General features: G+C 61.0%; 201 protein-coding genes, 2 pseudogenes and 1 riboswitch (1 of these 204 cut by a window edge). Of the genes and pseudogenes, 98 read left to right on the top strand and 105 right to left on the bottom strand.

Annotated elements, in window-relative coordinates:
• Positions 1-44 precede the first annotated feature (44 nt).
• Complete coding sequence (locus PSH90_RS25235) at positions 45-791, bottom strand: NRDE family protein (protein ID WP_305381712.1); 747 nt, start codon at positions 789-791, stop codon at positions 45-47.
• Between the two features lie 130 nt (positions 792-921).
• Between PSH90_RS25235 and PSH90_RS25230 the strand changes: the two genes are divergently transcribed.
• The 3 genes from PSH90_RS25230 to PSH90_RS25220 all read left to right on the top strand — a co-directional run bounded on the left by PSH90_RS25230 (position 922) and on the right by PSH90_RS25220 (position 3621).
• A complete protein-coding gene (locus PSH90_RS25230; protein ID WP_016772682.1) occupies positions 922-1704 on the top strand; it encodes a sulfite exporter TauE/SafE family protein in 783 nt (260 codons plus the stop codon).
• Positions 1705-1783: 79 nt separating this feature from the next.
• Entirely contained in the window at positions 1784-2599 is an 816-nt protein-coding gene (gene lgt / locus PSH90_RS25225; protein ID WP_016772683.1) for a prolipoprotein diacylglyceryl transferase, read from the top strand.
• Between the two features lie 50 nt (positions 2600-2649).
• Positions 2650-3621, top strand: coding sequence for a thymidylate synthase (locus PSH90_RS25220; protein WP_305381710.1), 972 nt, complete (start codon positions 2650-2652; stop codon positions 3619-3621).
• Between the two features lie 125 nt (positions 3622-3746).
• Here the strand turns inward: PSH90_RS25220 and cadR are convergent, their stop codons facing one another.
• Positions 3747-4196: a Cd(II)/Pb(II)-responsive transcriptional regulator gene (gene cadR, locus PSH90_RS25215; RefSeq protein WP_305381709.1), complete on the bottom strand. Its 450-nt coding sequence runs from the start codon at positions 4194-4196 to the stop codon at positions 3747-3749.
• Positions 4197-4280: 84 nt separating this feature from the next.
• Between cadR and PSH90_RS25210 the strand changes: the two genes are divergently transcribed.
• The 7 genes from PSH90_RS25210 to PSH90_RS25180 all read left to right on the top strand — a co-directional run bounded on the left by PSH90_RS25210 (position 4281) and on the right by PSH90_RS25180 (position 13317).
• Entirely contained in the window at positions 4281-6536 is a 2256-nt protein-coding gene (locus PSH90_RS25210) for a heavy metal translocating P-type ATPase (protein ID WP_305381708.1), read from the top strand.
• Between the two features lie 13 nt (positions 6537-6549).
• The gene (locus PSH90_RS25205; protein ID WP_150636962.1) at positions 6550-7413 is read left to right on the top strand and encodes a LysR family transcriptional regulator; all 864 of its coding nucleotides are present in this window, start codon (positions 6550-6552) and stop codon (positions 7411-7413) included.
• Positions 7414-7647: 234 nt separating this feature from the next.
• Entirely contained in the window at positions 7648-8724 is a 1077-nt protein-coding gene (locus tag PSH90_RS25200; RefSeq protein WP_305381707.1) for a putative 2-aminoethylphosphonate ABC transporter ATP-binding protein, read from the top strand.
• Positions 8724-10448 carry a putative 2-aminoethylphosphonate ABC transporter permease subunit gene (locus PSH90_RS25195; RefSeq protein WP_305381705.1) on the top strand — a complete coding sequence of 575 codons (1725 nt, stop codon included), beginning with the start codon at positions 8724-8726 and terminating at the stop codon, positions 10446-10448. Before PSH90_RS25200 ends, PSH90_RS25195 begins: the two co-directional genes overlap by 1 nt.
• Before the next feature lie 37 nt (positions 10449-10485).
• The gene (locus tag PSH90_RS25190) at positions 10486-11511 is read left to right on the top strand and encodes a putative 2-aminoethylphosphonate ABC transporter substrate-binding protein (protein ID WP_042606530.1); all 1026 of its coding nucleotides are present in this window, start codon (positions 10486-10488) and stop codon (positions 11509-11511) included.
• Between the two features lie 118 nt (positions 11512-11629).
• Positions 11630-12763: a TIGR03364 family FAD-dependent oxidoreductase gene (locus PSH90_RS25185; protein ID WP_305381704.1), complete on the top strand. Its 1134-nt coding sequence runs from the start codon at positions 11630-11632 to the stop codon at positions 12761-12763.
• Complete coding sequence (locus tag PSH90_RS25180; RefSeq protein ID WP_095181315.1) at positions 12760-13317, top strand: phosphonate degradation HD-domain oxygenase; 558 nt, start codon at positions 12760-12762, stop codon at positions 13315-13317. Before PSH90_RS25185 ends, PSH90_RS25180 begins: the two co-directional genes overlap by 4 nt.
• 162 nt (positions 13318-13479) lie before the next feature.
• On the opposite strand, the gene PSH90_RS25175 is transcribed toward PSH90_RS25180, so the two are convergent.
• Both PSH90_RS25175 and PSH90_RS25170 read right to left on the bottom strand, forming a co-directional pair.
• Entirely contained in the window at positions 13480-14865 is a 1386-nt protein-coding gene (locus PSH90_RS25175; protein ID WP_095181316.1) for a GTPase/DUF3482 domain-containing protein, read from the bottom strand.
• Positions 14858-16231, bottom strand: coding sequence for a DUF2868 domain-containing protein (locus tag PSH90_RS25170; RefSeq protein ID WP_305381703.1), 1374 nt, complete (start codon positions 16229-16231; stop codon positions 14858-14860). The genes PSH90_RS25175 and PSH90_RS25170 overlap by 8 nt, the downstream gene beginning before the upstream one ends.
• 85 nt (positions 16232-16316) lie before the next feature.
• On the opposite strand from PSH90_RS25170, the gene PSH90_RS25165 reads away from it, so the two are divergent.
• Positions 16317-16829, top strand: coding sequence for a dihydrofolate reductase (locus tag PSH90_RS25165; RefSeq protein WP_305381702.1), 513 nt, complete (start codon positions 16317-16319; stop codon positions 16827-16829).
• 93 nt (positions 16830-16922) lie between these two features.
• On the opposite strand, the gene PSH90_RS25160 is transcribed toward PSH90_RS25165, so the two are convergent.
• Positions 16923-18314, bottom strand: coding sequence for an L-cystine transporter (locus PSH90_RS25160; protein WP_042606536.1), 1392 nt, complete (start codon positions 18312-18314; stop codon positions 16923-16925).
• Between the two features lie 239 nt (positions 18315-18553).
• Between PSH90_RS25160 and PSH90_RS25155 the strand changes: the two genes are divergently transcribed.
• Positions 18554-19609, top strand: coding sequence for a haloacid dehalogenase-like hydrolase (locus tag PSH90_RS25155; protein WP_258707309.1), 1056 nt, complete (start codon positions 18554-18556; stop codon positions 19607-19609).
• Positions 19610-19809: 200 nt separating this feature from the next.
• Here the strand turns inward: PSH90_RS25155 and ilvD are convergent, their stop codons facing one another.
• From ilvD to PSH90_RS25125, 6 genes are all read right to left on the bottom strand, one after another.
• Positions 19810-21651 (bottom strand): dihydroxy-acid dehydratase, encoded by a 1842-nt coding sequence (ilvD, locus tag PSH90_RS25150; RefSeq protein ID WP_024014684.1) that lies wholly within the window; start codon positions 21649-21651, stop codon positions 19810-19812.
• A 256-nt stretch (positions 21652-21907) separates the two neighbouring features.
• On the bottom strand, positions 21908-23140 hold the full coding sequence (locus PSH90_RS25145; RefSeq protein WP_150636948.1) for an MFS transporter: 1233 nt from the start codon (positions 23138-23140) through the stop codon (positions 21908-21910).
• Complete coding sequence (locus tag PSH90_RS25140) at positions 23133-24110, bottom strand: diiron oxygenase (protein WP_305381700.1); 978 nt, start codon at positions 24108-24110, stop codon at positions 23133-23135. Before PSH90_RS25140 ends, PSH90_RS25145 begins: the two co-directional genes overlap by 8 nt.
• Positions 24107-25180 (bottom strand): SagB family peptide dehydrogenase, encoded by a 1074-nt coding sequence (locus PSH90_RS25135; protein ID WP_150636944.1) that lies wholly within the window; start codon positions 25178-25180, stop codon positions 24107-24109. The genes PSH90_RS25140 and PSH90_RS25135 overlap by 4 nt, the downstream gene beginning before the upstream one ends.
• 452 nt (positions 25181-25632) lie before the next feature.
• Positions 25633-26829, bottom strand: a complete 1197-nt coding sequence (locus tag PSH90_RS25130) for a class I SAM-dependent rRNA methyltransferase (protein WP_016772700.1) — start codon at positions 26827-26829, stop codon at positions 25633-25635.
• 163 nt (positions 26830-26992) lie between these two features.
• On the bottom strand, positions 26993-27532 hold the full coding sequence (locus PSH90_RS25125) for a type 1 glutamine amidotransferase domain-containing protein (protein ID WP_071172203.1): 540 nt from the start codon (positions 27530-27532) through the stop codon (positions 26993-26995).
• Between the two features lie 228 nt (positions 27533-27760).
• Between PSH90_RS25125 and PSH90_RS25120 the strand changes: the two genes are divergently transcribed.
• From PSH90_RS25120 to PSH90_RS25110, 3 genes are read left to right on the top strand one after another with little or no spacing between them, the layout of a single operon-like run.
• Positions 27761-28573: an HDOD domain-containing protein gene (locus tag PSH90_RS25120; protein WP_161984078.1), complete on the top strand. Its 813-nt coding sequence runs from the start codon at positions 27761-27763 to the stop codon at positions 28571-28573.
• Between the two features lie 12 nt (positions 28574-28585).
• Positions 28586-29398, top strand: a complete 813-nt coding sequence (mutM, locus tag PSH90_RS25115; protein WP_056786320.1) for a bifunctional DNA-formamidopyrimidine glycosylase/DNA-(apurinic or apyrimidinic site) lyase — start codon at positions 28586-28588, stop codon at positions 29396-29398.
• A 56-nt stretch (positions 29399-29454) separates the two neighbouring features.
• Positions 29455-29778: a hypothetical protein gene (locus tag PSH90_RS25110; protein WP_041476834.1), complete on the top strand. Its 324-nt coding sequence runs from the start codon at positions 29455-29457 to the stop codon at positions 29776-29778.
• Positions 29779-29903: 125 nt separating this feature from the next.
• Here the strand turns inward: PSH90_RS25110 and PSH90_RS25105 are convergent, their stop codons facing one another.
• From PSH90_RS25105 to PSH90_RS25085, 5 genes are all read right to left on the bottom strand, one after another.
• Positions 29904-30155, bottom strand: coding sequence for a YfhL family 4Fe-4S dicluster ferredoxin (locus PSH90_RS25105; RefSeq protein ID WP_003195146.1), 252 nt, complete (start codon positions 30153-30155; stop codon positions 29904-29906).
• 148 nt (positions 30156-30303) lie between these two features.
• Positions 30304-30783 (bottom strand): pantetheine-phosphate adenylyltransferase, encoded by a 480-nt coding sequence (coaD, locus tag PSH90_RS25100; protein ID WP_003229157.1) that lies wholly within the window; start codon positions 30781-30783, stop codon positions 30304-30306.
• 115 nt (positions 30784-30898) lie between these two features.
• A complete protein-coding gene (locus PSH90_RS25095; protein WP_305381699.1) occupies positions 30899-32494 on the bottom strand; it encodes a GMC family oxidoreductase in 1596 nt (531 codons plus the stop codon).
• A 131-nt stretch (positions 32495-32625) separates the two neighbouring features.
• The gene (locus PSH90_RS25090) at positions 32626-33171 is read right to left on the bottom strand and encodes a twin-arginine translocation pathway signal protein (protein ID WP_305381697.1); all 546 of its coding nucleotides are present in this window, start codon (positions 33169-33171) and stop codon (positions 32626-32628) included.
• Between the two features lie 29 nt (positions 33172-33200).
• Positions 33201-34631 carry a coniferyl aldehyde dehydrogenase gene (locus PSH90_RS25085; protein WP_305381696.1) on the bottom strand — a complete coding sequence of 477 codons (1431 nt, stop codon included), beginning with the start codon at positions 34629-34631 and terminating at the stop codon, positions 33201-33203.
• 147 nt (positions 34632-34778) lie between these two features.
• Between PSH90_RS25085 and PSH90_RS25080 the strand changes: the two genes are divergently transcribed.
• Positions 34779-35450 carry a TetR/AcrR family transcriptional regulator gene (locus PSH90_RS25080; protein ID WP_016772708.1) on the top strand — a complete coding sequence of 224 codons (672 nt, stop codon included), beginning with the start codon at positions 34779-34781 and terminating at the stop codon, positions 35448-35450.
• 31 nt (positions 35451-35481) lie between these two features.
• A complete protein-coding gene (locus PSH90_RS25075) occupies positions 35482-36336 on the top strand; it encodes a sulfurtransferase (protein WP_252877057.1) in 855 nt (284 codons plus the stop codon).
• Positions 36337-36588: 252 nt separating this feature from the next.
• Here PSH90_RS25075 and PSH90_RS25070 read toward each other — a convergent pair whose 3' ends face one another.
• From PSH90_RS25070 to PSH90_RS25045, 6 genes are all read right to left on the bottom strand, one after another.
• The gene (locus PSH90_RS25070) at positions 36589-37596 is read right to left on the bottom strand and encodes a hydrolase (RefSeq protein WP_305381695.1); all 1008 of its coding nucleotides are present in this window, start codon (positions 37594-37596) and stop codon (positions 36589-36591) included.
• Between the two features lie 71 nt (positions 37597-37667).
• Positions 37668-39140 (bottom strand): pitrilysin family protein, encoded by a 1473-nt coding sequence (locus tag PSH90_RS25065; RefSeq protein WP_305381694.1) that lies wholly within the window; start codon positions 39138-39140, stop codon positions 37668-37670.
• Positions 39137-40477, bottom strand: coding sequence for a pitrilysin family protein (locus tag PSH90_RS25060; protein ID WP_305381693.1), 1341 nt, complete (start codon positions 40475-40477; stop codon positions 39137-39139). Before PSH90_RS25060 ends, PSH90_RS25065 begins: the two co-directional genes overlap by 4 nt.
• Positions 40478-40585: 108 nt before the next feature.
• Positions 40586-41188 (bottom strand): 16S rRNA (guanine(966)-N(2))-methyltransferase RsmD, encoded by a 603-nt coding sequence (gene rsmD, locus PSH90_RS25055; protein ID WP_041476826.1) that lies wholly within the window; start codon positions 41186-41188, stop codon positions 40586-40588.
• On the bottom strand, positions 41188-42678 hold the full coding sequence (locus PSH90_RS25050) for a pitrilysin family protein (RefSeq protein WP_305381692.1): 1491 nt from the start codon (positions 42676-42678) through the stop codon (positions 41188-41190). The genes rsmD and PSH90_RS25050 overlap by 1 nt, the downstream gene beginning before the upstream one ends.
• The gene (locus tag PSH90_RS25045; protein WP_041476824.1) at positions 42671-44026 is read right to left on the bottom strand and encodes a pitrilysin family protein; all 1356 of its coding nucleotides are present in this window, start codon (positions 44024-44026) and stop codon (positions 42671-42673) included. The genes PSH90_RS25050 and PSH90_RS25045 overlap by 8 nt, the downstream gene beginning before the upstream one ends.
• A 608-nt stretch (positions 44027-44634) precedes the next feature.
• On the opposite strand from PSH90_RS25045, the gene ftsY reads away from it, so the two are divergent.
• The 4 genes from ftsY to rpoH all read left to right on the top strand — a co-directional run bounded on the left by ftsY (position 44635) and on the right by rpoH (position 48785).
• Positions 44635-46125: a signal recognition particle-docking protein FtsY gene (gene ftsY, locus PSH90_RS25040; RefSeq protein ID WP_305381690.1), complete on the top strand. Its 1491-nt coding sequence runs from the start codon at positions 44635-44637 to the stop codon at positions 46123-46125.
• Positions 46122-46793: a cell division ATP-binding protein FtsE gene (gene ftsE, locus PSH90_RS25035; protein ID WP_016772715.1), complete on the top strand. Its 672-nt coding sequence runs from the start codon at positions 46122-46124 to the stop codon at positions 46791-46793. Before ftsY ends, ftsE begins: the two co-directional genes overlap by 4 nt.
• Complete coding sequence (gene ftsX, locus PSH90_RS25030; RefSeq protein ID WP_016772716.1) at positions 46790-47815, top strand: permease-like cell division protein FtsX; 1026 nt, start codon at positions 46790-46792, stop codon at positions 47813-47815. The genes ftsE and ftsX overlap by 4 nt, the downstream gene beginning before the upstream one ends.
• Before the next feature lie 115 nt (positions 47816-47930).
• A complete protein-coding gene (rpoH, locus tag PSH90_RS25025; RefSeq protein WP_016772717.1) occupies positions 47931-48785 on the top strand; it encodes an RNA polymerase sigma factor RpoH in 855 nt (284 codons plus the stop codon).
• A 179-nt stretch (positions 48786-48964) separates the two neighbouring features.
• Here the strand turns inward: rpoH and mtgA are convergent, their stop codons facing one another.
• On the bottom strand, positions 48965-49687 hold the full coding sequence (gene mtgA / locus PSH90_RS25020) for a monofunctional biosynthetic peptidoglycan transglycosylase (RefSeq protein ID WP_056786362.1): 723 nt from the start codon (positions 49685-49687) through the stop codon (positions 48965-48967).
• A 74-nt stretch (positions 49688-49761) separates the two neighbouring features.
• On the opposite strand from mtgA, the gene PSH90_RS25015 reads away from it, so the two are divergent.
• The 4 genes from PSH90_RS25015 to trmB all read left to right on the top strand — a co-directional run bounded on the left by PSH90_RS25015 (position 49762) and on the right by trmB (position 52005).
• Positions 49762-50142: a DUF423 domain-containing protein gene (locus tag PSH90_RS25015; RefSeq protein ID WP_056786365.1), complete on the top strand. Its 381-nt coding sequence runs from the start codon at positions 49762-49764 to the stop codon at positions 50140-50142.
• Positions 50143-50213: 71 nt separating this feature from the next.
• Positions 50214-50414 carry a sulfur carrier protein ThiS gene (gene thiS / locus PSH90_RS25010; protein WP_052392133.1) on the top strand — a complete coding sequence of 67 codons (201 nt, stop codon included), beginning with the start codon at positions 50214-50216 and terminating at the stop codon, positions 50412-50414.
• A gap of 61 nt (positions 50415-50475) precedes the next feature.
• Positions 50476-51270 carry a thiazole synthase gene (locus PSH90_RS25005; protein ID WP_041476820.1) on the top strand — a complete coding sequence of 265 codons (795 nt, stop codon included), beginning with the start codon at positions 50476-50478 and terminating at the stop codon, positions 51268-51270.
• A 9-nt stretch (positions 51271-51279) separates the two neighbouring features.
• The gene (gene trmB / locus PSH90_RS25000; protein ID WP_024014663.1) at positions 51280-52005 is read left to right on the top strand and encodes a tRNA (guanosine(46)-N7)-methyltransferase TrmB; all 726 of its coding nucleotides are present in this window, start codon (positions 51280-51282) and stop codon (positions 52003-52005) included.
• Positions 52006-52134: 129 nt separating this feature from the next.
• Here trmB and PSH90_RS24995 read toward each other — a convergent pair whose 3' ends face one another.
• From PSH90_RS24995 to PSH90_RS24950, 10 genes are all read right to left on the bottom strand, one after another.
• Entirely contained in the window at positions 52135-52683 is a 549-nt protein-coding gene (locus PSH90_RS24995) for an RNA 2'-phosphotransferase (protein WP_305381689.1), read from the bottom strand.
• Positions 52684-52822: 139 nt separating this feature from the next.
• The gene (locus tag PSH90_RS24990; protein ID WP_008083808.1) at positions 52823-53146 is read right to left on the bottom strand and encodes a DUF3392 domain-containing protein; all 324 of its coding nucleotides are present in this window, start codon (positions 53144-53146) and stop codon (positions 52823-52825) included.
• A 22-nt stretch (positions 53147-53168) separates the two neighbouring features.
• Entirely contained in the window at positions 53169-54374 is a 1206-nt protein-coding gene (gene hemW, locus PSH90_RS24985) for a radical SAM family heme chaperone HemW (RefSeq protein ID WP_056786374.1), read from the bottom strand.
• On the bottom strand, positions 54371-54967 hold the full coding sequence (gene rdgB / locus PSH90_RS24980) for an RdgB/HAM1 family non-canonical purine NTP pyrophosphatase (protein WP_024014661.1): 597 nt from the start codon (positions 54965-54967) through the stop codon (positions 54371-54373). Before rdgB ends, hemW begins: the two co-directional genes overlap by 4 nt.
• Positions 54964-55398 carry a DUF4426 domain-containing protein gene (locus PSH90_RS24975; protein WP_305381688.1) on the bottom strand — a complete coding sequence of 145 codons (435 nt, stop codon included), beginning with the start codon at positions 55396-55398 and terminating at the stop codon, positions 54964-54966. The genes rdgB and PSH90_RS24975 overlap by 4 nt, the downstream gene beginning before the upstream one ends.
• A 26-nt stretch (positions 55399-55424) precedes the next feature.
• Positions 55425-56045, bottom strand: coding sequence for a methionine biosynthesis protein MetW (gene metW / locus PSH90_RS24970; protein WP_056786380.1), 621 nt, complete (start codon positions 56043-56045; stop codon positions 55425-55427).
• A 7-nt stretch (positions 56046-56052) separates the two neighbouring features.
• Positions 56053-57192: a homoserine O-acetyltransferase gene (locus PSH90_RS24965; RefSeq protein ID WP_024014658.1), complete on the bottom strand. Its 1140-nt coding sequence runs from the start codon at positions 57190-57192 to the stop codon at positions 56053-56055.
• 252 nt (positions 57193-57444) lie between these two features.
• On the bottom strand, positions 57445-58035 hold the full coding sequence (locus PSH90_RS24960; protein ID WP_016772729.1) for a YggT family protein: 591 nt from the start codon (positions 58033-58035) through the stop codon (positions 57445-57447).
• Positions 58036-58046: 11 nt separating this feature from the next.
• The gene (gene proC / locus PSH90_RS24955; protein WP_122698586.1) at positions 58047-58865 is read right to left on the bottom strand and encodes a pyrroline-5-carboxylate reductase; all 819 of its coding nucleotides are present in this window, start codon (positions 58863-58865) and stop codon (positions 58047-58049) included.
• A 23-nt stretch (positions 58866-58888) separates the two neighbouring features.
• Complete coding sequence (locus tag PSH90_RS24950) at positions 58889-59575, bottom strand: YggS family pyridoxal phosphate-dependent enzyme (RefSeq protein WP_305381687.1); 687 nt, start codon at positions 59573-59575, stop codon at positions 58889-58891.
• Between the two features lie 56 nt (positions 59576-59631).
• Here PSH90_RS24950 and PSH90_RS24945 point away from each other — a divergent pair, with 56 nt between their 5' ends.
• Entirely contained in the window at positions 59632-60666 is a 1035-nt protein-coding gene (locus PSH90_RS24945; protein WP_041476813.1) for a type IV pilus twitching motility protein PilT, read from the top strand.
• Between the two features lie 150 nt (positions 60667-60816).
• Here the strand turns inward: PSH90_RS24945 and PSH90_RS24940 are convergent, their stop codons facing one another.
• A complete protein-coding gene (locus tag PSH90_RS24940) occupies positions 60817-61434 on the bottom strand; it encodes a C40 family peptidase (protein ID WP_016772733.1) in 618 nt (205 codons plus the stop codon).
• A gap of 248 nt (positions 61435-61682) precedes the next feature.
• Here PSH90_RS24940 and PSH90_RS24935 point away from each other — a divergent pair, with 248 nt between their 5' ends.
• Positions 61683-62117, top strand: a complete 435-nt coding sequence (locus PSH90_RS24935; protein WP_016772734.1) for a TM2 domain-containing protein — start codon at positions 61683-61685, stop codon at positions 62115-62117.
• Positions 62118-62200: 83 nt separating this feature from the next.
• On the opposite strand, the gene PSH90_RS24930 is transcribed toward PSH90_RS24935, so the two are convergent.
• The 7 genes from PSH90_RS24930 to gshB all read right to left on the bottom strand — a co-directional run bounded on the left by PSH90_RS24930 (position 62201) and on the right by gshB (position 68212).
• The gene (locus PSH90_RS24930; protein ID WP_071172226.1) at positions 62201-63472 is read right to left on the bottom strand and encodes a dihydroorotase; all 1272 of its coding nucleotides are present in this window, start codon (positions 63470-63472) and stop codon (positions 62201-62203) included.
• Positions 63469-64473 (bottom strand): aspartate carbamoyltransferase catalytic subunit, encoded by a 1005-nt coding sequence (locus tag PSH90_RS24925; RefSeq protein WP_016772736.1) that lies wholly within the window; start codon positions 64471-64473, stop codon positions 63469-63471. Before PSH90_RS24925 ends, PSH90_RS24930 begins: the two co-directional genes overlap by 4 nt.
• A gap of 27 nt (positions 64474-64500) precedes the next feature.
• A complete protein-coding gene (gene pyrR, locus PSH90_RS24920; protein WP_016772737.1) occupies positions 64501-65007 on the bottom strand; it encodes a bifunctional pyr operon transcriptional regulator/uracil phosphoribosyltransferase PyrR in 507 nt (168 codons plus the stop codon).
• Positions 65008-65088: 81 nt separating this feature from the next.
• Positions 65089-65526, bottom strand: coding sequence for a Holliday junction resolvase RuvX (gene ruvX, locus PSH90_RS24915; protein WP_041476809.1), 438 nt, complete (start codon positions 65524-65526; stop codon positions 65089-65091).
• A complete protein-coding gene (locus PSH90_RS24910; protein ID WP_016772739.1) occupies positions 65526-66098 on the bottom strand; it encodes a YqgE/AlgH family protein in 573 nt (190 codons plus the stop codon). Before PSH90_RS24910 ends, ruvX begins: the two co-directional genes overlap by 1 nt.
• A 135-nt stretch (positions 66099-66233) precedes the next feature.
• On the bottom strand, positions 66234-67133 hold the full coding sequence (locus tag PSH90_RS24905) for an energy transducer TonB (protein WP_305381685.1): 900 nt from the start codon (positions 67131-67133) through the stop codon (positions 66234-66236).
• Positions 67134-67240: 107 nt separating this feature from the next.
• Positions 67241-68212 (bottom strand): glutathione synthase, encoded by a 972-nt coding sequence (gene gshB, locus PSH90_RS24900; protein ID WP_305381683.1) that lies wholly within the window; start codon positions 68210-68212, stop codon positions 67241-67243.
• 225 nt (positions 68213-68437) lie between these two features.
• Here gshB and pilG point away from each other — a divergent pair, with 225 nt between their 5' ends.
• The 15 genes from pilG (at position 68438) to madM (ending at position 86093) form a co-directional block, all read left to right on the top strand.
• Positions 68438-68842 (top strand): twitching motility response regulator PilG, encoded by a 405-nt coding sequence (pilG, locus tag PSH90_RS24895; protein ID WP_016772743.1) that lies wholly within the window; start codon positions 68438-68440, stop codon positions 68840-68842.
• Positions 68843-68902: 60 nt separating this feature from the next.
• On the top strand, positions 68903-69268 hold the full coding sequence (gene pilH, locus PSH90_RS24890; RefSeq protein ID WP_016772744.1) for a twitching motility response regulator PilH: 366 nt from the start codon (positions 68903-68905) through the stop codon (positions 69266-69268).
• Positions 69269-69278: 10 nt separating this feature from the next.
• A complete protein-coding gene (locus PSH90_RS24885; protein WP_056786402.1) occupies positions 69279-69818 on the top strand; it encodes a chemotaxis protein CheW in 540 nt (179 codons plus the stop codon).
• A gap of 209 nt (positions 69819-70027) precedes the next feature.
• Entirely contained in the window at positions 70028-72076 is a 2049-nt protein-coding gene (locus PSH90_RS24880; protein WP_041476807.1) for a methyl-accepting chemotaxis protein, read from the top strand.
• Between the two features lie 11 nt (positions 72077-72087).
• Positions 72088-77997 (top strand): Hpt domain-containing protein, encoded by a 5910-nt coding sequence (locus tag PSH90_RS24875; RefSeq protein WP_305381682.1) that lies wholly within the window; start codon positions 72088-72090, stop codon positions 77995-77997.
• A complete protein-coding gene (locus PSH90_RS24870) occupies positions 77990-78460 on the top strand; it encodes a chemotaxis protein CheW (protein ID WP_305381680.1) in 471 nt (156 codons plus the stop codon). The genes PSH90_RS24875 and PSH90_RS24870 overlap by 8 nt, the downstream gene beginning before the upstream one ends.
• Positions 78461-78879: 419 nt before the next feature.
• Positions 78880-80550: a malonate decarboxylase subunit alpha gene (gene mdcA / locus PSH90_RS24865; RefSeq protein ID WP_016772750.1), complete on the top strand. Its 1671-nt coding sequence runs from the start codon at positions 78880-78882 to the stop codon at positions 80548-80550.
• Positions 80550-81407 (top strand): triphosphoribosyl-dephospho-CoA synthase, encoded by an 858-nt coding sequence (locus tag PSH90_RS24860; protein ID WP_305381679.1) that lies wholly within the window; start codon positions 80550-80552, stop codon positions 81405-81407. The genes mdcA and PSH90_RS24860 overlap by 1 nt, the downstream gene beginning before the upstream one ends.
• A complete protein-coding gene (locus tag PSH90_RS24855; RefSeq protein WP_039757560.1) occupies positions 81407-81706 on the top strand; it encodes a malonate decarboxylase subunit delta in 300 nt (99 codons plus the stop codon). The genes PSH90_RS24860 and PSH90_RS24855 overlap by 1 nt, the downstream gene beginning before the upstream one ends.
• Entirely contained in the window at positions 81699-82550 is an 852-nt protein-coding gene (locus tag PSH90_RS24850; protein ID WP_305381678.1) for a biotin-independent malonate decarboxylase subunit beta, read from the top strand. The genes PSH90_RS24855 and PSH90_RS24850 overlap by 8 nt, the downstream gene beginning before the upstream one ends.
• Entirely contained in the window at positions 82547-83332 is a 786-nt protein-coding gene (mdcE, locus tag PSH90_RS24845; protein ID WP_305381677.1) for a biotin-independent malonate decarboxylase subunit gamma, read from the top strand. The genes PSH90_RS24850 and mdcE overlap by 4 nt, the downstream gene beginning before the upstream one ends.
• Complete coding sequence (locus PSH90_RS24840) at positions 83326-83946, top strand: malonate decarboxylase holo-ACP synthase (RefSeq protein WP_305381676.1); 621 nt, start codon at positions 83326-83328, stop codon at positions 83944-83946. Before mdcE ends, PSH90_RS24840 begins: the two co-directional genes overlap by 7 nt.
• A complete protein-coding gene (gene mdcH, locus PSH90_RS24835; RefSeq protein WP_252877043.1) occupies positions 83943-84863 on the top strand; it encodes a malonate decarboxylase subunit epsilon in 921 nt (306 codons plus the stop codon). The genes PSH90_RS24840 and mdcH overlap by 4 nt, the downstream gene beginning before the upstream one ends.
• 67 nt (positions 84864-84930) lie before the next feature.
• A complete protein-coding gene (madL, locus tag PSH90_RS24830) occupies positions 84931-85323 on the top strand; it encodes a malonate transporter subunit MadL (protein ID WP_016772756.1) in 393 nt (130 codons plus the stop codon).
• A 5-nt stretch (positions 85324-85328) separates the two neighbouring features.
• A complete protein-coding gene (gene madM / locus PSH90_RS24825; RefSeq protein ID WP_041476796.1) occupies positions 85329-86093 on the top strand; it encodes a malonate transporter subunit MadM in 765 nt (254 codons plus the stop codon).
• A 198-nt stretch (positions 86094-86291) separates the two neighbouring features.
• Here madM and PSH90_RS24820 read toward each other — a convergent pair whose 3' ends face one another.
• A complete protein-coding gene (locus PSH90_RS24820) occupies positions 86292-87212 on the bottom strand; it encodes a LysR substrate-binding domain-containing protein (protein WP_056786436.1) in 921 nt (306 codons plus the stop codon).
• Between the two features lie 140 nt (positions 87213-87352).
• On the opposite strand from PSH90_RS24820, the gene PSH90_RS24815 reads away from it, so the two are divergent.
• Positions 87353-87970 carry a hemolysin III family protein gene (locus PSH90_RS24815; RefSeq protein ID WP_039757573.1) on the top strand — a complete coding sequence of 206 codons (618 nt, stop codon included), beginning with the start codon at positions 87353-87355 and terminating at the stop codon, positions 87968-87970.
• Positions 87971-88145: 175 nt separating this feature from the next.
• Here PSH90_RS24815 and PSH90_RS24805 read toward each other — a convergent pair whose 3' ends face one another.
• Both PSH90_RS24805 and PSH90_RS24800 read right to left on the bottom strand, forming a co-directional pair.
• Positions 88146-88865 carry a 16S rRNA (uracil(1498)-N(3))-methyltransferase gene (locus tag PSH90_RS24805; protein WP_150636902.1) on the bottom strand — a complete coding sequence of 240 codons (720 nt, stop codon included), beginning with the start codon at positions 88863-88865 and terminating at the stop codon, positions 88146-88148.
• 144 nt (positions 88866-89009) lie between these two features.
• Positions 89010-90416, bottom strand: coding sequence for an adenosylmethionine--8-amino-7-oxononanoate transaminase (locus PSH90_RS24800; RefSeq protein ID WP_095181345.1), 1407 nt, complete (start codon positions 90414-90416; stop codon positions 89010-89012).
• Positions 90417-90639: 223 nt separating this feature from the next.
• Between PSH90_RS24800 and PSH90_RS24795 the strand changes: the two genes are divergently transcribed.
• Complete coding sequence (locus PSH90_RS24795) at positions 90640-92409, top strand: flavin monoamine oxidase family protein (RefSeq protein ID WP_236167701.1); 1770 nt, start codon at positions 90640-90642, stop codon at positions 92407-92409.
• Positions 92410-92771: 362 nt separating this feature from the next.
• Here the strand turns inward: PSH90_RS24795 and PSH90_RS24790 are convergent, their stop codons facing one another.
• The gene (locus tag PSH90_RS24790) at positions 92772-93269 is read right to left on the bottom strand and encodes a hypothetical protein (protein WP_305381674.1); all 498 of its coding nucleotides are present in this window, start codon (positions 93267-93269) and stop codon (positions 92772-92774) included.
• Between the two features lie 300 nt (positions 93270-93569).
• On the opposite strand from PSH90_RS24790, the gene PSH90_RS24785 reads away from it, so the two are divergent.
• Together PSH90_RS24785 and PSH90_RS24780 are read left to right on the top strand one after the other, a co-directional pair.
• Positions 93570-94121, top strand: coding sequence for a cytochrome b (locus PSH90_RS24785; protein ID WP_041476792.1), 552 nt, complete (start codon positions 93570-93572; stop codon positions 94119-94121).
• A 31-nt stretch (positions 94122-94152) separates the two neighbouring features.
• Positions 94153-94731 carry a YceI family protein gene (locus tag PSH90_RS24780; RefSeq protein ID WP_039757580.1) on the top strand — a complete coding sequence of 193 codons (579 nt, stop codon included), beginning with the start codon at positions 94153-94155 and terminating at the stop codon, positions 94729-94731.
• Between the two features lie 248 nt (positions 94732-94979).
• On the opposite strand, the gene PSH90_RS24775 is transcribed toward PSH90_RS24780, so the two are convergent.
• The 5 genes from PSH90_RS24775 to ahcY form a co-directional block, all read right to left on the bottom strand.
• A complete protein-coding gene (locus tag PSH90_RS24775) occupies positions 94980-96842 on the bottom strand; it encodes a DEAD/DEAH box helicase (RefSeq protein ID WP_016772767.1) in 1863 nt (620 codons plus the stop codon).
• Between the two features lie 221 nt (positions 96843-97063).
• Positions 97064-97876, bottom strand: a complete 813-nt coding sequence (locus tag PSH90_RS24770) for an ABC transporter substrate-binding protein (protein WP_095181348.1) — start codon at positions 97874-97876, stop codon at positions 97064-97066.
• An 87-nt stretch (positions 97877-97963) separates the two neighbouring features.
• The gene (locus tag PSH90_RS24765) at positions 97964-99046 is read right to left on the bottom strand and encodes a hypothetical protein (protein ID WP_150636894.1); all 1083 of its coding nucleotides are present in this window, start codon (positions 99044-99046) and stop codon (positions 97964-97966) included.
• Between the two features lie 73 nt (positions 99047-99119).
• The gene (gene metF, locus PSH90_RS24760; protein ID WP_056786871.1) at positions 99120-99965 is read right to left on the bottom strand and encodes a methylenetetrahydrofolate reductase [NAD(P)H]; all 846 of its coding nucleotides are present in this window, start codon (positions 99963-99965) and stop codon (positions 99120-99122) included.
• A gap of 159 nt (positions 99966-100124) precedes the next feature.
• A complete protein-coding gene (gene ahcY, locus PSH90_RS24755) occupies positions 100125-101534 on the bottom strand; it encodes an adenosylhomocysteinase (RefSeq protein WP_016772771.1) in 1410 nt (469 codons plus the stop codon).
• 23 nt (positions 101535-101557) lie between these two features.
• Positions 101558-101656: riboswitch (S-adenosyl-L-homocysteine riboswitch) on the bottom strand.
• A gap of 198 nt (positions 101657-101854) precedes the next feature.
• Here ahcY and PSH90_RS24750 point away from each other — a divergent pair.
• Both PSH90_RS24750 and PSH90_RS24745 read left to right on the top strand, forming a co-directional pair.
• Positions 101855-102262, top strand: coding sequence for an acyl-CoA thioesterase (locus PSH90_RS24750; protein ID WP_071173389.1), 408 nt, complete (start codon positions 101855-101857; stop codon positions 102260-102262).
• Between the two features lie 192 nt (positions 102263-102454).
• Positions 102455-103342: a formate/nitrite transporter family protein gene (locus PSH90_RS24745; protein WP_041476959.1), complete on the top strand. Its 888-nt coding sequence runs from the start codon at positions 102455-102457 to the stop codon at positions 103340-103342.
• Here PSH90_RS24745 and PSH90_RS24740 read toward each other — a convergent pair whose 3' ends face one another.
• Positions 103343-104608 carry a sodium:proton antiporter gene (locus PSH90_RS24740; RefSeq protein WP_024014630.1) on the bottom strand — a complete coding sequence of 422 codons (1266 nt, stop codon included), beginning with the start codon at positions 104606-104608 and terminating at the stop codon, positions 103343-103345.
• 318 nt (positions 104609-104926) lie between these two features.
• The gene (locus PSH90_RS24735) at positions 104927-106096 is read right to left on the bottom strand and encodes an MFS transporter (protein WP_305381672.1); all 1170 of its coding nucleotides are present in this window, start codon (positions 106094-106096) and stop codon (positions 104927-104929) included.
• A gap of 332 nt (positions 106097-106428) precedes the next feature.
• Between PSH90_RS24735 and PSH90_RS24730 the strand changes: the two genes are divergently transcribed.
• Positions 106429-106812, top strand: coding sequence for an MAPEG family protein (locus PSH90_RS24730; RefSeq protein ID WP_024014628.1), 384 nt, complete (start codon positions 106429-106431; stop codon positions 106810-106812).
• A gap of 90 nt (positions 106813-106902) precedes the next feature.
• On the opposite strand, the gene PSH90_RS24725 is transcribed toward PSH90_RS24730, so the two are convergent.
• Positions 106903-108075, bottom strand: coding sequence for a murein transglycosylase A (locus tag PSH90_RS24725; RefSeq protein ID WP_305381670.1), 1173 nt, complete (start codon positions 108073-108075; stop codon positions 106903-106905).
• Positions 108076-108203: 128 nt separating this feature from the next.
• Between PSH90_RS24725 and PSH90_RS24720 the strand changes: the two genes are divergently transcribed.
• Complete coding sequence (locus tag PSH90_RS24720) at positions 108204-108653, top strand: cytochrome c (protein WP_095181353.1); 450 nt, start codon at positions 108204-108206, stop codon at positions 108651-108653.
• A gap of 165 nt (positions 108654-108818) precedes the next feature.
• On the opposite strand, the gene PSH90_RS24715 is transcribed toward PSH90_RS24720, so the two are convergent.
• The 4 genes from PSH90_RS24715 to PSH90_RS24700 all read right to left on the bottom strand — a co-directional run bounded on the left by PSH90_RS24715 (position 108819) and on the right by PSH90_RS24700 (position 113414).
• Positions 108819-109214 carry a DUF1090 domain-containing protein gene (locus tag PSH90_RS24715; protein ID WP_016772779.1) on the bottom strand — a complete coding sequence of 132 codons (396 nt, stop codon included), beginning with the start codon at positions 109212-109214 and terminating at the stop codon, positions 108819-108821.
• A 97-nt stretch (positions 109215-109311) separates the two neighbouring features.
• Positions 109312-110988 carry an NAD-dependent DNA ligase LigB gene (gene ligB / locus PSH90_RS24710; RefSeq protein ID WP_305381669.1) on the bottom strand — a complete coding sequence of 559 codons (1677 nt, stop codon included), beginning with the start codon at positions 110986-110988 and terminating at the stop codon, positions 109312-109314.
• Positions 110989-111209: 221 nt separating this feature from the next.
• On the bottom strand, positions 111210-112400 hold the full coding sequence (gene metK, locus PSH90_RS24705; RefSeq protein WP_024014624.1) for a methionine adenosyltransferase: 1191 nt from the start codon (positions 112398-112400) through the stop codon (positions 111210-111212).
• A gap of 18 nt (positions 112401-112418) precedes the next feature.
• The gene (locus PSH90_RS24700; RefSeq protein WP_056786470.1) at positions 112419-113414 is read right to left on the bottom strand and encodes a metalloregulator ArsR/SmtB family transcription factor; all 996 of its coding nucleotides are present in this window, start codon (positions 113412-113414) and stop codon (positions 112419-112421) included.
• Positions 113415-113673: 259 nt separating this feature from the next.
• Here PSH90_RS24700 and tkt point away from each other — a divergent pair, with 259 nt between their 5' ends.
• The 6 genes from tkt to fba all read left to right on the top strand — a co-directional run bounded on the left by tkt (position 113674) and on the right by fba (position 120028).
• Entirely contained in the window at positions 113674-115671 is a 1998-nt protein-coding gene (gene tkt, locus PSH90_RS24695) for a transketolase (protein ID WP_150743450.1), read from the top strand.
• Positions 115672-115837: 166 nt separating this feature from the next.
• A complete protein-coding gene (epd, locus tag PSH90_RS24690; protein ID WP_305381668.1) occupies positions 115838-116890 on the top strand; it encodes an erythrose-4-phosphate dehydrogenase in 1053 nt (350 codons plus the stop codon).
• 12 nt (positions 116891-116902) lie between these two features.
• The gene (locus tag PSH90_RS24685) at positions 116903-118066 is read left to right on the top strand and encodes a phosphoglycerate kinase (protein ID WP_016772785.1); all 1164 of its coding nucleotides are present in this window, start codon (positions 116903-116905) and stop codon (positions 118064-118066) included.
• Positions 118067-118100: 34 nt separating this feature from the next.
• A complete protein-coding gene (locus PSH90_RS24680; RefSeq protein WP_016772786.1) occupies positions 118101-118322 on the top strand; it encodes a hypothetical protein in 222 nt (73 codons plus the stop codon).
• 57 nt (positions 118323-118379) lie between these two features.
• The gene (locus PSH90_RS24675; protein ID WP_064365344.1) at positions 118380-118712 is read left to right on the top strand and encodes an MliC family protein; all 333 of its coding nucleotides are present in this window, start codon (positions 118380-118382) and stop codon (positions 118710-118712) included.
• Positions 118713-118963: 251 nt separating this feature from the next.
• A complete protein-coding gene (fba, locus tag PSH90_RS24670; protein ID WP_008081027.1) occupies positions 118964-120028 on the top strand; it encodes a class II fructose-bisphosphate aldolase in 1065 nt (354 codons plus the stop codon).
• A 733-nt stretch (positions 120029-120761) separates the two neighbouring features.
• On the opposite strand, the pseudogene PSH90_RS24665 reads toward fba, so the two are convergent.
• The 5 genes and pseudogenes from PSH90_RS24665 to PSH90_RS24645 all read right to left on the bottom strand — a co-directional run.
• Positions 120762-121358: pseudogene (locus PSH90_RS24665) on the bottom strand (transposase); the annotation flags it as partial.
• Between the two features lie 124 nt (positions 121359-121482).
• Positions 121483-122682 carry a type II toxin-antitoxin system HipA family toxin gene (locus PSH90_RS24660; RefSeq protein WP_056786490.1) on the bottom strand — a complete coding sequence of 400 codons (1200 nt, stop codon included), beginning with the start codon at positions 122680-122682 and terminating at the stop codon, positions 121483-121485.
• On the bottom strand, positions 122679-122930 hold the full coding sequence (locus tag PSH90_RS24655) for a helix-turn-helix domain-containing protein (protein WP_056786493.1): 252 nt from the start codon (positions 122928-122930) through the stop codon (positions 122679-122681). The genes PSH90_RS24660 and PSH90_RS24655 overlap by 4 nt, the downstream gene beginning before the upstream one ends.
• Before the next feature lie 101 nt (positions 122931-123031).
• Positions 123032-123357, bottom strand: a pseudogene (locus tag PSH90_RS24650) (hypothetical protein).
• Positions 123358-123747: 390 nt separating this feature from the next.
• Entirely contained in the window at positions 123748-124416 is a 669-nt protein-coding gene (locus PSH90_RS24645) for a polysaccharide lyase family 7 protein (RefSeq protein WP_016772792.1), read from the bottom strand.
• A 312-nt stretch (positions 124417-124728) separates the two neighbouring features.
• On the opposite strand from PSH90_RS24645, the gene PSH90_RS24640 reads away from it, so the two are divergent.
• The 3 genes from PSH90_RS24640 to PSH90_RS24630 are packed head-to-tail and all read left to right on the top strand — an operon-like array spanning position 124729 to position 127706.
• Positions 124729-126852: a bifunctional diguanylate cyclase/phosphodiesterase gene (locus tag PSH90_RS24640; RefSeq protein ID WP_236167693.1), complete on the top strand. Its 2124-nt coding sequence runs from the start codon at positions 124729-124731 to the stop codon at positions 126850-126852.
• 44 nt (positions 126853-126896) lie between these two features.
• Positions 126897-127391: a YgjP-like metallopeptidase domain-containing protein gene (locus PSH90_RS24635; protein WP_038861199.1), complete on the top strand. Its 495-nt coding sequence runs from the start codon at positions 126897-126899 to the stop codon at positions 127389-127391.
• Positions 127392-127409: 18 nt separating this feature from the next.
• The gene (locus PSH90_RS24630) at positions 127410-127706 is read left to right on the top strand and encodes a helix-turn-helix domain-containing protein (protein ID WP_016772794.1); all 297 of its coding nucleotides are present in this window, start codon (positions 127410-127412) and stop codon (positions 127704-127706) included.
• Positions 127707-127829: 123 nt separating this feature from the next.
• Here PSH90_RS24630 and PSH90_RS24625 read toward each other — a convergent pair whose 3' ends face one another.
• Positions 127830-128282, bottom strand: coding sequence for a GNAT family N-acetyltransferase (locus PSH90_RS24625; RefSeq protein ID WP_252868404.1), 453 nt, complete (start codon positions 128280-128282; stop codon positions 127830-127832).
• 255 nt (positions 128283-128537) lie between these two features.
• On the opposite strand from PSH90_RS24625, the gene PSH90_RS24620 reads away from it, so the two are divergent.
• A complete protein-coding gene (locus PSH90_RS24620; RefSeq protein ID WP_041476775.1) occupies positions 128538-129275 on the top strand; it encodes an ABC transporter substrate-binding protein in 738 nt (245 codons plus the stop codon).
• Between the two features lie 111 nt (positions 129276-129386).
• Here the strand turns inward: PSH90_RS24620 and yccS are convergent, their stop codons facing one another.
• From yccS to betI, 9 genes are all read right to left on the bottom strand, one after another.
• Positions 129387-131579 (bottom strand): YccS family putative transporter, encoded by a 2193-nt coding sequence (gene yccS / locus PSH90_RS24615; RefSeq protein WP_095181360.1) that lies wholly within the window; start codon positions 131577-131579, stop codon positions 129387-129389.
• A 230-nt stretch (positions 131580-131809) separates the two neighbouring features.
• On the bottom strand, positions 131810-132988 hold the full coding sequence (locus PSH90_RS24605) for an NAD(P)/FAD-dependent oxidoreductase (RefSeq protein ID WP_305381666.1): 1179 nt from the start codon (positions 132986-132988) through the stop codon (positions 131810-131812).
• Positions 132989-133141: 153 nt separating this feature from the next.
• Positions 133142-134527: an ATP-dependent RNA helicase DbpA gene (gene dbpA / locus PSH90_RS24600; protein ID WP_024014613.1), complete on the bottom strand. Its 1386-nt coding sequence runs from the start codon at positions 134525-134527 to the stop codon at positions 133142-133144.
• Positions 134528-134808: 281 nt separating this feature from the next.
• Positions 134809-136236 carry a multidrug transporter subunit MdtD gene (gene mdtD, locus PSH90_RS24595; protein ID WP_056786508.1) on the bottom strand — a complete coding sequence of 476 codons (1428 nt, stop codon included), beginning with the start codon at positions 136234-136236 and terminating at the stop codon, positions 134809-134811.
• Between the two features lie 144 nt (positions 136237-136380).
• The gene (locus tag PSH90_RS24590; protein WP_056786510.1) at positions 136381-137718 is read right to left on the bottom strand and encodes a TldD/PmbA family protein; all 1338 of its coding nucleotides are present in this window, start codon (positions 137716-137718) and stop codon (positions 136381-136383) included.
• On the bottom strand, positions 137718-139160 hold the full coding sequence (locus PSH90_RS24585) for a TldD/PmbA family protein (RefSeq protein WP_041476770.1): 1443 nt from the start codon (positions 139158-139160) through the stop codon (positions 137718-137720). Before PSH90_RS24585 ends, PSH90_RS24590 begins: the two co-directional genes overlap by 1 nt.
• A 261-nt stretch (positions 139161-139421) precedes the next feature.
• Positions 139422-141125 carry a choline dehydrogenase gene (betA, locus tag PSH90_RS24580; protein WP_252868399.1) on the bottom strand — a complete coding sequence of 568 codons (1704 nt, stop codon included), beginning with the start codon at positions 141123-141125 and terminating at the stop codon, positions 139422-139424.
• Positions 141126-141305: 180 nt separating this feature from the next.
• Positions 141306-142778, bottom strand: coding sequence for a betaine-aldehyde dehydrogenase (gene betB, locus PSH90_RS24575; RefSeq protein ID WP_039757620.1), 1473 nt, complete (start codon positions 142776-142778; stop codon positions 141306-141308).
• 88 nt (positions 142779-142866) lie between these two features.
• On the bottom strand, positions 142867-143460 hold the full coding sequence (gene betI, locus PSH90_RS24570) for a transcriptional regulator BetI (protein ID WP_008085771.1): 594 nt from the start codon (positions 143458-143460) through the stop codon (positions 142867-142869).
• 486 nt (positions 143461-143946) lie between these two features.
• Between betI and PSH90_RS24565 the strand changes: the two genes are divergently transcribed.
• The gene (locus PSH90_RS24565; protein ID WP_224787278.1) at positions 143947-145887 is read left to right on the top strand and encodes a BCCT family transporter; all 1941 of its coding nucleotides are present in this window, start codon (positions 143947-143949) and stop codon (positions 145885-145887) included.
• Positions 145888-146156: 269 nt separating this feature from the next.
• On the opposite strand, the gene choV is transcribed toward PSH90_RS24565, so the two are convergent.
• The 3 genes from choV to PSH90_RS24550 all read right to left on the bottom strand — a co-directional run bounded on the left by choV (position 146157) and on the right by PSH90_RS24550 (position 149202).
• A complete protein-coding gene (gene choV / locus PSH90_RS24560) occupies positions 146157-147335 on the bottom strand; it encodes a choline ABC transporter ATP-binding protein (protein WP_016772804.1) in 1179 nt (392 codons plus the stop codon).
• A complete protein-coding gene (choW, locus tag PSH90_RS24555; RefSeq protein ID WP_016772805.1) occupies positions 147332-148177 on the bottom strand; it encodes a choline ABC transporter permease subunit in 846 nt (281 codons plus the stop codon). Before choW ends, choV begins: the two co-directional genes overlap by 4 nt.
• Before the next feature lie 77 nt (positions 148178-148254).
• The gene (locus PSH90_RS24550; protein ID WP_095181365.1) at positions 148255-149202 is read right to left on the bottom strand and encodes a choline ABC transporter substrate-binding protein; all 948 of its coding nucleotides are present in this window, start codon (positions 149200-149202) and stop codon (positions 148255-148257) included.
• Between the two features lie 435 nt (positions 149203-149637).
• Here PSH90_RS24550 and PSH90_RS24545 point away from each other — a divergent pair, with 435 nt between their 5' ends.
• Positions 149638-151014, top strand: a complete 1377-nt coding sequence (locus tag PSH90_RS24545; protein WP_236167688.1) for an L-serine ammonia-lyase — start codon at positions 149638-149640, stop codon at positions 151012-151014.
• 546 nt (positions 151015-151560) lie between these two features.
• The gene (locus tag PSH90_RS24540; protein WP_007949927.1) at positions 151561-152664 is read left to right on the top strand and encodes a GlxA family transcriptional regulator; all 1104 of its coding nucleotides are present in this window, start codon (positions 151561-151563) and stop codon (positions 152662-152664) included.
• A 73-nt stretch (positions 152665-152737) separates the two neighbouring features.
• Here the strand turns inward: PSH90_RS24540 and PSH90_RS24535 are convergent, their stop codons facing one another.
• From PSH90_RS24535 to PSH90_RS24510, 6 genes are all read right to left on the bottom strand, one after another.
• Positions 152738-153001, bottom strand: coding sequence for a hypothetical protein (locus PSH90_RS24535; RefSeq protein ID WP_008083190.1), 264 nt, complete (start codon positions 152999-153001; stop codon positions 152738-152740).
• A gap of 371 nt (positions 153002-153372) precedes the next feature.
• A complete protein-coding gene (locus PSH90_RS24530) occupies positions 153373-154536 on the bottom strand; it encodes a gamma-butyrobetaine dioxygenase (RefSeq protein ID WP_056786518.1) in 1164 nt (387 codons plus the stop codon).
• 27 nt (positions 154537-154563) lie between these two features.
• Positions 154564-155040 carry a thioesterase family protein gene (locus PSH90_RS24525; protein ID WP_122699698.1) on the bottom strand — a complete coding sequence of 159 codons (477 nt, stop codon included), beginning with the start codon at positions 155038-155040 and terminating at the stop codon, positions 154564-154566.
• Between the two features lie 127 nt (positions 155041-155167).
• A complete protein-coding gene (locus tag PSH90_RS24520) occupies positions 155168-156133 on the bottom strand; it encodes an L-carnitine dehydrogenase (RefSeq protein WP_056786523.1) in 966 nt (321 codons plus the stop codon).
• 133 nt (positions 156134-156266) lie between these two features.
• Positions 156267-157154: a 3-keto-5-aminohexanoate cleavage protein gene (locus PSH90_RS24515; protein WP_056786525.1), complete on the bottom strand. Its 888-nt coding sequence runs from the start codon at positions 157152-157154 to the stop codon at positions 156267-156269.
• Positions 157155-157274: 120 nt separating this feature from the next.
• On the bottom strand, positions 157275-158219 hold the full coding sequence (locus PSH90_RS24510; RefSeq protein WP_305381664.1) for a choline ABC transporter substrate-binding protein: 945 nt from the start codon (positions 158217-158219) through the stop codon (positions 157275-157277).
• 191 nt (positions 158220-158410) lie between these two features.
• On the opposite strand from PSH90_RS24510, the gene PSH90_RS24505 reads away from it, so the two are divergent.
• Entirely contained in the window at positions 158411-159355 is a 945-nt protein-coding gene (locus PSH90_RS24505; protein WP_041476759.1) for a GlxA family transcriptional regulator, read from the top strand.
• A gap of 134 nt (positions 159356-159489) precedes the next feature.
• On the opposite strand, the gene PSH90_RS24500 is transcribed toward PSH90_RS24505, so the two are convergent.
• Both PSH90_RS24500 and PSH90_RS24495 read right to left on the bottom strand, forming a co-directional pair.
• On the bottom strand, positions 159490-159906 hold the full coding sequence (locus PSH90_RS24500; RefSeq protein ID WP_016772815.1) for a DUF3010 family protein: 417 nt from the start codon (positions 159904-159906) through the stop codon (positions 159490-159492).
• Positions 159907-159953: 47 nt separating this feature from the next.
• A complete protein-coding gene (locus PSH90_RS24495) occupies positions 159954-160355 on the bottom strand; it encodes a lysozyme inhibitor LprI family protein (protein ID WP_039757631.1) in 402 nt (133 codons plus the stop codon).
• Between the two features lie 231 nt (positions 160356-160586).
• Here PSH90_RS24495 and PSH90_RS24490 point away from each other — a divergent pair, with 231 nt between their 5' ends.
• The 6 genes from PSH90_RS24490 to PSH90_RS24465 all read left to right on the top strand — a co-directional run bounded on the left by PSH90_RS24490 (position 160587) and on the right by PSH90_RS24465 (position 168379).
• Entirely contained in the window at positions 160587-161564 is a 978-nt protein-coding gene (locus PSH90_RS24490; protein ID WP_305381663.1) for a dipeptidase, read from the top strand.
• A 105-nt stretch (positions 161565-161669) separates the two neighbouring features.
• Positions 161670-162200 (top strand): 4-vinyl reductase, encoded by a 531-nt coding sequence (locus PSH90_RS24485; protein ID WP_039757633.1) that lies wholly within the window; start codon positions 161670-161672, stop codon positions 162198-162200.
• A gap of 15 nt (positions 162201-162215) precedes the next feature.
• Positions 162216-164276, top strand: a complete 2061-nt coding sequence (gene dgcA / locus PSH90_RS24480; protein ID WP_041476756.1) for a dimethylglycine demethylation protein DgcA — start codon at positions 162216-162218, stop codon at positions 164274-164276.
• Positions 164277-164429: 153 nt separating this feature from the next.
• Positions 164430-166379, top strand: a complete 1950-nt coding sequence (gene dgcB / locus PSH90_RS24475; RefSeq protein ID WP_305381661.1) for a dimethylglycine demethylation protein DgcB — start codon at positions 164430-164432, stop codon at positions 166377-166379.
• On the top strand, positions 166379-167599 hold the full coding sequence (locus tag PSH90_RS24470; RefSeq protein WP_305381660.1) for an electron transfer flavoprotein subunit alpha/FixB family protein: 1221 nt from the start codon (positions 166379-166381) through the stop codon (positions 167597-167599). The genes dgcB and PSH90_RS24470 overlap by 1 nt, the downstream gene beginning before the upstream one ends.
• A 9-nt stretch (positions 167600-167608) precedes the next feature.
• Positions 167609-168379 (top strand): electron transfer flavoprotein subunit beta, encoded by a 771-nt coding sequence (locus tag PSH90_RS24465; protein WP_150636854.1) that lies wholly within the window; start codon positions 167609-167611, stop codon positions 168377-168379.
• Between the two features lie 872 nt (positions 168380-169251).
• On the opposite strand, the gene gbcA is transcribed toward PSH90_RS24465, so the two are convergent.
• Positions 169252-170547, bottom strand: a complete 1296-nt coding sequence (gene gbcA / locus PSH90_RS24460; RefSeq protein WP_016772823.1) for a glycine-betaine demethylase subunit GbcA — start codon at positions 170545-170547, stop codon at positions 169252-169254.
• Between the two features lie 296 nt (positions 170548-170843).
• Between gbcA and gbcB the strand changes: the two genes are divergently transcribed.
• Complete coding sequence (gbcB, locus tag PSH90_RS24455; protein ID WP_016772824.1) at positions 170844-171944, top strand: glycine-betaine demethylase subunit GbcB; 1101 nt, start codon at positions 170844-170846, stop codon at positions 171942-171944.
• A gap of 58 nt (positions 171945-172002) precedes the next feature.
• Here gbcB and PSH90_RS24450 read toward each other — a convergent pair whose 3' ends face one another.
• Positions 172003-172767 carry a hypothetical protein gene (locus tag PSH90_RS24450; protein ID WP_305381658.1) on the bottom strand — a complete coding sequence of 255 codons (765 nt, stop codon included), beginning with the start codon at positions 172765-172767 and terminating at the stop codon, positions 172003-172005.
• 147 nt (positions 172768-172914) lie between these two features.
• On the opposite strand from PSH90_RS24450, the gene PSH90_RS24445 reads away from it, so the two are divergent.
• Positions 172915-173082, top strand: coding sequence for a hypothetical protein (locus PSH90_RS24445; protein ID WP_163018906.1), 168 nt, complete (start codon positions 172915-172917; stop codon positions 173080-173082).
• 305 nt (positions 173083-173387) lie between these two features.
• Here the strand turns inward: PSH90_RS24445 and PSH90_RS24440 are convergent, their stop codons facing one another.
• The 3 genes from PSH90_RS24440 to PSH90_RS24430 form a co-directional block, all read right to left on the bottom strand.
• Entirely contained in the window at positions 173388-174746 is a 1359-nt protein-coding gene (locus PSH90_RS24440; RefSeq protein WP_305381657.1) for a hypothetical protein, read from the bottom strand.
• Positions 174747-174850: 104 nt separating this feature from the next.
• Positions 174851-175336 carry an Hcp family type VI secretion system effector gene (locus PSH90_RS24435; protein WP_095181378.1) on the bottom strand — a complete coding sequence of 162 codons (486 nt, stop codon included), beginning with the start codon at positions 175334-175336 and terminating at the stop codon, positions 174851-174853.
• A 159-nt stretch (positions 175337-175495) separates the two neighbouring features.
• Positions 175496-176536: a low specificity L-threonine aldolase gene (locus PSH90_RS24430; RefSeq protein ID WP_016772826.1), complete on the bottom strand. Its 1041-nt coding sequence runs from the start codon at positions 176534-176536 to the stop codon at positions 175496-175498.
• A gap of 126 nt (positions 176537-176662) precedes the next feature.
• Between PSH90_RS24430 and PSH90_RS24425 the strand changes: the two genes are divergently transcribed.
• From PSH90_RS24425 to fdhA, 8 genes are all read left to right on the top strand, one after another.
• Positions 176663-177370 carry a TraX family protein gene (locus PSH90_RS24425; protein ID WP_305381655.1) on the top strand — a complete coding sequence of 236 codons (708 nt, stop codon included), beginning with the start codon at positions 176663-176665 and terminating at the stop codon, positions 177368-177370.
• 287 nt (positions 177371-177657) lie between these two features.
• Positions 177658-178911, top strand: a complete 1254-nt coding sequence (glyA, locus tag PSH90_RS24420; protein ID WP_024014589.1) for a serine hydroxymethyltransferase — start codon at positions 177658-177660, stop codon at positions 178909-178911.
• A 21-nt stretch (positions 178912-178932) separates the two neighbouring features.
• Entirely contained in the window at positions 178933-180183 is a 1251-nt protein-coding gene (locus tag PSH90_RS24415; RefSeq protein ID WP_016772829.1) for a sarcosine oxidase subunit beta, read from the top strand.
• Positions 180184-180197: 14 nt separating this feature from the next.
• The gene (locus PSH90_RS24410; RefSeq protein WP_016772830.1) at positions 180198-180527 is read left to right on the top strand and encodes a sarcosine oxidase subunit delta; all 330 of its coding nucleotides are present in this window, start codon (positions 180198-180200) and stop codon (positions 180525-180527) included.
• Positions 180524-183541, top strand: a complete 3018-nt coding sequence (locus tag PSH90_RS24405; protein WP_056786556.1) for a sarcosine oxidase subunit alpha — start codon at positions 180524-180526, stop codon at positions 183539-183541. The genes PSH90_RS24410 and PSH90_RS24405 overlap by 4 nt, the downstream gene beginning before the upstream one ends.
• Before the next feature lie 142 nt (positions 183542-183683).
• A complete protein-coding gene (locus PSH90_RS24400) occupies positions 183684-184316 on the top strand; it encodes a sarcosine oxidase subunit gamma (RefSeq protein WP_305381654.1) in 633 nt (210 codons plus the stop codon).
• 216 nt (positions 184317-184532) lie between these two features.
• Positions 184533-185390 carry a formyltetrahydrofolate deformylase gene (gene purU / locus PSH90_RS24395; protein ID WP_039757644.1) on the top strand — a complete coding sequence of 286 codons (858 nt, stop codon included), beginning with the start codon at positions 184533-184535 and terminating at the stop codon, positions 185388-185390.
• 174 nt (positions 185391-185564) lie between these two features.
• Complete coding sequence (gene fdhA / locus PSH90_RS24390) at positions 185565-186764, top strand: formaldehyde dehydrogenase, glutathione-independent (RefSeq protein WP_016772834.1); 1200 nt, start codon at positions 185565-185567, stop codon at positions 186762-186764.
• Positions 186765-186826: 62 nt separating this feature from the next.
• On the opposite strand, the gene PSH90_RS24385 is transcribed toward fdhA, so the two are convergent.
• Positions 186827-187135, bottom strand: a complete 309-nt coding sequence (locus PSH90_RS24385) for a hypothetical protein (RefSeq protein WP_056786558.1) — start codon at positions 187133-187135, stop codon at positions 186827-186829.
• A gap of 282 nt (positions 187136-187417) precedes the next feature.
• On the opposite strand from PSH90_RS24385, the gene PSH90_RS24380 reads away from it, so the two are divergent.
• Positions 187418-187975 (top strand): DUF2780 domain-containing protein, encoded by a 558-nt coding sequence (locus PSH90_RS24380; RefSeq protein WP_016772837.1) that lies wholly within the window; start codon positions 187418-187420, stop codon positions 187973-187975.
• Between the two features lies 1 nt (position 187976).
• On the opposite strand, the gene PSH90_RS24375 is transcribed toward PSH90_RS24380, so the two are convergent.
• Positions 187977-188864, bottom strand: coding sequence for an acyltransferase (locus PSH90_RS24375; RefSeq protein ID WP_252882790.1), 888 nt, complete (start codon positions 188862-188864; stop codon positions 187977-187979).
• A gap of 279 nt (positions 188865-189143) precedes the next feature.
• Between PSH90_RS24375 and PSH90_RS24370 the strand changes: the two genes are divergently transcribed.
• The 4 genes from PSH90_RS24370 to creD all read left to right on the top strand — a co-directional run bounded on the left by PSH90_RS24370 (position 189144) and on the right by creD (position 193318).
• A complete protein-coding gene (locus tag PSH90_RS24370) occupies positions 189144-189650 on the top strand; it encodes an ATP-dependent zinc protease (RefSeq protein ID WP_041476742.1) in 507 nt (168 codons plus the stop codon).
• A 69-nt stretch (positions 189651-189719) separates the two neighbouring features.
• The gene (creB, locus tag PSH90_RS24365) at positions 189720-190400 is read left to right on the top strand and encodes a two-component system response regulator CreB (protein WP_252877021.1); all 681 of its coding nucleotides are present in this window, start codon (positions 189720-189722) and stop codon (positions 190398-190400) included.
• Positions 190400-191818, top strand: a complete 1419-nt coding sequence (gene creC / locus PSH90_RS24360; RefSeq protein ID WP_305381653.1) for a two-component system sensor histidine kinase CreC — start codon at positions 190400-190402, stop codon at positions 191816-191818. The genes creB and creC overlap by 1 nt, the downstream gene beginning before the upstream one ends.
• A gap of 132 nt (positions 191819-191950) precedes the next feature.
• Complete coding sequence (gene creD / locus PSH90_RS24355) at positions 191951-193318, top strand: cell envelope integrity protein CreD (RefSeq protein ID WP_252884935.1); 1368 nt, start codon at positions 191951-191953, stop codon at positions 193316-193318.
• Positions 193319-193517: 199 nt separating this feature from the next.
• Here creD and PSH90_RS24350 read toward each other — a convergent pair whose 3' ends face one another.
• The 8 genes from PSH90_RS24350 to PSH90_RS24315 all read right to left on the bottom strand — a co-directional run bounded on the left by PSH90_RS24350 (position 193518) and on the right by PSH90_RS24315 (position 202613).
• Positions 193518-194147: a glutathione S-transferase gene (locus PSH90_RS24350; RefSeq protein ID WP_305381652.1), complete on the bottom strand. Its 630-nt coding sequence runs from the start codon at positions 194145-194147 to the stop codon at positions 193518-193520.
• A 163-nt stretch (positions 194148-194310) separates the two neighbouring features.
• Positions 194311-194490 carry a hypothetical protein gene (locus tag PSH90_RS24345; protein WP_041476738.1) on the bottom strand — a complete coding sequence of 60 codons (180 nt, stop codon included), beginning with the start codon at positions 194488-194490 and terminating at the stop codon, positions 194311-194313.
• Positions 194487-195617, bottom strand: a complete 1131-nt coding sequence (locus tag PSH90_RS24340) for a PepSY domain-containing protein (protein ID WP_056786577.1) — start codon at positions 195615-195617, stop codon at positions 194487-194489. The genes PSH90_RS24345 and PSH90_RS24340 overlap by 4 nt, the downstream gene beginning before the upstream one ends.
• A gap of 74 nt (positions 195618-195691) precedes the next feature.
• A complete protein-coding gene (locus PSH90_RS24335; protein WP_056786580.1) occupies positions 195692-198118 on the bottom strand; it encodes a TonB-dependent siderophore receptor in 2427 nt (808 codons plus the stop codon).
• A gap of 204 nt (positions 198119-198322) precedes the next feature.
• Positions 198323-199297 carry a FecR domain-containing protein gene (locus PSH90_RS24330; RefSeq protein WP_305381650.1) on the bottom strand — a complete coding sequence of 325 codons (975 nt, stop codon included), beginning with the start codon at positions 199295-199297 and terminating at the stop codon, positions 198323-198325.
• A complete protein-coding gene (locus PSH90_RS24325) occupies positions 199294-199770 on the bottom strand; it encodes an RNA polymerase sigma factor (RefSeq protein WP_305383150.1) in 477 nt (158 codons plus the stop codon). Before PSH90_RS24325 ends, PSH90_RS24330 begins: the two co-directional genes overlap by 4 nt.
• A gap of 204 nt (positions 199771-199974) precedes the next feature.
• A complete protein-coding gene (locus PSH90_RS24320; protein WP_305381649.1) occupies positions 199975-200682 on the bottom strand; it encodes a PolC-type DNA polymerase III in 708 nt (235 codons plus the stop codon).
• Positions 200679-202613 carry a putative nucleotidyltransferase substrate binding domain-containing protein gene (locus PSH90_RS24315; RefSeq protein WP_305381648.1) on the bottom strand — a complete coding sequence of 645 codons (1935 nt, stop codon included), beginning with the start codon at positions 202611-202613 and terminating at the stop codon, positions 200679-200681. The genes PSH90_RS24320 and PSH90_RS24315 overlap by 4 nt, the downstream gene beginning before the upstream one ends.
• Positions 202614-202865: 252 nt before the next feature.
• On the opposite strand from PSH90_RS24315, the gene PSH90_RS24310 reads away from it, so the two are divergent.
• Positions 202866-203312, top strand: coding sequence for a response regulator (locus PSH90_RS24310; RefSeq protein ID WP_095181391.1), 447 nt, complete (start codon positions 202866-202868; stop codon positions 203310-203312).
• A gap of 263 nt (positions 203313-203575) precedes the next feature.
• Here the strand turns inward: PSH90_RS24310 and PSH90_RS24305 are convergent, their stop codons facing one another.
• Entirely contained in the window at positions 203576-205753 is a 2178-nt protein-coding gene (locus PSH90_RS24305) for a malate synthase G (protein ID WP_305381646.1), read from the bottom strand.
• Positions 205754-206392: 639 nt separating this feature from the next.
• On the opposite strand from PSH90_RS24305, the gene PSH90_RS24300 reads away from it, so the two are divergent.
• Complete coding sequence (locus PSH90_RS24300) at positions 206393-206911, top strand: glycine cleavage system protein R (RefSeq protein ID WP_016772854.1); 519 nt, start codon at positions 206393-206395, stop codon at positions 206909-206911.
• Between the two features lie 223 nt (positions 206912-207134).
• Here the strand turns inward: PSH90_RS24300 and rarD are convergent, their stop codons facing one another.
• The 5 genes from rarD to PSH90_RS24275 all read right to left on the bottom strand — a co-directional run bounded on the left by rarD (position 207135) and on the right by PSH90_RS24275 (position 213014).
• Entirely contained in the window at positions 207135-208022 is an 888-nt protein-coding gene (gene rarD / locus PSH90_RS24295) for an EamA family transporter RarD (protein WP_305381644.1), read from the bottom strand.
• A gap of 194 nt (positions 208023-208216) precedes the next feature.
• Positions 208217-209191 carry a serine/threonine protein kinase gene (locus PSH90_RS24290; RefSeq protein ID WP_056786600.1) on the bottom strand — a complete coding sequence of 325 codons (975 nt, stop codon included), beginning with the start codon at positions 209189-209191 and terminating at the stop codon, positions 208217-208219.
• A 165-nt stretch (positions 209192-209356) separates the two neighbouring features.
• The gene (locus PSH90_RS24285; protein WP_150743554.1) at positions 209357-211258 is read right to left on the bottom strand and encodes a PhoX family phosphatase; all 1902 of its coding nucleotides are present in this window, start codon (positions 211256-211258) and stop codon (positions 209357-209359) included.
• A 70-nt stretch (positions 211259-211328) separates the two neighbouring features.
• Positions 211329-212093, bottom strand: coding sequence for a TOBE domain-containing protein (locus tag PSH90_RS24280; RefSeq protein WP_150743553.1), 765 nt, complete (start codon positions 212091-212093; stop codon positions 211329-211331).
• A gap of 186 nt (positions 212094-212279) precedes the next feature.
• Positions 212280-213014, bottom strand: coding sequence for a ComF family protein (locus PSH90_RS24275; protein ID WP_095181395.1), 735 nt, complete (start codon positions 213012-213014; stop codon positions 212280-212282).
• 91 nt (positions 213015-213105) lie between these two features.
• Between PSH90_RS24275 and bioB the strand changes: the two genes are divergently transcribed.
• From bioB to PSH90_RS24225, 10 genes are all read left to right on the top strand, one after another.
• Positions 213106-214161 (top strand): biotin synthase BioB, encoded by a 1056-nt coding sequence (bioB, locus tag PSH90_RS24270; RefSeq protein WP_056786610.1) that lies wholly within the window; start codon positions 213106-213108, stop codon positions 214159-214161.
• 159 nt (positions 214162-214320) lie between these two features.
• Positions 214321-215499: an 8-amino-7-oxononanoate synthase gene (gene bioF / locus PSH90_RS24265; RefSeq protein ID WP_150636819.1), complete on the top strand. Its 1179-nt coding sequence runs from the start codon at positions 214321-214323 to the stop codon at positions 215497-215499.
• Complete coding sequence (locus tag PSH90_RS24260) at positions 215492-216223, top strand: alpha/beta fold hydrolase (RefSeq protein ID WP_305381643.1); 732 nt, start codon at positions 215492-215494, stop codon at positions 216221-216223. The genes bioF and PSH90_RS24260 overlap by 8 nt, the downstream gene beginning before the upstream one ends.
• On the top strand, positions 216216-217025 hold the full coding sequence (gene bioC, locus PSH90_RS24255; protein WP_305381641.1) for a malonyl-ACP O-methyltransferase BioC: 810 nt from the start codon (positions 216216-216218) through the stop codon (positions 217023-217025). The genes PSH90_RS24260 and bioC overlap by 8 nt, the downstream gene beginning before the upstream one ends.
• Positions 217022-217702 carry a dethiobiotin synthase gene (bioD, locus tag PSH90_RS24250; RefSeq protein ID WP_252868392.1) on the top strand — a complete coding sequence of 227 codons (681 nt, stop codon included), beginning with the start codon at positions 217022-217024 and terminating at the stop codon, positions 217700-217702. The genes bioC and bioD overlap by 4 nt, the downstream gene beginning before the upstream one ends.
• A 108-nt stretch (positions 217703-217810) precedes the next feature.
• Entirely contained in the window at positions 217811-218107 is a 297-nt protein-coding gene (locus PSH90_RS24245) for a hypothetical protein (RefSeq protein WP_016772865.1), read from the top strand.
• Positions 218108-218381: 274 nt separating this feature from the next.
• Positions 218382-220187 (top strand): phenylacyl-CoA dehydrogenase, encoded by a 1806-nt coding sequence (locus PSH90_RS24240; protein ID WP_024014564.1) that lies wholly within the window; start codon positions 218382-218384, stop codon positions 220185-220187.
• Between the two features lie 191 nt (positions 220188-220378).
• Positions 220379-221668 carry a GGDEF domain-containing protein gene (locus PSH90_RS24235; RefSeq protein ID WP_039757672.1) on the top strand — a complete coding sequence of 430 codons (1290 nt, stop codon included), beginning with the start codon at positions 220379-220381 and terminating at the stop codon, positions 221666-221668.
• A gap of 90 nt (positions 221669-221758) precedes the next feature.
• Positions 221759-223555, top strand: a complete 1797-nt coding sequence (locus PSH90_RS24230; RefSeq protein ID WP_252878998.1) for an acyl-CoA dehydrogenase C-terminal domain-containing protein — start codon at positions 221759-221761, stop codon at positions 223553-223555.
• A 157-nt stretch (positions 223556-223712) separates the two neighbouring features.
• A complete protein-coding gene (locus PSH90_RS24225; protein ID WP_041476717.1) occupies positions 223713-225491 on the top strand; it encodes an acyl-CoA dehydrogenase C-terminal domain-containing protein in 1779 nt (592 codons plus the stop codon).
• A gap of 228 nt (positions 225492-225719) precedes the next feature.
• Here PSH90_RS24225 and PSH90_RS24220 read toward each other — a convergent pair whose 3' ends face one another.
• The gene (locus PSH90_RS24220; RefSeq protein WP_150743545.1) at positions 225720-226634 is read right to left on the bottom strand and encodes a LysR family transcriptional regulator; all 915 of its coding nucleotides are present in this window, start codon (positions 226632-226634) and stop codon (positions 225720-225722) included.
• A 169-nt stretch (positions 226635-226803) separates the two neighbouring features.
• On the opposite strand from PSH90_RS24220, the gene PSH90_RS24215 reads away from it, so the two are divergent.
• A protein-coding gene (locus tag PSH90_RS24215) for an aspartate aminotransferase family protein (protein WP_305381640.1) crosses the window boundary here: on the top strand, positions 226804-227554 show its 5' portion. The gene runs 476 nt beyond the window's last position; the window shows 751 of its 1227 coding nt (coding positions 1-751); its start codon is at positions 226804-226806; the stop codon falls past the right edge of the window.

Genomic DNA, 227554 nt, shown 5'->3' with positions numbered 1-227554 from the left:
CGCCCCCTCTCCCTCCGGGAGAGGGCTGGGGTGAGGGGCTGCTGTTAGACACAAACCTCAACTTCCCCGAGATGCCCGCCATACGGCCCAAAACTGCGCTCTACCATCCGCCGCGTGCCGTCCGCCTGTACAACCAACGCTGTACTCGCCCGCGTCCCATAACTCTGGCTGGCAATAAACACGCTCGACAGCAACGACTCCGTCGCCATGCCCACCCCGGTATCCGGCAACTCGGCCTCGGGTGCGGTCTGTGCATCGCTCAGCAAGGCCAGCAAGCGCTCAGGCTGCGGATCGTCCAGCACCGCGCTCAACGCCGCCCTGGCCTTGAGCAGTTTCGGCCACGGCGTATCCAGCCCCGCGTTGGATAACCCATAAACTCCAGGCTGCAACATCACCGGCTCTGACGCTCGTGCATTGAAATGCCACAACTCATGGGCATTGCCCAGCAGCAGATTGAACCCGGCATATTCGGCGGCACGGGCCACTACATCGCTCAAATAATCATCAATCGACAGATCAGTCGTGAGAAACCGCGCTACCAGCTCGCCCCGGGATTTGGTCGCGGGCGGCTGTTGCGGATCGCGGATATTGGTCAGCGCGGCGAAGCGTCCGTTGCTGCCGATCCCCAGCCACGTGCCGCCGGCTTCAAGATCGCGCCCGGCATGCACATGCGGCGCTTCTGGCCAAGGTGCCAATGGCAGGCTGGGGCGGGCGTAGAACTCGTCGCGGTTGGCCGCGACGACCAGCGGCTGGGCATGGCCCGGGCGCCAGGCGAAAACAATCAGGCACATAAGGTGGTCCTTGTGTGTTTTTTGCCCACTCTACGCATCCGGCGTCCGTGCATCCATCGCCAGTGGAGCAGAAGGCTGCGCATCCGTTAACATGCCGCTCCTGTTTTGCCGATGCGTGCTGGAGACGGTCATGGAATTTCTGCTCTACCTGGCGCTCGGTGCCTGTGCGGGCGTGCTCGCCGGGCTGTTTGGCGTTGGCGGCGGGATCATCATCGTCCCGGTGCTGGTGTTCAGCTTCACTTTGCAGGGCTTCGATCAGTCGATTCTTACGCACCTGGCGGTGGGCACGTCGCTGGCGACGATCATCTTCACCTCGGTCAACGCCGTGCGTGAACATCACCGCCGTGGCGCGGTGCGCTGGGCGATTTTTCGCTGGATGACCGTGGGTATCCTGCTCGGTGCCGGTTTCGGGGCGCTGACGGCTGAAGCGATCTCCGGGCCGAACCTGCAAAAGATCATCGGCGTATTTGCCCTGGTGATCGCCGTGCAACTGGCGCTGGATGTCAAACCCAAGGCCAGCCGAACGGTGCCGGGCAAACTCGGTCTGACCGCTGCCGGTACGGTGATTGGCTGGGCCTCGGCGATTTTCGGCATTGGTGGCGGCTCGCTGACCGTGCCGTTTCTGACCTGGCGCAGCGTGCCGATGCAGCAGGCCGTGGCGACCTCATCGGCCTGTGGTCTGCCGATCGCTCTGGCCAGTGCAGCAAGTTTCATGATTCTGGGGTGGCACGATCCGTTGTTGCCGGCCCATAGTCTCGGTTTTGTTTATCTGCCGGCATTGTTGGGCATCGCCCTGACCAGCATGGTCTTCGCTCGGCTCGGCGCGCGTCTGGCGCACAGGTTGTCGCCGCGCTTGCTGAAAAGGCTGTTCGCCGCTTTGCTGTTCTGCGTGGGTTTGAGCTTTCTGCTCTGACCGCGTGGCAATCCTGGCTTAATCCTGAGGTGGCAGCGTCACCCGGGAATTTTGCTTTCAACTCTAACAAGGAGTCGCAATGCTGCCTTACCCGCAGATCGACCCGGTGGCCCTGGCCATCGGTCCGCTGAAAATCCACTGGTACGGTCTGATGTACCTGATCGGCATCGGCGGCGCGTGGCTGTTGGCGTCGCGCCGGCTCAACCGCTTCGACCCGACCTGGACCAAGGAGAAACTCTCCGATCTGGTGTTCTGGCTATCGATGGGCGTGATCGTCGGCGGCCGTCTGGGTTACGTGCTGTTCTATGACCTGAGCGCGTACCTGGCCAACCCGACGCTGATTTTCGAAGTGTGGAAGGGCGGCATGTCGTTCCACGGCGGATTCATCGGCGTGATGCTCGCGGCCTTGTGGTTCGGCAAGCGCAATGGCAAGTCGTTCTTCCAGCTGATGGACTTCGTCGCGCCGATGGTGCCGATCGGCCTGGGCGCCGGGCGCATCGGCAACTTCATCAACGCCGAGTTGTGGGGCAAGGCGACCGACGTGCCGTGGGCGATGGTGTTCCCGCCGTTCAGCGATCCGGCGCAGTTGCCGCGCCACCCGTCGCAGCTGTATCAGTTCGCCCTCGAAGGCGTGGCGCTGTTCCTGATCCTGTGGATCTTCTCGCGCAAACCGCGTCCGACCATGGCGGTCTCCGGCATGTTCGCGCTGTTCTACGGCATCTTCCGTTTCATCGTCGAGTTCGTCCGCGTCCCGGATGCTCAGCTCGGCTACTTGGCGTGGAACTGGCTGACCATGGGTCAGGTGCTCTGCGTGCCGATGATTGTCGGCGGGCTGTTGCTGATCTGGCTGGCCTATCGTCGCGCCCCGGCAGCGCCGCTCGCGCCGACGGCTTAAACTACGAACCCCGGCGCGCGACGCCGGGGCTCCAAGGACACAGGTACCTCATGAAGCAATATCTCGAACTGGTCTCGCACGTCATTCAGAACGGCACCAAACAGGCCAACCGCACCGGTATCAACACCATCAGTTTCCCGGGAGCGATGCTGCGTTTCGATCTGCAGGAAGGCTTCCCGGCGATCACCACGCGCAAAATGGCCTTCAAATCGGCCATCGGCGAGATGTGCGGCTTTCTGCGTGGCGTGAACAACGCCGCTGAATTCCGCGCGCTGGGCTGCAAGGTCTGGGACCAGAACGCCAACGAAAACGCGCAGTGGCTGGCCAACCCGTTCCGTCAGGGCGACGACGACCTCGGTGAAATCTACGGCGTGCAATGGCGCAAGTGGCCGGCGTACAAGCAGATCCCGCTGAGCAACACCGCTGCCATCGAACAGACCCTGAGCAACGGCTACAAGCAGATCGCTCAGGGCGAAGAAGACGGCCAGGCCTACGTCGTGCTGTACAAGGCGATCGACCAGGTACGCCAGTGCGTCGACACGATCATCAAGGATCCGGGCAGCCGCCGCATTCTGTTCCACGGCTGGAACGTCGCCCAGCTCGATGAAATGGCCCTGCCGCCATGCCACCTGCTGTACCAGTTCCACCCGAATGTCGAGACCAAAGAGATTTCTCTGACCCTCTACATCCGTTCCAACGATCTGGGACTGGGCACGCCGTTCAACCTCACCGAAGGCGCCGCACTGCTGAGCCTGATCGGTCGCCTGACCGGCTATACGCCGCGCTGGTTCACCTATTTCATCGGCGATGCGCACGTCTACGAAAACCACCTGGACATGCTCAACGAACAGCTCAAGCGCGAGCCGTTTGCCATGCCGAAACTGAAAATCTCCGACCGCGTGCCGGAGTTTGCCAAGACTGGTGTATATCAGCCGGAATGGCTGGAACTGGTGGAACCGGGTGATTTCTCGCTGGAAGGCTATGAGCACCATCCGCCGATGACCGCGCCGATGGCGGTCTAAACCACACCGCAATATCCCTGTGGGAGCGAGCCTGCTCGCGAAGAGGGCGTGTCAGTCACAGATGTGTCGACTGATACACCGCTTTCGCGAGCAGGCTCGCTCCCACATTTGTTTTTGCGGTGTGCTTAGTGGCCGTGGCTACGGCCGACGTGGGAATGCTCAACTTCGGTCGCGGCAACCCCGCCACTCACCTCCAGCCGCTGCAAGATCCCGCATTGATCCGCCTCCGGCCCTTCGCCACAGCGTTGGCGCAGGTCGAGCAGTTGTGTCTGCAAGGCCAGCAAGCCATCAATCCGCGCCTTCACATGCTGAATATGTTCGTCGATCAGCGCATTGACGCTCTCGCACTGATCCTGCGGGCTGTCGCGTAGGGCGAGCAGGCTGCGGATTTCTTCGAGGGTCATGTCGAGGGTGCGGCAGTTGCGGATGAAGGTCAGGCGCTCGGCGTGGGCTTGGGTGTAGACGCGATAGTTGCCGTCGCTGCGCGCCGGTTCCGGCAGGAGGTTTTCGCGCTCGTAGTAGCGGATGGTTTCAACCGCACAGTCGGTGAGTTTCGCCAGTTCGCCGATCTTCATGACCGCCATCTCCAAAAGGGTGCTTGACCCTATAGTGGCTACAGGGTCTTTACTTGGCAACAGGCACCTTCATGGACGCGACCAATGAGCGATTCCCTGCACACCCACAAGCCCGGCGACGGTCACGATCACAGTCATAAATTGCAGCCTGTGCATAAACATTCGCACGGCGGCGATTCCTGCTGCTCGTCAAATGCCGCCGCACCTGCGCGGGTGCAACTGAGCGAAAAGACCAGCGCCGACGCGCGCCTGAGCAGCTTCCGCATCGAGGCAATGGACTGCCCGACCGAGCAGACGCTGATCCAGAACAAACTCGGCAAACTGGCCGGGGTGCAGCAACTGGAATTCAACCTGATCAACCGCGTACTTGGCGTGACCCACAATCTGCCGGGCACCGAGCCGATCACCGAAGCGATCAAGTCCCTCGGCATGCACGCCGAGCCGCTGGAGGCGGGTGTCGACGCGCCGGCACCGGCTGCGGTGAAAAAACACTGGTGGCCATTGGCGCTGTCCGGCTTGACCGCGCTGGGCGCCGAAGTCATTCATTTCACCAGCGCCGCGCCGGACTGGGTGGTGGCAGTCGTTGCGCTGGTGTCGATCCTCAGCGGCGGCCTCGGCACTTATAAAAAGGGCTGGATCGCCCTGAAGAACCGCAATCTCAACATCAATGCGCTGATGAGCATCGCCGTGACGGGCGCGATCCTCATCGGCCAGTGGCCGGAAGCGGCGATGGTGATGTTCCTGTTCACCGTCGCCGAGCTGATTGAGGCGCGCTCGCTGGATCGTGCACGCAATGCGATCAGCGGCTTGATGCAGATGACCCCGGAGCAGGCCACGGTATTGCAGGCTGACGGCAACTGGCGCGAACAAGAGGTAAAAAGCGTCGATCTCGGCGCCCGCGTGCGGGTGAAACCCGGCGAGCGCATCGCGCTGGACGGCGCGGTGGTCAGCGGCAGCTCGACCATCGACCAAGCGCCGATCACCGGCGAAAGCCTGCCGGTGGAAAAAACCGTCGGTGACAAAGTCTTCGCGGGCACCATCAATCAGGCCGGTTCGCTGGAATACACGGTGACCGCTGCGGCGAACAATTCGACCCTGGCGCGGATCATTCACGCCGTCGAACAGGCCCAGGGCGCGCGGGCGCCGACGCAGCGTTTCGTTGACCAATTCTCGAAAATCTACACCCCGGCGGTATTCGTCTTCGCCATGGCCGTGGCGATCATCCCGCCGTTGTTCATGGGCGCGGCGTGGTTCGACTGGATCTACCGCGCGCTGGTGTTGCTGGTGGTTGCCTGCCCGTGCGCACTGGTGATTTCCACCCCGGTGACCATCGTCAGCGGCCTCGCGGCGGCGGCGCGCAAGGGCATTCTGGTCAAGGGCGGCGTGTATCTGGAGGGCGGCTTCAAGCTTGATTATCTGGCGCTGGACAAGACCGGCACGATCACCCACGGCAAACCGGTGCAGACCGATTACCTGTCACTCGACCCGACGGCCGATGCCAGCGCACCGGCAATCGCCGCCGCGCTGGCCGGGCGCTCCGATCACCCGGTGTCGCTGGCGATTGCCAACGCCGCTGTGGATAAAAACCTCGCCGCGCTGACTGTGGATAACTTCGCCGCGCTGGGCGGGCGGGGCGTCAAAGGCGACATCAACGGCCAGACTTATCACTTGGGCAACCATCGTCTGGTCGAAGAGCTTGGCCTGTGCTCACCGCAGCTGGAAGAGAAGCTGTTCGCCCTGGAAAAGCAGGGCAAATCCGTGGTGTTGCTGCTCGACAAATCAGGCCCGCTGGCGCTGTTCGCCGTGGCCGACACGGTCAAGGAAACCAGCCGCGAAGCGATTCGTCAGTTGCATGAACTCGGCGTGAAAACCCTGATGCTGACCGGCGACAACGTCCACACCGCGCAAGCGATTGCCGCCCAGGTCGGCATCGACGAGGCGCGCGGCGATTTGCTGCCGACCGACAAGCTGCAAGCGATTGAAGATTTGTACAAGCAGGGCCACCGGGTCGGTATGGTCGGCGATGGCATCAACGACGCCCCGGCACTGGCCCGCGCCGAGATCGGTTTCGCCATGGCCGCCGCCGGCACCGACACCGCGATCGAAACCGCCGATGTCGCACTGATGGACGACGATCTGCGCAAGATCCCCGCATTCATCAGCCTGTCGCGCAACACCGCCAGCATCCTGAAACAGAACATCGCACTGGCGCTGGTGATCAAGGCGATCTTTCTTGCGGTAACCTTTGCCGGGCTCGCCACCATGTGGATGGCGGTGTTTGCCGATATGGGTGTGAGCCTGCTGGTGGTGTTCAACGGTTTGCGCCTGCTGCGCAAATAGATGAGGAAAGACTGTGCTGAGTGCCGAGCTGAAAGCGTTTTACATGGTCGCCCGCTTGGGCAGCATTACGCTGGCGGCGAAAAAACTCGGCCTCAGCCAACCGACCGTGACCACGCAGATCCGCAATCTGGAAAGTCAGTATTCGGTGGAACTGTTCTACCGGGGCGGGCGCCGTTTAAGCGTCAGTGACGAAGGCGCGCGCTTGCTGCCGATGGTCAAGACCCTGTTGCAGCAAGAGGCGGACATAGAGTTCTTTCTGCGCAATAGCGGGCAAGTGCAGGGCACGCTGCGCATTGCCGCGACGGCGCCGTATTACATCCTCGATCTGGTGAAGACCTTCCGCGAGCGTTTGCCGCAGGTGGAAGTGTCGGTGGAGATCGGCAATTCGCAGCAAGTGCTGGAAGCGCTGGAGGATTACCGCGTGGATGTCGCGGCGTCGTCACAGCTGCTCGACGATGCGCGGTTGATTCGCCGGGTACTCGGCACCGATCCGCTGGTGCTGGCGGTGCATCGCAATCATCCGTTGGCCTCGTTGGAGCATGTGAGGCTGAACGCGCTGGCCGGGCATACGTTGTTGATGCGCGAGCCGGGTTCGACCACGCGGCGGTTGACCGAAGAGTTGCTGGCCAGCGCCGGAGTGAGCTTCGGACCGCTGTTGGAAATCGGCAGCCGCGAGTCGATCCGCGAAGCGGTGCTGCGCAATATCGGCATCAGCATCATTGCCCGGCAGGAAGTGCCGCATGATCCGCAATTGCGCGTGCTGACCATCGAGAATGCGCCGCAGATTCCGGAGTATCTGTATTGCCTCAAAGAGCGCAAGGGTGCGCGTCTGCCGGCGGCGTTCCTCGGCTTGGCACAAGAGATGTCTCCGGCATGAGACCTTCAATGTCTGAGAAGGCCTCTTCGCGAGCAGGCTCGCTCCCACATTGGATTTGGGTTGTGAACACGATCCCCTGTGGGAGCGAGCCTGCTCGCGAAGGCGTCAGCCCAGGCAAAACACAATCTGAACCAAAATCCCCGAATACCACTATCAGCCGTTTTTGCCTCGCTGCCACATGACGGACGCATTACAACTCTAGGATTGGCCTCATCCGTTTGCTGAGGTCCGTCCATGAATCCTGCCATCGCAACTGCCCTGACCAACCCCGGCGCGCCGATGAAAGTGCGCGGCGTGCACAAGCGTTTCGGTGCGTTCACTGCGCTGGATAACGTCTCCCTTGATGTCGCCGCCGGCGAACTGGTGTGCCTGCTCGGTCCGTCGGGCTGTGGCAAGACCACATTGTTGCGCTGCATTGCCGGGCTGGAGCAGCAGGACAGCGGCGAGCTGTATCTGGGCGATCGCGATGTCTCGCACCTCGCCCCGCAAGCGCGGGATTACGGGATTCTGTTCCAGTCCTACGCGCTGTTCCCCAATCTGACGGTCGAGGCGAACATTGCCTACGGCCTCGCTGGCAGCGGCCGCGATGAAGTGCGCCGGCGTGTCGGTCAGATGCTGGAACTGGTCGGCCTCAGCGGCAGTGAGAAAAAGTACCCAGGCCAATTGTCCGGCGGTCAGCAACAGCGAGTAGCGCTCGCTCGCGCATTGGCGCCGGCGCCGTCGCTGCTGTTGCTCGACGAACCGATGTCGGCCCTCGACGCGCGGGTGCGCGAGCATCTGTGCACCGAGCTGCGTCAGCTGCAACGCAACCTCGGCATCACCACGCTGATGGTCACGCACAATCAGGACGAAGCGATGTTGATGGCCGATCGCATCGCCGTGATGAACAACGGCCGCGTCGAGCAGTACGCCACGCCGCAGGAAATTTACAACCGTCCGGCCACGCCGTTCGTGGCCGAGTTTGTCGGCCAGGGCAACTGGCTGCCGTTTCAGCGCAGCAGCGACAGTCACGCCCGGGTCGGCGGGATGAATCTGCGCCTGGCCGAGGGCAGCGTACACGGCGCTTCGGGTCGACTGTTCTGCCGCCCGGAGGCGATCAACGTCAATCCGCTGGTGCACGAAGAGAACCTTTTCCCGGCCAGGGTTCGCGAAATCACTTTCCTCGGCAATCGCTGCCGGATGAGCTTCGAACTTGATCAATTGCCGGGCCACGCACTGCTCGCCGAAATCGCGCCAGAAGCCATGCCGCGCCTCGGCGCCCAGCAGATCATGGTCGCCTTGCCGCCGCGCAGTTTGCAGGTGTTCGCCTGATGAACAGCAACCTCGCGCTGCCGCTACCGCACAAGCAGGTGCGACAGTCCTCGGAAGCCGAGATCGGTGATCGCCTGTTCGTGGTCGGCGGGAAAATCCTCCTGCTGGTGTTGCTCGGCCTTGCAGTGCTGCTGCCCTTGCTGGCGATCTTCTGGCGCGGCTTCAGCAATGACGCCGGGCAGGGCGGTGGCTGGCTCGCGGCGAAGGAGTTGGTGACCAGCGCCAATTTCCACTGGTTGCTCGGCAACAGCCTGAAAGTGTCCCTCAGCGTGGCGGCCATTGTCGTACCGCTGGCCTACCTGTTTGCCTACGCGCTGCAACGCACGCTGATTCCGGGCAAAGGCATCTGGCGCGGGATCTCCCTGCTGCCGCTGATGGCGCCGTCGATGCTGCCGGGAATTGCGCTGGTCTATCTGTTCGGCAATCAGGGCATGCTGCGTGGGCTGCTCTCGGACAATATCTACGGGTTCTGGGGCATTGTGCTGGGTGAGGTGATCTACACCTTTCCCCATGCGCTGATGATTTTGCTCTCGGCATTGTCGCTGGCCGATGCGCGGCTGTTCGATGCCGCATCAAGCATGGGCGCCAGCCCGGCCAAGGCGTTTCGCAGCATCACCTGGCCGGCGACCCGCCAGGCGGTGTTCGCCGCGTTCTGTCTGGTGTTCACCCTGACTATCACCGATTTCGGTGTGCCGGTGGTGGTCGGTGGCGACTATCAAGTGCTGGCGCTGGAGGCCTACAAAGCCGTGGTCGGCCAGCAGCAATTCGGTCGCGGCGCGTTGATCGGCATGGTGCTGTTGCTGCCGGCGCTGTTCAGTTTCGGTGTCGATGCCTGGTTGCGTCGCCGCCATGGCGACTCCATGAGCGGACGCGCGCAGGTGTTCAAACCGCTGCCGTCCAGGCTGCGCGACGGCTGCTATCTGGCGATCGTTTTGCTGATCAGTGCGGCGTTGATCCTGGTGTTCGGCATGGCGGTGTTTTCGTCGCTGGTGAAGTTCTGGCCGTACAACCTGTCGCTGTCGCTCAACCACTATCAGTTCAACGAGACCGCCGGCGGTGGCTGGCTCGCCTACGGCAACAGTCTGAAGATGGCTCTGGGCACGGCGCTGATTGGCAGCGTGCTGATTTTCACTGGCGCCTATCTGATGGAGAAAACCCGCACTCAGCGCGGGCTGAACCTGGCTTTGCGCATGCTCAGCTTCGTGCCGATGGCGGTGCCGGGGCTGGTGCTGGGCCTGGGTTACGTCTTCTTCTTCAACCTCAGCGGCAATCCGCTGCACGTGCTCTACGGGACGATGACGCTGCTGATCGTCTGCACCATTGCGCACTACCTGACCACCGCACAAATGACCGCGACCACCGCGCTGCGCCAGCTCGATGCTGAGTTCGAGGCTGCGGCGCTGTCGCTGAAGGCGCCGCTGTACCGGCATTACCTGCGCGTGACCGTGCCGATCTGCCTGCCGGCGCTGCTGGACATCGTGCGCTACCTGTTCGTCTCGGCAATGACCACGGTTTCCGCCGCGATCTTCCTCTACAGCCCCGACACCATCCTCGCGGCGGTGGCGGTGCTGAACATGGACGATGCCGGCAACGTCGGCGGCGCGGCGGCGATGTCGACCCTGATTCTGTTCACTTCGGCCGGCGTGTCCTTGCTGCTGGCGTGGGCTTCGCGCGGCTTGCTGCGCCGTTCCCAGGCCTGGCGGCAAACCGCGCCCGGTCACTGATTGCAACTCCGTTCAACTCATCTACAGGAAAACGCTCATGTTCAAGCCTATGGCCCTGGCCGCTGCTGTGCTCGCGACTTTCAGCCTGAATGCCTTCGCGGCAAAAACCGAGTTGACGGTGTACACCGCCCTCGAAGCCGAACAACTGAAGTCCTACAAGGAGGCCTTTGAAAAGGCCAACCCGGACGTCGAGATAAAATGGGTGCGCGATTCCACCGGAATCATCACCGCCAAACTGCTCGCCGAAAAGGCTCGTCCGCAGGCTGACGCGGTGTGGGGCCTGGCCGCGTCGAGCCTGGCGATTCTCGATCAGCAAGGCATGCTGCAAAGCTATGCACCGAAGGATCTGGGCAAGATCGGCGCGAATTACCGCGACGCCGCCAACCCGCCAGCCTGGGTAGGCATGGATGTGTGGGCCGCGACCATTTGCTTCAACACCGTCGAAGCCGAGAAGCAGGGGCTGAGCAAACCGGTCAGTTGGCAGGACCTGACCAAGCCTGAGTACAAGGGCAAGATCGTCATGCCCAACCCGGCGTCTTCCGGCACCGGTTTCCTCGACGTCAGCGCCTGGCTGCAAACCTTCGGCGAGAAGCAGGGCTGGGCCTACATGGACGGCTTGCACCAGAACATCGGCCAGTACGTTCACTCCGGTTCCAAGCCGTGCAAACTGGCGGCGGCGGGGGAGTTTCCGATCGGGATTTCCTTTGAATATCCAGCCGTACAGCTGAAACGCCAGGGCGCGCCGCTGGACATCATCCTGCCGAAGGAAGGTCTGGGCTGGGAGATCGAAGCGACGGCGGTGATCAAGGGCACGCCGCATGAAGAGGCAGCGAAAAAACTCGCTGACTTCTCCGCCAGCGCCGAGGCGATGGATCTGTACAAGGAAAACTTCGCAGTGCTCGCCCAGCCGGGGATTGCCAAGCCGCAAACCGAATTGCCAGCCGACTATGAGCAGCGCCTGATCAAGAACGACTTTGCCTGGGCCTCGAAGAATCGCGACGAGATTCTGGCTGAATGGCGCAAGCGGTATGACGGCAAGTCCGAGAAAGTTGTCGCCAAGTAAGATCTTTATCGACTGACAAGGCCCCTTCGCGAGCAGGCTCGCTCCCACAGTTGCAATGCTGTCCCCTGTGGGAGCGAGCCTGCTCGCGAAAGCGGTTTCTCATTCAGAGCACCTCTACATGACACAACCCAAAGACCTGCTCATCATCGGCGCTGGCATCCTCGGTCTGTCCCACGCCTATGCCGCCGCCAAACGCGGCCTGAAAGTCGCGGTATTCGAACGCACCGCCACGCCCCTTGGCGCTTCGGTGCGCAACTTTGGCCAGGCACTGGTGACCGGTCAGCCGCCCGGCACCATGCTCGACTTGGCCAGGGCCAGCCGCGAAATCTGGGGCGACTGGGCGCAACTTGCCGGTGTGCAGATCAAGCGCAACGGTTCGTACCTGTTCGCCCGCAGCGAGGCCGAAGAACACCTGCTCGAAGCCTTCTGCGCCGACCGCGCGGTCGAGCATGGCTACAACGCCGAGCTGCTGCGCGGCGCGGCGTTGCGTGATCTCTATGGCGGCCAGTTCAGCCATCACCGCGCTGCGTTGCACGGTGTCGATGATCAGCAGTTGTATTCGCGCGAAGCGATTCCGGCGCTGATCGATTATTTGCGCCGCGACCTCGGCGTCGAGTTTCACTTTTCCACGCTGGTGCGCGATGTCGAGCCGGGGCATCTGCACAGCACCGCCGGCAGTTTTACCGGCAAGCAGATCATCGTCTGCTCCGGCCACGATTATCAGACCCTGCTGGCCGAGCCGATTGCTGCGCTCAATCCGCAGATCTGTCGTCTGCAAATGCTGCGGGCCAAACCGCAGGTCGATCTCAATCTGCAACACGCCGTGCTCACCGGCCTGAGCTGCGTGCACTACGGCGCCTTCGCCGATTTGCCGGAAGCCGCAGCGGTGCAGGCGCAGATCCTCCGTGAACAACCGCACCTGCACGCTAACGGCATTCACTTGCTGATCAGCCCGACACCGTATGGCGAACTGATCATCGGCGATTCGCATCATTACGGCAGCGATGCGTCACCGTTCAACGCCGAGCAGGTCGACAACTGGATGCTCGAACTCGCCGAGCAGACGCTGGGCTGTCAGGTGCAAGTGGTCGAACGCTGGCAGGGCGTCTATGGTGCTCGTGGGCCTGGTCCGTTTTCTTTCCTGCGCCCGGCACCGGGCCTGAGCGTGGCGCTGATGCACACCGGCGTCGGCATGAGCGTCGGCCCGGCGCTGGCCGAACGCAACATCGCGCAATTACTGGAGGAGGCATGAATCACGAACAGGTGATCGCCCGGGTGTTCGGCCTGTATGAACGCTTCGGCGCCAGCGATTACATCGGCGAACCGGTGTCGCAGCTCGAGCACATGTCCCAGGCCGCAGAACTGGCTATGGCTGAAGGCTGTGACGATGAAGTGGTGCTGGCGGCGTTCTTTCATGACATCGGCCATTTGTGTGCCGAGGGCGCGGAAAACATGGGCGGTTATGGCGTGGTCAGCCATGAACGGCTCGGTGCCGACTATCTGCGTGAGGCAGGTTTCAGCGAACGGCTGGCGCGACTGGTGGAATATCACGTCCAGGCCAAACGCTATCTGACCTTACGCGAGCCGGGCTATTACGCGCGGTTGAGTGAGGCGAGTCGGCGCACCCTGGAATATCAGGGCGGGGTAATGAGCGAGGCTGAGGCGGATACGTTTGCGGCTGATCCGTTATGTGCGCTGAGTTTGCGCATGCGGTGTTGGGATGAGTTGGCGAAGGAGGTTGCAGTGCCGCTGGTGGATCTGAGTGTGTTAAAGCGCAAGGCTGAGAAATTGTTGTCGGCTGAGTGATTGCAGCCCTCACCCCAGCCCTCTCCCGGAGGGAGAGGGAGCTGATCTCCATGCTTTTCAAACCTGAGTTCGACTGGATATCTCAGGTCGGTGTATGACCCAAGAGCAACACAGTCGGCCCCCTCTCCCTCCGGGAGAGGGCTGGGGTGAGGGGGTAGCGATCTAAAGCTCAAGCACCCGATCAACCAACGCCTCAACCTGCTCCTGCCTTTCCGCCTGATTCAACTTCGCCTGCGGATTGAGCGACGACCACTGCGGATGCGCGCGCGCCTTGTTCAGCGCTTCCGGCAACTTGCCTTCGCGCCAGGTCTTGTCCAGAGGCGTGGCCACCTGAATGCTGTCCATCGCCGCATGCCCGCGCTGATCCAGGGCCAGCAGCAACTGGCGCTGGCGCAACGCCAACAGGCGCAGCACGGCGTCATCCACTGTCAATTCCCGCTGGCCTTTGATCTTGCCGAGCAGGCGACTGCCATAACTGCGCGCGGTTTGCAGTGCGCCACCGGCAATCGCGCCGGCCAGTGCCGCCGCGCCAAGGGTAATCCCGCCGACCAGCAAATCCACCCCAGCCCCGGCCGCTGCACCGGCAGCAATGCCGCCGCCGACGCGCACGCCGAGTTGCTTCAGGGTTTCCGGGTTGAACAGATCATCGCCCCAGCGCCCGTCGAGCAACGGCAAGTCACTGGCCGCCGCGTCCTGCGGGCGAAACGCGTAGAGCTTGAGCAGCGCCTCAACGCACTTCTGCTCACGCTGACGTACGGCTTTGCGCAGTTCGCTGATCGCCTGCTGTTCCTGCTCGGCTTCGCTGACCACACTGCGTCGGCACGCAGCGCAGTCGATCAGCAATTCGGCAATCAAGCGCGCGGCGCTTTGCTGACGGGCGAGGCGCTGCGCCTGCTGGTCGGCGATCAACCGCTCCAGTTGCGGCCGGGCGTTTTCCAATAGCAGGGCGAGGCTCTCGTACAAGCGCCGCTCGCCATCCTCGGGCGGCGCGACGCTGTCGAAACGTACCAACGCATGCAGCCCCAACCGCGCCAGCGCTTCACGCCAATCGGGTTCGCGATGGTTGGCGCTGCTGACGAAATTCAGCACCGGCAGCAGCGGTTTGCCACAACTGGCGAGCACTTCCAGTTCGTCGCGGTACTTGGCCAGCACCGGTTCGCGGGCGTCGATCACATACAGACCAGCGTCGGAGGCCAGCAGTTGTCGCAGTACCTTGGCTTCCTGTTCGAAACGCTGGCGCGCCTCGCTGCCGTCGAGAAACCGCGCCAATCGTGCCGGGCCGTCGAGGCGTTCGCCGGGGCGTTCCAGACGCTCGAGAAAATCCAGCAGGGCGATCGCATCTTCCAGCCCCGGCGTGTCGTACAGATCGAGCAACGGCTCGCCATCCACCGACAACCGCGCGCCTTCGACATGCCGGGTGGTGCTCGGCCGGTGCGAGACTTCGCCGAAGCCGACGTCACGGGTCAGCGTGCGCAGCAGCGAGGTCTTGCCGACGTTGGTGTGGCCAACCACTGCCAGTTTCAGCGGTGCCTTGCGTGCATCAGTCATGTCCGCTCTCCAGCCAGTTCATCGGCGCGCAATCGGCGAATGGCAGTTCCAGCTGTTGCAGCGCCGCGTGCCAGTCACCCAAACGTTGCCCGTCCAGCGCTTCGCCAGGCGGCGCTTGCAGCAGCCAGATGCGAGTGGCGCCGGCGTTGCGCGCGAGTTCGGCGATCAGCGCGAGGCTGCCGCGATCCGGCGAACGTCGCGGATCACAGGCGATGGCCAGCCGCGCCGGCGGGAAGCGACTGAGTTGCTCGAGCAGTTTGTGCCGCGATTCGCGACTGTCGAGGATGCCCGCGCTGCTGACGTTTTTCGGCAGCGCGGGTGGCCACGGACGCTGTTCGTCCAACTCGATCGCCACCAGCAGCGCGCCTTCACTGGCGCGTTCGCCGACGTTGCTTTCGATGCGATGCAGTTGCGCCGGCTCCGGGTCGTTGACACCAAGGCGTTCGCTGGTCGGCATCAACCGTTCGCGCAGTTGCGCGTAGCCGGGCAGGTTCAGATCCAGGCGCAGCGCGGCTTTGCCGCGGTTCCAGCGCCACAGGCACAACAGCGCGAGCAGCAGGCGCGGCAGCACGCCGTAGACCACCAGCACACCGACCAGCCAGGTCGCCCAGGCCTGTCGCGCGCTTTCAATATCCAGTGCGCCATCGCCGCTGGCGCGGATCATTTCCTCGGTCGGCACATTGAAGCCGAGCAGCGACGGCAGATAGCCAAGGGCCTGGGTGACATGGATAAAGGTGTCGGCGCCGAGGATCGTGGTTTCCCAGACAAAGCCGTAGCGCCGCGTGGCCATCAGGGTCAGCAACAGAATCAGCGCGCTGAGCATCGCCAGCAGCCACAGGCCATTGACCAACGCGCCGAGCGCCCAGCGGTTGAGTTTCTTGCGTTGCAGCAGCAACAGCAGGGCCGGCGCCAGTTGCGCGGCTTTGGTGTCGCGGGCGAATTTTTCGCTGAGCCACAGCCACAAGCGCCCGAGGGTGGCGCCGTGTTCGCCTGCGAAAATCAAGCCCAGCGCCCAGCTCAGCAGCAAAATCATATTGATCCCGAGCAGACTGCCCAGCGCCCAGAACACATTTACCGGCGTCTGCCCAAGTGCGGCGAAAGCCAGACCGGCGCCGCTGAGCACGGCGACAATCATCAACAGCACCAGCGCCAGACGCGCGCCTTGCAGCCAGTGCTTGAGCGCGGCGGTGAGTCCGTCGCGCTCGGCCAGCCATAGCGCCCGGCGCGCAATGCGGCTCGGCAGATCGCCGCCAGCGGCGCGGGCCAGACGATTGGCTTCCAGGTCATCCAGCGGCCCCGCGTGTTCTTCGCGCAGGCGGATGGTTTCGGTGAGCCAGAGATTTTGCAGTGGAGTCAGTTCAGTCACGCGGCGTCCCGTCGCTAAATCGAGCGCTGAGCATAACCGCTGTGGCGCTTATCGGGGTAAGCGCGGCTCTGGTATCCTCGCCGGCATGACTAAATCACTGCCCCTCAGCCTGATCGCAGCCCTCGGTGAAAACCGCGTGATCGGCGTCGACAACAGCATGCCCTGGCACCTGCCGGGGGACTTCAAATACTTCAAGGCGACCACGCTCGGCAAGCCGATCATCATGGGTCGCAAGACCTGGGATTCGCTCGGTCGGCCATTGCCGGGGCGCTTGAACATCGTGGTCAGCCGTCAGCCTGATCTGCAGCTCGAAGGCGCCGAGGTCTATCCGTCGCTGGAAGCCGCCGTGGCCCGCGCCGAGGAATGGGCGAAAGCCCAGGGCGTTGATGAACTGATGCTGATTGGTGGCGCGCAGTTGTATGCGCAGGGACTTGCGCAGGCCGATCGTCTGTACCTCACCCGCGTGGCGCTGAGCCCGCAAGGGGATGCATGGTTTCCGGAGTTTGATCTGAGCGAATGGAAGCTGGTGTCGGATGTACCGAATCCGGCAGAGGGCGATAAACCTGCATATAGCTTTGAGGTTTGGGAGAAAGCCTAACAGCTTCGCGAGCAGGCTCGCTCCCACAGGGGAACGCATTTCAGTGTGGGAGCGAGCCTGCTCGCGAAGAGGCCCGCTCAGTCGCTGAGAAGCTTAAGCCTGGGCCAACTCTGCGTGTTCATCGGCATCCAGCAACGCTTTATCAGTCTGCTGCATGACCTGACTGGTAATCGCCCCTGCGGTAATCGAGCCACTCACGTTCAACGCCGTGCGACCCATATCGATCAGCGGCTCGACCGAAATCAGCAACGCCACCAGTGACACCGGCAAGCCCATCGCCGGCAGCACGATCAGTGCGGCGAACGTTGCGCCGCCGCCAACTCCGGCCACACCGGCCGAACTCAACGTGACAATCGCCACCAGCGTCGCGATCCACAGTGGATCGAGCGGGTTGATGCCGACAGTTGGCGCGACCATCACCGCCAACATCGCCGGGTACAGGCCTGCGCAACCGTTCTGGCCGATGGTCGCACCGAACGAGGCAGCGAAACTGGCGACTGACGACGGAATGCCCAGACGACGGGTCTGCGCTTCGATGCTCAGCGGAATGGTTGCCGCGCTGGAGCGGCTGGTGAAGGCGAAGGTCAGCACCGGCCAGATCTTGCGGAAGAAGCGCAGCGGGTTGATCCCGGCGGCCGACACCAGCACGCCGTGCACGACGAACATCAGGCCCAGGCCGATATACGAGACCACGACGAAACTGCCGAGCTTGATGATGTCTTGCAGGTTGGAACCGGCGACCACTTTGGTCATCAGCGCCAGCACACCGTACGGGGTCAGCTTCATCACCAGACGCACCAGACGCATCACCCAGGCTTGCAGGGTGTCGATGGCGTTGATCACTTTCTGACCTTTCTCGACGTCGTCCTTGAGCAGTTGCAGCGCGGCAACCCCGAGGAACGCGGCGAAGATCACCACACTGATGATCGAGGTCGGCTTGGCCCGGGCCAGGTCGGCAAACGGGTTCTGCGGAATGAACGACAGCAGCAATTGCGGCACATTCAGGTCGGCGACCTTGCCGGCGTAGTCGTTCTGAATGGTTTGCAGGCGCGCCATTTCCTGAGTGCCGGCGACCAGACCTTCAGCGGTAAGGCCGAACAGGTTGGTCAGGCCGATGCCGATCAGCGCCGCGATGGCGGTGGTAAACAGCAGCGTGCCGATGGTCAGGAAACTGATCTTGCCCAGCGACGAGGCATTGTGCAGGCGGGCCACGGCGCTGAGGATCGAAGCGAACACCAGCGGGATCACGATCATTTGCAGCAACTGCACGTAACCGTTGCCGACCAGATCGAACCAGCCGATCGAGGCTTTCAGCACCGGATTGCCGGCACCGTAAATCGTGTGCAGCGCGACGCCGAACGCCACGCCGAGGACCAGTGCGAGCAGGACTTTTTTCGCCAGGCTCCAGGTGGTGTGGCGCGTCTGCGCCAGACCGAAGAGCAGGGCGAGGAACACCAGCAAGTTGAGAATCAGCGGTAGATTCATGAGAACTCCAGTAAAGACTGTGCCAACAGCCATCCGGGGCTGCTGCGAACCGGCAAGCCTAACAGCTTGATTTGCAATGATTTAATACCAAAATGGCTGGGCAACCGTCGTTTTTGGTATAAGCGCGTGTCGCTGTCGGCAATGCAACTGACGCGCAGGGGACGTCAGCGGTCGCTGACAGGCGAGGGTTGTCACACTGATTTGTTAGCGTCGAACTCTTTGCATCGGGGAGTAGCGCTATGAGAATTGCACGCACGTTGTTGGCTGTAGCACTGGCGGCTGGCCTCGCCGGCCATGCATTCGCCACGGACCTCAAGCACTGGCCGGCGGATCAGGCCAAGGCGCTGGACGCGATGATTGCCGCCAACGCCAACAAGGGTAATTACGCGGTGTTCGACATGGACAACACCAGTTACCGCTACGACCTCGAAGAATCCTTGCTGCCGTTCATGGAAAACAAGGGCCTTATTACCCGCGACAAGCTCGACCCCTCGCTGAAACTGATGCCGTTCAAGGACACCGCCGAGCACAAGGAAAGCCTGTTCAGTTATTACTACCGGCTCTGCGAAGTCGACGACATGGTCTGCTACCCGTGGGTGGCGCAGGTGTTCTCCGGCTTCACACTCAAGGAACTCAAGGGCTACGTCGATGAGCTGATGGCTTCGGGCAAACCGGTGCCGGCGACGTATTACGAAGGCGATGTGGTGAAGAAGCTCGACGTCAATCCGCCGAAGATCTTCACTGGCCAGCAGGAGCTCTATAACAAACTGATGGAGAACGGCATCGAGGTCTACGTGATGACCGCCGCCTCCGAGGAACTGGTGCGTATGGTCGCGGCGGATCCCAAGTACGGTTACAACGTCAAACCGCAGAACGTCATTGGCGTTTCACTGCTGCTCAAGGATCAGAAGACCGGCGAGCTGACCACTGCGCGCAAACAGATCACTGCTGGCAAATATGACGAGAAGGCCAACCTCGGCCTGGAGCTGACGCCGTACCTGTGGACCCCGGCAACGTGGATGGCCGGCAAGCACGCAGCGATCCTGACCTATATCGATGAATGGAAAAAACCGGTACTGGTCGGCGGCGATACCCCGACGAGCGACGGTTACATGCTGTTCCATGATGTCGACGTGGCCAAGGGCGGCATTCACTTGTGGATCAACCGCAAGGACAAGTACATGACGCAAATCAACGGCATGATGGCCAAGCACGCGGCGGCGCAGGCCAAGGAAGGCTTGCCGGTGACGGCGGACAAGAACTGGGTGATCGTCAAACCGGAAGACATCCAGTAAGCCACGATCGCATGTAGGAGCTGCCGAAGGCTGCGATCTTTTGATCTTGTTTTGGATCGTTCCCACGCTCTGCGTGGGAATGCAGCCCGTGACGCTCCGCGTCACTGGACGCGGAGCGTCCCTTGAGACATTCCCACGCAGAGCGTGGGAACGATCAGCCCCGCACATGGCGGGGCATTTTTGCATCGGCGATTTGACGGTTACAGCCCGTCGAGCATCGCTTTGTTGCGCACCGCGCCCTTGTCGGCACTGGTCGCCAGCAGGGCGTAGGCCTTGAGCGCGGTGGTCACTTTGCGTGGACGCACCTCGACCGGTTTCCAGCCTTTCTTGTCCTGCTCGGCACGGCGTGCCGCCAGTTCTTCGTCGCTGACCAACAGGTTGATCGAGCGGTTCGGAATGTCGATCAGCACCTTGTCGCCATCCTGCACCAGACCAATCGCGCCGCCGGCCGCAGCCTCTGGCGAAGCGTGACCGATTGACAGGCCGGAAGTACCGCCGGAGAAACGCCCGTCGGTGAGCAGCGCACAGGCTTTGCCCAGACCTTTGGATTTCAGGTAGGACGTCGGGTAGAGCATTTCCTGCATGCCCGGGCCGCCTTTCGGGCCTTCGTAGCGAATGATGACGATGTCGCCTTCCTTCACTTCGTCAGCGAGGATGCCGCGCACGGCGCTGTCCTGACTTTCGAAAATTTTCGCGTTGCCTTCGAAGACGTGGATCGACTCATCGACCCCGGCGGTTTTCACCACGCAACCGTCCTGCGCGATGTTGCCGTACAGCACGGCGAGGCCGCCTTCTTTCGAATAGGCGTGCTCGAAGCTGCGGATGCAGCCGTTTTCACGATCGTCGTCGAGGGTTTCCCAACGGGTCGACTGGCTGAACGCGGTCTGGGTCGGAATGCCCGCAGGACCTGCCTTGAAGAAGTGATGCACGGCTTCGTCGCTGGTCTGGGTAATGTCCCACTTGGCGATGGCTTCTTCCATGCTGCGGCTGTGTACGGTCGGCAGGTCGGTGTGCAGCAGGCCGCCACGGGCCAGCGAACCGAGGATGCTGAAAATGCCGCCGGCGCGGTGCACGTCTTCCATGTGGTACTTCTGGATGTTCGGTGCGACTTTGCACAGCTGCGGCACGCTGCGCGAGAGACGGTCGATGTCGCGCAGGTCAAAATCGATCTCGGCTTCCTGGGCGGCTGCGAGCAAGTGCAGGATGGTGTTGGTCGAACCGCCCATGGCGATGTCGAGCATCATCGCGTTCTCGAACGCCTTGAAGTTGGCGATGTTGCGCGGCAGCACGGAGTCATCGTTCTCGCCGTAGTAACGCTTGCACAGCTCGACGATGGTGCGACCGGCCTGCAGGAACAGCTGTTCGCGGTCGCTGTGGGTGGCCAGAGTGGAACCGTTGCCCGGCAAGGCCAGACCCAGTGCTTCGGTCAGACAGTTCATCGAGTTGGCGGTGAACATGCCGGAGCACGAACCGCAGGTTGGACAGGCGCTACGCTCGTACTCGGCGACTTTCTCGTCAGAAGCGCTGGAGTCGGCGGCGATCACCATGGCGTCGACGAGGTCGAGGCCGTGGGAGGCGAGTTTGGTCTTGCCCGCTTCCATCGGGCCACCGGAAACGAAGATCACCGGGATGTTCAGGCGCAACGCGGCCATCAGCATGCCCGGGGTGATCTTGTCGCAGTTGGAAATGCACACGATAGCGTCGGCGCAGTGGGCATTGACCATGTACTCGACGGAGTCGGCGATGATCTCGCGGCTCGGCAGCGAATACAGCATGCCGTCGTGGCCCATGGCGATGCCGTCATCGACGGCGATGGTGTTGAATTCCTTGGCCACGCCACCGGCGCGTTCGATTTCGCGGGCGACCAGTTGACCCAGGTCCTTCAGGTGCACATGCCCCGGGACGAACTGGGTGAACGAGTTGGCGATGGCAATGATCGGCTTCTTGAAGTCGTCATCTTTCATGCCGGTGGCGCGCCACAGTGCGCGGGCGCCGGCCATGTTGCGGCCGTGGGTGGATGTTTTCGAGCGGTAATCTGGCATGGAGCACTCCGGGCGGCTAATCACGTACTAAAGGGGAGTGAGCTTCTGTTGACCTCTGAAACACCCGAAAAATGGCCGTGTGTCCGGAAGCTGCCGATGACGTTGCGGGATCGCCGCTGGTCTCAGCCTGAGCTCATAAACCCGCCGGGGATGAATGGCGATGAATGAGGCGATTCTACACCGCTGACGCCGCGAGGGAATGGCGCAAAGCATCGTTGACTTGCTGATGCGGTGCGCGGGATGACGACTGGCAGGGTCAATGGTCGCCTCCGGGCATCAACCTGTTGCTGCGCAGGTTGCTGACGCGACGGCCAATCACGCTGTTGAGCAACAGGGATATGCCGCTCAACAGGACGAAACCGTAGCCCAGCGTCGCTTGCAGGTTGGCCGGGCCGAGGCTGATCAAGGCGCTGACCAGCCCGCCACAGATAAAGATGATGGTGCTGCCGGCAGACGCCGATGCGCCGGCATTTTCGGCAAACAGGCTCATGGCGCGGGAGGTAGCCGGTGGCCGGGAAATGGTCGTGCCCACCGTGCAGATGAGCATTGGAATCAGCACCGTCGCAGCTGACAAATCATGGTTGGCGGCCAGATAGAGCATTACCAGTCCCGAGAGCAGGATCAGACTCAGCCCGGTAAAAATCTGCTGTTGCGCATTGATATGCCGGTTCAGCACGCTGGCGAGCACGCCGCCAAAGACATAGGCGGCGCCGTAGATCAGCAGGATCAAGGCGAAATCGTAAGGTGCCATCTGCAGCTGCTCCATGAAGATCAGCGGGGAAATGACGATGAAGGAAAAGTGGCAAGCGAAAGCGAATGCGGAAATCAGCCAACAGCCGACAAATTCGAAATTGCCCAGGACGCGCTGATAGGACTGGATGAAGCCAAGGCGGGTGGGATCATGAGGAGGACGGCTGTTATCGAGCAATCGCCAGGTCTTGATCAAAACTGCTGCGGCCAGGGCGATGAAGACCCAGAAGCTGCCGCGCCAGCCGAGCGTGGCTTGCAGAAACGTGCCCGCCAATGGTGATACCGAAATGAAGATGCCCGTTGCGGTGACCATCAGGATCCGCAGGCGATCACGCTCGTTGCCTTCGAACAGATCCTGCACCAGTGCCTGGGACAGCACGAAGCAACCGCATCCCAGCGCCTGCATCACCCGGAAAATCAGGAACAGCGTGTAGTCATTGCTCAGCACGCAGCCAAGTGCGCCGAGCAGCGACACGCTCATGCCGGCAAGCAGCAGACCTTTGCGCCCGATCACATCTGACAGCGGGCCGATCAATAACTGGGCAAATGCGATGCCCACGGCAAACAGACTGATCGACAGCGCGATGTCGTTTGCCGATCGGCCAAAGTGGGCTGCCAATGCCGGAAAGGAAGGCAGCAGCACATCCAGCGGAAACACGCCAAGCAGGATCATCGCCAGCAGCAGGCTGATTGCTCCGCGCTGTTGTCGGCGGGTGGTTGCACGGCTGTGTTTATCCATCGATCAATCCTGCTTTGGCGAAGAGTGTCTGGTTATGGGGCAATGCAAAGAAGCCGGCCTCGTGCAGGGCCTCCACAGTAGGTTTGCAGCCTGCGCGTGCACGAGCGCGGTTGGCCTGCACCGTTGCCGTGCCGCCGACAATCTCCATCACGTCGATCTCGGCAATACCGGCCGAACGCAGGCTTTGTTGCAGCCAGCCTTCATCTGCTTCGAAGAAGATGGAAATGATCTCCACGAGGGTCTTGCTGGCGAACAGGCGTTGACGACTGTTCATCGCAATCCAGAAGTAATGGAAGGCTTCGGCGAAATAGCGGCTGTGCCGGGCTTCGTCGGCAAGGTGATCACGCAACATGTCACTCACACTGGATACCAGCGTGTCGCGGCAGACCTCCAGCAACTCGCGGGCAATGATGGTTTCCGAGACAAATCCCAGCAGGAACCAGGCCAATGCACGGTTTTTCTCCGGCGTGCGCGCGATCAAAGCGTTCATGCGGCTGATCCGCTTCGGAATGACCGGTCGCCGGGTGATGCCGTAGAGCGCAGCGATCTGCTCGGCAATCTGGTTGGAAAACAGCGCGTGGTAGCCCTCGTCGGTATACAGCTGCAGTGCCGCATGTTTCATCGGTAGCGGTATATAAATGGGCAGTTCGCGGTGCACGATGACTTCCACCGCGCGGTTGACGATGCGGTGTTCGAGCAGGGTGGTGTAGTCGAGGAAATACACCAGATGATTGGCGGTAAGGCGGTGCAGGGTATCGCGACCTTTGGCCTGGATGGCCGGATGCGCCAGATAGGGCACAAAGGCCGGGGGTAACCAGTAGCGGGTTTGCAATTGCTGCTCGACATCGCCCGGTAACCGATAGTCATGGACACTGCTGCGTACCGATGCACGGTTCTCCCAGCCTGGAAGCGTGAATTTGAGCGACCATGACACCGGGGCTTCGCTCTCGTCCATAGCCGTGGGAATCATGACTGTGCTCCGCTGAGCAGATCACGCATTTCCTGGCACATGGCCTGGCCATCGCTTTGTCCGCAGCCGACGAAGAACAACGGTTGCTCGGCGCTGTCCGCGATGCCGAGCAGGGTTTCAATCTGTGCGTCGGCAAACGCGCCGGTCAGCCAGGTGTTCAGCCCCAGCGTCGTTGCTACCAGTTGAAAGGTTTGCGAGAGATGACCGGCCTCGATGAATGCCATGCGATAGGCGCGCGAGTGTTCGTACTTCCACCAGAGACGATCAAACCTGGCGGTGATGAACACGCCCAGCGGCAGGTTGTTGATGAAATGCTGGCCGCCGAGCAATTGACCCAGCTCCGGATCCGGCAGCGCATTGATCCGACTCAGGGCGTGTTCGGCAGGGTGATAGGCGTAGATGCCGGGTTCCAGTCCGCTGACATTTTGCGCCAGGACAAATCCCTCACAGGCGTTCAGTCCGCCGCCGGACGGGCAGCTTCGGCGTGCCTCGAGACCCGGTGCGACCGGATCGTCGTGGGCATTGTCGCGTGGGGGAAGATAGCCGAGGGTCAAATACAGCAGCGTGCCGACCTCATCCAGTGTCACCGCTGCACCGGTGTAGGAACGACAGGTTTTGCGCCTCATCAGGGCCTGAGTCAGGCTGTCATCATCAATGGCGCCCGGTACGGGCAGGGTAATCAGGGGCTGCACTGATCGCCGCGCCCGGGTGTCTGCAGGTTCTGGCTTCGCCAGCACTTCGCTGCAGTGCGCCAGATATTGCCTGGACCACTCGTGGATATTCCGAGGCGTATGTGCGCTAGGTATGTTTTGTGTGCCGATGTGATAGATCTTCGACAATTCATCCCAGCCCCAATTCGGGCTGTCTATTTTTGAAGTTGTCAGAATTCCTGCGTCCAGAAGTTGTGTGTCTATTATGTTGTTCGGGTCAAATATATCAGGGTTGTGTATAAGGCTGGCGAGGCGATGGGAGTAATCAAGATCAAGTTCGTGTTGAGTGTGGTTCTTGTAGTTCCAGACAACTTGTCCAGGCGGGCGCGGCAATATAAAAAGAAAAGGATTGATATACATGGGCTCAGGTCACTCGGGAAAAAGTCTGATGGACGCCAGAGTGCCGGCACTCTCCGGCGTCCAGGCTTACTTAGCGGCCGGTGGCTGCAACCAGAAAGGCCAGGTTGGCGAGTTTGTCTGTTTCGAGATAAATGGTTTTCATGATGTGAACTCCTTGTTCGTTGGTAGTTGAGTCGCTTCGTTGCGACAACTTCATATTAGTTTGTAATCGAATATTGGCAAGCGGATATTAAGTAGGAATATTCCAGTAATTTTGTCGGAGTGATCTTTTGCAGGAGGCTTACTGTGTAGGTTTAATTTCCATGATTGACAGGCATGACGAAACTTCCTGCAAGGCAGCGAGAAAGAAGTTGTAGGAAGAGGGCAGGACACTCATGTCGAGTGTGAAAAAACGGGGGGAGGGCGCGCAAAAAAAACGGGGAGCTCAGTGGCTCCCCGGTGTGCAAGCGCAATCAGCTGTTGGGCAGCAGACGGCAGGTGATGCTTTTGATGTAACGGGTTTCAGCGATGGCCGGATGCACCGGATGATCCGGACCCTGACCGCCACGCTCGAGCATCTGGATATTGCGGTCCAGGTGACGGGCGCTGGTCAGCAGGATGTTCTGCAGATCGTCTTCCGGCAGGTGCATGGAGCACGAAGCACTGACCAGAATGCCGTCCTTGGTCAGCAGGCGCATGGCTTGCTCGTTGAGACGACGGTAGGCGCCTTCGCCGTTCTTCATGTCTTTCTTGCGTTTGATGAAGGCCGGCGGATCGGCAACGATCACGTCGAAGCGCTCTTCGCTGGCTTTGAGTTCCTTCAAGGCTTCGAAGACGTCGCCTTCGATGCAGGTCATCTTGTCAGCGAAGCCGTTCAGCGCGGCATTGCGCTCGACGCCGTCGAGGGCGAATGCAGAGGCGTCGACGCAGAACACTTCGCTGGCGCCGAACGCAGCGGCCTGCACGCCCCAGCCACCGATGTAGCTATAGAGATCAAGTACGCGTTTGCCCTTTGCGTAAGGTGCCAGGCGCGCGCGGTTCATGCGGTGATCGTAAAACCAGCCGGTTTTCTGACCTTGAATGACGGGTGCCTCGAACTTCACGCCGTTTTCTTCCAGCGCTACCCACTCCGGCACCAGACCGAACACGGTTTCGACATAACGGTTGAGGCCTTCGGCGTCGCGGGCTGCGGAGTCATTCTTGAACAGGATGCCGCTTGGCTTGAGCACCTGGGTCAACGCGGCGATCACGTCGTCCTTGTGCGCTTCCATGGTCGCCGAGGCGATCTGCACCACAAGAATGTCGCCGAAGCGATCGACCACCAGACCCGGCAGCAGGTCGGAGTCGCCGTAGACCAGACGATAGAACGGCTTGTCGAACAGACGCTCGCGCAACGACAGTGCGACATTCAGGCGATGCACCAGTAGCGACTTGTCGAGTGCCAGTTTGATGTCGCGCGACAGCAGGCGCGCGCAGATCAGGTTGTTCGGGCTCATGGCGACGATGCCCAACGGCTTGCCGCCAGCGGCTTCGAGCACCGCCTGATCGCCGGCCTTGAAGCCGTGCAGAGGCGTGGCGGCCACGTCGATTTCGTTGCTGTAGACCCACAAGTGGCCGTTGCGCAGGCGACGGTCGGCGTTGGCTTTGAGGCGCAGGCTAGGCAGGGACATGACGTCGCTCCGGAAAAAAGAGCGGGAGTATAGCGTGTTGAGGTTTGCGCAGGGCTGAGGATGCGATGAAACGCTGATGATGCCTTCGCGAGCAGGTTCGCTCCCACACTTGGAATGCATTCACCTGTGGGAGCGAGCCTGCTCGCGAAAGCGATTTCAGCTCTTATGCAGCCAGTGCGTCAATCAGGGCCTGACTGAACGCCGGCACATCATCCGGCTGGCGGCTGCTGATCAGGTTGCCGTCCTTGACCACTTCCTGGTCGACCCAGTTGACCCCGGCATTGACCAGATCGTCCTTGACCGTTTTGTAGCTGGTCATGGTCTTGCCGTTGACCAGCCCTGCGGAAATCAGCAGCCAGCTGCCATGACAGATCACGGCAATCGGCTTGCCCGCCGAAGCGGCAGTCTTGACCAGATGCTGAGCATCCTGGTCGATACGGATGGTGTCGGAATTTTGCACACCACCCGGCAGCAGCACGGCATCGTATTGATCGACGCTCACAGCCTGGAAGGTGTTGGTGACGGGGAAGTCGTCGGCCGGTTTGTCATGGTTCCAGCCTTTGACGGTGCCGGCCTCGGCCGAGAGGATATCGACCTGCACGCCAGCCTGCTCCAGGGCATCCTTGGGGCCGGTCATTTCGACCTGTTCGAAACCATCGGTAACCAAAATAGCGACGCGTTTGCCATTGAGGGAAGTTGCCATCGGTAAGCTCCTGAGTCTGTGGAGATTTTGCCTTCGCAGCGGACCGATGAGGTCCGATGCGCCCTACAGATTCCGAAGCCTGGGCACAGATGAAAGTTCCGGCGATGTGCCCATCGGTGTGTCGCCCTGCGGTTTCAGCGGTTAGAATCGCCGCCTGCCCCGGAGTGTGTACTTATGTCCCAAGAGCTGACCACCGAACAGATTCAACAATCGCTGCAAGGCATCAGTGTGCCGGCGCAACCGCAGATCATGGTGGATCTGCAAATGGAGCAGTACATGCCCGACCCGGATCTGGAGGTGATCGCCAAGCTGATCTCCCAGGATCCCGGCCTGTCCGGCGCGCTGCTGAAAATCGTCAACTCGCCGTATTACGGCCTGAGCAACAAGATCACCTCGATTCAGCGTGCGGTAAACCTGTTGGGCAGCCGCTCGATCATCAACCTGATCAACGCGCAGTCGATCAAGGGCGAGATGAACGACGACACCATCGTCACCCTCAACCGTTTCTGGGACACCGCGCAGGATGTGGCGATGACCTGCCTGACCCTGGCCAAGCGCATCGGCACCCAGGCCGGTGACGAAGCCTATGCGTTAGGGCTGTTCCACGATTGCGGCGTGCCATTGATGCTGCAGCGTTTCCCCAATTACATGACCGTGCTGGAAGAGGCCTACGCCAGCGCCAGCCCGGAATGCCGCGTGGTCGATACGGAAAACCGTGTGTTCAACACCAACCACGCCGTGGTCGGTTACTACACGGCCAAGTCCTGGCGCCTGCCGGAGCATGTCAGCGCCGCCATCGCCAACCACCACAACGCGCTGGCGATTTTCAGCGACGAATCGTCGAAGAACAGCCAGCTGAAAAACTTGCTGGCGATTCTGAAAATGGCCGAGCACATCTGCGCCTCTTATCGCGTGCTGGGCAACCAGAGCGAAGATTTCGAGTGGAACGCGGTCGGCCCGCTGGTGCTCGATTACGTCGGTCTGTCGGACTACGACTTCGAAACACTCAAACAAACGATTCGCGACCTCGGCGCGCATTGATCCGAGGACAACATGCCTGAACTGCCGGAAGTCGAAACTACCCGTCGTGGAATTGCCCCGCACCTGGAAGGCCAGCGGGTCAGCCGCGTCATCGTCCGCGACCGGCGCCTGCGCTGGCCGATCCCCGAAGACCTCGATGTGCGTCTGTCCGGGCAGCGCATCGTGCTGGTCGAGCGGCGCGCCAAGTACCTGTTGATCAACGCCGAGATCGGCACGCTGATCAGCCATTTGGGCATGTCCGGCAATCTGCGTCTGGTCGAGGCCGGGTTGCCGGCGTTGAAGCACGAGCACGTCGATATCGAACTGGAGTCGGGACTGGCCCTGCGCTACACCGACCCGCGACGCTTCGGTGCGATGCTGTGGAGCAACGACCCGCTCAATCACGAACTGCTGATTCGCCTCGGGCCGGAGCCGCTGACCGATCTGTTCGATGGCGAGCGCCTGTTCCAGCTGTCACGCGGGCGCTCGATGGCGGTCAAGCCGTTCATCATGGATAACGCGGTGGTGGTCGGGGTGGGCAATATTTATGCGACCGAAGCGCTGTTCGCCGCCGGCATCGACCCGCGCCGCGAAGCCGGAAGCATTTCCCGCGGGCGTTACTTGAAACTGGCAATCGAGATCAAACGCATCCTTGCCGCCGCCATTGAGCGTGGCGGCACGACATTGCGCGATTTCATTGGCGGCGACGGTCAGCCGGGATACTTTCAGCAGGAACTGTTTGTCTACGGCCGGGTAGGGCAACACTGCAAGGTCTGCGGCACCGGTCTGCGTGAAGTGAAGCTCGGTCAGCGCGCCAGCGTGTTTTGCCCGCGCTGCCAGACCTGAAAAAATCCTTGGGTCTATAGTGAGAAGTCTCACTGTTCAGCCCGAAGGATCGTGCCATGAAACTCCTGCAAGTCTTCTTCGTCACGCTGCTGCTGTGTTCCAGCCTGGCCGTTCAGGCCTCGGAAAACGGCAGCGGTGACCCGCGATACACCATCCAGAATCCCCCGGCCTACGCCATGCTCGGCGACCTGCTGATTGCCCGACCTTTGCTGGTGGTGGCAACGGTGATCGGTGCGGGAGCGTTTGTGGTGTCGTTGCCGTTTACCGCGCTCGGCGGCGGGGTCGGCGATGCCGGTCAGGCGCTGGTGGTAGACCCGGCGAAAGCGGCGTTTGTGCGGTGTCTGGGGTGTACGGGGGAGGGGTTCGAGCAGCGCGAGTGAGCTGATCGGGTTTCAGGGGTGTGGCTGATGGCCCATTCGCGAGCAGGCTCGCTCCCACAGGAGAATGCATTGCAGATGTGGGAGCGAGCCTGCTCGCGAAGAGGGCCGGACGGGCACTGAAGAGATCAGGCCTTGCCGGTGATCTTGCGGTACTTCTCCATCAACTGTTCTTCAGTCTCCGGATGGGCTTCGTCCAGTGGAATGCAATCCACCGGGCAGACCTGCTGGCACTGCGGCTCGTCGTAGTGGCCGACGCACTGGGTGCACAGGTTCGGGTCGATCACGTAGATCTCTTCGCCTTGGGAAATGGCGGCGTTCGGGCACTCGGGTTCGCAGACGTCGCAGTTGATGCAATCGTCGGTGATGATCAGGGACATGCTAACTCCAGCCGGGGCGGCAGGCCCGGGCGCTATAAATCAATGCGCGCAATTGTGCCGCATTGACGCTCGCAGTGCACGCGGGGGCGATCAAGGGCACTCTTTGGCTGCGATCCAAAAACGAAAGAATCGCAGCCTGCGGCAGCTCCTACTTCTTGAAGCGCAGGGTCAGCGCGTCGGCCACGGCCGGGTGGACGAACTTGCTGATATCGCCGCCCAGCGCAGCAATTTCCCGCACCAGCGTCGAGGAAATGAACGAATAACGCTCCGACGGCGTGAGAAACAGGCTCTCCACATCCGGTGCCAGTTGGCGGTTCATGTTGGCCAGCTGGAATTCGTATTCGAAGTCCGACACCGCACGCAGACCACGCAGGAACACATTGGCGTTCTGCTCTTTGGCGAAATGCGCGAGCAGCGTCGAGAAACCGACCACTTCCACGTTCGGCAGGTGTTTGGTGACCTCGCGAGCCAGTTCGACCCGTTGTTCCAGCGGGAACAGCGGGTTCTTTTTCGGGCTGGCGGCGACCGCAATGATCACGTGATCGAACAGGCGCGAGGCGCGTTCGACCAGATCGCCATGGCCCTTGGTAATAGGGTCGAAGGTACCTGGGTACAACACTCGGTTCATCGCGTCGTCCTGGCGGGAGTCCGTTGGGGAGTCGGATGGTATCGCAGCCTTCCCGGTCGGCCAAGTCGCCTGTTGGGTAAGAAAGCACTATAGACGATAGGAATATTCTGCTTTTTCATGGATTTTTCAGCCGGTCAGCCAAGGCTGTCGCCAGTTGCGCGGTCAGGCCATACACCGACAACTGCGGGTTGGCGCCGATGCTGGTGGGAAACAGCGAGCCGTCGTGAATCGACAGATTGCGCAGTTGATGATGGCGACCGAGGCTGTCGGCGACCGCGCTTTTCGGATCTTCACCCATCGCACAACCACCCATCACGTGGGCACTGCCCAGTCGCGTGCGGTACAGCTCCAGGCTCAGTCCATCGATCATTGAGCGCGCCTCAGCCAGTGTCTTCACATAGCGACCGTCGGCGTGCATCGGCATGACCGATTGCGCGCCGCCGGCGAACTGGATTTCGGCCATGACGTGAAAGGCCCGGCGCAAACCGTCCCAGGCGTATTGCGATACCTGATAGTCGAGCACTGGCGAGCCATCACCGCGCAGCTCCACCGAGCCACCGCTGCTGTCCGGATGGAAGCCATCGCGCAGCAGCGCCAGCATCGCGTGGGTGTGCGGCAGATCAGCCATGTGTTGCGCGTTCTCTTGACCGAAACCGCCGAGCAGTGTGGCGGCCAGCGCCGGGTGCAGCGGTGGCACTTCAAGTTTGAACGCCATCGGCCCGGTGGTGCCGTCCTTCCATTGAAAATGGTCGGAATAAATCGACTGCGGCGCGCCGTAGAACGGATTGACCACCTCGGCGAAACGCGCGGCGGACATGTTCACCGGGTGCAGAAAGGTGCGCTTGCCTATGCGCTCATGCGGATCCGGTGCGTCGGAGCGCAGCAACAGCGCCGGGCTGTTGATGCCGCCGCCGGCCAGCACGTAATGCCGCGCCTTGACGGTGATGCTGCGCCCGGTCGGCTCGACGCAGCGTTGGTCCATCGCCACGCAATGCAGCCCGGTAACCTTGTCGCCGCTGATCAGCAGCTTCTCCACCCGCGCCAGATACAGCAGCTCGCCGCCCTTATCCAGCGTCGCCGGGATGGTCGTGACCATCATCGATTGCTTGGCGTTGCTCGGGCAGCCCATGCCGCAATAGCCAAGATTCCAGCAACCGCGAACGTTGCGCGGGATCACGTGCCAGCTGTAGCCGAGGTGCTCGCAGCCTTTGCGGATCACGTCGTTATTGGCGTTGGGTGGCACCATCCACGGCGCGACGCCCAGGCGCTGCTCCATTTTTTCGAACCACGGCGCCATCTCTGCCGGGCTATGGCCTGTGACGTTGTGCTCGCTGGCCCAGTGTTCGAGGGTCGGCTCGGGTGTGCGGAAGCTCGAGGTCCAGTTGATCAGCGTCGTGCCGCCGACCGCGCGGCCCTGCAGGATCGTGATCGCGCCGTCCTTGCTCATGCGCCCGATGCCTTCCTGATAGAGGCTGCTGTAGGCCTCGTCTTCGAGCAGCTTGAAATCCGAACTGGTCTTCAGCGGGCCTTCTTCGATCAGCAGGACTTTGTAGCCGGCCGCGCTGAGGATTTCCGCTGTGGTACCGCCGCCGGCGCCGCTGCCGATGATGGCGACGTCGGCTTCGAGGGTGAGGTCGTCGCTCAATTGCGCGCCGTTGTAGGTTTTCCAGCCTCGGGCGAGGCCTTCGCGGAAGGGATCGGGTACGGGCATCGGTCAGGTTCTCTTTATTATTCTGGATGCTGAGGTGATGCAGCAGGCCCCTTCGCGAGCAGGCTCGCTCCCACAGGGGGATGCATTTCAAATGTGGGAGCGAGCCTGCTCGCGAAGGCTGCACCCTGGTTTCAGACCTTCGGCGGACCGGGATAACCGCAGTGAGCCCAGGACTCGGCGCGGGTGTACCAGGCCATCATCACCATCTGCTGCAACGAGCTATGGCCCATGCGCAGCAAGCTCAGTGAACTGTTCTCCCAGCGTTCGAGGAAATGCCGCATCGCTTCAGGGCTGGCGTTTTCCCAACTGCCCCAGATGCCGGTGAGCGGGCCACGGGTCACGGCTATGCCGAGCACATCGAAGAGTTGCCGAGTGAGCTTGAGCATTTCCGGCGACACGTGATCAAGGCTGTAGTCCAGCGACTTCAGCGTGCCGTCTAGCGCTGCGGGCATTTCCCCGGCGGCGACGGCGCCGTCGAGCATCACCGGGATCAGCGCGCGCAGGAACAGCAGATCGCCGTCGCGCAAACTGACGAAGCCGTTGGCGCTGACGCTCGACGAGCAGCCAGTGAGGCTGGCGCCAAGGCCGGCGGTGGCGAGAAACGCGCTGGCGCCGAGGCTGAATTTCAGCAGGCCACGGCGCGACAGGGCAGGTGTTTCGGTCAGGCTTGGGTGCATTGTTTTTATTACCCGGCGTCGACGAACGTTTAGCGAATGAACAGCTTCTGAATCAGTTTCTGAATCGATGTGCCGTAGGGCGGGTAGATAAGCCGGGCCGCGTTGAAGCGCTGTTTGATCAGCACGCCCTTGGCCTTGCTGAAGGTCAGGAAACCTTCGTGGCCGTGGTAATGGCCCATGCCCGAGGGGCCGATGCCACCGAAGGGCATATCGTCCTGAGCGACATGCAACAAGGTGTCGTTCAGGCATACGCCGCCGGAATGGGTCTCGTGCAGCACGCGATGCTGTTCGCGTTTGTCGTAGCCAAAGTAGTAAAGAGCCAGAGGACGAGGCCGCTGATTGATGTAAGCGAATGCCTGCTCCAGATCGCGATAGGGCACGATCGGCAGCAACGGGCCGAAAATCTCGTCCTGCATCACCGTCATCTCATCGCTGACATTGAGCAGCACGCTGTGTGGCATGCGTCGGCCCTGGCCTTGTTCGAACAGTGGGATCAGCAGCGCGCCCTTGCTGGTCGCGTCGCTGACGTAACCGTTCAGTCGGGCCAACTGGCGTTCGTTGATGATCGCGGTGTAGTCGGCGTTGTCGGCCAGTGTCGGGTAGAAGCCTTTCACAGCCTGACGGTAGGCCTCGACGAAGGCGCCGACGCGGTCTTCCGGCACCAGCACATAGTCGGGCGCGACGCAGGTCTGCCCGGCGTTGAGGGTTTTGCCGAAGGCGATGCGTTCGGCGGCGTCCTTGAGCGGTACGTCTGTGGAGACGATGGCCGGCGACTTGCCGCCCAGTTCCAGGGTGACCGGCGTGAGGTTTTCCGCCGCAGCGCGCATGACGTGTTTGCCGACGCTGGTGGAACCGGTGAACAGCAAGTGATCGAACGGCAGACGCGAGAACGCCACGCCGATATCTGCCTCACCCAGCACCACGCAAACCAGGTCTTCGGGAAAGATCCGCGCGAGCAGCTCTTTGAGCAACAGGCCGGTGGCCGGGGTCGATTCGCTGAGCTTGAGCATCACCCGATTGCCCGCCGCCAGGGCGCCGACCATCGGCCCTACGGCCAGATACAGCGGGTAGTTCCACGGCACGATCACACCGACCACGCCCAGCGGCTGGTAAACAACCTTTGCCGAAGCAGGCTGGAAGGCCATGCCGACCTTGCGCCGCGATGGCTTCATCCATTTTTTCAGGTGACAGCTGGCGTAGTGAATGCCGTGCAGGCTCGGCATCAGTTCGGCGAGCAGGGTCTCGTCGGCGCTGCGGTGACTGAAATCGGCGCTGATCGCCTCGATCAATGCCTGCCGCTCAGCGCTGAGCAAATCGCGCAAAGCCTTGAGCCATTGTTGCCGCTGTGCGGCCGGCGGCATCGGGTTGGCGGCGTACGCGGCCCGTTGTGCCTGGAACTGCCGATCGAGGGTTTCAAGAGGCTGTTGCAGGGTTTGCAGGTAGGCAATGTCGGCAGTCATCGCGGGCTCCGGATTTTATTGTAATGGGCACTTTTTAGAGTCTAAGCTCTAGAAAGTCAAACGACTTCCGTGCACGGCAAGGTTTTATCCATTTCCGGTTAGGTCGTAAGATGCGCCGTCTACGCACTCTGAATTAAAGCTCAAGCCATGGCCCCACGAATAAAAACCAGCGAGCGCATCGTTCAGAACAGCCTGGAGCTGTTCAATCAGCAGGGCGAGCGCAGCGTCAGCACCAACCACATCGCCGCGCACATGGAGATTTCTCCGGGCAACCTGTACTACCACTTCCCCAACAAGCAGGCGATCATCGCCGTGTTGTTCAGTGAGTACGAAGCCCTGGTGGACAGCTTTTTGCGTCCGCCTCAGGGCCGCCCGGCGACCGTCGAGGACAAGCGTTTCTATCTCAAGGAACTGCTCTCGGCCATGTGGCGTTACCGTTTTCTGCATCGCGATCTTGAGCATCTGCTCGACAGCGATGCGGAACTGGCCGCGCGCTATCGGCGCTTTTCCCAGCGCTGCGTGATCCAGGGCGCAGCGATCTACGAAGGCTTCGTCGCCGCCGGCATCCTGAAAATGGACCGTGTGCAGATCGAATCGCTGACCCTCAATGCGTGGATCATCCTGACCTCGTGGGTGCGTTTTCTGTGCACCACCCGGGAAAACTCCAACCACCTCAGCGAACAGGCCGTGAAGCGTGGCGTGTATCAGGTGTTGGTGCTTGAGGCAGGGTTTGTCACCGATCAGGCGCGGGATGAAGTCAACGCACTGTTCGACGAGTTCTATGTGCCGCTGGCGCAGGCCCTTGAAGACGTGAAATAAACCGTTCAGCCGAATTCCACAGGAGCCCGTTATGTCGATTGCGCAGTTGATCAGCCCACAAGCTTTGGACGCTCGCAAAGAGCAGCCGGGGCTGGTGATTCTCGATTGTCGTTTCGCCCTCGAGGATCCGGATTACGGCCAGCGCAGCTACGCCGAAGGGCACATTGCCGGGGCGAGTTTCGCCGATCTGGAGCGGGATCTGAGCGGTAAAGTCGAGAAGGGCGTGACCGGGCGTCATCCGTTGCCCGAGCCGGCGGTGTTGATCGAGCGCCTGCAAGCCTGGGGCATCAGCAACGACAGCGATGTGGTTTTGTACGACGACGGCCCGGGTGCGTATGCGGCGCGGGCGTGGTGGTTGCTGGCATGGCTGGGCAAGCGCGACGGCGTGTTCATTCTCGACGGCGGGCTCAAGGCCTGGCACGCGGCCGGCCTGCCGCTGAGCCTGGATCCGCCGAGCATGACGCCCGGCCACTTCAGCGGTCAGCCGGACATGAGCCTGCTGCTCAGCGCCGAGCAACTGCTACAACGTCTCGGCCAGCCAACCCTGACCCTGCTCGACGCCCGCGCCTTGCCGCGCTTCAAGGGCGAAGTGGAACCGATCGATCCGGTCGCCGGGCACATTCCCGGCGCGCAGTGCGCGGCGTTCACCGACAACCTCGGCAGTGATGGACGTTTTTTGCCGGCGGAGCAGCTCAAGCAGCGCTTTGCCGCGAAGCTGGGTGATCGCTCACCGTCGGAACTGGTCGCCTACTGCGGCTCCGGGGTGACGGCGTGCCATAACCTGTTCGCACTGTGCCTGGCTGGCTATCCGCTGGGGGCGCTGTATGCCGGATCGTGGAGCGAGTGGATCAACGAACCGTCGCGCGGCATTGCCACGGGCGAATAAGCCCAGCGATCTCCTGTAGGAGTGAGCCTGCTCGCGATGGCGGTGTGTCTGTGAGTTAAATGCCACCTGACTCACCGCTTTCGCGAGCAGGATCGCTCCCACATTGAACCAGGTTGTGCCATGCATTTTCATGCCGACACAAATCCCTGTGGGAGCGAGCCTGCTCGCGAAGGCGTCCTGTCAGGCATTGAATTTCCAGACTGACCCATCGCCATCGCGAGCAGGCTCACTCCTGCAAGGGCCATGCGGCGTTTATTGACCGAGTGCGGCCAGCCATTGCGGGACACGCCGCTCCAGGTAATACCCGGGCCGGCGAAACGAGCCGTCGACGAAGCCGACATGACCGCCACGCGCCTGCAATTCGAACCGGGTGCAGGCTGACAACTCATCGGCTTGCGGCAGGCTGTGGGGAAATACGAACGGATCATCCGCTGCCTGAATGATCAGCGTCGGCGTGCGGATCTCGCCGAGGTAGTAGCGGCTCGAGGCGCGGCGGTAGTAATCCTCGGCATCGGTGAAACCATGCAGCGGCGCGGTGACCCGGCCGTCGAAATCCCAGAACGTACGCATGTTTTCCAGCGAGCCGAGCGCGGCCAGTTTCGCCAGGCCGTCTTCGCGCCCGTCATGCTGGAACTGGCGCTGCTTGTTCTTGATGTAGGCGACCATTTCGCGCATGAAATGCGCCTGATAAACCCGCGAAAATCCCTGGCCAATCCGGTCTGCGCACTGGTCGAGCCTGAACGGTACCGACACCGCCACCGCGCCGAGCACACCGCTGTTGCTGCCGGTTTCGCCAAGATGTTTGAGCAGCACGTTGCCGCCCAGTGAATAGCCGACCGCGTACAACGGCGCCAACGGTCGTTTCGCGCGCAGGTGCTGGATGGCTTCGGCAAGGTCTTCGCTGGCGCCGGAGTGGTAGCTGCGCGGCAACAGATTCGGCTCGCCGGAACAACCGCGCCAGTTCAGCGCGACGCTGGCCCAGCCCTGCTCGGCCAAGGCCTTTTGAATGCCCGCCACATAGGGCGAATTGGATGAGCCGGTCAAACCGTGCAGCACCAGTACCAACGGCGCCTCGGCGCTGTGCGGGCCGTGCCAGTCGAGGTCGAGGAAGTCGCCGTCCTCGAGCCACAGGCGTTCGCGTTCGCGCTCGATGTGCACGGTCTTGCGCCACAGCGGACCCCACAGGGTTTGCAGATGCGGATTGCCGAGGCCGAAGGCCGGAACGAAACGCGAGGCGGGAAGCGGGGACGGTGATTGCACGGCAAATCTCGACAGGTCTTGCGTAAAGCGACCGGCGCACAGGGCGGGCTGTCGCTTCTCAACGAAAGCGCCTAACTTGCCACAAAGCCCGGGTCGGCGCGACACATGTCCTCTTCAGCCTGACCGATCGGCGCAACCTCCGGTCCAGGCAGTGGCTGTTGCTCGACACTGGGGCCGACCGTAACCGACACCCAGCGATCAACAGACAAGTGACGGTTCATAGCGAGTTTGATGTCGTCCACCGTCAGCTTCTGCACTTGTTGCATTGTGTAATCCAGATCGAGCGGCAAGTCGTAGCGGTTGATCTCCACGAGTCTGGCCAGAATGTGCCGGTTGCTGGCGCTGGTGAGCACATTTCTGTTGGCCAGCCTGCGCTTGAGGTGCTCGAGTTCCGGGGCGGTCGGCCCTTGCCGAAGAAAATCATTGAGCATCGAGCGCACCAAAGCGACGGTGCTGTCGCTCATGGAGCTACCGGTCTGCAAGGTGACGGTCAGCAACCCGGCGCCACCAGCCCAATTGACGCTGGCGCCATACACGTCATAAACCTGTCCGCGCTTGTGCCGCAGTTCATTCATCAACCGACTGTTGCTGCCTCCGGCGAGAATCTGACTGGCGGCGTACAAGGCGGTGTGATCGGCATGTCGTCGCGGCACGCTGATTTGGGCAAGGGCAATGTGGGTCTGCAGTTGATTCAGTTCCAGGTGACTGGACTGGACGTTTCCGGGTGTTGCCATTGCTGAAGATACCAGCGCGTCAGGAGGCTTGGGCAGGGCATTGCTGATCTGCAGGCTGATCGCTTGTGCCTGGTCCAGAGTGAGGTCGCCGACCAGGGTGATTTGCGCATGTCGGGCAGCGTAATAGCGGCGATGGAAATCCTCCACGGCGGCCCGGGTCATGGCATTGAGGCCCCATTGCGTGCCATAGACCGGAAGGCTGTACGGGCTGTCCGGCGCAAGCAGTGCCTTGATGCTCTGCGAGGCCAGACCCGCGGCATCGCCTTGCTCTGCGATGAGCGCGGCGCGCAGTTCGTCTTTCACTGGCGGCAGGCGCTGGGCGCTGAGCGATGGCTCGCTGAATATTCGCGTCAACAGATCCATCGCCGGTAGGCGCTTGGCCGGATCGCTGAGGCTGCGCAGGGAGAACACGGCGCGGTCGTGATCGATGTCCATTTCCCATTGCGCGCCGAGCCCGTCGAAGGTTTCGACGATGGCGGACAAATCCTTGCCGGGGATACCTTCATTGAGCATGGAAAAGGTCGTGGCAGCCAGGCCCGGCAGGCTACCGTCGCGGGCGCTGCCTGCGGCGAAGCTGACGTGAATATCGAACATCGGCAGATCGCTCGTGCGCACGAACAGCACCTTGGTGCCGGTCAGGGTTTTCCAGCCCCTGATCTGCAATGCGCGCGGCTTGATTTCCAGCGCCTGGACTTCGCTGAGCGATTGCAGGCGCGATGTCCGCGCTTGTTCAGGCTGACCATCAGCGCAAGCCGCCGCAGCCGACAGCCACATCAGGACCAACCCCGTGCGCCTTGAGAGCCTGCTCATCGGACGTCCACCTTGCGCACGTGGGCAACGCTGAGACGCTCGGGGGTCAGCCACGTGGCGGCCACTTCGCGGATCTGTTGCGGCGTCACTTTCGCCAATGCAGCGGCATCTTCATCGAGTATTCGCCAAGGCAAGCCGATGGCCTGGAACCTGGCCAGATGACGCGCCTGTTCCTGAATCGAATCGCGGGCATACACCTGCTGCGCAATCAGTTGCGTGCGTGCCCGCTCGAGCTCTTCCGGCGACGGTGGTGTGGTGCGCAACGTTTCGATCTGCTCCCACACCCGCGCTTGCGCACCTTCAAGATCGGTCAGCGGCGGATCGGCCAGCTCGGCAGTCAACAGCAGCAGGCTGTCGCCGCGCGTCCGTTCGTCGTAGTGAGTGTCGACACGATTGAGCACGCGGTCGGTGAAAATCAGTTTCTTTTGCAGGCGCGCGCCATGTGCGCCGCCGAGTATCGCGTTGATCAGGCGCAGGGCGTGCACGGCGTGCAGGTCTTTGGCCGTGGCCAGTCCGGGCAGATTGAAAGCCATCAGCAACCGCTCTGCTGGGACATTGCGCTGCAAGGTCAGTTTGCGCTCGCCCGGTACTTTCAGCTCCACGGGCCGTAACAGGCGCGGCACGGGACGATTTGCGAGCGCGCCAAAATAGCGCTCGGCCAGCGGCTGCACGTGTGCGAGCGTGACATCGCCGACGATCACCAGTACGGCGTTGCCCGGCGCATAACGGCTTTGATACCAATGGCGCAGTTCCTCGGCGTCCACGTGCTGCAGGTCGTGCATCCAGCCGATGACTGGCGTGCGATAGCTGTTGGCGACATGCGCCTGGCTGGTGAAGTGTTCCAGCACAGCGGCGTCGACATCGTCGTCGATGCGCAACTGGCGCTCTTCGCGGATGACTGCCAGTTCGGTTTTCAGGTCGTCGACGTGCAAATCAGCAGTCGTCATCAGGTCGGCCATCAGCTCGAAAACCACGCCCAGATAGCGCGGCGACAAGGTCTGGTAGTAGCCGGTGACGTCCTCGGCGGTGAAGGCATTTTCTTCGGCACCCAGGGATTCCAAAAGACGCGAAGCCTCACCGGCGCAGGTCTTGCGGCTGCCTTTGTAGAGCATGTGTTCAAGAACGTGCGATAGCCCGGCTTGCCCCGGCGCCTCGTCTGCCGAGCCGACCTTGAACCACAAATGCGAAGTGACCAGCGGCGCACGGTGATCCTCGCGCACCAGTACCTGCAAACCGTTTTCCAGGGTGAATTGATGAGTCGGCGGGGGCGTGGCGGCCAGCGTCATGAACGGCGCGAGGCCAAGAAAAAGCAGCATCCGGCTGCAGAGCGTATCCATACGCGAAATCCTCAGTGGTTAACGCAGATTGCGGCAACCACTGTGGCGGACTGCGAGGCACTGGGTGCGGTAACTATCTACCGCACGCTAAAGCGCAGTGCGGATGGTTCAGGCGCTGCGCTGCCACAACGCGTAATACACACGACCGGATTTCTGTTCACGATGCAGGCGCCAGTTGCCCGGCAGGCCCAGCGTCGATGGCGCTGTTTCGCTTTCCGTGTAGATCCACGAATCGGCCGCGAGCCATTGGCGCTCTTCCAGCAAAGTACAAACCGCTGGTAACAGGTTCTGGTTGAACGGCGGGTCGAGGAACACCAGATCGAACGGCGTCGCGGCCTGGGTTTCCAGGTAGCGCAGCGCGTCGGCGGTTTGTACTTGGCCGTTGCTGCAACGCAACGTGCCGAGGTGTTCCTTCAGACTGGAAACCGCAACGTTGCTGGCGTCCAGCGCCTGGGCCGTGGCCGCGCCTCGGGACAGCGCTTCGAGAAACAGCGCGCCGCTGCCGGCGAACGGGTCGAGCACTTTCGCCCCTTCGACATAGGGCGCGAGCCAGTTGAACAGGGTTTCACGCACGCGATCCGGGGTCGGGCGCAGGCCCGGTGCGTCGGGGAAGCTCAGCTTGCGGCTGCGCCACTGGCCGCCAATGATGCGCAGCTGATTGACGCCGTTGTGCACGTTTTGCACAGGTTTTTTCGGTGCTCGAGTGGCCATTAATGCTCCGGAACCCCGAGCGGTTGCTCGGCAGGTTTATCAGATGGGGCCGGTAACGGCTTTTGCGGCACGGTCGGGCCAGCGGTGACGATGACCATTTTCTCCGTGCTCAGGTGTTTGTTCAGCGCAGCGCGGACCTGCTCTACGGTCAGGCTCTGCGACTGACGCATGAAATCGTCGAGATAGCTCAGCGGCAGATTATAGAAGCCCATGGCGCCCAGTTGGCCAACGATGTCGGCGTTGCTCGCGGTAGACAGCGGGAAGCTGCCGGCCAGTTCGCGCTTGGCATCGTCGAGTTCTTTCTGTGTCGGCCCGGTTTTCAGGTAGTCGGCGAGCACGTCCTGCACCAGTTTCAGGGTGCCTTCGCTCATCTCGGCGCGGGTCTGCAGGTTGATCATGAACGGGCCACGGGCCTGCATCGGGCTGAACGCCGAATACACGCCGTAGGTCAGGCCACGCTTTTCGCGCACTTCGCTCATCAGGCGCGTACCGAAACCACCGCCGCCGAGGATCTGGTTGCCCAGCGACAGCGCGGCGTAATCCGGATCGTCGCGATCGATGCCCAGTTGCGCGAGCATCAGGTTGGTCTGTTTCGACGGAAACTCGATGTGGTTGACACTGGCCTTCGGTTCCTGAGGTGCGGCGATTTTCGCCAGTGCCGGGCCTTTCGGCAGGGCCGAGGAGACCTGATTGGCGATCGCCTCGGCTTCGGCTCGCGACAAATCACCAACCAGCGCAATCACCGCATTGCCGGCGGCGTAGGCCTTGGCATGAAACTCGCGCAATTGCGCGACGGTGATCTTCGGCACGCTCTGCGCATTGCCATCGCTGGAATGCGCGTACGGGTGATCGCCATACAGACGCTTCATCAGCTCCAGGCTGGCGAGTTTGCCGGGGTTCTGTTTCTGATATTCGAAACCGGCGAGCAGTTGGTTCTTGATGCGCGCGAAGGAATCGGCGGGGAAGGTCGGTTTGCCGACCACATCGGCGAACAGCTTCAACGCCGGTTCACGCTGCTCAGGTGCGCTCAGGCTGCGCAGCGAGGCCAGCGCCATGTCCTTGAACGCACCGTTGCCGAAGTCGGCCCCGAGACCTTCAAAGCCCTGGGCGATGGCGCCGACGTCTTTGCCGGCGATGCCTTCGTTGAGCATGGCGTTGGTCAGCACCGCGAGGCCGGGCGCGTTGCCATCCTGGCTGCTGCCTGCGGCGAAGATCAGGCGCATGTCGAACATCGGCAGCTCATGCGCTTCGACGAACAGCACTTTCGCGCCTTCAGCGGTGTTCCAGGTCTGCACATCGAGCTTGCGGCTGGCCGGGGCCTTGCCGTCGAGTTCGGCCAGCGATTGCAGTTTCTGGCTGGACTTGGCGTTATCCAAGGCTTCGCTGGCGTGGCTGTCAGCGCCGGGCGACAGATACACAGCCGCCGAGCCGATCACCGCGACAGCAATCAGGCCAAGCAGCATCAGGCGTGGGGTTTTGCGCTCACTCATGAGTCGTCTCCAAAGGCAGGACGTGGGCGACGCTGAGACGTTCGCGGGTGAAATACTTTTTCGCGGCGTTCTGGATGTCTTGCGGGGTCACGCTTTCCAGATCGGCCAGTTCGGTGTCCATCAGCTTCCACGACAGACCGACCGTTTCCAGTTGACCGATCGCGGTGGCCTGGCTGGTGATCGAGTCACGCTCGTAGACCAGGCCGGCGATGACTTGAGCGCGGACGCGTTCCAGCTCTTCGGCAGACGGCGCGGTGGTTTTCAGTTGCTCAAGCAGTTTCCACAAGCCGGCTTCGGCCTGGGCGATGGTCTTTTTCTTCTGCGTATTTGGCGTGGCCGACAGGGTGAACAGGCTGTCACCACGGGTGTAGGCGTCATAGTCCGACGAGCCGCCGGAGACCAGCTCTTCGCCACGTTCCAGCTGCGTCGGGATGCGCCCGCTGTAGCCGCCATCGAGCAGCGCGGAGATCAGGCGCAGGGCGTTGACCGAGCGTTTGTCTTCAGCGGTAGCAATGCTCGGCACGTTGAAGCCAAGCATCAGGCTCGGCAGTTGGGTCTGCACGCGCAGGGTGATCTGGCGTTCGCCGGGCTCGGCCAGTTCCAGCGGTTTTTTCGCCGGTGGCACGTCGCGTTTGGCGACCGGGCCGAAGTAGCGCTGGGCGAGGGTTTTCACTTCGTCCGGAGTGACGTCACCGACCACCACCAGCGTGGCGTTGTTCGGCGCGTACCAGGATTGGTACCAGTGGCGCAGTTCCTCGACTTTCATACGGTCGAGGTCAGCCATCCAGCCGATGGTCGGCGTGTGATAACCGCTGGCCGGGTAGGCCATGGCCTTGTAGCGCTCGTAGGCCTTGGACATCGGCTTGTCATCGGTGCGCAGGCGGCGCTCTTCCTTGATGACTTCGATTTCCTTGGCGAACTCGTCGGCCGGCAGGCGCAGATTGGCCATGCGGTCGGCTTCCAGCTCAAAGGCCACGCCGAGGCGATCGCGGGCCAGCACCTGGTAATAAGCAGTGAAGTCGTCGCTGGTAAAGGCGTTCTCTTCGGCGCCAAGGTCGCGCAGGATCAGCGAGGCTTCGCCGGGGCCGACTTTTTCGCTGCCCTTGAACATCATGTGCTCGAGCGCGTGGGACAGACCGGTCTGCCCCGGAGTCTCGTAGCTGGAGCCGACCTTGTACCAGATCTGGGAAACGACCACCGGCGCACGATGGTCTTCGCGCACGACGACCTTGAGGCCGTTGTCGAGGGTGAATTCATGGGTCGGTTGCGGGTCGGCCGCCAAGGCCGAAAGGGGCAGGCAGACTGCGCTGAGCAGCAGGCCAGCAGCGCGGCGGGCTAGAGCATTCATTCGTTTTTCAACCTGTTGGGCTGCCCGCTTGGTCTTAGCGTCGGCGGGCGAGAGGTAGGGCGTGTCATTGATCATTACCAGTACCGCGCCGGCGCCTGATAGTGTGCAGGGCAAGGCGCGAGGAGTGTGGTTTGGTTGTTCCAAATAAACTCCGAGCAACGCAGCCCTGCACACTATCAGGCCCGGCCCTCCGGGTGGCGCCTGAAAACGGGCCATACTGCGTTGCAGTCCTTGGCAAGGAAAGCACATTCCCTGCGGCCTGCGCCTTGTCTGGCCCGTTTTCAGGCGGCCACGCGGTACTGGTAATGATCAATGACACGCCCTAGGATACTGATCCGTTTTACTGGCGGCCACGCCTATCAGGCTTCAGGGTTTGATAAGGCTGTATAGGTTCGCGGCGAAAAGCTGTGTTTTTCCCACTAAACTCCGCGTTTTCGCCGATCTTTGCCGGTTTAGATCAACGTTAATACGATCCTTGAGGTGCCTTCGGTGCCTCGACAAAATGTTGCGCGTGAACAAGCTGGGTGAAACACAGTCTGTTCTGCATCGAATATTTATTTGCCGGGGCGCCCTGTTGGCGCGTCGCTACCGTGAGATAGCCGTCCTCCATGTTTGGTTCCAACGACGACAAGAAGAGCCCAGCTGCGGCTGGCGAGAAGAAAAGCCTGTTCGGATGGCTGCGGAAGAAACCGCAGGAACCCGTCGTCGAACAGCCGCCCGCGATTCCTGAGCCGGCCCCTGCGCCTGCACCTGCACCTGTAATAGAAGAAGAGCCGGCGCCGATTGTGCTGCCGATCGCCGAGCCGGTGCTGCAACCGGAGGTTGAGGCCGAGCCCGAAACGCCGGCCGCTGCCGAGTTGCCGCTGACGCCCGCCGCCGAGCCGTGGCTGACCTTGCCGGTGGCAGAAGAGCCGGTCGCGCTGGTTGAAGAAGCAGCGCCGCATGTGACTCCAGTGATTCCTGCGCCGGTTGCCGAGGTGGCTGCGCAGCCTGTGCCTGAGCCGGTTGCCGAGCCAGCGCCGATCATTTCTGAACCCGCCGCCCCGGTTGTTCCGCCATCCGAGCCTGAGCCCGCACCGCTTGCCGCTGCGCCAGTTGTCGCTCCGGTCGTGCCGGTCGAAGTCCCTGTAGAAGCGCCAGTCGAAACCCCGCGCACCGAAGAAACCAAAGCCGGTTTCTTCGCCCGCCTCAAGCAAGGCCTGTCGAAGACCAGCGCCAGCATCGGCGAGGGCATGGCCAGCCTGTTCCTCGGGCGCAAGACCATCGATGATGACCTGCTCGATGACCTCGAAACCCGACTGCTGACCGCCGACGTCGGTGTCGAGGCTACGACGCAGATCATTCAGCGTCTGACCCAGAAGGTTGCTCGCAAGGAACTGGCCGACGCCGACGCTCTGTATAAATCTCTGCAGGCTGAACTGGCAGCGATGCTCAAACCGGTTGAACAACCGCTGAAAATCGCCTCGCAGAACAAGCCTTTCGTGATTCTGGTGGTCGGCGTCAACGGCGCCGGCAAAACCACCACCATCGGCAAACTGGCGAAGAAGCTGCAACTGGAAGGCAAGAAAGTCATGCTCGCCGCTGGTGACACCTTCCGTGCTGCGGCGGTAGAGCAATTGCAGGTCTGGGGCGAGCGCAACAAGATTCCGGTGATCGCTCAGCACACCGGCGCCGATTCCGCTTCGGTGATCTTCGACGCCGTGCAAGCGGCCAAGGCCCGTGGCATCGACGTGCTGATCGCTGACACCGCCGGTCGTCTGCACACCAAAGACAACCTGATGGAAGAACTGAAAAAGGTTCGCCGGGTGATCGGCAAGCTCGACGCCGACGCGCCGCATGAAGTGCTGCTGGTGCTCGACGCCGGTACTGGCCAGAACGCGATCAACCAGGCCAAGCAGTTCAACCAGACCGTCGAACTGACCGGCCTGGCGCTGACCAAGCTCGATGGCACTGCCAAGGGCGGGGTGATTTTCGCCCTGGCCAAGCAGTTCGGCCTGCCGATCCGCTACATCGGCGTCGGTGAAGGCATCGACGATTTGCGTACCTTTGAAGCCGAACCCTTTGTCCAGGCACTGTTTGCCGAGCGGGAGCGTTCATGATTCGTTTCGAACAGGTCGGTAAACGCTACCCGAACGGTCACGTCGGCTTGCATGAGCTGAGCTTTCGAGTCCGTCGTGGCGAGTTCTTGTTTGTCACCGGCCACTCCGGTGCCGGTAAATCCACGCTGTTGCGCCTGTTGCTGGCAATGGAACGGCCGACCAGCGGCAAATTGCTGCTCGCCGGGCAAGACCTGAGCACTATCAGCAACGCGCAGATTCCGTTCCTTCGCCGACAGATCGGCGTGGTGTTCCAGAATCACCAGTTGCTGTTCGATCGCACGGTGTTCAACAACGTCGCCTTGCCGCTGCAGATTCTCGGCCTGTCGAAAGTCGAGATCGCCAAGCGCGTCGATTCGGCGCTGGAACGCGTGGCGCTGTCGGATAAATCCGATCTGTACCCGGGCGACCTGTCCACCGGTCAGCAACAGCGCGTCGGCATTGCCCGCGCCATCGTCCACCGCCCGGCCTTGCTGCTGGCGGACGAACCGACCGGTAACCTCGACCCGCGTCTGGCCGCCGAAATCATGGGTGTGTTCGAAGACATCAACCGTCTGGGCACCAGCGTGCTGATCGCCAGTCACGATCTGGCACTGATCGCGCGCATGCGTCATCGCATGCTGACCCTGCAACGCGGCCGCCTGATCGGCGACGGGGAGGCCGGGGTATGAGTGCGACACGCAGTCCGAAGGTTTCCGAGCGCGTGGCCCCGAAGGCCGCCGATCCGCAACCGCAGAAAAAGAAAAAGCACGACGATGACGACGGCCCGGACTTCGCCACGCTGTTTCGCGCCTGGATCGAAAGCCATCGCGCCAGCCTGCTCGACAGCCTGCGCCGTCTCGGCAAACAGCCGATCGGCAGCTTCTTCACCTGCATGGTGATGGCCGTGGCGTTGAGTCTGCCGATGGGGCTGTCGCTGTTGCTCAATAACGTCGAACGTCTCGGCGGTTCCTGGCAGCGCGCGGCGCAGATTTCCCTGTACCTGCAACTCGACGCCAGCCCGGAGCAAGGCGAAGCGCTGCGTGAGCAGATCAAAGGCATGCCGGGCGTCGCTGATGCCGAATATGTCGGCCGCGATCAGGCGCTGGAAGAATTCCAGCAGCAGTCCGGCCTGGGCGAGGCCCTGCGTGAGCTGCCTGACAACCCTTTGCCGGGTGTGGTGCTGGTGACACCGAACGAAGTCGACAAGCCGACACTCGAAGCATTAAGACAAAAACTTTCCGAGCTGCCGAAGGTACAACAGGCGCAACTTGATCTAGTCTGGGTCGAGCGTCTGGCCGCCATCCTCAAGCTTGGCGACCGATTTGTCTTCGGTCTGACGGTGTTGTTGGTGTCTGCATTACTTTTGGTGATAGGCAATACCATTCGTCTTCATATTGAAAACCGCCGCACCGAGATAGAAGTGATTAAACTCGTCGGCGGCACTGACAGTTATGTGCGCCGCCCTTTCCTTTATATGGGCGCGTTGTATGGCTTCGGTGCAGGGCTGTTGTCCTGGGGCGTATTGGCGTTCGGCCTCAACTGGCTGAACGATGCGGTGGTCGGACTGGCCGGCTTGTACGGCAGTGATTTCGCCCTGGCCGGTGTGCCAGTGGCCGACGGTCTGTCGCTCTTGCTTGGCGCGGTGCTGTTGGGTTATATCGGTGCATGGATTGCAGTCGCACGTCATCTCAGGGAGCTGGCGCCGAAGTAGAATCTTTTTTGCGCGTGATTGACCTTGCGGTTTTTATGGGAACTTGTACCTGAGTTCCCGGTCAATTTTTCGCAGTGCCGAGAGGCACGAGTATGTGAGTGGGAGGTTTTTTCGTATGACCAATTCTTTGCAACCTGCGTATGCGTTGGTTCCGGGTGCGAACCTGGAAGCCTACGTGCACACCGTCAACAGCATTCCATTGCTGACGCCGGAGCAGGAGCGTGAACTGGCCGAGAGTCTCTACTATGAGCAGGATTTGGGGGCGGCTCGGCAGATGGTGCTCGCCCACCTGCGTTTTGTCGTACACATTGCCCGTAGCTATTCCGGCTACGGTCTGGCTCAGGCTGACCTGATCCAGGAAGGTAACGTCGGCCTGATGAAGGCCGTCAAGCGCTTCAACCCGGAAATGGGTGTGCGTCTGGTGTCGTTCGCCGTGCACTGGATCAAGGCGGAAATTCACGAGTTCATCCTGCGCAACTGGCGCATTGTGAAAGTCGCGACCACCAAGGCCCAGCGCAAGCTGTTCTTCAACCTGCGCAGCCAGAAGAAGCGCCTGGCGTGGCTGAATAACGAGGAAGTCCACCGTGTGGCGGAAAGCCTTGGCGTCGAACCACGTGAAGTGCGCGAGATGGAAAGTCGTCTGACCGGTCACGACATGGCCTTCGACCCGGCTGCCGAAGCCGACGACGACAGTGCTTTCCAGTCTCCGGCCAACTACCTGGAAGACCACCGGTACGACCCGGCGCGTCAACTGGAAGATGCCGACTGGAGCGACAACTCGAACACCAACCTGCACGAAGCACTGGAAGTGCTGGACGAGCGCAGCCGTGACATCCTCTACCAGCGCTGGCTGGCGGAAGAGAAAGCCACGCTGCACGATCTGGCGCAGAAGTACAACGTGTCGGCCGAGCGAATCCGTCAGCTCGAAAAGAGCGCGATGAACAAGCTCAAGTTGTCGATCGCCGCTTAACTGGCGAATCCGCAATAAAAAACGCCCCGATCAGCGATGATCGGGGCGTTTTCATTTCTGTTTCAACACAAATCCCTGTGGGAGCGAGCCCGCTCGCGAAAGCGGTTTATCAGTGTCATCAATGCAAGCTGACACACCGCTTTCGCGAGCAGGCTCGCTCCCACATTGGAATTTCGGTGTTATTCAGCCCAAGGCGCCCGCCGCGAATCGTTCAGCCCGAGCAAGTAACTGTCCCCGCCCAACTGACTCATCTGCTGCCGAATCCACCCAGCCCGGCGCGATACATAACCGGTCGGATGACTCGCGCTCCACACCCGTGGATTGGGCAGTACGGCAGCCAGATAACTCGCCTGCTGGCGCGACAACGACTTTGCGCTCACACCAAAGTGATGGCGGGCCGCCGCTTCAGCGCCAAATACGCCGTCATCCCACTCGACGCTGTTCAGGTACACCTCGAGAATTCGCTGCTTGGGCCAGAACACCTCGATCAGCGCGGTAAACCACGCCTCCAGGCCTTTGCGCAGATAACTGCGGCCCGACCACAGAAAGAGGTTTTTCGACACCTGTTGGCTCAAGGTGCTGGCACCGCGAATCGAACCGCCCAGTTCGTTGTGGGCCAGAGCAGCCTGAATCGCGCGCAGATCGAAACCCCAGTGCTCAGGGAATTTCTGGTCTTCGCCGGCAATCACCGCCACTTTCAGGTCATCGGAGATCTCGTTCCACGGTTTCCAGCTGCGCTGCAGGTCAATCGGCTCGCCGTCGACCCAGGATTCGACCTTGCGCTCGACCATCAACGCCGTGCCCGGCGGTGGCACAAAGCGAAACACCAGCACCAGCAAGACACTGCCGCCGGCGAACCAGAGCAGGGCCTTCGTGAGACGACGGAAAATTGAACGCAGCATAGAGATGGCTTGGCCGAACCCGTGGAGCGGGCCATTATACAGACCCTGCCGATGGCGTCTGACTGGAGTTCCCCATGCTGCGTGGCTTTTTGATGCTGGCCGCTTTTTTCGGATTCACCGGTGTTGCGCTGGGCGCGTTTGCCGCCCACGGCCTGAAAAACCGCCTGACGCCGGAATACCTGACGATCTTCCACACTGGCGTCACCTACCAACTGGTGCACACGCTCGCACTGTTCGGCGTTGCGCTGCTGGCCACGCAGATTCCAGGGCGGCTGGTCACTTGGGCCGGCGTGTCCTTCACCGTCGGCATTGTGTTGTTCTCCGGCAGCCTGTATCTGCTGACCACCACCGGCATCAGCAAGCTCGGCATCATTACCCCTTTTGGTGGCCTCGCGTTTCTCATCGGTTGGGTTTGCCTCGGCCTCGCCGCCTGGCGCTTGCAGCTAACCGCTTGACGCTTGGTACTGACCTTTAGGTCATGATCGGGCTAGAATGCCAGCCCCTAAAAATGATGGCGGCGTTGTGCATGCGCATTCAGTTGAACGGTGAGTCCTTTGAACTGCCCGACGGTGAAACCGTTGCGGACCTGATCACCCGTCTGGATCTGACCGGACGTCGGGTGGCGGTCGAGCTCAATCTGGACATCGTCCCGCGCAGCCAGCATGCCGACACCACGTTGAACGACGGCGACAACGTCGAAGTGGTCCACGCCATCGGCGGCGGCTGATTGTCCCGGCCCGCAAGGGCACAGAATTCTGCAAGACCCTCACCCTTAAAGAGGATTCCCCATGAGCATCGTTCGTAGCGACAAGCCTTTTGTGCTGGCCGGTCGTACTTACCAGTCGCGTTTGCTGGTCGGTACCGGCAAGTACCGTGACATGGAAGAAACCCGCCAGGCCATCGAAGCCTCGGGTGCCGAAATCGTCACCTTCGCCGTGCGCCGCACCAACCTGGGCCAGATCGAAGGCGAGCCGAACCTGCTCGAAGTGCTGTCGCCGGATCGCTATACCTTCCTGCCGAACACCGCCGGTTGCTACGACGCCATCGAAGCCGTGCGCACCTGCCGCCTGGCGCGTGAGCTGCTCGATGGCCACAATCTGGTGAAGCTGGAAGTGCTGGCCGACCAGAAAACCCTGTTCCCCAACGTGATCGAAACCCTCAAGGCCGCCGAAACCCTGGTCAAGGAAGGCTTCGACGTGATGGTCTACACCAGCGATGACCCGATTATCGCTCGCCAGTTGGCGGAAATCGGCTGCATCGCCGTGATGCCGCTGGCCGGTCTGATCGGCTCCGGTCTGGGTATCTGCAATCCGTACAACCTGCAGATCATCCTTGAAGAAGCCAGGATCCCGGTGCTGGTGGATGCCGGTGTCGGTACCGCTTCCGACGCGACCATCGCCATGGAACTGGGTTGCGACGCCGTACTGATGAACTCGGCCATCGCCCACGCCCAGCAACCGGTCATGATGGCGCAAGCCATGCAGCACGCCATCGTCGCCGGTCGCCTGGCATACCTCGCCGGCCGCATGCCGAAAAAACTTTATGCCAGCGCCTCTTCGCCGCTGGATGGTCTGATCAAGTAAGAGCCATTGATGACTGAATCGAACGACACGCCTGTCCAGCCGGACGAAGGCGACGAGCGCCAACACCGCCGCATCAAGAGTTTCGTGATGCGCGCCGGGCGCATGACCGAAGGCCAGCAACGCGGCCTGGATCAGGGCGCGCCGCTGTATGTGCTGCCGCTGGCCGATGCGCCGGTCGATTACGACCAGGTGTTCGGCCGTTCGGCGCCGCGCTCGCTGGAAATCGGTTTTGGCATGGGCCATTCGCTGCTGGAAATGGCCGCGGCCGCTCCAGAGCAGGATTTCATCGGTGTTGAAGTGCACCGTCCGGGTGTTGGCGCGCTGCTCAATGGCGTGTTGACCCAAGGGCTGACCAACCTGCGGGTCTACGATTGCGACGCGATCGAAGTGCTCAACCGCTGCATCGCCGACAACAGCCTCGATCGCCTGATGCTGTTTTTCCCGGATCCGTGGCACAAGAGCCGCCACCACAAGCGCCGCATCGTCCAGGCCTCGTTCGCCGAACTGGTGCGCAGCAAGTTGAAGGTTGGCGGCATTCTGCACATGGCCACCGACTGGGAGCCGTACGCCGAGTACATGCTGGAAGTGATGAACGTCGCCCCCGGCTACCGCAACCTTGCCGAAGACGGCAAATGCGTCCCGCGCCCGGCCGAACGCCCGATCACCAAGTTCGAACGCCGTGGCGAACGCCTTGGCCATGGCGTGTGGGATTTGAAGTTCGAGAAGATCGCTTAAGCATCACGCAAAAAAAACTGTGGGAGCGAGCCTGCTCGCGAAAGCGGTCTGACGTTCAACGATGATGTTGGATGTCAAGACGCCTTCGCGAGCAGGCTCGCTCCCACAATTGTTTTGTGTATGAGGAGATTACAGGGGGGCAAGAAATCGAGCGGGCACCTGCTCTGTCAACCAGACGCCATTTTCGGCCTGATGGAACTTGAAGCCCTGTTCTTCCATCTGCTTCGCGGCAACCTTCAGAACGACTGGCGTTCCGTAGCGTTGACCCACGGCCGACGCGGTGGCGATTTCGTCGGACAGATGCACCTGATGGCGTTGTCCTGGAATCAAGCCTTGTCTGTGGATCGAGTCGAGAAAACGCGTCGCTGTTCCGTGGTAGAGCGTTTGCGGTGGCTGTTTCTGCTCGAATTGCAGATCAACGCTTTTCGTCGAGTGGCCTTGAACAGCGCGTATACAGTGGCCATCAGCGGAAATCGTAAAACGCTTCTTGTCACTGCTGGTCACGACGTTTTCAATCAGCTCACGACTTAAATGCCTGCCATCACGCGCCGCGCCGCTGATCAGTGCTTCGATATTTGCCCAGCCTTCCGAATTCAGATTCAGTCCGATCGCCTGAGGCTCGTGACGCAACACGAAGCTAAGAAATTTGCTCGTCTCATCCAGTAGTTTTTTACTCATGAACTTCCCTTTCATTGCGATCAACTGTGGGAGCGAGCCTGCTCGCGAAAGCGGTCTGACAATCAACGATGATGTTGGATGTCAAGACGCCTTCGCGAGCAGGCTCGCTCCCAAATTTTGTTTTGGGGTGTTTGCGGGGTCAGCGGCGATCAGCAACCACACCGATCAACACCAGTACCACCAGCAGCACCGGCGCCAGGCTGTAGTTGTTGAACTGGCTCAGGCCTTTGATCACCCATGGCGTGGCGTAGATCAGCGCGGCGCCGCTGCCGATCAGGCAGAGCAGGGCCATCAGGGGCACGCGCAGGGCGCCGGCGATGCTGCCCAGGCGTTGCTCGACCCAGCCTTTGAAGTCAGCGCCGAACAGCACCAGCAGGCAACCGACCAGCGCCAGGGCGATTTCCGAGAGATTGCTGCGGCTCCAGCGGGAGACGGTGGCCAGCAGGTCGAGTATCAAATCCATGCGTTTTCCCTTTGAGCTGAAGTCAGTTCAGAAATTGTTGCAGCAAATCGTTGAGGAACAGTTGGCCGCGTTCGGTCGCCGCCAGGCGTGACGGTTCGACCTGCAACAGGCCGCTTTGTTCGGCTTCGCGCCGGCCTTCGGCGAGGGTGTCCAGCGACAGGCCGGTGCGCTCCGGATACAGGCGCGATTCGACCCCGGCAGTCAGGCGCAGGGCGTTCATCAGGAACTCGAACGGCATCTCGTCATTGCTCAGCGATTTCTCGCCGGCCTGAAAGCTTTTCGCCGGGTTCAGATAATCCTTCGGCAGGCGGGTTTTCCATGTGCGCACGATGCGCCCGTCCGGGTGGCTCAGCTTGCCATGGGCGCCGGCGCCGATGCCGATGAAGTCGCCGAAGCTCCAGTAATTGAGGTTATGCCGCGCCGGTCGACCGGCCTGGGCATACGCCGACACTTCGTACTGCGCGTAACCGTGCTCGGCCAGCAGCGCCTGACCGGCTTCCTGAATGTCCCACAGGGTGTCGTCTTCCGGCAGCACTGGCGGCTGATTCCAGAACACCGTATTGGGCTCCAGCGTCAGTTGATACCAGGAAATGTGCGTCGGTTTCAGCGCAATGGCCTGGCGCAGATCGCTCAGGGCATCGTCCAGCGACTGATCGGGCAAACCGTGCATCAAGTCCAGGTTGAAGTTATCGAACCCGGCCTGTCGCGCCATGCCCGCCGCACGCACGGCTTCGTCACCGTTGTGGATGCGGCCAAGGGCCTCAAGCTTCTCCTGCTGAAAGCTCTGGATACCGATCGATAGCCGATTGATCCCCAGCTTGCGATAGGCGACAAACTTCTCCTGCTCGAAGGTGCCCGGGTTGGCTTCCAGGGTGATTTCGATGTCGGCGGCGAACGGGATGCGCTGCTCGACACCCTTCAACAAACGCCCGAGGGCTTCGGCGCTGAACAGGCTCGGCGTCCCGCCACCGAAGAAAATCGAGGTCAGCTCACGGCCATACACCGCATGCAGATCCTGATCGAGATCGGCCAGCAGCGCGTCGACGTATTCCTGCTCCGGCAGCACCGGGCTGGCGGTGTGCGAGTTGAAATCGCAATACGGGCATTTGCGTACACACCACGGAATGTGGATGTACAGCGCCAGGGGCGGCAGGGTTGGCAGCGGCGCCCGAGGCGAGGACGCGGCGCCGCCGATAATCAGCGACGACGCGGAAGAATCAGTGGTCATTTCAAGCCCAGACGCTGGCGCAGCAGATCCATTGCACGGGCGCGGTGGCTGATCTGGTTCTTGTCGGCCGGGCTCAGTTCGGCGCTGGAGCAGTCGCGCTCCGGCACCCAGAACAGTGGGTCATAACCGAAGCCGTGCTCGCCGCTGGCAGCGGTGAGGATGCGCCCGTGCCACAGGCCTTCGCAGAGAATCGGCAGCGGATCATCGGCGTGGCGCACCAGTGCCAATACGCAGACGAACTGCGCGCCGCGCTCGGCTTGCGGTACGTCCTTCAGCGCATCGAGCAGTTTGGCGTTGTTCGCCGCATCGCCCTGGCCGTCGGCGTAACGCGCCGAGTAGATACCCGGCGCACCGCCAAGGAAATCCACCGCCAGCCCGGAATCATCGGCCAGTGCCGGCAGCCCGGAAATACGCGCGGCGTTGCGCGCCTTGAGAATCGCGTTCTCGACGAACGACAGGCCGGTTTCTTCCGGCTCGACCTTGCTCCATTCGCCAATCGAGCGCAGTTGCACCGAGTCACCGAGCATGGCCTGAAGTTCTTTGAGTTTGCCGGCGTTATGGCTGGCCAGTACGAGCTGCTTGATGTTCATCATTCGCCGGGAAAGAGTTCTTGGTTGAAGTTGATGGTGTTGATCTTGTCGCCGTTCTGCACCTTGACTTCAAAGGTGCGGGTTTCCTGCTGCGGCACCGGGTACTGGGCGATGTAGTAGATCGCGCCCTGTTCGGTGACCTGGCGGAATTTCAGCGCCACGCTGTTGCTGGTCAGGTCCTTGATCGTGCCGGTGACGCTGGCGATCACCGGTTTGCCGTCCTTGACCACCGAAACATTGATCACGCCCTGGTTCTTGCTGCGGATCAGCTCGGCGGCCTTGGCGATGTCCGGTTGCAGGAACGTCGAGTTGAAGGTGTTGTAGTGCACAGTGATGTCGCCGAAGGTTTCCTTGCGCTCACCTTTGATGACGTCCGCCGCCATGGTGCTGGCGCTCAGGCAGGCGGTGAATAACAGCAACGCTAGACGGCTCATGTTCGTGCTCCTTCAAATGCCCTGGCTCAGACCGCGACTCGGGCGTCCGCCAACTGCGGACTGCTGACGCGGTAGATACCGATTTCACCTAACAGATTAGGCCATAGCTTACTGGCCCACCCGTGGCGGTGCTGTTGATCCACGGCAAGCCGATCAATGACCTTGGCGTCACGTTCGCGGCACAGCTCTTCGAAATCCTCGAAGGTGCAGAAGTGAATGTTCGGCGTGTTGTACCAGGTGTAAGGCAGGAATTCCGAGACCGGCATGCGGCCCTTGCTCGCCAGGTACCAGCGGCAGCGCCAGTGGCCGAAGTTGGGGAAGGTGATGATGCACTGACGGCCGACCCGGAGCATTTCGTCGAGGATCTTGTCCGGGTAATGCACCGCTTGCAGGGCCTGGGTCATGACGACGATGTCGAAACTGTTGCTGGCAAAATTGCCCAGGCCTTTGTCCAGATCCTGCTCGATGACGTTGATGCCCTTGGCCACGCACTCGGCGATGTTGTCGGCGTCGTTTTCCAGGCCATAACCGGTGACGTTCTTGTTGTCGCGCAGCCAGGTCAGCAGCTCGCCGTCACCGCAACCCAAGTCGAGGACGCGGCTGCCGGCGGGGATCCATTCCTGGATGATTTCCAGATCAGCTCTCATGGCTTTCTCACAACGAAATGCGGTTCATGTAATTGCCGAACGCCTGCAAGTAACGCGGGATCGGAATCAGGAAGGCGTCGTGGCCCTGCGGTGCGTCAATTTCCAGATAACTGACGTCCTTGCGCGCGGCCATCAGCGCATCCACCAGTTCCCGCGAGCGCGCCGGGGAGAAGCGCCAGTCGGTGGTGAACGACATCACGCAGAACTTGGCCGTGGCGTTTTCGAAGGTTTTCGCCAGATCATCGTCGAAGTTCGCCGCCGGATCGAAGTAGTCCAGCGCTTTGGTCATCAACAGATAAGTGTTGGCATCGAAGCGCCCGGAGAACTCTTCGCCCTGATAACGCAGGTAGCTTTCGACCTGGAACTCGACACTGTGGAAGTCGTAGTTGAGCTTTTCGCTCTTCAGGCCACGGCCGAATTTCTCACCCATGGAGTCGTCGGACAGATAGGTAATGTGCCCGACCATGCGCGCCAGCATCAGCCCGCGCTTGGGGATCACGCCGGCTTCCTGGAACGAACCACCGTGGAATTCCGGATCGGTGAGGATCGCCTGGCGCGCGACTTCGTTGAAGGCGATGTTCTGCGCCGACAGTTTTGGTGCCGAGGCGATGGCCAGGCAGTGCCGCACGCGATCGGGGTAGGTGATGGTCCACTGCAACGCCTGCATGCCGCCGAGGCTGCCGCCGATCACCGCCGCCCACTGGCCGATGCCGAGCAGGTCAGCAAGGCGCGCCTGGCTGTGCACCCAGTCTTCCACGGTGAGCACCGGGAAGTCGGCGCCGAACGGCTTGCCGGTCTCCGGGTTGATACTGCTCGGGCCGGTGGAGCCGTTGCAGCCGCCGAGGTTGTTCAGGCTGACCACAAAGAACTTGTTGGTGTCGATCGGCTTGCCGGGGCCGATGCAGCTGTCCCACCAACCGGGCTTGCGGTCGTCGACGCTGTGATAACCAGCGGCGTGATGATGACCGGACAGCGCGTGGCAGATCAGCACGGCGTTGCTCGCCTGGGCGTTCAGCGTGCCGTAGGTTTCATAAATCAGGTCATAAGCGGCCAGCGAACGGCCACAGGCCAGCGTCAGCGGTTCGCTGAAATGCGCGGTTTGCGGCGTTACCAGACCAACAGAATCGGCGGGAAAGGCAGTTGGCATCGACCCTGCTCTCGTTGAAATGAGGCGTAAGTCTAAAGACCGTGGGGGGTAGCGGCAAGCGGCCCTCACCCTAACCCTCTCCCGGAGGGAGAGGGGACTGACCGCGGCGATCTTCAGAGTGATGCTGACCTGAGATATCGAGTCGAACTCAGGCCTTGAAAACAACCCGATCGGCTCCCTCTCCCTCGGGAGAGGGCTGGGGTGAGGGGCGCAGGCGACGCCGACATCAAGACGAGCGCCCATCCCCCGACCTCACATCAGCAAACGCAGAATCTCCGGCATCATCGTCATCGCCGCCAGATTGTTGATCACCAGCATGTCGATCAATTTCAGCGCAAGGAAGGCGAAGATCGGCGACAGGTCCAGGCCGCCGAGGTTCGGCAGGAAGCGGCGGAACGGTGCCAGCGCCGGCTCACAGATCTGGTTGACCAGTTCGGCGCCCGGATTGTGGCTGCCCGGTGCGACCCACGACAGGATCACGCTGATGATCAGGGCGAAGAAGAAGATCTTCAGGAACAGTGCAGTGACGCCGATCAGCGACCAGATCACCAGTTGCAGCGGGTTGCCAGTGGTGCCGTAGGTCAGCAGCAGGGTCAGCGCCATCAGCAGCAGTTGCACCAGAATCGCCAGCACCAGCGACGACATGTCGAGGCCGAACAGGCTCGGGATGATCCGGCGCAAAGGCTTGAGCAGCGGCTGAGTGGCCTTGACCACGAACTGGCACAGCGGGTTGTAGAAGTTCGCCCGCACCAGTTGCAGGACGAAGCGCAGCAGCACGATCAGCAGGTACAGGCTGCCGAGGGTTTGCAGCACGTAAACCGCTGCGGTGTTCAATCCGATCATGTAAGGCTCCTTTATTTGCCCAGTTGTTCGGCCATTTCGGCCGAGCGGTGCGCGGCGGCGCCGAGTGCGGTTTCAACCAGCGCTTCGAAGCCGCCAGCCTGGAATGATTTGATCGCAGCTTCCGTGGTGCCGTTTGGCGAGGTCACGCGGCGACGCAGTTCGGCGGCGTCGACATCGCTGGACACCGCCATGTGCGCGGCGCCCAGAGCAGTCTGCACGGTCAGTTGCTCAGCGATCTCTTTTGGCAGGCCAAGTTTGACGCCGGCGGCGGTCATCGCTTCGATCAGCAGGAAGAAGTACGCCGGGCCGGAGCCGGACACTGCGGTGACTGCGTCCAGTTGCTGCTCCTCGTCCAGCCAAAGGGCGATGCCGACGGCGGACAGCAGCTCTTCGGCTTGCTGACGCTGCTCGGCGGTTACTTCGCTGGTCGCGTACAAACCGCTGACACCCTGACGCAGCAGCGCCGGAGTGTTCGGCATGCAGCGCACGATCGGCTGCTCGCCGAGCCATGCAGTCATGCTCGCGCAGGTGATGCCGGCGGCGATCGACACCACCAGTTGGTTCGGTTTGAGGCTCGGGCGAATCGCCTCGCACACGGCTTTCATCGCCTGTGGCTTGACCGCCAGGACGATGACATCGACGCCGTCGATGGCCTGGGCGTTGTCAGCGAAGGTTTCGATGCCGTGTTCGGCGCTGACCTTGGCACGGGTGTCTTCGCCCGGATCGCTGGCGCGGATCTGCGCCGCTTCCAGACCTTTGGCGCGCAAGCCGCCAATCAGACTGGCCGCCATGTTGCCCGCACCGATAAACGCAATACGTGTGTTGCTCATGTGTGGTCCTTATCTGGAAACGTTCAAGGCTGGGAATAATCTCTGGCGCCAAACAGCGCGGTACCGATTCGCACCCAAGTGGCGCCTTGGGCGATGGCTGACTCGAGGTCGTGGCTCATGCCCATGGACAGTGTGTCGAGCGGCAGAGCGAGGCTCGCCTGCAATGTCTGCACGGCGGCGAAGGCAGCGTCCTGTTCGGCGCGCTCCTCGGTCGGCTCGGGAATCGCCATCAGTCCGCGCAGTTTCAAGCGTGGCAACGCGCTGATGGCCTCGGCCAGCGCTGGCAGATCGGCCGGGGTGCAACCGGATTTGCTCGCCTCGCCGCTGACATTGACCTGAATGCAGATGTTCAGTGGCGGCAGTTCGGCCGGGCGTTGTTCGGACAGGCGTTGGGCAATTTTCAGACGATCCACGGAGTGCACCCAGTCGAAATGCTCGGCAATCGCGCGAGTCTTGTTCGATTGAATGGGGCCGATGAAGTGCCAGATCAAGGGCAGGTCGGCCAGCTCCAGCTGTTTGCCCAAGGCTTCCTGCAAGTAGTTTTCGCCGAAGTCGCGCAGGCCCGCCGCATAGGCTTCCCGCAGGGCCTGAGCGGGTTTGGTCTTGCTCACGGCGAGCAAATGGATGCTGTTTTCGTCGCGGTGCGCAGCTTTGGCCGCTGCCTGGATGCGCGAACTAACCTGAAGGATGTTGTCTGCTATCGTGGACATCAAGAGGCGCCGGCGGTCTGTAGGTTCGCGGCATTCTACTGGAATTGAGGGACGCTATGGATATCACTGAACTGCTGGCCTTCAGCGCCAAACAGGGCGCTTCCGACCTGCACCTGTCGGCCGGCCTGCCGCCGATGATCCGTGTCGATGGCGACGTGCGACGGATCAATCTGCCGGCGCTGGATCACAAGCAAGTGCACGAGCTGATCTACGACATCATGAACGACACCCAGCGCATCGAATTCGAGAAAAATCTGGAAACGGATTTTTCCTTCGATGTACCCGGCGTGGCACGCTTTCGGGTCAATGCATTCAACCAGAACCGTGGCGCTGGCGCCGTGTTCCGCACTATTCCGTCGAAAGTGCTGAGCATGGAAGACCTCGCCATGGGCGATGTTTTCCGCAAGATCACGGACGCGCCGCGCGGGCTGGTGCTGGTCACCGGGCCGACCGGCTCCGGCAAATCGACCACGCTGGCGGCGATGATCGATTACCTCAACACCCATCGCCATCACCACATCCTCACTATTGAGGACCCCATCGAGTTCGTCCATGAATCGCGCAAATGCCTGATCAATCAGCGCGAAGTCCATCGCGATACGCGCAGCTTCGCCACCGCGCTGCGCTCGGCCTTGCGTGAAGACCCGGACGTGATTCTGGTCGGCGAAATGCGTGATCTGGAAACCATTCGCCTGGCGCTGACCGCCGCCGAGACCGGGCATCTGGTGTTCGGCACCCTGCACACGACCTCGGCGGCGAAGACCATCGATCGCGTGGTTGACGTGTTTCCCGGAGACGAGAAGTCGATGGTCCGTTCGATGCTGTCGGAGTCGTTATTGGCGGTGGTGTCGCAGACATTGATCAAGAAGATCGGCGGCGGGCGGGTGGCGGCGCACGAAATCATGCTCGGGACATCGGCGATTCGTAACCTGATCCGCGAGGACAAGGTGGCGCAGATGTATTCAGCGATTCAGACCGGTGGGTCGTTGGGGATGCAGACACTCGATATGTGCCTGAAGGATCTGGTGACCAAGGGCCTGATCAGCCGCGAGCATGCACGGGAGAAGGCGCGCACCCCGGATAATTTCTGAGGGTCGCTGGTGCGGCTGCCGGCCCCTTCGCGAGCAGGCTCGCTCCCACATCAAACCGTATTCCTTCAGCTGGAATGCATTCTTCTGTGGGAGCGAGCCTGCTCGCGAAAAGGCCGGTACTGCTGAAGCTGATTCAGGAGATCAAACAGCTCAGCGCTGGACTACGCGCATCTGCTGTTGTTCTTTCGGCAACACGCGTTTGGCGACGACGTAATGCTTTTCCCAGTACGGCTTGTTCAGCGTGTCGATGCTCACCGCTTTGCCACGGCGCGGGGCGTGGATAAAGCGATCATTGCCCAGGTAGATGGCAACGTGGTTGACCCGACGGCTCTTGATGTTGAAGAAAATCAGATCGCCCGGCTTCAGATCCTTGCGCTCGACTTTCTCGCCGTGACCGCTGGCCATGGCGTTGGAGGTGCGTGGCAGGTCGAAAGTAGCGTCGTTGAACGCGTATTTCACCAGACCGCTGCAATCGAAGCCTTTACTTGGGCTGCTGCCGCCCCAACGATAAGGTGTACCGAGGACGTTTACCGCACGGCTCAGCACATTGCTGCTTTCCTTGCTCGCCATCGGTGGCACCAGCTTGCTGCGGCTCTTGCTGCTCAGCGTGGTGGTCTTGCTCTTGCTGCTTTTGCTCGAGGGAGCCGAAGCATGGGATTTAGGGGTGAAGCCGTTGACGTTGGGAAGACGTTGCTCACGATTGGTGGCGTGGGCGGCCAGTGGCATTAATAGGCAAATAGTCAGCCATGTCTTGAAAAATGGTCGCATTAGGCGTGGCTCATAAGTGATAGCGCGCAACTTTATAACAGCTTTTTTTGCCGTTCCGAGGCCGTTCATCGATTCATTCGGCTGGCTACGGAACCAAAAACGCTCAAAAAGTACGCAATTGTCCGACAGAAGTCAGGTTCTATAAGGGTTTCGCGCTAGCAACGGTAACATTTGCCATACGTCGGCCACCTGTAAAAAAGTCACAAAGAAATGAAGAATATTTATCTATCGAGTGCAATGAGGTCTTAATGAACAGCTATCAGCTACCCCGCGTGAAAGAAAAAGACACTCACAGCAAAGTCATCGGCTACCTGCTGTGGATTTTCGGATTCACCGGCGCGCACCGCTTTTATTACGGCAAGCCGGTGACCGGAACGATCTGGTTCTTCACCTTCGGTTTGCTGGGGATTGGCTGGCTGATCGACCTGTTTCTGATCCCGGCGATGGATCGCGAAGCGGATTTGCGCTTTGCTGCCGGGCCGATCGAGTACAACGTCGCGTGGATTCTGCTGACTTTCCTCGGTGTGTTCGGCGTACACCGGATGTATCAGGGCAAATGGATCAGCGGCTTGCTGTATCTGCTGACCGGCGGGTTGTTCTTTATTGGTGTGCTGTATGACTTCTGGACCCTGAACGATCAGGTGTCGGTGCGCAACGCGCAGAATCGCGGCGCCTTCCAGTAAGCTTTCGCGAGCAGGCTCGCTCCTACAGGAATCACCGCAATACCTGTGGGAGCGAGCCTGCTCGCGAAGGGGTCAACTGGCTATCAAGCCTGGTGCGTAATCCGCCCATCTACCAGCGTATAGCGCACCACGCCCGGCAGACTGTGGCCGATGAACGGGCAGTTCTCGCCCTTCGACAGCCAGTGTTCACCGGCCACCGTCGAAGACTTCGGATCGAACAGCACGATATCCGCCGCGCCGCCTACCGCCAGTTTGCCCGCCGGCAGGCGGAGGGCTTCGGCCGGGCCTGCGCTGAGACGTGCCAGCAGCGTCGGCAAGTCGAGCAAACCATCCTCGACCAGCGTCATCGCCAGCGGCAGCAGCAACTCAACACTGCTAATGCCCGGCTCGGTCGCGCCGAACGGTGCCAGTTTGGCGTCGCGCTCGTGGGGCTGGTGATGGCTGGAGATCGCCGAAACCACCCCGGATTTCACCGCTTCCCGCAGGCCATCGCGGTCGGCACGGGTGCGCAGCGGCGGTTGCACGTGGTAGAGGCTGTTGAAGTCGATCAGCGCTTCGTCAGTCAGGATCAGCTGATACAACGCAACATCCGCCGTTACCTTCAAGCCACGGGCCTGGGCCTGGGCAATCAGCGCCACACCGCGTGCACTGGTCAGCTGGCTGAAATGCGCACGCACGCCGGTCTGCTCGACCAGCAGCAGATCGCGAGCCAGCGCCACGGTTTCGGCGGTTTCCGGGATGCCCGGCAGGCCGAGGAAACTGGCGACCGCGCCTTCGTGGGCCAGACCGCCCTCGGCCAGATCGTGGTCCTGCGAGTTGAAGATCACCGTCAGGTCGAAAGTCGCCGCGTATTCCAGCGCCCGGCACAGGGTGCGGCTGTTGCGGAAGCTCTCCAGACCGTTGCCGAACGCCACGCAACCGGCGTCGCGCAGGGCCACCAGTTCGGCCAGTTGCTCACCGTCCAGACCTTTGCTCAGCGCGCCGATCGGGAACACCTTGGTGTTGCCGGCTTCGCGGGCGCGGTCGAGGATCAGTTCGGCCACGGCGGATGTGTCGAGCACCGGCTTGGTCTTCGGCGGGCAGCACAGGCTGGTCACGCCACCGGCAGCGGCGGCGCGGGTTTCGCTGACGATCGAGCCTTTGCGGCTGTAGCCCGGCTCGCGCAGGGCAACGTTGAGGTCGACCAGGCCAGGCGCGGCTACCAGGCCTTGAGCATCGATGGTTTCTACTGCGCTGAAACCGGCCGGTGCGGCGCCGAGGGCGACGATCTTGCAAGCTTCAACGTGGATGTCGGTGATTTGATCCAGGCCGCTGCTGGGATCGATGACGCGTGCGCCGAGAATGCTGAGCTTCACTGGGCGTTCTCCTGCTCGAATTGACGTTGCGCAGTCTGCCCGCTCATGGCCATGGACAGCACGGCCATACGAATCGCGATGCCGTAGGTCACTTGATTGAGGATCACCGAGTGCGGGCCGTCGGCCACCGCCGATTCGATCTCCACGCCACGATTGATCGGCCCCGGGTGCATGACGATGCAATCGGGTTTGGCCCCGGCCAGACGCGCGGTGGTCAGGCCGAACAGGCGGTAGAACTCGCCTTCGCTGGGCAGCAGGCCGCCGGTCATGCGCTCGCGCTGCAGGCGCAGCATGATCACCACGTCGACGTCTTTCAGGCCTTCAGCCATGTCGGTGTAGACCTTGACGCCGTATTGCTCGATGCCGATCGGCAGCAGGGTTTTCGGCGCGATCACGCGGATATCCGGGCAGCCAAGGGTTTTCAGCGCGAGCATGTTCGAGCGCGCCACCCGCGAATGCAGGATGTCGCCGACGATCGCCACCGAGAGGTTTTCGAAACCGCCCTTGTGCCGACGGATGGTGAGCATGTCGAGCATGCCTTGGGTCGGGTGCGCATGCCGGCCGTCGCCGCCGTTGATGATCGCCACCTGCGGGCAGACATGCTCGGCGATGAAGTGCGCCGCGCCCGAGTCGCCGTGGCGCACGACGAACATGTCGGCAGCCATCGCTTCAAGGTTGCGCAGGGTATCGAGCAGCGTTTCGCCCTTGCTCGCCGACGATGTCGACACGTTCAGGGTGATCACGTCTGCCGACAACCGTTGGGCCGCCAGTTCAAACGTGGTGCGGGTGCGCGTGGAGTTTTCGAAGAACACGTTGCACACGGTCTTGCCGCGCAGCAACGGGACTTTCTTCACCGCCCGGGCACCGACTTCAAGGAACGAGTCGGCAGTGTCGAGGATTTCCGTCAGCAACTCGCGGCGCAGGCCGTCGAGCGAGAGGAAGTGGCGCAGCTGGCCCTGATCATTGAGCTGCAGCGGGCGCTTGGTATCTAGAGGCGTCATCGCGAGGGGGACTCTCAATAGGGCGGATTAAAGGGTGACGTCTTGCAGTTCGAGCGTCAGCGGCTCGGGGCCGGACAACTTGACCCGCTGGTTGCCGGCCAGGGTCAGGGTGGCGCCGACCACGTTGGGGCGGATCGGCAGCTCGCCGGCGTCCAGGTCCAGCAGGCAGACCAGGGTGACGCTGGCCGGGCGGCCGTAATCGAACAATTCATTCATGGCGGCGCGGATAGTCCGACCGCTCATCAGCACGTCGTCGATCAGCACCAGATGCTGGCCTTCGATCTCGAAGGGCAGGGCGGACGGGCGCACTTGCGGGTGCAGGCCATTCTGGCTGAAGTCATCGCGATAGAAGGACACATCCAGCGTGCCCAGTGGCGCATCGCTGTTCAGTTCCTTGAGCAGCGCCTGCGCGACCCAGATGCCGCCGGTGCGGATACCGATGTAACGCGGTTCGCTGATGTCACGCTGGGCAAGGTGCGCCTTGAGGCGGGTCGCCATCTGGCTGATCAGATCGGCGGGATTGGGCAGGCTCATGGTTGCTCCTTCGTGATTCCGCGCTGCGTCCTGCTGGACGAAGCTCGGTTTATAACCAAAAGAAAAGCGCCGAAGCGCTTGTCAGGATTCAAACAATGCAGTGTTTTCATCGAGCCAGCCCTGCAGCAGCAGGGCAGCGGCGATGGCGTCCACCGGGTTGTCGCGGTAACTGCCTTTCTGCCCGCCACGCACCAGTCGCTCGCCCTTGGCTTCGAAAGTGGTCAGGCGTTCGTCGTGGGTATAGAAGGGCAGGTTGTAGCGGCCGTTGAGGCGGCGGGCGAATTTCTCGGCGCGTACGCACATGTCGCTGGGCGTGCCGTCCATGTTCAGCGGCAGGCCGACCACCACGGCGTCGGGTTTCCATTCTTTTATTAGCGCTTCGACCTGATCCCAGTTCGGCACGCCGTTCTGCGCTTTCAAAGTGCACAGCTCGCGGGCCTGGCCGGTGATGACCTGGCCGACCGCGACGCCGATCTGTTTGGTGCCGTAGTCGAAGCCGAGAATCAGGCGCAGGGCCATCAGGCGTGACCTGCCTGGCTGGTGAGCAGATTGAGATCGATGCCCAAGTGCCGCGCTGCCGCTTCCAGGCGCAATTCGCTGCGGGTGTTGAACAGTATGTCGGCGTTGAAAGGGCAGGTCAGCCAGGCGTTGTCGGCCAGTTCGGCTTCCAGTTGCCCGGCTTCCCAGCCGGCGTAACCGAGGGTGATCAGGCTCTGCGCGGGGCCGACGCCGTCAGCGATGGCGAACAGCACGTCCTGCGAAGTCGACAGGGCCAGGTCGCCGTCCAGCTGCGCCGTGGCCTGGAAGGTCTGGCCCGCCGGGTGCAGGACGAAACCGCGATCGGTCTGCACCGGCCCGCCGATGAAGATCGGCACATCCTGGCAGCGTGCCGGCGGCTCGATGTCCGGGCGCAACTGTTCGAGGATGTCGGCCAGGTTCAAGTCTTGCGGCCTGTTGACCACCAGCCCCATCGCGCCATTGGCCGTGTGCTCGACGATGTAGGTCAAGGTGTGGGCAAAGTTCGGGTCGGCCATGTGTGGCATGGCGATCAGGAAGTGATGCTTGAGGTAGCTGGGGCTGACGTTTTTCATGAGCGCTAGTGTGGCGTCGCAAGGGCGAACTGACAAGCTGAGGCTTTAAAAGATCGCAGCCTTCGGCAGCTCCTACAGGGTGTACGCAGGCCCACTGTAGGAGCTGCCGAAGGCTGCGATCTTTTGATTTTGCTCTTAATTGCTTGAGAGCTTGTCGCCCCGGGCAAATTTCCAGGTGCGAATGATTTCCAGGCGGTCGATGTCCGACAGATCGCCGGTAAACGGTGCAAACGGCGCGGCCAGGCGGACGATGCGCTGCGCGGCCTGATCGAGCAGCGGCTGGCCGGAGGATTCGAGCACCAGCACCTCATACAGCGAACCGTCGCGGTTGATCGAGACCATCAGGCGCAAATTGCCGTAGATCTGCTTGCGCCGTGCTTCTTCGGGGTAGTTGAGGTTGCCGATGCGCTCGACCTTCTTGCGCCAGTCGTCCTTGTACCAGGCGCCCTTGTCGCGCATGGTCGAGGCCGCGCTCAAGCGGTGGATGCGCGGGCGCTTGGCGTACAGCTGTTGTTCCTTGGCCAGCTCTGCTTCGAGGCTGGCGATGTCGCTGGACAACTGCGAGCTGTCGAACACCGGCGCGTCGACGGTCGGTTTGACTTCGGTTTTGCTTTCTTCTTTCTTGGTCGGCGCCTTTTTCGGTTTCGGCGCGACGGTGGTCACCGCTGCCTTCGGTGCGGCTTCCTGCACCACTGGCTTGGCGGCGGGCGGCGGGGTGACCTTTTTGACCTGATTGTCCTGGAACGGCGCGACTTCGGTGGTCTTGGGCAGGGCTTTCTTGTCCAGCGTGCCGCTGCCTTCCTGGTTTTCCTGAGCGAGAAAATCTGCCTTTTCCGGCTTCTTCTCGGCCTTGAAGGTGGCCAGGGTGATTTCCAGGGTTTTGCTGATCTGCTGCCGCTCGACCATGGTGAAGCCGACGCCTAGCAGCAGCGCCAGGTGAATCAGCGCCGCGAGAAACAGGGTAAAACCGAGGCGATCGGCCGGGCGCACGCCACGATGGGCGAGTTCAGCGGGCAGATCGGACGGGAGGGTCATGACAAGAAAACCAACATCGCGTTTTTCAGAGGCTGCGCATGATAACGCAATGTTGGTTTCGCGCCTTGGGCTTCACGCTTCAAGCGACAGGCTGCATGTGACGTACATCAAGCTTGTGGCTTTTTGCCGGCCGCTTGCAGCTTTTTATCGATCGCATCCATCAGCATGCCGCCGATATCAGTGCCGAACGCATTGTCGATTTCGCGGATGCAGGTCGGGCTGGTGACGTTGATTTCGGTCAGGTGCTCGCCGATCACGTCGAGGCCGACGAACAGCAGGCCTTTCTCGCGCAGGGTCGGGCCGACCTGGGCGGCGATCCAGCGATCCTTCTCGGTCAGCGGACGCGCTTCGCCACGGCCACCGGCGGCGAGGTTGCCACGGGTTTCGCCCAGCGCCGGAATCCGCGCCAGGCAGTAATCCACCGGCTCGCCATCGATCATCAGAATGCGCTTGTCGCCGTCGACGATCGCCGGCAGGTAACCCTGAATCATGATCTGCTGCTTGCCATGCAGGGTCAGGGTTTCGAGGATCACCGAGAGGTTCGGGTGCCCGGCGGTGTGGCGGAAGATCGACGAACCGCCCATGCCGTCCAGCGGCTTGAGGATCACGTCACCGTGATGGTCGGCGAACTCACGCAATACGTCCGGGCGGCGGCTGACGATGGTCGGCGGCGTGCACTGCGGAAACAGCGTAGCGAACAGCTTTTCATTGCAGTCGCGCAGGCTCTGCGGCTTGTTCACCAACAGCACGCCGGCGGCTTCGGCCTGTTCCAGCAAGTAAGTGGAGTAGACGAACTCCATGTCGAACGGCGGATCCTTGCGCATCAGGATCACGTCCAGGTCGCTTAGCAGCTTGTCCTGTTCGGCGTCCAGCTCGAACCATTTGTCCGGATTGGCGAAGACTTTCAGCGGGCTCATCCGCGCCCGCGCCTGGCCTTCGGCCTGATACAGGTCTTTCTGTTCCATGTAGAACAGTTCCCAGCCACGCTTCTGCGCGGCCAGCAGCATGGCCAGCGAGCTATCCTTTTTATAGGAGATGCTGGCGATAGGGTCCATGACAATCCCGACGCGAACGCTCATTGGGTTTTCCTCGAAATTTGGCTACCGGATCGGTATTGAAAAAGTGCCGCCAGAGTGGCGCCGGGCGGGTTTCGGGTCAAGGAAAAACCCGTCGATAGATTGCATCTGGAGACTGTGCTAAAAAGGCTGGCAGATCGCGCCGCCCCATGGGTTTCAAGGGTTTCAGGCCATTATTCACAGCAAAACGGACAATTTGATTCGCAAAGGCGACGGTAGAACCCTCTTATGGAACAGCAGTCCAGCGCCTTGAAGGTCATGGTGATCGACGACTCGAAAACGATTCGCCGCACCGCCGAAACATTGTTGAAGAATGTCGGTTGCGAAGTGATCACCGCCATCGACGGTTTCGATGCGCTGGCGAAGATTGCCGACCACCATCCCGGGATCATCTTTGTCGACATCATGATGCCGCGTCTGGACGGTTATCAGACCTGCGCCCTGATCAAGAACAACAGCGCCTTCAAGGCGACGCCGGTGATCATGCTGTCGTCCAGGGACGGTCTGTTCGACAAGGCCAAGGGGCGGATTGTCGGTTCTGATCAATTTCTGACCAAGCCGTTCAGCAAAGAAGAACTGCTCAACGCGATCCAGGCCCATGTTCCGGGCTTCGCCGCCGTTTTGCCGCAGTAAGACACGCACAGTGACGCTCGGCCAGCGGGCCGGCAGTCGACCAGAAAAATGGGGAAGACCATGGCACGTATCCTGATCGTCGATGATTCGCCGACTGAAATGTACAAACTCACCGGCATGCTCGAAAAGCACGGCCATGAAGTGCTCAAGGCCGAGAACGGCGCCGACGGCGTGGCCCTGGCCCGTCAGGAAAAACCCGACGCGGTGCTGATGGACATCGTCATGCCCGGCCTCAACGGTTTTCAGGCGACCCGGCAGTTGACCAAGGATGCCGACACGGCGCACATCCCGGTGATCATCATCACCACCAAGGATCAGGAAACCGACAAGGTCTGGGGCACCCGCCAGGGCGCCAAGGATTACCTGACCAAACCGGTCGACGAAGACACCCTGATCAAGACCCTGAACAACGTACTCAACGGCTGATCGCGCGATCATGAACGAATCGCTGACCGCGTTCGAACTGCTCTGGCAGATCGACCAGCGCTGCCGCCTGCTGGCAGCGGACCTGCCGTCGCAAGCGGCGCGCCCGGATCGCTGGAGCGGCATCGGCTTTCGCCTCGGCGAGCATTGGTATGTGGCGCCGATGGGCGAAGTCAGCGAAGTCCTGCATGAACCGCGCTTCACCCAGTTGCCCGGGGTCAAGCCGTGGGTCAAGGGTGTCGCCAATCTGCGCGGGCGGCTGCTGCCGATCATGGACCTGTGCGGCTTCTTCGGCCATGAGCTGTCGCCGCTGCGCAAACAACGGCGGGTATTGGTGGTGGAACATGAAGACGTGTTCGCCGGGGTGATGGTCGATGAAGTCATCGGCTTGCAGCATTTCGAGCAGGGCAGTTTCGAGCCGCTGTCGATCAGCAAGCGCCAGGGCTCCAAGGCCGAATTCGTCAAAGGCTATTTCCGCCGTGAACAGAACTGGCGGGTGTTCAGCCTGTTTGCACTGGCCAAATCTCCGGTGTTCATGGGCGTGGCTCTATAGCACGAACAACAGAACCCATGTGGACGCGGGCCATGTGGCGAGGGGATTTATCCCCGTTGGGTCGCGCAGCGGCCCCAAAAACTGCAAGGCCTGACACCGTCAGCGCATGCGATATTTTTGCGACTGCTTCGCAGCCGAACGGGGATAAATCCCCTCGTCACAAGGCTCGCTCCCACAAGGGCCATGGCAGGTTTCATAGGCGAGGACCGATGACAAAAGCAAAAACAGGCAAGTCGGCGGAAGCATCGCGCAGTCGCGCACAGATCATCGTGCTGTTTATCGCACTGATCGTGTTCATCATGCTGCTGTTCGCCAACTTCGCGTACCTCAACACCCAGGCGAACTACGACAAGCAGTACATCGGCCATGCCGGCGAACTGCGCGTGCTCTCGCAACGCATTGCCAAGAACGCCACCGAAGCGGCGGCGGGCAAGGCTGCGGCGTTCAAGCTGCTCAGTGATGCGCGCAACGATTTTGCCCAGCGCTGGGGCTACCTGAAGAAGGGTGACCCGAACACCGGCCTGCCGCCGGCACCCGTCGCCGTGCGCCCGGAAATGCGCGCGGTGCAGATGGACTGGGAGCGCCTGTTGAAAAACACCGATGCGATCCTCAGCAGCGAACAGACCGTGCTGTCGCTGCATCAAGTCGCCGCGACGCTGGCCGAAACCGTGCCGCAGTTGCAGATCGAATACGAAAAAGTCGTGGAAATCCTGCTCCAGCGCGGCGCTCCGGCGGCGCAGGTGGCAATGGCGCAACGGCAATCGTTGCTTGCCGAACGCATCCTCGGTGCCGTCAACACGGTGCTCGCCGGTGACGAAAACTCGCAGCAGGCCGCCGATGCCTTTGGCCGCGATGCCGCGCGTTTCGGTCTGGTGCTCAACGGCATGTTGCAGGGCAACCCGGCGCTGAAAATCAGCCAGGTCGAAGACCGCGACGCCCGTGCGCGTTTGAGCGAAATCTCCGAGCTGTTCCAGTTCGTTTCCGGCTCCGTGGATGAAATCCTCGAAACCTCGCCGGAGCTGTTCAAGGTCCGCGAGTCGGCCAGCAACATCTTCACCCTGTCGCAAACCCTGCTCGACGAAGCCTCGCACTTGGCCACCGGATTCGAGCATCTGGCCGGCGGGCGCAACACCGACACCATTGGCGGCTATGTGCTGGGCTTGCTGGCGCTGGCCTCGATCATCCTCATCGGTCTGGTCATGGTCCGCGAAACCAATCGCCAATTGCGTGAAACCGCCGAGAAGAACGAGCGCAACCAGAACGCGATCATGCGCCTGCTCGACGAAATCGAAGACCTCGCCGATGGCGACCTCACCGTGACCGCTTCGGTGACCGAAGACTTCACCGGCACCATCGCCGACTCGATCAACTATTCCGTCGACCAATTGCGTGATCTGGTCGCCACCATCAACCTCACCGCCGGCCAGGTTGCCGCCGCTGTGCAGGAAACCCAGGCCACCGCCATGCATCTGGCCCAAGCGTCTGAGCAACAGGCCCAGCAGATTTCCGAAGCCTCGACAGCCATCAGCGACATGGCCGAGTCCATCGATCAGGTCTCGGCCAACGCTGCCGAATCGTCGGCGGTGGCCGAGCGTTCCGTGGAAATCGCCAACAAGGGCAACGAGGTGGTGCACAACACCATCCACGGCATGGACAACATCCGCGAACAGATTCAGGACACCGCCAAGCGCATCAAACGCCTCGGCGAGTCCTCTCAGGAAATCGGCGACATCGTCAGCCTGATCGACGACATCGCCGACCAGACCAACATCCTCGCCCTCAACGCGGCGATCCAGGCATCGATGGCCGGGGATGCCGGGCGCGGGTTTGCCGTGGTTGCCGACGAAGTGCAGCGGCTGGCCGAGCGTTCGTCCGCCGCGACCCGGCAGATCGAAACCCTGGTGCGGGCGATTCAGGCCGACACCAACGAAGCGGTGATTTCCATGGAGCAGACCACCACCGAAGTGGTGCGCGGCGCGCGACTGGCGCAGGATGCCGGTGTGGCCCTGGAAGAAATCGAAGGCGTGTCCAAGACCCTCGCCGCGCTGATCCAGAGCATTTCCAACGCGGCGCAGCAGCAGACCTCCTCGGCCGGGCAGATCTCGCTGACAATGAATGTGATCCAGCAGATCACCTCGCAAACCTCGTCGGGGTCCACCGCCACCGCCGAGAGCATCGGCAACCTGGCGAAAATGGCCAGTCAGCTGCGTCGTTCGGTGTCCGGATTCACCTTGCCGGCGGCGACAGATAAAGCGTGAGTGGAGTGGTTATGGGTGATCGGCACGACTACGTGGCCCTGGAATGGGTCAAGGGCGAAATTGCCGAAACGCTGAGGCTGGCGCATCAGGCGATCGAAGCCGTGCTCGACGATCCGCAGGCCTTCCCCGGGCTGGACGAATGTCTGGCGTACATTCATCAGGTCCACGGCAGTCTGCAAATGGTCGAGTTCTACGGCGCAGCGTTGCTCGCCGAAGAAATGGAGCATCTGGTCGAAGCCCTGCAACATCAACGCGTGCCACACCGCGACGAGGCCTTGCACCTGCTGCTGCAAGCCTTGGGGCAACTGCCGCTTTACCTTGACCGCGTGCAGAGCGCCCGCCGCGACCTGCCGCTGGTGGTGTTGCCGCTGATCAACGATCTGCGCAGCGCCCGTGGTGAAAGCCTGCTGGCGGAAACCAGTCTGTTCAGCCCGCCACTGCCCGAGCTGGCGCCGCTCGGCGACGAGGCACTCGCCGCGCTGGAACCGCCCGATCTGCCGAACGTGCTGCGCAAACTGCGGCAGATGCTGCAAATGGCTCTGGTCGGTCTGCTGCGCGAACAGGACGACCAGACGCACCTTGGCTATCTGGCCAAAGTCTTCAGCCGTCTCGAAGCGCTGAGCGGCGACGCGCCGTTGAGCCCTTTGTGGCAAATCGCCTCGGCATTGGTCGAGGGCATGCGCGAGGGCGTCATCGCCAACAGTCCGGCGCTGCGCAGCCTGTTCAAGGACGCCGACCAAGAGCTCAAGCGCCTGCTCGAGCAGGGCATCGTCGGGCTCAATCAGCCGGCGCCGGCCGAGCTGCTGAAAAGCCTGTTGTTCTATATTGCCAAAGCCGAACATCCCACCGGGCAGATGCTGACCATGAAAGATCGCTACTCCCTGGACGACGCGTTGCCCGACAGCGCGATGGTCGATGAAGAACGCGCGCGCCTCGCCGGCCCCGACCGCGATGCCATGCGCTCGGTGCTGGCGGCGCTGTGCGAAGAGCTGGTGCGGGTCAAGGAGCGCCTCGATCTGTTCGTGCGCAGCGACCGCCAGCACGCCTCGGATCTGGACAGCCTGCTCGCACCGCTGCGGCAGATTGCCGACACCCTCGCGGTGCTGGGTTTCGGCCAGCCGCGCAAAGTCATCATCGACCAACTGGCAGTGGTGCTCAGCCTCGCCCAAGGCCAGCGCGAACCGAACGACGCGATTCTCATGGACGTCGCCGGGGCCTTGCTCTACGTCGAAGCGACGCTGGCCGGCATGGTCGGCACGGTGGAGACGCAAAGCGCCGAAGACGCGCGCCTGCCGACCACCGACCTGACGCAGATCCATCAGATCGTGATCAAGGAAGCGCGCATCTGCCTGCAACAGGCCAAGGACATGATCGTCGACTACATCGACGCCGATTGGGACCGCCAGCATCTGCAACCGCTGCCCGAACTGCTGACGCAGGTGCGCGGAGCGCTGGCGATGATTCCGCTGGCCCGCGCGGCGAGTCTGGTCGAGGCCTGCAACGGTTTCATTCGCGAGCATTTGATGCTCGATGCCCACGAACCGGGCTGGGAACAACTCGATCATCTGGCCGATGTGATCAGCAGCCTCGAGTATTACCTCGAACGCCTGAGCGACGACCCGCAGGCGCCCGCCGAGCATCTGCTCGATGTCGCGCAAAACAGCCTTGCCAGCCTCGGCTTCTTTGCCAACGAGCAGCCCGGCGAAGCGCAAGTGCCGGTGCTTGATGAGGTACTCAGCCCCAGCGAAGCGCAGCTCATGCAGGATCTGCAAACCCTTGACGACCCTGACGTCGTGCAGTCGCTCGCCGAGGTGCTGGCCAGCCCGCTGTCGGCGCTCAACCCGCCGGCGCGCAACACCCCTGACAGCCTGATGCCGCCGCCGACCGATGAGGAACCGGTCGACGATGAACTGCGCGAAGTATTCCTCGAAGAGACCGACGAAGTCCTCGCGGTCCTCCACGAATACCTGCCGCGCTGGACCGCCAATCCCCAGGACCGCGCCGCCCTGATTGAGCTGCGTCGGGCCTTCCATACCTTGAAGGGCAGCGGGCGCATGGTCCGCGCGTTGGTCCTTGGCGAACTGGCCTGGGCCGTGGAAAACCTGCTCAACCGCGTGCTCGAACAAAGCGTCGAGCCCGGCGCAGTGCTGCGCCAGTTGCTCGGCGACACGCTGTTGCTGCTGCCCGAGCTGATCAACGAATTCGCCACCCAGCGTCAGCGCCAACGCAGCGATGTCGACCAACTCGCCGCCCGCGCCCACGCGTTGGCCAAAGGCGATGAGCCGCTGGCTGCCGAAGACACCGACGACGTCGCCGCGCTTGATCCGCTGCTGCTGGAAATCTTCCGCAAAGAAGCCGAAACCCACCTCGCCAGCCTCAACCGTTTCCTCGATCAGGCCGCCGAACAGGTGCCGTTGCCGGCCAGCGACGAACTGCAACGGGCGCTGCACACGCTCAAGGGCAGTGCATCCATGGCCGGCGTATTGCCGATGGCCGAACTGGCGGCTTCACTGGATCAACTGGCTCGCGAGTTCAAGGCGCATCAGTTGCCGCTGGATCTGGACGAGTTCGAATTGCTGCTCGAAGCCGAGGGTTTGTTCCGCGTCGGCCTGCGTCAGCTCAAACACGATCCGCTGGCGCCGATTGTCGGTGCGCAGTCGCTGATCAAACGCACCGAGGCGCTGCTCGCCGAGCGCCTGCAAGCCAGCTCCGATGGCGCTGACAGCGGCCTGCGCCTCAAGCGCGATCCGCAGCTGATCAACAACTTCCTCGCCCAGGGCATGGACATCCTCCTCGACGCCGAAAACCTTTTGCAGCGCTGGCAGCAACACCCCGGCGAACGCCAGGAACTCAGCGCCTTGCTCGATGAGCTGACCACTCTGGGCGAGGGCGCGCACCTTGCCGATCTGCTTCCGGTCGATGGCCTCTGCGAAGCTTTGCTCGACCTGTATGGCGCGGTGGAAGAAAGCAGCCTGGCGGTCAGTGAGCGGTTTTTCCACGAGGCGCAACTGGCCCACGAAGCGCTGATCAACATGCTCGACGAGCTCGCTGCCGGCCAGGAAATCACCCCGCAGCCGGAGCGGATTCGTGCCTTGCAGGAACTGCTCGACGAAGGCCTCGACCCGGCGGCGATGGGCCTGATCCGCAGCGACGGCAGCCGCACCCTGGACATTCGCGAACTGGGCAGCGCCACCGCGCAATTGCAGCAATCGGTTGCCGCCCTTGAGCCTGACGACGAGATCGTCGAAATCTTCCTCGAAGAGGCGGTGGACATTCTCGACAGCGCCGGGCAAGCCTTGCAGCGCTGGCGCAAGGATCCGGACAACGCCGCGCCGCTGTCGTCATTGCAGCGCGACTTGCACACGCTGAAGGGCGGCGCGCGCATGGCCGAGGTCGAGGCCGTCGGCGACCTTGCCCAGGAGCTGGAAAATCTCTACGAAGGGCTGGTCGATCGGCGCTACAACCACAGCGCCGTGCTCGAAGGTTTGTTGCAGCACAGTCATGAGCGGTTGGCGCTGATGCTGGAGCAACTGCAAGCGCATCAAGCGCTGACCCCGGCGCAGGATCTGATCGACGCGATCCGTCAGTTGCGTCAGGGCCAGGCCGCCAGCGAATCTGCCCCCGCTGCGGTCGAACACGACAACGCCGGGCATGATCCGGAACTGTTGGAAATCTTCCTCGAAGAAGGTTTCGACATCATCGAAAGCTCCGGCGCCGCGCTGTTGCGCTGGCAGGCCGAGCCGGGCAACCGTCAGGAAATCGAAACCCTGCTGCGCGATCTGCACACCCTCAAGGGCGGCGCGCGCATGGTCGAAATCGGCCCGATCGGCGACCTCGCCCATGAGCTGGAATTTCTCTACGAAAGCCTCTCTAGCGGTGCGCTGCAACCGTCTGCCGAACTGTTCGCGCTGGTGCAGCGCGGCCATGACCGACTGGCGCAAATGCTCGATGGTGTGCGCGCCGGGCAACCGTGCCCGCCGGCCGATCGGCTGATCAACGCGATCCAGAATTTCAGTCACCCGGTGCAGGTTGAAGCGCCGCCGGCGCCGGCTCCGGTGATCAAGCCTGAGGCAGCGCCACCCGCCGCCGATGCTGGCGCGGACATGGTCAAGGTCTCGTCCGAGCTGCTTGATGAACTGGTCAATCTGGCCGGGGAAACCTCGATCTTTCGTGGGCGAATCGAGCAGCAAGTCAACGATGCGCAGATTGCTCTCAACGAGATGGAAACCACCATCGAGCGCATGCGCGATCAGTTGCGCCGCCTCGACACCGAAACCCAAGGGCGCATCCTCAGCCGCCAGCAAGTCGATGGCGAACGCCTCGGTTATGAAGACTTCGATCCGCTGGAAATGGACCGCCATTCGCAGCTCCAGCAACTGTCGCGGGCGCTGTTCGAATCCGCTTCTGACCTGCTCGACCTCAAGGAAACCCTCGACCGCCGCAACCACGATGCGGAGAACCTGTTGCAGCAACAGGGGCGGATCAACACCGAATTGCAGGAAGGCCTGATGCGCACGCGCATGGTGCCGTTCGAACGCATGGTGCCGCGTCTGAAACGCATCGTTCGTCAGGTCGCCGAAGAGCTGGGCAAGGATGTCGCTTTTGTCGTCGGCAATGCCGATGGCGAGATGGATCGCAATGTGCTGGAACGCATGGCCGCGCCGCTGGAACACATGCTGCGCAACGCCGTCGACCATGGCCTCGAACCCGCCGATGTGCGGCTGGCGGCAGGCAAACCGGCGCAAGGGCAGATCACCCTTGATCTGTCCCGCGAAGGCGGTGACATGGTTTTCGACATCCGCGACGACGGCGCCGGGGTGCCGCTGGAAGCCGTGCGGCGCAAGGCGATCAAACGCGGCTTGCTGGCGCCCGACGCCGAGATCAGCGACCGCGACGTGTTGCAGTTCATCCTTCAGCCGGGTTTCTCCACGGCGGAAAAGATCACCCAGATTTCCGGGCGTGGCGTCGGCATGGACGTGGTCCACGAAGAGGTGCGTCAGCTCGGCGGCAGCATGAGTATCGATTCGGTGCCGGGGCAGGGCGTGCATTTCCGCATTCGCCTGCCGTTCACCGTGTCGGTCAACCGCGCGCTGATGGTGCAGTGCGCTGAGGATCAATACGCGATTCCGCTGAACACCATCGAAGGCATCGTGCGTGTGTTGCCGAATGATCTGGAAGGGCACTTCCGGCAGGATCCACCGAGTTATCAATACGGCGGCCAGCGTTATGAGCTGTGCTACCTGGGCGAGCTGTTGAAGACTGCGCCACGGCCGAAACTGCTCGGGCAGAACCTGCCGTTGCCGGTGCTGCTGGTGCATTGCAACGACCGCCACATTGCCGTGCTGGTCGACGCCATGGCCGGCACTCGCGAGATCGTGGTCAAGAGCCTCGGCCCGCAGTTCGCGGCGGTGCAGGGCGTGTCGGGGGCGACGATTCTCGGCGACGGCCGGGTGGTGCTGATTCTGGATCTGCTCGCACCGATCCGCGCGATGCAGGCGCGCCTGGCGCAGGAACCGACGCCCACGGAGATCGACAGCGAACCGCACAAGCCGTTGCTGATTATGGTCGTCGATGACTCGGTGACGGTGCGCAAGGTCACCAGCCGTTTGCTCGAGCGCCATGGCATGAACGTGCTGACTGCCAAGGACGGCGTCGATGCGATGCTGCTGCTCGAAGAGCACCTGCCCGACCTGATGCTGCTCGACATCGAAATGCCGCGCATGGACGGCTTCGAAGTCGCCACCCAGGTGCGCGCCGACGAACGCCTGCGCCACTTGCCGATCATCATGATCACCTCGCGCACCGGGCAGAAACACCGCGACCGCGCCATGGCCATCGGCGTCAACGACTACCTCGGCAAGCCGTATCAGGAATCGGTGTTGCTGGAGAGCATCGCCCAGTGGAGCAAGAAACATGCATGAGCACCGGCACAACCCGCGCACCAGCCAGCTCACCGGGCTGTTGCTGCCGCTGGCCGATCGCAACCTGATCCTGCCCAATGTCGCCATCGCCGAGCTGATCGACTACCAGGCCAGCGCCTTCGATCTCGACACGCCGCCGTGGTACCTGGGCCGGGTAACGTGGCGCGAGCGGCAGATTCCGCTGATCAGTTTCGAATCGGCCTGCGGGCAGAAAATCGTCATCGGCGAACGGGCGCGGATCGTGATTCTGAATGCGCTGGGCGGCTTGCCCGAGCTGAGATTCATCGCCCTGTTGGTGCAGGGGATTCCTCGGTCGTGCAAGCTCGACAGTCAGTTGAGTTACGTGGATGTGCCGTTGTGTGCGCTGGAGCAGGCGGCGGTGCAGGTCGGCGAGCAGGTGGCGAAGGTGCCGGATTTGTTGGGGCTGGAGCAGTTACTGGTGGATGCGGGATTGGCCCGCTGATCCAAGGCTTTCGCTTGATCGTTGCCACGCGCTGCGTGGGAATGCAGCCCGGGACGCTCCGCGTCCCATCAAGAGCCGAACGCGGAGCGTCCGTGGAGGCATTCCCACGCAGCGCGTGGCAACGATCAAAAGCCCCTCACCCCAGCCCTCTCCCAAAGGGAGAGGGAGCCGACCGGGGTGTCTCGCGTCCTACATCGACCTGGAATGACCGAGTCGATTATGGATTCACTACAACGGGTTCAGGTCAGCGTCATTCCCAAGCATCCCCCAATCAGTCCCCTCTCCCTCCGGGAGAGGGCTAGGGTGAGGGTAGCTTTTGAACGTTACGCTCAGCGTAATGATTCACCACCCAGCTTGATTGATGCCCTCACCACACACGCCTAACTTGGCTCCACGACAGCGAACCCCGTGGAGTGAGCATGACAACAACAATTTCCCCCGACTCGCGCTGGACGCGGCGGCGTGACGAGAAGCAGCGCCGGCTCGACAAGGTGCGCGGGCTCGCCGATGGCGCGGTGTTGCCTAGCGACAAGATCGTCGCCGCGCTCGAAGCGCTGATCCATCCCGGCGACCGTGTGGTGCTGGAGGGCAACAACCAGAAACAGGCGGATTTCCTTTCACGTTCGCTGGCCAAGGCCGACCCGGCCAAGCTCCACGATCTGCACATGATCATGCCCAGCGTCGGCCGCTCCGAACACCTTGATCTGTTCGAACGTGGCATTGCCCGCAAGCTCGATTTCTCCTTCGCCGGCACCCAGAGCCTGCGCATCAGCCAATTGCTCGAAGATGGCTTGCTCGAAGTCGGCGCCATTCACACGTACATCGAACTCTACGCCCGCCTCGTCGTGGACCTGATCCCCAACGTTGTGCTCTCGGCCGGCTTCATGGCCGACCGCGCCGGCAACATCTACACCGGCCCGAGCACCGAAGACACCCCCGCACTGATCGAACCGGCGGCGTTCAGCGACGGTATCGTTATCGTTCAGGTCAACCAATTGGTCGATGACGTCAGCGAGCTGCCTCGCGTAGACATCCCGGCGTCGTGGGTCGATTTCGTTGTGGTCGCCGACAAGCCGTTCTACATCGAACCGCTGTTCACCCGCGACCCACGCCACATCAAGCCTGTGCACGTGCTGATGGCGATGATGGCGATTCGCGGGATCTACGAAAAACACAATGTGCAGTCACTCAACCACGGCATCGGTTTCAACACCGCCGCCATCGAATTGATCCTGCCGACCTACGGCGAGTCCCTCGGTTTGAAAGGCAAGATCTGCCGCAACTGGACGCTCAATCCGCACCCGACGCTGATCCCGGCGATTGAAAGCGGCTGGGTCGAGAGCGTGCATTGCTTCGGCACCGAACTGGGCATGGAAAACTACATTGCCGCTCGGCCGGATGTGTTCTTCACTGGCCGCGACGGCTCGCTGCGCTCCAACCGTATGGTCTGCCAACTGGCCGGGCAATACGCGGTGGATCTGTTTATCGGCGCGACGTTGCAAGTCGACGGCGACGGCCATTCCTCGACGGTGACTCGGGGCCGTCTCGCCGGTTTCGGTGGTGCGCCAAACATGGGTCACGACCCGCGCGGCCGCCGTCACGGCACCCCGGCGTGGCTGGACATGCGCCACGCCGATGGGCCGCAACCGATGCTCGAACGCGGCAAGAAACTCGTGGTGCAAATGGTCGAGACCTTCCAGGAGGGCGGCAAACCGACCTTTGTCGAAACCCTCGACGCGGTGGAAGTGGCGAAGAAAAGCGGCATGCCGCTGGCGCCGATCATGATCTACGGCGACGACGTTACCCACCTGCTCACCGAAGAAGGCATCGCCTACCTGTACAAGGCGCGCTCGCTGGAAGAGCGCCAGGCGATGATCGCAGCGGTCGCCGGGGTTACCGCCATCGGCCTGCGGCACAACCCGAAAGACACCGAACGCATGCGCCGCGAAGGCCTGATCGCCTTGCCCGAAGACCTTGGCATCCGCCGCACCGACGCCACCCGCGAATTGCTCGCGGCGAAAAGCGTGGCCGATCTGGTCGAGTGGTCCGGCGGCCTGTACAACCCGCCCGCCAAATTCAGGAGCTGGTAATGCACGCATTCAACCTGCAAGCGAAACCGCTGTCCCTGGCTGACCGCTTGGCCGATCTGGCGGTGGACGCGCTGATCGACGAAGCCGATCTGTCGCCGAAACCGGCGCTGGTCGACCGTCGCGGCAATGGCGCACACACCGATCTGCACCTGGGCCTGATGCACGCGTCGGCGCTGGCATTGTGGCCGGCATTCAAGGAAATGGCCGAGGCCGCGCTGGAGACCGGTGAAGTCGGTGTGCCGTTGCGCGAAGCGATCGGCCGCATCGGCCGCGAGGGCGAACAAGCGATGCTCGTGACCACCAACGGCGTCAACACCCATCGCGGTGCGATCTGGGCATTGGGACTGTTGGTGACAGCCGCCGCGCTGCAACCTAAATCCATCGCCCTGTGCGCCGCACGCCTGGCACTGCTCGACGATCGCTACGCACCGACACCGCTCAGCCACGGCGCACAGGTCGCCCAGCGTTACGGCGCACGTGGCGCTCGGGAAGAAGCGCAACTCGGCTTCCCGTCCGTGCTGCAACGCGGCCTGCCGCAACTGCATAAAAGCCGCGCCAACGGCCACGGCGAACAGAACGCCCGGCTCGATGCGTTGCTGGCGATCATGACCGAACTGGCTGACACCTGCGTGCTTTACCGCGCCGGGGAACCGGGCCTGCACGCCATGCAGGCCGGCGCGCAAGCGGTGCTTGATGCCGGCGGCAGCGCCAGCCTCAGCGGTCGTCGGCGCCTGCACGAACTCGATCAACAACTCATCGCATTGAATGCCTCGCCCGGTGGCGCCGCCGACCTGCTCGCCGCCACATTGCTGCTCGATCGCATCGAGCGCGCCGGCATTGTTCAGGGAGCGTTTTGATGGAAAACCTATCGTTTGAATTCCCCGCCGGGCAGCCGCCACGCGGGCGTGCGCTGGTCGGCTGTGTCGGCTCGGGGGATCTGGAAGTGCTGATCGAACCGGGTCTGGCCGGCAAACTGACGATCAACGTGCAGACCTCGGTCAACGGCGCGCAGCAGCGCTGGCAGCACCTGTTTGCGCGGATGTTCGACGGCACCACGCCACCGGCGATGGCCATCGATATCCACGATTTCGGCGCGACGCCGGGGGTGGTGCGCTTGCGTCTGGAACAGGGTTTCGAGGAGATCGGCCATGACTGACAGCGCAGCGTTGCTCAACAAACACAGTTTCGTCGAACTCGGCGCGCGGCAGCGGGCGCAAGCCTTGCTCGACGCCGCGACCTTTCGCGAACTGCTCGATCCCTTTCAACGGGTCATGTCGCCATGGCTTGAGCGCCAGGGCGTAGTGCCGCAAGCCGACGACGGCGTGATTATCGCCAAGGGCAGTCTCGACGGTTTGCCGGTGGTCATCGCGGCGATTGAAGGTGCGTTTCAGGGCGGCAGCCTTGGCGAAGTCGGCGGGGCGAAGATTGCCGGTGCGCTGGAACTGGCCGCTGAAGACAACCGCAACGGCATCCCCACCCGCGCCGTGTTGCTGCTGGAAACCGGCGGCGTGCGCTTGCAGGAAGCCAATCTAGGGCTGGCGGCGATTGCCGATATTCACGCGGCGATTGTCGATCTGCAGCAATACCAACCGGTGGTCGGCGTGGTCGCCGGCAGCGTCGGTTGCTTCGGCGGCATGTCGATTGCTGCTGCGCTGTGCAGTTATTTGCTGGTGACCCAGGAAGCACGTCTCGGCCTGAACGGCCCGCAGGTGATCGAGCAGGAAGCCGGGATCGAGGAATACGACTCCCGCGACCGGCCCTTCATCTGGAGCCTGACCGGCGGCGAGCAGCGTTTCAACACGGGGCTGGTGGACCGTTATGTCGGCGATGATGTGGCGCAGATTCGTCAGCAGGTCGGCCAACTGCTCCAGCAAGGCCTGCCGGCACAGCCGCGCAGTCAGCGCGCCGAGTGGTTCCTGCAACGCCTCGGCAAGCTGAACACTGACCAGCAAATCGAACCGTCGGTGGTTCGCGATCTGTATCAAGGAGAGCGCTCATGAGCGGTTGTTCATTGCGCGGTTTGCACTGGTTCAATGCGCTCAGCGCTGGCGCCAGTGTCGTCGAAGGGTTGCCGCCGTCATTGAAAGTGGCCGACGCTGAGCTCGGGCGTTTTATCGCCGTGGTCGCCGACCCGGACAATCGTTTCCCCCGCGCCCGCAATGGCGAGGTCGGTTTGCTCGAAGGCTGGGGGCTGGCCAAGGCTGTGGATGACGCGATCAGCGCCGACCGCGACAGCGCACAGAAGCGCCCGATCATCGCCATCGTCGATGTGCCGAGCCAGGCGTATGGCCGCCGCGAAGAAGCCCTCGGCATTCATCAGGCGCTCGCCGGCGCGGCGGACAGTTATGCCCGTGCACGCTTGGCCGGCCATCCGGTGATTGCGCTGCTGGTGGGCAAGGCCATGTCGGGTGCGTTTCTCGCCCATGGTTATCAGGCCAATCGCCTGATCGCGCTGCGCGACCCCGGCGTGATGGTCCACGCGATGGGCAAAGCCTCGGCGGCGCGGGTGACCTTGCGCAGTGTCGAGGAACTGGAAGCGCTGGCCTCGAGCGTGCCGCCGATGGCCTACGACATCGACAGCTACGCCAGCCTCGGCCTGCTCTGGGAAACCCTCTCGGTGCAGCAGATCGAACAACCGACGGCGGAAGATCTGACGCGCGTGACTGAGTGCCTCAAGCAAGCGATCAACGATGTGACCAGCACAGATTTGAAAGGGCGACTTGGTGCGAGCAATCGTGCCGCCTCCAGCAAAGTCCGCGAGTTGCTGAGGGCGCAGTGGTGAACCTGCCCCTGGCCCACGATCTGCTCTGGGGCATGACCCCGGCGCAGTTGCCGGCGGATGCGCCGCAGTGGGCGGTCGCGGCGCTGGCGGCCGGGCAACCGGTGGTGGTGCGCCGGGCCTTGAGCGAGGAAGGTCAGGTCGCGGTCGGTGTGCGCGGTGTGTTGCGCGAGCAGCGGCTGGCGGCGGTTATGGCGCTGGATTCGATTGCCTGTCGAGTCAGTCCCGAAGCCCTTTGTCATGTTGAGTGTGAGCGAGATCTGCCGGTGATGCAGGCGCTCAAACAACTGCGGCCGATGCTCGATGACTGCCGTTGGGTCTGGGGTGTCAGCGGCAGTGTCGGGTTTGAATTGGCCAGTGGTTTCAGAGCAATGCATGCGGCCAGTGATCTCGATCTGATTCTGCGTGCGCCGCAGATGATCGGCCGTGATCAGGCGCGCGAACTGGTCGCGCTTTTAGATCAAACTGTGTGCCGGGTCGACATGCAATTGCAGACGCCGTTCGGCGCTGTGGCGTTGCGGGAATGGGCCAGCGGTTCGTTCCGAGTGCTGCTGAAAAATGCTTATCAGGCCTGTCTGGTGACGGATCCGTGGAACCCGCAGGAGCAGGCAGCGTGAGCAGCCTGTTGGTGTTTCCCGGCCAGGGCGCGCAGCAAGCGGGCATGCTCCAGCGTTTGCCAAGGGAAACGCTGGTCGAGGCCAGTGATGTACTGGGCGAAGATGTTGCGCTGCTGGATTCAGCCGAGGCATTGCGCACGACACGAGCGGTTCAGCTGTGCCTGCTGATCGCCGGTGTCGCTGCTTCGCGGCAGTTATTGCAGGATGAACTGACTGCGGATTACGTCGCCGGCCTGTCCATCGGCGCTTATCCGGCGGCGGTGGTGGCGGGGGTCTTGAGTTTCAGCGATGCGCTGCATCTGGTCAGTCTGCGCGGTGAGCTGATGCAACAAGCCTATCCACAGGGCTACGGCATGACCGCGATCATCGGCTTGCAGTTGTCCACAGTCGAAACCCTGCTGGCGCAAGTGCACAGCGAAGATGCGCCGGTGTATCTGGCCAACATCAACGCCGATAACCAAGTGGTGATTGCCGGCAGCGACAAGGCCATGCACGCGGTGGCCGAACTGGCACGCAGTCGCGGCGCCGGAGTGGCGAAACGGCTGGCGGTGAGCGTGCCGTCGCATTGCCCATTGCTGGAAAAACCGGCGCAGGCGCTTGCCGAAGCCTTCGCCAGGGTCGAACTTAAAACGCCACGGATCGGCTATCTCAGCGGCAGCCGCGCCCGCCCTGTGAGCAAAGTCGAAGCGCTGCGTGACGACCTCGCTTTCAACATGTGCCGCGTGGTGGACTGGCGCGGCACCGTGCAAAGCGCCTACGAGCGCGGCGTACGTCTACAGATCGAACTGCCGCCCGGTGCGGTGCTGACCGGGCTGGCGCGCCGGGTGTTCGAGCAGGGCACCGTCACTGCCTTCGACAGTGCCCGCCTCGATACCCTGCAAGCGCTGTTGCGCGAGGAGGGTGGCCGCCAACTCTAAAAACGCCGCGACTCAAGCTTCGAACAACAAAAACAACATTCGACGATGCACTTTGAGGACTACAACAATGATTATTTACGGTGTGGCATTTCTCGCCTTTTGCACGCTGGTCGGTATCTGGGTCGGTGAATTGCTCGGCAAGCTGATCGGCGTGCCGGCCAATGTCGGCGGTGTCGGTATTGCGATGCTGCTGTTGATCGGCCTGGGCAGCTATCTCTACAAGAGCGGCTGGCTCAAGGGCAAGACCGAGCAGGGCGTGGAGTTCTGGAGCGCGATCTACATCCCCATCGTGGTCGCCATGGCCGCACAGCAGAATGTCTACGGTGCGCTGAAGGGCGGGCCGATGGCGATTCTCGCCGGCACCCTCGCCGTAGTGATCGCCTTTGCTCTGGTGCCGGTGCTGACGCGCATGGGCAACAAGCAAGAGACGCCGATTGCTCCAGCCAAGACTGCGGGGTAATCGCCATGTACGAATCAATGATGAAAGTGATCACCGGCTACGGTTTGATCAGCGGCTTTTTGATTGTCGGCCTGACCATGTGGGTGTCCTACTGGATGTCCAACACTTTCACCAAGGGCCGTCTGCACGGTTCGGCGATCGCCATTCTGCTCGGGCTGGTGCTGTCGTATATCGGCGGCGCGCTGACCGGTGGGCAGAAGGGCGTGGTGGATATTCCCCTGCTGTCCGGCATCGGCCTGCTCGGCGGTGCGATGCTGCGGGATTTCGCGATTGTGGCGACGGCGTTTGGCGTGAGTGTCGATGAGCTCAAACGCGCCGGATTCGTCGGTGTGCTGGCGCTGTTTGTCGGCGTTGGCACCTCGTTCGTCGCCGGCGTCGGCGTGGCGATGGCGTTCGGCTACACCGATGCGGTGAGCCTGACCACCATTGGCGCCGGTGCCGTGACTTATATCGTTGGCCCGGTGACCGGTGCGGCGATTGGTGCCAGCTCCGAGGTGATGGCGCTGTCGATTGCGGCGGGGCTGATCAAGGCGATTCTGGTGATGGTGATGACACCGTTCGTGGCACCGATGATCGGCCTGAACAATCCGCGCAGCGCGGTGATTTTCGGTGGGTTGATGGGCACCTCCAGCGGTGTTGCCGGAGGCCTGGCGGCCACCGATCCGAAGCTGGTGCCGTACGGTTGCCTGACGGCGGCGTTCTACACCGCGCTCGGGTGTCTGCTTGGGCCTTCGCTGTTGTTTCTGGCGATGCGCGGGTTGATGGGTTAGTCAATTCAAGCTGCCCTCACCCTAACCCTCTCCCGGAGGGAGAGGGGACTGACCGAGTTGTTCTGGCGTTATACATCGACCTGAAATTTCTAAGTCGAACTCAGGTTCTGAAAAAGCCCCCGATCTGCTCCCTTTCCCCCTCTACCCCTTGGGGGAGAGGGCTGGGGTGAGGGGGTAGCTCTTGATTTTGATCTTGATCTAAACCCCAGCCTGCCGATTGGCATACATCCGACACTCCGCCAGCAACGCCAGCAGATTCGGATCACGCTCCTTGGCCTTGAGAAACACCACGCCAATGTGCTGCTGCAACCGGTACTTCTCCTGCAACGGAATCAGCTTCACCCGATTCTCGTACACCGCCGCAATCCGCCCCGGCAACAAGGCGTACCCCACCCCTGAGCTGACCATGCTCAGCAGGGTGAAGATGTCATTGACCTGCATCGCCACCTTCGGCTCGAACCCTGCTTGCTTGAATACCCGCACACCGTCCTGATGCGTGGCGAAGCCCTGGGTCAGGGTGATGAAGGTTTCATCGCGCACTTCCGCCAGATCGACTTCACTGCGCTGAGCGAATTTTGAATCCGCCGGGGTGGCGAGGAAGATGTCGTCGGAGAACAGCGCAATCTGTTCGCAGTCCGGATCGTTGATGCTGTCGTCCAGCGACACCAGAATCGCGTCGACTTCCATGTTTTTCAGCTTGTAGAGCAGGTCGATGTTCGAGCCGAGGATCAGGTCGATGTTGAGTTCGCTGCGGCGGATTTTCAGGCCCATGATCAGCTGCGGCACGGTTTTCACCGTCAGCGAATACAGCGAGCCGAGCTTGAAGCGCTCGGCGGAGAACCCGGCGGCTTCGCGGGTCAGGCGCACGCTGTCGACGACGTCGTTGATCAGCTTCTGCGCACGTTCTTCCAGCACATAAGCGCTTTCCAGCGGCGTCAGGTTGCGCCCTTCGTGTTTGAACAGCGGGCAGCGCAGGGCGTTTTCCAAAGAGTGAATGGCGCGGTGCACGCTGACGTTGCTGGTCTGCAGTTCGGCGGCAGCGCGGGCGAGGTTGCCGGTGCGCATGAAGGCGAGGAACACCTCGAGTTTTTTCAGGGTCAATTCTTCGTCGATCAGCATGGCGCGGACTCTTTTTGGTATCGGCCGATTGTGCCCAATTCCCGCGGGCCGCGCAGGCGAGGTTGAACAGAAACATTGCGCTTTTACGCTCAAGGCCCGAGCCTTGCGCGCTGCGGTAACGAATGTGAGGTGAGCAATACATGTATCACGGGGAAAAACTCAACGCCTGGACCCATCTGGTCGGGGCCATCGCCGCGTTTATCGGCGGCGTGTGGATGCTGGTGATTGCCAGCCTCGACGGCAGTCCGTGGAAGATTGTCAGCGTGGCGATCTACGCCTTCACTTTGCTGGTGCTCTACAGCGCCTCGACCGTGTATCACAGCGTGCGCGGGCGCAAGAAAGCGATCATGAAGAAGGTCGATCATTTCTCGATCTACCTGCTGATCGCCGGCAGCTACACGCCGTTCTGCCTGGTGACGTTACGCGGGCCTTGGGGCTGGACGCTGTTCGGGATTGTCTGGGGGCTGGCGCTGATCGGCATCCTGCAAGAGATCAAACCGCGTTCCGAGGCGCGGATTCTGTCGATCGTGATTTACGCGGTGATGGGCTGGATCGTGCTGGTCGCGGTCAAACCGCTGATTGCCGCACTGGGCACGGCGGGGTTTGCCTGGCTGGCGTCGGGCGGGGTTTTGTATACGGTGGGGATTATCTTTTTTGCCCTGGATCACCGCCTGCGGCATGCCCATGGCATCTGGCATCTGTTTGTGATCGCGGGAAGTCTGCTGCACTTTGTCGCGATTCTGTTTTACGTCCTGTAAATGCAATCCCTGTGGGAGCGAGCCTGCTCGCGAAGGCGTCAGGTCAGCCAACACCTTCGTTGAATGAAACACCGCTTTCGCGAGCAGGCTCGCTCCCACAATAAATCTTCAGTGAACTCTGGTTTTGTGAACACCCTAGATCCAATGTGGGAGCGAGCCTGCTCGCGAAGGGGCCTTAGAAATCACCCCACAGTTGCTGGGCCACCGCCAACGCCACTACCGGCGCGGTCTCGGTGCGCAACACGCGCGGGCCGAGGCGGGCAGCGTGGAAACCGTTGCCTTTGGCCTGCTCGACTTCGCCATCCGTCAACCCACCTTCCGGTCCGATCAGAAACGCCAGCGTCGCCGGTTTGGCATGGCTGACCAGCGGTTCTGCGACCGGATGCAGCACCAGTTTCAATTCGGCTTCGGTCTGCTTGAGCCAGTCCGCCAGCAACACTGGTGGATGAATCACTGGCACCCGTGAACGCCCGCACTGTTCGCAGGCACTGATTGCCACTTGGCGCCAATGCAGCAAGCGCTTGTCGGCGCGTTCGTCCTTGAGCCGCACTTCGCAGCGTTCGCTGAAGATCGGGGTGATTTGCATCACGCCGAGTTCAGTGGCTTTCTGAATCGCCCAGTCCATGCGCTCGCCCCGGGACAGGCCCTGGCCGAGGTGGATCTGCAGCGGCGATTCGATTTGTCCGGCGAACTGCTCGTCGATCTGCACGACCACGCGCTTCTTGCCGACTTCGACGAGCGATCCGCGAAACTCATGGCCGGAACCGTCGAACAACTGCACCGCATCGCCTTCGGCCATGCGCAGGACGCGGCTGATGTAATGCGCCTGGGCCTCCGGCAGTTCGTGTTCGCCAGTGCTCAGCGGGGCGTCGATAAAGAAGCGGGACAGTCTCATGCGGGGTCTCTGTAAAAAGTGTAAAAGTCTGGCGGCCCTATCGCTGGCAAGCCAGCTCCCACAAGGACTTGCGCAGGACCTGTGGGAGCTGGCTTGCCAGCGATGACGGTAGTCCGTTCACCGCTGAAGCTTAAGTGAAATAGATCAGCCCGGGTCGCGGAATCCCGGATGGAAGTCTTTCGGCACCGCAACACTGACGCTGTCACGCGTAGCAATATCAATACCTTCACTGGCCACTTCGGCCAGAAAGTCGATCTGCTCCGGGGTGATCACATACGGCGGCAGGAAATACACCACGCTGCCCAGCGGCCGCAACAACGCACCACGTTCCAGTGCATGCTGGAAAACCTTCAAGCCACGACGCTCCTGCCAAGGGTAGGCCTCTTTCGTGGCTTTATCCTTGACCATCTCGATGGCCAGGACCATGCCGGTCTGGCGCACTTCGGAGACGTTCGGGTGATCCACCAGATGCGCAGTCGCCGAGGCCATGCGCTGAGCCAAGGCTTTGTTGTTCTCGATGACGTTGTCCTGCTCGAAGATATCCAGGGTCGCCAATGCCGCCGCGCAGGCCAGCGGGTTGCCGGTGTAGCTGTGCGAGTGGAGGAAGGCGCGCAGGGTCGGGTAGTCGTCGTAGAAGGCGCTGTAGACCTCGTCGGTGGTCAGGCACGCGGCCAGCGGCAGGTAGCCGCCGGTGAGGGCTTTCGACAGGCAGAGGAAGTCCGGGCGGATGCCGGCCTGTTCGCAGGCGAACATCGTTCCGGTGCGGCCGAAACCAACGGCGATTTCGTCGTGGATCAGGTGCACGCCGTAACGGTCGCAGGCCTCGCGCAACAGCTTGAGGTACACCGGGTGATACATGCGCATGCCGCCGGCACCTTGAATCAACGGCTCGACGATAACTGCCGCGACGCTGTCATGATTCTCTGCCAGCGTCTGTTCCATGGCCGCGAACATATTGCGTGAGTGTTCTTCCCAGCTCATGCCGTCGGGCCGGCCATAGCAATCCGGGCTCGGCACTTTGATGGTGTCCATCAACAGGGCTTTGTAGGTCTCGGTGAACAGCGGCACATCGCCGACCGCCATCGCCGCCATGGTCTCGCCGTGATAGCTGTTGGTCAGGGTGACGAAGCGCTTCTTGTTTGGTTGGCCGCGATTGAGCCAGTAGTGAAAGCTCATCTTCAGCGCGACTTCGATGCAGGACGAGCCGTTATCGGCGTAGAACACCCGGTTCAGGCCTTGCGGGGTCATTTTCACCAGGCGCTCGGACAGCTCGATCACCGGCTGATGGCTGAAACCGGCAAGGATCACGTGTTCGAGTTGATCGACCTGATCCTTGATGCGCTGGTTGATCCGCGGGTTGGCGTGGCCGAACACGTTGACCCACCAGGAACTGACTGCGTCGAGGTAGCGCTTGCCTTCGAAGTCTTCGAGCCAGACGCCTTCGCCGCGCTTGATCGGGATCAGCGGCAGCTGTTCGTGGTCTTTCATCTGGGTGCAGGGATGCCACAACACCGCGAGATCGCGTTGCATCCACTGGTTATTCAGGCCCATTTACAGTCTCCTCGAGGCGGCTCGCGTCAGGCGCGGGCGAACAATCGCGCAAGCCTATGCAATGCATCGCGCGGGAACAACCCATTGTGTCGATTGAACTACTTTGTCTGAGCCGATAGACGTCGCTGGCGGCGTTTTGATGGCTAACGTATTCTTCGCGGTTCTTTGAGTCGTCTGACTCGCAAAACTGCTTTTTCCCACATGTTTTTCCGGAGTTCGCTGAATGTCTGTCGGTTGGCTGCGCGCCTGTGCGCTGGTGATGTTGGGGCTGTTCAGCGTTACGGCGCTGGCCAAGGATAAAACCGCGATCGTGATTGGCGGCGGCCTGTCGGGTCTGACCGCTGCTTACGAACTGCAGAACAAAGGCTGGCAGGTCACCCTGCTGGAAGCCAAACCGAGCCTGGGCGGGCGCTCGGGCATGGCCACCAGCGAGTGGATCGGCAACGACAAGACTCAGCCGGTGCTGAACAAGTACGTGTCGACCTTCAAGCTCGGCACCACGCCGGCGCCGGAATTTGTGCGTACGCCGGGTTATCTGATCGATGGCGATTATTTCTCCGCCGCTGATCTGGCCACCAAACAGCCAGCCACCGCCGATGCGCTCAAGCGCTACCAGAAAACCCTCGACGATCTGGCGCGCTCGATCGACGACCCGCAGAACCCGGCGGCGACCGCCACCCTGCATGCACTGGACCAGATCACCGTATCGAGCTGGCTCGACAAGCAGAACCTGCCGGCCACCGCGCGTCAGTTGATCAACCAGGACATTCGCACCCACTACGACGAGCCTTCGCGTCTGTCGCTGCTGTATTTCGCTCAGCAGAACCGCGTCTATCGCGGCGTTTCCGACCGCGACCTGCGCGCCTCGCGTCTGGTCGGCGGCAGCCAGGTCCTGGCCCAGGCCTTCGTCAAACAGATCAAGACCATCAAGACCAGCTCGCCGGTCTCGGCCATCATCCAGGACAAGGACGGTGTGACCGTCAAAGTCGGCAGCGTCGGCTATCAGGCCGACTACGTTGTGCTGGCGGTACCGCTGCGCGCGCTGAACAAGATCGCCCTGACCCCTGCGCTGGATGCCCAGCATCTGGCGGCGATCAAAGGCACCAACTACGGCTGGCGCGACCAGATCATGCTGAAGTTCAAGACGCCAGTGTGGGAAAGCAAATCGCGCATGTCCGGCGAGATTTACAGCAATACCGGTCTGGGCATGCTCTGGATCGAACCGGCACTGAAGGGCGGCGCCAACGTGGTGATCAACCTGTCCGGCGATAACGCCCGTGTGATGCAGGCGTTCGGCGACAAGCAGATGGTCGATCAGGTGCTGATCCGTCTGCACGCGTTTTACCCACAGGCCCGTGGCTCGTTCACCGGTTATGAAATCCGTCGCTACAGCACCGATCCGTCGATGGGCGGCGCCTACCTGGCTTACGGCCCGGGGCAGATCAGCAAGTTCTGGCGCCTGTGGGAACGTCCGCTGCAACGCGTAGCGTTTGCCGGTGAACACACCGACACCTTGTACCCGGGCACTCTGGAAGGCGCACTGCGCACCGGCCAGCGCGCGGCTAGCCAGGTTGAAGATCTGGCGGCAGGCAAGTCGTTCGAACCGGCCAAAGTGGTTCCGGCTGCAGCTGCGGCAGGCGCGGCGGGTGCGGTAGCGGCGAAGAAGGGCAACTTCTTCAGCAACCTGTTCGGCGGTTCGGATGACGAGAAGAAGCCAGAGCCTGTGAAAGCGCCAGAGCCAGCACCTGCTCCGGCCGCTCCAGCGCCTGCACCGACCCCGGCACCTGCGCCAGCGCCGGTGGAAGCACCGAAGCCAGCGGCCCCGGTAAAAGCCGAGCCGGCGAAAAAAGCAGCGGCCAAGCCAGCGGCGAAGAAACCGGCGGCAAAAACCGAAACGAAAAAGCCGGCGGCCAAACCGGCGGCGAAGAAGGCTGAACCGGCGAAGAAGCCAGCGGCCAAGCCTGCTGCAACGACCGAGACCAAGGCGCAGTAAGGCTTTGTTCACATGAAAACGCGGCCCTCGGGTCGCGTTTTTTTTACCCTGCGTTTCAGTCCTTCGTCATCCGGTTACGGGACTTACCGGCGTACCGGAGCCTTCCCACAAGATGCTCGGAATGAGGTGATAGCGGCTGCCAGCGCGCCAATTTTATGCTGGAAAAAATTGGAGGCATGCTATGAAAACGCTTATCGCGATACTGGTTTTGATTGCACTTTCCGGATGTAGCAACGGGCAATTTTTCCCCGGCGGCTATGGTTCTGAACTGGCGCACAAGTGCCACATAGACCCCTACAGTGCCGAATGCCTGCAACCGCCGGCAGTACTTCATAACTGATCGGCCATGAATGGCTGGTCAGTCAAAACTCCCACTTGAAGAATTCTGTCCCGTTCGGCAGTTTCCTCAGCCACTTTTGCTTGGGTTTGCGCAGGCGCCCGGGAATGAAACCGAAACGCGCCCAGCGCAGACTGCCCGTGCGCTGGTCGTAACTCACCAGGTTTCCATCGTCCTGCACAGTCATGTATGTGTTGTACCAAAGCGACTTGTCGGTGCTGTGCGTGCTTTCCGCGATCCATAATCGTCGCCTGGAGGGGTCATAAAGAAAGCCGCTGTTGCTGATCACAAACTGCAGCGGCTCGCGCATCTTCTTCGGGTGCAAAGTTGCGCTGTAAGGTTGATTGGCGTCGGCGATCCAGATGATCGCCTCACCGTCCTTGAGCACGAGGTTCCCGTCGCTTTGCAGCATCAGACGAAATCGACCGTTCTCGGATTGCAGGAATTGGCCCGCAGACATCGTTTGATTGGGCGGCAGTACAGACGAACCACTTGCTTGAAAGGGCGTATATCGCAGAGCCATGTTTTCGTGCCTGTTTGAATAATGAAAAGAAGCATCATTCGAGCAGGTTTGAATTGCGCATCAGCGGTACATAGTTATCAGGGTCGAGTTTCGCCGTCTGCGTGTGCATAGATGACGATGGTCAATGCAGCCCCCGTCATCTGTACAAGCGCTCCACGCAGGAATCGCCTTTAATCCTTCCTTAACACCTCGCTCGCAGACTCTTGATCGTATTTATCGATATTTCAAAGCAAAATTTTCCGCTTTAATTCGATAGATAACTCGCTAGTCTTGGTTCGCAGTTCTCACAGGATTTGGGCAATGCAGCTACGTAACTCTTCTTCGCGCTATGGTTGGGTCAGCATCTTCATGCACTGGGGCGTGGCGCTGGCGGTCTTCGGGCTGTTTGCGCTGGGTCTGTGGATGGTTGGGCTGGATTACTACAGTACCTGGCGCAAAGACGCGCCGGATCTGCACAAGAGCATCGGTCTGGTGCTGCTTGGTGTGATGGTGTTGCGGGTGCTGTGGCGCTTCATCAGCCCACCGCCGCCAACGCTGCAAAGCTACAGCCGCATGACCCGTATCGGCGCCAAGTTCGGCCACGGGTTTCTGTATCTGGCGCTGTTCGCTGTGATGATTGCCGGTTACCTGATTTCCACCGCAGACGGTGTCGGGATCCCGGTGTTTGGCCTGTTTGAAGTACCTGCTCTGCTCTCCGGACTACCGGATCAGGCAGATACCGCTGGGGTGATTCATCTGTGGCTGGCGTGGGCACTGGTAATTTTTTCCGGTCTCCATGCGTTGGCAGCATTGAAGCACCACTTTATCGATCGTGATGCGACCCTCACCCGAATGCTCGGTCGCAAAGCCTGAAATTCAACCTCGACTCAAAGGAAAAGAAAGCATGTTGAAAAAGACTCTGGCCGCTCTGGCAATCGGTTCGGCCGTGCTGTCCGCCAACGTAATGGCTGCTGACTATGTAGTAGACAAGGAAGGCCAGCACGCCTTCGTCGACTTCAAGATCAGCCACCTGGGCTACAGCTACATCACCGGTACCTTCAAAGACATCGACGGCAAGTTCAGCTTCGACGCTGCCAAGCCTGAAGACAGCAAGATCGAGTTCAACGTCAACACTGCCAGCGTGTTCACCAACCACGCCGAGCGCGACAAGCACATCGCCAGCGCTGATTTCCTCAACGCCAGCAAGTTCGGCAAGGCTACTTTCGTATCCACCAGCGTCAAGTCCACCGGTGCCAACACCGCTGACGTGACCGGCGACCTGACCCTGCTGGGCGTAACCAAGCCGGTTGTCGTCAAGGCCACCTTCCTGGGCGAAGGCAAGGATCCATGGGGCGGCTACCGTGCCGGCTTCGAAGGCACCACCACCATCAAGCGTTCCGATTTCGGCAAGCAGAAAGACCTCGGTCCGAAGTCCGATGCGGTCGAGCTGTATGTTTCGTTCGAAGGTGTGAAAGCGAAATAAATTTCGCCGCCACATGAAAACGCCCCCGGTCGAAAGGTCGGGGGCGTTTTTTTTGTCATAACACGCTATTCCTTGTGGGAGCGAGCCTGCTCGCGAAAGCGGTGTGTCAATCGGCAAAGATTCAGCTGACCCGCCGCCTTCGCGAGCAGGCTCGCTCCCACAGGGGTATTGCGGTATGGCAGAGATAATCGAGGTAAAAAAATGCCCCGGCTCTTTCGAGTCGGGGCATTTTCATGGCGGGTTAAAACTCAGCGATTGCGGGTCAGCAAGGCTGGTTTCTCGCCACGCGGGCGGCTTGGCAGTTGATCGAGCTGCTCAGGCGTCGGGAAGCGGTCGGCTTTCGATTCCTTGTGCATGATCTTCGGACCGTTGCTGCGCGGGTTCTGCACGGCCGGTTCGCTGCGAGGTTGATCGTCACGGGCCGGGCGGCGGTTGCGCGGCGCGGATTCGTCGCGACGACCCTGACCATCACGCGGTGCGCCATTGCGCGGGCCGCTGCGTTTGGCCGGTGGTGTGCCGGTGCTCGAGCCGTTGCTGTTGCGCGGACCGTTCTGGCGACCCTGGGGCTGACCGCCACGGGGTGCGCCAGCGCCTTGCGCCGGTGCACCCGGACGACGGCCACGGCCGCCGGCAGGAGCGGCTTTCGGCACGTAGTCGACGCGGTTACCGAAGTTATCGATATCGTCGTCGAGGAACTCGTCCGGGGCACGGTCAGCTGCTGCACGCGGTGGCTGGCTCGGGCGCTGTTCGCGGCTCGGGGTGCCTTCGCGCGGTTTCTGCTGACGGGCAGGGCGCTCGCCACGTTCACCGGCCGGTTTTTCCTTGCCCTTGTCTTTGCCTTTGTCCTTGCGACCACCACCACCGCCGCCGCCATTCGGACCGTCGCCACGCGGGCCACGGGAATTGCGCGGGTTGCGGATGTCCGGACGCTCGCGGGCTTCCGGCTTCTCGGCTTCGATGGTGCTGGAGTCGAAGCCCATCAGATCGCCGTCGGCAATCTTCTGCTTGGTCATGCGCTCGATGCTTTTCAGCAGTTTTTCTTCGTCCGGCGCGACCAGCGAGATCGCCTCGCCTGAACGACCGGCGCGGCCGGTACGGCCGATACGGTGCACATAGTCTTCATCGACGTTCGGCAGCTCGAAGTTGACCACATGCGGCAACTGATCGATGTCCAGGCCACGGGCAGCGATGTCGGTGGCAACCAGAATGCGTACTTCGCCGGCCTTGAAGTCGGCCAGGGCTTTGGTGCGCGCGTTCTGGCTCTTGTTACCGTGGATTGCCACAGCCGGCAGGCCGTGTTTGTCCAGGTATTCAGCGAGACGGTTGGCGCCGTGCTTGGTGCGGGTAAAAACCAGTACCTGTTCCCACGCGCCGGCGGTGATCAGGTGCGCCAGCAGCGCACGCTTGTGGCTGGCCGGCAGGCGGAACACGCGTTGTTCGATGCGCTCGACCGTGGTGTTTGGCGGCGTCACTTCGATGCGTTCCGGGTTGTGCAGCAGCTTGCCGGCGAGGTCGGTGATGTCTTTGGAGAAGGTCGCCGAGAACAGCAGGTTCTGACGCTTGGCCGGCAGACGCGCGAGGACTTTCTTCACGTCGTGGACAAAACCCATGTCGAGCATGCGGTCGGCTTCGTCGAGAACGAGAATTTCCACGTGGGACAGATCGACGCTGCCCTGGCCGGCGAGGTCGAGCAAGCGACCCGGGCAGGCGACGAGAACGTCGACGCCACGGGACATGGCCTGGACCTGCGGGTTCATGCCGACGCCGCCGAAGATGCAGGCGCTGACGAATTTCAGGTCACGGGCGTAGATCTTGAAGCTCTCGTGCACCTGGGCCGCGAGTTCGCGGGTCGGGGTCAGGACCAGCACGCGCGGTTGGCGCGGGCCGTGACGCTGGGATTTGTCCGGGTGACCGTTGGGGAACAACCGCTCCAGAATCGGGAGGGCGAAGCCGCCGGTTTTACCGGTACCTGTCTGAGCCGCCACCATCAGGTCGCGACCTTGCAACACGGCGGGAATGGCCCGCTGTTGCACCGGAGTAGGCTCGGTATAGCCCGCATCTTCGATGGCACGGACTAAAGCCTCGGAGAGACCGAGGGAAGCAAAGGACATGAGTAATCCTGTTTTAGTTAGGGCTTGGCCCAATGGGAGTCTTGCCTGGCGCGAATCACGTTTAAGAGGACGCAATCCCGTCCGGTCCAGCGGCGGTTCCGAAGGCACGTCAGGAGCGCTCGCGCGGGCTGGAAGCTGCGCTGTAGCGGGTCGAGAGGCCTGTTACGGTTCCGGGCGTCCGGGCGTGAGCCTGGCGGGAACGCCGGAGTATAACAGAGCAATCACTGCGCGCTGCTTTCCTGCTGCTCAACGGTTTTGCCGCCGGCCGTGGCCGAGCGCATTGGTGCGCCCTCAACAGGTGCGGCACCATAGCGCGCGCTGAGCTCGGCGTAGGCCGGTTCGCGCTTGAAACGCTTGAGCTCGGCGCCGAAACGCTGCACCAGCAAGTCCATACCGGCATTGCGCCGAACCGCAAGAAACTGGCTCTGACGGCTGATAACCGTCGGGTTTTCCGTGATCAGATCGCGAATATTCAGCTCATCGAGCAAATGCTGACCGACGCGGCGATCGGTAATCAGCAGGTCGATCCGCCCGCGCACCAGTTTGCCGAAATTGGCTTCATGAGTTGGCGCCGGCTCACGGGTAAACAGGTCCGACTGGCTGAAGTCAGGGCTGTACAGATAACCCGGCGAGGTGCCGATGGTCAGGCCTTTGAGTTGTTCGAGGGTGTTGAATGGATGCGGCCGCTCGTTGGCGTAGAACATCACGAATTCGACGTCGGACAGCGGTTCGCTGGGGTAGAGCAGAGTGGCGTCGCGTTCGGCGCTGTGAAAGATGTCCAGCGCACCGTCGGCCTGTCCGGTCTCGAGCATCGACAGGCAGCGCTTCCACGGCAGGAACTGCCATTCCACTTCAATGCCCAGGCGCTGGAACACGATGGCGGTGGTTTCGTAGTCAAGACCGAGGTTTTTACCACCCTGTTCGTAGACGTAAGGCGCCCACGGCTCGGTGACAATACGCAACTTCTCCCCCCGAGCGGCGACGCTCAGGCAAGTCAGAAGAATAACGCTCAGCAGTTGGGCAATAAGGGGCATGGCCTGAGGTTAGTACGCGAAACGCCTGATGAGAAGCTCTGGCATGCATGTTTCGCGCAGACCCCGGGCGCAATGGCCGCGATGGCCTTATTTGCTTGCGGTTTTCAGCAGGTGTTGGTGGACCTTCGCGTGACGCGAACCAAGGATCCGCTTGACCAGGCCGCGACTGAACCAGTCCCTGAGCAAGTGCCTGCAAACCGGCTTGCCGATGCGTTGCTGCTGGTTTTCCAGCGCCTTGTCCCACCAGACCGCTGCACACGCCTGATCGAACTCGTTGGGATGTTCATAGCAGCCGTAAAGGATTTCGCGAATGAACTGACGCAGATGTGCCGGCAGCAGCAACGTGACGAGCTTGTAGAACATCCGCTGCAGTCGCGGTGGTCGAGGCAGTTGCGGTGATACACGTCGGGTGTCGTCCAGTGCAGTCTCGCCGGTCGGGTTGTCGCCATGTTTGGCGACCCAGGCCTGAACCTTGGCCCTGAACAGGTGCTTGCGGCTCCAGTAATGGTGAATCAGATCCGGGCACTTGTTGACGTCCAGCGTGCGGTAGGCGGCCACTGACAGGCAGAACTCTTCGAGGGTGTAGGCGCCCTGTGCCGACGGGAACAGCTCATCGATCAAAGCGATGGAGCGGTCGAGCACGTGTGCGTCCTGCCGGTGCAAGCCGATGACGCCGGAGTTGAGCAGGCGCATGTGATCGTCAGTCAGGCCTTTGTCCAGCAGTGTGGCCGACAGCGTGCGATAGAGCAGGCTCATCTTGTTGTCGCCATAGCGGGCGTAGTAGTCGTTGCACAGCAGGGTGCCAGGCTGTACCCGCTCGAACAGTTTGAGCGGCGAGCAGTGGAAGAACGTGTCGGTGTCGATCAACAGCGCCGTTTCATGCTCTTCAAGTACCGAGCGCAAAGCGACATGTTTGATGCGGAAATGATAACCGTGGGGCTCGCTCCATTTCTGGCGCGTTTCGGCGTCCAGCGGGCGAACGCGTACGGGGAGATGTGCATAGGGTTGCGGATTGTCGCTGAAGACCTGGATATCGATCGCGGCATCCGGTGTCTCGCGCAACCACGCCAGAGCACTGGCGATGCTGAAAACAGCTTCCTGATGGTAAGTCTCGGCACCGAAAACCAGATAGACCAGTTGAGGGCGTGTTTTTGTTTGCGCGCAGATCATCGACGACAATATTCCATTTGTGCTTTTCAGTGAAAAGGCCCGGTGAGGGCCTTTTTTATCGCATGGAAAACCTTCAGCGCGGCAGCTTGAGGTTGTTCCAGATGGCCAGGCTAGGTTCGGCCTGGTTCATCGAGTAGAAGTGCAGCCCCGGTGCGCCGCCCTGCAGCAGGCGTTCGCACATTTCGCTGACGACTTGTTCGCCAAAGCTTTGAATGCTTCGCGTGTCATCGCCGTAGGCTTCCAGCTGCTTGCGGATCCAGCGCGGGATTTCCGCACCGCAGGCATCGGAGAAGCGCGCGAGTTTGCTGTAGTTGGTGATCGGCATGATCCCCGGCACGATCGGCAGATCCACGCCCAGCGCCTGCAAACGGTCGACGAAGTAGAAGTAGCTGTCGGCGTTGAAGAAGTACTGGGTGATCGCGCTGTCGGCACCGGCCTTTGCCTTGCGCACGAAGTTGGCGAGATCGTCTTCGTAGTTGCGTGCTTGCGGATGCATCTCCGGGTAAGCCGCGACTTCGATATGGAAATGATCGGCGGTTTCTTCACGAATGAATTCCACCAGTTCATTGGCGTGACGCAGCTCACCGCTGGTCATGCCCATGCCGGACGGCAGGTCGCCACGCAGGGCAACGATGCGCTTGATGCCGGCAGCCTTGTATTCGTTCAGCAGGCCGCGCAGGTCGTCCTTGCTGTCACCGACGCACGACAGGTGCGGTGCGGCGGGTACTTTGACTTCGCTTTCCAGCTGCAACACGGTGTTGAGCGTGCGATCACGGGTCGAACCGCCAGCGCCGTAGGTGCAGGAAAAGAAATCAGGATTGTAGGTGGCCAACTGGCGGGCAGTGGCGAGCAGCTTTTCTTGCCCGGCATCGGTCTTGGTCGGGAAAAACTCGAAGCTGTAGCGACGGTCTTGGGACATGGTCATACCCTTGGAAACAAGTACCTTCGAGACGCTGCAATCCCGTGTGGGAGCGAGCCTGCTCGCGAAAGAGCTGGGTCAGACAACACGGATGTTGAATGATAAGCCGCCTTCGCGAGCAAGCTCGCTCCCACAGGGAGAGCGAGCTTTCAGCGCCTGTTAGTAGCGGTAGGCGTGCGGCTTGAACGGGCCTTCGACGGTGACGCCGATGTAGTCAGCCTGTTGCTTGGTCAGTTGGGTGACCACGCCGCCGAAGCCGCGAACCATTTCCAGGGCCACTTCTTCGTCGAGTTTCTTCGGCAGCACTTCAACGGTCAGACGCTCGGCTTTCTGCGCTGGCGACAGGTCGGCGTACTTCTGGCCGAACAGGAAGATCTGTGCCAGTACCTGGTTGGCGAACGAACCGTCCATGATGCGGCTCGGGTGACCGGTGGCGTTGCCCAGGTTCACCAGACGGCCTTCGGCCAGCAGGATCAGGTAGTCGTCGTTCTGTGGATCGAAGCTGCCGGCACCGGTGCGGTGAACCTTGTGCACCTGTGGCTTCACTTCTTCCCATGCCCAGTTCTTGCGCATGAAAGCGGTGTCGATTTCGTTGTCGAAGTGACCGATGTTGCAGACCACGGCGCGCTTCTTCAGCGCTTTGAGCATGTTCGCGTCGCAAACATTGACGTTGCCGGTGGTGGTCACGATCAGGTCGATCTTGCCCAGCAGCGCTTTGTCGATGCTCGCTTCGGAACCGTCGTTGATACCGTCGATGAACGGCGACACCAGTTCGAAGCCGTCCATGCAGGCTTGCATGGCGCAGATCGGGTCAACTTCGGAGACTTTAACGATCATGCCTTCCTGACGCAGCGACTGGGCCGAGCCCTTGCCCACGTCACCGTAACCGATGACCAGCGCTTGCTTGCCGGACAGCAGGTGGTCGGTGCCGCGCTTGATCGCATCGTTCAGGCTGTGACGGCAGCCGTACTTGTTGTCGTTCTTGGACTTGGTCACCGAGTCGTTGACGTTGATCGCCGGGATCTTCAGCTCGCCCTTGGCCAGCATGTCCAGCAGACGGTGTACACCAGTGGTGGTTTCTTCGGTCACGCCGTGAACGCGATCGAGCACTTGCGGGTATTTCTTGTGCAGCAGCTCGGTCAGGTCGCCGCCGTCGTCGAGGATCATGTTGGCGTCCCATGGCTGGCCATCCTTGAGGATGGTCTGCTCCAGGCACCACTCGTACTCTTCTTCAGTCTCGCCTTTCCAGGCGAACACCGGGATACCGGCGGCAGCGATAGCGGCAGCGGCCTGATCCTGAGTGGAGAAAATGTTGCAGGACGACCAGCGCACTTCGGCACCCAGGGCAACCAGGGTTTCGATCAGCACGGCAGTCTGAATGGTCATGTGGATGCAGCCGAGGATTTTCGCGCCCTTGAGCGGCTGTTCGGCAGCGTATTTGCGGCGCAGACCCATCAGGGCAGGCATTTCCGATTCGGCGATGATGGTTTCGCGACGGCCCCAGGCAGCCAGGGACATGTCGGCAACTTTGTAATCGGTAAAATCGGCAGGCGTGTTGACAGCGCTCATGAAGAGCCTCCATTCGTAATGTATGCGAATGGGCGCCGTTGTGCGTTTAGTGTCCGGCGTGAGCCGGTCAACGCCCCATCCGAGCCTGACAGGTCGAACCTGCTGCAGCGCCCCTCGGACAGGTGGCGGGAAAACGGTAGCCAATGAACGTTACCGTTTTTTGAAACGGGGGCGATTATAGCCGCCCGGGCTGATCTTCCAAAGGGTTTCTGTCGGCCAGATGAAGATCGCCAATGGCGACCATAGTCGCAGCTGCCTGGAGCCTGACTGAGCAGTCTGCCAAGATGGGCGCATCTTTCGGCAAGCGCTCAGGAGTGAACATGAATTTCCACACCCGCAAATGGGTTAAACCTGAAGACCTCAACCCCAACGGCACCCTGTTCGGCGGCAGCCTGCTGCGCTGGATCGACGAAGAAGCGGCGATCTACGCCATCGTGCAACTGGGCAACCAGCGCGTGGTGACCAAGTACATCTCGGAAATCAACTTCGTCAGCGCCTCGCGCCAGGGCGACATCATCGAACTGGGCATCACCGCCACCGAATTCGGCCGCACCTCGATCACCCTGACCTGCGAAGTGCGCAACAAAATCACCCGCAAGAGCATCCTCACCGTCGAGAAAATGGTGTTCGTCAACCTCGGCGAAGACGGCCTGCCGGCGCCGCACGGGCGTACCGAGATCAAATATGTGAAAGACCAGTTCAAGGATGACGAAGCCGTCAGCGAGTAATGCGAGCCCTGTAGGAGCTGCCGAAGGCTGCGATCTTTTGATCTTGTTTCTGAAAATCAAAATCAAAAGATCGCAGCCTTCGGCAGCTCCTACCCTGGATTGGCGTGCATCCAGAGATTTGCGCCGCGCCTACAGAACGTATTCCCAAGCGCAACGGTCGTAGCTACATCGCCCCCCACCGGTTGCCACGCCATGACCACCCCCACCAGCGAAAAGACCCCCGACCTCTCGGCCAAGGAGCAGCACGAAGTCGAGAAGAGCCAGCCGCCGCGCGCGGCCGTTCTGCATGAAATCATCCGCACCCAGGGCGACCAGGAACTGGAGCGCAGCATTGCCGCGCTGTGGTGGTCGGCGCTGGCGGCAGGATTGACCATGGGCCTGTCCCTGATGGGCATGGGCCTGCTCAATTCGCGCCTGCCCGACGGCGACGAATTCAAGGTGATCGCCAGTTTCGGCTACTGCGCCGGTTTCCTCGCGGTGATCCTTGCCCGCCAGCAGCTGTTCACCGAAAACACCTTGACCGCCGTGCTGCCGGTGATGACCAAGCCGACGCTGAAGAATTTTCTGCGACTGATCCGTCTGTGGACAGTGGTACTGGTCGGCAACCTCTGCGGGACGATTCTGGTCGCCTACGTGATGCTGGAACTGCCGATTTTCGACAGCAAGACCGACGTCGCCTTCCTCGAGATCGGCCGCAAGGTCATGGAACACAGCGCCAGTCAGATGTTCGCCAAGGGCATCGTCTCCGGCTGGATGATCGCCACCATGGTCTGGATGATCCCCTCCATGGAGAGCGCGAAGATGTGGATCATCATCCTCATTACCTACTTCATGGCGCTGGGCGACTTCACCCATATCGTCGTCGGATCGGCGGAAGTGTCCTATCTGGTGTTTGCCGGCGAGTTGCCGTGGAGTGATTTCTGGGCGGTGTTCGCCGGGCCGACGCTGGCAGGAAATATCATCGGCGGCAGCTTTATCTTCGCGCTGATCAGCCATGCGCAGATTCGCAGCGAAAGCGGTGCGCCGAAGGAATCTGCGGATCAGGCTGTTAAGCCCGATCCGCAGTCGATCAAGAAATGATCAGTGGTGGGCTGGCTCAGCCACGCTCGCGGGCTCGTTGCGCGTCGCGTGCTTGACCAGTTTGCCGATGGTCAGGCCCTGCAGCAGGATCGACGACAGCACGACGATGTAGGTGATGCTCAGCAGCAGATCGCGCTCCGGGCCCAGCGGCAGCGCCAGCGCCAGTGCCACCGAAACACCGCCGCGCAAACCGCCCCAAGTGAGGATGCGGATGGTGCCGGCCGGCACTGAGCGCCAGCGCCGCAGCAGCAGGATCGCCGGCGCCACGGTAAGCAGGCGCGACAACAGAATCGCCACCGCCAGCAGACCTGCGGCGGCCATGTGCAGCCAGTTGAACGGCAGCAGCAACAACTCCATGCCGATCAGCGCAAACAGCAGCGCGTTGAGCATGTCATCGAGCAACTCCCAGAAACCGTCCAGATAACGGCGGGTCATGTCGTTCATTGCCAGATTGCGCCCGAGGTTACCGATGATCAGACCGGCCACCACCATCGCAATCGGCGCCGAGACGTGCAACTCGGTGGACATCGCCGAGCCACCGATCACCAGGGCCAGGGTCAGCATCACGGTGATCTGATGCTGCTCGACGCTTTTGATCATCCGATAGACCAGATAACCGATCAGCCCGCCGAACAACACACCGCCAATCGCCTCATGGACGAAGAGCATGGCCGTGGCGCTGACGGTCGGGGTTTCGCCCAGTTGCGCGATGCCCAGCAGCACGGTGAAGACCACCACCGCCGTGCCGTCGTTGAACAGTGATTCGCCGACGATGGTGGTTTTCAGTGGCTTCGAAGCATTGGCGGTACGCAACACGCCGAGTACCGCAATCGGGTCGGTCGGTGAGATCAGCGCGCCGAACAACAGGCAGTAGAGGAAACTCACGTGCCAGCCGAACAGGGCAAAAATGTAGAAGGCCAGGCTGCCGATCACCACGGTGGCGATCAACACGCCGAAGGTCGCCAGCAGGCCGATCGGCCAGCGGTAGCTGCGCAAGTCATTCAAGTTGACGTGCAGGGCGCCGGCGAAAAGCAGGAACGAGAGCATCCAGTTCATCAGCAGATCGCCGAAATCGATCTGTCCGATCAGTTGCTGCACGCGATCTTCGAGGCCGGGAAAGCCGAGGACGCTGAGGCCTTGCAGGAGCAATGAGAACAGCAGGGCGGTAACCATCACGCCGATGGTCGGCGGCAGGCCGATAAAGCGGAAATTGACGAAGGTCAGGAGGGTGGTGAGGCAGATGAAAGCGGCGACAAGTTCAAGCATCCGGGGTCCTTTGGATGAGGGGTGAATGGAGCGCGACCGGAGGTTGGACGCAGGGGTTTGATGGGGCGGGGTTGGCTGAGGGCACATTCGAATGGCGCGTCATGCTCAACAACAACCCCCTCACCCCAGCCCTCTCCCGAGGGAGAGGGAGAGGGGGCTGACCGAGGTGTCTGGCGAGGTGCATCGACCTGGACGATCGGGTCGATTATGGATTCAGCAATGCACGTTCAAGTCGGCGTGGGTATCGAGCATCCCCCGATCAGTCCCCTCTCCCTTCGGGAGAGGGCTAGGGTGAGGGCTCTATCTGACACACCACGATCAGCCAGTCACATTGACCGCACTCGCCTGCCGACGTTGCAGGTAAATGAACAACAGCGCCGTCAGCACCGTCAGCACGCCGACCAGCGCCCCGGTCCACGGCAGATCCGTCAGATCCGCGCCGCTGGCAACCACCAGTTCACCGATCCAGGCACCTGCTGCGTTGCCAAGGTTGAACGCGCTCTGGTTCAGCGTCGAACCCAGATTCGGCGCTTCATGCGCCTGATCGATGATCAGCAGCTGCAGAATCGGGCACAGCGCAAAAGCGAAAATCCCCCATAGCACCAGGGTAATCGCCGCCGGAATCACCGCACGGCTGGTCTGGCTGAACGCTGCGAGAATCACCACAACTGCCAGTGCCACGCCGACCAGTGACGGCAGCAAGCGGCTATCGGCCAGACGCCCGCCGAGCATGCTGCCCGCTGTCAGGCCGACGCCGAACAACAGCAGCATCACCGTCACGCCGTGGGGGCTGACGCCAGTGATGTCTTGCAGGATCGGTGCGATATACGTGAACACGCTGAACAGGCTGGTCGAGGCCAGCACGCTCATGCCCAGCGCCAGCAGCACGTTGGCCTTGCCCAGCACTTTGAATTCGCTGGCGAGGTTGGCTTTGTCCATTGCGATGTGTTTTGGCAGCCACAACCACTGCGCCAGCGCCGCAATAATGCCGATCACCGACACCGCCCAGAAGGTCGAGCGCCAGCCAGCGTATTGGCCCAGCGCTGTGCCGAGTGGCACGCCGAGCACGTTGGCCAGGGTCAGGCCGGTGAACATCATGGCAATGGCTTGCGCGCGTTTGTTCGGCGCAACCAGGCCGGCGGCAACCACCGAGCCAATGCCGAAAAACGCGCCATGACATAGCGCCGTGACCACGCGCGCCGCCATCAGCGTCGCGTAGTTCGGCGCGAGCGCGCAGAGCACGTTGCCGAGGATGAACATCAGCGTCATGCCCAGCAGTGTCGCTTTGCGCGGCATATTGGCGGTGCCGATCGCCAGGATCGGTGCGCCGAACACCACGCCCAGGGCGTAACCGGTGATCAGCAGCCCGGCATGAGGAATGCTCACCGCCAGATCGCGGGCAACGTCGGGCAGCAGGCCCATGATGACGAATTCGGTGGTGCCGATGCCGAATGCGGCAACGGCGAGTGCAAGTAAAGCGAGGGGCATGCGCAAGGTCTCTGTCGGTAGTCTTGACGCTTTGATCAGGCATACGCGTGCCAGCGACCGTTTTCGAAGAAAGCGGAGCAGGCAGCTTTTATTGGAGTTTTTTGGTGTGCAGCTGAGTACGGCGTGGTGGGTTGCAGTATAAACAGCTGCTGACACATGGCGAATCAATAATCTGACTAATCGACGGCTCACTGGAATTGCCGTGTTATATCCAGCTGAAAGAACCTTTCGGCCGGGCGCTGCTCTTAGCCTGTGGGCAGGTGCTGATCGGCATGCTGGTGATGAAGTTCTGACCGCTCGCCAATTTCTCCAATCGAAAAAAGGACGACGTTATGACAGTGGCTCTGTGGTGTGTGTTGATCGCGATTTTCCTGCCGTACGTGTGCACGATCGTGGCGAAGGCCACCGGCGGTTTCCGCCTCAAGGACAATTACGATCCGCGGGACTTTCTCGACAGCGTCGATGGCGTCGCCCGTCGCGCCCACGCCGCGCAACTGAACAGCTTTGAAGTAACGCCCGCGTTTGCCGCTGCGGTGATCGTTGCGCATCTGGTCGGCACTGCGGAGCTGGTGACGGTCAATGTGCTGGCCGTGCTGTTTATCACCAGCCGCCTGCTGTACATCATTTGCTACCTGGCTGACTGGGCTGCACTGCGTTCGGTGGTGTGGTTTATCGGGATGGGGCTGATTGCTTCGTTTTTCTTTGTGTCGATCTGAAAGCAGGCTCAAAAGATCGCAGCCTGCGGCAGCTCCTACAGAGGAATGCATACTCCTGTAGGAGCTGCCGAAGGCTGCGATCTTTTGCCTTTAGGGTTTGTCAGCCACCTGCGGCACTTGCGGCAACTCTTTTCCTTTAGGCCAGAGCATCCAGATCTGCCCCTGCTGTTTCATGTCCCCGGCCAGTTGCCCGGCCGCATCGCCGGTGCCCCAGAACAGATCCGCGCGCACCTCGCCGGCAATCGCGCCGCCGGTGTCCTGCGCCGCGACCGGGCGCACCAGTGGGGTGCCATCCGGTTTGGTGGTCGACAGCCATAACAGACTGCCCAACGGAATCACCTTGCGATCCACTGCCGCGCTGTAGCCGGCGGTCAACGGCACGTTCAGCGAGCCGCGCGGGCCTTCGTTGCTGTCCGGGTTGCGGGTGAAGAACACGTAGCTCGGGTTGCTGGCCAGCAGTTGCGGAATGCGCGTGGGGTTGGCCTTGGCCCAGTTGCTGATCGCGGTCATGGTCACGTCTTCTTTCTTCAGCTCGCCTTGCTCGACCAGCCAGCGACCGATCGGTCGGTACGGGTGGCCGTTCTGATCGGCGTAGGCAATGCGCAGCTGTTTGCCGTCCTCGGTCTGAATCCGGCCCGAGCCCTGGATCTGCAGAAATTGCAGGTTCATCGGATCAGTCAGATACGCGACCACTGGCGCTTTCACGCCTTTGGATTCAATGGTCGCCGCGTCGTCGTAAGGCTTGAGCACGCGTCCTTCGAGGCGGCCGCGCAGGCGCTTGCCTTTTAATTCCGGGTAGATGCTGTCGAGCGAGACGATGATCATGTCTTCCGGCACGCCATACACCGGCACGTTTGCTGTTGCGGTGGGCGTCAGGCTGCCGGGGTACACCGGTTCGTAGTAGCCGGTGATCAGACCGTTGGGGTTGTCGTTCTCGGCGCGCAGGCCGTAGACATCGAGATTCTGCTTGAGGAATGCACGAATCTCGGCGGCGCTTTGCGGCACATTCGCCGCCGCAGCGCAGGTCGGCCCCCAGACTGCGTCGGCTTTGAGTCGGGTGCACGCGCTGCGCCAGGAACCGAAACCGGCGACCAGATCGCTGTCGGAGACAGCGGGCAAGGCTTCCCAGGTCGCGCTGGAATAGGTGGCCAGCGCATGGGTTTTTGGTTTGGCGCTGTCGCCGCCTGTGCAACCGGCGAGGATGGCGAGCAGTGGAAGGGTGACGATAAGCGGGTGACGCCAGGCCGTGAAGCGGCTGTTCATGGAGTGATTCCTGTGCCGGTTGGCCGAGAGCTCCATGCGCTCGACCAAACCGTATTTTTAATAGGGCTATTGGTGTTTGGCGGTGAGCCGAGGATACTGGCCGCCGATTTCCGCGACCTGAAGCCATCATGACTCTGAAACCAATTGCTGTTGTATTGCTGGCCTGTCTGACCTTGTCCGCCTGTGGCGGCGTCGACCCGAATTCGCCGCTGGGTCAGCGCAAGGCCATCTTCAAGCAGATGCTCAAGACCAGCGAAGACCTCGGCGGCATGTTGCGCGGGCGGATTGCCTTCGACGGACCGAAATTTGCCGAGGGCGCGGTCAGACTTGATGCGTTGGCCCATGAACCGTGGAAGCATTTTCCGCAGGTGCGCGAGGAAGATCACACCAGCGCCAAGGACGATGTCTGGCAGAAACAGGCGCGTTTTCAGCAACTGGCCCGCGCCCTCGAAGCGGCAACCGGTGAACTGGTGGTCGCCAGTCAGGTTCAGCCGTACAAGGCCAGCAATCTCGGGCCGGCAGTGCAGAAAGTCGAGGATGCCTGCAGTGCTTGCCATAAAGAGTTTCGCGATCATTGATTCCTGAGGCTGCTGAGTACCTTGTGGCGAGGGGATTTATCCCCGATGGGCTGCGAAGCAGCCCCAAAACCATATAACCGAGTTTTTTCAGTCGGACCCGACCAGTCGAATTTGCGACAGCTTCGCCGCCGGACGGGGATAAATCCCCTCACCACAGGGCTTGGGTTACTTATCGATCTCGTCCAGCGCTTCCTGCAGTTCCTTGCGCGACTCGGCGAGCTTTTCCTTGCGCTTGTTGATCTTCTCCGGATCGCCCTTCTTCATGGCCTTGTCGAGGTCCGCCTGACGCTGGCTCACCTCATGCTTGGCCTCAAGCACCTTGTTTTCACGTTCTTTTTTCAGCCCGGCGTCGGTGCAATGTTCGTTCACTTCACGCAGTGCGGTTTCCAGGCCTGCCTGCTGCTCCATGTTGCCGCGCGACTTGGCCTGTTCGATCTGATTGATGATGCCCTGCTTCTTGGCAGCGCAACCGGTCAGGCCCGGGCCGTCTTCTTCGGCCATGACCGGGGCGGCCATGACGCCGCAAAGAGTAAGCAGGGCGAGCGGTGCGAGAAATTTCATAAAAGCTCCATGTGCAAAGGCAATCGGGGTGGGAGGGCACTGCGCTGTTGGAGCGTCTGGCCGGCCGTTGGGTTCCCGCCGGGCGGGGATTGCAGGTTCAGAAGCCGTCGATTCCGGCGGCTTTCAGGGTGTCACTCAAAGCCAGTACCTGCGGGTCGCGAAAGAATGCGCTCAGTTGCGCCGCGCGTCCCGGGCCGATACCGGCTTCTGCCTGCCATTGTTCAGTGTCGCGTTGTGCCAGGGCCTGCCACGAATCGTCCAGTTGTGCCTGTCCGGTCGGCGGCATGCCCAGCGCTTTCAACCATCGAGCGAACGGCTGTTGCTGCGCGCCCTGAAAACTGTCGATCAGCCGTGCGCTGCTGCGCTCGCCGAGGCCGGCAATGTTAGCAAGCTCTGACGCATCGAGGGTCAGCCAATCCAGCAGGTGTTTCAGACGGCCTGTTTCCAAAAGTTTCTCCCAAGTGCCGCGACCGACATGCTGCATGGCCAGGCCCTGCTTGCCACTGAGCCAGGTCAGACGCGCGAGAAACTGGCTTTCACACCCCGGCGTCGGTTGCCAGCAGCTCAGGGCGTGGTAGTCGCCAGCATCGGGGATGTTGATGTCCGCCCGTTCGCTGGTGCGCAGCACGACACTGTCGAGGCGCGGAATGGTCAGCCCGGCCAGACTGATTGCCACCTGATCGCCGGGACGGATGTCGAGGGTTTGCCAGCGCTTGAGTGAGCTGACACTGACCCGTTTGATTTCGCGGTCATCGAGTCTGACCGGCAGCAGTTCCAGCACCGGCGTGATCCGCCCGGTGCGGCCGATCTTGAAATTGACCTTGCGCACTTCGGCCAATGCCTGGGCGAAAGGGTATTTCCAGGCGATCGCCCAATACGGCGCGCGAGCCTGCCAGCGTTCGGCGGGTGGCCGTTGGCTCTGACGCAGCACCACGCCGTCGCTTGCAAAGGGCAGTGGCGAGCGATACCAGTGCTCGCGCCATTTTTGCGCGTCTTCGAATCGGGTGACGGGCTGGGTATAGGGCTCGGTTGTGGCGAACCCCAATGTCTGAAGTTCGGACAATCTTTCCGGCAGCCGCACAGGACCTTGCGGCCAGTCCCAGACAAACAGGCCGATCCCGGCGGCCTGTTCAACATCGAGTGTTTTACGTCCCATCAGCCCGGCGACGGTGGCGCGGGCATTGACGCTGCCGGACTGTGATTGAACATGCGCGCTCAGGCGCCAATAGAGTTCGCCCTGTACCAGCAGATCCCGTGGCTGCCTCAAACGTTGCGGAATGGCTGCAATCCTGCGCGCGGAGGCTGTCCAGTCCTGGCCGTTGACCCCATCACCGCGACTGATCGCCTGCTGCAATACCCCCTGGCGGTAGATCAGCGTGACAGCCACGCCGTCGACCTTGGGTTGCACCCAGACGTTCTGGCGATCACGCAACCAGTGGGCGACGTCTTCGACTTTGTGCAGCTTGTCCAGGCCGGTGTGGGCGATGGGGTGGGTGACCGTGCCGGACGCGGTGCGCAACGGCTGCGGGGATGTGGGTTGGTTGAAACAGGCTTGCCATTCTTTCAGCCGCAGTTGGGACTGGTCATAGAGTTCGTCGCTGATCAATGAACGGCCTTCGCGATGATAGGCGTCGTCCCATTGGTCGATCCGGTTTTGCAGGGTGGTGATTTCGCGTTGGGCTTGGGAACGATCCCAGTTCGGACAGTTGGCTTGGCTGACAAGGGTGATGAGTGCCAGCAGGAAGGCCAGCAACAGGCGCAGTGTGAAGAGCATCGTTGAGCGTCCTTGCTCGGGGGTAATATTTGAAGGGTAGGTTAGGATTCGAAATGCGTTACCGGGGGTGTTTTTCGAGGTGTTTCCGGATTCTGAATTGACGTTGCATGAGCGGGCGCCTTCGCGAGCAGGCTCGCTCCCGCAGGGATCTCAAAAATCTGTCAGGCATGAAAAAGCCCCGCACGGCGCGAACCGTGCGGGGCTTTCTTGCAGCCAGGGTATTACAGGCCAGCGGCGGAACGCAGGGCGTCGGCGCGGTCGGTTTTTTCCCAGGTGAACGTGGTGAAGCTGTCTTCGCCAACGGTCTTGGTCTGCGGCGCGCGACCGAAGTGGCCGTAGGCTGCGGTTTCCTGGTACATCGGGTGCAGCAGGTCGAGCATGGTGGTGATCGCGTATGGACGCAGGTCGAACACTTCACGCACCAGTTTGATGATCTTGTCATCGCTGATCTTGCCGGTGCCGAAGGTGTTCAACGAGATCGACGTAGGCTGGGCCACACCGATCGCGTAGGACACCTGAATCTCGCAACGCTCGGCAAGGCCGGCCGCAACGATGTTCTTGGCCACGTAACGGCCTGCGTAGGCAGCCGAACGGTCAACCTTCGATGGATCCTTGCCGGAGAACGCGCCGCCGCCGTGACGGGCCATGCCGCCGTAGCTGTCGACGATGATCTTGCGACCGGTCAGACCGCAGTCACCTACCGGGCCGCCAATGATGAACTGGCCGGTCGGGTTGATGTGGAACTGGGTGTCCTTGCTCAGCAGTTCGGCAGGCAGTACGTGCTTGACGATCAGCTCCATTACGCCTTCGCGCAGGTCTTTGTACGACACTTCCGGGTTGTGCTGGGTCGACAGAACCACAGCGTCGATGCCGACAACCTTGCCGCCTTCGTAACGGCAGGTCACTTGCGACTTGGCATCCGGACGCAGCCAAGGCAGCAGGCCCGACTTGCGTGCTTCAGCCTGACGCTGCACCAGCTGGTGCGAGAAGGTGATCGGCGCTGGCATCAAAACGTCGGTTTCGTTGCTGGCGTAACCGAACATCAGGCCCTGGTCGCCGGCGCCCTGATCTTCAGGCTTGGCGCGGTCGACACCCTGGTTGATGTCAGGGGACTGCTTGCCGATGATGTTCATCACGCCGCAGGTCGCGCCGTCGAAGCCGACTTCGGAGCTGGTGTAGCCGATGTCGCAAATCACGTCACGAACGATCTGCTCCAGGTCGACCCAGGCGCTGGTGGTCACTTCACCGGCAACGATGGCCACGCCGGTCTTGACCAGGGTTTCCACAGCCACGCGAGCGTGTTTGTCCTGGGCAATAATGGCGTCCAGCACCGCATCGGAAATCTGGTCGGCGATTTTGTCCGGATGTCCTTCAGACACGGACTCGGAGGTGAAGAGGGAGTATTCGCTCATCTCGATGTTTTCCTGAATTTACCGATGGTGAGTGTCGCCAGCCGGTCGCTGAAAGTGGCGAACCTGGATCTGGAAACCATTACGTAAGCCTACATAGAGGCTTTCCCCGGGAACGAGTCCCGCAGCGGTGGCCCAACGGGCCAGATCGTCCTGTTCAAACCCCAACCAGAGATCACCGCAGGCCTCCCTGGCCCAACTCTGGTTGTGGCTACATAACTCTGTCACGAGCAGGCTACCGCCCGGTTGCAGCAAATCGGCCATGTGCCTGAGCGCATCGGCCGGAGCGGCGAAATGGTGCAGGACCATGTTCAGCACCACGCAATGGGCCTTGAGGCTTGTGCCGTTCAATGCATCGGCCAATTGCAGGCTGACGTTAGCCAACTGTTCACGTTCACACACCTGACGCGCCAGTTCGAGCATCGCCGGGCTGTTGTCCAGCGCGGTTACGGTGCCGAAACGACGGGCCAGTTCCGGCAGAAAAGCACCATCGCCGGGGCCGACTTCAATGGCCGTGGCTGCACCATCGAAGTTCAGTTTGTCGAGCAGGGCCAGCACGCTGTCACGGTACTGCGGCAGGCCTGCGATCAAATCTTGCTGGGCACGGAATTTCTCCGCGACCCGGGCGAAAAAGTCCCGGCTGGCGGCGGCACGCTGACCATGAACCTGCTCGATGCGTGCTTGCACTTCATCAGGCAGATCCAGATTGTCGACTTCTTCCAGCAATGCCGCGTGCAGCTTGCCGCCGAGCAATTCGCTGTGGGGCAGGGCACGACGATAGAAAATCGCGTTGCCCTCACGGCGTGTCGCCACCAGATCGGCTTGCGCCAGCACCTTGAGGTGATGGCTCATGCCCGACTGGCCGATGCCAAAAATCTGCGCCAGCTCCAGCACCCCAAACGAATCGTTGGCCAGCGCGCGCAATACATTCAGCCGCAGCGGATCGCCGCCGGCCTTGCACAGGGCCGCCAGCTCGTCGCAATCGTCATGGCGAATGGAAGGCACGCGTAAGTTCATAGGGCTGGCAGTCTAGAGACGGGGACAAGGCACCGCAAGGTCAATATCAAAAAGTTTTGATATTGCTCGATAAATGGCACTTCTCGGCGGACGGCAGTCTCTACAAACGAATAGCGGAAAGGTTTCACCAAGCGAAACCTGTGCTATCGATTGGAAAAACGCCTGCCGATGACTATCTGTCATTGCCCCGAGGCGCATGGGTGAGGGAAAATGCCCTCCTTTTTTCCGTTTCAGTCTATTCACACCCAGGAGATCAGCGATGCCTAGCCGTCGTGAGCGTGCCAACGCCATTCGTGCCCTCAGCATGGATGCCGTGCAAAAAGCCAACAGCGGCCATCCCGGTGCCCCTATGGGTATGGCAGATATTGCCGAAGTGCTGTGGCGCGACTACCTCAAGCACAACCCGAGCAACCCGTCGTTCGCCGACCGTGACCGCTTCGTGCTGTCCAACGGCCACGGCTCGATGTTGATCTACTCGCTGCTGCACCTGACCGGCTACGACCTGTCGATCGACGACCTCAAGCAGTTCCGTCAACTGCACAGCCGCACTCCAGGCCACCCGGAATTCGGTTACACCCCGGGCGTCGAAACCACCACCGGCCCGCTGGGTCAGGGTCTGGCCAACGCCGTCGGTTTCGCCCTGGCTGAAAAAGTCATGGGCGCGCAGTTCAACCGTCCCGGCCACAACATCGTTGATCACCACACCTACGTGTTCCTCGGTGATGGCTGCATGATGGAAGGCATTTCCCACGAGGTCGCCTCCCTGGCCGGCACGCTGGGCCTGGGCAAGCTGATTGCCTTCTACGATGACAACGGCATTTCCATCGACGGTGAAGTGGAAGGCTGGTTCACCGATGACACGCCGAAGCGTTTCGAAGCCTACAACTGGCAGGTGATCCGCAACGTCGACGGCCACGATCCGGAAGAGATCAAGACCGCCATCGAAACCGCACGCAAGAGCGCTCAACCGACGCTGATCTGCTGCAAGACCACCATCGGTTTCGGTTCGCCGAACAAGCAGGGCAAGGAAGATTGCCACGGCGCCCCACTGGGTGACGCGGAAATCGCCCTGACCCGTCAGGCGCTGAACTGGAACTACGGCCCGTTCGAAATTCCGGCCGAGATCTATGCCGAGTGGGACGCCAAAGAAGCTGGCCGCGCGGTCGAAGCCGAGTGGGATCAGCGTTTCGCCGCCTACTCCGCTGCATTCCCGACTGAAGCCAACGAGCTGATCCGTCGTCTGAGCGGCGAACTGCCGGCCGACTTCTCGGAAAAAGCCTCGGCTTACATCGCCGAAGTCGCCGCCAAGGGCGAAACCATCGCCAGCCGCAAAGCCAGCCAGAACACCCTCAACGCTTTCGGCCCGCTGCTGCCGGAAATGCTCGGCGGTTCGGCTGACCTCGCCGGCTCCAACCTGACCCTGTGGAAAGGCTGCAAAGGCGTCAGCGCTGAAGACGCCAGCGGCAACTACATGTACTACGGCGTGCGCGAGTTCGGCATGACCGCGATCATGAACGGCGTTGCCCTGCACGGCGGTCTGGTGCCTTACGGCGCGACCTTCCTGATGTTCATGGAATACGCACGCAACGCCGTACGTATGTCGGCTTTGATGAAGAAGCGCGTGATTCACGTCTACACCCACGACTCCATCGGTCTGGGCGAAGACGGCCCGACGCACCAGCCGATCGAGCAATTGACCAGCCTGCGCAGCACGCCGAACCTCGACACCTGGCGTCCAGCCGATGCCGTGGAATCGGCAGTGGCCTGGAAAAACGCTCTGGAGCGCAAGGACGGCCCGTCGGCGCTGATCTTCTCCCGGCAGAACCTGCAGCACCAGGAACGCGATGCTGGCCAGATTGCCAACATCAGCCGTGGTGGTTATGTGCTCAAGGACTGCGCAGGCGAGCCTGAGCTGATCCTGATCGCCACCGGTTCGGAAGTCGGTCTGGCCGTACAGGCCTTCGACAAACTGACCGAGCAGGGCCGCAAGGTTCGCGTGGTTTCGATGCCTTGCACCAGCGCGTTCGATGCTCAGGATGCGGAGTACAAGCAGTCGGTTCTGCCGTTGCAGGTCAGCGCGCGTATTGCCATCGAAGCGGCCCACGCCGATTTCTGGTTCAAGTACGTGGGTCTGGAAGGTCGTGTGATCGGCATGACCACCTACGGTGAGTCGGCGCCGGCTTCGGCATTGTTCGAAGAGTTCGGTTTTACCCTGGAAAACATCCTCGGTCAGGCTGAAGAGCTGCTGGAAGACTAAGCAGTACGAATGCGGTGGCCCTGGCCGCCGCGTTCCCCTGTAGGAGCTGCCGAAGGCTGCGATCTTTTGATCTTGATCTTAAAAACAAGATCAAAAGATCGCAGCCTCGTTTCACTCGTCAGCTCCTACATGGGGTTGTGTTGTTAGCGAATCTATCGAGAACCCCATGCCTCAACCGCGTCCCTACAAAGTTGCACTCAACGGCTACGGCCGCATTGGTCGTTGCGTCTTGCGGGCGTTGTTCGAGCGCGGCGCGAAGGCCGGGTTTGAAATTGTCGCGATCAACGATCTGGCCGACATGGCCAGCATCGAATACCTGACACGCTTCGACTCCACCCACGGCCGCTTTCCCGGCGAAGTGCGGGTTGAAGGCGATTGTCTGCATATCAATGGCGACTGCGTGAAGGTCCTGCGCAGTGCCACCCCCGAAGGCATCGATTGGGCGTCGCTGGGCGTCGATCTGGTGCTTGAGTGCTCCGGCGCTTACCACACCCGTGCCGATGGCCAGCGTTTTCTCGACGCCGGCGCGCCGCGTGTGCTGTTCTCGCAGCCGATGGCCAGCGAAGCGGATGTCGACGCCACCATCGTCTACGGCGTCAATCAGGACTGCCTGACCGGCGATGAGTTGCTGGTGTCCAACGCCTCCTGCACTACCAACTGCGGCGTGCCGCTGTTGCGTCTGCTGGACAAGGCGATCGGCCTCGATTACGTGTCGATCACCACGATTCACTCGGCAATGAACGATCAGCCAGTGATCGACGCCTATCACCACGAAGACCTGCGCCGCACGCGTTCGGCGTTCCAGTCGGTGATCCCGGTGTCCACTGGTCTGGCGCGCGGTATCGAGCGCCTGCTGCCGGAACTTGCCGGGCGAATTCAGGCCAAAGCCGTGCGCGTGCCGACAGTCAACGTGTCCTGCCTCGACATCACGATGCAGACCGCCACGGCGACTGACGCCAATGAGGTCAACCGGATCCTGCGCGAAGCCGCCACCAGCGGCCCGCTCAAAGGCCTTCTGGCCTATACCGAGTTGCCGCACGCCAGCTGTGATTTCAACCATGACCCACATTCGGCCATCGTCGATGCCAGCCAGACCCGAGTTTCCGGCCCCAAACTGGTGAACATCCTGGCCTGGTTCGACAACGAGTGGGGTTTTGCCAACCGAATGCTGGACGTTGCAGATCACTATCTGCAAACAGCAACTTCAAAAAAACCGTAGGAAGTGCGACCCATGACCGTGTTGAAGATGTCCGACCTCGATCTGCAAGGTAAGCGCGTATTGATCCGCGAAGACCTCAACGTCCCCGTCAAGGACGGTGTTGTCACCAGCGACGCGCGCATCCTGGCTTCGCTGCCGACCATCAAGCTGGCCCTGGAAAAAGGCGCGGCGGTGATGGTCTGCTCGCACCTGGGCCGTCCGACCGAAGGCGAGTTCTCCGCCGAAAACAGCCTGAAACCTGTCGCCGACTACCTGAGCAAAGCGCTGGGCCGCGAAGTGCCGCTGGTGGCTGACTACCTCGGTGGCGTGGAGGTCAAGGCTGGCGACATCGTGCTGTTCGAAAACGTACGCTTCAACAAGGGCGAGAAGAAGAACGCCGACGACCTGGCCCAGCAATACGCAGCCCTGTGCGATGTGTTCGTGATGGATGCTTTCGGTACTGCTCACCGCGCCGAGGGTTCGACCCATGGTGTAGCCAAGTTCGCCAAAGTCGCTGCCGCCGGCCCGTTGCTGGCCGCTGAGCTGGATGCACTGGGCAAAGCCCTCGGCGCGCCGGCCAAGCCAATGGCAGCCATCGTTGCCGGCTCCAAGGTGTCGACCAAACTCGACGTGCTCAACAGCCTGAGCCAGATCTGCGATCAACTGATCGTCGGCGGCGGCATCGCCAACACCTTCCTCGCGGCGGCTGGTCACCCGGTCGGCAAGTCGCTGTATGAACCGGACCTGCTCGACACCGCCCGTGAAATCGCTGCCAAAGTCAGCGTACCGTTGCCGGTTGACGTTGTGGTCGCCAAGGAATTTGCCGAAAGCGCTGAAGCGACCGTCAAGCTGATCGCTGACGTGGCGGCTGACGACATGATTCTCGACATCGGTCCGCAAACTGCAGCCAATTTCGCCGAGCTGCTGAAGTCGTCGAAAACCATTCTGTGGAACGGCCCGGTTGGCGTGTTCGAGTTCGATCAGTTCGGCAACGGCACCAAAGTGCTGGCCCAGGCCATCGCCGAGAGCTCGGCATTCTCGATTGCTGGTGGTGGCGACACCCTGGCCGCCATCGATAAATATGGCGTGGCTGAGCAGATCTCCTACATTTCCACCGGTGGCGGCGCGTTCCTCGAATTCGTCGAGGGCAAGGTGCTACCTGCCGTTGAAGTCCTGGAAAGCCGGGCCAAGGCCTGAGGCCGCCCGTTTGGCCAGGCAAAGGAGTGTTCACATGGTCAAGTCGTTAGCGCTGTTGTTGCTGACCGGTACGCTGGCGGCCTGCGGGAGCACCCCGAAGGCTGACGCGACGCCAGCACCGAGCGAGCCGCAGAAGGGCTGTTATCAGGCCGACTGGCAGGCCGAAACCAACCCGGTGCTGAACAAGCGCTCGGGCCCGGACGGCCTGGACAAATACGAGACGCAAACCCCGGTCAAGGAACATGGTTGTCCTTGACGGGTCTGACTCTTTAACTCAGGGCTGGCGGCGTGCGTCGTCAGTCGAGGAACACGGATGAAAGGCTTGATCGCCGTTGCGGCGTTGGCATTGTTGGGTGGTTGCGCGCAGTTGAACCTGTTTCAGTCGTCGGCCCCGGCAGACAACTGGACGACCTGGACCTGCGACAGTCAGGCCAAGGTGTTGTGGCGTTACGCCGATGCCGGCCAGAAGGAAGTCGACGTTCGCCTCGGCGGCGGTGATCAGGTCTATCGCCTGAAAGAAGAGCCGGGCGCCTCGGGCACGCTGTACAGCGACGGCATGCTGGCGTTTCACGTCAAGGGTGACGAAGGCCTGGTGTACTGGGTCGCCACCAATGACCTGATTGGCCGTGGTTGCAAGGCGCAGTAATTGACACACCACAGTTCTACTGTGGGAGCGAGCCTGCTCGCGAAAGCGGCCTGGCAGGCACTGCATCAGCGACTGCAAGATTGCTTTCGCGAGCAGGCTCGCTCCCACAGGGGATCTGTGTAGTTCTTGGAATTTGCTTTACCGAATCACCAGGTCGGGCCTCAACCCCCGATCTGCATTAACTTGAATAGCCGCCGCCGCTCCGGCAGGCTGGCACGATCAACGACCCTCAACCGGGAGAGACACACACAATGGCACTTATCAGCATGCGCCAGATGCTGGACCACGCAGCCGAGTTCGGCTATGGCGTTCCAGCCTTCAACGTCAACAACCTTGAGCAGATGCGCGCCATCATGGAAGCCGCTGACAAGACTGACTCCCCGGTGATCGTCCAGGCTTCGGCCGGCGCCCGCAAATACGCCGGCGCACCGTTCCTGCGTCACTTGATCCTGGCCGCGATCGAAGAATTTCCGCACATCCCGGTGTGCATGCACCAGGACCATGGCACCAGCCCTGACGTTTGCCAGCGCTCGATTCAACTGGGCTTCAGCTCGGTAATGATGGACGGCTCGCTGGGCGAAGACGGCAAGACCCCGACCGACTACGACTACAACGTCCGCGTTACCCAACAAACCGTGGCCATGGCTCACGCCTGCGGCGTTTCGGTAGAGGGCGAGCTGGGTTGCCTGGGTTCGCTGGAAACCGGTATGGCCGGTGAAGAAGACGGCATCGGCGCTGAAGGCGTTCTGGATCACAGCCAGATGCTGACCGACCCGGAAGAAGCCGCTGACTTCGTCAAGCGCACCCAGGTCGACGCCCTGGCCATCGCCATCGGCACCAGCCACGGTGCCTACAAGTTCACCAAGCCACCAACCGGCGACGTGCTGGCGATCGACCGCATCAAGGAAATCCACAAGCGCATCCCGAACACCCACCTGGTGATGCACGGTTCGTCTTCGGTTCCGCAAGAGTGGCTGGCGATCATCAACCAGTACGGCGGCGACATCAAAGAAACCTACGGCGTACCGGTTGAAGAAATCGTCGAAGGCATCAAGCACGGCGTGCGCAAGGTCAACATCGACACCGACCTGCGCCTGGCCTCCACTGGCGCCATGCGTCGCCTGATGGCCACCAACCCGAGCGAATTCGACCCACGTAAATTCTTCGGCGCCACCGTGACCGCAATGCGCGATGTATGTATCGCACGTTATGAAGCGTTCGGTACTGCCGGTAATGCTTCGAAGATCAAACCGATCTCGCTGGAAGCGATGTACCAGCGTTATCTGAAGGGTGAGTTGAACGCCAAGGTTAATTAAATTTAAGTGTTTGAAAGAAGCCCGCAGTGATGCGGGCTTTATTTATATTAAGTAGCCAGAACGAAATTCAATCTTTTTTATATCCTAACCGTAGATGCTTACGGGATCGCTCCACTCTGTATTTGAGACCGGCGCGTTTTTAGTTGCATAGCATCGAGCTTGAACCTGAATCCATTCACCTGTTTTGATTGTTAACTCGACTCTCCATTGCCCACCCGGCTCGACACGACCTGTTCCGAGGACTTGGCCTGTGTTGGAAACAGCAACGTCAACAAAATAATTAGGCTCGCCAGTTCCGTAAAGTGCGGGATGTGGACCAAGGGGGGGAGCATATTGAAGGGGAGCGATGGTTGCTTTCTGTGCCATGTTGGTTTCTTCCATGTAGATGAGATGGTGTTTGGCTGTAAGGGATACAGTTGGTGCTTGTATCGCTTGTTTTTGATGTTAAGGATTATTTAAATACGCGTAACCTGTAATAGTTGACAGTCTTTAATCTCAATTGGCTATAACAGTCGGATCATTTAGATATTACGATGTCTACTGTGGGAAGAGGCGTATTTATCAAATCCTTCGTTAGTTAAGCCACTAACTGAGCTTGGGTGTTGAACTGATTAAAAGGAAACCCGCCGAGACAGACTGTGTGAAAACGCACTGATGGTGGTTCCAACAAACGCCCCGACTTGTTCGGGGCGTTTGCTTTTGTGCTCACAGCAGACGAAAAAAGGCGTTTCAGCCCCATCAGCGCCATCATCTGGCGCACGCTCAACACGTTAATTGCTCTTTTCAGGTTGTAGGCGTTCACCGCCAAGGCCATTTCAGCTCTCGCGCCTTCAAGCTGTCGCAGCAAGAAGCGAGCGTTACCAAATAACCACTGTTTAAGGTTGCCAAAGGGATGTTCGACGATGGATCGTCGGCTGACCATCATTTCGGGATGCGCCTGCATTCGCTGCTCCATTCGCTGGAAAGCCTGTTCGTGCATATGGCGCGAGATGTATCGGCGTTTGGCGTCGGTGCACTTCGCTTTAATCGTGCAGCTTGTGCAGTCGCTGACCTTCGCTTGGTAGATCCGGCCTTTGTTGCTGATCTGCTTAAAGATCAGCCATTTCCGCTGGAAATAGCCGTAGAGCTAGAGTTTGAGCTGATCCGCTGGATCGTAAGAGGGACGGCCGGTGCTTTTGGGAAGTGCTTTATCAAAGCCCAGTCGAGCCAGATCCAGCTTGGCGACGTGAAGATCGATAACGCCAACGAGGTGATCCTCGGGGATCAACTCTTCCAGCGAGACCGGAAACAGGCTGGTCTGGCTGCGGGACTGTCCCTGGATGTAGGCCATAACGAAAAATGCTCCGTATCTTTCGATACGGAGCATTTTCTTTGAGCGCTGCGCAGATTGCTAGGTTTTCACACAGTCTGGAGAGGCGGGTTTTTTGGGGGCGGAATTTCTCGCAATGACGAAGTTATCTAAACGTCAGAGAAAATGGCGCTGCCGCGCGCTCAATGGCGTTGACCACATGAGGCGCGTGTTCGCGATACTGAGGATAGCGTCCGAGCACCGTTTCAACCGAGGCAAGCAGGTTTTGAATTCGCTCTTTGGGTTGGTCGATTTCACAGGTGCGAGCAAACTCCAAGAGTCCTTGTCGTGAGGCGAACATTGACTTGTTGCCCGCCAGATCCAATGCCAGAACATCTTCTGGAATATAGGCCGTGGTGTTGACGATGTCGTAAGCCGGCGCCAGATGCGCATCGCGTTGCGTCGGTTCTGAGTAGAGCAATCCGAAATTTTTCAAATGAGCGTCGCCGTTTCCGACGATGCAGCTCAGGGCAACGCTAGCGAAGAGTTGATCAAGCGACGTACGCAAGTGTTTCGCCGGGCAAAACACTCGAACAGCCTTGGCGATTGCCGCATAACTCTTGCTGTACTTCTGGTTAGCCGACAGCCCCATCAGCACGGCCATGTCTTCAAACCCAATCGGGTTGAGCCTGTCGTCGCGATCAAATCGACGCATGACAAACAGCTTGGCGTTGTCGGAAAGGTAAAACGGTGGAACGGGAATCCCCGCCTCTTTCGCCATGGACATGCAAAGGAATTCGTTGATCGCAAGGCCCGGGAATTCGTCTCTTCCACTCTTGATGATCAGATCCGAGGTTTTGGATGTCACTCTCGGCAACTCTGGTTCTTGCCGCTCCGGCACCAGCAACTTGGGTTGAACACCTGAAATGCCTGCCCGCAGGAGGTAACGATCAAGCATCTCAGCGAAGATATCTTCCGTACCATCCCACGTGAGGATCTCTTCGAGTTTTTCTCCCGGAAATTCTTGCGCCTGCAACAATGCATCAACGGTTTCAGAGCGTACGTGAATCCTGCCAATGGGCGATGTACTGCCGGAAAGCGCCAGTAGCAGCATTGGGTTGACGTTCACAGTCTTGGCCAAGCGGTTGCGCAACTGCTCCAGTACGTAGCCTTCTGGCAGGTTCATTTGAAAAACAGGGTGCAACTCGCGCCGACGAAATTCGTCATGCCGTACAGGCATCAGGAGGCTGATCGCCATTTGTGGCGATGCATCTTCGTGATAACGAAAAGTGAAATCCTCGGCATCGCTGCAAAGCCTTCCGCTAGTACCTTCAGGGGTACTGACTTGAAGAGAGGCCATGTTCATTCGAATAAATCTCCAATCTCTTCAAGGGTTGGCATCGTTGCTGGAACCACTGAGAGTTCGCAGTCCAAAGCAGCCAAAACCCGCGCGTAAGCGATCATGCCGACAGAAAGGGTGCCTTTCTCCACTGCGATGACTTTGTATCGCGTCAGTCCCGCCAGATGGGCAAGCTGCGCCTGCGTCAAGCCACGATTTATACGTTTTTCACGTAATTGAATGCCGAGACGGGTAATTAAAAGAGAGTAATCCATGTTGCGCTACCGTCACATTTTGATGTCAATGTAGCGTATGCGGAACATTTAATCTATTTGGCTCAAGAAACCCGCGGTGAGGGAGGCTTTTTTGTGGACGACTATTCCTTCAGTTCAACGAGCATGACCACCTGCGCGATGCCTAGCGCAGTCCTGCGGTGTGAGGTGTCGAGCATGGCGGCGAAGTTGTTGAGCATTTCGCTGGCTGAACCCAGGGTTTCGCTGGCGTTTGCCAGCAGCGATTCAGTGTTGTACTTCGGGTTGGCGAGGTACATGGATCGGGTTTGTGCGTGCTGGCCATGATGAAGGCGGACGGTTTGAGGTAATGGTCGAGGGCGCGTTCGGCGGCGTCGTTGAGTTTTTTGGAATCAAGGGATTCGTAGGGGGATGCGGGACTGTTTCTGGGGTGCGGCGTTGATTTGATCATGGTTCGTCTCCGGTAAATGGAGCCGACACCGGATCGCTACTAAACGAAGAGGGTGGCAGCTGAACGCAGGTTAGTAGACCGGGGAGACGCGACCGGCGCACCCGAAGGCGCTCTGCGTACAGCTACCATCAAGCGCGGGTTATGCCCGACTGAATGGTGCCATTGCGCATCGCGTAACCACGGGCTACTAAACCCGATCACTGGGAATCAGCTGTTGTAGGCATCCGGAAGTAACTGCTGACAGATATAAACAACGCTGTTTAAAGGTAGGAGCTGCCGAAGGCTGCGATCTTTTGATTTTGATCCCGGCGTCCCAAGAGGCGCCAACATCAAGATCAAAAGATCGCAGCCTTCGGCAGCTCCTACAAGGGATTGCGATGTCGAAATGGGTTACTTGTCGTGATCAATATCCAGTTTGGTAAACGTCACCTGTCCACCTTCACTGGTGTACCCGGTGTTGTCCTGCACATACACGCCGGCCTTGAAGTACAGCGGCTTGTCGCGCCAGGTCGCGCTGATCTGGGAGTCCCACTGATAGCCCGCCGCACTCACGCCCAGGGCACCGCCGGGGCTCAAGTGGATGAGATAGTTGAATTCGCGATCAAGCTTGACGCCGGTGGCGAGGGTGATGACGCGGCTTTCGGCGTCGTCCGGGCGCATGCGCACTTTGATCACCAGATTGCCGGTCTGGGTTTTTTCCTTGTACTGGTATTCGAGCTTGACCATCGGCCGCTGGCTTTCGTACGCGTGAATCTGGCCGATGACGATCTTGCCCGAGCTCGGCACCTTGTTCACCGCGAGGGTGGCGCGCAGCAGGTTGTCGGCGTCCGGGTAGTACCAGTTGCGCAGGGTGCCGTTGCTGTAGGTTTCGCGCAGTTCGGTACGCGGGTAGATGGCGTTTTCGGTTTTCGAGCCAGTCACCGGGGACCAGAAGAACAGGGTGCCGGTGTCGGAATGGAAGTACTGATCCTTGAAGCCATCCACCAGTTTCGAGGTTTCGACGGTGTACGGCGGGCTGCCAACAGGAACGCTGAGGTTCCAGGTTGCGAGGTCGATCATGACGGTTCTTCCAATCAATTCATCCGGAACGCCGGTGCCAGAAGCTCTAGCCCGCGCGTTTTCGGGCGTCTTTATAAGCGTAGCGGCAATTTTTGTTAATGCCCGTCCGGCGATTACTTGACGTCAACATCCTGTCGAAATGCCATCTCGCCCGGTTCTCGGGGGCTGTAGCGGTGACCGTTAGTCGGCTAGGTTGAGCATTGTTTAAATGATGGCGGGATGACAGCTTCTGCTTTCACTGATCCGCGTCTAGAGTGAAGGCTCAGTACGTCTATGGTTTTGCCGGCAACCGGTCCCGATAAGAGAAGCAGCATGGAATGCGCGCAACCCCAGCCAGGTGAAGGCAGCTCGGTCCTTTTGATCGTCGATGATTACCCCGAAAATCTGATCAGCATGCGCGCGTTGCTGCAGCGTCAGGATTGGCACGTGATGACCGCCGCCTCTGGTTTCGAGGCGTTGAACCTTTTGCTCGAACACGACATCGACCTGGTCCTGCTCGATGTGCAGATGCCCGGCATGGACGGTTACGAGGTCGCGCGGCTGATGCGCGGCAGCCAGCGCACGCGGCTGACGCCGATCATTTTCCTCACCGCCAACGAGCAATCTCAGGACGCCGTGATCAAGGGCTATGCCAGCGGCGCGGTGGATTACCTGTTCAAGCCGTTCGATCCGCAAATCCTCAAGCCCAAGGTCCAGGCGTTGCTCGAGCACCAGCGCAATCGCCGTGCCTTGCAACGCCTGAGTCATGACCTGGAAGTGGCGCGCGCCTTTAATGCCTCAGTGCTGGACAACGCCGCCGAAGGCATTCTGGTGTTGAGCGAGGACGGTGTGATCCGCTTCGCCAACCCGGCGATTTCGCGGTTGCTCAATGCGCCGGTGAAGGATCTGCAAGGCAAGGAGTTTCTCGATTTCCTGCAGAAGCCACACATTCCCCTGTGGGCCGATTCCGAGTTCTACGCCGGTTACCAGCGCGGTGAAACCCTGCGCCTGCATGATGCGTTGCTGCGCACGGCGCCCGGGCAGCAAGTGCCGGTGGCATTGTCCTGTGCGCCGCTGTCCTCGGAGCAGCATGCGATGGTGGTAACGGTGCTGGACATGTCGGTGGTGCGTCACTTGCACCAGCAACTGGAATTCCAGGCGGTAACCGATCCGCTGACCGGGCTGCTCAACCGGCGCGGGTTCTACCAGACCGTGGAAAACCTGCTGTTGCGCGGCGAACGCAGCGACAGCAGTTGGGTGTTGCTCTACCTTGATCTTGATGGCTTCAAACGGGTCAACGATTCCCTCGGCCACGATGCCGGCGATCGCGTGTTGCGCTGGGTTTCCGAGCAATTGAAAGCGTGCCTGCGGCCGTTCGATATTCTCGCGCGCATGGGCGGCGATGAATTCACCGCGCTGCTGGATCTGGAATTCCCCGAGCAAGCGGCGAAGATTGCCGAAAAACTGATCGAACGGGTATCGGTGTGTCAGCAGATCGAAGGTCTGGATATCGTCCTTGGCGCCAGTATCGGCATCGCCACCTATCCTGACTGCGGGCGCAATCTCGACGGCTTGCTGCGCGCCTCGGACATCGCTATGTACGAGGCCAAGCGCGCCGGGCGTCAGCAATATCGTTTCTATGACCCTGAAATGAACGGCCGCGCACGCTCGCGTCTGATGCTGGAAGACAGCGTGCGTGAGGCCATCGAGAATCGCGATTTCAATTTGGTCTATCAGCCGCAGGTGGCGATCGGCAGCGGACAGATCCGTGGGTTCGAGGCGTTGCTGCGCTGGCAGCATCCGAGCGTCGGCGATGTGCCGCCGGGGTTGTTTCTGCCATTGCTGGAAGAGGCGCGCTTGATCAGTCGCCTCGGCAGCTGGATCTATCACCGTGGCGCCGGTCAGCGTAAAGCCTGGGAAACCTTGTTCGCTGAAGATCTGGTGCTCGGCGTGAGCCTGAGCAATACCCAGTTCGGCCTGCCGAATCTGGTCACCGAGCTGCGTCAGGTCATGGAGCGCCATGCGCTGCAACCTCAGCAACTGGAAGTCGAAGTCACCGAAGAAGCGTTGATGCAAGACCCGGACGAAACCCGCAAGCAACTGCGGCTGCTGCGTCATCTCGGGGTGCGCGTGGCGCTGGATGATTTTGGTTCGGGGCCGTGCTCGCTGGCGCATCTGCGCGATCTGGAACTGGACACGCTGAAGCTCGACCGCCACTTGATCGCGCGCCTGCCGGACTCGCCACGTGATGCGGCGCTGGTGCGCATGGTCATCGACCTGTGCAAGCAATACGGTCTGCTGGTGATCGCCGAAGGAGTGGAAACCCTCGAGCAATATCAGTGGCTGCAAGCCCATGGCTGCGAATACGTGCAGGGCTTCCTCGTCGCGCGGCCGTTGATCGCCGAAGACGCGGTCAGCTTCGTCGAACCCTTTGACTGGAGCGCGCTGCCCGGTTGAATTCGCTACACTGGCGGACCTTTTTCGAACCGCGTCGCTTGTCCATGACTGTGTTGAAGTACCTCCAGGCCTACCCCGCGCAATTGCAGGATCAGGTGCGCCAACTGATTGCCGAAGGGCGTCTGGGTGAATACCTGAATCAGCGCTATTCAGGGCGACACGACGTGCAGAGCGACAAGGCCTTGTACAGCTACGCGCTGGATCTCAAGCAGCAGTACATGCGTAATGCGCCGGCGATCGACAAAGTGCTGTTCGACAACCGCCTCGACCTGACCCACCGCGCGCTCGGTCTGCACACCACGGTGTCACGGGTGCAGGGCGGCAAGCTCAAGGCCAACAAGGAAATTCGCATCGCCGCGCTGTTCAAGGACGCCGCGCCGGATTTTCTGAAGATGATCGTGGTGCACGAGCTGGCGCACTTCAAGGAGTCGGATCACAACAAGGCGTTCTATAAACTGTGCGAGCACATGCTGCCGGGGTATCACCAGATCGAGTTCGATCTGCGTGTGTACCTGACGTGGCGGGATATGCAGGCTTGACCAATCAGGAAGGTGTGGATGGACGTCAGCAAGACCAAAAGCAGTTTCTATCGCCGTTTGTACGTGGCTTATCTCATCGATAGCGGCCTGGCGCCGAGTGTGCCGACGCTGACCGAAGTCACCGGCATGCCGCGACGCACGGCGCAGGACACGATTGCCGCGCTGGCCGATCTGGACATCATCTGCGAGTTCGAACAGGAAGAGGGCGCACGCAATCATGCCGGGCGCTATCGGATTCGTGAGTGGGGAGCGATTGATCGCGGATGGATCGAGCGCAATTTGCGGCAGATAAAAGCGGTGCTGGAATACCCCTGATTCCTGCGGCGCCTGAACTGACGCAATCGCTGGCAAGCCAGCTCCCACAGGGATCTCCAGCGAACACGGTTTTCGTGAACGAGCGATGAACCTGTGGGAGCTGGCTTGCCAGCGATGAGGCCCTCAAGAACGACGCATGCCGATATGTGGAATGTCATCCTCGAGATATTCCTCACCCACCACGACAAACCCGTACCTGCCGTAATACCCCTGCAAGTGTGCCTGCGCCGACAAATAGATCGGCACCTGCGGCCAGTGCTTTTCGGCCTGCTTCAGCGCCTGTTCCATCATCGCGTGGCCCAACCCTTTGCCACGGCCGGCGGGCGCGGTCACCACGCGGCCAATCACCACGTCGCCGCCCTGGGATTCCGGGTCGAGCAGGCGCAGGTAAGCCATCAACTGATCATCCTCCCAGCCCATCAGGTGATGGGTATCGCCCTCCAGATCCTGGCCGTCGAGATCCGGATAGGCACATTTCTGTTCGACCACGAATACGTCAGAGCGCAGCTTCAACAATGCGTACAACTGCTCTTTGCCCAGATCACGATGATGTTTGCAGATCCACTCGATTGTCATTTTTCGATTCCTTGACCATGTCGCCCGATACTAAGCGCAGCTGCGCCATATGTCTGTATGGCGCAACAGTCTGTGATAAAGGTCAAAATGCCACCATTCCTTTCTCGCGGCCGCCGAGACTTTGTGTAATCTGCTCAAGAGCACTGCGCACTGGTTCCCATGAGCTAATGTTCAATGCTTGGGTTTTGCCGGTAAGGGGCCTTTGGTTTTGACGTGAAACCACGTCGGGCGGTTGCCCGCTGAGGATGTTCAAGCATGCTGCGATTGCTTCAAGCCGTTGCTTTGATCGGACTGCTGGTGCTGGGCCAGGATGCTGCGGCGCAGAAGCTGCGGCTGGCGTTCGATAATTGGCCGCCGTTTACCGACGATGCACTGGTCAACGGTGGACTGGCCACCGACATTGTCAGCACCGCACTGGCTCGCGCCGGTTATGCCAGCGGTTACGAACAAGTGCCGTGGGCGCGAGCATTGCTGGGGATTGGCGAGGGGCGTTACGACGTACTGGTCAACGCCTGGTACAACGACGAACGCACGCAGATCGGTCAGTTTTCCGGTGAGTACCTGATCAACCGCATCCGCTTCCTCAAGCGCAAAGACGCACCCATCGACTACAGCAACCTCGAGCAACTGCACACTTACCCGATTGCCGTGGTGCGCGGGTACGCCTATTCCGCACCTTTCGATGCCGATACGGCGATGCAGAAAGTCCCTGTGCACAACTTCGCCATGGGCGTGCGCATGCTCGCGGCGGACCGGGTCAAGCTGACCCTGGAGGATGAGTACGTGGCCAAGTATTACCTGGCACGGGAATCGGCCAAGGTACGCAATTCGGTGGAGTTTTTACCCAAGCCGTTGAGTGAGAATAGCCTGCATATTCTGGTCAGCCTGAAGAACCCGCAGCATGAGCAGATCGTCGCCGGGTTTGATCGAGCGATCGAGGCGATGAAGGCTGACGGGACTTATGAGAAGTTATTGCGGCGGCATGGAATGTGAAGGGTGATCCGGCAATTTCTTTGTGGCTGATGACCTCTTCGCGAGCAGGCTCGCTCCCACAATTTGAAATGCATACCCTGTGGGAGCGAGCCTGCTCGCGAACGCGTCGTCTCAGGCGCCGCTGATTTCGGCAGTGTCCTTGATCAAATGCGCCGCCAACGTCCGAAGCGGCCCCAACTGCCTGCAAATCAGCGCCAGCTGCGTCTGCACCAACCGTTGCCCTTCATCGATTTCATCCGGCATCTGTTCCAGCTCATTGGCCAGCGCTTCCTCGTCATCACTCTGAATCGCAATCGGCTGCTTGCTCGCCAAACCATGAGCGATTTCGTCGATGCTGGTCGCCAGTTTCACCCCGGCGCCTTCGATCAGATGCTCCCGCACCTCCGCTGGCAACTGTGTTTCACGGTGCGCGCCGAGCCCTGACAAATAGCTGAGCAACGTGTGCGACAGCACCAGGAAGCGGAAGCCGACATCCGCCTCCTTACGGAAATGCCCCGGCTCCATGAGCATGTTCGCCAGTGTCGTCGACAGCGCCGCGTCAGCGTTATGGGCGTTGCGTCGGGCCAGGCGATAAGCGAGGTCATCGCTTTTGCCGGCGGCGTATTGCTGCATGATCTGGCGCAGGTAGATGCTGTTGCAGGTCAGGGTGTTGGCCAGCACTTTGTTCAGGCGCCGACCCTGCCAGTCCGGCAGGAACAGGAACACCGCCAGACCTGCGATCAGGCTGCCCAGCAGGGTATCGAACAGCCGTGGCAGGAACAGCCCGTAGCCATCGCCGACCTGATTGAAGCAGAACAGCACCATGATCGTGATCGCCGCCGTTGCCAGGGTGTAGCGGGTGGTGCGGTTGGTAAAGAACACCACACCGGCAGCGATGGCGAAGCACGATTGCACCACCGGGTTGGGGAACAGATCGAACAGCGCCCAGGCCACCGTCAGGCCAATGGCCGTGCCGATGATCCGCTGGCCGAGTTTGCGCCGGGTCGCGCCGTAGTTCGGCTGGCAGACGAACAGCGTGGTGAGGATGATCCAGTAGCCTTGCGACGGGTGGATCAGGTGCACCATGCCGTAGCCGATGCTCAGTGCCAGCGGTAGGCGCAGGGCATGGCGGAACAGCAGCGAGGTCGGCGTCAGTTGCGTACGCAGGCGAATCCACACGTCCTTGAGATTACGCGGTGAGCGGTCGAGCAGGCTGCTGTCGGTGGCGTCCGCCAGGGCATCGGGGTTGCTGGCATCGCTGAGCAGTCGGTCGAGGGTGCCGAGGTTGGCCGCCAAGGCGCGCAGCGAGCGCAGCAGGCCGCGCCATGCCGGGTTGCTCTGGATGCGTAAATGTTCGAGGGAGGCATGCAGGTCGTTCAGGGCTTCGGCGAAACTGGCGTCATAGATGAACGGCTGGCGCATCTGGATCGATTCGGCCAACGCCCGGCAGGCCTTGCCTTGCTGGCGCAGCAGGCGCTGGCAGCGGAACAGCACGTCGCTGTGGAAGAACGCCTCGGCCAGCGCGTTGTAAGGATAGTGCGAAGAGCTGGCGCGTTCGTGAATGTCCTGCGCGAGGAAATACAGCTTCAGATAACGGCTGACTTTCGAGCCGGGTCGACCGTTGCCGACCCGATGCAGGATGATTTCCTTGGCCGTGTTCAGGGCGGCGACCACCCGGCCATTCTGCTGCGCCAGTTCGAGCCGCCGGGCTTCGACATCCATCTGCCGGATCGGCTCGAACAGCGAAGATTTCAGCTTCAGATAAAGGCCCAGCTCGCGGAACAGCCGCGCCAGGCTCTGCTGCACCGGTTGATTGGAAAACAGCGCCTGCCACAGCACCGAGAGCAGGCCGTACCACGCCGCACCAGCGACCAGCAGCATCGGTTCGTGCCAGAAATCAGTGACCGCGCCGCCGCGCTGATCAACGCCGATCATTGTGTACACCGACAGAATCAGCGTCGCCGAGGCGATCGCACCGTAGCGCTCGCCCAGCGCACCGAGCATGGTCAGGCCGAAACTGGCCAGTGCCAGGGCCACGGCGAAAATGATCGGGTAGGGAAACAGCAATTCCACCGACAGCGCGGCGATGCTGAAACACACCAGTGTCACCGCGAGGGCGTTGAGACGACCCTGCCAACTGTCGTCGGTCTCGGCCAGGGCGCTGGCGATGATGCCGAGGAACAACGGGATCAGCAGGCCCATTTCATCCTGATACCAGCACAGCGCCATGCTGCCGGTCAGGGCGATGAATACCCGCACGCTGTAGCTGAATTTATCCAGCGCCCACAGGCGCCGCAAAGACTGACGAAACGAGGTCGAGGACATGAAGTGCGAAGGCCTTCCGAGGCGATGCCGCTAAATTGAGCCAGTAATGACGCCGACGCAATGGCGCCGAGCACATCTGACAGCAAAAAGTGTTCCTTTTACTTACACCACAAACCATTGTGGGAGCGAGCCTGCTCGCGAAAGCGGAGTGTCATTCAACATTGATGTCGACTGGTACACCGCATTCGCGAGCAGGCTCGCTCCCACAGGGTTTTGTATTTGGCCTTGAGTTAAGCGTACTGCGCGGCGGCGTAACCGGAGGCCCAGGCCCACTGGAAATTGAAACCGCCCAGATGCCCGGTGACGTCGAGCACTTCCCCAATAAAGTACAGGCCCGGGCTTTTCAGCGACTCCATGGTCTTCGACGACACCTCGCGGGTGTCGACGCCGCCCAGGGTCACCTCAGCCGTGCGATAGCCTTCAGTCCCCGCCGGCACGACTTTCCAGCTGCCAAGCTTCTCGGCAATCTCCGCCAGTTCGGCGTGGGTGTACTGCTTCATCGGTTTGGAGACAAACCAGTTGTCCGCCAGCAGATTGGCCATCTTCTTGGTGAAGATCTCGCCAAGCAAAGTCTTCAGCTCGCTGTTCGGACGCTCGGCGACTTGCTGTTGCAACCAGCTCGCGGCGTCGTGATCCGGCAGCAGGTTGATCTCCACCGTGTCGCCGGGCTCCCAGAACGAACTGATCTGCAAGATCGCCGGGCCACTGAGGCCACGATGGGTGAACAGGATGTTCTCGCGAAAGCTCTGCTCGTTGCAGCCGACCAGACAATCCACCGAGGTGCCGGACAGCTCTGTGCACAACTCCTTGAGCTGGTCGGTGATGGTGAACGGCACCAGCCCGGCGCGGGTCGGCAGCAGTTCATGGCCGAACTGTTTGGCGACCTGGTAACCGAAACCGGTGGCGCCCAGGGTCGGAATCGACAGGCCGCCGGTGGCGATCACCAGCGATTGGCACTGGACCTGACCGAGGGTGGTGTCGAGCAGATAACCGCTGTCGGTTTTTTCGATGGTCTGGATTGAGGTGTCCAGGTGCAGCTCGACGCCGGCCTGATCGCATTCATCAAGCAGCATGCCGAGGATGTCGCTGGACTTGTTATCGCAAAACAGTTGGCCGAGTTTCTTCTCGTGGTACGGCACACCGTGCTTGCCCACCAGACCGATGAAATCCCACTGGGTGTAACGCGCCAGCGCCGATTTGCAGAAATGCGGATTCTGCGAGAGGAAATTGCTCGGTTCGGTGTACATGTTGGTGAAATTGCAGCGACCGCCGCCGGACATGAGGATTTTCTTGCCGGCCTTGTTCGCGTGGTCGAGCAGCAACACCTGACGCCCGCGCCCGGCGGCGGTCAGGGCACACATCAAGCCGGCCGCGCCAGCGCCAATGATCACGACTTCGGTAGAGCGCAAAACGGTGTCCTCTTGGTGGGTCGCTACAAAACAAACTGTGGGAGCGAGCCTGCTCGCGAAAGCGTTGTGTCATTCAACAATGATGTCGACTGACAGATTGCATTCGCGAGCAGGCTCGCTCCCACAGGGGATCTCCTATGGATGGAAGATCGCTTACAGAATACGCACGCGCAACGAGCGGCCCTTGATCTTGCCGTCGTTCAGGCGCTGCAAGGCCTGCATGGCCACGGTGCGCTCGACAGCGACGTAGGCCTGGAAATCGAAGATGGCGATCTTGCCGACCTGCGCACCGGGAATGCCCGCTTCGCCGGTCAGTGCGCCAAGAATGTCGCCCGGGCGCACTTTGTCTTTGCGGCCAGCGCCGATGCACAGGGTGGTCATCGGCGGTTGCAGCGGCGCCAGGCCCTGGGACTTGAGGTTGTCGATCTGATCCCAGTTCAGCGGCGCTTTCTGCAGTTGTTCGATGGCTTGCGCACGATGCGCTTCGGACGGCGCGACCAGGCTGATGGCGATGCCTTTCTCGCCCGCGCGACCGGTACGGCCGACGCGGTGGATGTGGATTTCCGAATCGCGCGCCAGCTCGACGTTGATCACCATGTCCAGCGCATCGATATCCAGACCACGGGCTGCGACGTCGGTGGCGACCAGCACCGAGGTGCTGCGGTTGGCGAACATCGCCAGTACTTGATCGCGGTCACGCTGTTCCAGATCGCCGTGCAGGCCAACAGCGGAAATGCCTTTGGCGGTCAGGTGATCGACGGTTTCCTGCACTTGCTGCTTGGTGAAGCAGAACGCCACGCAGGACGCCGGACGGAAGTGGTGCAGGACTTTGGTCACCGCGCTCATGCGCTCTTCCGGGGAAATCTCGTAGAAGCGCTGCTCGATCTGCGTGTCGTCGTGGAAGGCTTCAGCCTTGACGGTCTGCGGATCGCGCATGAATTTCGAGGCCAGTTGCTTGATGCCCACCGGGTAGGTCGCGGAGAACAGCAGAGTCTGCCGGCGCTCCGGGGTCTTGATGATGATGTCTTCGATCGCGTCGTAGAAGCCCATGTCGAGCATGCGGTCGGCTTCGTCGAGGATCAGCGTGTTCAGGCCATCGAGCACCAGCGAACCCTTGCGCAAGTGCTGCTGAATGCGCCCCGGGGTGCCGACGATGATGTGCGCGCCGTGCTCCAGCGAAGCGATCTGCGGGCCGAACGACACGCCGCCGCACAGGGTCAGGACCTTGATGTTGTCTTCGGCGCGGGCCAGACGACGGACTTCCTTGGCCACCTGGTCGGCCAGCTCACGGGTGGGGCAGATCACCAGCGCCTGGCACCCGAAGTAGCGCGGGTTGATCGGGTTGAGCAAGCCGATGCCGAACGCGGCGGTCTTGCCGCTGCCGGTCTTGGCCTGGGCGATCAGGTCCATCCCCTTGAGGATCACCGGCAAGCTCTGCGCCTGGATCGGCGTCATCTGGGCATAACCGAGTGATTCGAGGTTAGCCAGCATGGCGGCGGACAGCGGCAGAGTATTAAAAGCGGTGGCGATGGTGGTCACGGGACTGGCCTGCAAAACAAAATGTCGCGCAGTGTAGCAGCCCCGTGCTGGTTTCCTCGACAGTTCTGGACGAACAGCGATTGAACCCGAGGCAGGGATTACCTGTGGCGAGGGGATTTATCTGTGGCGAGGGGATTTATCCCCGATGGGGTGCGCAGCACCCCCAATACCTGCCACCTCGATTCATCAGGCTGACCGCATCCAACCTTTTTGGGGCTGCTGCGCAACCCAGCGGGGATAAATCCCCTCGCCACAGAAGTCAAAGAACTCCTTCAGCAGAATCAGTGTTCGATGTGTTCTTGTGGACGTTTCGCCCGGCGCCCGTCTTCCTTCGACAGTTGCGAGAAGATCGTCGCCGCCAGCATCGCCATCACGCCGACCGTGACGAAGGTCAGCTGGAACGCGCCGAGTACGGTTTCCACGCCATCATTGCCGACCTTCGCAGTGAAGCCACCAAGCAGCGCACCGGCGCAGGCCACGCCGAGGCTCAGCGACAATTGCGCGACCACCGACAGCAAACTGTTGCCGCTGCTGGCGCTGGCATCGTCGAGGTCGATCAGCGTCACCGTATTCATCGCGGTGAATTGCAGCGAGTTGATCGCCCCCAGCACCGCCAGCAGGCACAGCAGCAGCCAGTACGGCGTCTGCTCGCTGACCAGGCCCATGCTTGCCAGCATGATCCCCAACGCCAGGGTGTTGCCGGTGAGGACGATGCGATAGCCGAGGCGTTCGATCAGCGGCCGCGCGACCCACTTGGCGACCATCGCCGCAGCGGCCAGCGGCAACATGCTCATCCCGGCTTGCGAGGGCGAATAACCCAGCGCCACTTGCAGCAACAACGGCACCAGAAATGGCAAAGCGCCGCTGCCCAGTCGCGCGAACAGGTTGCCGAGAATGCCCACGGCGAAGGTGCGGGTCTTGAACAGCGAAGGCGCAAACAGCGGATTCTCGATATGCCCGGCGCGCAGCCAGTACGCCGCCAGACAGGCCATGCCGGCGAACAGCAGCAGCATCACCCGCAGGTGCGGCAGGTGCAGTTCGCCAAGACCTTCCATGGCGATGGTGATGAGGATCATCGCTGCGCCGAACAGCAAAAAGCCGAGGCTATCGAAGCGGGTGCGCTCCGTGCCGCGCAGGTCTGGGATGAATTTCCACACCGCGTAGCAACCGATCACCCCGACCGGCAGATTGATCAGGAAGATCCAGTGCCACGTCACGTATTCCACCATCCAGCCGCCCATGGTCGGGCCGATCAGCGGGCCGAGCAGGCCGGGAATGGTGATGAAACCCATGATCCGCACCAGTTCCGAGCGCGGGTAGGCACGCAGCACCACCAGCCGCCCAACCGGCAACATCAGCGCACCGCCGAGGCCCTGGATCACCCGTGCGCCGATAAGCATGCTCAGGCTGCTGGATAACGCGCAGAGCAACGAGCCGAAGCTGAACAGCAGAATCGCGCCGAAGAAGATTTTCTTGGTGCCGAAGCGGTCGGCGATCCAGCCAGAGGCCGGGATCAGCAGGGCCACGGTGAGCATGTAGGCGATGATCACACCCTGCATGCGCAACGGGTCTTCCGCCAGATCGCTGGCCATGGCCGGCAGCGCGGTATTGAGGATGGTCCCGTCGAGGGACTGCATGAAGAACGCAATGGCGACGACCCACGGCAACCAGCGGGCGGTGATGGCGTCGAGAGGCGGGCGGTTGGGCATGGAACCTCTTGTGTCAGTGCATATTCAGAGTCGAGCGCGGTCAGTGTGGGAGCGAGCCTGCTCGCGAAGAGGCCATTTCATTCAACATTGATGTCGATTGATCTACCGCTTTCGCGAGCAGGCTCGCTCCCACAGGTTTTGCATTTACAGCGTCAGCGTGAGTCGGCTGACCAGCGCCCCCGGCAACAGCGATGACGAGGTATTGCGCTGGCTGTACGTACTCGCCGAGAGCAGCAGCTCACGCTCGGTGGTCAACGCTTCCAACTGCGAACCGAGCAGGTTGTAGGCGCTGTCGTCGAAGCGCATGGTGCTGACCGGCGCCTGGATTTCGCCGTTCTCGACCCAGAAGGTCGCGAAACGGGTCATGCCGGTCATGCGCGCCGCCGGTTGATCCGAGTAGTTCAGATACCACAGGTTGCTGATGTACAGCCCGGTGCCCAACTGCTTGAGGATCTCTTGCTGCGACAGATCACCGGCGGCCATGTTCAACGCACTGGGCATCTCGCCGCCGCCCGCACCGTTCGCCGCCAGACCATATTCGGCGGCGCTGCGCGAGCCCACCAGTTGATCGCCGGCCTTGCCCTCGATGATCAGACGCAGATCGCTGCGCGGATAACCCTCGGCGGAAAACGCCGGGCTCAGGGACTCGCTGACTTTTTCGTCCAGCGACAGCAACGGGCTGAACGCCTGATCGCCGACGTAGAGCTTCTGCAACGGGCTGCTCTTGCTGGCGATCGATTGCGCCGAGAACCCGCCCCAACTGAGCATGCCCATGATTTCTTCCAGTGCCGCCGGTGCCAGATAGGCGCGGTACTGCCCCGGTGCCAGGGTGCGTAACGGTCGGCCGAGAAACTCAAGCTGTTCGCGTGCCTGGGCGAAACGGCGGGCGAAGCCCTCGTCGCTCCAATCGTGGCCGGCATAGCTGGCCTTCACCGCTTCGCCGTTTTCGTGGAACAGGCTGAAGTCGAAATTGAAGCTGTTGGCTTCATGCCAGCCGAACGCGCCAGCGGAGCTGGCAAAGCCACGGCTGATCGGACCGGCAGCATAAAAACCGACCAGATCGAGACCTTCAGCGGCGGCGCAGATTTGCCCGACGACATCTTCGGTGTCCGGCAGCGGATGCGCTTGTACGTGCGTGCTCTGCCAGCTGTTGTGATTGAGCAGCAAGTACGGGTCCTGCGGCAGCAGCGGCAGGGTTTCGCGCAATTGTTGCAGGCCTTCGGCGAGCCGTTGCAGATCGGCTTCCTGATCCCCGGACAAGGTGATCTGCAGGTCGGCGTGGCGACCGTCGTTGATCAGTTTCAGGCCGACGTTGGCCTGCTGCACTTGCCCGGCCTGGCGCACCTTGGCGTGATTGAAGCGCACGAACGCCGAGGCTTCGGCGGCGTAGCTGAGCGTGAACTGTTCCGGCTCGCGCACGCTGTCGCGCAGCCAGTTGACCATGACCTTGAAGGCGTCGGACTGACGCTTCGAAATGCTCATCAGGCGTCTCCCCCAAACACATCAATGTTGCTGAATACGCAGGCCGGCGAAGCATGGCCGACGCGAATCACCTGGTTCGGTTCGCCCTTGCCGCAGTTCGGCGTGCCCAGCACCTTGACGGTGCTGGCATCGCCGACGGCGCGCAGGCTCTTCCAGAAGTGCGCGGAAATCGCCCGGTAGTTGGGGTTTTTTACCACGCCTTTCAGTTCACCATTCTCGATCAACTGGCCCCATTCGCAGCCGAACTGGAATTTGTTGCGCGCATCGTCGATCGACCACGAACGGTTGGTGCTCATCAGAATGCCGTGCTCGATACCGCCGATCATCTGCTCCAGCGTTTGATCACCCGGTTCGATGTTGAGGTTGGCCATGCGGTCGATCGGCGGCCGGTTCCAACCGCAGGCGCGGCTGTTGGCAACGCCATCGAGGCCGGCGCGATATTGCGACAGCGCTCCGCCCAGCGGCCGCAGTAAAAGGCCGTCGCGAATCAGGAATTGTTTGCTCGCCGCGGTGCCGTCGTCGTCATGGCCGTAGCTGGCGAGTTCTTCCGGGATGCCGGGGTCGAAAGTCACGTTGAGCAAATTCGAGCCGTATTGCAGGCTGCCGAAATCGCTGGTCTTGACGAAACTGGTGCCGGCGTAATTGCGCTCATCGCCGAGGATGCGGTCGAGCTCCAGCGGATGACCGATGGACTCGTGGATCTGCAGCATCATCTGATCGGGCATCAGTAGCAAGTCGCGCGGGCCTTGCGGGGTGTTCGGCGCGAGCAGCAGTTGCAGGGCCTGATCGGCGACTTGCGGACCGGCACCGACCAGGCCGCAACGGCTGATGACGTCGGCGCCACCCTGCTGGCCGAAGTTCTCGCGGCCGAGGCTGCGGGTCTGGCTGTCGTTGCCGTCGTAGGCGGTGACGTCGAGGCTCGGATAGACGAAGCGCTGGGCCTGACGCAATTCGGCGCCGGCGCTGCTCAGGTAGATCTGCTCGACATGGGTGATGCCGATGCTTACCTGCCAATTGACCAGGCGCTTATCCTTGGGCACCGAGGCGGATTCCGCGCCGAGCAGATCGAAGCATTCGCTCAGGGACGGGAAGGGCTGTTCGAGATTGGGTGAAAAATAATCAGCGCGATCGCTGGAAAGCGGCTGCTCGCGCAGATCGAGCAAGGCGTGCGGCTTGAGCCGGCGGGCCTGTTGCTCAGCGCGCTCGAGAGCGGCTTGCAGGCCTTGTTGCGAGAGGTCATTGGTCGCCGCATAGGCTTCGACGCCATTCACGCGCACGGTGAGCATCGCCCCTTCATCGCGGCTCAAACTCGGCGGTTCGGCGACATTCTTGCGCACCGACAGAAACTGCCCGGACTCGCGCACATACCGCAGGGAAAAAAATTCAGCGCCCGTGCGCAAGGCAGCAAAGCGCTGCTTGAGCTGGGGGTGGAAATCGAACATTCGGGAACCTCCTTGTAATGGAGTAGCGGCATGGCGACAGCGGGGAGGGGTGAAACGGTTGCGCGAGGTCTAGAGTAGGCCTGCGTGGGGGTAGGATCAAGTGAAGAGGGGGTGTAGGGGGATTTACTGTGCAGCGGGGAAGTGTGTGTTGCTGTGAGGGCCTCTTCGCGAGCAGGCTCGCTCCCACAGGGGATTTGTGAATGCCACAGATCCAGTGTGGGAGCGAGCCTGCTCGCGAAGGCGGCGCCTCGGTACTACGACTTACTGCGTAACCGGGGTGATATCCCGCATCGGCTTGCCTTTGACCGGCGCGCCGTTCGCGACGTAATAAGCAGCGGTGCTGCGCGGCAGCGGCTTGCGGCCACGGATCTTGTCGGCGATTTTCTCGGCCATCATGATCGTCGGCGCGTTGAGGTTGCCGGTGGTGATGATCGGCATGATCGAGGCATCGACCACGCGCAGGCTCTGCATGCCGTGCACACGACCTTCGCCATCGACCACGGCCATCTCGTCGGTGCCCATCTTGCACGAGCAGGACGGGTGGAACGCGGTTTCGGCGTGCTCGCGGATGAACTTGTCGAGCTGCTCATCGGTTTGCACTTCGATGCCCGGGCTGATTTCGCGACCACGGAACGCGTCGAGAGCCGGTTGCTGCATGATTTCGCGGGTCAAGCGAATACCGTCGCGGAATTCCTGCCAGTCCTGTTCGGTGGCCATGTAGTTGAAGAGGATGCTCGGGTGCTGACGCGGATCCTTGGATTTGACCTGGATGCGGCCACGGCTCGGCGAGCGCATGGAACCCATGTGCGCCTGGAAACCATGTTCTTTCACGCCGTTGCTGCCGTTGTAGTTAATCGCCACCGGCAGGAAGTGGTACTGGATGTTCGGCCATTCGAATTCCGGACGCGAACGAATGAAACCGCCGGCCTCGAACTGGTTGCTGGCGCCGATGCCGGTGCCGTTGAACAGCCACTCGGCACCGATCGCCGGCTGGTTGTACCAAAGCAGCGACGGGTACAGCGAAACCGGTTGGGTGCAGGCGTATTGCAGGTACAGCTCGAGGTGATCCTGCAGGTTTTCACCGACGCCCGGCAGATCGTGGACCACCGGGATGTCGAGGCTTTCCAGCAGTTTCGCCGGGCCGACACCGGAGCGCTGCAGAATCTGCGGCGAAGCGATGGCGCCGGAGCACAGCAGGACTTCCTTGCGCGCCTTGGCTTCAACACGTTCTTCAGCGTCGCCGATCAGGTAACGCACGCCGACCGCACGCTTGCCTTCAAAGAGAATCTTGTCGGTCAAGGCGTGGGTGACGATGGTCAGGGTCGAACGTTTTTTGGCGATGTCGAGGTAGCCACGGGCGGTGGAAGCACGGCGGCCGTTCGGCGTCACGGTGCGGTCCATCGGGCCGAAGCCTTCCTGCTGGTAACCGTTGAGGTCTTCGGTACGCGGGTAACCGGCCTGCACGCCAGCTTCAACCATGGCGTGGAACAGCGGGTTGTTGCCGGCTTTCGGCGTGGTCACGCTGACCGGGCCGTCGCCACCGTGGTAATCGTTCGGGCCGATGTCACGGGTTTCGGCTTTGCGGAAATACGGCAGGCAATCGAGGTACGACCAGTCTTCCAGGCCCGGCAGTTTCGCCCAGCCGTCGTAGTCCATGGCGTTGCCACGGATGTAGCACATGCCGTTGATCAGCGAAGAGCCGCCAAGGCCCTTGCCGCGACCGCATTCCATACGGCGACCGTCCATGTGTGGCTCTGGATCGGTTTCGTAAGCCCAGTTGTAGCGACGACCCTGCAGCGGGAACGCCAGCGCGGCGGGCATCTGCGTGCGGAAGTCGAGGCGGTAGTCCGGCCCCCCGGCTTCGAGCAGCAGAACGGTGACGCCTTCGTCTTCAGTCAGACGGGTCGCCAGGGTGTTACCGGCCGAGCCGGCACCGATGATGATGTAATCGAATTCTTGGGACATTGAATGCACCCTCTTTGATAGTGGTCAGGTCGGACCTTGGCGAGTGCTGTGCACTCGAATCGCTGGCAAGCCAGCTCCCACAGGGATTGGGGGCTGCCACAAATTGGGTGGACGACTCCAAACCTGTGGGAGCGGGCTTGCCCGCGAAGAGGCCTTCGCGGGCAATGCAAATCTCGGGTCTTAGAACACCGAAACGTAATCGCCCAGCTCGACCTGTACCGATTTGATGCGTGTGAAGTTGTTCAGCGAGCTGATCCCGTTCTCACGGCCCACACCCGACTGCTTGTAACCGCCAACCGGCATTTTTGCGTCGGACTCGCCCCAGGCGTTGATCCAGCAGATACCGGCTTCCAGTTGATGAATCACGCGGTGGGCGCGGTTCAGGTCTTTGGTGACGATACCGGCGGCCAGGCCGAAGTCGGTGTCGTTGGCGCGGCGGATCACTTCTTCTTCGGTTTCGTAGGAGAGGATCGCCATCACCGGGCCAAAGATCTCTTCACGAACGATGGTCATGTCGTCGGTGCAGTCGGTGAACACGGTGGGCGCAACGAATGCGCCTTTGGCGAATTCGCCGTCGGTCAGGCGACCACCGCCGCACAGGACGCGGGCACCTTGTTCCTTACCTTTTTCGATGTAGGCCAGCACGCTTTCCATGTGGGCGAAGCTGACCAGCGGGCCGAAATTGGTGTTTTCGTCTTCCGGGTTGCCGACGCGGATGCGCGCAACGCGCTCAACGATCTTGGCCTCGAACGCGGCTTTCAGATGCGCCGGTACGAATACGCGAGTGCCGTTGGTGCAGACCTGACCGGAGCTGTAGAAGTTGGCCATCATCGCCGTGTCGGCGGCGCGATCGAGGTCGGCGTCGTCGCAGATGATCAGCGGCGACTTGCCGCCCAGTTCCATGGTCACGTCTTTGAGCGACGAAGCCGAAGCGCTGGCCATGACTTTCTTGCCAGTGTCGGTGCCGCCAGTGAAGGAGATTTTCTCGATGCGCGGGTGCTCGGTCAGCCAGGTGCCGACTTCGCGGCCGCTGCCGGTCAGCACGTTGAACACGCCGTTCGGCACGCCGGCTTCGGTGTAGATCTCAGCCAGTTTCAGGGTGGTCAGCGAGGTGACTTCGCTTGGCTTGAAGATCATCGCGTTACCGGCCGCCAGGGCTGGAGCGGATTTCCACAGCGCGATCTGGATCGGGTAGTTCCACGCGCCGATACCGGCGACCACGCCCAGCGGCTCGCGACGGGTGTAAACGAAAGAGGTGTCACGCAGCGGAATCTGCTCGCCTTCGATGGCGGGCACCAGGCCTGCGTAGTATTCCAGCACGTCAGCGCCGGTGACGATGTCGACGTACTTGGTTTCGGAGAAGGATTTGCCGGTGTCCAGGGTTTCCAGCGCAGCCAGCTCATCGTTGCGCTCGCGCAGGATGTCGACGGCGCGACGCAGGATGCGCGAACGCTCCATGGCGGTCATCGCGGCCCAGATTTTCTGGCCCTTTTCGGCGCTGACCACGGCGCGCTCGACGTCGTCTTTGGTCGCACGTTGCACCAGTGCGAGGACTTCACCGTTCGCCGGGTTGATGGCTTCGAAGGTGGCGTCGCTGCCGGCGTCGGTGTACGCGCCATCGATGTAGAGTTTTTGCAGTTCGAAACGGGCCATAGTGTCCTCGCAAGTGCATTGGTGGTTGGCGTTGACCACCGCGATGACGCTGCGGTGGAGTTCAGGGGCTGAGCATTTTCTGTGTGCTCTAGCTCACCTTCTTGGCCAATTGGAAATCCATGTATTCGTAAGCGATCTGTTGCGCCTGCGCCGTGTCGAAAGCGTCTCCCGACAGCGCGCCGCGCAACCACAAGCCGTCAATCAACGCTGCCAGACCCCGGGCGGCGCTGCGCGCATCTTCGAGCGGCAGCACACGGCGGAACTGGCAGCACAGGTTGGAATACAGACGGTGATCGTTGATCCGCTGCAACCTGTGCAAAGACGGCTGGTGCATGCTGGTGGCCCAGAAGGCCAGCCAGGTTTTCATTGCCGGGCCATTGACCTGGCTGGCGTCGAAGTTGCCTTCGATGATCACCTGCAGATGCGCCCGTGGGCTGTCATCTGCCAGCGCCTGACGGCGCGCGGTGACGCTCTCGCTGAGGGCGGTCATCAGGTACCGCATCGTGGCGGCGATCAGGCCGTTCTTGTCCTGAAAGTAATGACTGATGATGCCATTCGAGACACCGGCCAAACGGGCGATCAGCGCAATGCTGGCGTCCCCCATTCCGACCTGATCGACCGCTTGCAAAGTGGCTTCGATCAGTTGTTGGCGGCGGATGGGTTGCATACCGACCTTGGGCATCTTGCACATCTCCTTAGGCCTTCCGAGAGGCGAATGACGCCGATCGGATTGAGGGCCAGTCTATTTTGTTTTGATTGAACGTTCAATCAACAAAGAATAAGATCTGCGACAATTCGTCGCTGCCTACAGAAAATTCCTACGTGTAATGACGATAAAAACCGACACCTGAAACGGCTCGAAACCTGCGTGGGGCATGGCGCGGTTCGCGATTCGATGGACGTGTTGAAAGGGCAAGACGCTCGGGGCCAGGTTTCGGATGAACGTCCGTCGCCTCTGGCCACGAAAGCGAATACGCAACGCCATTTCGACAGGTTCGGGCTTTTTTCGGAGTGTCTTTATATCACCCGCCGGTCGGCTGCCAACTAACCGATTGGTCGGGTTCCGTGATGCCTTGTGTTCTTCTCTCGCACTGCCTGGAGCATTTGTGCCATGAGTTCTGCCTCGCTAATAAAGACCCCGCCCGAGAAGGTGACGGTCAACGGTTGGGTGTTCTACACCTCGACCGCGCTGATTCTGTTGTTGACCGCCATTCTGATCATCGCCCCGCAAGAGGCCGGCAGAATGTTGGGCATGGCCCAGGCCTGGTTGTCGCGCAGCTTCGGCTGGTACTACATGGTGGTGATCGCCGCCTACCTGGTGTTCGTGGTCGGCCTGGCGTTTTCCTCGTACGGCAAACTCAAACTGGGCAGCAAGGACGACACCCCGGATTTCAGTTACGGCGCCTGGGCGGGGATGCTGTTCTCGTCGGGCATCGGCATTTCGCTGTTGTATTTCGGCGCGTCCGAGCCGCTGGATCACTACTTCAATCCGCCGGAAGGCACCTCGGCCAGCAACATGGCCGCGCGTCAGGCAGTGCAACTGACCTTCCTGCACTGGGGCCTGCACGGCTGGGCGATCTACGCTTTGGTCGGCCTTGCCGTGGCGTATTTTGCCTATCGGCATAACCAGCCGCTGGCCCTGCGTTCGGCGCTGTATCCATTGGTCGGCGAGCGTTGGGTCAAAGGCGCTGCCGGGCACGCGGTGGATGGCTTCGGCATGTTCGTGACCCTGCTGGGTCTGGTGACCAACCTGGGGATTGGCTCGCTGCAAGTGTCGTCCGGGCTGGAAAACCTGTTCGGCATGGAGCACAGCAACACCAACCTGCTGATCGTCATCATCGTCATGAGCACCGTGGCGACCATCGCCGCTGTGTCCGGTGTGGAAAACGGCATCCGTCGTCTGTCCAACCTGAACATCGTGCTGTTCAGCGGCCTGCTGATTTTCGTCCTGCTGTTCGGCCCGACCCTGCATCTGCTCAACGGCTTCGTGCAGAACATTGGCGACTATCTCAACGGCGTGGTGCTGAAGACCTTCGACCTGTACGTCTATGAAGGCGACAGCGCCAAGTCCGATCGCTGGTTGGGCCTGTGGACCCTGTTCTACTGGGCCTGGTGGATTTCCTGGGCGCCATTCGTGGGCATGTTCATTGCGCGGATTTCCCGTGGCCGCAGCGTGCGTGAACTGGTCGCTGGCGTGCTGCTGATTCCGCTGGGCTTCACCTTGGCGTGGCTGTCGATCTTCGGCAACTCGGCGCTGGATCTGGTGATGAATCAGGGCGCGGTGGAGCTGGGCAAGACGGCGCTGGAACAGCCGTCGATGGCGATCTATCAGTTGCTTGAGCATTATCCGGCGTCGAAAGTCGTGATTGGTGTGTCGATCTTTGTCGGCTTCGTGCTGTTCCTGACCCCGGCCGACTCCGGCGCGGTGATGATGGCGAATCTTTCCTGCAAGGGCGGTAACGTCGATGAAGACGCGCCGCACTGGCTGCGGATCTTCTGGTCGGTGGTGATCACGCTGGTGACCATCGGCCTGCTGTTCGCCGGCAACTTCGAAGCCATGCAGACCATGGTCGTGCTGGCCGGCCTGCCGTTCTCGGTGGTGCTGATCTGCTTCATGTTCGGCCTGCACAAGGCGATGCGCCAGGACGTGCAGATCGAACAGGAGCAAGCGCAACTGGCCGAGCGCGGACGCCGTGGTTTCAGCGAGCGCCTGACGCAACTGGATCTGCAGCCGAGCCAATCGGTGGTGCAGCGCTTCATGGACAAGCACGTCACTCCGGCGCTGGAAGATGCAGCGGCGCAATTGCGCAATCAGGGCATTGAAGTGCAGACGCTGCTGGGCAAGGCCAAGCGTTGCATGGGCGTGCGGGTCGAGATGGAAGAGGGCAACCCTTTCGTTTACGAAGTGAGCCTGGATGGTTATCTGGCGACCCCGACCGAATCGGCGCAGTCCGATGAAGCGCGTCAGCGTTATTACCGCGCTGAGGTGTATCTGCACAATGGCAGTCAGGACTATGACTTGATGGGCTTCACGCCGGAGCAGATTACGCGGGATGTGCTGGATCAGTTTGAAAGCCATCGGCAGTTGTTGGGGCGGGTTTATAGCTAAAGTCAAAAGCTGACCCTCACCCCAGCCCTCCCGAAACGTCGGACCGCCCGTAGGGAGAGGGAGCCGACTGAGGTGTCTGGCGTTGTACATTGACCTGAAAGATCGAGTCGATTATGGATTCGGTAAAGCAAGATCAGGTCGGTGCAGATCTGCAGCATCCCCCGATCGGTCCCCTCTCCCTCTGGGAGAGGGCTAGGGTGAGGGGCTATTCCTGACCCAACAAAAAGGGATCGCTCACCGCGATCCCTTTTTTTATCCCACCTGGCGCATTACCCCAGATTCTTGCCCAACAACGCGTGATACAACTCGCTGTCGCCCAGAATCCCCACCACATGATTGTTATCGTGCAGCACCAGCTTGTTGCCGGTCTGATAACGGATCTGCAGCGCGTCACGCATGCCGATGTTCGAGTCCACCAGCGTCGGTTTGCGCTCCAGGCCTTCCACCGCTTGCCCCGGTGCCCAGTTCTGCAGGTTCAGCACCGAGCCGTTCTGCCGCGCGCCTTTGATGGTGTTGCCTTCGGCCAGGTCCAGCCACGAGTCGCCGCCCGGATCGAGGCACACCGAGCCGTTGATGCGTTTGCACTTGTCCAGCGTGCGCATCAGGCTGCGGCCGCAGAGCACGTTGAGCGGGTTGGTGTGGGCGACAAAGGTGCGCACATAGTCGTCCGCCGGGTTGAGGACGATTTCCTCCGGCACGCTGTACTGGATGATCCGACCGTCTTTCATGATCGCGATGCGGCTACCCAATTTGAGTGCTTCATCGAGGTCGTGGCTCACAAACACGATGGTCTTGCTCAGCTTGCGTTGCAGCTCCAGCAGTTCATCCTGCAGACCCTGGCGGATCAACGGGTCGAGGGCCGAGAACGGTTCGTCCATCAGCAGAATGTCGGCGTCCATGGCCAGCGCGCGGGCGAGGCCGACGCGCTGCTGCATGCCGCCGGATAGCTCATCAGGCTTCTTGTTGCGCCATTGGGTCAGGCCGACCAGTTCGAGTTTTTCATCGACCAGTTTCTTGCGTTCCTTCTCCGGTCGGCCCTGCATCTCCAGACCGAAACTGATGTTCTCGCGCACTGTCAGCCAAGGCATCAGGGCGAACTTCTGGAACACCATCGCAATGCGCTTGGTGCGCATCATCTTCAGCTCGGCGGGCGTGCAGGAGGCGATGTCGATCTGGCGGTTTTCATGCTCGACGAACAGCTTGCCGCGGCTCACGGTGTTGAGGCCGTTGATGCAGCGCAGCAGGCTCGATTTGCCCGAGCCGGACAGGCCCATCAGCACGCAGATCTCGCCTTTGTTGATGTCCAGCGTGGCTTTTTCCACGCCGACGATCTGACCGGTCTTCTTCAGGATCTCGTTGCGGGTCATGCCCTGATCGAGCAGCTTGAGTGCCTCGCGCGGATCCTTGGAGAAGATTACGTCGACGTCTTCGAAGCGAATTATGCTCATGCGTCACCCCCTACTTTGGCGTCGGGTTGTTTGCAGATACGGTCGAGCATGATCGCCAGCAGTACGATTGCCAGGCCTGCTTCGAAGCCCAGCGCGATATCAGCAGTGTTCAGTGCGTTGACCACCGGTTTGCCGAGTCCGTCGGCGCCGACCAGTGCCGCGATCACCACCATCGACAGCGACAGCATGATGCACTGGGTGATGCCGGCCGCGATGCTCGGCATGGCGTGCGGCAATTCGATCCTTGAGAGCAATTGGCGACGCGAGCAGCCGAAGGCCTTGCCGGCGTCCATCAGTTCTTGCGGGACATCACGGATGCCCAGGTAGGTCAGGCGGATCGGCGCCGCGATGGCGAAGACCACCGTGGAGATCAGGCCCGGTACCACACCCAGCCCGAAGAGGGTCAGGGTAGGAATGAGGTAAACGAAGGTCGGCACGGTCTGCATCAGATCGAGCACCGGCCGCATCATGGTGTAGAACATCGGTTTGTGCGCGGCGACGATGCCCAGCGGCACGCCGATCAACACGCAGACCAGGGTGGCGAACAGCACCTGGGCGAGGGTTTCCATGGTTTCCTGCCAGTACCCCAGGTTGAGGATCAGCAGGAACGAGGCAACCACGAACGCGGTCAGGCCCCACTTGCGTTGAATCAGATGGGCAATGATGGCAATCAGGCCAATCAGCACCAGTGGGTTGAACCAGGTCAGCGCAAACGTCACGCCGTGGATCATCGTTTCCAGTGTCACGGCGATTGCGTCGAAGGTGTTGGCGCCGTGTTGCGTCAACCATTCGACGAAGCCCGCGATGTACTGGCCTAAAGGTATTTTCTGATCAATCAGCATGGTAGTGAACGTCCGCATGCAAGGAAATTAACAGCCCGGGCAGGCACGCCTGCCCGGCATAAGCGGTGCCTTTCAAATCAAGGCGCGAGCTTGGCTTTCACGGCCTCCAGGCCTGGTTTACCGTCAATGGTGGTCACGCCAGCGAGCCAGGTTTCGAGCACCTGTGGATTCTTTTTCAGCCAGGCCTTGGCGGCCGCGTCAGGCTTCATCTTGTCGTCGAGAATGTTGCCCATCAGTTCACTTTCCATGTCGACGGTGAACTCCAGGTTTTTCAACAGCTGACCGACGTTGCTGCATTCTTCGGCGTAACCCTTGCGGGTGTTGGTTGCCACGGTGGCTGCGCCGAAATCGGGGCCGAAGAAGTCGTCGCCGCCGGTCAGGTATTGAATCTTGAAGCGCTTGTTCATCGGGTGCGGTGCCCAGCCGAGGAAGACCACGGCGGTGTCGCGCTTCTGCGCTCGGTCAACTTGCGAGAGCATGCCGGCCTCGGAAGATTCGACGATCTTGAAGCCAGCGGTTTTCAGGCCGAAGGCATCCTTGTCGATCATGCTCTGGATCAGCCGGTTGCCGTCGTTGCCCGGCTCGATGCCGTAGATCTTGCCGTCGAGCTCTTTCTTGAATTTGGCGATGTCGGCGAAGTCATGCAGGCCTTTGTCGTACAAGGCTTGCGGCACGGCGAGGGTGTATTTGGCACCCTTTAGGTTGGTGCGCACAGTGTCGACGGTGCCGGCATCGCGATACGGCTTGATGTCGTTCTCCATGGTCGGCATCCAGTTACCGAGAAACACGTCCATGTTCTTGCCGTCGGCCAGCGACTTGTAGGTCACGGGCACGGAGATCATGGTGGTTTTGGTCTTGTAGCCGAGGGCGTTGAGAACAACGGAAGTGGTAGCGGTGGTGGCGGTGATGTCGGTCCAGCCGACATCGGAGAAGTTAACGAGGCTGCACTGTGCCGGTTCTGCGGCTTGCGCCAGTAACGGCAGACTCAGCAGGGCGGCCAACAACAACGACGGGGAACCTTTCATGGATGGACTCCTTGGTGTTTTTTTTGGCAGTGTTCCGACTGTGGACCACCGCACTTATGGGTTGCGGTTGGTGGCGTTCTGACGACAGCTCTACCGCAGCGCCTTGCAATCGAGTCATCCCGATCATGTACCAGTGAAAATCTGACGCCTACAGGGAGGGTCGTATCCAGTACAGGGATGGTCGCTTCCAGTGTCGGTGACGTCGCTTACAGCTTTTTTCCGCCCCCGATGACCTGCTCGACTGCATAAAAACGGCGTATTTGCGGGGCGAAAACGTGACGACGCTGCTGGACATGACTGCGTCGGTGTCAGACGCCGTGCGCGCCGACAAAAGCCCGATGATGCCGGCATTCGGCGGATCGCAGCTTGAGCGTAGCAGCTCCGCCAGCGGGCGCTTTTGCAGCCCGGACCGGTATTCTCAGGAGCTTCGCAGCAATGGCTATCAGCGTTTTCGACCTGTTCAAAATCGGCATCGGCCCTTCCAGTTCCCACACCGTCGGCCCGATGCGCGCCGCCGCACTGTTTGTCGAGTCGCTGCGCGGCAAGCATCAACTGGAGCAGGTGCGGCGCATCGAGGTGCAGTTGTTCGGATCGCTGTCGGCCACCGGCATCGGTCACGGCAGCGACAACGCGGTGATCATGGGCCTGATGGGCGAGTGGCCGGACGCAATCGACCCGGCGCAGATCGGCCCGCGCATTCAGGCGCTGCGCGAAACCCATACGCTTTTATTGGATGGTCGCCTGTCGGTGCCGTTTGTCTGGGCGCGGGACATGCGCCTGATCGACGAAAACCTGCCATTCCATCCCAACGCCATGACCCTGGTGGCCGAAGGCGAATTCGGTGAGCTGCACCGTGACACCTACTATTCGGTCGGCGGCGGCTTCGTCGTTGATGAGGCGCAAGCGGCCAGCGGTGTGGTCGATCTGGATCGCACCGAATTGCCCTACGACTTCTCCAGTGCGGTCGAGCTGCTGCAGTTGTGCAAAAAACACAACCTGCGCGTCGCCGAGCTGATGATGGCCAATGAAAAGGTCTGGCGCAGCGAAGAAGAGATCCGCGCCGGGCTGATGAAACTGTGGCGGGCGATGCAGGATTGCGTCGAGCAGGGCCTCAAGCACGAAGGCATTCTGCCCGGCGGCTTGAACGTGCGGCGGCGTGCGGCGAAGTTGCACCGCAGCCTGCAAGAGCTGAACAAACCGAACGTCATCGGCTCGACCCTGAGCGCCATGGAGTGGGTCAACCTGTTCGCCCTGGCCGTCAATGAAGAGAATGCCGCTGGCGGGCGTATGGTCACTGCACCGACCAACGGCGCGGCGGGGATCATCCCGGCGGTGCTGCACTACTTCATGAAATTCAGCGAAGCGGTCACCGACGCCAACGTCGTCGACTATTTCCTCGGCGCGGCGGCGGTGGGCATTCTTTGCAAAAAGAATGCGTCGATCTCTGGGGCCGAGGTCGGTTGCCAGGGCGAGGTCGGTTCGGCCTGCGCCATGGCGGCGGCAGGGCTGGCGGAGATTCTCGGCGCCACCCCTGAGCAACTGTGCAACGCGGCGGAAATCGGCCTGGAACACAATCTGGGCCTGACCTGCGACCCGGTCGGTGGCCTGGTGCAAGTGCCGTGCATCGAGCGCAATGCGATTGCCGCAGTGAAAGCCATCAACGCGGCGCAAATGGCCCTGCGTGGCGACGGTCAGCACTTTATCTCGCTGGACCGGGTGATCCGCACCATGCGTGATACCGGCGCCGATATGCATGACAAATATAAGGAAACTTCGCGCGGTGGCTTGGCGGTCAGTGCGGTTGAGTGCTGAGCCAGCCACACCGAGGTGGATTCTTCGCGAGCAGGCTCGCTCCCACAATAGATCTCCAGGAACACAATATTTGTGAACCCCAGATTCCAGTGTGGGAGCGAGCCTGCTCGCGAAGACGCCAGACCAGTCAAAACTGCTCAACAAAAGAACATCCCGATCCAGTCACGCTACCTTTTGGCGCGTCGCAATCAGACAAGCGTCATTGTCAGTCGTGACTCGTCAGTCGTTACCTGACCGTCCGTCGCCCGTGCTTGCGGTGACACTCTGTGCAAATCCTCTGCAGGCCAGTTCCCACAAGTGCTACCGATCTGCTCACAGGCTGCGCGGCAGGGCAGTCACGGCGCCTGATGGCACTTCAAAATGGCGTGTTCCGAGGTCTCGTATAGACGCGTCGCGAGGTCGTTTTCAGGAGTTATTGAATGGCCGTCCAATTTCAGGCACGGCAATTGCTCTGTCATAACAAAGCCTGCTTTCTCTGTGAGACGCGGGCAATAACAAGAGCCTCCGCCTGAGGCCGCCACCCGCTTTGTGTGAGGAGATACCGCGATGACGTCGTTCAACTCCGGGGCCCAACCCCAGAACCGTGCGCCTCAATCCATCGGCTTTCTGCTGCTGGACAATTTCACGCTGATTTCCCTGGCGTCCGCCGTTGAGCCGCTGCGCATGGCCAACCAGTTGTCCGGTCGCGAGCTGTATCGCTGGAGCACCCTCACCGTCGATGGCGGCCAGGTCTGGGCCAGTGACGGTCTGCAGATCACTCCCGACGCCTCCATGCACAAAGCCCCGCCTCTGGACACTGTGATTGTCTGCGGCGGCATCGGCATTCAACGCACCGTGACCCGTGAACACGTCTCGTGGCTGCAAAGTCAGGCGCGCCAGTCCAAGCGCCTTGGCGCGGTGTGCACCGGCAGTTGGGCGCTGGCCTGCGCCGGTCTGCTCGATGGCTTCGATTGCAGCGTGCACTGGGAATGTCTGGCGGCGATGCAGGAAGCTTTCCCGCGCGTGGCCATGAGCACACGACTGTTCACCCTCGACCGTAACCGCTTTACCAGTTCCGGCGGGACCGCGCCGCTGGACATGATGCTGCACCTGATCAGCCGCGATCACGGTCGTGAACTGTCGGCAGCGATCTCGGAAATGTTCGTCTACGAGCGCATCCGCAACGAACAGGATCATCAGCGTGTGCCGCTCAAGCACATGCTCGGCACCAATCAGCCGAAGCTGCAGGAAATCGTCGCGTTGATGGAGGCCAATCTGGAAGAGCCGATCGACCTTGATGAGCTGGCAGTGTATGTCGCGGTGTCGCGTCGACAGCTGGAGCGGTTGTTCCAGAAATACCTGCACTGCTCCCCATCGCGCTACTACCTGAAGCTGCGCCTGATCCGCGCCCGGCAGCTGCTCAAGCAGACGCCGATGTCGATCATCGAAGTGGCGTCGGTGTGTGGTTTCGTCTCCACGCCGCACTTCTCCAAGTGCTACCGCGAATACTTCGGCATCCCGCCGCGTGACGAGCGCGTGGGCTCCAACACCACCCAGCAGGTAGCGATGCTGCCGCTGCCGCAGGCCATCGTGATGTCGCCGCTGTCGGGGCCGATGTCAGCGCTGAGTCAGGCACGGAATGAGTCGACGTTTGCCAGCGTAAGGCTGTAGACCGAGTCTGATCGTTCCCACGCAGAGCGTGGGAACGATCAGGTGGGAGCGAGCCTGCTCGCGAAGGGGTTTCTCAGGCGCTGTGGGACTGCTGGTAATCCGCAAGGGCCGGCAACAACTGTTTGTCGATCGCCTGACGCACCGCCGGCTGAATGCTGGCGCCGCTGGTGTACATGTCCTTGACCATCTTGCGCAGTTCGAATGCGCGAACATTGTCCAGGCCACGCACCGCGCACTCACAGGCCTGCTCGGCGGTGGTACCGCTCGGCACCTGAATACCCAAGGCCTTGAGCTGGCCCAACAGATCTTCCTGGTCAATCAAATCGGCATACATCATTACGCAAATCCTTCTGTGGCAACGGAGGTCTTGGCTCGATTCTGGTGGCCCCGACCGGACGCGGCAAGGGCGTTTTGTCGCGGTGGCCGGGACGACTATGAACAGGTCGTTTTCGGCTAACCGACTGGATTGTCGACTAGGCACACTGGCCCCAGCTCGCTTCACGAAGGTTTGGTCACCCTCGCCTGGCAGCTCCTCAACAGTACCCTCCTCAGCTCCGATCCTGTCACGGCTTGATCGGAGTTTTTTTTGCTTGTGAATCAGTCAGAGATTAGTTGTTCCCGCTGACGCTTTCGCGAGCAGGCTCGCTCCCACTTTGGAATGCGTACCCCTGTGGGAGCGAGCCTGCTCGCGAAGAACGATGACGCGGTTCAACGTTGCAACACCAGAATCCGCGACAACAACTCATCCCGGTCGACATAGCAGCCCTGAAAATGTCGCGCCCCGGTGGCTGGATCAAAGGCATTGCGCGCATGCAGCGTGCGGCGGTTGTCAAAGCACCACAACTCGCCCGGCTTGAGCCGCTGCATCAGCCGGAATCGCGGCTCGCGGGTCATCGCAATCAAGCGCCGATAGGCGCGATACAGCAACGGCATCTGCGCCACCGACGTATCGAACGCCCCGCGCAGAAAGTTGGCCATGCGAATCTCCGCCACCCGGCCCAGCGCATCCAAAGCGATGACCGGCGCCAGGCAGCGATAGTCGCTGTGCCGGTCCTTGTTGCGGAACTCCACGGGTATTTCACACAGGGCCTCAAACAGCTGCGGATCCTCCAGACGCAAGGCGTCGGCGATCGCAAAACCATCGACGAAAATACTTTCGCCACCCTCGGCATCATTCACCAGGCAATGCAGAAATTGCAGTCCCGGTTGCAGCTCGCGAGTCGGCAAATCCGTGTGCAATGGCAGGTTGAAGGCGGTGTAGGCGTTGCTGTCGGCGTCGGCTTTGGATTGCACATTGAACAGCACGCCGAAATTGCTTTCGCGAATGAAGGAAATTCGCTGCGCGATGAGCTTCAGCGAGCCCGGCTCGGTGGGCACGCCGCGCACTTGGGTCAGGCCGATGTCGCGCACGGCGAGCAACCATTGCAGCAGCGCGGCGTTGTCGTTCATCAGCGCGATGTAGTCGAACACCGGCAACTGCAGATCGCTGTGCCACAAACGCGGCTGCGGTTTGCCGGCCAGGCGTTCGGCGCGGGACTCATCGTCATAGGCATGTGCGCGCAGCCAGCCCGGATCGAAGCGGCTGAGGTGACCGTCCTGCCAGTCGATGCGCAGGCAGCCATCGGTGTCGATGCGCGTGGCCAGCGGTTGCAAATCCTCGGCGGCATCGACGCTCTCGAAGACCTGTTCGCGAGTGACGCTGTAGACGCATTGATCACATGGGCAATTGTCGCGCAGCCATAAGTGGTGAAACGGACTGACACGACCGTCAGCCCATTCGATGACAACGCGATCCGCCAGACGCTGCACGCCACCGAGCGCGCTGATCAACGGATAAGTACGAAAATCGGCAACAGCGACGGCGGTGTTCATGGCGGCTCCTTGGCGATGGGGGGGGATTTACCGAGCGGGTGGCAGCGCGATCACGCGGCCGATGTAAGCGGGAGCGGGCAGGTCGGTCTGATCGGCGACGATTGCTTGCAGGCGATGCAACGTATCCGGGCTGAACGGTGCCGAGCGCGGGCCGGCGAGGTCGACGTGCAAAAGCATCTGTTCATTGCCGGCCAACTCTTGCTCATCGCCGACCTTGTGCAGGCTGTGATAGAGGTGCAGGCGCTTGCTGTCATGGCCGATGATTTGCGTGCGCACTTCCACCTCGGTGTCGAGTTTCACTTCGTGCAGATAATTGAGGTGCAGTTCGAGGGTGAACAGCGAGTGGCCGCTGGCCTCGCGGTTGCTGCTGTCCATGCCGAGGCGGTCCATCAGCGCGTCGGTGGCGTAGCTGAAGATCAGCAGGTAGAAGGCGTCACGCAGGTGGCCGTTGTAGTCGACCCAGTCGGGGATGATGGTGGTTTGGTAGGTGGTGAGGTGGGGCATGGTTTCGGTTCCAACATTGATGATGACTGGACTGCCGTCTTCGCGAGCAGGCTCGCTCCCACATTGAAATGCGTTTACCTGTGGGAGCGAGCCTGCTCGCGAAGGGGCCGGAAGCGCTTTGCAAGGTCTATTCGCTGAAACTCATTCCGTGCTTCTCTTTGGTGGTCTTCACCGCTTCAAGCACCGCCAGCAAACAATCATCACGATAGCGCTCCAGCGCCGAAATGCTGTGCCGACCGAGCTGATCAGTGGTGCCATCGACCACATCATCGATCAGCTTGTCGGTCAGCTCCGGTGCCGGCAGATACGTCCACGGCAACTGCAACGCCGGACCGAATTGCGACATGAAGTGGCGCATGCCGGCATCGCCGCCGGCCAGGGTGTAGGTCAGGAACGTGCCCATGAACGACCAGCGCAGACCAGCGCCAAAACGGATTGCATCGTCGATCTCGCCGGTCGTCGCGACACCGTCGTTGACCAGGTGCAACGCCTCACGCCACAGCGCTTCAAGCAAGCGATCGGCGATGAAACCCGGCACTTCCTTGCGCACATGCAACGGGCGCATGCCGAGGGACTGGTAGACTTGCATCGCCGCTTGCACCGCCTCGGGCGCGGTGTTTTTGCCGCCGACCACTTCCACCAGCGGCAACAGATACACCGGGTTGAACGGATGCCCGACCACGCAGCGTTCAGGGTGCGTCGAACTCTCGTAGAACTCGCTGGGCAACAGGCCTGAAGTGCTGGAGCCGATCAGCGCATCGGGCTTGGCCGCGGCGCTGATTTTGCTGTGCAGATCGAGCTTCAGTTCCAGCCGCTCCGGGGCGCTTTCCTGGATGAAGTCGGCGTCACGCACGCATTCCTCGATGGTCGCGACAAAACGCAGACGATCCTGCGAAGCACCCGGCGCCAGGCCGTTCTTCTCCAGCGCGCCCCAGGCATTGGCCACGCGTTGGCGCAATGCCGCCTCAGCGCCGGGCGCCGGATCCCAGGCCACTACATCGAGGCCGTGTGCGAGGGCACGGGCGACCCAACCACTGCCGATGACACCGCTACCGAGAGCGGCGAAGGTTTTGATTTCGGTGATAAAGCGCATGGTGATGTCCTGAAGAGTTCGAAGAGCCCTGTAGGAGCTGCCGAAGGCTGCGATCTTTTGATCTTGCTTCTAAAAAATCAAAGTCAAAAGATCGCAGCCTTCGGCAGCTCCTACAGGTGAAATGGGTGATGGATCAGCCGCGCTGGGTCAGGCCCATTTTCTTCCGGCCTTCTGCCGGTGTGAGCACCCGGGCACCGAGGCGGCTGAGGATCTCCGTGGCGCGCTCAACCAATTGGCCATTGGTCGCCAGCACACCTTTGTCCAGCCACAAATTGTCTTCCAGGCCGACCCGCACGTTGCCGCCGAGCAGCACCGCTTGCGCCGCCATCGGCATCTGCATGCGGCCGATGCCGAAGCCGGCCCACACCGCGTCGGCGGGCAGGTTGTCGACCATGGCTTTCATCGTGGTGGTGTCGGCCGGTGCGCCCCACGGGATGCCCAGGCACAGCTGGAACAGCGGGTTGTCGAGCAAGCCTTCCTTGATCATCTGCTTGGCGAACCACAGATGCCCGGTGTCGAAAATCTCCAGTTCGGCCTTCACCCCCAGTTCGGTGATGCGCTTGGCGCCGGCGCGCAGTTGCGCCGGGGTGGAGACGTAAATGGTGTCGCCGTCGCCGAAGTTCAGCGTGCCGCAATCGAGGGTGCAGATTTCCGGCAGCAACTGTTCAACGTGGGCGAGACGGGTCAGCGGACCGACCAGATCGGTGTTCGGTCCGAACTCCATCGGCTTCTCGCCAGGTCCGATTTCCAGGTCGCCGCCCATCCCGGCGGTCAGGTTGACGATGATGTCGACGTCCGCCTCGCGGATGCGCTCCATCACTTCGCGGTACAGCGCCACGTCACGGCTGAACTTGCCGGTCTGCGGATCGCGCACATGGCAGTGCACCACGGTGGCGCCAGCCTTGGCCGCTTCCACCGCTGCAGCGGCAATCTGTTTCGGGGTGATCGGCACATGTGGACTTTTGGCGGTCGTGTCGCCAGCACCGGTAAGTGCGCAGGTGATGATGACGTCGTGGTTCATGGTGCGTTTCCTTCAGGCGTGATGGGTCTGTCCGCAGCCCGTTGCGGGGCTGCGAAGCGTCGTCAAATTCCCCTCTCCCTTGGGGAGAGGGTCAGGGTGAGGGGCTCTTCAATCGAGGGGTTATTTGCTGGTCAGTCGCAGATTTTCAGCGGCCGGTTTGCCATCGAAAGTCGTCACACCTTCAAGCCAGCGCTGTTTGTCTTCGGGGTGATCCTTGAGCCACTGCTTCGCCGACTCGAAGGCATCCTTGTGATCGAGCAGCGGCTGCATCATCCGGCTCTCGGATTCGGCGGTGAACGTCAGGTTGGCCAGCAGGCGGCCGATGTTCGGGCATTGCTCGGCGTATTTCGGCGCGGTGACCGTCCAAACCGTGGCCATGCCTTCGTTCGGGCCGAGGGCGTCTTCGCTGCCGGTCAGATAGGTCATCTGGATGTTGACGTTCATCGGGTGCGGCGCCCAGCCGAAGAACACTACGGCTTCCTTGCGGCGCACGGCGCGATCGACGGCGGCGAGCATGCCGGCCTCGCTCGATTCGACGAGCTGGAACTTACCGAGCCCAAACTGGTTCTTGGCGATCATCGCTTTGATCTGCGTGTTGGCGCCTGAGCCTGGCTCGATGCCGTAGATCTTGCCGCCCAATTCCTTCTCGAATTTGGCGATGTCGGCGAAGGTTTTCAGCCCCTTGTCAGCCAGATAGGTCGGCACGGCGAGAGTGGCGCGGGCATCTTTCAGGCTCGGTGCTTCAAGCACTTTCACCTGATTGGCCTCGACGAACGGCGTGATGGTCTGCGTCATCAGCGGGTTCCAGTAGCCGAGGAACAGGTCCAGGCGCTGATCGCGAATCCCGGCGAAGATGATCTGCTGGGAGGCGCTGGTCTGTTTGGTGCTGTAGCCGAGGCCGTCGAGCAGGACCTGGGTCATGGCACTGGTGGCGATCACGTCGGTCCAGTTGACCACGCCCATGCGTACGTTCTTGCAGGAGGCCGGTTCGGCCGCCATTACGCCGGTGCTGAAAAAAGCGGTACCGCTGAGTGCAAGAACGCAGCTGCTGATCAGTCGTTTCATGTCGGGTTCCTCGGCAGTTCGATTATTGTGGTTCCCGGCATCTGCGCGCCGGTGAGGCCAAGTTACGCAGCTATGCACCCGTGAAAGCGCACTGCGGCGACTGGCATTTGCACTGTAGCGACCTGCACGCTTGAACACCGCCGATAATCGGCGTATCAACGAGCCACGCGACCCGCCAACCGAGTGCGCCCATGTCCCAGGATTTCTACTTTTTGCTGATGCCGGGGTTCTCCGCCATCGGCTTTATTTCCGCGATCGAACCGCTGCGCGTAGCCAACCGCTTTCGCGGCGAGTTGTACCGCTGGCATGTGCTCAGCGCCGATGGCGGCGCGGTACTGGCGAGCAACGGCATGTCGGTCAACGCCGATGCAGCGCTGGAGCCGCTGAAGAAAGGCGCGACCTTGCTGGTGGTGGCCGGCTTCGAACCGCTGAAGTTCATCACGCCGACGCTGGAACACTGGTTGCGCAGGCTGGACAACGACGGCGTAACCCTCGGTGCGATCGACACCGGCAGCTTCGTCCTTGCCGAAGCAGGCCTGCTCGACGGCCATCGCCTGACCCTGCACTGGGAGGCGATCGATGCCTTCAAGGAATCTTATCCACAGCTCAGCGTCACCCAGGAGCTGTTCGAGATCGACCGGCGGCGGATCACCTCGGCGGGAGGTACGGCCTCGATTGATCTGATGCTCGACCTGATCGCCCAGGCCCACGGCCCGCAACTGGCGATTCAGGTCAGCGAGCAGTTTGTGCTCGGACGCATACGCCCGCGCAAGGATCACCAGCGCATGGAAGTCGCCACGCGTTACGGCATCAGCAACAAGAAACTGGTGCAGGTGATCGGCGAGATGGAACAGCACAGCGAACCACCGCTGACCACGCTGCAACTGGCGGAGTCGATCAAGGTGACCCGGCGGCAACTGGAGCGCTTGTTCCGGCTGCATCTGAACGATACGCCGAGCAATTTCTATCTGCGGTTAAGGCTGGAAAAGGCCCGGCAGTTGCTGCGCCAGACCGACATGAGCGTGCTCGAAGTGAGCATTGCCTGCGGGTTTGAATCGCCGTCGTATTTCACCCGCAGCTATCGCGCGCGTTTCGCCCGCTGCCCCCGGGAAGACCGGCGTACCGCGCAGGCGTGAATGGGCTTGCATGAAAGCAATGTGGGAGCGAGCCTGCTCGCGAAAGCGGTCTGTCATCCAACACTGATGTTGTCTGACACATTGCATTCGCGAGCAGGCTCGCTCCCACATAATTTCCGGCGCCTGAGAGAGGCTTATTTCTTCACCAACGCCGAACACGCCGCCTTGTAAGCCTCATGCTGATATTTGTTCAACGTCCCGGGCAGCTCGAAATTGTGCTTCTTGGCCTGGGCATTGATCGTCTGCGGCGACAGCAGCGTCACCTCACAACCATCAAGCAACTGAAACACGCCCTCGATCTTGAACGTCGTCGGCCCACCGGCAAACTCGCCCTTTTTGCTGCGCTTCTTGATCGCGATCCGGTCCACCGAGTTTTCCCGCACAAACGACGCCACCTGCGCCGCGAACCGCCGCACGTTCGCCGCCTCGTCATCGTCATCCAGAGCAATCTTCTTCGTGGCGAGAGGGACGTGGCTCAACGTCGAACCGTCGAGCGCCGCCACGGCGATGATCGCTTCGCTGCCTTTGATTTCAATGCCGCAGATGTTCATGGGAATCCTTAGACTGGCTTAAGAGGTTCAGCTTACAGCTCAAACACTCACTCCTGCCCAATCGACTCCAAAAACTCCGACCGTTCATCACTCATCCGCGCCACGCAATCATTCTGCGCAATGGTGAACGCCTTGCTCCCCGCCGTTGCCGGGAACGCTTCCACCGCGCAATCCGCATCCCGCGTCTTCAACCACTGCTGCTGGGCGGTTTTCAGTTTGGCGGTGATGTCGGCCAGTTGCGTCGGGTTCTTGCCGTAGGCGGTCTGCATGCGTTCGTTGAGGCTGGCGTAGTTGTCTTTGAGCAGGTCTTCGGCGGTGCTGCGGCTGTAGGCGGAGCATTCCAGGGTCTGGATGTCGTTTTCCACCGCGTCGCACGGGTTGTTCTCGGATTCTTCGGCGGCGTGGGCGCCGGTCGCAATCAGTGCCAGGGCGAGGATTATTGATTTCATTGGGGTCGCTCTAATCCGTTGGTAGGTGCAGGCTGCGGCAGATTCTGGCGCAAGCGCGCGGGCTTGAACAGCCAGCCGATGAGGACGGCTGACGACCCTTTGTCGCGGATTGACGCTTTCGGCAATTCCCCTGTCGTTTTTGCACCCGGTCGCCCCGGCACCGAGGCATATGCTGGCCCCAAAGCGCCGGCAGACGATTCGGCGCATGAATTGCCAATAAGGGGACGCCTGATGAGCCCAGCCGAATTACACGCCGACAGCATCGTTATCGACGGTCTGATCATTGCCAAATGGAACCGCGAGCTGTTCGAAGACATGCGCAAGGGCGGTCTGACGGCAGCCAACTGCACTGTGTCGGTGTGGGAAGGCTTTCAGGCGACCGTGAACAACATCGCTGCCAGCCAGAAACTGATCCGCGAAAACAGCGACCTGGTGATGCCGGTGCGCACCACCGCCGACATCCGTCGCGCCAAGGAGCAGGGCAAGACCGGCATCCTCTTCGGCTTCCAGAATGCCCATGCCTTTGAAGATCAGATCGGCTATATCGAGGTGTTCAAGCAGCTCGGCGTCGGTATCGTGCAGATGTGCTACAACACCCAGAATCTGGTCGGCACCGGTTGCTACGAACGCGACGGCGGACTCTCGGGTTTCGGTCGCGAGATCGTCGCCGAGATGAACCGCGTCGGCGTCATGTGCGACCTGTCCCACGTCGGTTCCAAGACCTCCGAAGAAGTCATTCTCGAATCGAAAAAACCGGTCTGCTATTCGCACTGCCTGCCGTCGGGTCTCAAAGAACATCCGCGCAACAAGTCTGATGCAGAGTTGAAGTTCATTGCCGACCACGGCGGTTTCGTCGGCGTGACCATGTTCGCGCCGTTCCTCGCCAAGGGCATTGATTCGACCATCGACGATTACGCCGAAGCCATCGAATACACCATGAACATCGTCGGCGAAGACGCCATCGGTATCGGCACCGATTTCACTCAGGGTCACGGCCAGGACTTCTTCGAATACCTGACCCACGACAAGGGCTACGCCCGCCGCCTGACCAGCTTCGGCAAGATCATCAACCCGCTGGGCATCCGCACCGTCGGCGAATTCCCCAACCTCACCGAAACCCTGCTCAAGCGCGGCCATTCCGAGCGCGTGGTGCGCAAGATCATGGGTGAGAACTGGGTAAGCGTTCTTAAGAACGTCTGGGGCGAATAACGCTTTCTCAAGACCGCCGCCGATCTGCCCCCTCTCCTGAGGGAGAGGGCTGGGGTGAGGGCCGCGGCCAACACTGAACCATCATTTTTCTGGAGTTAAGTTTCCATGGCCAAGATCGCCCCGCAATTGCCAATCGAAGTCGACAGCGAGACCGGTGTCTGGACCTCCGACGCCCTGCCAATGCTGTATGTGCCGCGCCACTTTTTCGTCAACAACCACATGGGCATCGAGGAAGTGCTCGGCGCTGAAGCCTATGCCGAGATCCTCTACAAGGCCGGCTACAAATCCGCCTGGCACTGGTGTGAAAAGGAAGCCGAATGCCACGGCCTGGAAGGCGTCGCGGTGTTCGAGCACTACATGAAGCGCCTGTCGCAGCGCGGCTGGGGCCTGTTCAAGATCCAGGACATCGACCTCGACAAAGGCACCGCCAGCGTCAAGCTCGAGCACTCGGCGTTTGTCTATGTCTACGGCAAGGTCGGGCGCAAGGTCGACTACATGTTCACCGGCTGGTTCGCCGGCGCCATGGATCAGATCCTCGAAGCCCGTGGCAGCAAGATTCGTACTGTGGCCGAACAAGTCTACGGGGGCTCCGAAGAGGGCCACGATGACGGCTTGTTTATCGTCAAGCCGTTGTAAGCCGAGGAACCCGCCATGGCTTTCGAAGCAATGTTCCAGCCGATCCAGATCGGCAAACTGACCATCCGCAACCGCGTGCTCAGCACCGCGCACGCCGAGGTCTACGCGACTGACGGTGGCATGACTACCGACCGCTACGTCAAATACTACGAAGAGAAAGCCAAGGGCGGTATCGGCCTGGCCATCTGCGGCGGTTCGTCCGTCGTGGCGATCGACAGCCCACAGGAATGGTGGAGTTCGGTCAATCTGTCCACCGACCGGATCATTCCGCACTTCCAGAATCTGGCCGACGCCATGCACAAGCATGGCGCCAAGATCATGATCCAGATTACCCACATGGGCCGGCGCTCGCGCTGGGACGGCTTCAACTGGCCGACCTTGATGTCGCCCTCGGGCATCCGTGAACCGGTGCACCGCGCCACTTGCAAAACCATCGAGCCGGAAGAGATCTGGCGAGTGATCGGCAACTACGCCCAGGCGGCGCGCCGGGCCAAGGCCGGTGGCCTTGATGGTGTCGAACTGTCGGCCGTGCACCAGCACATGATCGACCAGTTCTGGAGCCCGCGCGTCAACAAGCGCACCGATGAATGGGGCGGCAGCTTCGAAGGGCGGATGAAGTTCGGCCTGGAAGTGCTCAAAGCCGTGCGCGCCGAGGTCGGTGACGATTTCTGCGTGGGCATGCGCCTGTGCGGTGACGAGTTCCACCCGGACGGCTTGTCCCACGAGGACATGAAGCAGATCGCCAAGTATTACGACGACACCGGCATGCTCGACTTCATCGGCGTGGTCGGCTCGGGTTGCGACACCCACAACACCCTGGCCAACGTCATTCCGAACATGAGTTATCCACCGGAGCCGTTCCTGCATCTGGCTGCCGGGATCAAGGAAGTGGTCAAGGTGCCGGTGCTGCACGCGCAGAACATCAAGGACCCGAACCAGGCCACGCGCATCCTTGAAGGCGGTTACGTCGACATGGTCGGCATGACCCGCGCGCACATCGCCGACCCGCACCTGATCGCCAAGATCAAGATGGGCCAGATCGACCAGATCAAGCAGTGCGTCGGCGCCAACTATTGCATCGACCGCCAGTATCAGGGCCTGGACGTGCTGTGCATCCAGAACGCCGCGACCTCCCGTGAATACATGGGCGTGCCGCACATCATCGAGAAATCCACCGGGCCGAAACGCAAAGTGGTGATCGTTGGTGCCGGCCCGGCCGGGATGGAAGCCGCACGCGTGGCTGCCGAGCGTGGCCACGACGTCACGCTGTTCGAGAAAAAAGACTTCATCGGCGGGCAGATCACCACCGCATCGAAAGCACCGCAGCGTGACCAGATCGCCGGCATCACCCGCTGGTTCCAGCTGGAACTGGCGCGGCTGAAAGTCGATCTGCGCCTGGGCACGGCTGCGGATGCCGACACCATCATGGACCTGCGTCCGGACGTGGTGGTGCTGGCGGTCGGCGGTCATCCGTACCTTGAGCAGAACGAACACTGGGGCGCGGCCGAAGGGCTGGTGGTCAGCAGCTGGGACGTGCTCGACGGCAAGGTTGCGCCGGGCAAGAACGTGCTGGTCTACGACACCATCTGCGAGTTCACCGGCATGTCGGTGGCCGACTTCCTCGCCGACAAGGGCAGCCAGGTCGAGATCGTCACCGACGACATCAAACCGGGCGTGGCCATCGGCGGCACATCGTTCCCGACCTACTACCGCAGCATGTACCCGAAAGAAGTGATCATGACCGGCGACATGATGCTGGAGAAGGTCTACCGCGAAGGCGACAAGCTGATCGCGGTGCTGGAGAACGAATACACCGGCGCGAAAGAGGAGCGGGTGGTCGATCAGGTGGTCGTCGAAAACGGCGTACGCCCGGACGAGGAAATCTACTACGCGCTCAAGGACGGCTCGCGCAACAAGGGCCAGATCGACGTCGAAGCGCTGTTCGCGATCCAGCCGCAACCTTCGCTGAGCGAAGCGGGCGACGGCTACTTGCTGTTCCGCATCGGCGACTGCGTGGCGCAGCGCAACACACACGCCGCGATCTACGACGCACTGCGGTTGTGCAAGGATTTCTGACGGCTTGCACCAAACCCTGTGGGAGCGAGCCTGCTCGCGAATGCAATCTGTCAGTTGACGCTGATGTCGACTGACCCAGCGCTTTCGCGAGCAGGCTCGCTCCCACAGTAAAGCGGATCGTGTTTCTCCAGGCTGTCTGGTGGGAGCTTCACCATGTTGAACACCCTTCTTCCAATCCTGTTGTTCGCAGCCCTGGGCCTTGCTGTCCTCGGCGCGTTGCGGCGGATGAACATGTGGCGCCGGGGGCGGGCGGCGAAGGTCGATCTGCTCGGCGGTCTGCTGGCCATGCCCAAGCGCTACATGGTCGACCTGCATCACGTCGTCGCGCGGGACAAATACATTGCCAACACCCACGTCGCCACGGCGGGCGGTGCGGTGGCGTCGATTGTGCTGGCCATTCTGGTGCACGGTTTCGGCCTGCATAACCGCATCCTTGGCTACGCCTTGCTGCTGATGTCGGCGGTGATGTTCGTCGGCGCGATCTTCATGTACTTGCGCCGGATCAATCCGCCTGCGCGTCTGTCGAAAGGCCCGTGGATGCGCTTGCCGAAAAGCCTGCTGGCCTTTTCGGCGTCGTTTTTCCTGGTGACCCTGCCGGTCGCCGGGATCCTGCCGGAAAACTTCGGCGGCTGGCTGCTCGCAGTCATCCTCGGTGTTGGCGTGCTGTGGGGCGTGTCGGAGTTGTTCTTCGGCATGACCTGGGGCGGGCCGATGAAACACGCCTTTGCCGGTGCTCTGCACCTGGCCTGGCACCGTCGCCCGGAACGGTTTGGCGGCGGGCGCTCGACCGGTTTGAAACCGCTGGACCTAAACAATTCCGATGCGCCGCTGGGCGTGGAAAAACCCAAGGATTTCACTTGGAACCAGTTGCTCGGTTTCGACGCCTGCGTGCAGTGCGGCAAGTGCGAAGCGGCTTGCCCGGCCTTCGCCGCCGGCCAGCCGCTGAACCCGAAAAAACTGATTCAGGACATGGTCGTCGGCCTCGCCGGCGGCACTGACGCGAAGTTCGCCGGCAGCCCGTATCCGGGCAAACCAATCGGCGAGCATGGCGGCAATCCGCACCAACCGATCGTCAATGGTCTGGTCGATGCCGAAACCCTGTGGTCGTGCACCACCTGCCGTGCCTGCGTCGAGGAATGCCCGATGATGATCGAGCACGTCGACGCGATCGTCGACATGCGCCGGCATCTGACCCTGGAAAAAGGCGCGACGCCGAACAAGGGTGCCGAAGTTCTCGAGAACCTTATTGCAACCGACAACCCCGGCGGTTTCGCCCCGGGCGGGCGGATGAACTGGGCAGCGGACCTGAACCTCACTCTGCTCAGCGAAAAGAAATCCACCGACGTGCTGTTCTGGGTCGGCGACGGCGCCTTCGACATGCGCAACCAGCGCACCCTGCGTGCCTTCGTCAAAGTGCTGAAGGCAGCGAAAGTCGACTTCGCTGTACTCGGTCTTGAGGAGCGCGACAGCGGAGATGTGGCGCGGCGTCTCGGCGACGAAGCAACGTTCCAGCAGCTCGCCAAACGCAATATCCAGACATTGGCCAAATACAGTTTCAACCGCATCGTCACCTGCGATCCGCACAGTTTCCATGTGCTGAAAAACGAGTACGGCGCCTTCGACGGCAACTATCTGGTGCAGCACCACAGCACCTACATGGCCGAGATCATTCAGGCCGGCGCGCTCAACCTCGGGCAGCACAAAGGCAATAGCGTGACCTATCACGATCCGTGCTACCTGGGCCGCTACAACGGCGAGTACGAAGCGCCGCGCGAAGTGCTGCGTGCCCTCGGCATTGAAGTCAAAGAGATGCAACGGTCCGGCTTCCGCTCGCGCTGCTGCGGCGGCGGTGGCGGCGCGCCGATCACTGACATTCCGGGCAAGCAGCGCATCCCCGACATGCGCATGGAAGACATCCGCGAAACCGGCGCCGAACTGGTGGCGGTGGGTTGTCCACAGTGCACGGCGATGCTCGAAGGCGTGGTCGAGCCGCGTCCGCTGATCAAGGACATCGCCGAACTGGTCGCCGACGCGTTGCTCGAAGACGCCGCGCCAAGCAAGCCTGCCACCCCGGCCAAACGTGAACCTGCGGAGGTGCACTGATGAGCGACATTATCCGCCGCGACCCGCGCGCCGAATGGATTGCGCGTAACCGCCTGCATCCGCTGCACGCGGCGATGCAACCGGCGCAACACAGCTGGATGGGGCCTAACGGCGTCATCCGCAAGAATCTGCACGGCATGGGTTTTATCGGCCCTAACGGCATCAAACGCATTGACCGCAGCGGCGCGCAGCAGGGCGGGGCGGTCAAACGTTCCTCTGCTGTTGAAGTGCAGTTGCCGCTGCATCAGGTACCGGCCCCGGCGTTCTACATCAGTGTGGTGCCGGATATGGTCGGTGGTCGCCTGAGCAGCCACGACCGCGATCTGCTCGGCCTTGCTCACCAACTGGCCGGCACCGATGGTGCGGTGCTCGCCGTGGTGTTCGGCGAGCATAAGGAAAGCGCTTTCGAGACCGCTGGCGTCGATCGCCTGTTGCTGCTCGAAGGCGAGGAATTCAGCGGTTATGCACCGGAACAACGGGTGCAGGGCTTGCGCGCTGTGGATAACCAATTCAACCCGCGTCACTGGTTGCTGCCGGACAGCCGCAGCGGTGGCGGCGAACTCGGCCGGCGCTTTGCTGCTGCACTGGGCGAGCGTCCGGCCACGCGGGTCTGGCAGGTCAAGGATCAGGAGTGCATCGGCCGCGCCGGGGCCGGATTGCAAGATCTGGCGCGTCCGGTGGCGCGGTTGATTCTCGCCGCTGCCGAATGCGCAGAACCGGTCAGCGAAACTCGTCACGAAGCGTTGCCAGTGGAGTTATCCACAAGCGTCGCGCGCAGCTTGTCGCGAATCGAAGATCTTGGTGCCGTGGCGGTGGATCCGGCAGCGATTCCGATGGCCGAAGCGGAGTTCATTTTCTCCGGCGGCAACGGCGTCAAGGATTGGCAGCTGTTTCACGAAACAGCGGCGGCCCTCGGCGCCACCGAAGGCGCTTCGCGGGTTGCGGTGGACGACGGCTTCATGGCGCGCGATCGTCAGGTCGGCGCGTCCGGCACCTGGGTCACTGCGCGGGTCTATGTGGCTGTGGGTATATCTGGCGCAATCCAGCACCTGCAAGGCATTGGCGCCTGCGACAAGGTGGTGGCAATCAACCTTGATCCGGGTTGCGACATGATCAAGCGTGCCGACCTCTCGGTGATCGGCGAAAGCGCAGAGATTCTGCAAGCGTTGATCGAAGCGGTCGCGGCTTACCGCAACGAAGCCAAGCGCGATGCGGCGTAAGGAAACCCTATGAACACGAACGTTATCAGTCTGGTTTCAATCGGCGCTCACCCGACCTCAGGTCGGCCACGGCGCGCCGATCAGGATGCGCGCGCGGTGGAACTGGGCCTGCAATTGGCTGGGGATAACCTGCAAGTGCTGCATGCCGGTGATGTTGCCGAACCGGCCCTGCGTGCCTATCTGGGCATGGGCCTGGAACAACTGCATGTGCTGGAACAACCCGTTGGCGCCGATGCCTTGCCGGCGCTGACCGCGTACCTGCGCGATGCCGGGGCGCAAGTGGTGCTGACCGGTAGCCAGGCGGAAACCGGGGAGGGTTCGGGCATGTTGCCGTTCCTCCTGGCCGAAGGCCTGGGCTGGCCGCTGGTGGTGGGCCTGGCGCAGGTCGAATCGATCGCTGACGGTTCGGCGCTGGTTCTGCAAGCGTTACCGCGCGGGCAGCGACGCCGCTTGAAGGTGAAACTGCCGTTTCTGGCGACTGTGGATAACGCCGCGCCGAAGCCTCGGCAGAGTGCGTATGGCCCGGCACGACGGGGCGAATTGGCCGCCGATGACGTTGAAGTTGTTGAGGACCAATTGTTGGCCGTCGCCACGCTGCAACCGGCCAAGCCACGACCCAAGCGCTTGAAGGTGATCAAGGCCAAGAGCGGCGCCGACCGGATGAAAGCAGCGACAGCTAAGGCCAGTGGTGGCGGTGGGCAGGTGCTCAAAGGCGTCACCGCGCAGGCCGGGGCGGAGGCGATCCTGAAGTTGCTTATTGAAGAGGGCGTTGTCCGCTAGTCACCCTCTTTCAGGCAATACCCCCTGTGGGAGCGAGCCTGCTCGCGAAAGCTATGGGTCAGTCGATACATGTATCAGCTGATAGTCCGCTTTCGCGAGCAGGCTCGCTCCCACATTGGTATTCATTCACAGTCAATCTTTACTGTTTACCCACAATCCCTGTTGGCGAAGCTGTGGATAACGTGTTCGCCCTTGCTCGCACCCCACGCCATTCAAGCCTTTCAGCCATAAGATCAAAAAACGATCAGCGTAACTCACGGATTTCTCGGGCTTTTCGGTCGGTATAAATCGAGAAGTTGCCCCCAATCTCTGTTGGCGCTTCTGTGGATAAGATGTTCGCTATCAGCTGTACGCCATATGGAGCAGGCCTTACATGGGTTTGATCAATTATTGATCAAATGTGATCCCCGGGCGCCGAGAGCTGTTAACGCGAAGGGGTTTTCCCCAGTCACAGGTGTTTTTCCACAGGAGATTGAAAGTTGTCCCCGATCTCTGTTGGCGCTTCTGTGGATAACATGTTCGCTACCCGCTACAGGCCTCTGAATACGTGCTGTGCACGAGTGTGATCAAAAAACGATCAATTGTTTTGAGAAACCGCGATTCAGCATAAGTCACGATTTTTCTTTGCAAATCAGCGGGATATTTTTTGACTCATCCACAGTTACCCCCATTTGCTGTGGGCGGGTATGTGGATAACTTGTTTGCGGAAGGCTGGAGGGCTTGGTGAGTATGGGGGCGGGGGTGGTTGATCGAAAATTGATCAGCTGGAAGATGTAGCGTGGGTCAGGGCGTCTTCGCGAGCAGGCTCGCTCCCACAGGGGAATGCATTCCACCTGTAGGAGCTGCCGCAGGCTGCGATCTTTTGCTCTTGATCAGCCCTGAACCGGTACGCCTTTGAGGTAAGGCGCTGGCTCAGCCCCGAGGTTGTTCAACATCCGCTCGCTGTACCAGTCGACGAAGTTGACCACGCCGAATTCATAGGTTTTGGAGTAAGGCCCCGGCTGGTAAGCGGTGGAGTTGATCCCGCGCTGGTTTTCCTCAGCCAGGCGCCGGTCCTGATCGTTGGTCGCATCCCACACCTGGCGCATGCGCTCGACGTCGTAATCGACACCTTCCACCGCGTCCTTGTGCACCAGCCACTTGGTGGTGACCATGGTTTCCTGGGCGCTGATCGGCCACACGGTGAAGACGATGATGTGATCGCCCATGCAGTGGTTCCACGAGTGCGGCAGGTGCAGGATGCGCATCGAGCCCAGGTCCGGGTTCTTGATGCGGCCCATCAGTTTCGCGCAGCCCTGTTTGCCGTCGAGGGTCATCGACACGGTGCCCTTGAGCAGCGGCATACGCACGATACGGTTGCGCAAGCCGAAACTGGCGTGAGCGTAAGGGATCTTTTCCGCTTCCCAGGCAGCGGCGGAGGCGGCGACGTGATCCTTGAACGCCTGATCGGCGCGCGGGTCGGTGACGTCGTCCCATTCCAGCAGGGTTTTCAACAGTTCCGGGTGCGATGCGTTGCAGTGGTAGCACTCGCGGTTGTTTTCCAGCACCAGTTTCCAGTTGGCCTTTTCCATCAAGGTGGTGGTGATCGCCACCTTGGTGTTCTCCATGTCGTACGGTTCCATGTAATGGTTGAGCGTCGACAGGAAGTCATCGATGGCCGGGGGGTTCTCTGCCAGGCTGATGAAGATGTATCCGCCAGCGGTTTTCACGTTCACCGGTTTCAGGCCGTACTGCTTCATGTCGAAGTCGGCGCCCATCTCGGTGCCGGCGAACAGCAGGCGACCGTCCAGTTCGTAAGTCCACTGGTGGTAATGGCAGACCAGTTTGGCGACTTTGCCTTTTTCACTGGTGCACAGGCGCGAGCCACGGTGGCGGCAGACGTTGTGGAACGCGTGCACAACGCCCTCGGCGCCACGAATGACGATGATCGGGTTCTTGCCGACCTGCAGGGTCAGGTAGTTGCCCTTGGCCGGGATCTCGCAGGTCATGCCGGCGATCAACCATTCCTTTTGGAAGATCTCCTGCATATCGATATCGAACAGGCGCTCGTCGCTGTAGAACGGTTGCGGCAGGGAAAAGGTGCGCTCGCGCTCCTGCAGCATTTGTGCGGTGGCCTTGCGTGCGGGTTCCAGCGGATCGCCCAGGCTTATTTTTGCGGTGACGTCCATCGATGTAATCCTCATGGCCCTCTGCGTGGCCGGCGAAAGTGGCTGATCAGGTGTGCTGCAAAACGGTTGCTACGCAAGGTGTAAAGAAGTCGTCTTGTGTTGGGGCGAGTGTGGGGCCGGCGCTGGGGGGAACCTTATCCATGCGCGACATGGCGCAATCTGTTCCCGACGCGCAAGCCCCGGTGTTCAAGGGCTGGTCGCGATAAGTATGTCAATGTCGCGGATAGGTAAACGCACGGTCTGCGCTATACGCAGAATCGCCGACAAGAGGCCGACAGTCGGCCGTGGAGAACAGCATGTCCAACAGCTTCCTGAATCCGGTCACCACCCAGACCTGGGCCAATGGCCGACACATTGTCCGTTGCGTCAAAGTCATCCAGGAAACCTGGGATGTGCGCACCTTCTGCTTTATGGCCGACCAGCCGATCCTGTTCTTCTTCAAGCCGGGGCAGTTCGTCACCCTGGAGCTGGAAATCGAAGGCCAGCCGATCATGCGCTCCTACACCATCTCCAGCTCGCCGTCGGTGCCGTACAGCTTTTCGGTGACGATCAAACGCGTGCCGGGCGGCAAGGTCTCCAACTGGTTGCACGACACTTTGCATGAAGGTCAGGAGCTGGCGGTGCATGGCCCGGTCGGGCTGTTCAACGCCATCGACTTCCCGAGCCCGAAAGTCCTCTACCTGAGCGGCGGCGTCGGCATCACCCCGTGCATGTCGATGGCGCGCTGGTTCTACGACACCAACGCCAACGTCGACATGACCTTCGTGCACAGCGCACGGTCGCCGAAAGACATCATTTACCACCGCGAACTCGAGCACATGGCTTCGCGGATCGATAACTTCAGCCTGCACCTGATCTGTGAAAAGCACGGCCTCGGTGAGCCATGGGCCGGTTATCGCGGTTATCTGAATCACAAGATGCTCGAACTGATGGTCCCGGACTTCCTCGAACGCGAAGTGTTCTGCTGCGGCCCGACGCCGTACATGACCGCGGTCAAACGCCTGCTGGAAGCGGCCGGCTACGACATGTCGCGCTACCACGAAGAATCCTTCGGCGCCACGCCACCCGAGGCGCGCGCCGACGCGGTGGAACAGGCCGAACAAGCCGCCGATGCGCCGGAAATCGACGCCGCGGATTTGCACCAGGTCGAATTCACCGCCTCCGGCAAAAGCATTCGCGTCGGCCCGGGCGAAACCGTCCACGCAGCCGCCGCCAAACTCGGCCTGATGATCCCGAAAGCCTGCGGCATGGGCATTTGCGGGACATGCAAGGTGATGAAACTGGGCGGCGAAGTGGAGATGGAGCACAACGGCGGGATTACCGAGGATGACGAGGCTGAAGGGTTTATCTTGTCGTGCTGCAGCGTGCCGAAGGGGGATGTGCGGATTGAGTTTTAAATAGGCATGAACTTGGGTCGATCTCCTAAATGAGGAGATCGACCGGGAAAGTGCAATTTCAAATCAGCCCGAACAAAGCGAGCAGGCCGAAGCCCACAAAGGCAAAGCCAAATATTTGCTGGTATTTATTCAGTTTGAGCAGGTCGCGTTTGAGTTTTGGCGGGAAGTTCTTAACGTCTCTTGCGCTGACTTTGCCTTGGGAAATGTACCGTGCGGGTTTTTTGAGGATGCCGAAAATTTCACCCAACATATAAATATGTCCCCCCAGGCCCGCTTGCCATAACATGAGCAAAGACGATGTGATTGAACTGCGTTTCAGGCTATTTAGGATCGTTTCCAGTCTTCTCTTGGCGGTATAAAGTAAAATTCCATTTACCACTAAAAGACCTGTGAAACTCACCAGTGTCATGATCACAATTGGATCTTTTACGATATTGTTAATTTGATCTACGGATGAGCTTATTCCCAGGCACATCATAATTGCAAAAAAAATGAAAACCAGTTTGTATAAAATAATCAGGTTCTTTTTCAGTTTTTTGGGGAAGTTTTCGAAGTCTTTCGCGCAAAGTTTTCCTGTGTGAATGTAAAATTCAGGGTTTCGCATGATGTCGAACACTTCTCCCATCATGTAGATTTTGCCCCAAGGACCTCCGTGCCAAAGCATTATCAGTCTGCTCGAAATAGAACTGTTTGTTAGATGGTTCAATATGGTTTCGGTCTTTGTTTTCGCGACATACAACATCACTCCTATCAAAGTAAATATGCCGACGAAGTCTATGATACCAATCAACAAGAATATTTTCTCTGAAGTACCAAGAGTCATTTAACAGCCTCGTATACTTTCTGTGCGATCCATTCGCCGCCTTTCTCGCCCAAAGTCCCGCCGGCGTAATTTCCGAGTCCTGCGTGCCAGATCTACCGGACGGGATGTCCAAAAAACGATGCGCTGAAATAAAGCAGTGGAGTTGAGATGAAGCTGAAAATTAAGATCCGATCAAATGGCTTTGAATTGAAATGTTTGCCTTGGTCTCCAATGATGATTGAAAAAGTCGTCATCAAAACCGCAAGCATAAACATTGCTGACAAGGGGGCTGCTATTTCCAATCCGTTGAATTCGTACCACTGGGTTTTTCTCTGAATTCTGTAAGGTAACTGAATGCTCTGTTTGTAAATTGCGCGAGCAGCAACGATAAACAAGCATAGGGTCGCCAGGTCGCATATTAGAAGTCCACGCCTTCTCGGTGTAAGGGCAAACCATTTTTTTGGCTGCGGCAGGCGTTTTTCAAACCTGCTGCCACAAACATGACATTTGAAAAGCGTCTTTTTATTTTTGGCACTGCATGTTTTGCATATTTTTGTTCGTGGTTTCATAAAGAAAGACGCTATTTGGTTCTGCTTGGAGTGTTCGCTGGTTTTATATTTGGAAATGTTTGGTCAGGCGACTTATCGAGAATCTTGGTAAATTATCTCAGCAGCATCTTCGCCCAATGTTTCACCTATTATTACCGCTGCAAGAGATCCGACGCCCACCGCTACTGCACCGCAGACCAAGGTGCCAACTCCTCCTGTCGGAACGCCTATTCCCAGACAAATTTTCGCTGCTAGTGGCGCAGTCAAGAGGCGACTGCTGATTGCTCCTCCAACCATGCCACCCATAAAGCTTCCGGTTTCCGTGAATTTCACCTTTTCACACGCCTCGGTATTCCCATGCAGGCACACATCCTGCATCTTCAAGGCCGAGGCGCCACCGCCTACTGCTGTGCCGATCCAGCCGCCATATTTGACGTACTGTGACGCTTGGCTGATAGCCCGAATATGTGTGGCATAACCTGGGTTCTGGCCGATGCCGCCAGCCTTTCTCCAGCGGTGCACAAGGTGAGGATGATCGATGCCGAGAGCGGTCTTGAGGCTCGGGTGATCCGGGAGACCAATGCTTTGCCGCGTGAACCGGTTGAGATGGACGTCCAGTTTTTCCAGCAACTGCGCACGTTGTTTTTTGAACGGCTTCGAGTTCAGGCTGCCTTTTGCGTCCAGCGTATGAACATGCAGCTTCTCAAGATCCGCGAGGACATTTTTTATGCCATCCAGATGATTGGCCGCCATGGCCGTGACGACCCCGATCACTTTTGATTCATAGGCGAGTGCGGTCTGGATCACGCCATAGTGCTGCGCCATGAAATCCGCTTCTTCCACGGTCAGCGGTTCCAGCGTCGCACTGACGAAACGCGCGGTCTGCATCAGCAATGCTTCCTCGTATGTGCATTGCTGATTGTCAGGGTCGCTCAGCACGATCATCGAACCGGCTTTAATCATGTCCGGGGTCGGATTCAAACTTCTGAATCTGGCGATGACATTCGGGTTGGCGGAGGGGAGCAGTTGTGCCTCAAGCTTCTCGGCGACAATGCTTTTCGGCACGATGTAAAAACCCGGCTCCGATGGGGCCGGACGATCTTGCGGCCAGTGCTCGCTGGGGAAGAACTTCAAGTCGTTGATGGGGTGAGGGCTGCGCGCGGTGCTGCTGTTATTAACGCGCGCCACCCTGAGGTTCTGCTGATGAATCGCGCGCAGCAACCTGTCTGGATCGGAGCGCGAGGCAGGCTGCCTGAGCATCGATAACGGGCGTTTTTTCACCGCTTCAGGAACGGCACCTTTGGTGCCGCGTACCAGAACTCTGGATTGGTTCAGAAGATGACGCTGTTCCTGTGCAAAGGCGTCAAGGCCCATGTCCGCTGAAAGGCGGCCGCTGGCGACATCATCGACAATGCCCTTGGCGAAGCGCGCGACCTCCTGATTGAACTGCACGCGCGCACTGCCGAATGCCAGATGACGTGAGCCGACTGTCTGTGCCTGTGCGAGCAGCTTGCCGGCAACGTGTCGAACGTCGCTGAGACCATGGCGCCGATCGCTCAACCTTCTTCGCCCCACGAGGCATGGCCGCTGGTCCCGGCGAGGTGATGCACCCAGCTGATGCCACGATAACGAATGGCGACCTGCTCCTGAGGTTCCGCGTCGTTGTGCAGAATGACGTGGGGCATATCCAGGTTCAGTTCGGTTAGCACCGCACCGTCGATCGAGACAGAAAAGTATTTTTCCTGCTGACCCTGAGGGGAGGTTCGGTAGAAGTTGATCTTGCAGTCGATCTCTTCACGGTTGGCCAGTGCCTGGGCCAGCAGCGGTGAAGATTTGTCGACGACTTTGGTGACAATGACCGGCGCGTGGGTGGCTCGGTGAGAGTTGTCGAGGTTGGCGAGGTTGTGGCTGTACGACAGCACCATGATTTGATCGGTGTGTGCCGCCTGATATCTGTTGCCGACCGAATCAGGCGTTGAGCAGCCTGCCGAAATCAGCCCTTGGGTCTTGCCCATGATCGTCATGTAGCCGGGAATTGCCATCGCGTGCGCTCCTTGAATCGGGAGCGGGCAGTCTATGGCGGGATTTTCGTGCTTTCTGTAGGCCTTGGTGTAGTCCTATTCTGAAAATGCAGGTCTGCGACGCGCAGCCGCTGGGTTGCATTCCCGTGCTGAGCATGGGAATGCAACTAGGGAGGGGAATCAGGCCGACATGACCTCGCGAATATCGCGCGCCAGTTCGCGCACGCGTTCTTCTTCGGTGTCCCAGGAGCACATGAAACGTGCGCCGCCCTTGCCGATGAAGGTATAGAAACGCCAGTTCTTTGCAGTCAACGCAGCGATGGCCGGTTCCGAGAGTTGCAGGAACACTCCATTGGCCTGCACCGGGAACATCAGTTCGACGCCGGGGATGTCGCTGACCAGTTCTGCCAGCAGTTGCGCGCAGTGGTTGGCGTGGCGGGCGTATTTGAGCCAGGCGTCATTTTCCAGAATGCCGACCCACGGTGCCGACAGAAAGCGCATCTTCGACGCCAGTTGCCCGGCCTGCTTGCAGCGGTAGTCGAAGTCTTCGGCCAGTTTGTGGTTGAAGAACAGGATCGCTTCACCCACCGCCATGCCGTTTTTCGTGCCGCCGAAGCACAGCACATCAACGCCGGCTTTCCAGGTCAGATCGGCGGGCGAGCAGCCGAGGAATGCGCAGGCGTTGGAGAACCGCGCGCCGTCCATGTGCAGGTGCAGGCCCAGTTCTTTGCAGGTGGCGCTGATGGCGCGGACTTCTTCCGGGGTGTAGACACTGCCGACTTCGGTGGCTTGAGTCAGGGTCACCACGCGCGGTTTCGGATAATGGATGTCCTGACGCTTGAGCGCGACTTCACGGATCGATTGCGGGGTGATCTTGCCGTTTTCAGTGCCGGCGATCAGCAGCTTCGAGCCGTTGGAGAAGAATTCCGGAGCGCCGCATTCGTCGGTTTCGACGTGGGCGGTTTCCGAGCAGATCACGCTGTGGTAACTCTGGCACAGCGACGACAGGGCCAGCGAGTTGGCGGCGGTGCCGTTGAAGGCGAAGAACACTTCGCAGTCGGTTTCGAAAAGTTTGCGGAAATGATCGGCCGCGCGGGCGGTCCATTCATCGTCGCCATAAGCGCGCTGGTGGCCGTGGTTGGCCTGTTCCATGGCAGCCCAGGCTTCCGGGCAGATCCCGGAATAGTTGTCGCTGGCGAATTGTTGGCTCTTGTCGGTCATGGCCGGCTTCCGTAATCGAGACTCTTGTGAAGGCTCGTGGTCAATGAGGATGCGCACTTTACCGAAGATCTTCCGGGGAGCACATGCGATGTCGGGTGGGGAAAATTACCAGTTTATGGGCCGATTATGCACCTGAGCCAACGCGACGGTGCCCTGGATCTGCTGAAGTGGCTGGCGTTGCTGAGCATGTTGCTCGATCACCTGCGATATGTCGGCTTCTTCGCCGACTGGCTTTATGTGCCCGGTCGCCTGGCATTTCCGTGGTTTTGCCTGGCGATGGCGGCGAATCTGGCTCGGGACGGTTCGCGCAAGATGGAATGGCGCTATCTGGGCTGGCTGGTGCTGTTCAGCGCCATCAGCGAAATCCCTTATCGCTTTTATATCCCCGACCCTGACACGTTCAACGTGATGCCGACGCTGGCGCTGGGCCTGCTGGTGGCGCGCGGCTGGCAGGATTCAGCATCGGTGGCGCGATTGCTCGCACTGGCCGCGCTGGTGGTTGCGGCGGTTTTTTCAGAACGACTGATGTTCGGTTTCCTCGGCGTCTTGTTGCCATTGGCGATGCTGCTGGTGTTCCGCCGACCCTGGTTCAGCCTGTTGCCGGGGCTGGTGTGTCTGGCGGCGAACCAATGGCAGGTGCTGCTCGAATCGGCGCGGTTCGGCAACAGCGTGGCGATTCTTGGTCTGGCGACGTGTCTGTTTGCGCCGATGCTGGGAATGTTCTTGTTGCGACATGGGCGACATCTGCAGCCACCACCGATGCGGCGCTGGGCATATGCGCTGTATCCCGCGCATTTCCTCCTGCTGCTCGCCATCCGCCAAATCATCGCCTGACCCCTGTGGGAGCGAGCCGGCTCCGGGCGGCGTTCCGACGAAAGCGGTCTGCCAGTCAACTTCTATGTCGGATGTGCCGGCCTCTTCGCGAGCAGGCTCGCTCCCACAGGGGATCTGCGGCGTTTCGAAGAGGTCATTTCCAGCCATGTCGTAAACGCACCTTTGCGTGGCGCGCGCAGGCATTTGAGCTGTCTGTGCCGGTCATACCATCGCATCAAAGGGCACTGCCATCATTGCCAGTGCCTTACCGAGACGAATGGCGCACAGATGCCGCTGGGAGAGACGCGATGTTCAGCAAGCAAGACCAGATCCAGGGTTACGACGATGCACTGCTGGCGGCGATGAATGCCGAGGAGCAACGTCAGGAAGATCACATCGAGCTGATCGCGTCGGAGAACTACACCAGCAAGCGCGTCATGCAGGCGCAAGGCAGCGGCCTCACCAACAAATACGCCGAAGGCTATCCGGGCAAGCGCTACTACGGTGGCTGCGAGCATGTGGACAAGGTCGAAGCGCTGGCCATCGAACGCGCCAAGCAACTGTTCGGCGCCGATTACGCCAACGTCCAGCCGCACTCCGGCTCCTCGGCCAACAGCGCCGTGTACCTGGCGCTGATCCAACCGGGCGACACTATCCTCGGCATGAGCCTGGCCCACGGCGGTCACCTGACCCACGGCGCCAAAGTGTCGTCCTCGGGCAAGCTCTACAACGCCGTGCAGTACGGCATCAACACCGACACCGGACTGATCGACTACGACGAAGTCGAGCGTCTGGCCGTCGAGTGCAAACCGAAAATGATCGTTGCCGGTTTCTCCGCTTACTCAAAGACTCTGGACTTCCCGCGCTTCCGTCAGATCGCCGACAAGGTCGGTGCGCTGCTGTTCGTCGACATGGCCCACGTCGCCGGTCTGGTTGCTGCCGGCCTGTACCCGAACCCGCTGCCGTACGCCGACGTGGTCACCACCACCACGCACAAGACCCTGCGCGGTCCGCGTGGCGGGCTGATCCTGGCCAAGTCCAACGAAGAGATCGAGAAGAAGCTCAACGCCGCCGTTTTTCCCGGTGCCCAGGGCGGTCCGCTGATGCACGTCATCGCCGGTAAAGCGGTGTGCTTCAAGGAAGCGCTGGAGCCTGGCTTCAAGGCCTATCAGCAACAAGTGATCGACAACGCCCAGGCGATGGCCAGCGTGTTCATCAAGCGTGGCTACGATGTTGTGTCCGGCGGTACCGACAACCACTTGTTCCTGGTCAGCCTGATCCGTCAGGGCCTGACCGGCAAGGACGCCGACGCCGCGCTGGGCCGTGCCCACATCACCGTGAACAAGAACGCCGTGCCGAACGACCCGCAGTCGCCGTTCGTGACCTCGGGCCTGCGCATCGGCACCCCGGCGGTGACCACGCGCGGCTTCAAGGTCAGCCAGTGCGAAACCCTCGCCGGCTGGATCTGCGACATCCTCGACAACCTCGGCGACGCCGATGTCGAGGCCAATGTCGCCCAGCAGGTCTCGGCCCTGTGCGCAGACTTCCCGGTTTATCGCTGAGTCGGTTTTGGAGTAATGACTATGCAACGCTATTCCGGCTTCGGCCTGTTCAAACACTCGCTCAGCCACCACGAAAACTGGCAGCGCATGTGGCGCACGCCCACCCCGAAAAAAGTCTACGACGTGGTCATCGTCGGCGGCGGCGGGCACGGCCTGGCGACGGCCTACTATCTGGCCAAGGAGCACGGCATCACCAATGTCGCCGTGGTCGAGAAGGGCTGGCTGGGCGGCGGTAACACCGCGCGCAACACCACCATCGTGCGTTCCAACTACCTGTGGGACGAGTCGGCGCACCTCTACGAACACGCGATGAAATTGTGGGAAGGCCTGTCGCAGGATCTCAACTACAACGTGATGTTCTCCCAGCGCGGCGTCTACAACCTGTGCCACACCCTGCAGGACATCCGTGATTCGGAGCGTCGGGTCAGCGCCAACCGCCTCAACGGCGTCGACGGCGAACTGCTCGACGCTAAGCAGGTTGCGGACGAAATTCCGTACCTGGACTGCTCGAAAAACACCCGCTACCCGATCATGGGCGCGACCGTGCAGCGTCGCGGCGGCGTCGCCCGACACGATGCCGTGGCCTGGGGCTTCGCGCGTGCCGCCGATGCCTTGGGCGTGGACCTGATCCAGCAGACCGAAGTGATCGGCTTCCGCAAGGAAAACGGCGTGTGCATCGGCGTCGAAACCAACAAGGGTTTCATCGGCGCCAAGCGCGTCGGCGTGGTGACGGCCGGTAACTCCGGGCACATGGCCAAGCTTGCCGGTTTCCGCCTGCCGATCGAATCCCACCCGCTGCAAGCGCTGGTGTCCGAGCCGATCAAGCCGATTATCGACAGCGTGATCATGTCCAACGCCGTACACGGTTACATCAGCCAGTCCGACAAGGGCGACCTGGTGATCGGCGCCGGTATCGACGGCTACAACGGCTACGGCCAGCGTGGTTCGTACCCGGTAATCGAACACACCATCCAGGCCATCGTCGAGATGTTCCCGGTGTTGTCCCGCGTACGCATGAACCGCCAGTGGGGCGGCATCGTCGACACCACCCCGGACGCCTGCCCGATCATTTCCAAGACGCCGGTACCGAACATGTTCTTCAACTGCGGTTGGGGCACCGGCGGCTTCAAGGCCACACCGGGTTCGGGCAACGTGTTTGCCGCGAGTCTGGCCAAGGGTGAAATGCACCCGCTGGCCGCACCGTTTTCCATCGACCGTTTCCACAACGGCGCGCTCATCGACGAACACGGCGCTGCTGCCGTCGCCCACTAACAGGAGAAATCCCTATGTTGCACATCTTCTGTCCTCACTGCGGCGAACTGCGCTCCGAAGAGGAATTCCATGCATCCGGTCAGGCGCACATCCCGCGTCCGCTGGATCCGAACGCCTGCACCGATGAAGAGTGGGGCGACTACATGTTCTTCCGCGATAACCCGCGCGGTCTGCACCACGAGTTGTGGGACCACGTTGCCGGTTGCCGCCAGTACTTCAACGTCACCCGCGATACCGTGACCTACGAGATTCTCGAGAGCTACAAGATCGGCGAAAAGCCGCAATTCACCGACAAGGCTGGCACTGCGAAAACAGCCACGACGGCGCTGGGAGAGAAGGTATGAGCCAGACCAATCGCCTGTCCAACGGTGGACGGATCGACCGCAACAAAGTGCTGAGCTTCACCTTCAACGGCCAGACCTACAAAGGCTATGAAGGCGACTCGCTGGCTGCTGCACTGATTGCCAACGGCGTCGATATCATCGGCCGCAGCTTCAAGTATTCGCGTCCTCGCGGCATCTTCGCGGCCGGTTCCGAAGAACCGAACGCCGTGCTGCAGATCGGTGCCACCGAAGCCACGCAGATTCCCAACGTGCGCGCCACGCAACAGGCGTTGTATCAGGGCCTGGTCGCCACCAGCACCAATGGCTGGCCGAGCGTCAACAACGACATGATGGGGATTCTCGGCAAGGTCGGCGGCAAGCTGATGCCGCCGGGTTTCTACTACAAAACCTTCATGTACCCGCAATCGTTCTGGATGACTTACGAGAAGTACATCCGCAAGGCTGCCGGCCTCGGCCGTTCGCCGACCGAGAACGATCCGGACACCTACGACTACATGAACCAGCACTGCGACGTGCTGATCGTCGGTGCCGGCCCGGCCGGTCTCGCCGCAGCCCTGGCCGCTGCGCGCAGCGGTGCCCGCGTGATTCTGGCCGATGAGCAGGAAGAGTTCGGCGGCAGCCTGCTCGACTCGCGCGAAAGCCTCGACGGCAAACCGGCGATGGAATGGGTCGCCAGTGTCATCGCTGAATTGAAGAACACTCCGGACGTGCTGCTGTTGCCGCGCGCCACGGTCAACGGTTACCACGACCACAACTTCCTGACCATTCACGAACGCCTCACCGATCACCTTGGTGACCGCGCGCCAATCGGTCAGGTGCGGCAGCGCATCCACCGTGTCCGCGCCAAGCGCGTGGTGCTGGCGACCGGCGCCCACGAGCGTCCGCTGGTGTACGGCAACAACGACGTGCCGGGCAACATGCTCGCTGGCGCGGTGTCGACTTACGTGCGTCGTTATGGCGTAGCGCCGGGCAAAAAACTGGTGCTGTCGACCAACAACGATCACGCCTATCGCGTCGCTCTGGATTGGCTCGATGCCAGTCTGCCAGTCGTCGCCATCGCCGACGCGCGCAGCAATCCGCGCGGTGCATTGGTCGAAGAAGCGCGCGCCAAAGGCATTCGCATCCTCACCGGCAGCGCCGTCATCGAAGTGCGTGGCAGCAAGCGTGTGACCGCTGCCCGCGTCGCCGCGATTGACGTAAAGGCCCACGCCGTGACCAGTCCGGGCGAATGGCTCGACTGCGACCTGGTGGCCAGCTCCGGTGGTTACAGCCCGGTGGTTCACTTGGCTTCGCACCTCGGTGGCAAACCGGTCTGGCGCGAAGACATTCTCGGTTTCGTACCGGGCGAAGCACCGCAGAAGCGCGTGTGCGTCGGTGGCATCAATGGCGTCTACGCGCTCGGCGATTCGCTGGCCGACGGTTTTGAAGGTGGCGTGCGCGCTGCTGCCGAAGCCGGTTTCCAGACCGTCGAAGGCGTGTTGCCGAAAGCCCTGAGCCGTCTCGAAGAGCCGACCCTGGCGCTGTTCCAGGTGCCGCACGAGAAGAACTCGGCGCGTGCACCGAAGCAATTCGTCGACTTCCAGAACGATGTCACCGCCGGTGGTATCGAATTGGCGACCCGGGAAGGTTTCGAGTCGGTCGAGCACGTCAAACGCTACACCGCGCTGGGCTTCGGCACCGATCAGGGCAAGCTCGGCAACGTCAACGGTCTGGCCATTGCCGCCCGTTCGCTGAACGTGACCATCCCGCAGATGGGCACCACCATGTTCCGTCCGAACTACACGCCGGTGACCTTCGGCGCCGTGGCCGGTCGACATTGCGGGCACATCTTCGAACCGGTGCGCTACACCGCGCTGCATGCCTGGCATGTGAAGAACGGCGCCGAGTTTGAAGACGTCGGTCAGTGGAAGCGTCCCTGGTACTTCCCGAAAAACGGTGAAGACCTGCACGCGGCGGTCAAGCGCGAATGCAAAGCCGTGCGCGACAGCGTTGGCCTGCTCGATGCTTCGACCCTCGGCAAGATCGACATTCAAGGCCCGGATGCCCGCGAGTTTCTCAACCGCGTGTACACCAACGCCTGGACCAAGCTCGACGTGGGCAAGGCTCGCTACGGTTTGATGTGCAAGGAAGACGGCATGGTCTTCGACGACGGTGTGACGGCTTGCCTGGCCGACAACCATTTCGTCATGACCACCACCACCGGCGGCGCGGCTCGCGTGCTGCAATGGCTGGAGCTGTACCACCAGACCGAATGGCCGGATATGAAGGTGTACTTCACCTCCGTTACCGATCACTGGGCGACCATGACCCTGTCCGGGCCTAACAGCCGCAAGCTGCTCAGCGCCGTGACCGACATTGATCTGAGCAACGAAGCGTTCCCGTTCATGACCTGGAAAGAAGGTCTGGTCGGCGACGTGCCGGCGCGGGTGTTCCGTATCTCGTTCACTGGTGAGCTGTCGTACGAAGTCAACGTGCAGGCCGATTATGCGATGGGCGTGCTGGAGAAAATCGTCGAGGCCGGCAAGCAGTACAACCTGACCCCGTACGGCACCGAAACCATGCACGTGCTGCGGGCCGAGAAGGGCTTCATCATCGTCGGCCAGGACACCGACGGCTCGATGACCCCGGACGACCTGAACATGGGCTGGTGTGTCGGTCGCACCAAACCGTTCTCGTGGATCGGCCAGCGCGGCATGAACCGCGAAGATTGCGTGAAAGACCAGCGCAAGCAACTGGTGGGCCTCAAGCCGATCGATCCGACCAAATGGCTGCCGGAAGGTGCGCAGCTGGTGTTCAACACCAAACAGGCGATCCCGATGACCATGGTCGGCCACGTGACCTCCAGCTACGCGCACAACTCCCTCGGTTATTCGTTTGCCATGGGTGTGGTCAAGGGCGGTCTCAAGCGCATGGGCGAGCGGGTGTTCGCACCGCTGGCCGATGGCAGCGTGATCGAGGCGGAAATCGTTTCTTCGGTGTTCTTCGATCCGAAGGGTGATCGGCAGAACATCTGACAACCTCGGGAGCGGTGGGCGGGCGGCTATTCGCGAGCAGGCTCGCTCCCACATTCGATCGCGTTCCCCTGTGGGAGCGAGCCTGCTCGCGAAGGCGGCGGCACAGCAACCACAGGAACCAACAGAATTCAGAAGGTGCTTTATGACCACAGCCAATGTTTACCAACAACGCCCGACCACTGGCGCCAAGGCCGAATCGTCGCTGCACCATGCCGACCTCGCCAGCCTGGTCGGCAAGGGCCGCAAGAACGCCGGCGTGATCGTGCGGGAAAAGAAACTCCTCGGCCACCTGACCATTCGTGGTGATGGTCACGATGCCGCGTTCGCTGCCGGTGTGCACAAGGCGCTTGGCATTGAATTGCCCGGTGCGCTGAGCGTAATCGTCAAAGGCGAAACCAGCCTGCAATGGATGGGCCCGGACGAGTGGCTGCTGATCGTGCCAAGCGGTGAGGAATTCGCCGCCGAGCAGAAACTGCGCGAAGCGCTGGGCGATCTGCACATTGCCATCGTCAACGTCAGCGGCGGCCAGCAGATTCTCGAATTAAGCGGCCCGAACGTGCGTCAGGTGCTGATGAAGTCGACCAGCTACGACGTGCACCCGAACAACTTCCCGGTCGGCAAAGCGGTGGGCACGGTGTTCGCCAAGTCGCAGTTGATGATCCGTCATACGGCGGAAGACACCTGGGAATTGCTGATCCGTCGCAGCTTCTCGGATTACTGGTGGTTGTGGTTGCAGGATGCTTCGGCCCAGTACGGGCTGAGCGTTCAGGCCTGAAGATCAAAAGCCACCCCCTCACCCCAGCCCTCTCCCCCTGAGGGGGAGAGGGGGAAAGGGAGCAGATTTGTGTGTTTTTCGAGCCTGAGTTCGACGCGCTATTTCAGGTCGGCGTAGCTCGAAAGAACACCTCGGTCAGTCCCCTCTCCCTCTGGGAGAGGGCTAGGGTGAGGGAAAAACCTGACACCCCGCACAACGAACAGGAGTCACCGCACCATGAGCCGCGCCCCAGACACATGGATTCTGACCGCCGACTGCCCCAGCGTCCTCGGCACGGTGGACGCGGTCACGCGTTTTCTGTTCGAGCAGGGCTGTTATGTCACCGAGCACCACTCGTTCGATGACCGCCTCTCGGGGCGTTTCTTCATTCGCGTGGAATTTCGTCAGCCCGACGGCTTCGACGAACAATCCTTCCGCGCCGGGCTGGCCGAGCGCGGGCAGGCGTTCGGCATGCTCTTCGAACTGACCGCACCGAACTACCGGCCGAAAGTGGTGATCATGGTCTCCAAGGCCGATCACTGCCTCAACGACTTGCTCTATCGCCAGCGCATCGGCCAGTTGTCGATGGACGTCGCGGCGGTGGTGTCCAACCATCCGGATCTCAAGCCGTTGGCCGACTGGCACCAGATTCCCTACTACCATTTCCCTCTCGACCCCAACGACAAACCGGCGCAGGAGCGTCAGGTCTGGCAGGTGATCGAAGAGGCCGGTGCCGAACTGGTGATCCTTGCCCGCTACATGCAGGTGCTGTCGCCGGAGCTGTGCCGCAAGCTCGACGGCAAGGCGATCAACATTCATCACTCGCTGTTGCCGGGCTTCAAGGGCGCCAAGCCTTATCACCAGGCTTACAACAAGGGCGTGAAACTGGTGGGCGCGACGGCGCATTACATCAACAACGACCTCGATGAAGGGCCGATCATCGCCCAGGGCGTCGAGGCGGTGGATCACAGCCATTACCCCGAGGATCTGATTGCCAAAGGGCGGGATATCGAAGGCCTGACCTTGGCGCGGGCGGTTGGGTATCACATCGAAAGACGAGTTTTTTTGAACGCCAACAGAACCGTCGTTCTCTAGATCGCTTTCGCGAGCAGGCTCGCTCCCACAGGGTATGCATTCCAATGTGGGAGCGAGCCTGCTCGCGAAGGGGCCGTAACAAACAACGCAAGACCAACAAGCAATACCCGAGCACTCAACGCGCTGCCCAACCGGGGCAACGCAGTTCCATAAAAACAACAGCGAGGTGAAAGCATGTCTGGCAATCGTGGTGTGGTGTATCTCGGCGCTGGCAAGGTCGAAGTACAGAAAATCGACTATCCGAAAATGCAGGACCCGCGTGGTCGCAAGATCGAGCACGGGGTCATTCTCAAAGTGGTTTCCACCAACATCTGCGGCTCCGACCAGCACATGGTGCGCGGCCGGACCACGGCGCAGACCGGTCTGGTGCTGGGTCACGAAATCACCGGCGAGGTGATCGAAAAGGGCTCCGACGTCGAAAACCTGAAGATCGGCGATCTGGTCTCCGTACCGTTCAACGTAGCTTGCGGGCGCTGCCGTTCCTGCAAGGAGCAACACACCGGCGTCTGCCTGACTGTCAACCCGGCCCGTGCCGGCGGCGCATACGGTTACGTCGACATGGGCGACTGGACCGGTGGCCAGGCCGAATACGTGCTGGTGCCGTACGCCGACTTCAACCTGCTGAAACTGCCGGATCGCGACAAGGCCATGGAGAAAATCCGCGACCTGACCTGCCTCTCCGACATCCTCCCGACCGGCTATCACGGCGCTGTTACTGCCGGTGTTGGCCCGGGCAGCTCTGTGTACATCGCCGGCGCCGGTCCGGTCGGCCTGGCCGCTGCCGCTTCCGCACGTTTGCTCGGTGCGGCAGTGGTGATCGTCGGCGACGTCAACACCATCCGCCTGGCCCACGCCAAGGCGCAGGGCTTTGAGGTCGTCGACCTGTCCAAAGACACCCCGCTGCACGAACAGATCGCCGCGCTGCTGGGCGAGCCGGAAGTCGATTGCGCGGTGGACTGCGTTGGCTTTGAAGCACGCGGCCACGGCCACGACGGCGTCAAGGCCGAAGCCCCGGCCACGGTGCTCAACTCACTGATGGGCGTGGTGCGCGTTGCCGGCAAGATCGGTATCCCCGGCCTGTACGTCACCGAAGATCCGGGCGCCGTCGACGCTGCCGCGAAAATGGGCAGCCTGAGCATCCGCTTCGGCCTGGGCTGGGCCAAATCCCACAGCTTCCACACCGGCCAGACTCCAGTGATGAAGTACAACCGCCAGTTGATGCAGGCGATCATGTGGGACCGCATCAACATTGCCGAAGTGGTCGGCGTGCAAGTGATCAGCCTCGATCAGGCGCCGGAAGGTTACGGCGAGTTCGATGCGGGTGTGCCGAAGAAGTTTGTGATTGATCCGCATAAGTTGTTCAGTGCGGCGTAAGTTCTACCCATGTAAGAAGGGCAGCCGATCGGGCTGCCCTTTTTTGTTCTGAACACGACCAGTTATTTAAAGGCGCATTTGCGGGCGTCACCATCCTTGGTTGCACACTCATCACCGTTCCAATTGCTACCGGTGGCTTGAACCGGAGTGTCGTTTCTGTAGCCAGCCGAGACGCCAAGGTCTGCCTCACCTTCGTATCGGCAGATGACAACTGAATTAGCAGTGTCTTTATCTTTAAGTCGGGCAGAAGTGAAGGTTACATCTTCGGCGCCTTGCGCATGAGTCACTGATATCGTTGGGCAGGTTGCAGCATAGGCAGTACTCATCATGGTCAGACCAAGCAGGGCGCCAGTGACAATTTTCAACTTCATCTTTTCGTACTCCGTTACGTAATTGGAGTGGAGATATTCACTTGCATCGTTATGACTGCCAACTGTCAGATCTGACAGTTGGTTAGTTCCAATCGAAATAAATAGTCGGGTTTTCAGTGTGAAGTCGAATAGTGAAGTGGCTATTCAACGATTGAACAATTCATTTAGGTGAGTGCGTAGAGAAGGGGATGCGCCGCGAGGAACATGCCGCCCAATACCCGGTCAAATCGGCAGTTTCGTCGCCGTTGTCCGGTGGCAGCTTTTCCACAAGAGGATGTCTGAATGAAGATTTCACGCGGTTTTGCCCTGGCATCGCTCCTGACTCTGGCGGCCGGGCCGGTGTTTGCCGGGTTCAGTTTGAACGACGTGGCCGGTGCGGTAGCGGGGATGCAGGGTGGTGACAAGGCGGCCGCTGCGGCGCCGACCTCGGAGACCGCTGGTTTGTTGAGTGCGCTGAGTGCGCTGGACGTCACGCCGGAGCAGGCTGTTGGCGGTACCAGTGCGATGCTCGGGCTGGCGAAGAATCAGTTGAGCAGCACCGACTACTCGCAACTGGCCAAGGAAGTGCCGGGCATCGACAAACTGTCCGGTGGCAGCGGCAATCTGGCGGCGCTCGGGGCTTTGCTCGGTTCGTCCGGCAAGTCCGCAGGTCTTGAAAATGCGCTGGGCAATGTCAAAGACACTAACGACCTGAACAACGCGTTCAGCGCGCTGGGCATGGACAGCGGCATGATCGGCCAGTTTGCCCCGGTGTTGCTGCAATATCTCGGTCAGCAGGGCGTCGGTGGTTCGCTGTTGAGCAGCCTGGGCAGCATCTGGGGCACCGGCACCGGCACTTGAGTCAGCCGCGCTCGTTGCGCAGCTCGACGATGCGCTGATCCTTCTCGGTCCAGAGCTGGTTGACCCAGTTCTGGACGTGTTGGCGAAAGGCCGGATCCTTCTCGTAATCGCCCTGCCACAGCGTCGGGTCGAGTTCGCGGGTCCTGATGTCGATGATCACTCGCGGCACGTTGCCGCTGATCAGGTCCCAGAAGCCCGGGATTTTTTCCTGCGGATACACCACCGTCACATCGAGCATCGCATCGAGTTGTTCACCCATCGCCGCCAGCACGAACGCCACGCCGCCGGCTTTGGGTTTGAGCAAGTGGTTGAACGGTGATTCCTGCTGGGTGCTTTTCGCCAGGGTGTAGCGCGTGCCTTCCAGATAATTCACCACCGTCACCGGCTGGCGCTTGAACAGCTCGCACGCCGCTTTGGTGATTTCCAGATCCTTGCCCGCCAGCTCGGGGTTCTTTGCCAGAAAGGCTTTGGTGTAGCGCTTCATGAACGGGTAATCCAGCGCCCACCACGCCAAGCCGAGGAACGGCACCCAGATCAGCTCTTTCTTCAGGAAGAACTTGAAGAACGGCGTGCGTCGGTTGAGGGTCTGGATCAGTGCTGGAATGTCGACCCACGATTGATGGTTGCTGACCACCAGATAGGACGTGTCGCGGCGCAGATCGTCGCCGCCGCGAATGTCCCATTGCGTCGGGATGCACAGCCGGAAGATCAGCTTGTCGATCTCGGCCCAGGTCTCGGCAATCCACATCACCGCCCCCGATGCGTAATCCCGCCAGCGCCCGGGTGCGACCAGTTTGAGCAGGGCAAACACCATCAATGGCCCGATCAGGACCAGGGTGTTGAGCAACAGCAGCAGGGTGACGAAACAGCCGGTGAGCAGGCGGCGCATAAGCAACTCTATGAAGTGGCAGGGGCGAGCCATGATAAGCAGCTTCGCGCGACAGGCCAAATCGGCGCTGACGAATGTTTCACTTTTCGCCGGGTATGCTTCGCTCAAGATTGGATCTGAATGCACTGGCCTCTTCGCGAGCAGGCTCGCTCCCACAGGGCAATGCATTTCAATGTGGGAGCGAGCCTGCTCGCGAAGGGGGCCGAGAAGCGAACGAATAACTTGGTGCGTGTCTAAAATCCCAGTTTGCCGCCCTCAATTTCCAAGGAAGCCCCTTACGTGAAATCCCTCCTTGCTCTGTTTGCCCTCGTCGCGCTTCCGGTCATGGCCGCCGAGCCGACGCTGTACGGTCGCTACGAATACATCGCGCTGCCGGAAATCGGTGGCGAAGTGCTCAAGGCCAAGATGGACACCGGCGCGCTGACCGCCTCGCTGTCGGCCAAGGACATCGAGACCTTCACCCGTGATGGCGACGACTGGGTGCGTTTCCGCCTCGCCACCAAGGACGCCAGCAACAAGGTTTTCGAGCACAAGGTCGCGCGGATCAGCAAGATCAAAAGCCGTTCCGACGAGGACGATGAAGAGCGCGACAGCAGCGATGTCGCCAAGCGCCCGGTGGTCGATCTGGAACTGTGCCTGGGCAACGTCAAGCGCACCGTCGAGGTCAATCTGACCGACCGCAGCCACTTCAACTATCCGCTGCTGATCGGCGCCAAGGCTTTGCGTGAGTTCGGCGCGGCGGTCAACCCGGCACGGCGTTACACCGCCGACAAGCCTGACTGCTAAGTGGTCTGATTGACGTAACCCCGGGCTTGGGGCACCGTTCGCGCACTAACTGCCACGGGCTCGGACGCCATGCCGCACATCCTGATTGTCGAAGACGAAGCGGCGATTGCCGACACACTGATTTTTGCCTTGCAGGGCGAGGGGTTCAGCACCACGTGGCTGAACCTCGGCGCGGCGGCGCTGGAGCATCAGCGGCAAACCCCGTCCGACCTGATCATTCTCGATATCGGTCTGCCGGACATCAGTGGCTTCGAGACCTGCAAGCAATTGCGGCGCTTCACGGAAGTGCCGGTGCTGTTTCTCAGCGCCCGCGACGCCGAGATCGACCGCGTGGTGGGTCTGGAGATCGGTGCCGACGATTACGTGGTCAAGCCGTTCAGCCCGCGTGAAGTGGCAGCGCGGGTCAAAGCCATCCTCAAACGCATGGCGCCGCGCGCAACCCTGGAAGCAGGCTCAACGCTGTTTCGCATCGATGCCGAACGCGTACAGATCAGCTATCGCGGCCAGCCGCTGAGCCTGACCCGCCATGAATTCCGCTTGTTGCAATGCTTGCTCGAACAACCCGAGCGGGTGTTCAGCCGCGAGCAATTGCTCGATGCGCTGGGCGTAGCGGCCGATGCCGGTTACGAGCGCAGCATCGACAGCCACATCAAAAGCCTGCGCGCCAAGTTGCGCCTGGTGCGCGCCGAGGCCGAGCCGATCCAGACCCATCGCGGCCTCGGTTACAGCTACAGCCCGGGGCACAGCTGATGTCGCTGGGGCTGCGGATTTTTCTGGTGTACGTGCTGTTTGTCGGCCTGACCGGCTATTTCGTCCTCAACACGGTGATGGAAGAAATCCGCCCCGGCGTGCGTCAGTCCACCGAAGAGACGCTGGTGGACACCGCCAACCTGATGGCAGAAATCCTGCGCGACGATTTCAAGGCCGGCACCCTCAGCGAGAACCGCTGGCCGCAATTGCTCCGCGCCTATGGCGAGCGGCAGCCGCAAGCGACGATCTGGGGTTTGCCGAAAAATCAGGTCAACCACCGCATCTACGTCACCGACGCCAAGGGCATCGTCGTGCTCGACTCCAGCGGCGTCGCGGTCGGCCAGGATTATTCGCGCTGGAACGACGTCTACCTGACCCTGCGTGGCGAGTACGGCGCGCGCTCCAGCCGCAGTGTTCCTGACGATCCGAGCTCGTCGGTGATGCACGTCGGTGCGCCGATCCGCGACAACGGCAAGATCATCGGCGTGGTCACCGTGGCCAAGCCCAACAGTTCGTTGCAACCCTACGTCGATCGCACCGAGCGGCGCTTGCTGTTTTACGGCGCCGGACTGATCGGCCTCGGTCTGCTGTTCGGCGCCTTGCTCTCATGGTGGCTCAGCCGCGCGCTGCACCGTTTGACCGGTTATGCCCAAGCGGTCAGCGAAGGCCGGCGCGTGGAAGTGCCGCATTATCGCGGCGGCGAACTGGAGCAACTGGCGACTGCGGTCGAGCAGATGCGCACGCAGCTCGAAGGCAAGGCCTACGTCGAGCGTTATGTGCACACCCTGACCCATGAATTGAAAAGTCCGCTGGCGGCGATCCGGGGTGCGGCGGAGTTGCTGCAAAGCGAGATGCCGGCCGTCCAGCGTTTGCGCTTTGTCAGCAACATCGACAGCGAAAGCGCGCGGATGCAGCAGCTGATCGAGCGCCTGCTCAACCTGGCGCAAGTCGAACAGCGCCAAGGGCTGGAAGAACGGGTGGCAGTGCCGCTGGCGCTGTTGGTCGCAGAACTGCTCAAGGCGCAGGCCGCGCGGATCGAGGGCAAACAACTGCGCGTCGAGCAAGCGATCGGCGAGGATCTGCTGTTGATTGGCGAGCCGTTTCTGCTGCGCCAGGCGTTGGGCAACCTGCTGGAAAACGCGCTTGATTTCACTCCGGCGCAGGGCTTGTTGCGCTTGCGTGCCGAGCGGGTTGGCGAGCAGATCGAGTTCCGCCTGTTCAACCAGACCACGCCGATTCCCGATTACGCCTTGCCGCGTCTGACCGAACGCTTCTACTCGTTGCCGCGCCCGGACAGCGGACGCAAGAGCACCGGGCTGGGGCTGAACTTCGTTGAAGAAGTGGTCAAGTTGCATGGCGGGGTGATGCGCATTGGCAATGTCGAGGGCGGGGTTGAGGTGGTATTGCGCTTGCCGTGAGACCCAGTTGCTGCCTTCGCGAGCAGGCTCGCTCCCACAGGAGAATGCATTCTCCACACAATCTCCATATTCCCCCCACACTCCCACCACAGCGCATCCCCAGACTCTTCCCATCCAAACAGGGAGAGTCCCATGAACAAGAATCTGACCATCAAGCTCGGCGCGATTGCCTTGTTGATCCTGCTGTTGCTGATACCGCTGTTGATGATCGACGGCATCATCGACGAACGTCAGCAACTGCGCGACGGTGTGCTCGAAGACATCGCGCGCAGCTCCAGTTACAGCCAGCAGCTGACCGGGCCGGTGATGGTAGTGCCGTATCGCAAGGTGGTGCGCACCTGGAAAACCAACGAGAAAACCAACAAGCGCTACGAGGAGATCGGCGAAGCGCGCGGGCGTTTGTACTTTCTGCCGGAGCGCTTCGAGCTCGACGGGCAAGTACAAACCGAACTGCGCAAACGCGGTATTTACGAGGCGCGGCTGTTCCACGCCGACAATCGTATCGACGGGCATTTTTCCCTGCCGGCGCAGTTGGGCATCAAGGAAAATTTTGCCGATTACCAATTCGACGCGCCGTTCCTCGCCGTCGGTATCAGCGATATTCGCGGCATCGAGAACGCGCTGAAACTCGAGCTCGGCGGCCAGCAACTGGACTTCGTGCCAGGCAGCGAAGTGGCCTGGATCGGCGAGGGTGTACACGTCACTCTGCCGGCGCTGGACGCCAGCAAAGCCACGCAATTGACCTTCGGTTTCGACCTGCGTCTGCAAGGCACCGGCTCGCTGCGTGTGGTGCCGGTGGGCAAGACCAGCAGCGTCAGCCTCGCCGCCAATTGGCCGCACCCCAGCTTCGTCGGCAACTTCCTGCCGGCCAAGCGCGAGATCAACGATCAGGGTTTCAGTGCCGACTGGCAGACCTCGTTTTTCTCCACCAACCTGCAAGAGGCAATGGAGCGCTGCGTCGCTGGTGACTGTGATGCACTCAACGGGCGCAGCTTCGGCGTGAGCTTCATCGATCCTGTGGATCAGTACCTGAAGAGCGACCGGGCGATCAAATACGCGCTGCTGTTTATCGTTCTGACCTTCGCCGGTTTCTTCCTCTTCGAAGTGCTCAAGAGCCTGGCGGTGCACCCGGTGCAATATGCCTTGGTCGGTGTCGCGCTGGCGTTCTTTTACCTGCTGCTGTTGTCGCTGTCGGAACACATCGGGTTTGCGCTGGCGTATCTGTTGTCGGCGAGTGGCTGCGTGTTGCTGATCGGCTTCTATGTCAGCCATGTCTTGCGCAGCGCGCGGCATGGCTTGAGTTTTTCGGCCGGGCTGGCGGCGCTGTATGGCTTGCTGTACGGCTTGCTCAGCGCCGAGGATTACGCGCTGTTGATGGGCTCGCTGATGCTGTTCGGTCTGCTCGGGGTGTTCATGGTGCTGACGCGCAAACTGGACTGGTACGGGATTGGTTTGAAGCCGGCCAAGCCGCTGGAATTTGATGTGGAGGCGATGCAATGAGCGGGTTGAGGGCTGAGCGCAGGGAAGTGGCGGTTCTGCTGACGCTGATTGTTGCAGCGCTGCCGCCGGAACCGAGGTGGTGCCATCGCTGGCAAGCCAGCTCCCACAGGATATATGCCGACACACAGGTCAGCGGTCTGTCCCGATTCAATGTGGGAGCTGGCTTGCCAGCGATGGGGGCAGATCAGGCGCCGCAGAATCAGGGCTGGGGCATTGTCGCCACCATGGACGGTCGCTGACTCACTTCAAAATACCAGTTGGCCAGTTGCGGATTGGCTGCACGCCAGTCCATGTCCGGGAAGCGCAGATCCAGATAGCCCAGTGCGCAGGCCACGCTGATCGCCGCGACATCGAAATGGCTGGTCAGCTCGGCAATCGCTTCGTTCTCGAGCACGGCGAGGGCGCGGCGGATCTTGTCGCGCTGGGCGTCGAGCCATTCGTCCCAGTGTTTTTCCACCGGGCGCAGGACAGTTTCATAACGCACCATCACCGAGGCATCCATGATCCCGTCAGCCATCGACGCCAGGGTCAGGCGCCGCCAGCGCGCCGCACCTTCACGGGGGATCAGCGGATTGCCGACGTGCTGCTGATCGAGGTATTCGAGGATGACGCGGCTGTCATGGATGACATTGCCATCGGCCAGACGCAGGGCAGGGATCTTGCTCAGCGGGTTGTCGGCAATCAGCGCCGGGTTCGGGCTGACCGGGCTGAGCACGCAGTCCTGCAGCGCGACACGATCCTGCTGACCGGTTTCGTGCAGCAGCACCATGACTTTGCGGACAAAGGGCGACAGGGTGTTGTGGTACAGGGTCATGCTGGGGGCGGACATGGGCAAGGTCTCGATCAGGACAATGATCGGGCAGCATAGCCTGCTCGCGTCCGGCGCAGAACCCATGTGGGAGCGAGCCTGCTCGCGAAGGCGTCGTGACAGTCGACTTTGATGTTGAATGTCCGGGCGCTTTCGCGAGCAGGCTCGCTCCCACAAGGGATTCTCAGCTTCGCGGCAGAAAACCTTTTATGGCCAGAAATGCCGGCACGCCAAGCCCGACCCAGCTCAACGCATCCCAGATTCCATCCCCCAGCAACGCCGCAAACAGCCCCGCCGCACTGAGCAAGGCGATCACGATCGGTGTGCTGAAAACCTTCCAGAAACTCGACTGACGCGGCTTCATGCCGAGGCCTCCGCCGTTTCCAGAACAGGCTTGGCCGCCTTGCGCCGCACCACCCACAAATACACCCCACTGGCCAACACGATGATCGTCAGCACATCCAGCGTCGCCCAGAGAATCTTCATCGGCATGCCGCCGTAGTCACCAAAGTGCAGTGGCTGCGACATGCCCATGGCGTCCATGTACCACGGCCGTTCGGCCACGGCGGTGACCTGCAAGGTCGTGGCGTCGATCAGCACCGGCGTCAGCAGGTGCGAGGTCAGGTGCGTGCCGCCCTTCATGAATACCGAGTAATGGTGCTCGCTGGAAAAGCGTGTGCCGGGGAAGGCGATGAAATCCGGTTTCATCCCCGGTGCGACTTCCTCGGCGATGTCGAGCAGCCGCGTGGCCGGCGCCAGTTGAGTAAGCGGCGGCGCATCGCGATACGGCGCGATCAGCGTGGTCAACGCGTCGTTGCGCCAGGCAGCGATGAGCAGGTCGGCGCAGGCGCTGATCACTCCGGTCACGCCCACCACCAGGCACCAGGTCAAAGTGACGACGCCGATCAGGTTGTGCAGGTCGAGCCAGCGCAGTCTTGTCGATTTGTCTTGGCGCACGGTTCCGAATTTCAAGCGGCGCATGAACGGCAGGTACAGCACCGTGCCGGACACGATCGCCACGACAAACAACAGACCCATGAACGCCAGCAGCAGCTTGCCCGGCAGCCCGGCGAACATGTCGACGTGCAGACGCAGGATGAACAGCATCAAACCACCGTTGGCCGAAGGGGTTTCCAGCGCTTCGCCAGTGCGCGCATCGAGCATGAAGGTGTGCGAAGAGTTCGGCTCGGTGTCGGCCGTCCTGGCCATGATCGCGAACGCCGCGTTCGGCTCTTCGTCGTCATAACCGAAGTACTGCATGACTTCGCCCGGGCGATGCTTCTGCGCCGCCTCGACCAGTTGCTGCAGGTTGAGTTGCGGCGTGTCGGCCGGCATCTCGCGCAGCTCCGGGGCGTTGCCGAGCAAATGATCGATCTCGTGGCTGAAAATCAGCGGCAGACCGGTCAGCGCCAGCATCAGCAGAAACACCGTGCAGATCAGGCTGGTCCAGGTGTGGATGAACGACCAGCGGCGGATGGTTTTACTTTTCATTGCATGACCTTCAAAAACACCAAAGCCGTCCGGTACGGACGGCCTGGGAACAGGGCCTGTTTCAGCTCACTGGCTTACCACTTGTAAGTGGCGCTGGCGACGACACTGCGCTGGTCGCCGTAGTAGCAGTAGAAGCTGTCGCAGGTGGAAATGTAGTCCTTGTCGAACAGGTTGGTCGCATTCACCGCCAGCGACGCACCTTTGAGGCTGTTGTCCAGACGGCCGAGATCATAATGCACGCTGGCGTCGAACACGGTGTAGGCGTCAGCCTTGCCCAGCCAGGTGTTGGCCTTGTCGCCGTAGGTGTTGCCGGTGTAGCGCACGCCGGCACCAATGCCGAAACCGTCGAGCACGCCGGCGTGCCAGGTGTAGTCGGTCCACAGCGAGGCTTGTTGGTTGGGCATCAGTTGCAGACGATTGCCCTTGTCGATGCCTTTCTGCACTTCGGACTTGGCCAGGGTGTAGGCGGCGATGACTTTGAGGTTGTCAGTCACATCCGACACGGCCTCGAGTTCCAAGCCTTTGACCTTCACTTCGCCGGTCTGGCTGGTCACCGAAACGTTGTTGACGAAGGTGTTCACCGCGACGTTCTTCTGGGTCAGGTCATACACGGCGGCGGTCAGCAGGGTCTTGCTGCCCGGCGGCTGGTATTTGATGCCCAGTTCCCACTGCTTGCCTTCGGTTGGCTTGAGCGAGCCGGTCGAGGTGGCATCGGCGCCCGTGGTCGGCTGGAACGATTCGGCGTAGGACAGGTACGGCACGAAGCCGTTATCGAAGACGTAACTGAGCGCCGCGTTGCCGCTGAATTTCTTGTCACGCTGGGTGTTGGTGGTGTCGCTCTGGTTGATGAATTGGGTGCTGGTGTGCACCCAGTCTTCACGGCCGCCGAGGGTCAGGCGCCACTGATCGAGGGCCATTTGGTCCTGCACGTAGAGGCCGGTCTGGTAGGTCTTCTGGTTGTAGTCGTAAAACGCGGTGGAGCGTGCTGGACGTACGATCGGCTGGCCGTAGATCGGGTTGTTGACGTTGGTTTGCAGACCATCGCCAAAGATCGAGGTGTAGTTGGTGTTGCTGCGCTGGTGATCCAGACCCAGCAGCAAGGTATGGCGAATCTCACCCGTGGCGAAGTCGGCCTGGAAGTTGTTGTCCACGGCAAACTGGCTGATGTCTTCGTCGACGCTGGTGCTGGTGCGGCCGACGTTGCCCTCTGCATCCACGGTGGTGAACGGGTAGGAACCGGGTGTCAGCGACTGGAACGACAGGTCCGACTTGGTGTAGCGCAGGTTCTGTTTGAACTGCCAGACATCGTTCAACCGATGTTCGAAGGCATAACCCAACGCGTAGTAGGTGCGGTCGTAGTATTCCCAATCCGGATCGCCGAGATTTTTGTGATGGGAAATATCACCGAGCGGCGATTTGATTTTGGTGCCCTGAATGGGCAGAAACTGGCTGGTGATGCCGGTGTCGTCGCGGGTGAACTGGCTCAGCAGAGTGAGTTTGGTGTCGTCATCGATGTTCCAGGTCAGGCTCGGCGCGATGTTGTAGCGCTTGTTGTCGACGTGATCGACCTGGGTGCCGCTGTCGCGCACCACGCCGCTGAGGCCATAGAGAAACTGCCCGGCCTCATCGATCTTGCCGGTGCTGGCGAAGTTGATCTGGCGGTGATTGTCGCTGCCGTATTGCAACTGGATTTCGCTGCTGGCTTCAGCGCTCGGGCGGCGGCTGACCATGTCGAGCAAACCGCCCGGCGGGGTCTGGCCGTACACCGACGAAGCCGGGCCACGCAGCAGGGCGAGGCGGTCGAGGTTCCAGGTTTCCTGTTTCGGGTTGGCGTACACGCCTTTGGGCAGCGGCAGGCCATCGAGGAACTGGGTCGGCTCGAAACCACGCACGCGCAGCCAGTCGGCGCGGGTGTCGCTGCCGTAGCTGCTGGCGGTGATGCCCGGCATGTAGCGCACAGCGTCATCGAGGCTGTGCACGCTGCGGTCGTCCATTTGCTGGCGGGTCGCCACCGAGATCGAACGCGGTGCTTCGACCAGCGCAGTGTCGGTCTTGGTGCCGGCGGCGGTGCGGGTCGCAGTGTAGCCTTCGACCGGGCCCCAGGCGCTTTCGAAGTTTTCCACACCGATGACCGAAGTTTCCGGCAGGGCCAGCGTGCCTTCCGGCACGGCCACCAGGGTGTAGGTGCCAGCGCTGCTCTGTTCCAGTTGCAGACCGGTGCCGCGCAAGGCCGCGCGCAGGGCTCCGGCGGCGTCGTACTGGCCGTTGACCGGGGCCGAGGTCTTGCCGGCGGCCAGCGCAGGATTGAGCGACAGAGCGAGGCCGCCCTGGCTGGCGATCTGGTTCAGGGTGGTCGACAGCGGCGCCGCCGGCAGGTTGTAGGCGCGCACGCTGGACGCTTGCTCAGCGGCGAGCAACGGGCTGCTGATCAGCGGCGTGCCGAAAGCGATGGCAAAAGCCAGCAGACTGGGGCGCAACAAGGTGTCTGGCGAACGGGACATACGGCGGCTCCTGAATGGAAATATTTCTCAATTGCCTGTGTGCCGGACGAGATTGGAAAAGTGATAGGGCTCGGTGGAAATTATTTTTTGCAGGAAATGGTTGTGCGGCTGATGGCGCCTTCGCGAGCAGGCTCGCTCCCACAGGTGATCGCATGCCAATGTGGGAGCGAGCCTGCTCGCGAAGGCGGTTTTCCTGCCGACGCATTACTCAGGCTTGATATCAGCCTTCGCCACGGTGACCCAATACGGCGTATGCCGCTCGATCTGCACCGGCAGAGTCGGCAGCAAAGCGCTCAGGGCCTTATCGGTGTCGTGCAACGGAAAGCTGCCGGTAATGCGCAGATCGGCCACTTCCGGCGCCACGCCCAGATGGCCACGACGATAGCGCCCCAGCTCGTGCACCAGATCGCCCAGCCGTGCGTTGTCCACCACCAGCATGCCGCGCGTCCAGGCATCGGCGCCGGGGGCGAGGGCGGCAATCGAGCCCAGCCCGTCACTGCGCAGCAACACCTGCTGGCCTTCGCGCAGAATCTGTTCTTGCGGGTTGGCCTGGGCATGGGCCGCGACCGCCGACTGCAACACGCTCAGGCGGGTGCCATCGTCCTCGCGCTTGACCAGAAACCGCGTGCCCAGCGCGCGCATGCTGCCTTCGCGGGTTTCGACGATAAACGGCCGCGCATCGCCATGCCCGGTCTCGACGAGGATTTCGCCTTCCTGCAACACGATCAAGCGGCGCTCGTCATCGAAATGGACGTCGACCGCGCTGTGGGTATTAAGGTTGAGCAGGGTGCCGTCGGACAGGCGCACGCTGCGCTGTTCACCGGTGGCGGTGCGCTGATCGGCGAGCCAGTAGTCCAGCGGCAGGTAGCGCTCACTGACAAACAGCCCCAGCCCGATAACCACCACGACACTGGCCAGCCCGCTGCCGAGTTTGCGCACGCGGCGGCGAATGCCTTCGCGCGATTGCAGCAACGCACTTCGGGCCGGGCCTTTGGCGACACTGAAGCGCTGATCGAGCATGCCCAACTGACGCCACGCGCGGGCGTGTTCCTCATGGGCCGCATGCCACTTGGCGAATTCCTCGCGCTCCAGCGCGGTGCTCGAATCGAGGGTCAATTGCCAGGCAATTGCCGCGTCCAGCACATGCGCCGGCACCGGGCGCGAACTGGCCGCCGTCATGTCGGCTCACCGTACAGGGCGATGTAGCACTGGCGCAGACCTTGCGCCAGATACTGCCGCACGCGCGGCACTGACACGCCGAGTCTGGCGGCGATTTCGCCGTGGCTGAGGCCGTCGAGGCGGTTATACAGGAAGGCCGCGCGCGCCTTGGTCGACAGCTTGCCGAGCAGCCGGTCGATGGCCTTTAGGTCGTCGAGGATCATTTGCTGTTCTTCCACCGACGGCTGTTCGTCTTCGGGGATCAGCATCAGTTCGGTGAGGTAGGCCTGTTCCAGCGCGGCGCGGCGGAAGTAGTCAAACAACAGGCCTTTGGCGATCGCCACCAGAAACGCCCGAGGTTCGCGCGGCGTCAGCAGTTCGTTGCGGTTGAGCAGGCGCACGAAGGTGTCCTGGCTCAGGTCCTCGGCACGCTGCGGACACGCCACATTGCGCCGCAACCACGCCAGCAGCCAACCGCGATGGTCGCGATACATCGCACCGACGAGCTCACTGTGGGGGTTGGGCACTGACGACACCGGACATCACCGATTGGGAAATGTTAACTAACGAGAATAGTTCGCGATTCTGGCAGAGGTGGGAATGGTTAGCAATTGGCCACTGGTCAGGTGATCTGAAGCAACGCGTTGCCTTGTGGGAGCGAGCCTGCTCGCGAAGGCGGCTGGGGAGGTGCCGAAAAGCTAGAAGGACGGCGCCTGCTGCCGCCGCTTCCACTGGCTCAACCGCTGCTGCAACTGCAACGGACTGTAAATCTGCTGCGCCCGAGCGCGGCTGAACAGAATCAATGCCAACTCCGCCGTGGCCAGCGCATCGGCACTGGCGTTATGCCGCTCGAACACTTCGAGCCGGAACCACTCGATCCACTCATCCAGCCCGGCCTCGCGAATCTGCGCCTGCGGACACAGAAACGGCGCGATATCTGCCACATCCAGAAACACATGCTGCAGCTTATGCCCCAGGTGTTCTTTCACTGCGCGCCCGAGCATGTGCTGATCGAACGGCGCATGAAACGCCAGCACCGGGCTGTCGCCGATGAACTCCAGCAACTCCAGCAACGCTTCCGCCGGGTCGCTGCCTGCGGCAATCGCATTCGGTCCCAAGCCATGAATCAGCACGCTGGGGCTGAGCTTCAATTCGCGACATTGCAGCGTGCGCTCGAACTGCTGACTGAAATCGATCGCGCCGTCCTCGATCACCACCGCGCCGATCGACAGGACCCGATCCTTGCTCATATTCAGGCCGGTGGTTTCCAGGTCCAGCACCACCCAGCGCTGCTCACGCAGGCTGCATTCGCTCAGCTCGGCAAGCGCCGGCAGATTCGCCAGCCGCTGCTGTAGATCCGCCGACACAACGGGACTTGACGGGCGCAGCCAGGAAAACAGGCTCATAGCTGATACCGCAAGCTCAGGCTGCTCTGCAGGCGTTGCGCCTGCCGCAGGGATTCACGCAGGATGCGCCGGTCAAGGTGATTGAGGCTGTCGGGATCGACGCGGTTGGAGTACGGCTGGTTCTCCCGGGTCTGGAGCTGATGCTGCTGCATGCGCGTTTGCTGAATGAAGTGATAGGCCTCTTCATACGCCGCGCCGTCGAGCGGCTCGATGACTTGTTTATCGACCAATTGGCGGAAGCGTTCGAGGGTGTTGTTGGCGTCGATGCCGTTGGCCAGCGCCAGCAAGCGGGCGCCGTCCACGAACGGCGTAAGACCCTGAATTTTCAGATCCAGCGTGGCCTTCTCGCCGTTCTTGCGTGCCAGCACGAACTCACGGAAGCGCCCAACGGGAGGGCGATTGCGCAGGGCATTTTCGGCGAGCATGCGCTGGAACAGACGGTTGTCAGCGACTTGATCGAGAATGCCCCGGCGCAATTGCTCGCAGCCTTGCTCATCGCCCCAGACCACGCGCAGGTCGAAATAAATGCTCGAACCCAGCAGGTTCTCTGGCGTGGCTTCGCGGATGAACGCCGCGAAGCGTCGCGCCCATTCGGCCCGCGACAGACACAGCTCGGGATTGCCGGCCATGATGTTGCCCTTGCACAGAGTGAAACCGCACTGCGCCAGGCTCTGGTTGATCTGCTGGGCGATCGGCAGCAGCTTGCCGCGTATCTCCGCTGCGTGCGCCGCATCGCGGGCATCGAACAGGATGCCGTTGTCCTGATCGGTGTGCAGCGTCTGCTCGCGCCGGCCCTCGCTGCCGAAACACAGCCAACTGAACGGCACACCCGGGTCGCCCTTTTCCGCGAGGGTCAGTTCGATGACCCGGCACACCGTGTGATCGTTGAGCAGGGTGATGATGTGGGTGATTTGCGTCGACGACGCGCCGTGGGCGAGCATGCGTTCGACCAGTTGGCCGATCTCGCCGCGCAAGGTCATCAGTTGCTCGATCCGTTGCGCGCTGCGGATGGTCCGGGCCAGGTGCACCAGATCGACCCGTTGCAGGGAGAACAGATCACGCTCGGATACCACGCCGCACAGGCGTTGATCCTTGACCAGACAGACGTGAGCGATGTGCCGCTCGGTCATGGCGATCGCCGCATCGAAGGCGCTGTGATCCGGCGACAGATAAAACGGTGATCGAGTCATGTGCTGTTCGATGGCGTCGCTGAAATCGCCGACACCTTCGGCGACCACATGGCGCAAATCGCGCAGGGTGAAAATCCCCAGCGGCGCCTTGTGCTCATCCACCGCGACGATGCTGCCGACCTGTTGCTCGTGCATCAGCTTCACCGCTTCACGCAGTGGTGTATCGGCGCTGCAAGTCACCGGATGGCGCATCGCAAGTTCACCGAGACGAGTGTTGAGCGAGTATTGGGTGCCGAGGGTTTCCACGGCTTTTTGCTGGACTTGCTGGTTGACCTGATCGAGCAGGCTGCTGACCCCGCGCAGGGCGAAGTCGCGGAAGGCGCTGGAAAGGGCGAACAGTTTGATGAACGCCAGCTTGTTCAGTTGCAGGCAGAAGGTGTCTTCGCCCGCCAGATGTTCGGTGCGTGTGGCGCGCTCACCGAGCAGCGCGGCCAGCGGAAAGCATTCGCCGGTGGTGATTTCGAAGGTGGTCTCTGTGCCGGGCTTGGTGATGTGCTGGCGTTCGCCGACCACCCGACCCTGTTTGACGATATAAAAGTGCTCCACCGGGCCGTCAGCCGGTTTGATGATGCTCTCGCTCTGGGCAAAAAAACGCAGCTGACATTGCTCCACCAGATAGGCGAGGTGGGCGTGTTCCATCTGATTGAAGGGCGGGAAGCGCTGGAGGAATTGCAGGGTGCCCTGAATGTTCTGCAACACTGCGGTTTTCCCTGCCTGGGTGAAGGCGTCCGCTTTGCTCATAACCATTACCGCAGTCTTTTTCGAATTGTTGTTGTCGGGTTGCCACCATGGTCGACCCCGGCGGGCAGGGTGCCCATTGGACGTAAGTCTAGGTTTTGCCACCATTGGCCGATTTTCGGAAATAACCTACGCAAAAGCTCGGAAAAGCTTGCGCTAGCCACTTGGAAAAAATTCCGACGAAGTGCACATTGAAGCGCTGTCCGGTGATGTCTGACGACTTGCCAGGGATTGTTTGAACATTTAGAGAGCGCCATGTCCGACCACGATATTTTGAGCGACGCCGAGCGAGAAGCGCTCAGCGCAGTGATGCTCGAACCTGATCTGCCGCCGCAGCGTGTCCTGATCGTCGACGACGACAAGGACGCCCGCGAGCTGTTGTCGGAGATACTCGCGCTAGACGGCATTCGCTGCATGACCGCAGCCAGCGGTGAAACCGCGCTGAAAATGCTTGAGGAAAAACCTTCGATCGGGCTGGTGATTACCGATCTGCGCATGGGCAATGTCGATGGCCTCGAGCTGATTCGCCTGGTGCGCGAATCGGAGCGGGCAGCGATGCCGATCATCATCGTCTCCGGCGATGCCGACGTGAAAGATGCGATCGAAGCGATGCACTTGAGCGTGGTGGATTTTCTGCTCAAGCCGATTGATACGGGGAAGTTGCTTGAGTTGGTGAAACACGAATTGGGCATCGAGCCCTAGAAGCCCCTCACCCTAACCCTCTCCCAGAGGGAGAGGGGACTGACCGCGGTGAATGTTGGAGGTACACCGACCTGAATTTCATGAGTCGAACTCAGGAATTGAAACTTCCCCAATCTGCTCCCTTTCCCCTCTACCCCTTGGGGGAGAGGGCTGGGGTGAGGGGGATGGATCTCAAGCCCACCACAACAATCCAATCCACCTCACAAACAAAAAGGCCCTGATCTCTCGATCAGGGCCTTTTTCACTTCCAGCGTCAGCGCAAATTACAGACCATTCGCGGCCTTGAACTCACGACGACGACGGTGCAGCACCGGCTCGGTGTAGCCGTTCGGCTGCCTGGTGCCTTCGATCACCAGTTCGACCGCCGCCTGGAAGGCGATGTTGCTGTCGAAGTCCGGTGCCAGTGGGCGATACAGCGGGTCGTTGGCGTTCTGACGGTCGACCACCGGCGCCATGCGCTTGAGGCTTTCCATCACTTGCTCTTGGCTGACGATACCGTGGCGCAGCCAGTTGGCGATGTGCTGGCTGGAGATCCGCAGCGTCGCACGGTCTTCCATCAGGCCAACGTCGTTGATATCCGGGACTTTGGAGCAACCGACACCCTGGTCGATCCAGCGCACCACGTAACCGAGAATGCCCTGGGCATTGTTGTCCAGTTCGTTCTTGATCTGCTCTGGCGTCCAGCTTGGGTTCACTGCCAGTGGAATGGTGAGGATGTCGTCCACCGAGGCGCGCGCACGTTTGGCCAGTTCGGCCTGACGCGCAAACACGTCAACCTTGTGGTAGTGCAGTGCGTGCAGCGCAGCGGCAGTCGGCGATGGCACCCAGGCAGTGTTGGCGCCGGCGAGTGGGTGAGCGATTTTCTGCTCGAGCATCGCTGCCATCAGATCAGGCATCGCCCACATGCCTTTACCGATTTGCGCACGACCTTGCAGGCCAGTGCTCAGACCGATATCGACGTTCCAGTTTTCGTAGGCGCCGATCCACTTCTCGGCCTTCATGTCAGCCTTGCGCACCACTGGGCCGGCCTCCATGGAAGTGTGAATTTCGTCGCCGGTACGGTCGAGGAAACCGGTGTTGATGAACACCACGCGCTCGCTGGCCGCCTTGATACAGGCCTTGAGGTTGACCGTGGTGCGGCGCTCCTCGTCCATGATCCCGACTTTCAGGGTGTTGCGCGGCAAGCGCAGGACATCTTCGATGCGCCCGAACAGCTCGTTGGTGAACGCCGCTTCTTCCGGGCCGTGCATCTTCGGTTTGACGATGTACACCGAACCGGTGCGGGTGTTGCGCCGCGAGGTGTTGCCGTTGAGGTTGTGCATTGCCGCCAGACAGGTCACCAGACCATCGAGAATACCTTCCGGTACTTCGTTGCCTTGGCTGTCGAGGATCGCATCGATGGTCATCAGATGGCCGACGTTGCGCACGAACAACAGCGAACGACCGTGCAGGGTCACTTCACCGCCGTTGGGCGCGGTGTAGGTGCGATCCGGGTTCATGGTGCGGGTGAAGGTCTGGCCGCCCTTGGACACGGATTCCGCGAGGTCGCCCTTCATCAGGCCGAGCCAGTTGCGGTAGATCACCACTTTGTCGTCGGCATCGACGGCGGCCACGGAGTCTTCGCAGTCCATGATCGTGGTCAGCGCCGCTTCCATGAGGATGTCTTTGACCCCGGCGGCATCGGTCTGGCCGACCGGAGTGCTGGCATCGATCTGGATTTCGAAGTGCAGGCCGTTGTGCTTGAGCAGAACGGCGATCGGCGCGTTGGCGTCACCCTGGAAACCGATCAACTGAGCGTCATCGCGCAGGCCGCTGTTGCTGCCGCCCTTGAGCGTCACGACCAGTTTGCCGTCAGCGATCTTGTAGCCGGTCGAATCGACGTGGGAGCCTGCGGCCAGTGGCGCGGCTTCGTCGAGGAAGGCGCGGGCGAAGGCGATGACTTTGTCGCCACGCACCTTGTTGTAGCCTTTGCCTTTTTCCGCGCCGCCGTCTTCGCTGATCGCGTCGGTGCCGTAGAGGGCGTCGTACAGCGAACCCCAGCGGGCGTTCGAGGCGTTGAGCGCGAAGCGCGCATTCATCACCGGCACGACCAGTTGCGGGCCGGCGGTGCGGGCGATTTCATCGTCGACGTTTTGCGTCGTCGCCTGGAAATCAGCCGCTTCTGGCAGCAGATAACCGATCTCTTGCAGGAAAGCTTTGTAGGCCACGGCGTCGTGCGCCTGGCCGGCATGCTGCTGATGCCAGGCATCGATGCGCGCCTGGAAGTCATCGCGTTTGGCGAGTAGGGCTTTGTTCTTCGGCGCCAGGTCATGAATGACCTTGTCGGCACCTTCCCAGAATTGTTCGGCGGTGAGGCCGGTACCGGGAATGGCTTCGTTGTTCACGAAGTCGAACAGGACTTTGGCGACCTGCAGGCCACCGACTTGAACGTGTTCAGTCATTGCTTGCCTCACTCTGCTCAGCTATTTCGCTTTTCAGCTCGTCAATTTAACAATGAAGCTTCCGGCCATTTAAACCACAAACCTGCGGACCAGTACATGCCATTGCTGGCGGCTGGGCTAGGACCAATCAACGGCTTGGAGGCCTTGCTGACGGGGCTTTCAGGGTTGCGAAGGGCCTTGGGCAGACATCGATCCAGCGTTATGTAGTGCGCGCTGCGGCATACTACATGATGAGTTGCGCTTGTGAAAATCAGACTAATTACGTCGTTCTGCGACCTCATGACGCATTGCGGTCACGTCGCGGAACCGGATGTTCTCAAAAAAGCATTGGATTGTTCCAGCTAAATATCGAAAGTTGTACACATAATTGCTGTTTGACTGCTATGGCGCAGTTTGGCGTCTCCCCCTTTGCGATGAGCGAATCTGTGGCGAGGGGATTTATCCCCGTTGGGTGGCGAAGCCGCCCCCTGCGGTCCGGCTGGCAGACCCAATTGGCCGGACTCACGACTGCTGCGCAGCCGGACGGGGATAAATCCCCTCGCCACAGGTCATCATCTGCCAGCACTGGGTCAGGCTGAATCAATCCGCTTGCCTATACTTGCCCTTCGATAACAAAAGTCATGACAAGAGGGCTGCGCCATGGACCATCTCGTACTCACCGTTTTCGCCCCGGACAAGCCCGGGCAGGTCGAGCGCATCGCCCAATGCATTGCCGAGCACGGCGGCAATTGGCTGGAAAGCCGCATGTCACGCATGGCCGGGCAGTTCGCCGGGATTCTGCGCGTGGGCGTGCCGGCGGAGGCTTACGACGAACTGGTCGATGCCCTGCAAGCGCTGTCGGCCCATGGCATTCGGGTATTGATTGCCGAAAGCGGAGTGGAGCAGTCCTGCACGTGGAAACCGATCGCCATGGAACTGGTCGGCAATGACCGGCCGGGTATCGTCCGCGATATCACTCGGCTGTTGAGCGAGCAGGGCGTAAACCTGGAGCGACTGGTAACTGAGGTGCGCCCGGCGCCGATGAGCAGCGAGCCGCTGTTTCACGCCGAGGCGATTCTCGCGGTACCACTGACGCTGTCGCTGGATGTGTTGCAGGCGCGCCTGGAAACCCTGGCCGATGATCTGATGGTCGAACTGGTGTTACGCACAGAGGTTTAAACGTTCACAGGGTTATTCAGGTTTAACGTGCACCTGCCTGTGGATAACCTGTAGAGACAGACCGCCACGCCACGCCGGCCGTGGCTTTGCGCAGGTTGATCAAAAAATCGCCAACATTCAGTGACTTGCGCACAAACGGCGGGGATCACGCTGTGGATAAGCTTGGGAAGGAACGATGCAGGCCACGAGAACCGTGGCCTGCGGAGCTTTGTGCGTTTTTTGATCAGGCCCGTCGGCGCAAACTTATCCACGCATCAACGCTGTAGACCGCCAGACCGGCCCAGATAAACATGAACGCGACCAGCGTGCTGGACGACAAATGCTCGCCAAACAGCAGCACGGCTTGCAGCAACACCAGCGTCGGCGCGATGTATTGCAGGAAGCCGATGGTGGTGTAGGGCAAGTGGCGGGTGGCGGCGTTGAAACACACCAATGGCACCAGCGTCACCGGGCCGGCAGCCACGAGCCACCAGGCTTCGGAGGTGGTCCAGAAGGCCGCCTGCACACTCGTGGCAGTCTGATTGAACAGCAACCATGCAATCGCGATCGGCACCAGCATCCAGGTTTCCACTACCAGCCCTGGTAGCGCTTTGACTGGCGCCTGCTTGCGGATCAGGCCGTAGAAACCGAAGGTCAGCGCCAGCGCCAGCGACACCCAAGGCAAGCTGCCGACCTGCCACACCTGCTGCGCCACGCCGATGGCAGCGAGACCGACCGCGACCCACTGCATGCGCCGCAGCCGTTCGCCAAGGATCACCATGCCCAACAGGACGTTGACCAGCGGATTGATGTAGTAACCCAGACTCGCCTCGAGCATGCGGCCGTTGTTCACCGACCAGACATAGGTCAGCCAGTTGGCCGCGATCAGCGTGCCGCTCAGGGCCAGAATCGCCAGGCGTTTTGGATTGTCGAGCAGCTCGCGCAGCCAGCCCGGGTGTTTCCATACCATCAGGAGCAACGCACCGAACAGCGCCGACCACAGCACCCGATGGATGATGATCTCGACGGCCGGGACTTCAGCGATGGCTTTGAAATAGATCGGGAACAGGCCCCAGATGATGTAGGCGCTCAGGCCCAGAATGTACCCGCGACGCGGGTTGGCGGCTTGCATGCAGAATCCTTGCTCAGGCAGCTGACAAAGGAGGGATTGTAAGGAGATTTGTCTGCAAGTGAGTTGTGAATTTGTGAACACCGGACAAATGTAGGAGTGAGCCTGCTCGCGATAGCGTCGGGTCAGCCAACATCAAAGTTGAATGTCCGTCCGCTATCGCGAGCAGGCTCGCTCCCACAGGGTTCAGGTTTGAATCAGAAAAGTTTCAGCGGCTCTTCATTCAGTGCCGCCAGCTGCTCACGCAACGCCAGCACCTGATCGCCCCAGTACCGTTCCGTGCCGAACCACGGAAAGCTGTGCGGGAACGCCGGGTCGTCCCAACGCCGCGCCAGCCAGGCGCTGTAGTGCATCAGGCGCAGGGCGCGCAACGGTTCGATCAGTGCCAGTTCGCGCGGGTCGAAATCATGGAATTCGTTGTAGCCGTCCATCAATTCCGATAGCTGCCCGAGACATTCCTGGCGATCGCCGGCGAGCATCATCCAGATGTCCTGCACCGCCGGGCCCATGCGGCAGTCGTCGAGGTCGACGATGTGGAACATCTCGTCGCGGCACATCATGTTGCCGGGGTGGCAGTCACCGTGCATGCGGATGTTCTGGTGCGGCGTAGCGGCGTAGACATCTTCGACGCGTTTGAGCAGGTCGCGGGCAACCGACTCGTACGCCGGCAGCAGGCTCTTGGGAATGAAATTGCCCTCAAGCAGGGTGTTCAGCGAGGCATGGCCGAAGTTTTGCACCGCGAGGGCTTCGCGGTGCTTGAACGGCTTGGTACCGCCCACCGCATGCATGCGCCCGAGCAACTGGCCGAGGCGATACAGCTGATCAAGGTTGCCCGGCTCCGGCGCGCGGCCCCCACGGCGCGGGAACAGGGTGAAGCGGAAACCGGCGTGCTCATGCAGGGTTTCACCGTTATGGATCAGCGGCGCTACCACCGGAATGTCGATGTCGGCCAGTTCGAAAGTGAACTGGTGCTCTTCGAGGATGGCCTCGTTGGTCCAGCGCTGCGGACGATAGAACTTGGCAATCAGCGGCTCGGAGTCTTCGATACCGACCTGATACACACGGTTTTCGTAGCTGTTGAGCGCCAGAATGCGCGCGTCGCTGAGGAAACCGATGCTTTCAACGGCATCCAGGACGAGATCGGGGGTGAGGGTTTCAAACGGGTGGGCCATGCTGACTCCTGCGCGCAGCAGGCTGCTGCGTCCGGCTCGGCATGGTAGCGCAGATGGCGGCGGCGGAGGTGGTTGGTGTCATTGCTGATGCCATCGCTGGCAAGCCGGCTCCCACAGGTTTTGCGCAAGACCTGTGGGAGCTGGCTTGCCAGCGATGAGGGTTTATCAGGCGCCGACGATCCCACCATCCTCGCGCGTAATAGCCATCACCGAAGACCTTGGCTTGCCATTGGGCAGATGCTCGGGGAAGGTCGAACCGCCGTTCTCGCCTGGATGCTGAATCCCGACAAACAGGGTTTTCTGATCCGGCGAGAAGCTGATCCCGGTCACTTCACAACCCACCGGCCCGACCATGAAACGGCGAATCTCACCGGTCGCAGGATCGGCGCAGAGCATCTGGTTGTTGCCCATGCCGGCGAAGTCGCCAGCGTTGCTCGAGTCGCCGTCGGTGAGAATCCACAGGCGTCCGGCCTTGTCGAAACCCAGACCGTCGGGGCTGTTGAACATGTTCTGCGGGGTGATGTTCGATGAGCCACCCTTCGGCGTCCCGGCATGCACGCCCGGGTTGCCGGCGACCACAAACAGATCCCAGGCAAATGTCTTCGAGGCATGGTCATCGCGGTCGGTGCGCCAGCGCAGAATTTGCCCATAGACGTTCTTCTCGCGCGGGTTCGGCCCGCCCACCGGTTGACCGTCTTCGCCACGTTTGGCGTTGTTGGTCAGGGTGCAATAAACCTGGCCGTCCTTGGGGCTGACGACGATCCACTCCGGGCGGTCCATGCGTGTTGCGCCGACGACGCTGGCGGCAAGGCGCGCGTGAATCAGCACTTCCGCCTGATCGGCAAATCCGCTGCTGGCGTCGATGCCGTTCTTGCCGTGGGTCAGTTCGATCCACTGGCCCCGGCCTTTCGGGTGATCAGGGTTGCCGTCGCCGGCATCGAATTTGGCCACATACAACGTGCCGTGATCGAGGATGTCGCGGTTGGCCTTCTGATTGCGATGGTTGATGCGATCGCGGCTGACGAATTTGTAGATGAACTCGCCACGTTCGTCGTCGCCCATGTACACCACAGCGCGACCATCGTCGGTCTCGGCGAGTGCGGCGTTTTCATGCTTGAAGCGGCCCAGCGCGGTGCGTTTGACCGGAGTCGATTGCGGATCGAATGGGTCGATCTCGACCACCCAGCCGTGACGGTTGAGCTCGTTGGGGTTCTTGGCCATGTCGAAGCGCGGGTCGTGCGGGTGCCAGTTGATGTCTTTGCTGCTGGCGACAACGCCGTAGCGCTTTTGCGCGGCATCGAACTGCTGCTGGGCGTTGCTGCTGCCGAAGCAGTCGGTGAAGTTTTCTTCGCAGGTCAGGTAGGTACCCCACGGCGTCTTGCCGTTGGCGCAGTTCTGGAACGTGCCGAGGACTTTCTTGCCGTGCTTGTCGGCGGCGGTTTTCATCAAGTCGTGGCCGCGGGCCGGACCGCTGATGCGCAGCGGCGAGTTGCCGTGGATGCGGCGGTTGTAGCGCGAGCCTTGGACGAATTGCCACTGGCCGTTCTTGCGCTGCACTTCGATCACCGACACGCCTTCGCAGGCCAATGCCTTGCGCACATCCTCAGCTGACTGCGGCATGCCGCCATGCGGATATAGATAGCGATAGTTGGTGTATTCGTTGTTGATTGCCATCAGCGCGCGGTTCTTGTCGTCCGGGAAGGCGAACAGGCTCATGCCGTCGTTGTTGTCGCCGAACTGCACTTCCTGTGCAGCAGCGGTGCCGTTACCGCTCGGGTCGAAGGCTGGGCCGTTCTTGTGCAGCGGCTGGCCCCAACTGATCAGCACCGAAGACTTGTAGCCCTTGGGCAGACTGATGGCGTCGGTGGTCGCCGCCGGAATGCTCTCGAAACCGAGCAGGCGGCTGTTGCTGGCGCTGACGCTGGCGGCCATGACGCTGCGGCTCAACAGGTTGCCGCCAAGGAACATCGCCGCGCCGCACAAGGCACCGGCGCTGATGAAACCGCGACGGCTGAGGCCGACCATTTTTTCCAGATCAGTGGATTGGTTTTCTTCTAATAGGCTCACATCAGGCTCCCTGCTTGGTTATGGGCAACACCTTAATGCGGGTCGATGACGCTTTTGTGGCAAGGGCTAATCAGAGCGGGGTGCCGATCAGCACGTTAGATGGTGCGCATTGCACCTGCACCGGATTGCCGACCTCCAGCCTGTGGCTGCGCAAGTGCAGCGGTTCGGCCAAGGCGCAAAGTGTCTGGCCGTTGGGCAGGGAAATGCGCACCTCGCTGGGACCGTCCTCGGCATCGAGGATGGCTTCGATGGTGCCGCGCAGGACATTGTGTCCGGGCGTGGCCGGCTGATCGGCGCCGAGCAACTCAAGCCAGCCAGCCTTGATCAGCGCCATCACTTCGGTACCGACCTGCAATTCCAGATGCACGGTGCTGTCGTGGGTGATCTGCGCCTCCAGAGCAATGCCTTCGGCCAGTTCAAGGCGGATCAAGTCATTGCGACCCTGCGCCTGAATCGCTGCCACCGTGCCATGTAGCTGATTGCGCGCACTGGTCCTGAGCATCAGCCGCCCGAGCAGGTCGAGATCACTGGCGTCTTCCGCCGCTTCCAGCACCTGTGCCTGCAACGCCTGCAATTTCTGATACAGGCGCAGCACTCGCTCGCCCTCGCTGGACAATCTGGCGCCACCGCCACCCTTGCCGCCCACCACGCGCTCGACCAAGGGTTTCTGCGCCAGGTTGTTCAGCTCATCGATTGCATCCCACGCCGCCTTGTAACTGAGCCCCGCGCTCTTCGCCGCACGGGTGATCGAGCCTTGCTCGGCGATGTGTTGCAGCAGGGCAATGCGCTGCGGGCGGCGGACGATGTGCTGGGACAGCAGGGTGGGCAGGGACATGGCAGAACGCTTCTGGCTCGGGCGATGAGAGGGACGTTGGCCACTTGCAACGCATGAGTCAAGCCTGACGCAAAGCCCCCTGTGGGAGCGAGCCTGCTCGCGAAAGCGGTTTGACCAACAACAGCTTTGTTGAATGTGATGCCCATTCGCGAGCAGGCTCGCTCCCACACGATATCTGTATTCGCTTCAGGTACCGGGCTTCGGCGTACGGGCCAGGCAATACACATCAACCCGCGCCGCACCTGCATTCATCAGCAACCGCGCCAATGCCTGAGCGGTTGCTCCAGTAGTCAGGACGTCGTCCACCAGCGCGAAATGGCGGCCACTGACCTGCGCATCAGGCACCAGCGCAAAGGCATTGCGCAAATTGCGTTTGCGCGCCTTGGCATCGAGATCCTGTTGGGCGTCGGTGTCCATGACTCGCCGCAGCAGCTGTTCTTCGCACGGCAAGTCCAGCGAAACACTCAACCAGCGCGCGAGCATCGCCGCTTGATTGAATCCTCGCCGACGCAGGCGTTTATTCGCCAACGGCACCGGTAGCAGTACATCGGGGCGCGGCAAGTCCTCGGCGAAGCGATGCTGCAGGTATTGGCCGAGAACGTCGGCGAGCAGGTGACCAAACGGCCATTTCGCGTTGTGTTTAAAGCGTGTAATCAGACTGTCCACGGGGAAGCCATAAACCCAGGGCACGGCGACCTGCTCGAAGGCCGGAGGCTCTAGCAGGCACTCGCCGCAAGTCAGGCCATCCGCCGCCAGCGGCAAAGCGCAGGTCTGGCAGTGACTGCCGAGCCAGGGCAGCTCGGTTTCACAGGCCTCGCACATTGGCATTTGTGCTTCTGCGGGCTCATCGCACAGCAAACAGGTCTGTACGTTTTTTAAACAGATGTAAACCTGTCCCTTGTATTGCGGTTGACAGCGCATCGCTCTTCCTTAAATATGCCAAACATCCGTGTAGCGCCTGTGGGTATTCCGTTTCCCCCGGCGCCAGCCAAGCATAACCAAGGAATTGCCCATGAGCGCGAGCACCACCGCCACCCTGCGTCACGATTGGTCTCTGGCCGAAGTCAAAGCACTCTTCGTACAGCCATTCAACGACTTGCTGTTCCAGGCGCAAACGGTGCACCGCGCACATTTCAACGCCAACCGCGTGCAGGTCTCGACACTGCTGTCGATCAAGACCGGTGCCTGCCCGGAAGACTGCAAGTACTGCCCGCAGTCCGGGCACTACAACACCGGGCTGGAAAAAGAAAAACTGATGGAAGTGCAGAAGGTCCTCGAAGAGGCGGCCCGCGCGAAAGCCATTGGTTCGACGCGGTTCTGCATGGGCGCAGCGTGGAAACATCCGTCGGCCAAAGACATGCCGTATGTGTTGAAGATGGTTGAAGGAGTAAAAGCCCTCGGCCTGGAAACCTGCATGACCCTCGGACGTCTCGATCAGGAGCAGACCGAAGCGCTGGCCAAGGCCGGTCTCGATTACTACAACCACAACCTCGACACCTCGCCGGAGTTCTACGGCAGCATCATCACCACCCGTACTTACAGCGAACGTCTGCAGACGCTGGCCTATGTACGCGAGTCGGGAATGAAAATCTGCTCCGGCGGCATTCTCGGCATGGGCGAATCGCTGGACGATCGCGCCAATCTGCTGATCCAGTTGGCCAACCTGCCGGAGCACCCGGAATCGGTGCCAATCAACATGCTGGTGAAAGTCGCCGGCACGCCGCTGGAAAACGCCGAAGACATCGACCCGTTCGACTTCATCCGCATGCTCGCCGTCGCGCGCATCCTCATGCCGCAATCCCACGTGCGCCTGTCCGCCGGTCGCGAAGCGATGAACGAGCAGATGCAGGCCCTGGCATTTTTCGCTGGCGCCAACTCGATTTTCTACGGCGACAAATTGCTCACCACCGCCAACCCGCAGGCGGACAAGGACATGCAGCTGTTCGCGCGCCTCGGTATCCAGCCGGAGGCTCGCGAAGAGCACGCGGATGAAGTGCACCAAGCGGCGATCGAGCAGGCGCTGGTGGAGCAGAAGAGCAGCGAGCAGTTCTATAACGCTGCCATCTAAAAGCTGCACGGATTGCGCTGAAGGAATGCAAAACCCCTGTGGGAGCGAGCCTGCTCGCGAAAGCGGTTTGGCCGCGAATATCCATGTTGGATGTGACGCCCATTCGCGAGCAGGCTCGCTCCCACAGGGGATCTGTGTCATTTGAAAATCGAGGCCTGCATGTCATTCGATCTCGCCGCACGCCTTGCTGCCCGTCGTGCCGACAACCTTTATCGCCACCGCCCGCTGCTCGAATCGCCGCAAGGGCCGGAAGTGGTGGTGGACGGCCTGCCGCTGCTCGCTTTCTGTAACAACGACTATCTGGGCCTGGCCAATCATCCGCAGGTGATCGAAGCCTGGCGCGCCGGTGCCGAGCGCTGGGGTGTCGGCGGTGGCGCGTCCCATCTGGTGATCGGCCACAGCAGCCCGCATCACGCGCTGGAAGAAGCGCTCGCCGATCTGACCGGGCGCCCACGTGCACTGCTGTTCACCACCGGCTACATGGCCAACCTCGGCGCGGTCACCGCGCTGGTCGGGCAGGGCGATACGGTGCTCGAAGACCGGCTCAATCACGCTTCGTTGCTGGACGCGGGCCTGTTGTCCGGCGCGCGTTTCAATCGCTATCTGCACAACGACGCCGAAAGCCTGGGCAAACGCCTGGAGAAAGCCACCGGCAACACGCTGGTGGTCACCGACGGTGTGTTCAGCATGGACGGTGACATCGCCGACCTGCCGGCGCTGGCCCGCGCGGCCAAGGCCAAAGGCGCGTGGCTCATGGTCGACGATGCGCATGGCTTCGGCCCGCTGGGCGCCAACGGCGGCGGTATTGTCGAGCATTTCGGCTTGAGTCAGGACGATGTGCCGGTGCTGGTCGGCACCCTCGGCAAAGCCTTCGGCACCGCCGGGGCCTTTGTCGCTGGCAGCGAAGAGTTGATCGAAAGCCTGATCCAGTTCGCCCGCCCGTACATCTACACCACCAGCCAACCGCCGGCGCTGGCCTGCGCGACGCTGAAAAGCCTCGAGCTGTTGCGCAGTGAACACTGGCGCCGTGAGCATTTGCAGACACTGGTCCGCCAGTTCCGCCACGGCGCCGAGCAGATCGGGCTGGAGCTGATGGACAGCTTCACGCCGATCCAGCCGATCATGATCGGCGATGCCGGACGCGCGGTGCGACTGTCACAAATGCTCCGCGAGCGCGGCTTGATGGTGACCGCAATTCGCCCACCGACCGTGCCGGCCGGCAGCGCGCGGTTGCGCGTCACTCTGACCGCCGCCCACAGCGAGGCACAGGTGCAACAGTTGCTGGAAGGGTTGGCAGATTGCTTCGCCCGATTGTCGTTGGAGCCAAGCCATGCGTAATCGTCTGATCCTGCTGCCCGGCTGGGGCCTCGGCGTGTCGCCGCTGGAACCGCTGGCCGCAGCATTGCGCGGCCTCGACGAACATCTGCAAGTCGAGATCGAACCGCTGCCGGAGCTGGACTCCGCTGACCTTGAAGACTGGCTCGACGAACTCGATGCGCGCATTCCGCAGGAAGTCTGGCTTGGTGGCTGGTCGCTGGGCGGCATGCTCGCCAGCGAACTGGCGGCACGACGCGGCGAGGCGTGCTGCGGGCTGCTGACGCTGGCGAGCAACCCTGCGTTTGTCGCCCATGAGCAGTGGCCGAGCGCGATGCCTGGCGAGACCTTCGATGCGTTTCTTGCCGGTTGTCAGGCCGACCCGCGTACCACGCTCAAGCGCTTCTCTCTTTTATGTGCGCAAGGTTCGCCAGATCCGCGTGGCTTGTCGCGCTTGCTGCTCGCTGGCGCGCCGGCAACCGCGCCGGCCGCGCTGATGGCAGGTCTGGAGCTACTCGCGCAGCTGGACACACGCCAGGCGTTGCAGGCGTTTCGCGGGCCGCAGTTTCATCTGTTCGGCGGGCAGGACGCGCTGGTTCCGGCGGAAGCGGCCGGCGCATTGTTCGCGCTTTTGCCGGATATCGAAATTGGTCTGATCGAACAGGCCAGCCATGCTTTCCTGCTGGAAGACCCGCATGGAGTCGCGGGCGCGATCCAGGCTTTTCTACATGAGTGCGCTGATGACTGATCTGTCCCTTGTGCTGCCTGAGGGCTTGCCCGACAAGCGCCAGGTGGCGGCGTCTTTTTCCCGCGCTGCGGCCAGTTACGACAGTGTCGCGGAGTTTCAGCGTGACGTCGGCACACAGTTGCTCGGGCGCTTGCCAGCGAGTTTCACGCCGTCGCGTTGGCTTGATCTCGGTTGCGGCACCGGCTATTTCACTCGTGCGCTGGCCTCGCGTTTCACCCAGGGCAGCGGTGTCGCGCTGGACATTGCCGAGGGCATGCTCAATCACGCACGGCCGTTGGGTGGCGCTGAGCATTTCATTGCTGGCGATGCCGAACGGCTGCCGTTGCAGGATGCGAGCGTCGATCTGATTTTCTCCAGCCTTGCAGTGCAGTGGTGCGCCGACTTCGAGGCGGTGCTCAGCGAAGCCTTGCGCGTGCTTAAACCGGGGGGGATTTTTGCGTTTGCTAGTCTTTGTACAGGGACGCTGTTCGAGTTGCGTGAGAGTTGGCAGCAGATCGACGGGCTGGTGCACGTCAATCGCTTCCGCGCCTTCGCCCGCTATGAGCAGTTATGTGCCGGCAGTGGCATGCGCATTTTGGCGCTGCAGAATCAGCCGCACGTGTTGCATTACCCGGATGTGCGCAGCCTGACTCATGAGTTGAAAGCGCTGGGCGCACACAATCTGAATCCCGGCCGGCCGGGCGGTTTGACCGGACGGGCGCGGATTCTCGGGCTGATCGACGCGTACGAGCGGTTCCGTCAGGCGTCGGGGCTGCCGGCAACGTATCAGGTGGTATACGCCGTGTTGGAGAAACCTCTATGAGCGCAGCCTATTTCGTCACCGGTACCGACACCGATGTCGGCAAAACCACCGTTGCTGCCGGATTGCTCCATGCGGCGCGGTCGGCAGGCTTGAGCACGGCGGCGGGCAAACCGGTGGCATCGGGTTGCGACGTCACGCCCAAAGGCTTGCGTAATTCCGATGCCTTGGCGCTGTTGGCCGAATGTTCGTTGCCGCTGACTTATCAACAGGTCAACCCGGTGGCGTTCGAGCCAGCGATCGCTCCGCATCTGGCGGCGCGCGAAGCAGGAGTGGCGCTGACGGTGCAATCGCTGCTGGCGCCGATGCGCGGGATTCTGGCGATGAACGCCGATTTCACCCTGATCGAAGGCGCGGGCGGCTGGCGTGTGCCGTTGGCCGATCAGGACAATCTCTCGGACCTGGCGATTGCGCTGAAGCTGCCGGTGATTCTGGTGGTGGGCGTGAGGCTGGGGTGCATCAGTCATGCGTTGCTGACCGCCGAGGCGATTACCCGCGATGGTCTGCAATTGGCGGGGTGGGTGGCGAATATCATCGATCCGAAAACTTCGCGGCTGGAGGAAAACCTCGCGACCCTGGCCGAGCGCATCCCCGCGCCGTGCCTAGGCCGGGTGCCGAAACTCAAGGCGTTGAGCGCCGAAGCGGTCGCCGAGCATTTGCAACTGGATTTGCTCGACTAAGCTTTTGCCTATGAGCAGGCACTGTGCCATTAGTGTTTTTGACGGGCGTTTTGCCGGCGCGTCTGCTTCAATGGCGAGCATTGATCCTTTGCAAGGATGAGAGCGACTATGGAAATCTCAGGTAACACAGCTTTTTATGCGGGGCTGAGCTCGATTCAGTCCGGGCAGAACCGCGTCGATCAGGCCGCCAGCCAGATCGCCAACAACACTATCGAACGTTCGGTGACCAGCCAGTCGTCCGAAGTGCAGGTCAATCGCCTGCGCGGTGTGGATCGCGCACAAGAATCGGATCTGGCGAGCAATATCGTCGAGCTGTCGCAGGGCAAGATCCAGGCAGAGTTGGGTGTGAAGGTGGCCAAGGCATCCGACGAAGTGCTCGGGACGATCATCGATACCTTCGCCTGATCGAATTTGTTGTAGACCCCGAAACGCCGCGCCCTGTCGCGGCGTTTTTCGTTTAAGTCCTTCTTGCTCAACTAATCTTTTTACAACGCCCGTGGCTTATATCAAGTCGCGGCGATTTGTCGTCTCCGGCATTTGGAGAGCGTGATGACGAACGGCAAAAGATCGATGCTTGACAAGATTTCGGCGTAAACGTATGTTTCAAACAACTGTTTGACCGTCACAACAATTCAACACGGTCGTTCATTCCCGGTTACATCAGCAGAGGTTTATCGCTATGCCTGACTACAAGGCCCCCTTGCGTGATATTCGCTTCGTTCGTGACGAACTGCTCGGCTACGAAGCGCACTATCAGAGCCTGCCAGCGTGCGCAGACGCCACGCCGGACATGGTTGACGCCATCCTCGAGGAAGGCGCCAAGTTTTGTGAGCAGGTACTGGCGCCGCTGAACCGCGTGGGCGACATCGAAGGCTGCACCTGGAGCGAGTCCGGCGTGAAAACCCCGACTGGCTTCAAAGAGGCGTACAAGCAATTCGTCGAAGGCGGCTGGCCAAGCCTGGCGCACGACGTCGAGCACGGCGGTCAGGGTCTGCCTGAGTCGCTGGGCCTGGCAGTGAGCGAAATGGTTGGCGAAGCCAACTGGTCGTGGGGCATGTACCCAGGTCTGTCGCACGGTGCGATGAACACCATCTCCGAGCACGGCACCCCAGAGCAGCAGGAAGCCTATCTGACCAAACTGGTCTCCGGCGAATGGACCGGCACCATGTGCCTGACCGAACCGCACTGCGGCACCGACCTGGGCATGCTGCGCACCAAGGCCGAGCCTCAGGCCGACGGTTCCTACAAAGTTTCCGGCACCAAGATCTTCATCTCGGCCGGTGAACACGACATGGCCGACAACATCGTCCACATCGTACTGGCGCGTCTGCCGGATGCTCCGGCTGGCACCAAAGGCATCTCGCTGTTCATCGTTCCAAAGTTCCTGCCAAACGCCGATGGCACCATTGGCGCGCGCAACGCAGTGAGCTGCGGTTCGCTGGAACACAAGATGGGCATCCACGGCAACGCCACCTGCGTGATGAACTTCGATGGCGCCACTGGTTACCTGATCGGCCCGGCGAACAAAGGTCTGAACTGCATGTTCACCTTTATGAACACCGCTCGCCTCGGTACCGCACTGCAAGGTCTGGCTCACGCCGAAATCGGCTTCCAGGGCGGTCTGAAATACGCTCGTGATCGCCTGCAAATGCGCTCGCTGACTGGCCCGAAAGCGCCGGACAAAGCCGCTGACCCGATCATCGTCCACCCGGACGTGCGCCGTATGCTGTTGACCATGAAGGCGTTCGCCGAAGGCAACCGCGCGATGGTCTACTTCACTGCGAAGCAGGTCGACATCGTCAAATACGGCGTTGATGAAGAAGAGAAGAAGAAGGCCGACGCACTGCTGGCGTTCATGACCCCGATCGCCAAAGCGTTCATGACCGAAGTCGGTTTCGAAGCCGCCAACCACGGCGTGCAGATCTACGGCGGCCACGGCTTCATCGCCGAGTGGGGCATGGAGCAGAACGTTCGCGACAGCCGCATTTCGATGCTGTACGAAGGCACCACCGGCATCCAGGCCCTCGACCTGCTCGGCCGCAAAGTGCTGATGACTCAAGGCGAGGCTCTGAAAGGCTTCACCAAGATCGTCCACAAGTTCTGCCAGACCAACGAAGGCAACGAAGCCGTCCAGGAATTCGTCGCGCCGCTGGCTGCACTGAACAAGGAGTGGGGCGAGCTGACCATGAAGGTCGGTATGGCTGCCATGAAAGATCGCGAAGAAGTCGGCGCGGCCTCCGTGGATTACCTGATGTACTCCGGTTATGCCTGCCTGGCCTACTTCTGGGCAGACATGGCACGTCTGGCTGCGGAAAAACTGGCTGCCGGCACCAGCGACGAGGCGTTCTACACCGCCAAGCTGCAAACCGCGCGCTTCTACTTCCAGCGCATCCTGCCGCGTACCCGTACGCACGTGGCCACTATGCTGTCGGGTGCTGGCAACCTGATGGACATGAAAGAAGAAGACTTCGCGCTGGGCTACTAAGCCTTAACGCAGTCTGACGAAAACCGCTGCTCCCGTTAGGGGGCAGCGGTTTTTTTGTTTGTGAATCGCTCAGATAGTCGAGCTTCCGGCCGTTACAGAGACCGTGTGTGATCTGGATCACATTGTATGGGCTTGGCCGCACTTTGCAGGCACAATGCCATCTCTTTGCTATGACGGGTCGGAGCTTACCCTTGCCGCGTTCTTCCGCTGTACGTTTCAGCCATTTCCTGCCATCACTGCTGTTATTGCTTGCGGGGCTGGCGGCTGCGTACGTCAAAGACCTCAGCGTATTCTTCACGTCGCTGTTCAACGTCCTGCCGACATTGGTTCTGCTCCTCGGTGGCGCGTATTGCGCGGTGTATCGACGTCAGCGCGAACTGTTTCTGATGCTCACGGTGTACATCGCCTACTTTCTGCTGGACACCCAGACAGATTTCTACCGCGACAACGGCAAGGTCCGCGAAGACGCTGCGGTGGTGTTTCATCTGGTCTGCCTGTTGTTGCCGCTGTTGTTCGGGCTGTTCGCGGCGTGGCAGGAGCGAACCCATCTGTTTCAGGACATGGTCGCGCGCTTTGCCGTGCTACTGGCATTTGGCAGCGTGGCGCTGGGACTGGAGCAAAGTTACCCACAGGCACTGCTGCTGTGGTTGTCGGAGATCCGCTGGCCGGCGCTGCATGGGGCATGGATGAGTCTCATCCAGTTGTCCTATCCGGTGTTCATCTCGGCCTTCCTGCTTCTGGCCTGGCAATACTGGCGCAACCCGCGCCCGTTGCACGCGGCGCAACTGGTTGGCTTGCTCGGTGTGTTCTGGATGCTGCCGAAGACCTTCATTCTGCCGTTCACCCTGAACATCATGTGCAGCCAGGTGATGCTGATGATCGCCGCCGCCGTTGCGCATGAGGCCTATCAAATGGCCTTCCGCGACGAGCTCACCGGCCTGCCGGGACGACGTGCGCTCAACGAACGTATGCAGCGCCTGGGGCGCAACTATGTGCTGGCGATGAGCGACGTCGATCACTTCAAGAAATTCAACGACACCCATGGCCACGATGTCGGTGACCAGGTGCTGCGCCTGGTCGCCAGCAAACTGTCGAAAATCAGCGGTGGCGGTAGGGCGTATCGCTACGGCGGTGAGGAATTTGCCTTGGTGTTCGCAGGCAAGACCCTTGAGGAGTGCATGCCGCACCTGGAAGTGATCCGTGAATCGATTGCGTCTTACAGCATTCAGTTACGCAACCAGGAAAACCGCCCGCAGGATGATCAGCAAGGTCGCCAGCGCCGTAGCGGTTCCGGGGCTTCGGCGGTGTCGGTGACGGTGAGTATCGGCGTCGCCGAACGTGTCGAGCAGCGCACCCCTGAAGAAGTGCTCAAGTCCGCCGACCAGGCGTTGTACAGCGCCAAGGGCGCCGGGCGTAACTGTGTCATGGCGTTCGGGCAGAACCGCCGTGGCGCGGTGCGCATGGACGCTGCTGCGGGTTGAGTGATGACGGCGCATTCAGCGCCTGCACGATGATTGCCGCGCGTGGTGGCCAGCAGTAGGTTGGAGGAATCTGCTGACGGAGAAGCCACCATGCCCGAGTACAAAGCTCCCCTGCGCGACATGCGCTTTCTGATCGATCACGTCTTCGACTTCCATACCAACTACGCCACTCTCGGCGCGCATGACGCCAGCCCGGACATGATCAGCGCGATCCTCGAAGAAGGCGCGAAGTTCTGCGAGAACGTGCTGGCCCCGCTCAATCGCAGCGGCGACGAAGAGGGCTGCCATTTCGACAACGGCGTGGTGACAACGCCTACAGGCTTCAAGCAGGCCTTCGCACAATATGTCGAGGGCGGCTGGCATGGATTGGCGGCCGATCCGGCTTACGGTGGCCAAGGGTTGCCGAGTTCGCTGGGGCTGGTGATTAGCGAGATGGTCGGCTCCAGCAACACGTCCTGGGGCATGTACCCCGGCCTGACCCACGGCGCGATGTCGGCGATCCACGCCCACGGTACCGCCGAGCAGAAAGACACCTATCTGAGCAAACTCACCGCTGGCCAGTGGACCGGCACCATGTGCCTGACCGAAGCCCACTGCGGCACTGATCTGGGCATCATCAAGACTCGCGCGGTGCCACGGGCCGACGGCAGCTACGCGATCACCGGCAGCAAGATTTTCATCTCCGCTGGTGAGCATGACCTGAGCGACAACATCATCCATCTGGTCCTGGCCAAGCTGCCGGACGCACCGGCCGGAACCAAGGGCATTTCCCTGTTTATCGTGCCCAAGTTTCTGCCCGATGCAGCAGGCGAAGCGGGTGAGCGCAACGGCGTTTCCTGTGGCTCGATCGAGCACAAGATGGGCATCAAGGCTTCTGCTACGTGCGTGCTGAATTTCGATGCCGCCACGGGTTACTTGATCGGCGAGCCGAACAAGGGCCTCAACTGCATGTTCACCATGATGAACCATGCGCGGCTTGGTACTGGCATGCAGGGGCTGTGTCTGGGCGAGGCGAGTTTTCAGGGCGCGATCAAGTACGCCAATGACCGCCTGCAGATGCGCGCCCTGACCGGTGCCAAATCCCCGGAAAAACCTGCCGACCCGATCATCGTTCACCCCGATGTGCGACGCATGTTGCTGACCATGAAAGCCTTCAACGAAGGCAACCGCGCGCTGACCTATTTCACTGCGCAGATGCTCGATGTTGCGCACCTGAGCAGCGATGCCGATGCGCGTCAGGAGGCCGAAGACCTGCTGGCGTTCCTCACGCCGATCTGCAAGGCGTTCATGACCGACACCGGGCTGGAAGTGACCAATCACGGCATGCAGGTATTCGGCGGCCACGGCTTCATTCGTGAGTGGGGCATGGAGCAACTGGTGCGCGATTGCCGGATTGCGCCGATCTACGAAGGCACCAATGGCATTCAAGCGCTCGACCTGCTCGGGCGCAAGGTGCTGGGCAGTCAGGGCAAGCTGCTGCGCGGCTTTACCAAAATCGTCCACAAGTTCTGCGCAGCGAACGCCGAACATGCGCAGCTGGGCCGCTTCGTCGCGCAACTCAACGGGCTCAACCAACAGTGGGGCGACCTGACCATGAAGGTCGGCATGGCGGCCATGAAGAACCCGGACGAAGTCGGTGCTGCGTCGGTGGATTATCTGATGTACAGCGGCTACATCATCCTGGGCTACCTGTGGCTGCGCATGGCGTTGGTTGCTCAGGCACAGCTGGAGGCGGGCGAGGGTGAGGCTGATTTCCTCAAGGGCAAACTGGCGACGTGCGAGTTCTACTTCAAGCGCTTGCTGCCGCGTACGGCTGCGCATCAGGCGGCGATCGAGGCGGGGAGTGATTGTTTGATGAATCTGCCGGCGCAGGCGTTTGCTTTGTAGAGCAGATCGAAAGATCGCGGCGATCTTTTTCCGGTGACCAAAAATAACAAATCAGTCACCGGTTGACCCTATGTGTCGCAAAAGTTGTTGAGGTACACTCCGGATCAACGAAAACATCATTCCACGAACCACCTGTTTAGATCTTGCGAGGTTTGCCATGGCTGACTACAAAGCGCCGCTGCGCGATATGCGCTTCGTCCTCAATGAAGTGTTCGAAGTCGCCAAACTCTGGGCCGAGCTGCCGGCGCTGGCCGAGACCGTCGATGCCGAAACCGTTGAAGCGATTCTCGAAGAGGCCGGCAAGGTCACCAGCAAAAGCATCGCGCCACTGAGCCGTGCTGCTGACGAGGAAGGTTGCCATTGGGCGGACGGTGCCGTCACCACGCCGGCCGGTTTCCCACAGGCCTATCAGACTTATGCTGAAGGCGGCTGGGTCGGTGTTGGCGGCGATCCGGCCTACGGCGGCATGGGCATGCCCAAAGCCGTGTCGGCGCAGGTCGAAGAAATGGTCAACTCCGCCAGCCTGGCGTTCGGTCTGTACCCGATGCTGACCGCCGGCGCCTGCCTGTCGATCAATGCCCACGCCAGTGAAGAACTGAAAGCTGCGTACCTGCCGAACATGTACGCCGGCATCTGGGCCGGTTCCATGTGCCTGACCGAGCCGCACGCCGGCACCGACCTGGGCATCATCCGCACCAAAGCCGAACCTCAGGCCGACGGTTCCTACAAGGTCAGCGGCACCAAGATCTTCATCACTGGTGGCGAGCACGACCTCACCGAAAACATCATTCACCTGGTACTGGCCAAGCTGCCTGACGCGCCGGCCGGTCCGAAAGGCATTTCGCTGTTTCTGGTGCCGAAGTTCATGGTCAATGCCGACGGCAGCCTCGGTGCGCGTAACCCGGCCAACTGCGGTTCGATCGAGCACAAGATGGGCATTCAGGCCTCGGCGACCTGCGTGATGAACTTCGACGAAGCCGTGGGTTATTTGGTCGGCGAGCCGAACAAAGGCCTGGCCGCAATGTTCACCATGATGAACTACGAGCGCCTGGGTGTTGGTATTCAGGGCCTGGCCACGGGCGAGCGCTCTTATCAGAACGCTGTTGAATATGCGCGCGACCGTCTGCAGAGCCGTTCGCCGACCGGTGCGCAGAACAAGGACAAAGTCGCCGACCCGATCATCGTCCACCCGGACGTGCGACGCATGCTGCTGACCATGAAAGCCTCGAACGAAGGCGGCCGTGCGTTCTCCACGTATGTAGCGATGCAACTGGACACCGCCAAGTTCAGTGAAGACGCGACCACCCGCAAGCGCGCGGAAGATCTGGTGGCGTTGCTGACGCCGGTGGCGAAAGCCTTCCTGACCGACCTGGGTCTGGAAACCACTGTCCACGGCCAGCAGATTTTCGGCGGCCACGGCTACATCCGCGAGTGGGGCCAGGAGCAACTGGTGCGTGACGTGCGCATCACCCAGATCTACGAAGGCACCAACGGTATTCAGGCGCTGGACCTGGTCGGGCGCAAGATCGTTGGCAGTGGCGGCGCGTTCTACCAGCTGTTCGCTGACGAGATCCGCCATTTCACCGCAACCGCCAGTGCTGATCTGGGCGAGTTCACCAAGCCGTTGAACGATGCCGTCGACACCCTCGACGAGTTGACCGCGTGGCTGCTGGACCGGGCGAAAAACAATCCGAACGAAATCGGCGCGGCCTCGGTCGAATATTTGCAAGCGTTCGGCTACACCGCTTACGCCTACATGTGGGCGTTGATGGCCAAAGCCGCGCTGGGCAAGGAAGCGCAGGAGGATTTCTACGCGAGCAAGCTGGGCACCGCGCGCTTCTATTTCGCCCGTCTGCTGCCGCGTATCCACTCGTTGAGCGCGTCGGTCAAGGCCGGTAGCGAGTCGCTGTTCCTGCTGGATGCGGCACAGTTTTGATCCTGTAGACGTCATGTAAGCATTTGCTTACGTGACGTGCTGCTGTTCTCCCATATCCGTATATTGGATCCACGGCTAATCTACATTTCATGGACGTCGCGCAGGAAGCGCAAAGTAAACAACACGGACACGTAGGATTCTGCCAGGGTGGCGGAGTGAAATGGATGTCAGGGAAACAGTCTGCAAAGCCCCGCTTCGGCGGGGTTTTCTTTTGCCTGAAGAAAAGTTTCAGGCGAGCGGATCAAGGGGCGGCTTCGTTTCGCGGTCGATCACCTCTTCAAGCAATGTCCGCAGCAATGCCAACGAGGCCTGCTGGCGTTGCACATCACGGCACACCAGGCCAACTTGCAACGGCACCCGTGGTTCGCTCAGCGGTTTCCATAGCAGATCTTCATCGTCATATTCCTTTTGCGAACGTCCCGGCAGCACCGTTGCCAGCCTGGTGTGCGGCAGGCTATCGAGAATCCCCAGCATAGTGTTCAACTCGGCCTGCACCTGCGGGCGTCGTCCGAGGCTGGTCAGTTGTGCCTGCCAGATCTGTCGGATCTGGAACTCTTCGCCGAGCAGCAACATGGGCAGCTCAGCAGCCTGGCGCATCGAGACCTTCTTGAACTCGCGCAAGGGATGGTCCGCCGGGATGACCAGCGTCAGTTCATCTTCGTACAGCAACACACCGTGCAGACCGGGTTGGCGCGGTGGCAGATAGCTGATGCCGATGTCCAGGGAACCATTGAGCAGACGCCGTTCGATTTCCAGCCCGGTCAGTTCATAGATTTGTACCACCAGATGCGGCTGCGCCTTGCGCACACGCTCGAGCATCTGCGGCACAAGGCTGGTGTGCACCGTTTGCAACACACCGATCGCCAGTGTGCGCAGTGCCTGACCCTTGAAACTACCCAACGCCTCGCGCGCCCGCTGCAAGCCATCGAGCAATGGCAACGCGTGGTTGTACAGCGTATGCGCAGCGAGGGTCGGCAGCAGGCGTTTACTGCTGCGTTCGAACAGGGTTACGTCGAGGTTCTGCTCCAGCTGACGGATCTGTTGCGACAGCGCCGGTTGCGAGATCGACAAGCGCTCAGCCGCACGGCCGACATGGCCTTCTTCGTAGACCGCGACGAAATAACGCAGTTGTTTGAAATCCATAAGTAGCGCTTATCGAAATGGCTGAGAAATCGAAATGGCCTGAAGCCGTTTGCGCGCCTAGTCTAACCGCATTCACAAGGCTTGCAGGGCCAGAAAGCGTGACGAGTTCCATTTGCTTCGTTCGTGATTACATAGGCAGTTCAAAAAACCTCCAGCGAGGTTTTTCCGCATGAATCTGTTCAGTTTGCGGCGTCAGACGCCGAGTCTGGATGACCTCTGCTTCGAGGCGGGGCCATCCGCTATGACCGACCATCTCAATGCCCAACGCCTGATGCCCAGCGTCGATCGGCCGCAACAAGTGTTCGTTCGCGGCCAGGGTTCATGGCTATGGGACAGCAACGATCGCGCCTACCTCGACTTTTCCCAGGCCGGCGGCGCCAACAGCCTTGGCCACAGCCCCACGGCGCTGGTCAAAGCCATCGCCAATCAGGCCCAGGCGCTGATCAATCCAGGCTGCAATCTGCACAATCGCGGCATGCTCAGCCTCGCCGAGCGTCTGTGCGCCAGCACGTCCAGCGAACAGGCGTATCTGCTCAACAGTGGCAGCGAGGCTTGTGAGGCGGCGATCAAACTGGCGCGCAAATGGGGGCAGCTGCATCGCGGCGGCGCCTCGCGGATCATCATGGCTGAGCAGGGTTGTCATGGCCGCAGTCTGGCGACGATTGATCGAGTGCCATTCAACGACCTGCCGGCGCTGCATGCGGCGGTGGACGCGCAGACCGTGGCGATCATGCTGGAGCCGATCCAGAGCGATGCCGGGGTCATTCCCGCGACCGGGCACTACCTCAAAGGGGTCGAGCGACTGTGCCGTGAACTGGGCATTCTGCTGATTCTCGACGAAGTGCAGACCGGTATCGGCCGCTGCGGCAGCTTGCTCGCCGAACAGTCCTACGGTATTCGCAGCGATATCGTCGTGCTCG

This window comes from Pseudomonas sp. FP1762 (assembly GCF_030687105.1).
In the GTDB taxonomy this organism is placed as follows: Bacteria; Pseudomonadota; Gammaproteobacteria; order Pseudomonadales; family Pseudomonadaceae; genus Aquipseudomonas; species Aquipseudomonas siliginis.
This window is presented reverse-complemented; position numbering and strand designations above follow the sequence as displayed.

What these genes read in the sequence shown, in the direction of transcription:
- creC (WP_305381653.1), top strand. Translation starts at nt 190,400, where the DNA reads ATGTCGCTGGGGCTGCGGATTTTTCTGGTGTACGTGCTGTTTGTCGGC.
- PSH90_RS24350 (WP_305381652.1), bottom strand. Translation starts at nt 194,147, where the DNA reads ATGTCCGCCCCCAGCATGACCCTGTACCACAACACCCTGTCGCCCTTT.
- ilvD (WP_024014684.1), bottom strand. Translation starts at nt 21,651, where the DNA reads ATGCCAGATTACCGCTCGAAAACATCCACCCACGGCCGCAACATGGCC.
- PSH90_RS24545 (WP_236167688.1), top strand. Translation starts at nt 149,638, where the DNA reads ATGGCTATCAGCGTTTTCGACCTGTTCAAAATCGGCATCGGCCCTTCC.
- PSH90_RS24630 (WP_016772794.1), top strand. Translation starts at nt 127,410, where the DNA reads ATGGACGTCAGCAAGACCAAAAGCAGTTTCTATCGCCGTTTGTACGTG.
- PSH90_RS24940 (WP_016772733.1), bottom strand. Translation starts at nt 61,434, where the DNA reads ATGCGACCATTTTTCAAGACATGGCTGACTATTTGCCTATTAATGCCA.
- PSH90_RS24990 (WP_008083808.1), bottom strand. Translation starts at nt 53,146, where the DNA reads ATGGATTTGATACTCGACCTGCTGGCCACCGTCTCCCGCTGGAGCCGC.
- PSH90_RS25050 (WP_305381692.1), bottom strand. Translation starts at nt 42,678, where the DNA reads ATGAGTGAGCGCAAAACCCCACGCCTGATGCTGCTTGGCCTGATTGCT.
- PSH90_RS24640 (WP_236167693.1), top strand. Translation starts at nt 124,729, where the DNA reads ATGGAATGCGCGCAACCCCAGCCAGGTGAAGGCAGCTCGGTCCTTTTG.
- PSH90_RS25230 (WP_016772682.1), top strand. Translation starts at nt 922, where the DNA reads ATGGAATTTCTGCTCTACCTGGCGCTCGGTGCCTGTGCGGGCGTGCTC.
- PSH90_RS25160 (WP_042606536.1), bottom strand. Translation starts at nt 18,314, where the DNA reads ATGAATCTACCGCTGATTCTCAACTTGCTGGTGTTCCTCGCCCTGCTC.
- PSH90_RS25065 (WP_305381694.1), bottom strand. Translation starts at nt 39,140, where the DNA reads ATGAGCAGGCTCTCAAGGCGCACGGGGTTGGTCCTGATGTGGCTGTCG.
- ftsE (WP_016772715.1), top strand. Translation starts at nt 46,122, where the DNA reads ATGATTCGTTTCGAACAGGTCGGTAAACGCTACCCGAACGGTCACGTC.
- PSH90_RS24535 (WP_008083190.1), bottom strand. Translation starts at nt 153,001, where the DNA reads ATGATGTATGCCGATTTGATTGACCAGGAAGATCTGTTGGGCCAGCTC.
- PSH90_RS25155 (WP_258707309.1), top strand. Translation starts at nt 18,554, where the DNA reads ATGAGAATTGCACGCACGTTGTTGGCTGTAGCACTGGCGGCTGGCCTC.
- dgcB (WP_305381661.1), top strand. Translation starts at nt 164,430, where the DNA reads ATGTTGAACACCCTTCTTCCAATCCTGTTGTTCGCAGCCCTGGGCCTT.
- PSH90_RS24300 (WP_016772854.1), top strand. Translation starts at nt 206,393, where the DNA reads ATGGACCATCTCGTACTCACCGTTTTCGCCCCGGACAAGCCCGGGCAG.
- creB (WP_252877021.1), top strand. Translation starts at nt 189,720, where the DNA reads ATGCCGCACATCCTGATTGTCGAAGACGAAGCGGCGATTGCCGACACA.
- PSH90_RS24620 (WP_041476775.1), top strand. Translation starts at nt 128,538, where the DNA reads ATGCTGCGATTGCTTCAAGCCGTTGCTTTGATCGGACTGCTGGTGCTG.
- PSH90_RS24740 (WP_024014630.1), bottom strand. Translation starts at nt 104,608, where the DNA reads ATGCTTGAACTTGTCGCCGCTTTCATCTGCCTCACCACCCTCCTGACC.
- epd (WP_305381668.1), top strand. Translation starts at nt 115,838, where the DNA reads ATGCCTCAACCGCGTCCCTACAAAGTTGCACTCAACGGCTACGGCCGC.
- PSH90_RS24965 (WP_024014658.1), bottom strand. Translation starts at nt 57,192, where the DNA reads ATGCCAACTGCCTTTCCCGCCGATTCTGTTGGTCTGGTAACGCCGCAA.
- PSH90_RS24315 (WP_305381648.1), bottom strand. Translation starts at nt 202,613, where the DNA reads ATGAGCAAAGCGGACGCCTTCACCCAGGCAGGGAAAACCGCAGTGTTG.
- PSH90_RS24880 (WP_041476807.1), top strand. Translation starts at nt 70,028, where the DNA reads ATGACAAAAGCAAAAACAGGCAAGTCGGCGGAAGCATCGCGCAGTCGC.
- PSH90_RS24875 (WP_305381682.1), top strand. Translation starts at nt 72,088, where the DNA reads ATGGGTGATCGGCACGACTACGTGGCCCTGGAATGGGTCAAGGGCGAA.
- PSH90_RS24655 (WP_056786493.1), bottom strand. Translation starts at nt 122,930, where the DNA reads ATGGATTACTCTCTTTTAATTACCCGTCTCGGCATTCAATTACGTGAA.
- PSH90_RS24885 (WP_056786402.1), top strand. Translation starts at nt 69,279, where the DNA reads ATGAACGAATCGCTGACCGCGTTCGAACTGCTCTGGCAGATCGACCAG.
- bioF (WP_150636819.1), top strand. Translation starts at nt 214,321, where the DNA reads ATGTCATTCGATCTCGCCGCACGCCTTGCTGCCCGTCGTGCCGACAAC.
- PSH90_RS24700 (WP_056786470.1), bottom strand. Translation starts at nt 113,414, where the DNA reads ATGAACTTACGCGTGCCTTCCATTCGCCATGACGATTGCGACGAGCTG.
- PSH90_RS24325 (WP_305383150.1), bottom strand. Translation starts at nt 199,770, where the DNA reads ATGTATCGCGACCATCGCGGTTGGCTGCTGGCGTGGTTGCGGCGCAAT.
- PSH90_RS24680 (WP_016772786.1), top strand. Translation starts at nt 118,101, where the DNA reads ATGGTCAAGTCGTTAGCGCTGTTGTTGCTGACCGGTACGCTGGCGGCC.
- gshB (WP_305381683.1), bottom strand. Translation starts at nt 68,212, where the DNA reads ATGAGCGTTCGCGTCGGGATTGTCATGGACCCTATCGCCAGCATCTCC.
- pilG (WP_016772743.1), top strand. Translation starts at nt 68,438, where the DNA reads ATGGAACAGCAGTCCAGCGCCTTGAAGGTCATGGTGATCGACGACTCG.
- PSH90_RS24805 (WP_150636902.1), bottom strand. Translation starts at nt 88,865, where the DNA reads ATGAGACTGTCCCGCTTCTTTATCGACGCCCCGCTGAGCACTGGCGAA.
- gbcB (WP_016772824.1), top strand. Translation starts at nt 170,844, where the DNA reads ATGTCCAACAGCTTCCTGAATCCGGTCACCACCCAGACCTGGGCCAAT.
- PSH90_RS24275 (WP_095181395.1), bottom strand. Translation starts at nt 213,014, where the DNA reads ATGCGCTGTCAACCGCAATACAAGGGACAGGTTTACATCTGTTTAAAA.
- PSH90_RS24520 (WP_056786523.1), bottom strand. Translation starts at nt 156,133, where the DNA reads ATGCGCTTTATCACCGAAATCAAAACCTTCGCCGCTCTCGGTAGCGGT.
- PSH90_RS24400 (WP_305381654.1), top strand. Translation starts at nt 183,684, where the DNA reads ATGACCACAGCCAATGTTTACCAACAACGCCCGACCACTGGCGCCAAG.
- metF (WP_056786871.1), bottom strand. Translation starts at nt 99,965, where the DNA reads ATGTCCCAAGACCGTCGCTACAGCTTCGAGTTTTTCCCGACCAAGACC.
- PSH90_RS24945 (WP_041476813.1), top strand. Translation starts at nt 59,632, where the DNA reads ATGGATATCACTGAACTGCTGGCCTTCAGCGCCAAACAGGGCGCTTCC.
- PSH90_RS24720 (WP_095181353.1), top strand. Translation starts at nt 108,204, where the DNA reads ATGACTCTGAAACCAATTGCTGTTGTATTGCTGGCCTGTCTGACCTTG.
- PSH90_RS25210 (WP_305381708.1), top strand. Translation starts at nt 4,281, where the DNA reads ATGAGCGATTCCCTGCACACCCACAAGCCCGGCGACGGTCACGATCAC.
- metW (WP_056786380.1), bottom strand. Translation starts at nt 56,045, where the DNA reads ATGAGAGCTGATCTGGAAATCATCCAGGAATGGATCCCCGCCGGCAGC.
- PSH90_RS24320 (WP_305381649.1), bottom strand. Translation starts at nt 200,682, where the DNA reads ATGAGCCTGTTTTCCTGGCTGCGCCCGTCAAGTCCCGTTGTGTCGGCG.
- PSH90_RS24345 (WP_041476738.1), bottom strand. Translation starts at nt 194,490, where the DNA reads ATGAAGCCGCGTCAGTCGAGTTTCTGGAAGGTTTTCAGCACACCGATC.
- PSH90_RS24435 (WP_095181378.1), bottom strand. Translation starts at nt 175,336, where the DNA reads ATGGCAATTCCCGGCTACATGACGATCATGGGCAAGACCCAAGGGCTG.
- PSH90_RS24635 (WP_038861199.1), top strand. Translation starts at nt 126,897, where the DNA reads ATGACTGTGTTGAAGTACCTCCAGGCCTACCCCGCGCAATTGCAGGAT.
- PSH90_RS24905 (WP_305381685.1), bottom strand. Translation starts at nt 67,133, where the DNA reads ATGACCCTCCCGTCCGATCTGCCCGCTGAACTCGCCCATCGTGGCGTG.
- PSH90_RS24500 (WP_016772815.1), bottom strand. Translation starts at nt 159,906, where the DNA reads ATGAACATCTGCGGCATTGAAATCAAAGGCAGCGAAGCGATCATCGCC.
- PSH90_RS24590 (WP_056786510.1), bottom strand. Translation starts at nt 137,718, where the DNA reads ATGAGCATTTCGAAGCGTCAGTCCGACGCCTTCAAGGTCATGGTCAAC.
- bioD (WP_252868392.1), top strand. Translation starts at nt 217,022, where the DNA reads ATGAGCGCAGCCTATTTCGTCACCGGTACCGACACCGATGTCGGCAAA.
- fdhA (WP_016772834.1), top strand. Translation starts at nt 185,565, where the DNA reads ATGTCTGGCAATCGTGGTGTGGTGTATCTCGGCGCTGGCAAGGTCGAA.
- PSH90_RS24735 (WP_305381672.1), bottom strand. Translation starts at nt 106,096, where the DNA reads ATGCCCCTCGCTTTACTTGCACTCGCCGTTGCCGCATTCGGCATCGGC.
- PSH90_RS24850 (WP_305381678.1), top strand. Translation starts at nt 81,699, where the DNA reads ATGACTGACAGCGCAGCGTTGCTCAACAAACACAGTTTCGTCGAACTC.
- PSH90_RS24260 (WP_305381643.1), top strand. Translation starts at nt 215,492, where the DNA reads ATGCGTAATCGTCTGATCCTGCTGCCCGGCTGGGGCCTCGGCGTGTCG.
- PSH90_RS24335 (WP_056786580.1), bottom strand. Translation starts at nt 198,118, where the DNA reads ATGTCCCGTTCGCCAGACACCTTGTTGCGCCCCAGTCTGCTGGCTTTT.
- mdtD (WP_056786508.1), bottom strand. Translation starts at nt 136,236, where the DNA reads ATGCCCAACCGCCCGCCTCTCGACGCCATCACCGCCCGCTGGTTGCCG.
- PSH90_RS25015 (WP_056786365.1), top strand. Translation starts at nt 49,762, where the DNA reads ATGCTGCGTGGCTTTTTGATGCTGGCCGCTTTTTTCGGATTCACCGGT.
- PSH90_RS25220 (WP_305381710.1), top strand. Translation starts at nt 2,650, where the DNA reads ATGAAGCAATATCTCGAACTGGTCTCGCACGTCATTCAGAACGGCACC.
- PSH90_RS24960 (WP_016772729.1), bottom strand. Translation starts at nt 58,035, where the DNA reads ATGATCGGATTGAACACCGCAGCGGTTTACGTGCTGCAAACCCTCGGC.
- PSH90_RS24730 (WP_024014628.1), top strand. Translation starts at nt 106,429, where the DNA reads ATGACAGTGGCTCTGTGGTGTGTGTTGATCGCGATTTTCCTGCCGTAC.
- rpoH (WP_016772717.1), top strand. Translation starts at nt 47,931, where the DNA reads ATGACCAATTCTTTGCAACCTGCGTATGCGTTGGTTCCGGGTGCGAAC.
- PSH90_RS24935 (WP_016772734.1), top strand. Translation starts at nt 61,683, where the DNA reads ATGAACAGCTATCAGCTACCCCGCGTGAAAGAAAAAGACACTCACAGC.
- ligB (WP_305381669.1), bottom strand. Translation starts at nt 110,988, where the DNA reads ATGCTCTTCACACTGCGCCTGTTGCTGGCCTTCCTGCTGGCACTCATC.
- PSH90_RS24410 (WP_016772830.1), top strand. Translation starts at nt 180,198, where the DNA reads ATGTTGCACATCTTCTGTCCTCACTGCGGCGAACTGCGCTCCGAAGAG.
- choV (WP_016772804.1), bottom strand. Translation starts at nt 147,335, where the DNA reads ATGAGCATAATTCGCTTCGAAGACGTCGACGTAATCTTCTCCAAGGAT.
- madL (WP_016772756.1), top strand. Translation starts at nt 84,931, where the DNA reads ATGATTATTTACGGTGTGGCATTTCTCGCCTTTTGCACGCTGGTCGGT.
- PSH90_RS24995 (WP_305381689.1), bottom strand. Translation starts at nt 52,683, where the DNA reads ATGAGTAAAAAACTACTGGATGAGACGAGCAAATTTCTTAGCTTCGTG.
- PSH90_RS24490 (WP_305381663.1), top strand. Translation starts at nt 160,587, where the DNA reads ATGAGCCCAGCCGAATTACACGCCGACAGCATCGTTATCGACGGTCTG.
- rarD (WP_305381644.1), bottom strand. Translation starts at nt 208,022, where the DNA reads ATGCAAGCCGCCAACCCGCGTCGCGGGTACATTCTGGGCCTGAGCGCC.
- coaD (WP_003229157.1), bottom strand. Translation starts at nt 30,783, where the DNA reads ATGAACCGAGTGTTGTACCCAGGTACCTTCGACCCTATTACCAAGGGC.
- choW (WP_016772805.1), bottom strand. Translation starts at nt 148,177, where the DNA reads ATGCTGATTGATCAGAAAATACCTTTAGGCCAGTACATCGCGGGCTTC.
- fba (WP_008081027.1), top strand. Translation starts at nt 118,964, where the DNA reads ATGGCACTTATCAGCATGCGCCAGATGCTGGACCACGCAGCCGAGTTC.
- PSH90_RS25085 (WP_305381696.1), bottom strand. Translation starts at nt 34,631, where the DNA reads ATGACTGCCGACATTGCCTACCTGCAAACCCTGCAACAGCCTCTTGAA.
- betA (WP_252868399.1), bottom strand. Translation starts at nt 141,125, where the DNA reads ATGTCCCAAGAATTCGATTACATCATCATCGGTGCCGGCTCGGCCGGT.
- tkt (WP_150743450.1), top strand. Translation starts at nt 113,674, where the DNA reads ATGCCTAGCCGTCGTGAGCGTGCCAACGCCATTCGTGCCCTCAGCATG.
- betB (WP_039757620.1), bottom strand. Translation starts at nt 142,778, where the DNA reads ATGGCCCGTTTCGAACTGCAAAAACTCTACATCGATGGCGCGTACACC.
- PSH90_RS25095 (WP_305381699.1), bottom strand. Translation starts at nt 32,494, where the DNA reads ATGCCCGTACCCGATCCCTTCCGCGAAGGCCTCGCCCGAGGCTGGAAA.
- PSH90_RS25185 (WP_305381704.1), top strand. Translation starts at nt 11,630, where the DNA reads ATGACACAACCCAAAGACCTGCTCATCATCGGCGCTGGCATCCTCGGT.
- PSH90_RS24380 (WP_016772837.1), top strand. Translation starts at nt 187,418, where the DNA reads ATGAAGATTTCACGCGGTTTTGCCCTGGCATCGCTCCTGACTCTGGCG.
- PSH90_RS24785 (WP_041476792.1), top strand. Translation starts at nt 93,570, where the DNA reads ATGCAGCTACGTAACTCTTCTTCGCGCTATGGTTGGGTCAGCATCTTC.
- PSH90_RS24675 (WP_064365344.1), top strand. Translation starts at nt 118,380, where the DNA reads ATGAAAGGCTTGATCGCCGTTGCGGCGTTGGCATTGTTGGGTGGTTGC.
- PSH90_RS24685 (WP_016772785.1), top strand. Translation starts at nt 116,903, where the DNA reads ATGACCGTGTTGAAGATGTCCGACCTCGATCTGCAAGGTAAGCGCGTA.
- mutM (WP_056786320.1), top strand. Translation starts at nt 28,586, where the DNA reads ATGCCTGAACTGCCGGAAGTCGAAACTACCCGTCGTGGAATTGCCCCG.
- PSH90_RS24725 (WP_305381670.1), bottom strand. Translation starts at nt 108,075, where the DNA reads ATGAACAGCCGCTTCACGGCCTGGCGTCACCCGCTTATCGTCACCCTT.
- PSH90_RS24795 (WP_236167701.1), top strand. Translation starts at nt 90,640, where the DNA reads ATGTCTGTCGGTTGGCTGCGCGCCTGTGCGCTGGTGATGTTGGGGCTG.
- PSH90_RS25110 (WP_041476834.1), top strand. Translation starts at nt 29,455, where the DNA reads ATGAAACTCCTGCAAGTCTTCTTCGTCACGCTGCTGCTGTGTTCCAGC.
- PSH90_RS24925 (WP_016772736.1), bottom strand. Translation starts at nt 64,473, where the DNA reads ATGACGCCTCTAGATACCAAGCGCCCGCTGCAGCTCAATGATCAGGGC.
- PSH90_RS24780 (WP_039757580.1), top strand. Translation starts at nt 94,153, where the DNA reads ATGTTGAAAAAGACTCTGGCCGCTCTGGCAATCGGTTCGGCCGTGCTG.
- PSH90_RS25090 (WP_305381697.1), bottom strand. Translation starts at nt 33,171, where the DNA reads ATGCACCCAAGCCTGACCGAAACACCTGCCCTGTCGCGCCGTGGCCTG.
- PSH90_RS24290 (WP_056786600.1), bottom strand. Translation starts at nt 209,191, where the DNA reads ATGGCCCACCCGTTTGAAACCCTCACCCCCGATCTCGTCCTGGATGCC.
- ftsX (WP_016772716.1), top strand. Translation starts at nt 46,790, where the DNA reads ATGAGTGCGACACGCAGTCCGAAGGTTTCCGAGCGCGTGGCCCCGAAG.
- gbcA (WP_016772823.1), bottom strand. Translation starts at nt 170,547, where the DNA reads ATGGACGTCACCGCAAAAATAAGCCTGGGCGATCCGCTGGAACCCGCA.
- mdcE (WP_305381677.1), top strand. Translation starts at nt 82,547, where the DNA reads ATGAGCGGTTGTTCATTGCGCGGTTTGCACTGGTTCAATGCGCTCAGC.
- PSH90_RS25005 (WP_041476820.1), top strand. Translation starts at nt 50,476, where the DNA reads ATGAGCATCGTTCGTAGCGACAAGCCTTTTGTGCTGGCCGGTCGTACT.
- dgcA (WP_041476756.1), top strand. Translation starts at nt 162,216, where the DNA reads ATGGCTTTCGAAGCAATGTTCCAGCCGATCCAGATCGGCAAACTGACC.
- PSH90_RS24310 (WP_095181391.1), top strand. Translation starts at nt 202,866, where the DNA reads ATGTCCGACCACGATATTTTGAGCGACGCCGAGCGAGAAGCGCTCAGC.
- PSH90_RS24240 (WP_024014564.1), top strand. Translation starts at nt 218,382, where the DNA reads ATGCCTGACTACAAGGCCCCCTTGCGTGATATTCGCTTCGTTCGTGAC.
- lgt (WP_016772683.1), top strand. Translation starts at nt 1,784, where the DNA reads ATGCTGCCTTACCCGCAGATCGACCCGGTGGCCCTGGCCATCGGTCCG.
- PSH90_RS24425 (WP_305381655.1), top strand. Translation starts at nt 176,663, where the DNA reads ATGCACCTGAGCCAACGCGACGGTGCCCTGGATCTGCTGAAGTGGCTG.
- PSH90_RS24405 (WP_056786556.1), top strand. Translation starts at nt 180,524, where the DNA reads ATGAGCCAGACCAATCGCCTGTCCAACGGTGGACGGATCGACCGCAAC.
- yccS (WP_095181360.1), bottom strand. Translation starts at nt 131,579, where the DNA reads ATGTCCTCGACCTCGTTTCGTCAGTCTTTGCGGCGCCTGTGGGCGCTG.
- PSH90_RS25175 (WP_095181316.1), bottom strand. Translation starts at nt 14,865, where the DNA reads ATGACTGATGCACGCAAGGCACCGCTGAAACTGGCAGTGGTTGGCCAC.
- PSH90_RS24280 (WP_150743553.1), bottom strand. Translation starts at nt 212,093, where the DNA reads ATGTCCCTGCCCACCCTGCTGTCCCAGCACATCGTCCGCCGCCCGCAG.
- PSH90_RS24745 (WP_041476959.1), top strand. Translation starts at nt 102,455, where the DNA reads ATGACCACCCCCACCAGCGAAAAGACCCCCGACCTCTCGGCCAAGGAG.
- PSH90_RS24525 (WP_122699698.1), bottom strand. Translation starts at nt 155,040, where the DNA reads ATGCCCCACCTCACCACCTACCAAACCACCATCATCCCCGACTGGGTC.
- thiS (WP_052392133.1), top strand. Translation starts at nt 50,214, where the DNA reads ATGCGCATTCAGTTGAACGGTGAGTCCTTTGAACTGCCCGACGGTGAA.
- cadR (WP_305381709.1), bottom strand. Translation starts at nt 4,196, where the DNA reads ATGAAGATCGGCGAACTGGCGAAACTCACCGACTGTGCGGTTGAAACC.
- ftsY (WP_305381690.1), top strand. Translation starts at nt 44,635, where the DNA reads ATGTTTGGTTCCAACGACGACAAGAAGAGCCCAGCTGCGGCTGGCGAG.
- PSH90_RS25075 (WP_252877057.1), top strand. Translation starts at nt 35,482, where the DNA reads ATGTCGATTGCGCAGTTGATCAGCCCACAAGCTTTGGACGCTCGCAAA.
- PSH90_RS24870 (WP_305381680.1), top strand. Translation starts at nt 77,990, where the DNA reads ATGCATGAGCACCGGCACAACCCGCGCACCAGCCAGCTCACCGGGCTG.
- PSH90_RS24750 (WP_071173389.1), top strand. Translation starts at nt 101,855, where the DNA reads ATGAATTTCCACACCCGCAAATGGGTTAAACCTGAAGACCTCAACCCC.
- PSH90_RS24775 (WP_016772767.1), bottom strand. Translation starts at nt 96,842, where the DNA reads ATGTCCTTTGCTTCCCTCGGTCTCTCCGAGGCTTTAGTCCGTGCCATC.
- PSH90_RS25060 (WP_305381693.1), bottom strand. Translation starts at nt 40,477, where the DNA reads ATGGATACGCTCTGCAGCCGGATGCTGCTTTTTCTTGGCCTCGCGCCG.
- PSH90_RS24515 (WP_056786525.1), bottom strand. Translation starts at nt 157,154, where the DNA reads ATGAACCACGACGTCATCATCACCTGCGCACTTACCGGTGCTGGCGAC.
- ahcY (WP_016772771.1), bottom strand. Translation starts at nt 101,534, where the DNA reads ATGAGCGCTGTCAACACGCCTGCCGATTTTACCGATTACAAAGTTGCC.
- PSH90_RS24485 (WP_039757633.1), top strand. Translation starts at nt 161,670, where the DNA reads ATGGCCAAGATCGCCCCGCAATTGCCAATCGAAGTCGACAGCGAGACC.
- PSH90_RS25200 (WP_305381707.1), top strand. Translation starts at nt 7,648, where the DNA reads ATGAATCCTGCCATCGCAACTGCCCTGACCAACCCCGGCGCGCCGATG.
- PSH90_RS24245 (WP_016772865.1), top strand. Translation starts at nt 217,811, where the DNA reads ATGGAAATCTCAGGTAACACAGCTTTTTATGCGGGGCTGAGCTCGATT.
- PSH90_RS25045 (WP_041476824.1), bottom strand. Translation starts at nt 44,026, where the DNA reads ATGAATGCTCTAGCCCGCCGCGCTGCTGGCCTGCTGCTCAGCGCAGTC.
- PSH90_RS24855 (WP_039757560.1), top strand. Translation starts at nt 81,407, where the DNA reads ATGGAAAACCTATCGTTTGAATTCCCCGCCGGGCAGCCGCCACGCGGG.
- pilH (WP_016772744.1), top strand. Translation starts at nt 68,903, where the DNA reads ATGGCACGTATCCTGATCGTCGATGATTCGCCGACTGAAATGTACAAA.
- PSH90_RS25190 (WP_042606530.1), top strand. Translation starts at nt 10,486, where the DNA reads ATGTTCAAGCCTATGGCCCTGGCCGCTGCTGTGCTCGCGACTTTCAGC.
- PSH90_RS24800 (WP_095181345.1), bottom strand. Translation starts at nt 90,416, where the DNA reads ATGGGCCTGAATAACCAGTGGATGCAACGCGATCTCGCGGTGTTGTGG.
- rsmD (WP_041476826.1), bottom strand. Translation starts at nt 41,188, where the DNA reads ATGGCCACTCGAGCACCGAAAAAACCTGTGCAAAACGTGCACAACGGC.
- PSH90_RS24225 (WP_041476717.1), top strand. Translation starts at nt 223,713, where the DNA reads ATGGCTGACTACAAAGCGCCGCTGCGCGATATGCGCTTCGTCCTCAAT.
- glyA (WP_024014589.1), top strand. Translation starts at nt 177,658, where the DNA reads ATGTTCAGCAAGCAAGACCAGATCCAGGGTTACGACGATGCACTGCTG.
- PSH90_RS24815 (WP_039757573.1), top strand. Translation starts at nt 87,353, where the DNA reads ATGTATCACGGGGAAAAACTCAACGCCTGGACCCATCTGGTCGGGGCC.
- PSH90_RS24790 (WP_305381674.1), bottom strand. Translation starts at nt 93,269, where the DNA reads ATGGCTCTGCGATATACGCCCTTTCAAGCAAGTGGTTCGTCTGTACTG.
- PSH90_RS25165 (WP_305381702.1), top strand. Translation starts at nt 16,317, where the DNA reads ATGACTAAATCACTGCCCCTCAGCCTGATCGCAGCCCTCGGTGAAAAC.
- PSH90_RS25195 (WP_305381705.1), top strand. Translation starts at nt 8,724, where the DNA reads ATGAACAGCAACCTCGCGCTGCCGCTACCGCACAAGCAGGTGCGACAG.
- purU (WP_039757644.1), top strand. Translation starts at nt 184,533, where the DNA reads ATGAGCCGCGCCCCAGACACATGGATTCTGACCGCCGACTGCCCCAGC.
- PSH90_RS24450 (WP_305381658.1), bottom strand. Translation starts at nt 172,767, where the DNA reads ATGACTCTTGGTACTTCAGAGAAAATATTCTTGTTGATTGGTATCATA.
- PSH90_RS24415 (WP_016772829.1), top strand. Translation starts at nt 178,933, where the DNA reads ATGCAACGCTATTCCGGCTTCGGCCTGTTCAAACACTCGCTCAGCCAC.
- PSH90_RS24465 (WP_150636854.1), top strand. Translation starts at nt 167,609, where the DNA reads ATGAACACGAACGTTATCAGTCTGGTTTCAATCGGCGCTCACCCGACC.
- PSH90_RS24820 (WP_056786436.1), bottom strand. Translation starts at nt 87,212, where the DNA reads ATGCTGATCGACGAAGAATTGACCCTGAAAAAACTCGAGGTGTTCCTC.
- PSH90_RS24470 (WP_305381660.1), top strand. Translation starts at nt 166,379, where the DNA reads ATGAGCGACATTATCCGCCGCGACCCGCGCGCCGAATGGATTGCGCGT.
- proC (WP_122698586.1), bottom strand. Translation starts at nt 58,865, where the DNA reads ATGAGCAACACACGTATTGCGTTTATCGGTGCGGGCAACATGGCGGCC.
- ruvX (WP_041476809.1), bottom strand. Translation starts at nt 65,526, where the DNA reads ATGGCCCTGCGCCTGATTCTCGGCTTCGACTACGGCACCAAACAGATC.
- PSH90_RS25145 (WP_150636948.1), bottom strand. Translation starts at nt 23,140, where the DNA reads ATGGATAAACACAGCCGTGCAACCACCCGCCGACAACAGCGCGGAGCA.
- madM (WP_041476796.1), top strand. Translation starts at nt 85,329, where the DNA reads ATGTACGAATCAATGATGAAAGTGATCACCGGCTACGGTTTGATCAGC.
- bioC (WP_305381641.1), top strand. Translation starts at nt 216,216, where the DNA reads ATGACTGATCTGTCCCTTGTGCTGCCTGAGGGCTTGCCCGACAAGCGC.
- PSH90_RS24550 (WP_095181365.1), bottom strand. Translation starts at nt 149,202, where the DNA reads ATGAAAGGTTCCCCGTCGTTGTTGTTGGCCGCCCTGCTGAGTCTGCCG.
- PSH90_RS24770 (WP_095181348.1), bottom strand. Translation starts at nt 97,876, where the DNA reads ATGCCCCTTATTGCCCAACTGCTGAGCGTTATTCTTCTGACTTGCCTG.
- PSH90_RS24950 (WP_305381687.1), bottom strand. Translation starts at nt 59,575, where the DNA reads ATGTCCACGATAGCAGACAACATCCTTCAGGTTAGTTCGCGCATCCAG.
- mtgA (WP_056786362.1), bottom strand. Translation starts at nt 49,687, where the DNA reads ATGCTGCGTTCAATTTTCCGTCGTCTCACGAAGGCCCTGCTCTGGTTC.
- PSH90_RS24645 (WP_016772792.1), bottom strand. Translation starts at nt 124,416, where the DNA reads ATGATCGACCTCGCAACCTGGAACCTCAGCGTTCCTGTTGGCAGCCCG.
- PSH90_RS24660 (WP_056786490.1), bottom strand. Translation starts at nt 122,682, where the DNA reads ATGAACATGGCCTCTCTTCAAGTCAGTACCCCTGAAGGTACTAGCGGA.
- PSH90_RS24375 (WP_252882790.1), bottom strand. Translation starts at nt 188,864, where the DNA reads ATGCGCCGCCTGCTCACCGGCTGTTTCGTCACCCTGCTGCTGTTGCTC.
- pyrR (WP_016772737.1), bottom strand. Translation starts at nt 65,007, where the DNA reads ATGAGCCTGCCCAATCCCGCCGATCTGATCAGCCAGATGGCGACCCGC.
- betI (WP_008085771.1), bottom strand. Translation starts at nt 143,460, where the DNA reads ATGCCCAAGGTCGGTATGCAACCCATCCGCCGCCAACAACTGATCGAA.
- PSH90_RS24330 (WP_305381650.1), bottom strand. Translation starts at nt 199,297, where the DNA reads ATGACGGCGGCCAGTTCGCGCCCGGTGCCGGCGCATGTGCTGGACGCG.
- PSH90_RS24445 (WP_163018906.1), top strand. Translation starts at nt 172,915, where the DNA reads ATGAAGCTGAAAATTAAGATCCGATCAAATGGCTTTGAATTGAAATGT.
- PSH90_RS24495 (WP_039757631.1), bottom strand. Translation starts at nt 160,355, where the DNA reads ATGAAATCAATAATCCTCGCCCTGGCACTGATTGCGACCGGCGCCCAC.
- mdcA (WP_016772750.1), top strand. Translation starts at nt 78,880, where the DNA reads ATGACAACAACAATTTCCCCCGACTCGCGCTGGACGCGGCGGCGTGAC.
- creD (WP_252884935.1), top strand. Translation starts at nt 191,951, where the DNA reads ATGAACAAGAATCTGACCATCAAGCTCGGCGCGATTGCCTTGTTGATC.
- PSH90_RS24975 (WP_305381688.1), bottom strand. Translation starts at nt 55,398, where the DNA reads ATGAGCCGTCTAGCGTTGCTGTTATTCACCGCCTGCCTGAGCGCCAGC.
- trmB (WP_024014663.1), top strand. Translation starts at nt 51,280, where the DNA reads ATGACTGAATCGAACGACACGCCTGTCCAGCCGGACGAAGGCGACGAG.
- PSH90_RS24540 (WP_007949927.1), top strand. Translation starts at nt 151,561, where the DNA reads ATGACGTCGTTCAACTCCGGGGCCCAACCCCAGAACCGTGCGCCTCAA.
- PSH90_RS25135 (WP_150636944.1), bottom strand. Translation starts at nt 25,180, where the DNA reads ATGTATATCAATCCTTTTCTTTTTATATTGCCGCGCCCGCCTGGACAA.
- PSH90_RS24220 (WP_150743545.1), bottom strand. Translation starts at nt 226,634, where the DNA reads ATGGATTTCAAACAACTGCGTTATTTCGTCGCGGTCTACGAAGAAGGC.
- hemW (WP_056786374.1), bottom strand. Translation starts at nt 54,374, where the DNA reads ATGACCACTGATTCTTCCGCGTCGTCGCTGATTATCGGCGGCGCCGCG.
- PSH90_RS25235 (WP_305381712.1), bottom strand. Translation starts at nt 791, where the DNA reads ATGTGCCTGATTGTTTTCGCCTGGCGCCCGGGCCATGCCCAGCCGCTG.
- PSH90_RS24430 (WP_016772826.1), bottom strand. Translation starts at nt 176,536, where the DNA reads ATGACCGACAAGAGCCAACAATTCGCCAGCGACAACTATTCCGGGATC.
- PSH90_RS24340 (WP_056786577.1), bottom strand. Translation starts at nt 195,617, where the DNA reads ATGAAAAGTAAAACCATCCGCCGCTGGTCGTTCATCCACACCTGGACC.
- PSH90_RS24625 (WP_252868404.1), bottom strand. Translation starts at nt 128,282, where the DNA reads ATGACAATCGAGTGGATCTGCAAACATCATCGTGATCTGGGCAAAGAG.
- PSH90_RS24910 (WP_016772739.1), bottom strand. Translation starts at nt 66,098, where the DNA reads ATGAAAAACGTCAGCCCCAGCTACCTCAAGCATCACTTCCTGATCGCC.
- PSH90_RS24530 (WP_056786518.1), bottom strand. Translation starts at nt 154,536, where the DNA reads ATGAACACCGCCGTCGCTGTTGCCGATTTTCGTACTTATCCGTTGATC.
- rdgB (WP_024014661.1), bottom strand. Translation starts at nt 54,967, where the DNA reads ATGATGAACATCAAGCAGCTCGTACTGGCCAGCCATAACGCCGGCAAA.
- PSH90_RS25140 (WP_305381700.1), bottom strand. Translation starts at nt 24,110, where the DNA reads ATGATTCCCACGGCTATGGACGAGAGCGAAGCCCCGGTGTCATGGTCG.
- PSH90_RS24230 (WP_252878998.1), top strand. Translation starts at nt 221,759, where the DNA reads ATGCCCGAGTACAAAGCTCCCCTGCGCGACATGCGCTTTCTGATCGAT.
- PSH90_RS25180 (WP_095181315.1), top strand. Translation starts at nt 12,760, where the DNA reads ATGAATCACGAACAGGTGATCGCCCGGGTGTTCGGCCTGTATGAACGC.
- PSH90_RS24385 (WP_056786558.1), bottom strand. Translation starts at nt 187,135, where the DNA reads ATGAAGTTGAAAATTGTCACTGGCGCCCTGCTTGGTCTGACCATGATG.
- PSH90_RS25130 (WP_016772700.1), bottom strand. Translation starts at nt 26,829, where the DNA reads ATGTCCCTGCCTAGCCTGCGCCTCAAAGCCAACGCCGACCGTCGCCTG.
- PSH90_RS25105 (WP_003195146.1), bottom strand. Translation starts at nt 30,155, where the DNA reads ATGTCCCTGATCATCACCGACGATTGCATCAACTGCGACGTCTGCGAA.
- PSH90_RS24860 (WP_305381679.1), top strand. Translation starts at nt 80,550, where the DNA reads ATGCACGCATTCAACCTGCAAGCGAAACCGCTGTCCCTGGCTGACCGC.
- PSH90_RS24765 (WP_150636894.1), bottom strand. Translation starts at nt 99,046, where the DNA reads ATGATCTGCGCGCAAACAAAAACACGCCCTCAACTGGTCTATCTGGTT.
- PSH90_RS24305 (WP_305381646.1), bottom strand. Translation starts at nt 205,753, where the DNA reads ATGACTGAACACGTTCAAGTCGGTGGCCTGCAGGTCGCCAAAGTCCTG.
- PSH90_RS24585 (WP_041476770.1), bottom strand. Translation starts at nt 139,160, where the DNA reads ATGTTCGATTTCCACCCCCAGCTCAAGCAGCGCTTTGCTGCCTTGCGC.
- bioB (WP_056786610.1), top strand. Translation starts at nt 213,106, where the DNA reads ATGAGCGCGAGCACCACCGCCACCCTGCGTCACGATTGGTCTCTGGCC.
- PSH90_RS25080 (WP_016772708.1), top strand. Translation starts at nt 34,779, where the DNA reads ATGGCCCCACGAATAAAAACCAGCGAGCGCATCGTTCAGAACAGCCTG.
- metK (WP_024014624.1), bottom strand. Translation starts at nt 112,400, where the DNA reads ATGAGCGAATACTCCCTCTTCACCTCCGAGTCCGTGTCTGAAGGACAT.
- PSH90_RS24505 (WP_041476759.1), top strand. Translation starts at nt 158,411, where the DNA reads ATGTCCCAGGATTTCTACTTTTTGCTGATGCCGGGGTTCTCCGCCATC.
- PSH90_RS24715 (WP_016772779.1), bottom strand. Translation starts at nt 109,214, where the DNA reads ATGAAATTTCTCGCACCGCTCGCCCTGCTTACTCTTTGCGGCGTCATG.
- PSH90_RS25125 (WP_071172203.1), bottom strand. Translation starts at nt 27,532, where the DNA reads ATGGCAACTTCCCTCAATGGCAAACGCGTCGCTATTTTGGTTACCGAT.
- PSH90_RS24510 (WP_305381664.1), bottom strand. Translation starts at nt 158,219, where the DNA reads ATGAAACGACTGATCAGCAGCTGCGTTCTTGCACTCAGCGGTACCGCT.